Annotated in this window: 178 protein-coding genes and 3 tRNA genes; 109 read left to right on the top strand and 72 right to left on the bottom strand. The window is 60.3% G+C overall.

The features are described 5' to 3' along the window. Positions 1 to 664: IS1380 family transposase (locus tag EB809_RS04185; RefSeq protein ID WP_123633549.1), on the bottom strand; the 664-nt coding region annotated here is incomplete at its 3' end. Between the two features lie 156 nt (positions 665 to 820). Here EB809_RS04185 and EB809_RS04180 point away from each other — a divergent pair. Together EB809_RS04180 and EB809_RS04175 are read left to right on the top strand one after the other, a co-directional pair. Beyond that, on the top strand, positions 821 to 1,519 hold the full coding sequence (locus EB809_RS04180; protein WP_123633548.1) for an ankyrin repeat domain-containing protein: 699 nt from the start codon (positions 821 to 823) through the stop codon (positions 1,517 to 1,519). Between the two features lie 696 nt (positions 1,520 to 2,215). Continuing rightward, positions 2,216 to 2,716 carry a hypothetical protein gene (locus EB809_RS04175; RefSeq protein ID WP_123633547.1) on the top strand — a complete coding sequence of 167 codons (501 nt, stop codon included), beginning with the start codon at positions 2,216 to 2,218 and terminating at the stop codon, positions 2,714 to 2,716. 511 nt (positions 2,717 to 3,227) lie between these two features. Here EB809_RS04175 and EB809_RS04170 read toward each other — a convergent pair. Continuing rightward, positions 3,228 to 4,082 (bottom strand): aldo/keto reductase, encoded by an 855-nt coding sequence (locus EB809_RS04170; RefSeq protein ID WP_123633546.1) that lies wholly within the window; start codon positions 4,080 to 4,082, stop codon positions 3,228 to 3,230. 18 nt (positions 4,083 to 4,100) lie between these two features. Then, complete coding sequence (locus EB809_RS04165; protein ID WP_123633545.1) at positions 4,101 to 5,921, bottom strand: alpha-amylase; 1,821 nt, start codon at positions 5,919 to 5,921, stop codon at positions 4,101 to 4,103. 303 nt (positions 5,922 to 6,224) lie between these two features. Here EB809_RS04165 and malE point away from each other — a divergent pair, with 303 nt between their 5' ends. The 4 genes from malE to EB809_RS04145 all read left to right on the top strand — a co-directional run bounded on the left by malE (position 6,225) and on the right by EB809_RS04145 (position 11,354). Then, positions 6,225 to 7,424 (top strand): maltose/maltodextrin ABC transporter substrate-binding protein MalE, encoded by a 1,200-nt coding sequence (malE, locus tag EB809_RS04160; RefSeq protein ID WP_123633544.1) that lies wholly within the window; start codon positions 6,225 to 6,227, stop codon positions 7,422 to 7,424. Between the two features lie 135 nt (positions 7,425 to 7,559). Next, the gene (gene malF, locus EB809_RS04155; protein WP_123633543.1) at positions 7,560 to 9,056 is read left to right on the top strand and encodes a maltose ABC transporter permease MalF; all 1,497 of its coding nucleotides are present in this window, start codon (positions 7,560 to 7,562) and stop codon (positions 9,054 to 9,056) included. A gap of 9 nt (positions 9,057 to 9,065) precedes the next feature. Continuing rightward, positions 9,066 to 9,956 carry a maltose ABC transporter permease MalG gene (gene malG, locus EB809_RS04150; RefSeq protein ID WP_123633542.1) on the top strand — a complete coding sequence of 297 codons (891 nt, stop codon included), beginning with the start codon at positions 9,066 to 9,068 and terminating at the stop codon, positions 9,954 to 9,956. Positions 9,957 to 10,202: 246 nt separating this feature from the next. Beyond that, positions 10,203 to 11,354: an MFS transporter gene (locus EB809_RS04145; protein ID WP_123633541.1), complete on the top strand. Its 1,152-nt coding sequence runs from the start codon at positions 10,203 to 10,205 to the stop codon at positions 11,352 to 11,354. A 463-nt stretch (positions 11,355 to 11,817) separates the two neighbouring features. Here the strand turns inward: EB809_RS04145 and malK are convergent, their stop codons facing one another. From malK to malT, 3 genes are all read right to left on the bottom strand, one after another. Beyond that, the gene (gene malK / locus EB809_RS04140; protein ID WP_123633540.1) at positions 11,818 to 12,933 is read right to left on the bottom strand and encodes a maltose/maltodextrin ABC transporter ATP-binding protein MalK; all 1,116 of its coding nucleotides are present in this window, start codon (positions 12,931 to 12,933) and stop codon (positions 11,818 to 11,820) included. 56 nt (positions 12,934 to 12,989) lie between these two features. Further along, positions 12,990 to 14,606 (bottom strand): alpha-glucosidase family protein, encoded by a 1,617-nt coding sequence (locus tag EB809_RS04135; RefSeq protein WP_123633539.1) that lies wholly within the window; start codon positions 14,604 to 14,606, stop codon positions 12,990 to 12,992. Between the two features lie 216 nt (positions 14,607 to 14,822). Beyond that, positions 14,823 to 17,579, bottom strand: a complete 2,757-nt coding sequence (malT, locus tag EB809_RS04130; RefSeq protein WP_123633538.1) for an HTH-type transcriptional regulator MalT — start codon at positions 17,577 to 17,579, stop codon at positions 14,823 to 14,825. Between the two features lie 257 nt (positions 17,580 to 17,836). Between malT and aceE the strand changes: the two genes are divergently transcribed. From aceE to EB809_RS04100, 6 genes are all read left to right on the top strand, one after another. Continuing rightward, positions 17,837 to 20,500 carry a pyruvate dehydrogenase (acetyl-transferring), homodimeric type gene (aceE, locus tag EB809_RS04125; RefSeq protein ID WP_263316973.1) on the top strand — a complete coding sequence of 888 codons (2,664 nt, stop codon included), beginning with the start codon at positions 17,837 to 17,839 and terminating at the stop codon, positions 20,498 to 20,500. A gap of 23 nt (positions 20,501 to 20,523) precedes the next feature. Further along, complete coding sequence (aceF, locus tag EB809_RS04120; protein WP_123633536.1) at positions 20,524 to 22,452, top strand: dihydrolipoyllysine-residue acetyltransferase; 1,929 nt, start codon at positions 20,524 to 20,526, stop codon at positions 22,450 to 22,452. Positions 22,453 to 22,835: 383 nt separating this feature from the next. Continuing rightward, positions 22,836 to 23,636: a C39 family peptidase gene (locus tag EB809_RS04115; RefSeq protein ID WP_123633535.1), complete on the top strand. Its 801-nt coding sequence runs from the start codon at positions 22,836 to 22,838 to the stop codon at positions 23,634 to 23,636. 65 nt (positions 23,637 to 23,701) lie between these two features. Beyond that, entirely contained in the window at positions 23,702 to 24,709 is a 1,008-nt protein-coding gene (locus EB809_RS04110; protein ID WP_123633534.1) for a transporter, read from the top strand. A 42-nt stretch (positions 24,710 to 24,751) separates the two neighbouring features. Next, a complete protein-coding gene (locus tag EB809_RS04105; protein WP_123633533.1) occupies positions 24,752 to 26,377 on the top strand; it encodes an OmpP1/FadL family transporter in 1,626 nt (541 codons plus the stop codon). 37 nt (positions 26,378 to 26,414) lie between these two features. Further along, complete coding sequence (locus EB809_RS04100) at positions 26,415 to 27,683, top strand: MalM family protein (RefSeq protein WP_123633532.1); 1,269 nt, start codon at positions 26,415 to 26,417, stop codon at positions 27,681 to 27,683. Positions 27,684 to 27,709: 26 nt separating this feature from the next. Here EB809_RS04100 and EB809_RS04095 read toward each other — a convergent pair whose 3' ends face one another. From EB809_RS04095 to EB809_RS04085, 3 genes are all read right to left on the bottom strand, one after another. Further along, positions 27,710 to 28,759: a polysaccharide deacetylase family protein gene (locus EB809_RS04095; protein WP_223807804.1), complete on the bottom strand. Its 1,050-nt coding sequence runs from the start codon at positions 28,757 to 28,759 to the stop codon at positions 27,710 to 27,712. Between the two features lie 30 nt (positions 28,760 to 28,789). Further along, positions 28,790 to 29,467, bottom strand: a complete 678-nt coding sequence (locus tag EB809_RS04090; protein ID WP_123633531.1) for a DNA-J related domain-containing protein — start codon at positions 29,465 to 29,467, stop codon at positions 28,790 to 28,792. A gap of 97 nt (positions 29,468 to 29,564) precedes the next feature. Beyond that, complete coding sequence (locus EB809_RS04085; protein ID WP_123633530.1) at positions 29,565 to 30,209, bottom strand: TetR/AcrR family transcriptional regulator; 645 nt, start codon at positions 30,207 to 30,209, stop codon at positions 29,565 to 29,567. Positions 30,210 to 30,399: 190 nt separating this feature from the next. On the opposite strand from EB809_RS04085, the gene ttcA reads away from it, so the two are divergent. Continuing rightward, on the top strand, positions 30,400 to 31,272 hold the full coding sequence (ttcA, locus tag EB809_RS04080; protein ID WP_123633529.1) for a tRNA 2-thiocytidine(32) synthetase TtcA: 873 nt from the start codon (positions 30,400 to 30,402) through the stop codon (positions 31,270 to 31,272). 12 nt (positions 31,273 to 31,284) lie between these two features. Here ttcA and EB809_RS04075 read toward each other — a convergent pair whose 3' ends face one another. The 10 genes from EB809_RS04075 to ccoN all read right to left on the bottom strand — a co-directional run bounded on the left by EB809_RS04075 (position 31,285) and on the right by ccoN (position 40,598). Further along, positions 31,285 to 31,776 (bottom strand): hypothetical protein, encoded by a 492-nt coding sequence (locus tag EB809_RS04075; protein ID WP_123633528.1) that lies wholly within the window; start codon positions 31,774 to 31,776, stop codon positions 31,285 to 31,287. A gap of 177 nt (positions 31,777 to 31,953) precedes the next feature. Then, positions 31,954 to 32,652 carry a sulfite exporter TauE/SafE family protein gene (locus EB809_RS04070; protein WP_123633527.1) on the bottom strand — a complete coding sequence of 233 codons (699 nt, stop codon included), beginning with the start codon at positions 32,650 to 32,652 and terminating at the stop codon, positions 31,954 to 31,956. Further along, positions 32,642 to 32,878: a cbb3-type cytochrome oxidase assembly protein CcoS gene (gene ccoS, locus EB809_RS04065; protein WP_123633526.1), complete on the bottom strand. Its 237-nt coding sequence runs from the start codon at positions 32,876 to 32,878 to the stop codon at positions 32,642 to 32,644. The genes EB809_RS04070 and ccoS overlap by 11 nt, the downstream gene beginning before the upstream one ends. Before the next feature lie 34 nt (positions 32,879 to 32,912). Further along, positions 32,913 to 35,396, bottom strand: a complete 2,484-nt coding sequence (locus tag EB809_RS04060; RefSeq protein ID WP_123633525.1) for a heavy metal translocating P-type ATPase — start codon at positions 35,394 to 35,396, stop codon at positions 32,913 to 32,915. Positions 35,397 to 35,399: 3 nt separating this feature from the next. Next, the gene (locus tag EB809_RS04055; protein ID WP_123633524.1) at positions 35,400 to 35,915 is read right to left on the bottom strand and encodes a FixH family protein; all 516 of its coding nucleotides are present in this window, start codon (positions 35,913 to 35,915) and stop codon (positions 35,400 to 35,402) included. A 28-nt stretch (positions 35,916 to 35,943) separates the two neighbouring features. Then, on the bottom strand, positions 35,944 to 37,374 hold the full coding sequence (gene ccoG, locus EB809_RS04050) for a cytochrome c oxidase accessory protein CcoG (protein ID WP_123633523.1): 1,431 nt from the start codon (positions 37,372 to 37,374) through the stop codon (positions 35,944 to 35,946). A gap of 77 nt (positions 37,375 to 37,451) precedes the next feature. After that, entirely contained in the window at positions 37,452 to 38,351 is a 900-nt protein-coding gene (gene ccoP, locus EB809_RS04045; RefSeq protein ID WP_123633522.1) for a cytochrome-c oxidase, cbb3-type subunit III, read from the bottom strand. Further along, the gene (locus EB809_RS04040) at positions 38,348 to 38,536 is read right to left on the bottom strand and encodes a cbb3-type cytochrome oxidase subunit 3 (protein WP_123633521.1); all 189 of its coding nucleotides are present in this window, start codon (positions 38,534 to 38,536) and stop codon (positions 38,348 to 38,350) included. Before EB809_RS04040 ends, ccoP begins: the two co-directional genes overlap by 4 nt. A gap of 5 nt (positions 38,537 to 38,541) precedes the next feature. Continuing rightward, a complete protein-coding gene (gene ccoO, locus EB809_RS04035; RefSeq protein WP_123633520.1) occupies positions 38,542 to 39,150 on the bottom strand; it encodes a cytochrome-c oxidase, cbb3-type subunit II in 609 nt (202 codons plus the stop codon). 17 nt (positions 39,151 to 39,167) lie between these two features. Then, positions 39,168 to 40,598 carry a cytochrome-c oxidase, cbb3-type subunit I gene (gene ccoN, locus EB809_RS04030; protein WP_123633519.1) on the bottom strand — a complete coding sequence of 477 codons (1,431 nt, stop codon included), beginning with the start codon at positions 40,596 to 40,598 and terminating at the stop codon, positions 39,168 to 39,170. Positions 40,599 to 40,913: 315 nt separating this feature from the next. Between ccoN and EB809_RS04025 the strand changes: the two genes are divergently transcribed. Further along, complete coding sequence (locus tag EB809_RS04025; protein WP_123633518.1) at positions 40,914 to 41,555, top strand: alpha/beta family hydrolase; 642 nt, start codon at positions 40,914 to 40,916, stop codon at positions 41,553 to 41,555. Positions 41,556 to 41,560: 5 nt separating this feature from the next. Next, positions 41,561 to 42,625 (top strand): 23S rRNA (cytidine(2498)-2'-O)-methyltransferase RlmM, encoded by a 1,065-nt coding sequence (rlmM, locus tag EB809_RS04020; RefSeq protein WP_123633517.1) that lies wholly within the window; start codon positions 41,561 to 41,563, stop codon positions 42,623 to 42,625. A gap of 16 nt (positions 42,626 to 42,641) precedes the next feature. Here rlmM and EB809_RS04015 read toward each other — a convergent pair whose 3' ends face one another. Further along, positions 42,642 to 42,926, bottom strand: a complete 285-nt coding sequence (locus tag EB809_RS04015) for an antibiotic biosynthesis monooxygenase family protein (protein ID WP_123633564.1) — start codon at positions 42,924 to 42,926, stop codon at positions 42,642 to 42,644. A gap of 96 nt (positions 42,927 to 43,022) precedes the next feature. Here EB809_RS04015 and tusA point away from each other — a divergent pair, with 96 nt between their 5' ends. Continuing rightward, positions 43,023 to 43,253, top strand: coding sequence for a sulfurtransferase TusA (gene tusA, locus EB809_RS04010; RefSeq protein ID WP_190294817.1), 231 nt, complete (start codon positions 43,023 to 43,025; stop codon positions 43,251 to 43,253). Here tusA and EB809_RS04005 read toward each other — a convergent pair whose 3' ends face one another. Both EB809_RS04005 and dsbD read right to left on the bottom strand, forming a co-directional pair. After that, positions 43,254 to 44,114 (bottom strand): DMT family transporter, encoded by an 861-nt coding sequence (locus EB809_RS04005; RefSeq protein ID WP_123633515.1) that lies wholly within the window; start codon positions 44,112 to 44,114, stop codon positions 43,254 to 43,256. After that, positions 44,111 to 46,024, bottom strand: coding sequence for a protein-disulfide reductase DsbD (gene dsbD / locus EB809_RS04000; RefSeq protein ID WP_411711047.1), 1,914 nt, complete (start codon positions 46,022 to 46,024; stop codon positions 44,111 to 44,113). Before dsbD ends, EB809_RS04005 begins: the two co-directional genes overlap by 4 nt. A gap of 199 nt (positions 46,025 to 46,223) precedes the next feature. On the opposite strand from dsbD, the gene EB809_RS03995 reads away from it, so the two are divergent. From EB809_RS03995 to pdxB, 3 genes are read left to right on the top strand one after another with little or no spacing between them, the layout of a single operon-like run. After that, a complete protein-coding gene (locus EB809_RS03995; protein WP_317848696.1) occupies positions 46,224 to 46,751 on the top strand; it encodes an elongation factor P hydroxylase in 528 nt (175 codons plus the stop codon). A gap of 55 nt (positions 46,752 to 46,806) precedes the next feature. Continuing rightward, complete coding sequence (locus EB809_RS03990; RefSeq protein WP_123633513.1) at positions 46,807 to 48,084, top strand: DEAD/DEAH box helicase; 1,278 nt, start codon at positions 46,807 to 46,809, stop codon at positions 48,082 to 48,084. A gap of 14 nt (positions 48,085 to 48,098) precedes the next feature. Next, positions 48,099 to 49,247: a 4-phosphoerythronate dehydrogenase PdxB gene (gene pdxB, locus EB809_RS03985; RefSeq protein ID WP_123633512.1), complete on the top strand. Its 1,149-nt coding sequence runs from the start codon at positions 48,099 to 48,101 to the stop codon at positions 49,245 to 49,247. A 49-nt stretch (positions 49,248 to 49,296) separates the two neighbouring features. Here the strand turns inward: pdxB and EB809_RS20910 are convergent, their stop codons facing one another. From EB809_RS20910 to EB809_RS03970, 4 genes are all read right to left on the bottom strand, one after another. Continuing rightward, the gene (locus tag EB809_RS20910; protein WP_190294815.1) at positions 49,297 to 49,473 is read right to left on the bottom strand and encodes a PA1571 family protein; all 177 of its coding nucleotides are present in this window, start codon (positions 49,471 to 49,473) and stop codon (positions 49,297 to 49,299) included. Between the two features lie 294 nt (positions 49,474 to 49,767). Beyond that, positions 49,768 to 50,649 carry a protease HtpX gene (gene htpX, locus EB809_RS03980; protein ID WP_123633511.1) on the bottom strand — a complete coding sequence of 294 codons (882 nt, stop codon included), beginning with the start codon at positions 50,647 to 50,649 and terminating at the stop codon, positions 49,768 to 49,770. A gap of 273 nt (positions 50,650 to 50,922) precedes the next feature. Beyond that, complete coding sequence (locus EB809_RS03975; protein WP_123633510.1) at positions 50,923 to 51,387, bottom strand: hypothetical protein; 465 nt, start codon at positions 51,385 to 51,387, stop codon at positions 50,923 to 50,925. 25 nt (positions 51,388 to 51,412) lie between these two features. Next, positions 51,413 to 52,627 carry a pyridoxal phosphate-dependent aminotransferase gene (locus tag EB809_RS03970; RefSeq protein ID WP_123633509.1) on the bottom strand — a complete coding sequence of 405 codons (1,215 nt, stop codon included), beginning with the start codon at positions 52,625 to 52,627 and terminating at the stop codon, positions 51,413 to 51,415. 312 nt (positions 52,628 to 52,939) lie between these two features. Between EB809_RS03970 and EB809_RS03965 the strand changes: the two genes are divergently transcribed. The 3 genes from EB809_RS03965 (at position 52,940) to EB809_RS03955 (ending at position 54,676) form a co-directional block, all read left to right on the top strand. After that, on the top strand, positions 52,940 to 53,608 hold the full coding sequence (locus EB809_RS03965; protein ID WP_123633508.1) for a DNA-3-methyladenine glycosylase I: 669 nt from the start codon (positions 52,940 to 52,942) through the stop codon (positions 53,606 to 53,608). Positions 53,609 to 53,723: 115 nt separating this feature from the next. Beyond that, positions 53,724 to 54,209, top strand: a complete 486-nt coding sequence (locus tag EB809_RS03960; protein ID WP_123633507.1) for a glutathione peroxidase — start codon at positions 53,724 to 53,726, stop codon at positions 54,207 to 54,209. Then, complete coding sequence (locus EB809_RS03955) at positions 54,209 to 54,676, top strand: MarR family winged helix-turn-helix transcriptional regulator (RefSeq protein ID WP_123633506.1); 468 nt, start codon at positions 54,209 to 54,211, stop codon at positions 54,674 to 54,676. The genes EB809_RS03960 and EB809_RS03955 overlap by 1 nt, the downstream gene beginning before the upstream one ends. Here EB809_RS03955 and EB809_RS03950 read toward each other — a convergent pair. Next, on the bottom strand, positions 54,664 to 56,925 hold the full coding sequence (locus tag EB809_RS03950) for an ATP-binding protein (protein WP_123633562.1): 2,262 nt from the start codon (positions 56,923 to 56,925) through the stop codon (positions 54,664 to 54,666). The genes EB809_RS03955 and EB809_RS03950 overlap by 13 nt on opposite strands. A gap of 98 nt (positions 56,926 to 57,023) precedes the next feature. Beyond that, positions 57,024 to 57,803: a hypothetical protein gene (locus EB809_RS03945; RefSeq protein ID WP_123633505.1), complete on the bottom strand. Its 780-nt coding sequence runs from the start codon at positions 57,801 to 57,803 to the stop codon at positions 57,024 to 57,026. Positions 57,804 to 58,019: 216 nt separating this feature from the next. Between EB809_RS03945 and EB809_RS03940 the strand changes: the two genes are divergently transcribed. Next, positions 58,020 to 59,030: a LysR family transcriptional regulator gene (locus EB809_RS03940; protein ID WP_123633504.1), complete on the top strand. Its 1,011-nt coding sequence runs from the start codon at positions 58,020 to 58,022 to the stop codon at positions 59,028 to 59,030. Here the strand turns inward: EB809_RS03940 and EB809_RS03935 are convergent. The 8 genes from EB809_RS03935 to cspD all read right to left on the bottom strand — a co-directional run bounded on the left by EB809_RS03935 (position 59,019) and on the right by cspD (position 66,259). Next, positions 59,019 to 59,984, bottom strand: coding sequence for a GNAT family N-acetyltransferase (locus EB809_RS03935; RefSeq protein ID WP_123633503.1), 966 nt, complete (start codon positions 59,982 to 59,984; stop codon positions 59,019 to 59,021). The genes EB809_RS03940 and EB809_RS03935 overlap by 12 nt on opposite strands. Further along, complete coding sequence (locus EB809_RS03930) at positions 59,975 to 61,132, bottom strand: cupin domain-containing protein (RefSeq protein ID WP_123633502.1); 1,158 nt, start codon at positions 61,130 to 61,132, stop codon at positions 59,975 to 59,977. The genes EB809_RS03935 and EB809_RS03930 overlap by 10 nt, the downstream gene beginning before the upstream one ends. Beyond that, positions 61,132 to 62,499 carry an adenylosuccinate lyase gene (purB, locus tag EB809_RS03925; RefSeq protein ID WP_123633501.1) on the bottom strand — a complete coding sequence of 456 codons (1,368 nt, stop codon included), beginning with the start codon at positions 62,497 to 62,499 and terminating at the stop codon, positions 61,132 to 61,134. Before purB ends, EB809_RS03930 begins: the two co-directional genes overlap by 1 nt. Positions 62,500 to 62,604: 105 nt before the next feature. Then, positions 62,605 to 63,246 (bottom strand): high frequency lysogenization protein HflD, encoded by a 642-nt coding sequence (gene hflD, locus EB809_RS03920; RefSeq protein ID WP_123633500.1) that lies wholly within the window; start codon positions 63,244 to 63,246, stop codon positions 62,605 to 62,607. 75 nt (positions 63,247 to 63,321) lie between these two features. Beyond that, positions 63,322 to 64,467, bottom strand: coding sequence for a tRNA 2-thiouridine(34) synthase MnmA (gene mnmA / locus EB809_RS03915; RefSeq protein WP_123633561.1), 1,146 nt, complete (start codon positions 64,465 to 64,467; stop codon positions 63,322 to 63,324). Positions 64,468 to 64,587: 120 nt separating this feature from the next. Further along, positions 64,588 to 65,034 (bottom strand): NUDIX hydrolase, encoded by a 447-nt coding sequence (locus tag EB809_RS03910; RefSeq protein ID WP_123633499.1) that lies wholly within the window; start codon positions 65,032 to 65,034, stop codon positions 64,588 to 64,590. Continuing rightward, positions 65,035 to 65,643, bottom strand: coding sequence for a pseudouridine synthase (locus EB809_RS03905; RefSeq protein ID WP_123633498.1), 609 nt, complete (start codon positions 65,641 to 65,643; stop codon positions 65,035 to 65,037). A gap of 295 nt (positions 65,644 to 65,938) precedes the next feature. Then, a complete protein-coding gene (cspD, locus tag EB809_RS21230; RefSeq protein WP_123633497.1) occupies positions 65,939 to 66,259 on the bottom strand; it encodes a cold shock domain-containing protein CspD in 321 nt (106 codons plus the stop codon). Between the two features lie 556 nt (positions 66,260 to 66,815). On the opposite strand from cspD, the gene clpS reads away from it, so the two are divergent. The 3 genes from clpS to EB809_RS03885 all read left to right on the top strand — a co-directional run bounded on the left by clpS (position 66,816) and on the right by EB809_RS03885 (position 70,704). Further along, entirely contained in the window at positions 66,816 to 67,178 is a 363-nt protein-coding gene (clpS, locus tag EB809_RS03895; protein ID WP_123633496.1) for an ATP-dependent Clp protease adapter ClpS, read from the top strand. Between the two features lie 18 nt (positions 67,179 to 67,196). Further along, positions 67,197 to 69,464, top strand: a complete 2,268-nt coding sequence (clpA, locus tag EB809_RS03890) for an ATP-dependent Clp protease ATP-binding subunit ClpA (RefSeq protein WP_123633495.1) — start codon at positions 67,197 to 67,199, stop codon at positions 69,462 to 69,464. 205 nt (positions 69,465 to 69,669) lie between these two features. Further along, on the top strand, positions 69,670 to 70,704 hold the full coding sequence (locus EB809_RS03885; RefSeq protein WP_123633494.1) for a putative solute-binding protein: 1,035 nt from the start codon (positions 69,670 to 69,672) through the stop codon (positions 70,702 to 70,704). Positions 70,705 to 70,799: 95 nt separating this feature from the next. Here the strand turns inward: EB809_RS03885 and infA are convergent, their stop codons facing one another. The 9 genes from infA to EB809_RS03840 all read right to left on the bottom strand — a co-directional run bounded on the left by infA (position 70,800) and on the right by EB809_RS03840 (position 78,161). Then, complete coding sequence (infA, locus tag EB809_RS03880; RefSeq protein WP_123633493.1) at positions 70,800 to 71,018, bottom strand: translation initiation factor IF-1; 219 nt, start codon at positions 71,016 to 71,018, stop codon at positions 70,800 to 70,802. 210 nt (positions 71,019 to 71,228) lie between these two features. Next, positions 71,229 to 71,945, bottom strand: coding sequence for an arginyltransferase (locus tag EB809_RS03875; protein ID WP_123633492.1), 717 nt, complete (start codon positions 71,943 to 71,945; stop codon positions 71,229 to 71,231). 11 nt (positions 71,946 to 71,956) lie between these two features. Continuing rightward, positions 71,957 to 72,670, bottom strand: a complete 714-nt coding sequence (gene aat, locus EB809_RS03870; protein WP_123633491.1) for a leucyl/phenylalanyl-tRNA--protein transferase — start codon at positions 72,668 to 72,670, stop codon at positions 71,957 to 71,959. 140 nt (positions 72,671 to 72,810) lie between these two features. Next, a complete protein-coding gene (gene trxB / locus EB809_RS03865; protein WP_123633490.1) occupies positions 72,811 to 73,767 on the bottom strand; it encodes a thioredoxin-disulfide reductase in 957 nt (318 codons plus the stop codon). A gap of 214 nt (positions 73,768 to 73,981) precedes the next feature. After that, the gene (locus tag EB809_RS03860; protein ID WP_123633489.1) at positions 73,982 to 74,893 is read right to left on the bottom strand and encodes an AAA family ATPase; all 912 of its coding nucleotides are present in this window, start codon (positions 74,891 to 74,893) and stop codon (positions 73,982 to 73,984) included. Between the two features lie 8 nt (positions 74,894 to 74,901). Further along, a complete protein-coding gene (locus EB809_RS03855) occupies positions 74,902 to 75,816 on the bottom strand; it encodes a carbon-nitrogen hydrolase (RefSeq protein ID WP_123633488.1) in 915 nt (304 codons plus the stop codon). Then, complete coding sequence (locus tag EB809_RS03850; protein ID WP_263316972.1) at positions 75,813 to 76,811, bottom strand: agmatine deiminase family protein; 999 nt, start codon at positions 76,809 to 76,811, stop codon at positions 75,813 to 75,815. The genes EB809_RS03855 and EB809_RS03850 overlap by 4 nt, the downstream gene beginning before the upstream one ends. A 180-nt stretch (positions 76,812 to 76,991) precedes the next feature. Then, complete coding sequence (locus tag EB809_RS03845) at positions 76,992 to 77,327, bottom strand: hypothetical protein (RefSeq protein ID WP_223807802.1); 336 nt, start codon at positions 77,325 to 77,327, stop codon at positions 76,992 to 76,994. A gap of 261 nt (positions 77,328 to 77,588) precedes the next feature. Continuing rightward, complete coding sequence (locus tag EB809_RS03840; protein WP_123633487.1) at positions 77,589 to 78,161, bottom strand: PilZ domain-containing protein; 573 nt, start codon at positions 78,159 to 78,161, stop codon at positions 77,589 to 77,591. A 199-nt stretch (positions 78,162 to 78,360) separates the two neighbouring features. Here EB809_RS03840 and EB809_RS03835 point away from each other — a divergent pair, with 199 nt between their 5' ends. Together EB809_RS03835 and EB809_RS03830 are read left to right on the top strand one after the other, a co-directional pair. Then, positions 78,361 to 79,602: a lipoprotein-releasing ABC transporter permease subunit gene (locus EB809_RS03835; RefSeq protein ID WP_123633486.1), complete on the top strand. Its 1,242-nt coding sequence runs from the start codon at positions 78,361 to 78,363 to the stop codon at positions 79,600 to 79,602. After that, positions 79,595 to 80,314, top strand: a complete 720-nt coding sequence (locus EB809_RS03830; RefSeq protein ID WP_123633485.1) for an ABC transporter ATP-binding protein — start codon at positions 79,595 to 79,597, stop codon at positions 80,312 to 80,314. The genes EB809_RS03835 and EB809_RS03830 overlap by 8 nt, the downstream gene beginning before the upstream one ends. A 53-nt stretch (positions 80,315 to 80,367) precedes the next feature. Here the strand turns inward: EB809_RS03830 and EB809_RS03825 are convergent, their stop codons facing one another. Continuing rightward, positions 80,368 to 80,892, bottom strand: coding sequence for a DUF2062 domain-containing protein (locus EB809_RS03825; protein ID WP_123633484.1), 525 nt, complete (start codon positions 80,890 to 80,892; stop codon positions 80,368 to 80,370). A 102-nt stretch (positions 80,893 to 80,994) separates the two neighbouring features. Here EB809_RS03825 and EB809_RS03820 point away from each other — a divergent pair, with 102 nt between their 5' ends. From EB809_RS03820 to murB, 9 genes are all read left to right on the top strand, one after another. Next, a complete protein-coding gene (locus EB809_RS03820; RefSeq protein WP_123633483.1) occupies positions 80,995 to 83,391 on the top strand; it encodes a DNA internalization-related competence protein ComEC/Rec2 in 2,397 nt (798 codons plus the stop codon). Positions 83,392 to 83,423: 32 nt separating this feature from the next. Continuing rightward, the gene (locus EB809_RS03815) at positions 83,424 to 84,050 is read left to right on the top strand and encodes a MotA/TolQ/ExbB proton channel family protein (RefSeq protein WP_123633482.1); all 627 of its coding nucleotides are present in this window, start codon (positions 83,424 to 83,426) and stop codon (positions 84,048 to 84,050) included. A gap of 5 nt (positions 84,051 to 84,055) precedes the next feature. Next, positions 84,056 to 84,478 carry an ExbD/TolR family protein gene (locus EB809_RS03810; protein ID WP_123633481.1) on the top strand — a complete coding sequence of 141 codons (423 nt, stop codon included), beginning with the start codon at positions 84,056 to 84,058 and terminating at the stop codon, positions 84,476 to 84,478. Between the two features lie 66 nt (positions 84,479 to 84,544). Next, positions 84,545 to 86,293 carry a lipid A export permease/ATP-binding protein MsbA gene (gene msbA / locus EB809_RS03805; protein ID WP_123633480.1) on the top strand — a complete coding sequence of 583 codons (1,749 nt, stop codon included), beginning with the start codon at positions 84,545 to 84,547 and terminating at the stop codon, positions 86,291 to 86,293. 5 nt (positions 86,294 to 86,298) lie between these two features. After that, complete coding sequence (gene lpxK / locus EB809_RS03800; protein WP_123633479.1) at positions 86,299 to 87,294, top strand: tetraacyldisaccharide 4'-kinase; 996 nt, start codon at positions 86,299 to 86,301, stop codon at positions 87,292 to 87,294. Positions 87,295 to 87,313: 19 nt separating this feature from the next. Continuing rightward, complete coding sequence (locus EB809_RS03795; RefSeq protein ID WP_123633478.1) at positions 87,314 to 87,502, top strand: Trm112 family protein; 189 nt, start codon at positions 87,314 to 87,316, stop codon at positions 87,500 to 87,502. Positions 87,503 to 87,574: 72 nt separating this feature from the next. Further along, positions 87,575 to 88,372: a 3-deoxy-manno-octulosonate cytidylyltransferase gene (gene kdsB / locus EB809_RS03790; RefSeq protein WP_123633477.1), complete on the top strand. Its 798-nt coding sequence runs from the start codon at positions 87,575 to 87,577 to the stop codon at positions 88,370 to 88,372. Continuing rightward, positions 88,365 to 88,844 carry a low molecular weight protein-tyrosine-phosphatase gene (locus EB809_RS03785; protein WP_123633476.1) on the top strand — a complete coding sequence of 160 codons (480 nt, stop codon included), beginning with the start codon at positions 88,365 to 88,367 and terminating at the stop codon, positions 88,842 to 88,844. The genes kdsB and EB809_RS03785 overlap by 8 nt, the downstream gene beginning before the upstream one ends. Beyond that, a complete protein-coding gene (murB, locus tag EB809_RS03780; protein ID WP_123633475.1) occupies positions 88,841 to 89,899 on the top strand; it encodes a UDP-N-acetylmuramate dehydrogenase in 1,059 nt (352 codons plus the stop codon). Before EB809_RS03785 ends, murB begins: the two co-directional genes overlap by 4 nt. 92 nt (positions 89,900 to 89,991) lie before the next feature. Here the strand turns inward: murB and EB809_RS03775 are convergent, their stop codons facing one another. Both EB809_RS03775 and EB809_RS03770 read right to left on the bottom strand, forming a co-directional pair. Further along, positions 89,992 to 90,684: an NrdJb gene (locus tag EB809_RS03775; protein WP_123633474.1), complete on the bottom strand. Its 693-nt coding sequence runs from the start codon at positions 90,682 to 90,684 to the stop codon at positions 89,992 to 89,994. Between the two features lie 31 nt (positions 90,685 to 90,715). Continuing rightward, a complete protein-coding gene (locus tag EB809_RS03770; protein ID WP_123633473.1) occupies positions 90,716 to 92,857 on the bottom strand; it encodes an adenosylcobalamin-dependent ribonucleoside-diphosphate reductase in 2,142 nt (713 codons plus the stop codon). A 588-nt stretch (positions 92,858 to 93,445) separates the two neighbouring features. Here EB809_RS03770 and EB809_RS03765 point away from each other — a divergent pair. Then, complete coding sequence (locus EB809_RS03765) at positions 93,446 to 94,258, top strand: DUF6160 family protein (RefSeq protein ID WP_123633472.1); 813 nt, start codon at positions 93,446 to 93,448, stop codon at positions 94,256 to 94,258. A gap of 62 nt (positions 94,259 to 94,320) precedes the next feature. Here EB809_RS03765 and EB809_RS03760 read toward each other — a convergent pair whose 3' ends face one another. From EB809_RS03760 to EB809_RS03740, 5 genes are all read right to left on the bottom strand, one after another. Beyond that, positions 94,321 to 95,133, bottom strand: coding sequence for a transporter substrate-binding domain-containing protein (locus EB809_RS03760; RefSeq protein ID WP_123633471.1), 813 nt, complete (start codon positions 95,131 to 95,133; stop codon positions 94,321 to 94,323). A gap of 160 nt (positions 95,134 to 95,293) precedes the next feature. After that, the gene (locus EB809_RS03755; protein WP_123633470.1) at positions 95,294 to 96,088 is read right to left on the bottom strand and encodes an ABC transporter ATP-binding protein; all 795 of its coding nucleotides are present in this window, start codon (positions 96,086 to 96,088) and stop codon (positions 95,294 to 95,296) included. Between the two features lie 3 nt (positions 96,089 to 96,091). Further along, on the bottom strand, positions 96,092 to 96,988 hold the full coding sequence (locus EB809_RS03750; RefSeq protein ID WP_123633469.1) for an ABC transporter permease: 897 nt from the start codon (positions 96,986 to 96,988) through the stop codon (positions 96,092 to 96,094). A 22-nt stretch (positions 96,989 to 97,010) separates the two neighbouring features. Next, complete coding sequence (locus tag EB809_RS03745; protein ID WP_123633468.1) at positions 97,011 to 97,976, bottom strand: ABC transporter substrate-binding protein; 966 nt, start codon at positions 97,974 to 97,976, stop codon at positions 97,011 to 97,013. 207 nt (positions 97,977 to 98,183) lie between these two features. Next, positions 98,184 to 98,552 carry a hypothetical protein gene (locus tag EB809_RS03740; protein WP_123633467.1) on the bottom strand — a complete coding sequence of 123 codons (369 nt, stop codon included), beginning with the start codon at positions 98,550 to 98,552 and terminating at the stop codon, positions 98,184 to 98,186. A 325-nt stretch (positions 98,553 to 98,877) separates the two neighbouring features. Between EB809_RS03740 and EB809_RS03735 the strand changes: the two genes are divergently transcribed. Beyond that, a complete protein-coding gene (locus tag EB809_RS03735; protein ID WP_123633466.1) occupies positions 98,878 to 100,545 on the top strand; it encodes an AMP-binding protein in 1,668 nt (555 codons plus the stop codon). A gap of 143 nt (positions 100,546 to 100,688) precedes the next feature. Next, positions 100,689 to 101,147, top strand: a complete 459-nt coding sequence (locus tag EB809_RS03730; RefSeq protein ID WP_123633465.1) for a thioesterase domain-containing protein — start codon at positions 100,689 to 100,691, stop codon at positions 101,145 to 101,147. Positions 101,148 to 101,157: 10 nt separating this feature from the next. Here EB809_RS03730 and EB809_RS03725 read toward each other — a convergent pair whose 3' ends face one another. Beyond that, the gene (locus tag EB809_RS03725) at positions 101,158 to 102,846 is read right to left on the bottom strand and encodes an ABC transporter permease (protein ID WP_123633464.1); all 1,689 of its coding nucleotides are present in this window, start codon (positions 102,844 to 102,846) and stop codon (positions 101,158 to 101,160) included. Between the two features lie 71 nt (positions 102,847 to 102,917). After that, entirely contained in the window at positions 102,918 to 103,934 is a 1,017-nt protein-coding gene (locus EB809_RS03720; RefSeq protein WP_123633463.1) for a Fe(3+) ABC transporter substrate-binding protein, read from the bottom strand. A gap of 272 nt (positions 103,935 to 104,206) precedes the next feature. Between EB809_RS03720 and EB809_RS03715 the strand changes: the two genes are divergently transcribed. The 3 genes from EB809_RS03715 to EB809_RS03705 all read left to right on the top strand — a co-directional run bounded on the left by EB809_RS03715 (position 104,207) and on the right by EB809_RS03705 (position 106,624). After that, on the top strand, positions 104,207 to 104,473 hold the full coding sequence (locus EB809_RS03715; protein WP_123633462.1) for a PilZ domain-containing protein: 267 nt from the start codon (positions 104,207 to 104,209) through the stop codon (positions 104,471 to 104,473). An 84-nt stretch (positions 104,474 to 104,557) separates the two neighbouring features. Beyond that, positions 104,558 to 105,124: a hypothetical protein gene (locus tag EB809_RS03710; protein WP_123633461.1), complete on the top strand. Its 567-nt coding sequence runs from the start codon at positions 104,558 to 104,560 to the stop codon at positions 105,122 to 105,124. Between the two features lie 198 nt (positions 105,125 to 105,322). After that, a complete protein-coding gene (locus tag EB809_RS03705; RefSeq protein ID WP_123633460.1) occupies positions 105,323 to 106,624 on the top strand; it encodes an HD-GYP domain-containing protein in 1,302 nt (433 codons plus the stop codon). A 37-nt stretch (positions 106,625 to 106,661) separates the two neighbouring features. On the opposite strand, the gene EB809_RS03700 is transcribed toward EB809_RS03705, so the two are convergent. Next, entirely contained in the window at positions 106,662 to 107,789 is a 1,128-nt protein-coding gene (locus tag EB809_RS03700) for an organic solvent ABC transporter permease (RefSeq protein WP_223807801.1), read from the bottom strand. A 237-nt stretch (positions 107,790 to 108,026) separates the two neighbouring features. Between EB809_RS03700 and EB809_RS03695 the strand changes: the two genes are divergently transcribed. Genes EB809_RS03695 through queF form a run of 3 tightly spaced genes read left to right on the top strand, consistent with a single transcriptional unit; the run spans position 108,027 to position 110,563 of the window. After that, positions 108,027 to 108,962 (top strand): ABC transporter ATP-binding protein, encoded by a 936-nt coding sequence (locus tag EB809_RS03695; RefSeq protein ID WP_123633459.1) that lies wholly within the window; start codon positions 108,027 to 108,029, stop codon positions 108,960 to 108,962. Beyond that, positions 108,959 to 109,732 carry an ABC transporter permease gene (locus EB809_RS03690; RefSeq protein WP_123633458.1) on the top strand — a complete coding sequence of 258 codons (774 nt, stop codon included), beginning with the start codon at positions 108,959 to 108,961 and terminating at the stop codon, positions 109,730 to 109,732. Before EB809_RS03695 ends, EB809_RS03690 begins: the two co-directional genes overlap by 4 nt. Before the next feature lie 12 nt (positions 109,733 to 109,744). After that, positions 109,745 to 110,563: an NADPH-dependent 7-cyano-7-deazaguanine reductase QueF gene (gene queF, locus EB809_RS03685; RefSeq protein WP_123633457.1), complete on the top strand. Its 819-nt coding sequence runs from the start codon at positions 109,745 to 109,747 to the stop codon at positions 110,561 to 110,563. Positions 110,564 to 110,592: 29 nt separating this feature from the next. Here the strand turns inward: queF and EB809_RS03680 are convergent, their stop codons facing one another. Together EB809_RS03680 and EB809_RS03675 are read right to left on the bottom strand one after the other, a co-directional pair. Further along, on the bottom strand, positions 110,593 to 112,002 hold the full coding sequence (locus EB809_RS03680) for an adenylate/guanylate cyclase domain-containing protein (protein WP_123633557.1): 1,410 nt from the start codon (positions 112,000 to 112,002) through the stop codon (positions 110,593 to 110,595). Positions 112,003 to 112,005: 3 nt separating this feature from the next. Then, positions 112,006 to 112,317 carry an Mpo1-like protein gene (locus tag EB809_RS03675; RefSeq protein WP_123633456.1) on the bottom strand — a complete coding sequence of 104 codons (312 nt, stop codon included), beginning with the start codon at positions 112,315 to 112,317 and terminating at the stop codon, positions 112,006 to 112,008. Between the two features lie 279 nt (positions 112,318 to 112,596). On the opposite strand from EB809_RS03675, the gene EB809_RS03670 reads away from it, so the two are divergent. The 18 genes from EB809_RS03670 (at position 112,597) to secF (ending at position 130,986) form a co-directional block, all read left to right on the top strand. Continuing rightward, positions 112,597 to 113,154, top strand: coding sequence for a nitroreductase family protein (locus EB809_RS03670; protein ID WP_123633455.1), 558 nt, complete (start codon positions 112,597 to 112,599; stop codon positions 113,152 to 113,154). A gap of 166 nt (positions 113,155 to 113,320) precedes the next feature. Next, on the top strand, positions 113,321 to 113,740 hold the full coding sequence (gene flgB / locus EB809_RS03665) for a flagellar basal body rod protein FlgB (RefSeq protein ID WP_411711041.1): 420 nt from the start codon (positions 113,321 to 113,323) through the stop codon (positions 113,738 to 113,740). A 28-nt stretch (positions 113,741 to 113,768) separates the two neighbouring features. Next, positions 113,769 to 114,218 (top strand): flagellar basal body rod protein FlgC, encoded by a 450-nt coding sequence (gene flgC, locus EB809_RS03660; protein ID WP_123633453.1) that lies wholly within the window; start codon positions 113,769 to 113,771, stop codon positions 114,216 to 114,218. Between the two features lie 21 nt (positions 114,219 to 114,239). Then, positions 114,240 to 114,917, top strand: coding sequence for a flagellar hook assembly protein FlgD (locus EB809_RS03655; RefSeq protein WP_123633452.1), 678 nt, complete (start codon positions 114,240 to 114,242; stop codon positions 114,915 to 114,917). A gap of 21 nt (positions 114,918 to 114,938) precedes the next feature. Further along, positions 114,939 to 116,894, top strand: coding sequence for a flagellar hook protein FlgE (locus tag EB809_RS03650; protein ID WP_123633451.1), 1,956 nt, complete (start codon positions 114,939 to 114,941; stop codon positions 116,892 to 116,894). 119 nt (positions 116,895 to 117,013) lie between these two features. Continuing rightward, positions 117,014 to 117,769 carry a flagellar basal-body rod protein FlgF gene (gene flgF / locus EB809_RS03645; protein WP_123633450.1) on the top strand — a complete coding sequence of 252 codons (756 nt, stop codon included), beginning with the start codon at positions 117,014 to 117,016 and terminating at the stop codon, positions 117,767 to 117,769. 80 nt (positions 117,770 to 117,849) lie between these two features. Further along, positions 117,850 to 118,638, top strand: coding sequence for a flagellar basal-body rod protein FlgG (flgG, locus tag EB809_RS03640; protein ID WP_123633449.1), 789 nt, complete (start codon positions 117,850 to 117,852; stop codon positions 118,636 to 118,638). A 32-nt stretch (positions 118,639 to 118,670) separates the two neighbouring features. Then, on the top strand, positions 118,671 to 119,345 hold the full coding sequence (flgH, locus tag EB809_RS03635; RefSeq protein ID WP_123633448.1) for a flagellar basal body L-ring protein FlgH: 675 nt from the start codon (positions 118,671 to 118,673) through the stop codon (positions 119,343 to 119,345). Continuing rightward, complete coding sequence (locus EB809_RS03630) at positions 119,342 to 120,439, top strand: flagellar basal body P-ring protein FlgI (protein ID WP_123633447.1); 1,098 nt, start codon at positions 119,342 to 119,344, stop codon at positions 120,437 to 120,439. Before flgH ends, EB809_RS03630 begins: the two co-directional genes overlap by 4 nt. 8 nt (positions 120,440 to 120,447) lie before the next feature. After that, the gene (gene flgJ, locus EB809_RS03625; protein ID WP_123633446.1) at positions 120,448 to 121,461 is read left to right on the top strand and encodes a flagellar assembly peptidoglycan hydrolase FlgJ; all 1,014 of its coding nucleotides are present in this window, start codon (positions 120,448 to 120,450) and stop codon (positions 121,459 to 121,461) included. Positions 121,462 to 121,466: 5 nt separating this feature from the next. Next, complete coding sequence (gene flgK / locus EB809_RS03620) at positions 121,467 to 123,506, top strand: flagellar hook-associated protein FlgK (protein WP_123633445.1); 2,040 nt, start codon at positions 121,467 to 121,469, stop codon at positions 123,504 to 123,506. Between the two features lie 23 nt (positions 123,507 to 123,529). Continuing rightward, entirely contained in the window at positions 123,530 to 125,077 is a 1,548-nt protein-coding gene (gene flgL, locus EB809_RS03615; protein ID WP_123633444.1) for a flagellar hook-associated protein FlgL, read from the top strand. A gap of 95 nt (positions 125,078 to 125,172) precedes the next feature. Further along, a tRNA-Leu gene (locus EB809_RS03610) sits at positions 125,173 to 125,259 on the top strand. An 81-nt stretch (positions 125,260 to 125,340) separates the two neighbouring features. Next, positions 125,341 to 126,414, top strand: a complete 1,074-nt coding sequence (queA, locus tag EB809_RS03605) for a tRNA preQ1(34) S-adenosylmethionine ribosyltransferase-isomerase QueA (RefSeq protein ID WP_123633443.1) — start codon at positions 125,341 to 125,343, stop codon at positions 126,412 to 126,414. Between the two features lie 14 nt (positions 126,415 to 126,428). Then, positions 126,429 to 127,553, top strand: a complete 1,125-nt coding sequence (gene tgt, locus EB809_RS03600; protein WP_123633556.1) for a tRNA guanosine(34) transglycosylase Tgt — start codon at positions 126,429 to 126,431, stop codon at positions 127,551 to 127,553. A 78-nt stretch (positions 127,554 to 127,631) separates the two neighbouring features. Further along, positions 127,632 to 128,003 (top strand): preprotein translocase subunit YajC, encoded by a 372-nt coding sequence (gene yajC / locus EB809_RS03595; protein WP_123633442.1) that lies wholly within the window; start codon positions 127,632 to 127,634, stop codon positions 128,001 to 128,003. A 156-nt stretch (positions 128,004 to 128,159) separates the two neighbouring features. After that, positions 128,160 to 130,037, top strand: a complete 1,878-nt coding sequence (gene secD, locus EB809_RS03590; protein ID WP_123633441.1) for a protein translocase subunit SecD — start codon at positions 128,160 to 128,162, stop codon at positions 130,035 to 130,037. Then, the gene (secF, locus tag EB809_RS03585) at positions 130,030 to 130,986 is read left to right on the top strand and encodes a protein translocase subunit SecF (RefSeq protein ID WP_123633440.1); all 957 of its coding nucleotides are present in this window, start codon (positions 130,030 to 130,032) and stop codon (positions 130,984 to 130,986) included. The genes secD and secF overlap by 8 nt, the downstream gene beginning before the upstream one ends. Positions 130,987 to 131,074: 88 nt before the next feature. On the opposite strand, the gene EB809_RS03580 is transcribed toward secF, so the two are convergent. Next, a complete protein-coding gene (locus EB809_RS03580; protein WP_123633439.1) occupies positions 131,075 to 131,875 on the bottom strand; it encodes an inositol monophosphatase family protein in 801 nt (266 codons plus the stop codon). A gap of 187 nt (positions 131,876 to 132,062) precedes the next feature. Here EB809_RS03580 and trmJ point away from each other — a divergent pair, with 187 nt between their 5' ends. The 13 genes from trmJ to der all read left to right on the top strand — a co-directional run bounded on the left by trmJ (position 132,063) and on the right by der (position 144,990). Further along, a complete protein-coding gene (trmJ, locus tag EB809_RS03575; RefSeq protein ID WP_123633438.1) occupies positions 132,063 to 132,875 on the top strand; it encodes a tRNA (cytosine(32)/uridine(32)-2'-O)-methyltransferase TrmJ in 813 nt (270 codons plus the stop codon). Positions 132,876 to 132,878: 3 nt separating this feature from the next. Continuing rightward, positions 132,879 to 133,646, top strand: a complete 768-nt coding sequence (gene cysE, locus EB809_RS03570) for a serine O-acetyltransferase (protein ID WP_123633437.1) — start codon at positions 132,879 to 132,881, stop codon at positions 133,644 to 133,646. 132 nt (positions 133,647 to 133,778) lie between these two features. After that, positions 133,779 to 134,264, top strand: a complete 486-nt coding sequence (gene iscR / locus EB809_RS03565; protein WP_123633436.1) for a Fe-S cluster assembly transcriptional regulator IscR — start codon at positions 133,779 to 133,781, stop codon at positions 134,262 to 134,264. 71 nt (positions 134,265 to 134,335) lie between these two features. Continuing rightward, positions 134,336 to 135,505: an IscS subfamily cysteine desulfurase gene (locus EB809_RS03560; RefSeq protein ID WP_123633435.1), complete on the top strand. Its 1,170-nt coding sequence runs from the start codon at positions 134,336 to 134,338 to the stop codon at positions 135,503 to 135,505. Between the two features lie 128 nt (positions 135,506 to 135,633). Continuing rightward, positions 135,634 to 136,062 (top strand): nucleoside-diphosphate kinase, encoded by a 429-nt coding sequence (ndk, locus tag EB809_RS03555; RefSeq protein ID WP_123633434.1) that lies wholly within the window; start codon positions 135,634 to 135,636, stop codon positions 136,060 to 136,062. Positions 136,063 to 136,125: 63 nt separating this feature from the next. After that, positions 136,126 to 137,238, top strand: a complete 1,113-nt coding sequence (rlmN, locus tag EB809_RS03550; protein WP_123633433.1) for a 23S rRNA (adenine(2503)-C(2))-methyltransferase RlmN — start codon at positions 136,126 to 136,128, stop codon at positions 137,236 to 137,238. A 79-nt stretch (positions 137,239 to 137,317) separates the two neighbouring features. Further along, complete coding sequence (gene pilW, locus EB809_RS03545) at positions 137,318 to 138,079, top strand: type IV pilus biogenesis/stability protein PilW (RefSeq protein ID WP_223807800.1); 762 nt, start codon at positions 137,318 to 137,320, stop codon at positions 138,077 to 138,079. After that, positions 138,072 to 139,121: a RodZ domain-containing protein gene (locus EB809_RS03540; RefSeq protein ID WP_123633431.1), complete on the top strand. Its 1,050-nt coding sequence runs from the start codon at positions 138,072 to 138,074 to the stop codon at positions 139,119 to 139,121. Before pilW ends, EB809_RS03540 begins: the two co-directional genes overlap by 8 nt. A 24-nt stretch (positions 139,122 to 139,145) precedes the next feature. Next, the gene (ispG, locus tag EB809_RS03535) at positions 139,146 to 140,264 is read left to right on the top strand and encodes a flavodoxin-dependent (E)-4-hydroxy-3-methylbut-2-enyl-diphosphate synthase (RefSeq protein ID WP_123633430.1); all 1,119 of its coding nucleotides are present in this window, start codon (positions 139,146 to 139,148) and stop codon (positions 140,262 to 140,264) included. 135 nt (positions 140,265 to 140,399) lie between these two features. After that, positions 140,400 to 141,656 carry a histidine--tRNA ligase gene (gene hisS / locus EB809_RS03530; protein ID WP_407944042.1) on the top strand — a complete coding sequence of 419 codons (1,257 nt, stop codon included), beginning with the start codon at positions 140,400 to 140,402 and terminating at the stop codon, positions 141,654 to 141,656. A gap of 46 nt (positions 141,657 to 141,702) precedes the next feature. Further along, the gene (locus EB809_RS03525) at positions 141,703 to 142,353 is read left to right on the top strand and encodes a YfgM family protein (protein WP_123633428.1); all 651 of its coding nucleotides are present in this window, start codon (positions 141,703 to 141,705) and stop codon (positions 142,351 to 142,353) included. Continuing rightward, complete coding sequence (gene bamB / locus EB809_RS03520) at positions 142,353 to 143,516, top strand: outer membrane protein assembly factor BamB (protein WP_123633427.1); 1,164 nt, start codon at positions 142,353 to 142,355, stop codon at positions 143,514 to 143,516. The genes EB809_RS03525 and bamB overlap by 1 nt, the downstream gene beginning before the upstream one ends. 55 nt (positions 143,517 to 143,571) lie before the next feature. Further along, entirely contained in the window at positions 143,572 to 144,990 is a 1,419-nt protein-coding gene (gene der / locus EB809_RS03515) for a ribosome biogenesis GTPase Der (protein WP_123633426.1), read from the top strand. A 102-nt stretch (positions 144,991 to 145,092) separates the two neighbouring features. On the opposite strand, the gene EB809_RS03510 is transcribed toward der, so the two are convergent. After that, positions 145,093 to 147,513: an EAL domain-containing protein gene (locus EB809_RS03510; RefSeq protein WP_123633425.1), complete on the bottom strand. Its 2,421-nt coding sequence runs from the start codon at positions 147,511 to 147,513 to the stop codon at positions 145,093 to 145,095. Between the two features lie 395 nt (positions 147,514 to 147,908). On the opposite strand from EB809_RS03510, the gene ald reads away from it, so the two are divergent. Further along, on the top strand, positions 147,909 to 149,036 hold the full coding sequence (ald, locus tag EB809_RS03505) for an alanine dehydrogenase (protein WP_123633424.1): 1,128 nt from the start codon (positions 147,909 to 147,911) through the stop codon (positions 149,034 to 149,036). A gap of 34 nt (positions 149,037 to 149,070) precedes the next feature. Here the strand turns inward: ald and EB809_RS03500 are convergent. The 4 genes from EB809_RS03500 to EB809_RS03485 form a co-directional block, all read right to left on the bottom strand. Beyond that, positions 149,071 to 149,146: transfer RNA gene (locus EB809_RS03500), tRNA-Glu, on the bottom strand. Positions 149,147 to 149,241: 95 nt separating this feature from the next. Continuing rightward, complete coding sequence (locus EB809_RS03495; RefSeq protein ID WP_123633423.1) at positions 149,242 to 149,802, bottom strand: hypothetical protein; 561 nt, start codon at positions 149,800 to 149,802, stop codon at positions 149,242 to 149,244. A gap of 92 nt (positions 149,803 to 149,894) precedes the next feature. After that, positions 149,895 to 150,797 carry a TIGR01777 family oxidoreductase gene (locus tag EB809_RS03490; RefSeq protein WP_123633422.1) on the bottom strand — a complete coding sequence of 301 codons (903 nt, stop codon included), beginning with the start codon at positions 150,795 to 150,797 and terminating at the stop codon, positions 149,895 to 149,897. A 17-nt stretch (positions 150,798 to 150,814) separates the two neighbouring features. Continuing rightward, complete coding sequence (locus tag EB809_RS03485; RefSeq protein ID WP_123633421.1) at positions 150,815 to 151,192, bottom strand: sirohydrochlorin chelatase; 378 nt, start codon at positions 151,190 to 151,192, stop codon at positions 150,815 to 150,817. Between the two features lie 131 nt (positions 151,193 to 151,323). On the opposite strand from EB809_RS03485, the gene EB809_RS03480 reads away from it, so the two are divergent. The 6 genes from EB809_RS03480 (at position 151,324) to EB809_RS03455 (ending at position 157,081) form a co-directional block, all read left to right on the top strand. Continuing rightward, on the top strand, positions 151,324 to 151,929 hold the full coding sequence (locus EB809_RS03480; RefSeq protein ID WP_123633420.1) for a DUF924 family protein: 606 nt from the start codon (positions 151,324 to 151,326) through the stop codon (positions 151,927 to 151,929). A 208-nt stretch (positions 151,930 to 152,137) separates the two neighbouring features. Next, on the top strand, positions 152,138 to 152,908 hold the full coding sequence (locus tag EB809_RS03475; RefSeq protein WP_123633419.1) for a TetR/AcrR family transcriptional regulator: 771 nt from the start codon (positions 152,138 to 152,140) through the stop codon (positions 152,906 to 152,908). 422 nt (positions 152,909 to 153,330) lie between these two features. Next, positions 153,331 to 153,406: transfer RNA gene (locus EB809_RS03470), tRNA-Gly, on the top strand. Between the two features lie 102 nt (positions 153,407 to 153,508). After that, complete coding sequence (locus tag EB809_RS03465; RefSeq protein ID WP_223807799.1) at positions 153,509 to 154,321, top strand: MOSC domain-containing protein; 813 nt, start codon at positions 153,509 to 153,511, stop codon at positions 154,319 to 154,321. Between the two features lie 3 nt (positions 154,322 to 154,324). Beyond that, positions 154,325 to 156,235, top strand: a complete 1,911-nt coding sequence (gene abc-f / locus EB809_RS03460; protein ID WP_123633418.1) for a ribosomal protection-like ABC-F family protein — start codon at positions 154,325 to 154,327, stop codon at positions 156,233 to 156,235. A gap of 159 nt (positions 156,236 to 156,394) precedes the next feature. After that, a complete protein-coding gene (locus EB809_RS03455; RefSeq protein ID WP_123633417.1) occupies positions 156,395 to 157,081 on the top strand; it encodes a DUF6901 family protein in 687 nt (228 codons plus the stop codon). 27 nt (positions 157,082 to 157,108) lie between these two features. Here EB809_RS03455 and EB809_RS03450 read toward each other — a convergent pair whose 3' ends face one another. Next, positions 157,109 to 157,540 (bottom strand): universal stress protein, encoded by a 432-nt coding sequence (locus EB809_RS03450; protein ID WP_123633416.1) that lies wholly within the window; start codon positions 157,538 to 157,540, stop codon positions 157,109 to 157,111. A 109-nt stretch (positions 157,541 to 157,649) separates the two neighbouring features. On the opposite strand from EB809_RS03450, the gene EB809_RS03445 reads away from it, so the two are divergent. After that, positions 157,650 to 158,099, top strand: a complete 450-nt coding sequence (locus EB809_RS03445) for a hypothetical protein (RefSeq protein WP_123633415.1) — start codon at positions 157,650 to 157,652, stop codon at positions 158,097 to 158,099. 20 nt (positions 158,100 to 158,119) lie between these two features. Here the strand turns inward: EB809_RS03445 and EB809_RS03440 are convergent, their stop codons facing one another. After that, a complete protein-coding gene (locus tag EB809_RS03440; protein WP_123633414.1) occupies positions 158,120 to 158,974 on the bottom strand; it encodes a hypothetical protein in 855 nt (284 codons plus the stop codon). Positions 158,975 to 159,534: 560 nt separating this feature from the next. Between EB809_RS03440 and fadB the strand changes: the two genes are divergently transcribed. From fadB to topA, 3 genes are all read left to right on the top strand, one after another. Further along, on the top strand, positions 159,535 to 161,682 hold the full coding sequence (fadB, locus tag EB809_RS03435) for a fatty acid oxidation complex subunit alpha FadB (RefSeq protein WP_123633413.1): 2,148 nt from the start codon (positions 159,535 to 159,537) through the stop codon (positions 161,680 to 161,682). A gap of 33 nt (positions 161,683 to 161,715) precedes the next feature. Next, positions 161,716 to 162,891 carry an acetyl-CoA C-acyltransferase FadA gene (gene fadA / locus EB809_RS03430; RefSeq protein WP_123633412.1) on the top strand — a complete coding sequence of 392 codons (1,176 nt, stop codon included), beginning with the start codon at positions 161,716 to 161,718 and terminating at the stop codon, positions 162,889 to 162,891. 330 nt (positions 162,892 to 163,221) lie between these two features. Beyond that, positions 163,222 to 165,870: a type I DNA topoisomerase gene (gene topA, locus EB809_RS03425; protein WP_123633411.1), complete on the top strand. Its 2,649-nt coding sequence runs from the start codon at positions 163,222 to 163,224 to the stop codon at positions 165,868 to 165,870. A gap of 74 nt (positions 165,871 to 165,944) precedes the next feature. On the opposite strand, the gene EB809_RS03420 is transcribed toward topA, so the two are convergent. Both EB809_RS03420 and gltA read right to left on the bottom strand, forming a co-directional pair. Beyond that, on the bottom strand, positions 165,945 to 166,829 hold the full coding sequence (locus tag EB809_RS03420; protein ID WP_123633410.1) for an NAD(P)-dependent oxidoreductase: 885 nt from the start codon (positions 166,827 to 166,829) through the stop codon (positions 165,945 to 165,947). Between the two features lie 112 nt (positions 166,830 to 166,941). Then, positions 166,942 to 168,216: a citrate synthase gene (gene gltA, locus EB809_RS03415; RefSeq protein WP_123633409.1), complete on the bottom strand. Its 1,275-nt coding sequence runs from the start codon at positions 168,214 to 168,216 to the stop codon at positions 166,942 to 166,944. Between the two features lie 704 nt (positions 168,217 to 168,920). Here gltA and sdhC point away from each other — a divergent pair. The 13 genes from sdhC (at position 168,921) to rluB (ending at position 184,446) form a co-directional block, all read left to right on the top strand. Then, on the top strand, positions 168,921 to 169,295 hold the full coding sequence (sdhC, locus tag EB809_RS03410) for a succinate dehydrogenase, cytochrome b556 subunit (protein ID WP_123633554.1): 375 nt from the start codon (positions 168,921 to 168,923) through the stop codon (positions 169,293 to 169,295). After that, a complete protein-coding gene (gene sdhD / locus EB809_RS03405) occupies positions 169,289 to 169,633 on the top strand; it encodes a succinate dehydrogenase, hydrophobic membrane anchor protein (protein WP_123633408.1) in 345 nt (114 codons plus the stop codon). Before sdhC ends, sdhD begins: the two co-directional genes overlap by 7 nt. Positions 169,634 to 169,636: 3 nt before the next feature. Next, positions 169,637 to 171,409 (top strand): succinate dehydrogenase flavoprotein subunit, encoded by a 1,773-nt coding sequence (gene sdhA / locus EB809_RS03400; protein WP_123633407.1) that lies wholly within the window; start codon positions 169,637 to 169,639, stop codon positions 171,407 to 171,409. Between the two features lie 14 nt (positions 171,410 to 171,423). Continuing rightward, positions 171,424 to 172,128: a succinate dehydrogenase iron-sulfur subunit gene (locus EB809_RS03395; protein WP_123633406.1), complete on the top strand. Its 705-nt coding sequence runs from the start codon at positions 171,424 to 171,426 to the stop codon at positions 172,126 to 172,128. A gap of 316 nt (positions 172,129 to 172,444) precedes the next feature. Beyond that, positions 172,445 to 175,282, top strand: a complete 2,838-nt coding sequence (locus EB809_RS03390) for a 2-oxoglutarate dehydrogenase E1 component (protein WP_123633405.1) — start codon at positions 172,445 to 172,447, stop codon at positions 175,280 to 175,282. Between the two features lie 26 nt (positions 175,283 to 175,308). Next, entirely contained in the window at positions 175,309 to 176,541 is a 1,233-nt protein-coding gene (gene odhB, locus EB809_RS03385) for a 2-oxoglutarate dehydrogenase complex dihydrolipoyllysine-residue succinyltransferase (protein WP_123633404.1), read from the top strand. A 38-nt stretch (positions 176,542 to 176,579) separates the two neighbouring features. Then, entirely contained in the window at positions 176,580 to 178,022 is a 1,443-nt protein-coding gene (lpdA, locus tag EB809_RS03380; RefSeq protein WP_123633403.1) for a dihydrolipoyl dehydrogenase, read from the top strand. A 306-nt stretch (positions 178,023 to 178,328) separates the two neighbouring features. Then, complete coding sequence (sucC, locus tag EB809_RS03375; protein ID WP_123633402.1) at positions 178,329 to 179,495, top strand: ADP-forming succinate--CoA ligase subunit beta; 1,167 nt, start codon at positions 178,329 to 178,331, stop codon at positions 179,493 to 179,495. Then, positions 179,495 to 180,367 carry a succinate--CoA ligase subunit alpha gene (sucD, locus tag EB809_RS03370; RefSeq protein ID WP_123633401.1) on the top strand — a complete coding sequence of 291 codons (873 nt, stop codon included), beginning with the start codon at positions 179,495 to 179,497 and terminating at the stop codon, positions 180,365 to 180,367. Before sucC ends, sucD begins: the two co-directional genes overlap by 1 nt. A 229-nt stretch (positions 180,368 to 180,596) precedes the next feature. After that, positions 180,597 to 181,811: a tryptophan--tRNA ligase gene (locus tag EB809_RS03365; RefSeq protein ID WP_190294813.1), complete on the top strand. Its 1,215-nt coding sequence runs from the start codon at positions 180,597 to 180,599 to the stop codon at positions 181,809 to 181,811. A gap of 33 nt (positions 181,812 to 181,844) precedes the next feature. Next, complete coding sequence (locus EB809_RS03360) at positions 181,845 to 182,708, top strand: segregation and condensation protein A (protein WP_123633400.1); 864 nt, start codon at positions 181,845 to 181,847, stop codon at positions 182,706 to 182,708. Positions 182,709 to 182,725: 17 nt separating this feature from the next. Further along, complete coding sequence (gene scpB / locus EB809_RS03355) at positions 182,726 to 183,394, top strand: SMC-Scp complex subunit ScpB (RefSeq protein ID WP_123633399.1); 669 nt, start codon at positions 182,726 to 182,728, stop codon at positions 183,392 to 183,394. Positions 183,395 to 183,426: 32 nt separating this feature from the next. Then, a complete protein-coding gene (gene rluB, locus EB809_RS03350) occupies positions 183,427 to 184,446 on the top strand; it encodes a 23S rRNA pseudouridine(2605) synthase RluB (RefSeq protein WP_123633398.1) in 1,020 nt (339 codons plus the stop codon). 38 nt (positions 184,447 to 184,484) lie between these two features. On the opposite strand, the gene EB809_RS03345 is transcribed toward rluB, so the two are convergent. Further along, the gene (locus tag EB809_RS03345; RefSeq protein WP_123633397.1) at positions 184,485 to 185,465 is read right to left on the bottom strand and encodes a GGDEF domain-containing protein; all 981 of its coding nucleotides are present in this window, start codon (positions 185,463 to 185,465) and stop codon (positions 184,485 to 184,487) included. Between the two features lie 170 nt (positions 185,466 to 185,635). Between EB809_RS03345 and EB809_RS03340 the strand changes: the two genes are divergently transcribed. Then, the gene (locus EB809_RS03340; protein ID WP_223807798.1) at positions 185,636 to 185,986 is read left to right on the top strand and encodes a TfoX/Sxy family protein; all 351 of its coding nucleotides are present in this window, start codon (positions 185,636 to 185,638) and stop codon (positions 185,984 to 185,986) included. Positions 185,987 to 186,016: 30 nt separating this feature from the next. Here EB809_RS03340 and EB809_RS03335 read toward each other — a convergent pair whose 3' ends face one another. The 3 genes from EB809_RS03335 to EB809_RS03325 form a co-directional block, all read right to left on the bottom strand. Beyond that, positions 186,017 to 186,652 carry a hypothetical protein gene (locus EB809_RS03335; RefSeq protein ID WP_123633396.1) on the bottom strand — a complete coding sequence of 212 codons (636 nt, stop codon included), beginning with the start codon at positions 186,650 to 186,652 and terminating at the stop codon, positions 186,017 to 186,019. An 86-nt stretch (positions 186,653 to 186,738) separates the two neighbouring features. Beyond that, positions 186,739 to 187,653, bottom strand: a complete 915-nt coding sequence (locus EB809_RS03330; protein ID WP_123633395.1) for a DNA-binding response regulator — start codon at positions 187,651 to 187,653, stop codon at positions 186,739 to 186,741. Next, positions 187,637 to 191,020 carry an ATP-binding protein gene (locus EB809_RS03325; RefSeq protein WP_123633551.1) on the bottom strand — a complete coding sequence of 1,128 codons (3,384 nt, stop codon included), beginning with the start codon at positions 191,018 to 191,020 and terminating at the stop codon, positions 187,637 to 187,639. The genes EB809_RS03330 and EB809_RS03325 overlap by 17 nt, the downstream gene beginning before the upstream one ends. Before the next feature lie 501 nt (positions 191,021 to 191,521). On the opposite strand from EB809_RS03325, the gene urtA reads away from it, so the two are divergent. The 7 genes from urtA to EB809_RS03290 all read left to right on the top strand — a co-directional run bounded on the left by urtA (position 191,522) and on the right by EB809_RS03290 (position 198,608). Continuing rightward, positions 191,522 to 192,691 (top strand): urea ABC transporter substrate-binding protein, encoded by a 1,170-nt coding sequence (gene urtA / locus EB809_RS03320; RefSeq protein WP_411711055.1) that lies wholly within the window; start codon positions 191,522 to 191,524, stop codon positions 192,689 to 192,691. Between the two features lie 134 nt (positions 192,692 to 192,825). Further along, positions 192,826 to 193,749, top strand: a complete 924-nt coding sequence (gene urtB, locus EB809_RS03315; protein ID WP_123633393.1) for an urea ABC transporter permease subunit UrtB — start codon at positions 192,826 to 192,828, stop codon at positions 193,747 to 193,749. Positions 193,750 to 193,808: 59 nt separating this feature from the next. Next, positions 193,809 to 194,999, top strand: a complete 1,191-nt coding sequence (gene urtC / locus EB809_RS03310; RefSeq protein WP_123633550.1) for an urea ABC transporter permease subunit UrtC — start codon at positions 193,809 to 193,811, stop codon at positions 194,997 to 194,999. Beyond that, complete coding sequence (urtD, locus tag EB809_RS03305; RefSeq protein ID WP_123633392.1) at positions 194,999 to 195,739, top strand: urea ABC transporter ATP-binding protein UrtD; 741 nt, start codon at positions 194,999 to 195,001, stop codon at positions 195,737 to 195,739. Before urtC ends, urtD begins: the two co-directional genes overlap by 1 nt. 29 nt (positions 195,740 to 195,768) lie before the next feature. Continuing rightward, positions 195,769 to 196,455 carry an urea ABC transporter ATP-binding subunit UrtE gene (gene urtE / locus EB809_RS03300; RefSeq protein ID WP_123633391.1) on the top strand — a complete coding sequence of 229 codons (687 nt, stop codon included), beginning with the start codon at positions 195,769 to 195,771 and terminating at the stop codon, positions 196,453 to 196,455. A gap of 35 nt (positions 196,456 to 196,490) precedes the next feature. Next, positions 196,491 to 197,537 carry an aliphatic amidase gene (locus tag EB809_RS03295; protein WP_123633390.1) on the top strand — a complete coding sequence of 349 codons (1,047 nt, stop codon included), beginning with the start codon at positions 196,491 to 196,493 and terminating at the stop codon, positions 197,535 to 197,537. Between the two features lie 12 nt (positions 197,538 to 197,549). Continuing rightward, a complete protein-coding gene (locus tag EB809_RS03290) occupies positions 197,550 to 198,608 on the top strand; it encodes an AAA family ATPase (RefSeq protein ID WP_123633389.1) in 1,059 nt (352 codons plus the stop codon). Positions 198,609 to 198,912: the final 304 nt, after the last annotated feature.

The following is a 198,912-nucleotide window of genomic DNA, read 5'->3' as shown; positions in this document are numbered from 1 at the left end:
ATACGATGCGGGTCTCCGGCCAGTACTGGCGAATAAAGCGGACGAGCAAGGCCAGAATGGCCCAGCTGTGGCGGCTGTCACTGCGGTTGCTGGTGCGCAGGTAGCTGACCAGCAGATGGCGACCACAGAACACGTACAGCGGGAAGTAGCAGTGGTGATCGTAATAGCCGTTGAAGAACTTGCCGGGCTGCTCGCCATGGACCGGGATATCGGTGCCGTCAAAGTCCAGCACAATCTCCTTCGGCGGTTCGTCATGCTGCTCGATGAAGTGGTGCCAGAGCAGTTCATGGGCCTTCACCACCGCCTGCCGGTCGGCTCGCTGTTCCATCCGGCATAACGTGGATTTACCGGCCAGATCGTTGTCCTGACCAACCGCCGTCTGAAGTGCTTGATCAAAGCGCAGGGCTTCGTGATCGTTGAGATCTTCATAACCGGCAGCCACGCCAAACACACGCTGACGAACCATCGTGTCCAGCTTGTGCCGGACCCGCTCTGGCGTTCTCGGATCTTGTAGTGCCGCGGCCAAGCGATGAGTCAGTCCATGTTGCTGGTCGACTTCACGGAGCAGCAGTAATCCGGCATCGGAGGTGATGTGGCCACCGGAGAAATCAGCTTCAATCTGGCGGCGTGCGAGTGGCGTGAAGGTCAGTTTTTCGGGTACCATTTTGGAAGCGGCTGTTGGTGTTGGTTTCTTGGGTAAGGTCTTGAAACCTTAACACTTTCAGCCGCTTTCTTTTATGCCCTGTGAGAAATCCGGGCTAACCTGGCGGAGGGAGTATTCCTCCGCCAGGCATTTTTGTTTGGGGGAGAGGTAACGTTTATGCTCCTGGTTAAAATGTGGTACTCATTTTTAAAAAAGGCTTTCTTAATTTCGCTGTTATTGATGGCTTCCGTGGTTGTCGCATCAGAACAGCAGTCGGAAATGCAAAATGCTGCAATCGACGCCATTAGGCAAAATGATGTACAGGCTATTCGTTCATTGATTGGAGAAGGATTGGATCCCAACTACAAATTGGGCGAGCCTAGAAATTTAATGTTCCTCGCCGTTGGTTACGATAAGCCTGAAATTCTTGAGGAACTTTTACTTGCTGGTGGAAATGTTGATCATAAATTAAATGCCCGTATGTATTTATCCACATTCATCGCAAACAAGAACAATCTGGAATTATTGAAGCCAGTGCTGGCGCAGAAGCCTGACTTGAATAAGCTAATGTATGTTAATCAGTTTACGGCCTTCACGGGAATGTTGCGTTTTGTAAATGAGAAAACTCTACGATATGTCTTGGATAACTCTAATGCCGATATCAATTTCAGACCAACGAATGGGTTCTCACCACTATACCTAGCATATGAGCGGGGGAGCTGTGGCTCCAAATGCGTAAAAGTATTGCTCGAATATGGAGCAAATCCATGCCTTGCAATAGAGGAAAATGGGAAATCATTTTCGGACTACTTAAACGATAGAGAAGTAACTGATTTACTAAAACAAACTAATCTGTATGACTGTGGCGGTGCCTAAAAAAGCTTGATCGTTTTTGCTCAATAGTATTTTGCTCTCAGTAAGCTGTTTTAAAATAATAAACAGCGTAAAATCCGTAATGAGGTTGTTTTAACGGGTTTCCGGTTTCGACTAACTTTTCAGTCCCTTGGGCAGTCGGTGCCGCTATATTCGCTACCCACGGAACCGTTAACCGCTTGCGCTTCTTAATCCATGCGATCGCGATGTCGTCCATAATTTCAGCAGGGGTTTCCACAACCAAGCTATCGATGACACCGTCCCGCGTTGTCTCTTTCGTGACTGAAAGTTCTCTCGGTCGTAATAGCTCAAAGAAAATGTTCTCTGGCTCAGCATCCAGATACTCTTGGCAATAGAGGTGATGTCAGTTACCGCCTGTGATTGATGCTCTCGTACTCATATGGCAGAAATTAAAACCGGGCAGAGGCGATTAATCGAGTACTTTTTGTCGCCTTTGCTTCGTTACAAGCAGGAAAGTTTGGGGGAGAGGTAAAGGTTATGATTTTTGTTCAAGTATTGAGTTATTTTTTTAAAAAGGATTCTCGTGGTTGCGCTATTTTTGATCGCTTCTGTGGTTTCAGTTTCAGAGTGCCAATCTATAATTTAGAATGCTTGATTCTATGCAATAAGCAATAATTATATTAGAGTTGTATTGAAGGGTAAAGGCATATTAATAATGTTGATCAAATGAGGTTAAGTGTGACAAAAAGATCCGGCGCAATGGGCGAAACTCTAGCAAATACGGTTCTTCTTTCAAGCTTTATATCATTCTGGCTTTTTTATTTATCCGGATTAGGATTTAGTCCAAGTTTCGAAATGATAAATGTAACTGTGTTTTCGGAAGCCGCGTCCCATTTGGGTCGTGAAGCCGGGGCAGCCGCATTTTTCAGCTTTGCACTATCATTAGTAATGTCTGTTATTTTTGGTTTGGTGTATGATAAAGATGCTAGCCACTTTGAGAATCTTTCTATTGGTTTAGGGTTAACGATCGGCGTAGCAGGCATTTTTTTTGGGTATATATGTTTATTTTTCGCCGTTGGTCAAAAGGGGTCAGTTCTATTTGGTAGTCGCGATGAAGTTCTTATGTGGGAGTTGTTGCTAAAAAAACCAACTTATTTTAGCGTGACTATAAGTTTTTTCCTCACCGTAGGATCTTGGTCGTTATATGTATTATTGCGCATGCTAAGAAATAAAGCATAAAAAATATTTTTCAAGGAAGAATTACGATGAGTGGATCATGCACGTCAAATGACGATCAGAAGATGGATGCCTTTATGGCAGCGCTTGCAAAGGAATCCCTGCCAGAGCTTGCCTCCGATTATAACTCCTGAAAAATAAGTGCTATGTGTGGGCATTCAGTTGACGCTTCAGCTTCGGAGCAGGCGTTTAGCCTGCCGATAAATGGCTTGAGATGAAGGGAATCTACGACATTTAAAGGGCAGCTCTAAGCCTGCAGTTATAAGCCTCTCTCCCCTGGAGGGAGAGAGGTTTGGAGAGAGGGAGCGAGGCGAAAGCCTCGTCAGATGTTGGCATTGGCGTTCTTGGGCGCCTGTGGCGCCTCCCCCTCTCCCCAGCCCTCTCCCGCGAGGGGAGAGGGAGCAGGATTGTGTAAACCGGCAACATAGGTAACACCGCAAGCCGGGAACAGAGATCACATGTGATCATTGCACCTCAAGGCACCTCAAGGCACCTCAAGGCACCTCAAGGCACCTCAAGGCACCTCAACACCCCGAGCCGCCTCCAGCAACGCAAACCAGTCCGTCCTCGGCAATGTGGCCGCCAACCCGGCCCGCGCCTGATCGATCCGCTCCTGCCGCATGGAACCCAGGACCGGCGTCGGTTGGCCGGGAATCATCCGCAGCCAGGCAATCGCCAGCGCCGTGGCCGTCAGGCCGGTTTCCCGGGTCAGTCGCTCCAGCTCTTTCGCCAACGCCCCTTCTCCCAGCGCACCGCCACCCAGCGGCGACCAGGCCATCCAGTGCAGGTTGTCCCGCAGGTGCGCTTCCATCGTGCCGTCCGACAGGGCTTCGTTGGCTCGCAGGGACAGTTCGCTCTGGTTGCAGACCAGCGGGATATCCAGGTTGGCCTGCAACCAGCGCCACTGCTCTGGCAGGAAGTTGGAGACGCCAACGCGAGCGACTTTGCCGGCTTTCACCGCGTCTTCCAGAGCCCGGCCGACAGACGGCGCGTCCATCAGGGGATCGGGGCGGTGGATCAGGAAGGTGTCGATCTGTTCAACGTTGAGATTCACCAGGGCCTTGTCGATCGCGGCGCTGACATAGTCCGCCTCGGCCCGGTAGTGCTTCACGGTATCGCCGCTGGCGTGGACGATGTCGGTCTTGGTGATGACCCGCAGTCTGTTGCGCAGCGCCGGGTTGGTGCGCAACGCGTCACCGAAGGCTTTCTCACATTCGCCGTGGCCATAGATGTCGGCGTGGTCGAAGGTGTCGCAGCCCTGATCGATCTGCGTTTCGATCCAGCGGGCCAGATCCTCGGGTCTGGCCAGTTCAGGATAGTCCTGCAGGCGCATGAAGCCGAGGATCAGGTCGGGGTAAAGATCAGACATTGCGTTGGTTTTCCCGTCTTATTGGCGGACAAAGCTGATGACGACGCGGTCATCATCCGTCTGCCGGGAGAATGTGTAGGGCGAGGACGACAGACGCTCGTGCCGTCCGGCACCGATCGCCGGATGAGCCTCCCTGAACTGACCCAGTTTACGCCAATAGGCCAGGGTGCTGGCGGTTTTCGGATCATCCAGGGCATCCCAGTTCATGTCGGAGCGGGTGCCCTGCTGCGGATCCGAGCCGTTGGGGCCGTCGCGGCGACCGGACTCATCGCCATAGAATACCTGCACGGTGCCCGGTGTGAAGAGCAGGGCGGCGGCGACCCGTTTCTGCAATTCGGGATCGTTGTGGGCCTCGCTGCTGAACAGGCGCGTGTCGTGGGAGGATATGTAGCTCATCACATTGAACGGTTTGTCGCCGTGCATGGACTGGCTGTAGTCGGCGTAGACGCTGTCCATTTCCGGCAGGCACTCGGCGCCGGCCAGGGCGTTGTCCTGCAGGTCGAAGTTGATCACCGCGTCGAAGCCGTCGTCGTAGTAGTGATCGCGGGTGACGGAGTGCGGGAAGACTTCGCCCACCATCCAGAATTTCCGGGCAGGCAGGGCTTGGTCCGGATGGTTTGCCCGGTAGTCATCCAGCGCTTTCTGCGCCGCCACTTTCAGCTCGGCCCAGGCTTCCGGCTCGACGTGCTTGACGGTATCCGCGCGGAAGCCATCGATGCCGAAGCGGCGAATCCAGCTGGTATGCCATTGGATCAGGTAGTCGCGCACCGTCGCGTTGGGCAGGTTCCGGGCATGGGTGTCCGCCTTGTTGGCCAGGAAGTCGGGGAGATCCACAGCCTTGGTTGACTCGGTCTGGAAATCCGGCAGGTAGGCGAGCGACCCTTTGATGGGATCGATGCCGGCGCTGGGCGCGTTGGGATAATCGGCGATGCCGGCACGCACCCAGTCCTTGCCCCACCAATGGGACCAGCCGGGGCTGTCGTAGTCAATCAGCGCGTGATAGGCGTGGAAATTCTCCCAGGACTCCGGCTGCCAGTCGCCCCAGCGCTCCGGCAGGTATTTCTCGAAGCCGTCGAACAGGCCGCCGAAGTGGAAATCCTGCATATCCTGCAGTGAGCTGTAGCCCGGGTGGTTCATGACGATGTCCATGACGACGCGGATGCCCCGTTGGTGGGCCTGGTCCACAAGCGTCTGGAATTCTTCTTCCGTGCCGTAGGCGGCATCGGGTCGGGTGAAGTCGAGGGCGTAATAGCCATGATAGCCATAGTGACGGAAGTCGCCCTGGTCGCCGCCGCCGACCCAGCCGTGGATCTGTTCCACGGGCGGAGACACCCAGAGGGCGTTCACGCCGAGTTTTTCCAGGTAATCGAGACGCTCGGTCAGGCCGGCAAAGTCGCCGCCGTGGAAGGTGCCGATTTCCTGATCGCCATCGAATTTCCGACCATAGGCGTGGTCGTTATCCGTGCGTCCGTTGGCAAACCGGTCTGTAATGACAAAGTAGACGGTGGCTCCGGCCCATTGGAAACTGTGTTGCACCGGCTGGGCGGATTCCAGCATGACCAGTCCCTCGGCGTCTTTGGCCGGGGCCAGGGATACATGGCCGTCCTCAACCTGGGCTCGTTTGCCGGAGAAGGCATCCCGGACCCACTCGCCGTCCCTGAAGACGTCGCCGACCGGGATGCGGGTCTGTTCCGTCGATGTGGCGCACAGGTGGGTCTGGCCGGCCCGGTTGTCGGTGGGCTGTGCAGCGCTGTCGAGGGTGCTTTGGGTGCCGGGAGAGGCACAGCCGGCCAGCAGGGCGCAGGTGGCCACCAGCCGGGAGAGGGGGGTGAGGCGCATCGCAATTCTCCTGAAGCGTGTTATTGTCCGGCGCCCCGCAGCTTTGACGAAGGTTTCGAGGAGTGGAGGCGGCCGTTTATTGTGGGTTGATATAACCAGAGGGAGGTGCCCGTGGGTAGACGGAAATCGCCTACGCCCCCTACTCCCCCGCTCTACGCCTCGGGTATTAAAAACAGGGCTGATGCCAGCATTGCGGTTTTCACTGACGATGTTGATCATCGCGATAACGACAAAAGCGACCTTCCCCTTGGGTGACGCCCTCGGGACAAAAACAATAAGGCAGAGAACAGAGAGGTACTGACAATGAATCGCCGCAATTTCATCCGCAGCACGCTCGCCGTCTCCATCCTGGCAACCACCATGGGTGCCGTCGCACCGGCCCAGGCCGATATCGAGGAGGGCAAGCTGGTTGTCTGGATCAACGGTGACAAGGGCTACAACGGACTTCAGGAAGTCGGCGACTGGTTTACCAAGGAAACCGGTATTCCCGTGGAAGTGGCTCACCCTGACAGTGCAACCGACAAATTCCAGCAGGCTGCGGCGACCGGTAATGGTCCCGACGTCTTTATCTGGGCGCACGATCGCCTGGGCGAGTGGGCACAGAGTGGTCTGATCTCTGAAATCAACCCGTCCCAGTCCATTCGCGACGCCAACTACGACTTTACCTGGGATGCGGTTACCGTGGATGGCAAGGTCTACGGCTACCCAATGGCGGTGGAATCCGTCGGCCTGATCTACAACAAGGATCTGGTCCCCAATCCGCCCAAGTCCTTCGAGGAAATCCCGGCGCTGGACAAGAAGCTGGCAGAGCAGGGCAAGAAAGCCATCCTGTGGGACTACAACAACACTTACTTCACCTGGCCGCTGCTGGCCGCCGATGGCGGTTACATCTTCAAGAAGACCGATAGCGGCTACGACGTTTCCGATACCGGTGTTAACACCGACGGCGCCATCGCCGGCGGCAAGGTGCTCAAGTCCCTGATCGACGAGGGCGTCATGCCCCGCGGCGCGGATTACGGCGCCATGGACTCCCAGTTCAACAAGGGTGAGCTGGCGATGATGATCAACGGTCCCTGGGCCTGGGCGAACCTGAAGAAGAGTGGCATCAACTTCGGCGTCACCACGCTGCCGACCATCAACGGTCAGAAGCCCAAGCCGATGGTGGGCGTCATGGCGGCCACGCTGAACACCGCAAGCCCAAACAAGGACCTGGCCGTGGAATTCCTGGAAAACTACGCGCTGTCGGTCAAGGGCCTGAAAATGGTCAACGACGACGTGCCGCTGGGCGCCGTGGCCAACAAGGAGCTGATGGACGAGCTGTCGGCTGACAACCCGTACATCAAGGCCACGTTCAAGAACGCCGAACTGGGTGAACCGATGCCGAACGTGCCTGCAATGGGCGCCTTCTGGTCCTCCATGGCGCCGGCGCTGCAGAACATCACGGCCGGTCGCCAGTCCGTCAAGGAAGCACTGGATACGGCCGCGACCCGCATTACCCGATAAAGGCCTCGGGCCGGTGGTGGCAATGGCTACCACCGGCCGCCGGCGACCTGGCCGGTGTCCAGGCAACAACTGACGGGGCTGACTACAATGTTAACCGAGACGCTGTCCTATCCGCGTACAGCAAGCAGACCTTTCATGACCCGAGCTATCCTGAAGTGGGGCGTCCTGGCCGTGCTGGTCGGCATGGCGCTTTACCTGATCGTCGCGCTGTATGCCCAGCGTGAATTCGTATTCGCCATGCTGTTCCTGGTGCTGACAGCATCGGCAGTGGCCGTTTTCGTGAGCAAACGACTCTACGCGCATCGCTACATCTATCCGGCGGTGGCCGGGATGGGCCTGTTCGTGATCTTCCCTCTGATGTACACCGTGGGAATCGGCTTCACCAACTACAGCGCCAGCAACCTGTTGAGTTTCGAGCGGGTGCAGGACAACCTGCTCTCGCGCACCTATCAGTCGGAATCGGCCCGCTACAACTATGACCTGTACCAGACCGATGCCGGCTATGTGGTTTTCCTCAAGAGCGACGCGGGCGACCTGGTTTCAGCGCCTTTCGAACTGAAAGACGGCCAGGTGCCGCCTATTGAGGTCAGCCCGACGGCGACGGCCCCGGCCGGCGAGCCGTTGGCTTTCCGCGACATCATCAAGCAGCGCAACGCGCTGGGCGAACTGCGGCTGCAGACGCCGGATGGCCGCGAGCTGTCCATGGCCAGCCTGCGGGCGTTCGCCACCATCAAGCCGCTGTATGAAAAATCCGGCAACGACACCCTGACCAACACCCGCACCGGGGTGACCTATTTCCCCAATCAGGACACCGGTTTCTACGAGAGCGCCGACGGCGACAAGCTGGTGCCTGGCTGGACCGTCAATGCCGGGTTCGACAACTACAAGCGTGTGATCACGGACCCGAGCATCAGCGGGCCGTTCATGCAGATCTTCGTCTGGACGCTGCTGTTCTCCGTGGGCACGGTGGTGTTTACTCTCGTGCTTGGCCTGTTGCTGGCCAATCTGCTGCAGTGGGACCAGATTCGTGGCAAGGGCTTTTACCGCACGATGCTGATCCTGCCTTACGCGGTGCCGGCGTTCATTTCGATCCTGGTGTTCAAAGGGCTGTTCAACCAGAACTTTGGTGAAATCAACCTGGTACTGGAAAACCTGTTCGGCATCCGACCGGACTGGTTCAGCGACCCGACCATGGCACGGTCGATGATCTTGATCGTCAACACCTGGCTGGGCTACCCGTACATGATGTTGCTATGCATGGGGCTGTTGCAGTCCATTCCCCGCGATCTTTACGAAGCCTCCGCGATGGATGGGGCCGGGCCGATCAACAACCTGATGAACATCACGTTTCCGTTGATTCTCAAACCGCTGGCGCCTCTGCTCATCGCGAGCTTTGCGTTCAACTTCAACAACTTCGTGCTGATTGCGCTGTTGACCGGCGGTGCGCCGGACATCATCGGCGCCAGTACCCCGGCGGGCACCACGGATCTGCTGGTCAGTTACACCTACCGGATTGCCTTCCAGGATTCCGGCCAGAACTTTGGTCTGGCGGCGGCGATCGCTACGGTAATCTTCCTGGTGGTGGGTGCGCTGTCACTGATCAACCTCAAACTGTCCAAGATCAAGGTGTAGGAGGCGGCTATGGCAATGGTAGAACCGCGTTCAACGAAATACCGCGTGCTGGCCTCCCACCTGGGAATGCTGTGCTTCATCGCGCTGATCCTGTTCCCGCTGCTGATGGTGATTTCCATCTCCTTCCGCAGTGGTAATTTCGCCACCGGCAGCCTGCTGCCGGAGGTGCCCTCGCTGGAGCACTGGTCCCTGGCGCTCGGCATTCCCTACACGGACGATGCCGGCAATGTGGTCCAGCCGCCGTTCCCGGTGCTGCTGTGGCTGTGGAACTCCATCAAGATTGCGGTGATTTCCTCGCTGCTGATCCTGGCGCTGTCCACCACGGCGGCCTACGCCTTCGCGCGGATGCGCTTTGCCGGCAAGGGCTTTGTGCTGAAGTCCATGCTGATCTTCCAGATGTTTCCGCCGGTGCTGTCACTGGTGGCGCTTTACGCGCTGTTCAACGAGATCGGCAAGCACATCAGCTGGCTTGGCCTGAACACCCACGGTGCGGTGATTGTCGCCTCGCTGGGTGGGATGGCGCTGCACATCTGGACCATCAAGGGCTACTTCGATTCCATCGACCGGTCCCTGGAAGAAGCGGCGATTGTCGACGGCGCCACCACCTGGCAGGCATTCCGCTACATTCTGCTGCCGCTGTCGGTGCCGATCCTGATGGTGGTGTTCATCCTGGCGTTCATCATGACGATCATGGAGTACCCGATGGCGTCGATCCTGCTGGTGGATACGGACAAGCTGACCCTGGCCGTCGGCGCCCAGCAGTATCTCTATGAGCAGAATTATCTGTGGGGCGATTTTGCCGCCGCGGCCGTGCTGTCCGGACTGCCCATTACCGCTGTGTTCCTGTATTGCCAGCGGTGGATTGTTGGCGGGCTGACCGCCGGTGGTGTGAAGGGGTAAGTGATACGCCCGAATAAAAGTTTTGGGTAAGCTCGGCGGAGCCGGGCTCATCCGATTGCGCGAAAAAGGTTGCGTCTTCCTGACTGAGTGATTCCGCGACCCCGGACCCGCCTGAACCCGCTGGCTGCTCCGGGGCTTTTTTGTGGTGGGGCGCAGGTCCGCGTGTCGCCGGCAGCGGGACTGGGGGCGGTGGCTGACTCACGGTATGCTCGACGTATTGACTCATCGCTAACAGGGACGTTGTCCATGTCCTCACTCTCCGCAGAGATGGAACAGGCACCCGGTCGACCGCACCAGACGGCGACCCGCATTACCTTCCTGATTTCCGGCATTGCCCTGGCGGCCTGGGCGCCGTTGGTGCCTTACGCCAAGGCTCGCGTGGAAGTTGGCGACGGCGTTTTCGGGCTGCTCCTGCTGTGCCTCGGAGCCGGCTCGATCCTCTCCATGCCGTTGGCCGGGCCCATGGTGAGCCGCGCTGGCTATCGACGGGTGATCATTCCCGCCGCGTTGCTCGGGGTTGCCATGTTGCCGTTACTGGCGAGTGTGTCGAGCCTGTCTCTGTTGATTGTGGCCTTGTTCCTGTTCGGTGGCGGCATTGGCGCGCTGGATGTGGCGATGAACATGCAGGCGATCGTGGTGGAGCGGGCCAGCGGGCGGTCGTTGATGTCGGGCTTTCACGGACTGTTCAGTCTGGGCGCCATTATCGGGGCGGCCAGCATGGCTGGCTTGCTGGGGCTGGGGGCGACACCGTTGTTGGCGGCCAGCTGCGTGGTGGGCATTGTGCTGATCGGACTGTTCCTCGCGTCACCCGGCCTGCTTTCGGACACCGGTCAGCAGAGCGGTCCGGTGTTTGCGGTTCCCCGCGGTGTTGTGTTGGTCATCGGTCTGGTGTGCTTCGTGTCTTTTCTGAGTGAGGGCGCGATGCTGGACTGGACCGCCATCTTCTTTGTCGATCATCTGGATGTGGCGGTGTCCCGGGCCGGGCTCGGGTTTGCCGCTTTCTCGGTCACCATGACTCTGGGCCGGCTCACCGGCGATCGTTTTGTGGCCCGCTTTGGCGGCGGGCGCGTGGTGGCGGTAGGCGGCGTCGTAGCCGCCTGCGGCATCGTGTTGCTCACGTTCGCGCCGAACGGGCTGGTGGGTCTGTTGGGCTGTGCTCTGGTCGGGGTGGGTTGTTCCAATATCGTACCCGTCATGTTTACCCGGGCCGGTCAGCAGACGGCCATGCCCGAACACCTGGCCGTGCCGGCCGTGGCGACGCTGGGCTATATCGGCGTGCTGATGGGGCCGGCGACCATTGGGTTCCTGTCGGAGCTGATGGGGCTGGGGATGGCGTTCCTGGTGTTGGCGGGGCTGTTGTTGGCGGTTTCCGGGGCGTCGCGGTTTTTGCAGGGTTGATGGGTTACCTAAGTTGCCAGTTTGCACGGTTTCGTAGGTTGGGCTGACGCAGGAAGCCCAACAATCCCAGGCTCCTGCGCAGCTTTTCGCCAGGCCAATGTCGTTGCCCGTTGGATAACTCCGTGTTGGGCTTCCTGCGTCAGCCCAACCTACAGGCCATAGGCGTTGTGTATCGAGATTCTGTTCCCTGCGAGCGTCTTGCACGAGGCTCGCTCGAAACCAATGAAGGCCATCGCTGGAGCAGAGGACAGGATGTCCTCGTCGCATAAGCGGCCATGGACGGCCCTCTTAGGCGACGGAAGCGGTGGCGTTCATTGGTTTCAGGCTCCCAGGTCTGATCAAAACCTCTACTAACCAACATGATGATCCCGATCGTCCGTTCTCCAGACAAAAAAAGGCCCGCACGGGGCGGGCAATAACGTGACAAACGTTGATGAGAGTGTGATGAGATGGTTGTCGACTCTTAAAGGTCGACGCACGGCTCCTTGAAGAGCCGTGGACAAGCCGTGCCGTCCTGACGGAACAGGTGGCACATCTCCGGCTTGATGCCCAGTGCGACCGCATCGCCTTCCTGTACCGGGTTCGTGCCCTCGGTCCGCATGGTGATGATGCCGTCGATGCCTTCTATATCCAGGTGGACCAGCGTCTGGTAGCCCAGGCGCTCCACGACATTGACCGCGCCCTGGATCGCCACGGTGCCCTCGTCATGCGTCGAGAAATGCTCGGGTCGGATCCCCAGGGTGACCCGCTCGCCTTCAGACAGCGCACCGCCATTGATCGGCAGGGTCATCTGCATGGCGCCGGGCAGGTTGACCGTGACCTCCTGACTGCTGGCTGCCACCACGTCGCCGTCGATAAAGTTCATCTTCGGTGAGCCGATGAAGCCCGCCACGAAACGGGTCGCCGGGTAGTGATACAGCTCCAGCGGTTTGCCCACCTGGGCGATGGCGCCGTTGTCCAGGGCGACGATCTTGTCGGCCATGGTCATGGCTTCCACCTGGTCGTGGGTCACGTAAATCATGGTCGCGCCCAGGCGCTTGTGCAGGCCGGATATCTCGATCCGCATCTGGACTCGCAGGGACGCATCCAGATTCGAAAGCGGTTCGTCGAACAGGAACACCGCTGGCTCACGGACGATGGTCCGGCCGATCGCCACCCGTTGACGCTGCCCGCCGGACAGGTCCTTGGGCTTGCGTTGAAGCAGGTTGTCGAGCTGGAGGAGGCGTGCCGCGTCGTTTACCCGACGGTCGATCTCGCCTTTCTTGACGCTGGCCAGCTTCAGGCCGAAGGCCATATTCTCGGCCACGTCCATGTGCGGGTAGAGCGCATAGGACTGGAACACCATGCCCACTTCACGATCCTTGGGCGGCTTGTCGTTGACGCGTTCCTGGCCGATGTAGAGGTCGCCTTCGGAGATGTCCTCCAGTCCGGCGATCATCCGCAACAGGGTCGACTTGCCGCAGCCGGAGGGACCCACGAAGACCACAAATTCGCCGTCCTGGATGTCCAGATTCACGTTGCGTGTGACTTCGGCATCGCCGAAGCGCTTGTAGACGTTTCTGAGAGTGACGCTTGCCATAGTCTTCAGTCTTTGTTGTCAGTGTATGGCGGTCCGGCCTTGGGGCCGGAGCCTGTTTAACCCTTGGCGATGCCCGCGCTGTAGGGTGGCAGGGTGACGGCACTGCCGCGCCAGTCTGCCGTCAGCGAAGCCGGAGTGTCCGACAGGGCCGTGGCCGGTTGCGGCAACGACAGTGACACTTTCTGGTCGCTGAAGTTCAGGGCAACCAGCAGGCGCTGCCCGTCGGTCTCGCGACGGAACAGCAGGGTGTCTTCCGGGCTTTCCATAAACCGGATGCTGCCGGTAAGCAGCGCGGGTTGCTGGCGTCGCCAGCCCAGGAATTCCCGATAGGCCTGCAGGACCGAATGCCGCTCGTTCTCCTGTTCAGAGACCGCCGCGTTCAGGTGTTCTTCGTAAACCGGCAACCACGGCTTGGCCTCGCTGAAACCGGCGTTGTGGGCCATCGCATCCCAGACCATGGGCGTGCGGCAGCCGTCGCGGCCCTTGTATTCCGGCCAGAAGCTGATGCCGTAAGGATCCACAAGATCCTCAAAGGCCAGCTCGGCTTCGGTCATGCCCAGCTCTTCGCCCTGGTAGATGCAGGCGCTGCCGCGCAGGCTCAGCATCATGATCATGAACAGCTTGATCTGTTCCGGACCCTCGGCCTTCCAGCGGCTGGCGACCCGCGCCACATCATGGTTGCCGATCGCCCAGCAGGGCCAGCCGTCTTCCAGCTTGGATTCGATGCCTTCGACCGTATGCTTGATGAAGTCCGCGCCGCGTTGTTCGGTCAACAGGTCGAACGAGTAGGCCATGTGTAGCTTGTCGCCGTTGCTGGTGTAGTCCGCCATGGTCTGCAGGGAATTGTCGTCGCCGATTTCGCCGACGGTCGTGGTTCCCGGGTATTCATCCAGCAGGGCGCGCAGGCGCTTGAGGAACGCCAGGTTCTCCGGCTGGGTCTTGTCGTACTTGTGGTACTGGTAGGCGTAGGGATTTTCTTTACGCACACCGATCGACGCTTCCTGGACCGACTGGCTGGGCGGATTATTGCGCAGCTTCGGATCGTGGAAACAGAAATTGATGGCATCCAGACGGAATCCGTCGACGCCGCGGTCCAGCCAGAATCGGACCTCGTCGAGAATCTGATCCTGAAGTTCCGGGTTGTGGAAATTCAGGTCCGGCTGGCTGGTCAGGAAGTTGTGCAGGTAATACTGCCGGCGACGGCTGTCCCAAGCCCAGGCGGAACCGCCGAAAACGGACAGCCAGTTGTTGGGCGGGGTGCCATCGGCCTGGGCGTCGGCCCAGACGTACCAGTCCGCCCTGGGGTTGTCGCGGCTGACCCGGCTTTCCTTGAACCATTCGTGCTCTTCCGAGGTGTGGCTCAGCACCTGGTCGATCATGATCTTGAGGTCGCGCTTGTGCGCCTCGGCGATCAGCACGTCGAAATCCTCAAGGGTGCCGAAGATCGGGTCCACGCCCCGGTAGTCGGACACGTCGTAACCGAAATCCTTCATGGGTGAGGTAAAGAAGGGCGACAGCCAGATGGCATCGACGTTCAGGCTGGCAATGTAGTCCAGCTTGGCGGTCACGCCCGGCAGATCGCCGATGCCGTCACCGTTGGAGTCGAAGAAGCTGCGGGGATAAACCTGGTAGATGACAGCACCGCGCCACCAGTCGGGATTCTTTTGCATCATGCCTCACTCAGAACAAAGTCGGTTTTGGCGTCCGTGAACGTCGTGGTGGCGTGGATCACACAGCCGACCGGTCCCGCGGCGCCCTTGTTGTTGTGATGACACTATGGTGCTCGTGCGGGGCGTGGCGGGCATCCTCCTGACACGCTTTTTGCTGGCGTAGACGGGGGGAGGAGGGGGTGTAGGTCCGCTCATGCGGACCTCGTCCCCGGTGGTTTTCTACTCCCCCTGGATCTTGCTCAGCAGATCCCGGGCCAGCTCGATGGCCTCGGAACGATGCGCAATGTTCTGCTTCTGGTACAGGCTGCGGATGTGCGTCTTGACGGTCGTCGCCGCGACCTTCAGATGCTCGGCAATCTGGTCGTTGGACAGCCCCGCGTGGATGAGACTGAGGATCTGCCATTCGCGACGGGTCAGCGGCGAGGTGCGGATCAGCTCCGGCACGTCCGGTCGGTCGATGATGTCCTGGATGATCGCCTCATCCAGCGAGATCCGGATCGCGCGGCTGAAGTCCCGTTGCTGCTGGGAGAGCTGGATCAGACGCTCCGCCCGCTGCAGCTCCATGCCATCGATCAGTTGGTCGTTGATCAGGGCTTTCAGGATCACGATCAGCACCTTGCCCAGACGCAGGAAGCTACCGACCGCACCGGTCGTGCTGGCCAGTTGCAGCGCCTCGCGCATATGAAACAGGGCCTGCTCGCGATCCTCCAACTGCCAGTGCATGTGGGCCAGCGCAATATGGTTGCGGTTCAGGTCCATTTGCAGCCCGATGCGTTCGGCCACCGCCTGCAACCCTTCGAGGATGGGTCTGGCTTTTTCCGGCTGTTCGAGACTCAAATAGGCCCTGGCCCAGTTGCGGGAATTGCACTGCAGGAAGTGGTTGGTGGCGTCCTCGATGGCGTAGTCCGGCGCGGCCGTTAGCCAGCGCTGGATGGCTTCGCGATCACGGACCGCATCCCAGAACGACAGCATGGTGGCGTGGGAATTGGCCACCCAGTCGATGTGATACTCGCCCGAGGCCAGCATTTTCTGGATCTTCTGGATGTAGTCGGCGCAAAGCGTCTGGCGGCCGCGGGCCTGGGCTACCTTGGCCAGAGATGTGTAACTTTGCAGATACCAGCGCTCACCTTGGGCTTCGAGAATCTCGATGCCCTGCAGGGCACAGCGCTCGGCATTTTCCAGATGGTGCCATTCCCACATGACCTGGCTGCGGATGCGATACAGGAATTCCAGGATTGGCAGCTGGTCGAGGTGGTATTCGTCGGCGTACTGGAATGCGCGCTCCTGTACGTTGTAGGCCTTCTGCAACAGTCCCATGGCCACGTTGATTTCCGACTGCTGGCACAGGGCCCAAAGGACGTTCTGGTGGGCGCCGTGGGCCCGGGCCAGGGTTTCGGTGTCCTGCATGCGGGCGAGGGCTTCCTTGAGGTGACCTTCCACAAACAGGGCTTCGCCCATCACTGAGGCCGCGGCGACCTTGGACGTGGGCAGGAAGCGGGCTTCCTGTTCCATCGCGTCTGTGGCCTGACCCAGGGCGGTGTGGGAATCCCCGAAATTCATGGCCACCTGGGCGCGAACGGCGCTGAATTCGCAGCGCACGGAGCGCAAATCGTCGTCGCTGAGGTGTTCCTTGAGTTTCGCTTCGGCGGCTGCCAGCCACTGTTCCGCTTCGTCAAACTTGTACTGGCTCTGGGCCACCCAGGCGCGCAGCAGCGTCAGCAGCGGTTCGTCGGCGATGCTGGTCGGGTCCAGCGCATCCAGACACTGCTGTAGCAGGGCGAACTGGCCTTCGGTAAAGAAGGCGCGGCCATGGTCCAGCAGGATGCAGGTGATGCGCTGCTGGTCCTGCGCCTTGACCGCGTGGCGGGCCGCCTCTTCCGGGCGATCCAGTTCACGCCAGGCGTCGCTGGCCTGCTGGTGCAGGGAGGTCACATCCTCCTGGGCAGAACAGGCGAGGAGATGGCGCAGGTAGGCACTGAACAGAGGATGGTAGCGGAACCACAGGCCGCTGCTGTCCAGGGGCATGACGAAAAAGCCTTTGCTGATCAGCTGGTTGAGCAGGGCTTGTCCGTCCCGGTGGCCGGCCACGCGCATGGCGAGGAAAGCATTGAAGCGGTCCAGCAGCGAGGTTCGGAGCAGGAAGCCCAGTGCTTCATCATCCAGTTGGCGACCTAGCAATTCGTCGAAGTAGTCGAAAATATACTGGTTCCCGTCCTCGAATTGCTCCACCATTTCGTTGAACGCAACACTGGTTGCGGCGCTGGTAGCAACGAGTTGCAGGGCCGATACCCAGCCTTCAACACGCCGCACCGCCCGCTCAATGCTTTCCCGCGAGACTTCATAAGGGAGGCGCTGTTCGAAATAATGCTGTGCCTCGTCGGCATCGAAGCCGAGTTCCCGGGCACTGATCTCCAGCATATGACCCTGCATGCGCAACTGTGCGACGCCGATCGGCGGCACCGTGCGTGTCAGGATGATCATCGTCAGATAGGCCGGCTGGTGGCGCAGCAGGAAGCGCATGGCTTCGTGGATTTCGGCGTCGGTGATCAGGTGGTAGTCGTCCAGGACGACGTAGAGCGGTTCGGCCTCGACCGGCATTTCAGCCAGCAGATGGGTCAGAAATTCCTGCAGGTTATCAAAGCCGGATGTCGTTAACCGTCGTAACGTATCAGGGCAGGTGCCTGGCCGGTTGCTTTCCAGCGTGTGGGCCAGGTAAGCCGCGAATTGGCCGGGCTGATTGTCCGGGGCGTCCAGACGGTACCAGGCGACGTCCGCCTCCAGCGCCTTCAGGCGCTCGGCAGTTGTGGTGGTCTTGCCGTAGCCCGCCGGGGCCTGGACCAGCATGAGACCGACACTATTCGTTTCATGCAACGTGTCATTGAATTTTTCCCGGGCAATCAGTGCCGCGGGCGCCTGTGGTGGTAAGGTTTTCGCGCTGATAAAAGTGCGCTCACCTGGCACGATTGTTGTTGTCATTACCATCGCCGGTCATGTCCATTTGTTGTAAATAATAGCAAAAAAACTCTATTATAGAGCGCTATTAAGTTACCTTGATTTATTTATTACTACAAAAGTCGTATGACTTCACCGGGCTGCTTCTGGTAGCCGATCGCCTGGTCTCTCACCCTCGACCCGTCCCGGCCGCATGCCATTATGGACAGGTCTGTCCCGCAAGAGCCAGTGGCGATCCAGAACCGGTCGAGCCCAGCTTCCGCACGAGGAGATATTGAATGTTGCATGATGAAGATCCGACGGAAACCGGGGAGTGGATGGATGCCCTTGACTCCGTTCTGAGTGAGGAAGGGCTTGAACGGGCAGCATTTCTGCTCGAGCGGCTGGGCGAACGCGCCAGCAGGGACGGGGCTGCGTTGCCCTACAGCGTCAACACACCGTATCGGAACACCATTCCCGTCAGCCGGGAAGCGCGTATGCCGGGCGACCTGTTCATGGAGCGCCGCATTCGCTCGCTGATCCGCTGGAATGCGCTGGCGATGGTTATCCGGGCCAACAAGCGTCCGGGCGAGCTGGGTGGTCACATCCACTCGTTCTCATCCATCGCCACGCTGCTGGACGTTGGTTTTAATTACTTCTTCCACGCCGGAGATGAAAACCGCGAAGGCGACCTGATCTACTTCCAGGGCCACTCTTCACCGGGCCTCTACGCCCGTTCCTTCCTGGAAGGGCGCCTGACCGAAGATCACCTGGACAAGTTCCGTAACGAAGTGGACGGCGATGGCCTGTCGTCGTACCCGCACCCTTGGCTGATGCCGGACTACTGGCAGTTCCCGACCGTTTCCATGGGTCTGGGACCGATCCAGGCGATCTATCAGGCCCACGTGATGAAGTACCTGCACAACCGTGAACTGACCGAAGGGCCGGATCGCAAGGTCTGGTGTTTCATCGGTGACGGCGAGTGCGACGAGCCGGAGACCCTGGGGGCTATTGGCCTGGCCGGTCGCGAGAAGCTCGACAACCTGATTTTCGTGGTCAACTGCAACCTGCAGCGTCTGGATGGCCCCGTTCGTGGTAACAGCAAGATTATTCAGGAGCTGGAAGGCATCTTCCGCGGCGCCAACTGGAATGTGCTCAAAGTCGTATGGGGCCGCCTGTGGGATCCGCTGTTCGAGCAGGACGACGACGGCCGTATGCAGAAAGTCATGGACGAAGCCGTCGATGGCGAGATGCAGAACTTCAAGTCCAACGGCGGTGGCTACGTGCGCCAGAACTTCTTCGGGCGCGATCCGGAGCTGCTCAAGCGCGTCGAGCACATGTCTGACGAGGATATCTACGCCCTGAACCGTGGCGGCCATGACCCATACAAGGTCTATGCGGCCTATCACGAAGCGGTGAACCACAAAGGTGGCCCGACCGTCATCCTGGCCCACACCATTAAAGGTTATGGCTTTGGTGAGCAGGGGCAGGCGCAAAACACCGCGCACCAGCAGAAGAAGCTGAGCATGGAAACCATCAAGGCATTCCGTGACCGCTTCGGTGTGCCGATCTCCGACGACGACATCGAAAGCATGCCGTACTACAAGCCGGCGGACGATTCGCCGGAGATGAAGTACCTGCAGAAGATGCGCAGCAAGCTGGGCGGCTCCCTGCCGCGTCGCCGTCGCGACAGCCAGCCGCTGACCATCCCGCCGCTGGAAACCTTCAAGCAGCAGCTTGACGACAGCGGCGACCGGGAATTCTCCACCACCATGGCCTTCGTGCGCATGCTGGGCACGCTGATCAAGGACAAGCAGATCGGCTCCCGCGTCGTCCCGATCGTGCCGGACGAAGCCCGGACCTTCGGCATGGACGGCATGTTCCGCCAGATTGGGCTCTACACGGCCGAAGGGCAGAAGTACACGCCCAACGACCGCAACCAGATCATGTACTACCGTGAGGACCGCAAGGGCCAGATCCTGCAGGAAGGCATCAACGAAGCCGGCGCCATGTCCACCTGGATCGCCGCGGCGACGTCCTACAGCACCAACGACTACCCGCTGATTCCGTTCTACATCTTCTATTCGATGTTCGGTTTCCAGCGTGTGGGCGACCTGTGCTGGGCGGCCGGTGACATGCGGGCCCGTGGCTTCCTGCTGGGCGGTACCGCCGGTCGGACCACACTGAACGGCGAAGGTCTGCAACACCAGGATGGCCACAGCCACGTGCTGTCTGCAACGGTGCCCAACTGTGTGTCCTACGACCCGACCTTCTCCTATGAGGTGGCGGTGATTGTTCGCCACGGTCTGCAGCGCATGTACGGCGACAACGAAAGCGTCTACTTCTATCTGACGCTGATGAACGAAAACTACGCCCATCCGGCGATGCCGAAAGGCGTCGAGGACGGTATCGTCCGCGGTATCTACAAGCTGGAGTCCCACGGCGCGAAGAAGGGTGCCAAGAAGGCCAAACACAGCGTCCGTCTGCTGGGCAGCGGCGTGATCCTCAACGAGGTGCGTGAAGCGGCGAAGATCCTGGCCGAGAAGTACGAGGTCGGCTCCGATGTCTACAGCGTGACCAGCTTCACCGAACTGGCCCGTGACGGCCAGCACGTTGAGCGCTGGAACCGCCTGCACCCGGCATCGCGTCCGCGTACGGCTTACATCCAGGACGTTCTGGGTGATTCCGATACGCCGGTGATTGCGTCCACCGACTACATGCGCCTGTTCGCCGAGCAGGTCCGTGGCTGGGTCCCGGCAGACTACACCGTGCTGGGTACTGACGGCTTCGGTCGCAGTGACACCCGCGAGAAGTTGCGTCGTCACTTCGAAGTCGACCGGCAGCACGTGGTCGTAGCTGCGCTGGGCTCCCTGGCACGTCAGGGCAAGATCAAGCCTGAAGTGGTTGAAGAGGCCATCCGTGAGTTCGGCATCGATGCCGACAAACCGGCCCCGGCAACCCACTAAAACCGTTAAGGAGACACAGCATCATGGCAGAAGACATTCGTGTGCCTGACCTTGGCGGTTCGGATTCGGTTGAGGTCATCGAAATCAGTGTGAGCGTTGGCGACAGCGTGGCCGAAGAGGATCCGATCCTGGTCCTCGAATCCGACAAAGCCACTGTGGAACTGCCGGCGCCCAAGGCCGGCAAGATCACCGCGCTGAACGTCAGCGTGGGGGACAAGATCAGCGAAGGCGACGTAGTCGGTCAGCTGGAAGCGGGTGAGGGTGGCGAGACTGACGCCGCTTCCGAGCCCGAAGAAGCACCGGCAAAAGAGGAGCCAGCCAAGTCCGAACCGGCTCCTGAGCAGGCGGCATCCGGCGGTGTCCAGGACATCACGGTGCCCGATCTGGGCGGCGCGGATTCGGTCGAAGTGATCGAAATCAGCGTCTCCGAAGGCGATTCCGTGGAAGAGGAGGCCGCCATTCTGGTGGTGGAATCCGACAAAGCCACCGTCGAGCTGCCGGCGCCGGCCGCAGGTACGATTAAATCCATCTCGGTGAAGGTGGGTGACCGCATCAGCGAAGGCGATGTGGTTGGCCAGATGGAAGTGAGTGGTGGTGCGCCTGCGGAATCCGCACCGGCCGCTGAAGCCGAGAAACCGGCGCAACCGTCTCAATCGGCGTCGACGCCTGCCGCTTCTGGCGGTATCGAAGACATCAACGTGCCGGATCTGGGTGGTTCGGCATCGGTCGAGGTCATCGAGATCAGCGTGTCGGCCGGCGATCAGGTCGCTGAGGAAGACCCGATTCTGGTGGTGGAATCCGACAAGGCGACCGTTGAGTTGCCGTCGCCGTCCGCGGGCACCATCAAGTCGATTTCCGTGAAAGTGGGCGACAGCATCAGCGAAGGTGATGTGGTGGGTCAGATGGAAGTGTCCGGCGGGGCGCCTGCGTCTTCGGAGCCGGCACAGCAACCGTCGTCGCAGCCGAAGTCGCCCGAGCCTGCCAAACCGGCGGCCAGCGCGGCGCCGAAGTCCAGTGGCGAGCCGGCGGCCCAGCCGAGCAAGCGAGTGCACGCCGGCCCGGCCGTGCGTCGGCTGGCCCGCGAACTGGGCGCCGACCTGGGGCGTGTGCAGGGCAGCGGCCCCAAGAACCGGATCCTCAAGGAGGATGTGGAAGCCTACGTCAAGCGTGCCCTGAGCCAGGTTCAGGAAGGCGGCGCGCCGGCGGCTGGCGGGGCCGGTTTGCCGGCGGTGAAACTGCCGGACTTCAGTCAGTTTGGTGACGTCGAGCGGGTCGGCATGAGTCGCCTGATGAAGCTGACCGCCGACAGCATGCAGCGCAGCTGGCTCAACGTTCCGCACGTGACCCAGTTCGAGGAAGCCGACATCAGCGAGATGGAGGACTTCCGCAAGTCAATGAAGGCCGAAGGCGAGAAGCGCGGCGTGAAGCTGACGCCGATGGCCTTCCTGCTGAAGATCTGCGCCAAGGCGCTGGAGGCCCATCCGAACTTCAACGTGTCCCTGGACATCGAGAACAAGGAGATCATCCAGAAGCGCTACATCCACATCGGTATTGCCGTGGATACGCCGGATGGTCTGGTGGTGCCGGTGATCCGCAATGTGGACCAGAAAGGCCTCTGGGAGCTGGCGGAAGAGTGTCAGGTGCTGGCCCAGAAAGCCCGGGACAAGAAGCTGAGCCCGAAAGACATGCAGGGCGCCTGCTTCACCATTACCAGCCTCGGCGGTATTGGCGGCACTGCGTTCACGCCGATTGTGAACACGCCGGAAGTGGCCATCCTGGGCGTATCGCGCTCGAAGATGGCACCGGTCTGGGATGGCGCTGCCTTCCAGCCACGGCTGATGCTGCCGCTGTCGCTGTCGTACGATCACCGTGCGATCAACGGCGCCGATGCAGCCCGCTTCACCAACACCCTCCGTGCCGGACTGGAAGATCTGCGTCAGCTGCTTCTCTGATCCCGGCTTTCCGATGGCTCACCTCCTCGGGGTGGGCCATCGGTCTTCTCCTTTTTCTCTCCCTTCCGCTGTCTTTTTCCATTTTCACCTGTTCATTTCCTGCATGATTTGATGGTCCCGGCGCCTGCCGTAACGGATTCAATACGTCCATTTCCCCGATTGCCGATGACGTGAACTGGCTCGCAAAACCGCGTCAGATGGCCTCCCGTGGCCGGAGAGATTTGAGGCACAGTTATCTTTAAGGGTGATATCAATCCGGTATCTTAGCGTTACAGGATGTAACGGCAGGCATGCGCCAAAACAATGATAACGAAAGCCGCTCAGAGCCCTATTCAGCAAACCGGAACCGGATCCAATCCTCAGAACAGGAAGCGACATTAGCCATGATTCTCGTGCTGGCGGGGTCGATCATGACGTTTGCGATGATTGAAACGGCCACGGTTCTTGAGCCTTTCGACAAGGGCGAGATCGTGGTGGAGCAGCGGATGGACAAGAATCCGCAGGAGCTACGGAATCAGTACACCGTGGCCCCGCTCGTGGAGCAGCGTTATCGCAACATCGTGCGTCAGGCCTACGACTACAGCTGCGGTTCGGCGGCGCTGACCACCGTCCTTAAATATTACCTGGGGCGCAACCTGAACGAGCGTCAGGTGATGGAAGGGCTGCTGCACTATGGCGAAAGCGAGCGGATCGTTCAGCGCCGGGCGTTTTCCATGCTGGACATGAAGCGGCTGGTCACGGCGCTGGGATACCCGTCCGGTGGCTTCCGCGCCACCATCGCCGATCTCAAGGAGCTGGATCACCCGGCCATCGTGCCGATCCACCATGCCGGCTTCAAGCACTTCGTCGTCCTACGCGCTATTCGCGACGACCGCGTGTTCATCGCGGATCCGTCGGTCGGCAACATCTCCTTCACGCTCTCCAACTTCAAGGAAAAGTGGGACGGGAACGTCCTGTTTATCGTTTTCCCGGGCGGTGAAAAACCGCTGGATGCCCTGGAGCTCAAGGAAGAGGACATGCGGTTCGTGGACGATCAGACCATGACCCTGTTTGCGCTGGATACGATTCCGGAATTTCACGAGGCGACCAGTCGTCGCATCAACAACCTCTTGGAAAGACAAAAGAACAATCCTGACGGCACTGTTGAGAACACCCGTAAGCAGCTGTTCTATCGGCGTAACTGATTGCCCTTTGACCCGGGCGCCGGACGCACGTCAGGAAAACAAGACCGAATAATAAGGGAGCTGGGATGAATCGTTGGGTAGTGCGAGGTTTGATCATCTGTTCCATTGCCGGCCAGCCGGCCCTGGTATGGGCTCAGGACGAGAGCGTCGACAAGGCGCGTGAAGCCTTGTCCAAAAAAGAGGGGGATGAAGATTCCGCCAAGCAGTTGGAGGAAGTGTTCCAGTCCGCGGAGAAAAACTATTCGCTTCAGAAGGAGGGGACGCACTCGCTGACGTACTCCTTCGATTACTCCTACACCGGGGATCAGAGGCTGGATCTGGAGATCACCGATGGTTCGGTCCGTAATCTGGATATCGTCCCATCGGCGACTCACAGTTTCACCAACGCCTTTTCCTACGACTACGGCCTGCTCGACAACCTGACCATCGGTACGCGCATCCCGCTGGTGGTGAAGTACGACACCCAGGATGAGCTGAACGTCTACGACTTCGGCGACATTTCCTTCACCGCCCGCTGGCAGCCAGCGGCTTATGTGCCGGGCAAGATGTCGACCACGCTGTTTGCCTCGTTGACGTCCAAGACCGGCGTCAGCCCCTATGAAATCGACATCAATCGCCAGCTCTCCACCGGCAGCGGCTATTACACCGCATCGGGCGGGGCCAGTGTCTCCAAGGTGCTGGATCCGGTGGTGCTCTACGGCTCCGCCAGCGCCAGCTACAACATGCCGGAAGACGGTCTGGAGCAGGTGCGGGGTGCCCGGCTGCTGACCAAGGTGGAACCGGGATTCGGCCTGTCCGCGTCCATGGGCTTTGCCTACTCCCTGTCCTATGACATTTCCCTGAGTGTGTCGGGCCAGATCAGCTACAGCGATGAAACCCAGTTGACCTTCAGTGACGGGTCTGAAGCCGTGGCCCAGGACCAGATGACCGGTTTCCTGAGTTTCTCGCTGGGAACCCGGGTCAGCGATACCACGATTGTGAACACCAGCCTGGGCATTGGCCTGACCGAAGATGCTCCGGATTTCTCCATTGGTGTCTCCCTGCCAATCAACATCGCGGGCCTCCGGGAGTAACCGGGGCCTTGGGCGCGCATACGGCAAGGGATGATCAGTTTCATGCGACGTGAGAACAATACAAGGCGAATTCTTGGGGCGCTGCTGGCGGGGTCGCTGTCCTGCGGGGTCCAGGCCCAGCTGGCGCAGAACCTGACGATTTCCCCCAAGGCCCTGTCCCTGGGGAATGCGGTGACGGCGGATCCTCCCGGGATTATGGCGATTCACTACAACCCGGCGGGATTGACCAAGCTGGACGGTCGTCAGGTGGAAGGCACGCTGCTGGGTGTCTATCTGGATGTCGACGCCGACTTCAATGCGCCCGAAGGGTATGAAATTTTCGGCATTGACGGGCTGGCTACCGATCCGCTGACCGGGAAACAGAAAGACCCGGTGGCCAATTCCCACAGCCATACCAACACGGTGGCCCTGTACGTTCCCGGGTTCGGTATCCAGAAAATGCCACCCGGCCCTGCATTGGCACCGTCAGCGGGCTTCAGCTACAACGCGCCCGGTTCCAAGCTGACCTTCGGCAACGCCTTCTACCTGCCGATGGCGGCCGGCTTCTATCGCGACAATGACGACCCGGGTCGTTACCAGCCCAAGGCGACGGCCTTGCAGCGGACGACTTACCTCTCTCCGACAGTAGCCTACAAGGTCAACGACGAGTGGTCCGTCGGCGCCGGCATTCACCTTTCCCACATGGCGGTGGCGGCTGACCAGTACATGCGGGCGCCCAACATGCTGCTGGGGGTGGCCGAAGTCCTGCAGGATGCGTTCAACTGTGAATCCGGCGATGAGCCGCTGGCCCCCTGGCTCGCCTTGTGCGGCGGTAACGTCGGCCCCTGGGATGACATTGGTGCGCTGAGCGTGGATGTGCAGCAGAGCGTGTCGCCCACCTACAATCTGGGTGTGATGTGGGAGCCGACGGAGTGGTTCTCCTGGGGCGCCAGCTACAGCTCCGAAGCCGACATGAACATGCACGGCCAGTTCTCGATCGAGTACACCGACGACTGGTCCGGCTTCTGGCAGAGCGTCAACAGCTCCATTCTGGGGGCGGTCGGTTCGGCCATCCTGAGCCTGCCGTCCGGTGCGCCGCGCGAGTCCGGCAACGTCAGCCTCAACCTGACTTATCCGCAGCATTTCCAGACGGGGATCAGCATCAAGGTCCACCCCAAGCTGACCTTGAATGTCGACGTGGGCTGGACCGATTATTCCGAGTGGGACGCGCTCAAATTCAAGTTCGACCGTAACCTGGAATTCCTCAACGCCGCCCGGATCCTGTCCCCGGAGAACGCCACCCCAAACTCCCTGAGCCTGCCGCTGGGTTTCAAGGACCAGTGGAACTGGGGCTTTGGTGCGGAGTTCCACGCCTCGTCGCGGCTGGATCTGCGCGCCGGGGTGGAAATCCGGGATTCCGTTATCCCGGACGATCAACGCCAGGTCATGGCGCCGTTCGGCGGGGCCAACCTGTATAGTGTGGGCATGGGCTATCGCTGGGATCGGGATACCCAGATCGACATGAACCTGAGCTATCTCGAGTCCATCGAAAAGATCCCGGCGGACAGCAGCTGTAACCTCAACTGCACCGGCATCACCAACATCATCTACAACCCGTATGCCGGACTTGACGTCAAGACGCGGCTGCGGGTGGTGATGGCCGGCCTGACGTTCCGTACGAAGTTTTAGGGCTTGCCGCGTTCGGCAGACTCCGGGAGGGCATCTCATGGCAGGCATTCAACATCGGCTCGGCCTTTTCATCGGCATTGGCCTGAGTGCGGTGGCCTCTTTCAGTCACGGCGACGATCGGTATTTCACCTGGGTCGACGAACAGGGGCGGGTTCACTCCAGTCTCATCAAGGAAGAGGAAAACCCGGTCCAGAAGCGGATCAAGGCCGTAGAATCCGGGAAAAAGGCCGGGGCGACATCGTCTGAATCCGCGTCGATAAAGACAACCTCAGAACATCCGGCGGCCACCGTCAAAGATCCGGAGCCAGTAGCCCCGAAGACTGCACCGAAAGTGGAGATCGAGCGCAACGCCGACGTCTCCCTGCCGGCTCCAGAATCCGACGTACCTGCCGCAAACACGCCGCCGAAATCGCCGGCAGAGCAGAACAAGCCGGAGCGGGTTGCCAGGGAACCCAAACCGAATCCCGGCCCAGAGGACACGACAGAAGCCGCGGAAACCGCTGCAGAAGAGCCGTCAGCGCCGCCCAAGGCGGACTCCGAATACAATCTCGAAAATTATCCGGATGGCGACGAGCTGGCCAAGAAGGGGTTTGTCCGGGAGGGCGACCCGCTGCCGTATTACACCTGGCGCGATGCCAACGGACAGGTGCGGGTGGACTACTATCGCCCCGAGCCGGGATTTGAGAAGAAAAGCCAGGGTCGCGAAGCGCCCCGGTTATCGGAAGCGATGGTGATCGATGGCCGCAGTCCGGCGGCCTCGCAAAAGGCCAATCCGGAGACCCTGGCGGTGCTGGGCATCGATCAGACGGAAACGCTACTGCAGTCGTGGCAGGACCGCTGCTGTAACGATTTGCCGGTGAAGGACCTGGCGGAGTGGGATGACTCCCGCGAGTTCCAGGTGGATCTCGACGACATGGCCCCTGAATTCCGGTTTTCCACCGGCTCCAGCGTCTATCGACTGGTAAAGCTGCCTACCGCCTCGGAATCCGGCGCCTTCGTGATGCAGGTTCGTTCGTACGAAAACCACGGCGTGTTCGTACCAACCCTGGTCTTTCTGGATGAGGGGATGCAGGCCCGGCGAATGGTGACGGACCTGGTTTTTGATTACCGACCCGAGAACTGGCACCGCCAGGGCTACATTGAGGCCCGGGTGCCGGTGTTTCCCGACCACGGTGACCGCTGGCTGCTGATCATGAGTCGCGGGAGCGACCAGGCCGGCCAGACCGTCCTCGAAGCGGATGGCGCGCCGCAGGTTATCCACCATGCGGCCCAGGGCATGGTCAGCCTGGCGCAGCTGGGTGGGTAAGACCGCGGACGCTGTGCCGCCCGGCGTCAGTCTTCCGCTTGCGACAGATCCAGCCACTGCACGGATTGCCAGTAGAAGCGCCCGTTACCGGCGGGATAGGTGCAGTTGTAGCGGAATCGGCGACTGTTGAACGACCGGTCTGCGACCACTTCCACGGTCTGACCGTCGCCCGTTGGCGTCACGGACAGCTGGCCCACCTGCGACCCATAGCAGGTCAATGGGCCTGGCTTCATGCCGTCCGGCAGGGTCAGGTGCAGCACGGGCGGGTTCTGCTTCAGGGTACCGTCCGGCAGCGTGTTGGCATCCACCGGCAGCGTTTCACTCAGCAGCTTGTCCTTCAGGCCATCCGTGCCGCCGTAGGCGTTGGCCATGGGGAAGCGGGGCAGGCGGGTGTCGCCGGAAGACGGGCCAATCGGCCCGGAATGCTGGCCGTAGCCATACCAGCCTCGTTTCTTCACCAGGGTTTCGACTTCCGCATCAAACTCACCGTAGGGATAGGCAAACAGCGGCGCGTCCGTGCCGAGTTTGGCTTCGATCGTTTCCTGTGCATCGTCCAGGCTCGCAGTGACCCGTCTGTGCCAGGCGTCCTCGGTTTCATCGGGGCGGCGTACGAGATGGGCGTGATCGGCACTGTGATTACCGATGGTGACCTCCGGATGGCGGGCCAGGTCCTTGAGCTGATCCCAGGTCATATAGCCGTGTCGCTTTTCGGTGATGGCCTGTGAATTGACGAATACCGTAAAGGGGATGCCGGCTTCAAGGAGAATGGGGGCGGCGGTGTCGTAGACCGAGCTGTAGGCGTCATCGAAGGTCAGCGCGGCCACCGGTGTGCTGCCGGTTTTGCCGCTCAGCGCCTGCTCGGTGGCCGCTTGCAGGGGCTTTACCGGGATATCGAGCTTTTCCAGCATCGCCAGCTGGCTACGAAAAAGATCGGGCGTGGTGCTGGTGGACGCCGGAGTCTGGCTACTGATGTGGTGGTATTGCAGCACCACCAGGTCGGCGGAAGCTGGCAGGCTGGTGGCCGTCAACAGCGGCGCGGCGACGAAGGCCAGTGCATTCCTGAACGGTTTTTTCACGGGACATCCTTCTTTTACGGAGCGTTGATCTCAGCGACCGGCTCCTACAGCGGAAAGAAAATGGTGGCGCAGGGTGTGGAAGGCGGCGTTGAGTGTCTGGACCTCTTCCTTGCTGCCGCCACGGTCCGGGTGAGCCTTCATGGCCCGCCGCCGGTACGCCTGGCGAATGCATCCGAAATCGTCCGGCAGGGCTTCAAAGCCCAGCACCCGTGCCGCCTCGTCCAGCGCACTGGCGTCGGTGGACGGTGTGCGACCGGCCCAGAAATCATCCAGCATCCGCTGCACGGCGAACTCCGACAGGTCGTACTGGGACAGGTCCAGATAGAACAGGCGCAGTCGGTCTCCCTCTCCCGGCAGGGTTTCGTTCGAGGCGACGTGACCCGGCGACAACTGAATGTTCAGGGGCGATATATGCACCTTTTCCCCAGCCGGAGCGAGATCGTCCCGGAGACGGTAAAGGCAGTGAAAGACGAGGAAATGGGCAGGGTAGATGGCTGAGGGCTCGGAGAAATCGACGCGCTCGAGCAGTTGCCACGGCTCGCCTTGTAGCAGCCGAATCAGGGCCAGTTCGCTCAGGCCCTCACTTTCCTCGCGCAGGATCGCCTCAACCGCAACCATCAGGGCAGCAATTTTCTGATGCAGGGCAGCCTGACGCGCTGCGTTGTCGTGTTCTCGATCGGCCAGGAACCGGGACTGTCGCTTATTCATACTCCAGAAGCCTACTGGAGCCCGCCCGGAAGTCCAAGAGAACCGTTTAAAAAGTCCGGGCTCCTGGCATCAGGTGTCTTTCCGGGCGGGCCGCGCCTCAGGCGCGACGTCGCTGGCGTTCCGAGCCGCCGAACGGGTTGCCGTAAAGAAAACCCGTGACAAATTCGGTAGCGCGCCGGGCTTCTTCGTCCGCCATTTGCGGTCGCTGTCGGGCGCGCTCGGCCACCCTCAGGCTGACCTCGTAGGCCACTCCGCGGCAGGCGGCGGCGATGTAATCGGCATCCTGACCCGGCAGGCGGTCGTTGGTGGCCAGGCTGCGAATGTGCGTGTCCATCGACGCCATCGCCAGATCCAGGATATCGGAACCAAACAGTTCCCGAACCGCCTGGCTGTTGCGATGGGCCAGCTCATAGGTCACCGGATCCTTGGCCGCCGCCAGGAACAGGGAGGAGTACATGCGGTGAATCAGGTCGTGTTCGTCCGAGGCGGTATCGTGGGCGCTGCGGATGAGGGTGCGCAAGGCTTCGAGGAAATCCCGAAACAGGGCGATGAAAATATCGCGCTTGTCTGAGAAGTAGTTGTAGAAGGTGCCTGAGGCGAGCGGTGTGCGACGGATAATGTCGCGGATGGTGGTCTGTTCGTACCCGGTTTCCCGGAAACAGTCCCTTGCCGCGTCCAGAATGGCTTTCCGATTATTCAGGCGATTGCGTTCACGTTTGCCGAGCGAGGCCGTGTCCAGCATAGCAATTCCCCTTTCCTTGGGTGCATGGGTGTTCTGGTTTTTATGAACTGTTTGTCATCCTCTCCCATAGACTCGCCGAAGTCGCCACCGGGCCGGTATACGTGAAACCCGGAATAGGGCCATACCCACTGACGAAACGGCGGGTGATCCGGTATACTCGGCCCCCATTTTCCCAACGCCCGGCAAGGTTATGGCAGAGCAGCTCAAAGACGATCGCAAGACAACGCTGGAACTCAACAAACTGCAGAAGCGTCTGCGTCGTGATGTCGGCCAGGCGATCGCCGATTTCGGCATGATTGAGGCCGGCGACAAGGTGATGTGTTGTCTGAGTGGTGGCAAGGATTCCTACACCATGCTGGACATCCTGCTGAACCTGCAGCGCAGTGCGCCGGTGGATTTTCAGGTGATCGCCGTTAACCTGGACCAGAAACAGCCGGGCTTTCCGGAACACGTGTTGCCGAACTATCTCTCCGAGTTGGGTGTCGAGTACCACATCATCGAGAAAGACACCTACAGCATCGTCAAGGAGAAAGTGCCGGAAGGGAAAACCACCTGCGGTCTGTGCTCCCGTCTGCGCCGGGGCATTCTCTACAACTTTGCGGAAGAGCACGGGGTCACCAAGATCGCGCTGGGCCATCATCGTGATGACTTGCTGGAAACCCTGTTCCTCAACATGTTCTACGGTGGCCGCCTGAAGACCATGCCCCCCAAGCTGAAGAGCGACGACGGGCGCAACGTGGTCATCCGGCCACTGGTCTACGCCCGCGAGAAGGACATCGAGCGCTATTCGTCCCTGCGCCAGTTCCCCATCATTCCATGCAACCTGTGCGGTTCCCAGGAAAACCTGCAACGCCAGGTGGTGAAGGACATGCTGAAGAGCTGGGATCGGGAGCATCCGGGGCGGATCGAGTCCATGTTCCGGGCCATCTGCAACGTGTCGCCGTCGCATCTGGCGGATCCGTCCATTCACGATTTCAACAGTCTGGAAGTGGACTGGCGTGCGGACGACAGCGCCACGCCGGAAGCACCGGCCTACGAGCGGCTGGACGTCCTCAATCTCTGATCGGGCACCCCGTCAAAGGGCGTAATGCGGTTGGCCAGCACCCTGGCACAGTCGTTCCAGGGTGTGGTGAAGTCGTGTGAGGTAGTGCTCTTCGTCCACCCGGGTCAGTTCTGACCACAGGCGCGTCAGGCCATCTGCATCCTCCGGCATGGGCCAGGACGGCTTTACCCATTCCAGCGCGCTGATGCCGATCGCGGCCGCGTAGCGTGTGTTGGTGACCAGTTCGGCATCCGGATTGATCAGGAATTCGTGCTGGCTGGCAAAGCCCCGCACCTGGCTCGCCCGGTCCGGCTGGAACGCCAGGTATTCGTCCCACACTCGCCAGTGCAGGGCCGGGGAGATCCCGAAAACACCGAGTCCCGTGTCGCCGTCCTGTGAAAAGGGATCAAAGTCACGCAGGGTGGCTGCGCCGAGCAAAATTTCTTCGATAACGGGGTGGGCGTCGCCGAGTGCCCGGGAGACCGGACGGATGACGTGATCGAGAAGTGCAATCGCCTGTGACATGAGCAAAGCCCTCACGCTGCTTGCAAGCTACACAATGAGTTAGCAACTCATCTGTGAAAGTCACTTTAGCAATACTGCCTAACCTTCTGACGACAATAGTCCAGGGTCGGGTTGTGGTCAATAATTGAACATTAAAATGGTGTGAAATTTTCAGCCACAAAACGGACCCAATGTGGCTCAGCCGATTTGAGCCAGCAGTCGTGCGGTGACGGGGAGTGTCCAGACGCCGAAGATCATCAAGCAGGCGCCCATCAAACGCCGGAATCCGGGGTGCTGGCGCCAGTGCTGCAGACTTGTGGCGGCATAGCCGGTGGCCAGCATGGAGGGCAGGGTGCCCAGTCCGAAGCAGAACATGGTCAGCGCCGCGCTGGTGACGGTGGGCTGCAGCGCGGCCCAGCCCAGGGTGCTGTAGACCAGTCCACACGGCAGCCAGCCCCAGAGCAGACCCAGCGCCAGCGATTGGCTGGGGTAACGCACCGGCATCAAGCGGCGGGTCAGTGGCGACAGCCGGCGCCAGACAGGCGCCCCCACCCGTTCCACCGCCTGGATACCCTGCCACCACTGGCCCAGCGATAGTCCCATCAGAATCAACAGCAGGCCGGCGATTGTCCGGAATATCGGGGCCAGCGCCGTCCAGGCGCCCACGGCCTGCGTGCTCAGGACGCCCAGCAAGGCGCCGAGCAGGGTGTAGCTGGCGATCCGGCCGAGATTGAAGCCCATGATGAGGACGGACTGGCGCACGCGAAAACCGGCCCCGATCGGTACCGCCATGGACAGGGACGCGCTGATACCACCGCACATGCCCAGACAATGGACACCGCCAAGAAGGCCGATCATGAAGGCGCTGGAATAGCCCAGCAGGAGTTCACCGGTCATGCCGCTCCACAGGGTCCGCTTTACCGGCGCTCGATTCCGTTTTATCGGTCCGCTCGTCGACGCGGGCGTCTTCAGGAATCATGTCTTTGTCATCGTCGTACAGGATGCGATGGGCGGGGCCTTCCAGATCGTCATACTGACCGCTTTTCACCGCCCAGGCGAAAATGGCGACGCCGACGCCGACCAGCAGCAGTGTGACAGGCACGAGCAGATAGACGATTTCCACGACGAGATCCTTTTGCGTCATTCACAACGGTCGATCAATTCACCGTATCAGGCTGCACAGGATGGGCCAACGGCCTTTCGACCGGCGGTTCTGGGGCGACCGGTTTTGTCCGGCCCAGTCGGGTGGCGTTGATGACGACCACCAGTGAACTCAGGGACATGCCCAGAGCGGCCAGCCACGGCGGCACCAGCCCGGCTGCGGCGAGTGGCAGTGCGCAAAGATTATAGGTGACAGCCCAGGTCATGTTCTGGCGGATGATCCGCCGCAGGTGCCGGGCTGTTCTGAGGGCGTTCACCAGTCGACTCAGTTGGCTGTTGAGCAGTACCGCATCGGCTTTCAGCTGAGTCAGATCGGCGGCACTGCCCATGGCGACCGACACGTCGGCCCCAGCCATGACCGGCAGGTCATTGAGTCCGTCGCCCACCATCATGATGCGACGTCCCTGTGCCTCCAGTGTTTTCAGGAACGCCAGCTTGTCCTCCGGCGAAGCCTGACCCTTGCAGGCATCCAGCGGCAGCTGTCCGGCCACGCGCTGCACATGGGAAGACCGGTCACCACTGAGCAGGATCGTCTGAAGTCCCAGAGCCTGGAGTTGGCGCAGCGTATCGGCCGCCTCTTCGCGCAGTTGATCGTCCAGCGTGAAGCGGGCCAGCAGTTGATTGCCCAGCGCGAGGAAGAGACCCAGGCCTTCGTCCGGCTCCGGTAGATGCTCAATGCCGATCTGCGCCCTGACGAAAGCAGCGTGGCCGATCACCAATTCCTGCCCCTGGTACTGGCCAGTCAAACCACCGCCCAGGTGATTGGTGACGTCGGTTACCGCATATCGCCGGTCAACATTCCCCTGGAGCGCAGCCGCAATGGGATGCTCCGAGTAGCGTTCGAGTCCCGCGGCCAGAGCCAGGCATGCGGCAGTATCCAGATCGCCGAAAAGCCGGGTGCTGCGCAGCGTCAGCCGACCCTCGGTCAGCGTGCCGGTCTTGTCGAAGACCACGGTGTCGATCCGGTCGAGGGATTCCAGGGTGTGGCCCCGCGTCGGCAGGAAGCCGGCGCGTCGCAATGAGACGGTGGCCATGGTCAGTGCTGTCGGCGTCGCCAGTGACAAGGCGCAAGGGCAGGTCACCACCAGGACGGCCAGGGCGATATCAAAGGCACGCTCCGAGCCGGCCAGCCACCAGCCCAGCCCCACCAACGGGGCGATGATTAGGATGCGGCTGACGAAGCGCCCCGCCAGGCGATCGGCGAGCTGGCCCACCGGGGGTTTCTCCGACTGGACCCGGTCCAGGATGCGCAGGATGCTGGAAAGTCGCGTGTGCTGGCCGGTGCGTTCAACGCGCAGGGCAATCGGGTTTTCGCCGTTGATGGCGCCCGCATGGGCCGGACTGCCCGGTCCCCGTTCCTCGGGCAGGTACTCGCCGGTCAGGGCGGCTTCGTTCAGGGTGGAGTAGCCGGCGGTAATCACGCCGTCGGCCGGGATCACGTCGCCGGGTTTGATGTCCACCGTATCACCCGGCCGCAGGGCATGGACGGGCACGGTTTCCAGCGTGTCACCCCGGCGCCGGGTGGCAATGGCGGGCGTCAGGTTGTGGAGCGAACCGCCGCTGAGCCCGGCCCGATAGCGTGCCTGCATCTCGATAAAACGCCCCAGGGACAGGAAAAAGGTGAACATGCAGACCGACTCGAAATACACCTCCTCGCCGCCCATCACCGTGACCCAGGCGCTGGCCGAGTAGGCCAGTCCGATCGCCAAGGCGACCGGGACATCCATGGTCAGGTGGCGTGCGCTCAGGTCGCGACGCGCGTTGCGGAAGAACGGACGGGCGCTGTAGAACACGACCGGTGTGGCCACCAGCAGGCTCACCCAGCGGAAAAACGGCTGCATGTCATCGGAAACGCCGCTGATCAGCCCGAAGTAAAGCGGTACGGCCAACATCATGCTTTGCATGGTGCCGGCACCGGCCACGCACAGTCGGATCAGTGCGCTGCGCTTTTCCCGTTGCAGTTGGGCCTCGGCCTGGTCCGCCCGATAGGGGCGGGCGTCATAGCCCAGTTCGTGAATGGCCAGCAGCAGGGGGCTGAGTGCCGTCTCGGCCGGATTCCACACCAGTCGGGCCCGTTGGGTGCTGTAGTTGATTGAGAATTGGCGCACGCCGGGCTGCTGCGCGAGATGGTGCTCCAGAAGCCAGATGCAGGCGGCACAGGAGAGCCCTCCGATCAGCAGCTGGGCTTCGCGCAAAGGCGCCTGGTCGGTGCCGGCGGTATCGCTGACAAAATCCGCCTGGACGGCCGGGTGGTCAAAGACCGCGAGTCGTTCCCGGTCACGGTCCGTCAGCGTGCCCGGCGTTGCCGGTGTCGCCGTTCGATGGCGGTAGAAACCGGTCAGGCCCTCGTCCCGGATCAGTTGGAAGACGGCCCGGCAACCATGGCAACAGAAGGCTTTCGTTGTGCCGTCAGTGTCCAGCGTCAGTGGCGCCTGGCCGGTGATCGGTTCACCGCAGTGGTAGCAAGGATCCCCTGACACCGCTTACCCCTGGGGTGCCGGTTCGAGCGGCAGAGCGATATCACTGGGCAGAGCGGCTTCGCCTTTCAGGCGCCAGCTATTATCCGGGCCGCGCAGATCGAGGTACCAGCGGCCCTCGAGAGACTGCGGCAGGCGAACCTCGTAGTGGCCGTCTCCGGTGGGCTGGAACTGCAGGCGCCGATCCCGTTCGGCCAGGGTCGGATGGGACAGGTTGAGGATCAGGAAGTCGAAACCGGCGGGCTGGCCGTCCTGGGTCAGCGTTAGGCGTGCGCCCTTGTCGGTGAAGGTCACGTGTCCTTCCAGGCCCATATCGGCGGCCTTGTGGTCCTTGGCCAACGCCATATTGATGGCCAGTCCGTCCTTGTAATAGTCGTCGCTGACCATGGAACCCTGGGTTCGTACGGCAACGGTAATCATGAACAGGCAGAAGACGATGGTGAAGGCGGGAATCGCCAGCACGAACCACAGCCAGAATTGCTTGTACCAGGGGCCGGGTGTCTTGAGCGCATCGTCGGACATGGTGGCGGATCTCACTCTCGGTTGAAGGTCAGCGCCGGGCGCCCAGGAAGCGGCTTTCGGTGCGGGCGCCGAGCGTCGCGTCGCCTTCAGCACGAATGTTGAAGGTGATGTCGTTGTGGGTGTCCGTCAGCGCCTCCGGGCTGACTTCCACAACGGTGGGCAGTGACAGGTTCTCGCCGGCGGCTACCTGCAGCTGCGTGTCACCGATAATGTGCGCGGTATTCAGGCCGGATACCGACAGGATAAAGACCTGCGGTACTTCCGTCATGTTCTGGACCTTGACGGTGTAGGAATTCTCGATCATGCCCCGGTTGTTCATCTTGAACAGGGCGCCCCGGTCGCGGATCACTTCCAGCTGGACCGGCACCCGGGTCAACAGGGTGAAGATTAGCGCCCCAATCATCAGCAGTAACGCGGCACCATAGCCGAACGTGCGGGGACGAAGGAGTTTCGACGGCTTGCCTTCCAGCTCGTGTTCGGTGGTATAGCGAATCAGCCCGCGCGGGTAGTTCATCTTGTCCATGATCTCGTCGCAGGCGTCGATGCACAGGGCGCAGTTGATGCACTCGTACTGCAGCCCGTCCCGGATATCGATGCCGGTGGGGCAGACTTGCACGCACTGGCCGCAGTCAATGCAGTCGCCGAGACCGAGTTCCGTCTTGCTGGCGTCCTTGCGACGGCCGCCGCGCGGCTCGCCCCGGTTGTAGTCGTAGGAGACCACCCGGGTGTCTTCATCGAACATCACCGACTGGAAGCGGGCATAGGGGCACATGTAGAGACAGACCTGTTCCCGCAGCCAGCCGGCATTGGTGTAGGTGGCGACGGTAAAGAAAAACACCCAGAAATAGGCCCAGCCGTTGGCCTGCAGAGTGAACAGGTCAATGCTCAGCTCCCGCACCGGATAGAAGTAGCCGACGAACGTGAGGCCCGTGGCAAAGGCGATCAACAACCACAGGGCGTGTTTGACGACTTTCTTGACGGATTTCGACGTGCCGCCAGGGGCCTGGTCCAGCTTGATGCGCTTGTTGCGCGATCCCTCGACCTTCTCCTCCACCCACATGAAGATGAACGTCCACACGGTTTGCGGGCAGGTGTACCCGCACCAGACCCGACCGAACAGGGTCGTGATGAAAAACAGGCCGAAGGCGGCGATGATCAGCATGCCTGAGAGCATGATGAAGTCTTTGGGAAAGAACGTGGTGCCGAAGAGGTGGAATTCCCGGGCCGGCAGGTTGAAGTAAATCAGGGGTTCTCCGCCGATATGGACCCAGCAGAACAGGAAATACATGCCCATCAGCCCCCACAGGCTGAAAAAGCGAATACGCTGGTAGAGGCCTGTGACGGCTTTGACGTAAATCTTCTTGCGGCTGGCGTAGAGCTCGACGTTTTCCGGTTTTTTCTTGTTGGTGGAGGCGTCAGTCGCGGGGTCAACCTGTTTGACCGGTATTTGACTGCTCATCAAGTCCTCTCATGTGGTGCTCTCTTCACGCCTGGACCGGATTCCGGCCCAGGGTTCAGCAAATTGCCTGCGGGGCATCATTCGCCCCGGTGCGACAGGCCATAGACATAGGCCGCAAGAATGTGGATCTGGTCGTCGCTCAGCCGGCCTTCCTGAGGAGGCATCCGGTTCTGGCGACCGTAGGTGACGGTTTCCTTGATCCAGTCGTAAGTGCTGCCGTAGAGCCAGTCGTCGTCGGTCAGGTTGGGGGCGCCCACCATCGGATTCCCCTTGGCATCCTGGCCGTGGCACCCGGCGCAGGCCTGCGCGAAGACCTGCTTGCCTTCCTTGGCCAGGGCTGGGTCACGCTCGCGGCCGCTGAAGCTGAGCACATAGTTGACCACGGCTTCCACCTGATCGTTGCTCATGTTGGGCATCAGGCCCTTGGCCGGCATCTGGTTCACGCGGCCCTGGTGGATGGTTTCGACGATCCGGTCCGGATCGCCACCCCAGATCCAGGCGTCGTCCGTCAGGTTGGGGAAGCCCACGGCACCCCGCGCTGCCGAGCCGTGGCATACCGCGCAATTGTTGGAAAACAGGCGTTGCCCCATCTTGCGGGCATCGTCGTTCCTGGCCAGCTCGGGGATCGGGACGTCACCGTACCTGGCGTAGAGTTCGCCATAACGGGCCTCAGCCTGTTGCACCTCTTCCTGCCATTGCTTTTCCTGAGTCCAGCCCAGCAGACCTTCGAAATTGCCGAGGCCCGGGTACAACGCCAGGTAAATGAGAGAGAACACGCAGGTGGCGGTGAACAGGTGGAACCACCATTTCGGCAGCGGGTTGTCGTATTCCTCGATGCCGTCGAACGAATGCCCGGTGGTGCGGTCGGTCTCCTTGTCGGTTGGCTGACTCTTGCGGGTCGCCCACAACAGCCACCAGCAGCCGATAACCGTGGCGAGCACGATCACGCTGATCCATAGGCTCCAGAAGGTGCTCATTTTTTATTCTCCGTCCGCTTTTCCCTTTCCCGCGTGCGCTGGTCGATGTCGTCGTCCGCAAAGGGGAGATTGGCCGCTTCATCGTTGGATTTCCTGCGGTGTGCGCTGTAAGCCCACCAGACGATCCCGATAAAGGCGACCAGGACCAGCAGCGTGTGTATGCCGCGCAGATCGTTGATATCCATCGCCATCACCGTTTGGTTGAGATCACCGTGCCCAGCTGCTGGAGATAGGCCACCAGCGCCTCGATTTCATACTTGCCGCGAATCTGGTCCGGCGCTGCCGCAATGTCCTCGTCGCTGTAGGGAACACCGAACGTCTGGAACGCCTTGAGCTTGGCCGTGATGCCATCCGGATCCAGCTTGCGCTCAAACAGCCAGGGGAAGGCAGGCATATTGGATTCCGGCACCACATCCCGGGGGTTGTTCAGGTGGACCCGGTGCCAGGCGTCGGAATAGCGGCCGCCGACGCGTGCCAGATCCGGGCCGGTGCGTTTGGAGCCCCACAGGAACGGGTGCTCGTAGACAAACTCGCCAGCCACCGAGTAATGGCCGTAGCGCTCGGTTTCGGCCCGGAATGGGCGGATCATCTGGGTGTGGCAGACGTGGCAACCTTCGCGGATGTAGATGTCGCGGCCTTCCATTTCCAGCGGCGTTAGCGGCTCCAGTCCGGCCACCGGCTCGTTGACTTCCTTGAGGAAGAACAGCGGCACGATTTCCACCAGGAAGCCCCCACTGATCACCAGGACGATCAGCAGCCCCATCAGGCCGATGTTCTTCTCGACAACTTCGTGCTTCATCGTGATCCCTCTCTCCCTCAGGCGGCCTGGACGGCGCTGTTGTCGAGTGCGACGGCATCCTTCTGCCGGATCGTCATGCGCACGTTATAGGCCATGACCAGCATGCCGATCAGGAAGATGCCCCCTCCGATCAGGCGAATCAGGTAACCGGGTTTGGAGTTTTCAAGGCCTTCCACAAAACTGTAGGTGAGGGTGCCGTCGGCATTGACCGCGCGCCACATCAGACCCTGCATGATGCCGTTGACCCACATGGCCACGATGTAGAGCACCGTGCCGATGGTTGCCAGCCAGAAATGCAGGTTGATCAGGCCCACACTGTACATCTGAGTCATGCCCCACAGCCGCGGGATCAGGTGGTAGACCGCGCCGATGCTGATCATGGCCACCCAGCCCAGGGCGCCGGAATGCACGTGACCGATGGTCCAGTCGGTATCGTGGGACAGGGCGTTGACTGTCTTGATGGCCATCATCGGGCCTTCAAACGTGGACATGCCGTAGAACGACAGGGACACCACCAGGAACCGCAGGATCGGATCGGTGCGCAGTTTGTGCCAGGCACCCGACAGGGTCATCATCCCGTTGATCATGCCGCCCCAGCTCGGGGCCAGCAGGATCAGGGACATGATCATGCCCGCGGTCTGGGCCCAGTCCGGCAGGGCGCTGTAATGCAGGTGATGGCCGCCGGCCCAGACGTAGGTGGCGATCAGGGCCCAGAAGTGAACGATGGACAGGCGATAGGAATACACCGGCCGCTCCGCCTGCTTGGGCACGAAGTAGTACATCATCCCCAGGAAGCCGGCTGTCAGGAAAAAGCCCACCGCATTGTGGCCCCACCACCACTGCATCATGGCATCGGTGACGCCGCTGTAAATGGAATAGGATTTGAACGCACTGACCGGCAGCTCCAGGTTATTGCCGATATGCAGCACCGCGACCGTGATAATGAACGCACCATAGAACCAGTTGGCCACGTAGATGTGCTTGGTCTGGCGTTTGGTGATCGTGCCGAAAAACACCATCGCGTACGCCACCCAGACCACGGCAATCAGGATATCGATGGGCCACTCCAGTTCCGCGTATTCCTTGGTGGTGGTCAGGCCCATGGGCAGGGTAATGCAGGCGGCGACCAGGATGGCCTGCCAACCCCAGAACGTGAATGCAGCCAGACCGTCAGAGAACAGCCGGGCCTGGCAGGTCCGCTGGACCACATAGTAGGACGTCGCAAACAGCGCGCAGCCGCCGAAACCGAAAATCACCAGGTTGGTATGGAGCGGGCGCAATCTGCCGAAGTGGGTCCACGGCAGATCGAAGTTCATAAAGGGAAAGCGCAGCTGAGAGGCAATGAGCACGCCCATCCCCATGCCGATGATGCCCCAAACCACCGTCATGATGGCGAATTGGCGCACGACCTTATAGTTATACGTCAGGTTAGGCGTCGCTGTACTCATAGTGTCCCTACCAGAGGATGTCGAGTAATAAAATTAGGCGATGCAAGTATGGTCAATGGATGGTGGCTTTTCAATGACCTGGATCAAGCCAAAAGGCGGGCATGAGTGGGCATTTGGGAGGATGGGGTCGATCGTCGCAGGGTCATCCTTCCGTATTGCTTCTCGTAGCGCCCTGATTGTCAGTTGACCGCGGGCGACGGGCTGGTCATGGGGCGCGATGATTCAGCTGACTGGGGTTTGCTCACGGCGACTGCTACTATGCGCGCCAGCACTGGCCCGGTCGGGCCGCATCCCATTAACGGCAGGACATCGACAATGGCGGAAGTGATGATTGATGGCGAGGGTGCCCGAACCCTGCTGCTGGCCCATGGTGCCGGCGCCCCGATGGATTCGCCCTTTATGGATCAGCTGGCCATGGCGCTGGCGGAGCAGGGAATCCGGGTTGTCCGCTTTGAATTCGGTTACATGCAGAAGCGTCGGGAAGACGGCAAGAAACGTCCGCCGCCCAAAGCCGACAAGCTGGAAGGCGAATTCAGCGCCGTGATCGACCGCTATGCAAGCGAGTCCGGACCGCTCTACATCGGCGGCAAATCCATGGGCGGGCGGATTGCGAGTGTCCTGGCCAGCCGGGCAGACGACCGCATTGCCGGCTGCGCCTGCTTTGGCTATCCATTTCACCCGCCAGGCAAGCCCGATCGCTGGCGTACGGACCACTTCACTGACTTTACCGTACCGGTGCTGATCAACCAGGGTACCCGGGATCCTTTCGGCCGCCAGGACGAAGTTCAGGCGCATCTGGCGGGTGAAGTGCCGGTTACGCTGCACTGGCTGGACGACGGAGAACACGACTTCCGGCCGCGAAAGTCCACCGGAACCACGCAAGCTGAGCTGATTGAACAGGCCGCCCGGCAGACCGTCACGTGGATGGACGGCCCGGCGACGTCGAAGGAGATCTGAGTACGATGGCGCAAGTACTGCTGTTTTGCCGCCCCGGTTTTGAAACGGAAGCCGGCCGCGAACTGACCGACCTGGCGGCCGAACACGGGCGTTATGGCTATTTCCAGCCGGAAGCCAACGCCGGCCAGGTGTTGTTTGTGGTGGCGGATGGTGGTGACGCACGGTCGCTGATGCAGCAGGTGGGCATGGCCTCGCTGGTGTTTACCCGAGACTGGTTCGAGGTCATTGATGATCGGCCATTGCCGTCTTCGGATCGCGTGGGAGCGGTCCTCGAGGCGCTGCGTGAACAGCCGCACATGCCGCCGTCGGCCCGCGTGGAAATTCGCGTGCCGGAAGATGTCGAACGCGATCTCGGTGCTTTCAGCCGCAAGTGGGCTTCTCCGTTGTCTCGGGCACTGCGGGAGACGGGGTTCCTGGTGGAGGATGAGGCCAACCCCAGACGTCTGGAAATCTTCCTGCCATCGTTTGACCGGATGATTATTGGCGTCAGTCATGCCGATAATCGGGCGGTTTATCTCAGCGGCATCCCGCGGCTGCGGCTGCCGGCCTCGGCCCCGAGTCGTTCTGCGCTGAAGCTGGAGGAGGCCTGGAAAGTCTTCATTCCGCAGACGCAATGGCTGGATTATCTGGGTGGCGGCAAGAAAGCCGTGGATCTGGGCGCGGCGCCCGGAGGGTGGACCTGGCAACTGGTGCGCCAGGGTATGCTGGTGACTGCGGTGGACAACGGCCCGATGGACGACGCCTTGATGGCCAGCGGCCACGTCGAACACGTCCGCGCAGACGGCTATTTGTGGCGGCCGCAGCGAGCGGTGGACTGGATGGTGTGCGACATCGTCGACAAGCCGCGCCGGACTACGGAATTGGTGGTGGATTGGCTGGGGCACCGTCTGTGCAAGTACAGCGTCTTTAACCTGAAGTTGCCGATGAAGAAACGCTACGATGAATGGCTGGTGTGTCGCGAGCGGTTGCTGGAGAAGCTGGACGCGACGGGCGTAGACGTCCGGCTGAAGGCCCGGCATCTGTATCACGACCGGGAAGAAATCACCTGCTTTGTGGAGCGGTTCAGCTGAAGCGGCGTATGGGCGGTCAGCACTGCTGCAGAATGGTGACTTTCTCTTCCTGATCCATCATCAGGTTCAGCTCGTTCATCATTTCCTTGCGCTGGTCCGAGTGGTACCAGTTGTCCCAGTCGGTGATGGAGCGCCAGTTGCACAGCGTCATGCGGTGGTGGATGTCGTTGGCGTCCACCAGCGTCTCGCCGGAAATGAACCCCGGTACGCTCACGGCATGTTGCAACAGCAGCCGGGACTCCCTCTCATAGGCACTTTCCAGCGTGGTGGCGATATGCCGCTCGATCAGCACCCGGATCATCATAGCCTCCGCAACGCGTTGTTCTTATAATTCAATCTAGCACTGAACCGATAAGAGCGCCTCTGACCGGCGCTGGGAGAAGCTGTTGTGGTGGATATGGCCTATGACCTCGAACTCGATGCCACGGGGCTGATGTGCCCCGAGCCGGTGATGATGCTGCACAACCGGATGGCGGAAGTGCCCATCGACGGTATCCTGCGGGTGGTCGCGACGGATCCGTCAACCACCCGGGACGTGCCGCGTTTCTGTCAGTTCCTCAATCACACGCTGGTGAAGGAACATCACACCGAGACCGAATTCGTGTACTACATTCGACGCGGCGAATGATTAACCGATGGGCCGGCGTTGGCGCAGGTTGAACAGCCCTGCGCCGACAATCAGCACGCACCCCAAAAGCTGTGATTCAGTAACCGGCTCCAGAAAGAAAACCCACCCCAGTAGTGCCGCAAACAGGACCGACGAATAGGTGAACTGACCGATCTGGCCTGCGGGCGCGATGCGGTAGGCCGTGGTAATCAGCATCTGGGCGAGCGTGGCGCACAATGCCAGTGCCGCCATCCAGAGCCAGATGGCGGTGCTGGGCGGCTGCCAGACAGCCACGGCCGCCGGCGCCGTTACCAGCGACCCGAAAAAGGCAAAATAGAACACGATACGGCCGCTGGGTTCCGCCACGCCCATGCGCCGGATGGTGACTTTGGCCGTGGCGCCGAGCAGGGCGCCGGTCAGGCCCGCAGCGACAAAGAGGTAATCCTGCAGGCGAGCGGCGGCCGGATCGAGGATGACCAGCACGCCGGCAAAGCCGATGGCGATGGTCAGCCAGATCGTGCGCGAGGTGCTTTCCCGCAGCCAGAGCAGGGCAATGACCGGGATGAAAAACGGCGCCGTCAGTTTCAGCAGCACGGCTTCGGTCAGGGCCAGTTTCTGCAGGCTGAAGAAGTAGCAGTACATGGCGCTGACGCCAATCACCGCGCGCATGAAATGAAAGCGAAGGTGGCGCGTCCGTAACCCGCCGATTCCCTCCCGATAGAGCATGACCGGTGTAATCACCGCCAGACCCAGGACGTTACGCAGGAAAACCAGTTCCGCGTTGGGCAGTTCCGGTGCCAGGTGTTTGATGATGGCGCCCATGATGGCGAGCAGCATCTCGCCGGCCATGACGCAGGCTGCGCCCCGTTGCAGGGCGGTCACAGCTGGGCTCGACCCTTGCGGGTTTTCTCCAGGTGGGCCAGGAACTCGGTACGGTCCATCTCGCCCATGACGCGGGCGTCCGTCATTTCCTCACCGCTGGCGTCGAAAAACAGGATGGCCGGCGGGCCGAACAGGTTCAGTTCGTCGAGCAGGGCCTGCTGTTCCGGCGTATTGTCGGTGACGTCGATTTGCAGCAGGGTCATCGGCGCCATAGCGGCCTGGACCTGTGGGTCACTGAACACGTTACGCTCCATCACCTTGCAGCTGATGCACCAGTCGGCATAGAAATCGAGCATGACCGGCTTGCCCGCCTGCGCCGCAGAGGCCAGGGCAGCCTTGAGGTCCCGGGTGGAACGGGTGCGCTGGAAGGGCGATTCGGACGCGTCGGCATCGGATGAGTTGGCGACAGTAACCGGCTGGCTGGCGGTGAAGGGCGCAAGCGGGCGTAGTGGATCACTGGCGCCGGCCAGGCCGCCGCCAAGCAGGACAATCGCATAGGCGAACAGGACCAGCCCCAGTCCTTTCCAGGTGCGTTGCCAGCCCGCCTCGGCCCGCTCGAACGCGCCCAGTTGAACACCGGTCACGGCCGCCAGCAGGCCCCACAGGATCAATGTGATCCAGCCCGGTAAAAGACGCTCCATGAGCCAGATGGCCACCGCCAAAAGGAGTACGCCATAGAAGGCCTTTACCGTGTTCATCCAGGCGCCGGTGCTCGGTAGCAGCCTACGCCCGCCGACCGCCACGATGATCAGCGGAATGCCCATGCCCAGGCCCAGAGCCAGTAGCGCCAGACCGCCCAGGACGGCGTCCTGAGTGGTGCTGATATAGAGCAGGCTGCCCGCCAGCGGCGCTGAAACGCAGGGTGACACAATCAGTGCGGACAGGGCGCCAATACCGAACACCGAGATCAGGTGGCCGCCGCTGAGTCGGCTGGAGGTGGCCGTGAGCCGGTCGGTCAGCGCCTGCGGGAGGCGCAGCTCGAAGAGCCCGAACATGGACAGGGCGAACAGCGTGAACAGAGTGGCGAACGTGATCAGGACGACCGGCGATTGCAGCTGGGCCTGCAGGTTGAAACTGGCGCCGAGCAGCCCGGTCAGGACGCCGGCTGCGGCGTAGGTCAGCGCCATACCCAGGACATAGCTGATGGCGAGCGCCAGGGCCTGCGGTGTCCGGGTCTGACTGTTGGCGACCAGCGCCGAGATAATGGGGATCATGGGCAGTACACAGGGCGTGAACGTCAGCCCCAGTCCCAGCAACAGGAAAAGGCCGGTAATCGTCAGCAGGGATTGCTGTTGCAACAGCACGGCGATGCCGGCGGCGGTCTCGGTGTTTGCCGCGGGCGGTGCCGGGGGGCGGTCTGCCGTATTGACGGTTGCGGTGGCAGCGCCGCCGGCCGATGCCATGAACAGAACGTCGCGAGTCTGCGGTGGATAGCACAGGCCTGCATCGGCGCAGCCCTGATAGGTGACCTTGAGGGTGGTTTCGTCCAGGCTGTCGGGCAGCGTCACCGGTACGGTGGCATTCACCGGATCGGTAAAGACCGTTACCTTGCCGAAATAGGGATCGTCCTTGGTATGGCCGCCCTGGGAAAATTGCGGAGTGCCCACCTGAACGTCGGCATCGGTGGCAACGATCTTGATCCGGTCGCGATAGAGGTAATGTTCGGGGGCAATGTTCCAGGTCAGTTCGACGCCGTTGTCGGTCAGCCCCGAGCTGAACGGCAGCGCTTCGTCCACTGGCAGGAACTCGCCAAGGGCCTGGCCGCTTCCGCTCGCGGCCGATTCGATATTGAAGGCCAGCGCGTGGCCGGCATATCCCGCGAGCCCCAGGCAGAAGGTGAGCGTCAGCCCCAGGCGACGCAGGGCACCGGCGATGGGCGGGGATGAACGATGGCCGAATAGGTACGACAAAGAGGGATCCTTCGCAGTCGGAATGCCGCCGGGCAAGGCGGCTGATCGGGCTCTTACGGAACGCTTTCTTGGAGCGGGATGTTACCAGAAAGTTCGGCAGGCCGCGTCCATTAGGCCCGGAGCGTCCGGGATGCTGGTATTAAGTGGATGAAACACGCACAATAGCGCACGCATGAAACACCATCCAGATGACCTGATAATGCTGTTCAACGATCTCTTCCGGGAGCGATGGCGGACCATCCTCGTGCGTGGAGACGACGAACCGGAGTATATCCCGGCCAGTGATGAAGCAGGTTGCCACCGTGTCGTTTTTGCCCACGGCTATTTCGCCAGCGCCCTGCATGAGATCAGTCACTGGTGTATCGCCGGTGAGCGGCGCCGTCAGCTTTATGATTATGGCTACTGGTATTGTCCGGACGGCCGCACCGGGGAACAGCAAGCCGCATTCGAGTCGGTGGAGATCAAACCCCAGGCATTGGAATGGCTTTTTTCCGAAGCGACCGGCGCACCGTTCAACATCAGCGTCGACAACCTGTCCGGTGGTGGCGCCAGCGATGAGGCGGCGTTTCGCGACAACGTGGCCCGCCAGGCCCGTCGTTATCTGGAAGCGGACAGCCTGCCGCCCCGCGGCCGGCTGTTCCTGGATGCGCTGCTGACTTTCTATAACCGGCAAGCGGTTTTTGGAACGCACCTTTTTACGTCGGACCGGAAGCGGTCGGCGGTATAATGCATTTTCGGTCCGGCGTAAATCGTCTGGCCATCCGATAGTTCGGGAGGACCCGTTGAATACACCTGAAGTACCCGTCGATGAGCGAAGCACCCGCTTTACCGATTTCGAGCTGGACAAAACCCTGCAAAAGGCGATCGCCGGTATCGGTTTCGAATACTGTACGCCGATCCAGGCGGAAACCCTGCCGCTGACACTGGCCGGCCACGACCTGATTGGCCAGGCCCAGACCGGGACCGGTAAAACCGCCGCGTTCCTGATCACGGCCATCCAGCGGTTGTTGCAGTCGCCGATCCCGTTCGAGGAGCGTTACGCCTCCGAACCCCGGATCCTGGCGCTGGCGCCGACCCGGGAGCTGGCCCTGCAGATCGCCAAGGACGCCGAAGAGCTCTGCGCCCACACCGGCCACAATGTGGTAACGGTGCTGGGTGGCATGAACTACGACAAGCAGCGGGATCAGTTGCGTAACGACGTGGTCGATATCCTGGTGGCGACGCCCGGACGTCTGATCGATTTCCTGGGCTCCCAGGACGTGTTCCTCGATCAATTGGATATCCTGATCATCGACGAAGCCGACCGCATGCTGGACATGGGCTTCATCCCGGACGTGAAGCGGATCATCCGCAAATGCACGCCCAAGGAAGAGCGTCAGACGCTGCTGTTCAGTGCCACCTTCAACCAGGACGTCCTGAACCTCGCGTCCATGTGGACCCAGTCCGCCGAGTTCGTGGAAATCGAGCCGGAGCAGAAAACGGCCGAGCGGGTTGAGCAGACGGTTTACATGGTAGGGGAAGACGACAAGCTCAAGGTTCTGGCCAACTACCTCCAGCGACCGGAAGTCAGCAAGGCGATTATCTTTGCCAACCGCCGGGATCAGTGCCGCGATCTCGAATCCGATCTGCGACACCAGGGCATCAGCACGGCGCTGCTCTCCGGCGAGATTGCCCAGAACAAGCGCCTGCGGACCCTCGACAAGTTCAAGGAAGGCTCGATCAAGGCGCTGGTGGCCACGGATGTGGCTGGCCGGGGTATTCACGTCAGCGGCGTCACCCACGTGTTCAACTTCAACCTGCCGGAAAATGCGGAGGATTACGTCCACCGTATCGGCCGTACCGGGCGTGCCGGCGAACACGGCGTTTCGGTCAGCTTCGCCAGCGAGGACGACGCCTTCTCGCTGCCGGCCATAGAAAGCTATATTGGTCAAAAACTGGAATGCGTGATCCCGGAAGAGAGCCTGATGGCTGCGTTATCCCAACCGGTGCAGCCGCGCCGTCGTCGTAGCGGCGGTGGTGGTGGGCGGCGTCCCCAGGGACGCCGTCAGCGTCGGGCCTGAAGTAAGGAAAAGTCATGCTGATCGTCGCCGATGAGAACATCCCCCTTCTGGACCGGTTCTTCGAGGAGATCGGGTCCATTCGCCGGGTGTCCGGCCGGGACATGGGGCCGAAGGACGTCGCCGATGCCGACATCCTGCTGGTTCGCTCCGTCACCCGGGTGGATCGCAAGCTGCTGGAAGGCAGTCGGGTCAAGTTCATCGGTACGGCCACCATCGGCACCGATCACGTGGATGTCGACTGGCTGGCGGAGCAGGGCATCACCTTTGCCAGCGCCCCCGGCTGCAATGCGGCGAGCGTGGCTGAGTACGTGCTCAGTGTCCTGTCGGTGTATGCCGAGGAGATCGGGGAGGACGACTGGTCCAACCTGTCTGTGGGTCTGATTGGGGCTGGCAATGTTGGCCAGGCCCTGGCCCGCCGCCTGACCCGGCTGGGCTTCACGGTGAAAATCAGCGATCCGCCACGCCAGGCTGCCGAGGGCGATGAAGGCTTTAGCGATCTGGCTGAGGTGCTGGCCTGTGATGTCGTCACACTGCACACGCCGCTGACCCATGAAGGGGATCATCCGACGCACCATCTGCTGAATGCGGAACGACTGCGGGCACTGACCGGTCGGCAATTACTGATCAACACCAGCCGGGGCGGTGTTGTGGACGCCCAGGCGTTGTTGTCACGGCTTCAGGCCGAGGACGCGCCGCAGGTGGTGCTGGATGTCTGGGAAGGCGAGCCGGAGGTCAATCCGGATCTCGCCCGGGCGGTTTGGCTGATGACGCCCCACATTGCCGGATACAGCCTGGAAGGCAAGGTGGGGGGGACCGAGATGATCTATCGTTCCCTGTGCCATTTCCTGGGACTGCCGGCTCGCAAGCAGGCGGGGCAGTTCATGGCGGATCCGGCGCTGAGCAAGCTGTCGTTTACGTCGTCGGCCACGGCTCTGGAAGCGGCCTATCTGGCCGTTCGTGCATGCTATGACGTCCGTCGTGATGCGGCTCGCTATCGTCGGGTGCTGAGGCTGCCGGAAGCGGAGCGCGCTGCAGCGTTCGATGCCATGCGTCGGGATTATCCGGTACGACGGGAATTCTCGAGTACGAAGATACAGCTGAAGGGTGGCGCGAAAGAACTCCAGCAGGTGTTCAAAGCGCTGGAGTTCAAGCTCAAGATTTAATCTGTGCGTTCGTCGTCCCTGGTGTGGTCCAGGGAGCGACGGGGCCGCCTTAGCCGGCAGCCTTTTTCATTTTGCGGGCGTTCTGTTCCGCCGATTCATTGTCGTGAGCCAGTTTTTCCAGTGAATCCCGCACCATGGTGTCGGTGATGGGGATTTCCCGGCCATCGGAAAGAATGATGGCTGCGCCATTCATCCAGCTTTCTGCGGTCGGTTGCTGCTCTGTCACGATTCCGGCCTCTCTCTTTGGTTAGGCGATTATGGACGTCTGCTGTTTGCCGACGGGAGCCGCGCGTCAGTCCCGGGCGATTCCTTGCCCTCTGGCTAGCGTGTCGAATTCAGGCTACCGATCGATTATGTCGTGAAGATGACAGTCGATGCGTGATCCTGATCCCGATATGCCGTGCGCATTACCTGCACTCTTCACTCAGTGTGACAGCGATCCGGCCGGACGGCTATAGTACGAAGGTGGGGCATGGGGGCATCCGCAGATGCCCCGCATGTCTCGCTGGCTCCGTGACGATCAGGAGCCGAGCTTTTGCAGCGCCGCGATCCGTTCTTCCAGTGGGGGGTGGGTCATGAACAGGGCCGCCAGGCCACCCCGGGCGCCGCGATTGATGCCAAACGCCTGGAGGGAATCCGGCATTTGATCCGGCATCTCGCTTTCCCGGCGCAGATGGTTGAGGGCGCTGATCATGGCGCCGGTGCCGGCCAGTTGGGCGCCGGCAATATCCGCCCGGAATTCGCGGCGGCGGGAGAACCAGAACACGATGGTGCTCGCCAGGATACCGAGGATCACTTCGGCGATCATGCTGACCACAAAGAAGCCGATGCCGTGGCCGTTTTCATTGCGCAGAACCACCCGGTCAACGATGGACCCGATGACTCGCGCGGCAAAAATCACAAAGGTGTTCACCACGCCCTGGATCAGCGCCAGGGTCACCATATCGCCATTCGCAACGTGGCCGATTTCATGACCCAGCACTGCGCGAATCTGATCCTTGTCGAAGCGTTGCAGCAACCCCTGACTGACCGCGACCAGCGCGTCGTTCTTGTTCCAGCCCGTCGCGAAGGCGTTGGATTGCTGCGCCGGGAAAATCGCCACATCCGGCATCTTGATGCCGGCCTGTTGGGCCAGTTCGGCCACCATGTCCACCAGCCAGCGTTCCGCCGGGGTGCGGGGCTGCTCGATGATCTGGGCCCGGGTACTCCACAGCGCCATGCGCTTGGAGATCAGCAATGAAATGATGGAGCCGGCGAAGCCGAAGACCGCGGCAAAAATCAGCAGGTTGCCATAGGCGATGCCATTCTGCGCCAGGTACGAGTCCACGCCGAGCAGCTTCAGCGTAATGCTGGCAACAAAGATCACGGCCAGGTTGGTGGCCAGGAACAAGAGGATTCTCATCGTTCTCCATTCTCCAGTGTTGAGGAGCCCATCAGAGGCTCCTTACCCCCAATCAATAGCCCGGGCTGTCCCGGGTGTTGTGGGGCGAGGGATTCCGGAGAGCACCGCCGGTGCGGTTGTCTCCACAAGCCCCCGGTTTGGAGTATATCGGGTCAGGCTGACGGGCCTTCAATAGAATGACAGAGAATTAACCTCCATTCGGTCAGACCCAAATTTTCCCGTTTGACCGGCTGGCGCGTAAATAGTTTTCTCGAGGATGCGAAAAGCGAAGCATCAGCCTGCAGAAAACAACACCGTCTGGATGGTATCGGCAATCAGCGAAGAATTGCCGTTCTTGAGGGACACCCGGATCAGGTGGATGTTGGTCGCCAGGTCGGCCTGAACGGCAGGCGGCAGGCCGTCGGTATCTTCCGGGTAGGTGCCCGACAGGGAGTCGGGCAGGCGGTCGGTTCGGACTGCCGCGTTCAGTCGTGTGAAAGTGGGCTGGGTCAGCACGACCTGGTCGACGGCATCCTGGTGAATGGTGTCGTCATAGCGGATGTGGCCCTCGTCGGCCAGCCAGAGCATGGTGGAGAAGCAGGCGCGATGACGGCGACTGTGCAGGCCGAATTCATCGGGTGAATCCGGCCCGGCGATGTCTTCCACGTAAAGACTGACCTTACGCGGGAAGGCGTTATACAGCTGCACCAGGATGATGGCCGTGTCCCGATAGAACTCCTCGATGTGAATGTCTGCCATGACCGCCGTTCGCTTTGCCGGTGAATTACTGCTGATACGTTGCCAAGAAGTGTGCCAGACGTTTCATGGCGTCTTCCAGCGTATCCACTCGAGGCAGGAAAACGACCCGCAGGTGCTGTTTGTCGTCGATGTTGAACGCCGATCCCTGGACCAGCAGGATGCGTTCCTGCAGCAGCAGGTCGAGCACCAGTTTTTCGTCGTTATGGATCGGATAACGCTTGGGGTCCAGGCGCGGGAACATGTAGAGCGCCCCCTGGGGCTTCACACAGCTGACACCTGGGATGTCGTTCAGCAGGGACCAGGCGGTCTCGCGCTGCTCGTAGAGCCGGCCACCCGGAGCCACCAGGTCGTTGATGGACTGATACCCACCCAGTGCCGTCTGGATCGCCAGCTGCGCGGGCACGTTGGAACACAGGCGCATGGAGGCCAGCATCTCGATGCCCTCGATCAGGTCGATGGCCTTATGCTTGGCGCCGCTGATGATCATCCAGCCGGAACGGTAGCCGGCGGCACGGTAGTTCTTGGACAGGCCGTTGTAGGTGAAGAACAGCACGTCGTCGGCCAGGGAGGCGGTGGAAACATGAGTGGCGCCGTCGTAGAGGATCTTGTCGTAGATCTCGTCGGACAGCACGATCAGGTTGTGCTGGCGGGCCAGCTCCACAATCTGTTCCAGCAACTCCGGCGGATAGACGGCGCCGGTGGGGTTGTTCGGGTTGATCACCACAATCGCCCGGGTCCGGGACGTGATCTTGCTCTTGATGTCGTCGATATCCGGGAACCAGTCCTGGGCTTCATCACAGTGATAGTGCACCGGCTTACCGCTGGACAGGGTGACGGCCGCGGTCCACAGCGGGTAATCAGGGGCCGGGACGAGCACTTCATCGCCGGTGTTGAGCAGCGCCTGCATGGACATGACAATCAGCTCGCTGACACCGTTGCCCAGGTAGATGTCGTCGATGTCGACCTTGTCGATGCCACGTTGCTGGCAGTAGTGCATGACGGCCTTTCGGGCTGAGAAGAGACCTTTGGACTCCACATAGCCCTGGGCAGAATGCATGTTGTAGATGACGTCCTGCTGGATTTCTTCCGGTACGTCCAGCTCGAACGCCGCCGGGTTGCCGATATTCAGTTTGAGGACGCGGTGGCCTTCCTCTTCGAGGCGACGGGCTTCACGCAGAACCGGACCGCGGATTTCATAACACACGTTATCCAGCTTCGAGGACTTCTTGAGGTTCTGCATGTTGCTCGTTTCCTGATTATTCGTTGGCAAATGATGTTCCGGACCCTGACCGTCGCCGCAGTTGGGCCCTGCAAACCGCCTGGTAAGTACCGGTTCGCCAAGAACCTCGTGCTGACCGTCTGGAGAGGGTGCCAGAGAAGCGAGGGGACGTCGCCCGGAAGTTCCTTATTCTAGCCAAACCGCCGGGACGGTAGAAAGGCCGGAACACTCCTGAATTGTGATGAATAGTGGCACAATGGCCCGGATTTTGATCGACACAGTATCGCATTGTCAGTCCGGTACAGTTCGAAACCCCATCGAAAGGAGTTCTGCATGCTGTCATTCCAGGTGATAGAGGATCGGGCCGCTGCCCGGGCCGGCGGCCCTGAAGCCCTTGCCGGGCGTCTGCCGGCGGTGCGTTCGAGTGACGAGCTGGCGGCACTGCCGGATGCCTACTACCTGTCCACGATGACCCGTCGGATTTTTCAGGCCGGCATGAAGCACAGCGTCATCAACGATCGCTGGCCGGCGTTCGAGACCTGGTTCTGGGGCTTCGAGCCGGAAAAACTGATGCTGTTGTCCGAAGAGCAGCTGGAGGCGGCGATGCAGAACCCGGACCTGATCCGTCACTGGGGCAAGCTGCGTACGATTCCCTTCAATGCCGGTGAGATGCAGCGGGTTAGCCAGTTGGAAAGCGGTTTTGGCCGGTTCCTGGCGGACTGGCCCGACGAGGACCTGTTTGGCCTGTGGGCCTGGCTGGGCAAGCGCTTCCAGCGGATGGGCGGGCATTCCGGCGCGCGCTTCCTGCGCCTGGTCGGTCGCGATACCTTCCTGTTGACCGATGACGTGATTGCCGCGCTGCAGGCCTCCGATGTTATCGACAGCAAGCCCACCCGCAAGGCGGACAAGCAGGCCGTCAACGACGCGTTCGTCGCCTGGCGCGCGCAATCCGGACGGCCGTTCGCCCACATCAGCCGGATGCTCTCAATGACCGTGGATTGACCTCTTGGGACCAGACAGGACGATCGGTTTGCGGTATTCTTATTGTGCGCAATTTAATTGATGGCAATATAAATAACGACAAACCGGCTCAGCCGGCACCACAGGAGACGACGGAATGACAGCTGACAGTCTTTACGACATCGAAGTCCAGGACATCAAGGGCAACACCAAGTCCATGGCCGACTACCGCGGTCAGGTATTGCTGATCGTAAACACGGCGAGCAAGTGCGGCTTCACGCCACAGTTCGAAGGCTTGCAGACGCTGCACCAGGAACTGGGCGGCGAAGGCTTCGATGTGCTCGGTTTTCCCTGCAACCAGTTCATGAGCCAGGATCCGGGCGACAATAACGAGATCGAACAGTTCTGCAGCCTGAACTACGGGGTGGACTTCCCCATGTTCGCCAAGATCGAGGTCAACGGCGACAACACCCATCCGCTGTATCGCTTCCTCAAGCACCAGGCCAAGGGCCTGATGGGCTCGGAGAAGATCAAGTGGAACTTCACCAAGTTCCTGGTCAACCGGAACGGGGATGTGGTCAAGCGCTATCCGCCCACGGCCAAGCCGCAAGACATCCGCAAGGACATCGAAAAGCTGCTCTGATGACGGACCATCACGATCCCCTGGCGCTGGATAACCAGGTCTGCTTTGCGCTGTACGCCGCCAACCGCGCCGTCACCGGGCTCTATCGCCCGTTGTTGGAGGCATTGGGGCTGACCTACCCGCAGTACCTGGTGATGCTGGTCCTCTGGGAAGCGGACCCCGCTGGCGGCGGAAGGGGGGCGGACGGTGAGCCGGTCAGCGTGTCGTTCGTGGGCCGGCGTCTGAAGCTGGACTCCGGCACGTTGACGCCGCTGCTCAAGCGACTGGAAGCCCGCAATCTGGTGCTGCGCCGGCGCCATCCCGACGACGAGCGCGTGGTCACCCTGGCGTTGACGGAAGAAGGGCGGGCGCTGCGCAAGCAGGCTCTGGGGGTGCCGGGCGAACTACTCTGTCGCAGTGGCCTGGATCTGGAGCAGGCGCAGGATCTCCGTCGCAGTTTGCAATCGCTGCTGGATCAGCTGCCCTGATTGACGGACTGGCCGGCCCAGCGCTCGATCACCTGGCGCAGTTCGTCCTTGTTATAAGGCTTGGTGACGTAGTCGTTCATGCCGGCGGCGAGGCAGTCGTCCTTGTCGCCCTGCATCACATTGGCGGTGACGGCGATGACCGGCAGGTCACGCCACTCCGGATGTTTGCGGATGCGCTCGGTGGCCGCATAGCCGTCCATGACCGGCATCTGACAGTCCATCAGCACGATGTCGTAATGCTGGTTGCTCAGCGCCGTCAGGGCGCGCTCGCCGTTCTCCGCCAGATCCACGCGATAACCCAGTTTGCGCAGCATACTGCTGGCCACGATCTGGTTGACGCGATTGTCTTCCACCAGAAGTATGCTGAGATCCGGGCTGGGGCGGGATTCCGTCGCGACCTCGGCCTGAGGGCTGGTGGCGGTGTCGCCGATGGCCTCAAGCAGAGTCTGCTCCAACTGGTTCCGCCGAAGGGGCAGGGCGATGGCGCGCACTTTCTGGCCGGAGACCGTATGGATGGCCTGTTCCGGCTCGCCGATCAGCACCAGTGGGCAGTCCAGGGTGCGGTCGGCCAGCGAGCCGCGCGTCAGTGTCTTGCTGTCGCACAGGTAGGCCGCGGCCTGACCGTCTCCTTTTGCCCGGACAGGAATCTGCCAGGCCTGCAGTTGGCGTTCGAGGGGCAGGCGGTGCGGGTTGTCGTGGGGAATATCGAGAATGACGCCCTGCTCACGCAGGTGCGATCGGGTGAACGCGTCTTTACTGGCCGACGCCCGAACCGGCAGGGGCAGGATCACGGTGAAATGGGTGCCCTGGTTTTCACGGGATTCCACGGTAATGTGCCCGTGCATCCGTTCCACCAGCTGGCGGCAGAGCGTCAGGCCCAGGCCGGTGCCGCCATAACGGCGGGTCGTGTCGGCCTTGCCCTGTGAGAACGGCGAGAAAATCCGGCGCAGCGTTTCATCGTTCATGCCAATGCCGGTATCGATCACGTCAATGCGAGTCTCGCCATTACGCGTGACAGCACGGATGCGGACTTCGCCGGATTCCGTGAACTTGATGCCGTTGCCCAGCAGGTTATTGATGATCTGGCGAACCCGGGTGGGATCGCCCTGGAGCGTTTCGGGCAGGGTCGGGTCGATATCGATGACCATTTCCACATTCCGGCTGAGAGCCTGTTGGCTCAGTAGCGTGGCGCACTCCTCGATGACTTCCCGCAGGTTGAACTCGATGGCTTCGAGATTCAGTTTGCCCGCTTCCACTTTGGAAATATCAAGGATGTCGTTGAGCAGACCGAGCAGGCTCTGGCCGGCGTTATAGGCAATCTCCAGGCGATTGCGCTGGCTCGGCGACAGTTCGCTTTCCAGGGACAGGCTGAGCATGCCCAGCACCCCGTTGAGCGGGGTGCGGATCTCGTGACTCATGCTGGCCAGGAAGTTGGCCCGGCTGCGGGCCCGGTGCACGGCATCCTCCTTGGCCCGGATCAGGGCACGATTGCCCCGCTGCAGTGCTTCGTTCTTCTCCGAAATCTCCCGGGTGCGGTCCTCGACTTCCCGTTCCAGCTTGGAGGAATAGTGCTTCATCTTGCTTTCGGCCAGACGAACCTGGTCGAGGCTGCTGTCAATGGTGTCCAGATGCTGGTTAATGATGCCCACCATCTGGCCAATCTCATCGGACTCATGATTGCGGGGCACCGGCAGACGAATCTTTTCCGGTGCCCTGGGGTCCACTTCGTGCAGGGCCTGGATGACCCGCATCAGCGGTTTGGTCAGGATGAAGTAGAAGATGAACAGCAGGATAACGCTGAGAATCAGGCTCTTCAGGAACCCGCTTACCAGCGTGTAGGCTGCCCGGCTCAGGAACGCCGTGCCGTAATGGTAGGTGTCGATGCGCACTTCCAGTTGGCCCAGCGGGATTTCCTCCAGCTGGGGTACGCGCAGGTTCTCGCTGTATTCCCGATTGGGGCCGAACAGGAAGTCGCTCAGGAAGCGGTACGCGGAATCCGTCGAGGGCCGGGTCGACGCAGCCAGGATGCGACCATCGGGATCGACAATGCGGGCGTCCACGATGGCCGGATGGCGCAGCAGGCCGTCGAGCAGTTCCTTGGCCAGTCGGGTGTCGATGTTGTAGGCGATCTGTGAGGCGGGGCTGAAGCTGATGTCCATTAACGCCCGGATTTCCTCGTCCATGCTTTCGCGGGCGCTGAAATAATCCAGGGTCACCTGCACCATGTTGAGGAGAATGCCCAGCGCCATGGCCAGCAGCACCGTATTACGGGTCAGCCGGAAGGACAGGCGTTTGGTGAACGGCGTACTCACAGTCTAAACAATCCCTGTTTCACTGGAACCAGACGCTAATCGTCGTAGTCTGCCTTTTTCTTCCATTCTTCCTCTTCGTGCAGGAAAGAATCCCATTCCTTATCGAGCCGGTGCTTTTCCTGATGCCGGGTCTCGCCACCTTCTTCAGAATTGGCCATGGCTTCCAGTTCCTTGATGCGGGTGCGGAAGCTCTTGATGGCTTTGACGGCCATCGGGTTATCCTTGGCCTTGCCCAGTTCGGTGGAGGCCAGATGGTAGGCGTGAATCGCTTTACGGATCTGATTCTGCCGGATCATCTCACGGGCTTGTGAGACGTGGTAGTCAGCCTGGGTCTTGTGAATCAGGAAAAGCACCAGCTTCAGGTTTTTGCGGGCGATTTTCGAATCGATCCGATTCCGCTTCTGCATGCCTTCGACCAGTCTGAACAGGGACTGCAGCAGGTTCTTCACCTCGGCGGCGCGGGCGGGGGTGTCGATCCGTTGGGGCGATCGCTCGTCGGCGCCGTCTTCCATCTTTTGGCGGCGGGTTTTAACCTCGTCCGCCCACTGCTTCACCGGCAGGTCGGATTTCATGTCGGCCAGCGAACGACAGATTTCGTCAGCCCGCATCAACATGATCGATTTCAGATCCCGGGTCAGGTACTGCGGGGGCAAATCGTCCTGCAAACGTTGGGTCAGGCGAAAGGCGTCTTCCAGTGTCTTGGCGCGTCGTGCCCGCTCAATCCTGGCTTTTTCCCGGATCTGCACGAAGACAATAACGGCGATGGAAAGAAGAACGATAATCGCGAAGAAGATGACGATGGTGGTTGTATCCATGTTCAGACTGCCGTCTCTCTCATTGTTCTGGATGCGCTCCGGATAAGCCGTCTTGGAGTATAGCGCAATACGCACTTTCAATGGGTTAAGTTATGTGTGCGTAAACCTGATGGCTATTGGTCCATGCCATAAAATTTATTCGATAAATGGTTATCTTGTTTTGTATTTTTAGTATGAATGGTAGCCTTTGACCCACACTGACTGATGGATCATGGCATGGATATCTCACGCGTTGACCTCAACCTGCTGGTTTACCTGGACGTATTGCTGCGGGAAAAGAACGTCACCAAGGCCGCCAATCATCTCGGGATCACGCAACCGGCCATGAGTAACGGCCTTCGCCGTCTGCGGGACCTGTTTGGTGACCCGCTGCTGGTGCGGACCAGCGAGGGCATGACCGCGACCGAGCGGGCCCGCGAGCTCAAGCCGTTGGTGCGCAACGTGCTGGCAGACATCGAGCGGGCGGTCCAGGCCAAATCCGAATTCGATGCGGCCCAGAGTAACCGGGTTTTCCGGATCATGGCCAGTGATTACGCCGAATCCTGCCTGATTCCCCGGGTGCTGCGTCGTATCCGGCAGGAGGCGCCCAACGTGACCCTGGATGTGCTTACGCCCAGTGACGTCAGCTTCCCGGATGTGGAGCAGGGGCGGCTGGATATGGCCATCAACCGTTTCGACAAACTGCCCCAGTCGTTTCACCAGAAAACCCTATGGACCGAATACTTCGCCTGCCTGATGAGCGCGCAGAACCCGATCCTGCGCGAGCCGTTCACGCTGGATACCTATCTGGATGCCAGCCATATCTGGGTGAGCAAGACGGGGTTCGGTGTGGGCGTCGGGGTCAATCCGCAGGACGTGCAGCGCCTGGGCTGGGTCGACGAGGCGCTGTCCCTGATGGGGCGCAAGCGTCGTATCTCGGTGTTCACCCGGCACTACCAGGTGGCGATGTTGCTTGCCGAGCAGCATGACCTGATTGCCACGCTGCCCAGTCGGGCGGCCTGGCTTCAGCGGGAAAATGCCAATCTGGTGGTCAAGGTGCCGCCGTTCACCATTCCCCCGTTCGAGCTGAAAATGGCCTGGAGCCCGCTGCTCCAGCACAATCCGGATCACCAGTGGCTGCGCCGGCTGATTGCCGATGTGGCGGCCGAGGTGGATGTGGAGTTTGCCGACTTTGGCCGGTCATTCGAGGATCAGGTCGTCAAACCGAGCATGCAGTCAGAGCGGTAGCTCGCGCAGTTCCAGTGACGGGCGTGCCGTTTCCCACATGCGCTGGAAGGCCTCGGCCTGCAGCTTCACCCGGCCGGGATCGGCGAATCGGGCCCAGCCCTCGAGGCTGTCGAAGCGGTGCCGGTAGGCAATGCCTTCGCGGTCCGCGATCAGGAAGGCCTGCTCTTCGCCGGGGTAGTCCGTATTGACCAGCCGCAGCTCGATCTTGCTGGGCAGGCGTTTCATCAGCTGGATGAGCTGGTGTCGGCGCTGGACCAGGGGCTTGTCATCGTGGACCAGCAGGCGAATCTCGCAGATCCGGTGACGGCGGGCCATCTCCGAGAAGATGTCGCGCAGTCTTTCCCGGTCGTAGATCTCGTGATCCAGCAGTCGATCGTAGAGCCAGATGCGATGGCTGGCCTGGCCGGCAACCGTATCCATCAGGTTGAGGTGGTCCTGTTCGCTGTTGAAATGCCAGGTGGTGTCGTCCTTGCCGAGCAGGGTCGGGAAGACCGGTGCGCTGTCATCGGCCAGAATCTGCGGTGTGGCCAGGCAGCGCATGTCGAGGTGGGGGATACCGGCGTCGTCATAGGGCGTGGAGCAGACGTGAAACCCGAGCTTCTCATAGAAGGGGACGGCGTACTCCTGGGCGCTCAGGTGCAGCTGGTCGAACTGGCCCGACGCCTCCTGCATGACATGCCGCAGCATCTGCTCACCAAATCCCTGACCACGGTGCTCTTTGAGAATCGCCATGCGCCCGATTCGGCCCAGGTCCGTGACCGACGGCACCAGCCGCGCGACGGCGACCGGGGTGTTGTCCGGCAGCACGCCGATGTAATGGTCCGAAATCTCGTCCGTGTCGTCCCATTCCAGTTCTGCGGGTACGCCCTGTTCGTCAATGAAGACGGTCTGGCGAATCTCCCGAATCGCCGAGGGCGCCAGTTGCCAGCTGTATTTGCGGATCTTCAGTTCCATTCGAGATAAAGACTGCCCTGGTTGATCAGTGTGGTGAGCAGGCCGCCCAGTGCCTCATCCCGGGCCAGTTCCGCCATGCGCTCCGGATTGGGGTGATGGCCGGCGCAAAGCAGTGGCGCCATAATCCGGGCATCGCCGCTCAGCATATAGCGTTCGCCGTCGACGAAAAGGGCCGTCTGCTCGCCGAGTTCATGATAGGCAAAACGGGAGCCTTCGTTCCAGCGCAGCCATGCACCCTCGGCCAGGGCGCTGCGCAAGCTGTCGGCGTCCACCGGTTCTTCCGGCGGCACAACAATGTGCGTGTTCTTGGGGGCTGTGGTGTATTGGCCCAGCCAGAGCGCCAGGAGATCACGGCGCTCAAGCGCTGACGCAACGATGCGGCTGACGCCGTCCACAGCGGCCGGTGTGATTTCACCCGGATTGTCCTGGGGTTGCAGATCCGGATCACGCAGCAGTTGATCGGCACCGGGCTGGTTGCACAGGAAATCGCTGAAGCCGGTCAGGATGTCGTCGTAACTGGGGGCCCGGAACCCGATGGAGAGGGTGATGCAATCCCCCCGAGCGACACCGTGATGGCCTACGCCCGGTGGCAGGTAGAGCATGTCGCCGGGTTCCAGTACGACGGTCTCTTCACCGTTCCAGTCGCTCAGGATGCGCAGCGGCGTACCGTCGACCCGGGGGGAGGTTTCGTCACAGTGGCCGCCGAACTGCCACTCGCGGGCGCCTTCGGCCTGCAGCAGGAAGACGTCATATTGATCGTAATGGGGTCCCACGCTGCCGCCTTCCGGCGCGTAACTGGCCATGATGTCGTCCAGCCGCCAGTTGGGCACAAAGCGGAACCGGTCCAGCAGGGGCGCCAATTCCGGCACCCAGTGATCCAGCCCCTGGACCAGCAGGGTCCAGTGCGTAGCCGGCAGCGATTCGAAGCGCTCCGGCGCAAACGGGCCGTTTTCCAACTGCCAGGGCCGCCCGTTGTTGTTTTCGATCACGATGCGCGATTCAACGGCTTCTTCACAGGCCAGACCGGCCAGTTCATCCGCGGAAACGGGCGAGGCCAGGCCGGGAAAGGCCTGGCGAATCACCAGTGGCTTTTTTTGCCAGTAGTCGCGCAGGAAAACGTCGGCGTCGAGTCCACCGGGAATCTGCATCAGATGGCCTTGGCCTGGTCGGCTGCGTTGCCGATGTAGTTGGCCGGGGTCAGGGCCAGCAGTTCTTCCTTCGCCGCCTCAGGGATGTCGAGATTGCGCACGAACTCCTGGATCAGTTCCGGCGTCATTGCCTTGCCGCGGGTCAGCTCCTTGAGCTTTTCGTACGGCTTCTCGATGTTGTAGCGACGCATGACGGTCTGGATCGGTTCGGCCAGCACTTCCCAGGCGTTGTCGAGGTCAGTATCCAGGCGACCGGGATTCACTTCCAGCTTGCCCAGGCCTTTCAGTGTTGCTTCGTAGGCGATCAGGCTATGGGCGAAGCCGACGCCCAGGTTGCGCAGCACGGTGGAATCGGTCAGGTCCCGCTGCCAGCGGGAAATGGGCAGTTTGGCGGAAAGGTGGCCGAACAGCGCGTTGGCGATGCCCAGGTTGCCCTCGGAATTTTCGAAATCGATCGGGTTGACCTTGTGCGGCATGGTGGAGGAGCCCACTTCGCCGGCCACGGTCTTCTGCTTGAAATAGCCCAGGGAAATGTAACCCCAGATGTCCCGGTCGAGATCGATCAGGATGGTGTTGAAACGGGCAATCGCATCATACAGCTCGGCAATGTAGTCGTGGGGCTCGATCTGGGTGGTGTACGGATTCCAGTTGAGGCCCAGGGAAGTCACGAACGATTCGGCGTTGGCCGCCCAGTCGATACTCGGGTAGGCGGAGAGGTGCGCGTTGTAGTTGCCGACAGCACCGTTGATCTTGCCGAGGATTTCCACGGCCTGAACCTGTTTCAGCTGGCGACGCAGGCGGTAGACCACGTTCGCCAGTTCCTTGCCGACGGTGGACGGCGATGCGGTCTGACCGTGGGTGCGGGACAGCATCGGCTGGTCCGCGTGTTCACGGGACAACTCGGTCAGACGGTCGATCACTTTCTGCATGGCCGGAACCAGGCCCAGGTCCAGCCCTTCGCGCAGCATCAGACCGTGTGACAGGTTGTTGATGTCCTCGGAAGTGCAGGCAAAGTGCACGAATTCGGTAATGGCCTGGAGTTCCGGCGTGTCCGCGATCCTGTCCTTGATGAAGTACTCCACGGCTTTCACATCGTGGTTGGTGGTGCGCTCGATGGCCTTGATGCTCTCGGCATCGGCCAGACTGAACTCGCTCACCAACTTGTCCAGCACGGCGTTCGCGCTGTCGGACAGGGCCGGGACTTCGGTGATGTCCGGATGGGCTGCCAGTTGCTGCAGCCAGCGAATCTCCACGGTGACGCGGTTTCTGATCAGACCGTATTCGCTGAAAATCTCGCGAAAGACACGGACTTTTTCGCCATACCGGCCGTCAACCGGTGAAATAGCGGTCAGGGCAGTCAATTCCATCAGAAACCTCTCAACTCAATCAAATACGGTCTGCGGCTTGTGCCGGGCTGGTCAAATCGCCGCGTGGGAAAATGGCGCCTATGATACACCACCCGGCGCCGGGAATCAGTGGAAAACGGCCTGGTTGGCCTGCTCCGAAAGCCGTTGAGCCACTTCCACCACCCGTTTGCGAAACACCACCAGATGCCAGCGGCGCCCGCCCAGCTGGCGCCAGAGTACCGCAGAGCGGATGCCGGCCAGCAGCAGTGCGCGAACCCGTGCGGCATTCTCGGGAACCTGCAGCTGGTTGGGATCGCCGGTGACCTGGATGCGCAGGCGGAAGGTGCTGATGGTGTCGGTATAAATGGAGGCGAGGTTGTTGACCAGGTTGGCGTGGCTGTAGCCGAAATGGTCGGCGGTGTGGCGGGCCTGGTCGATGCGGCTGCCGATGATGTCCATCATCTCCGGACGTTTGCGCAGCCGGGCTTCCAGATGCAAGAGGTTGAGCGCGTAACGCAGGATTTCCACATCCTGCTGGCCGTCTTGCTTCTTCAGCAGGCCGCAAAGTACGGCCAGGCCTTCTCGCAAATCCCGCAATTCGCCGTAGACGCTCAACGTGTTCGGCGGGTTGGTGACAAACAGCGAGTGAATGCAGGTCTCAAAGGTGGACGGCGCGCACTGGCCGCGATGGGCAATCTGCTGCACCAGTTCGGCAGCCTGGAATACGCCTGCCAGGGCCAGTGTCTGTTCTTCCAGGGATCGGCTCAAGGTTACCTCACAGCGTTGTCTGATGGCCGTTATGACGTTGGAGCGTCATCAACTGGATGGGTTCGTCATGCTGGGTCAGGATGCCGTGCGGGTCAGGGCCGGGGCGTCGTCCCGCCAGGTGGTTTCGATCACGCCGCCACCCAGGCAGATGTCGCCGTCATAGAAAACCACGGACTGACCGGGGGTTACAGCACGCTGGGCGTCATCAAACACGACCCGGCAACCGTCGCCGGTCACGGTGACCGCGCAGGCCTGGTCGGGCTGGCGGTAGCGCGTCTTGGCATGGCAGCGGAATTCGTTGGCTGGCGGATGGCCCGCGACCCAATCGATGGGGCCGCTGGCCAACCCGCGGGAGAACAGCATGGGATGCTGTTTGCCCTGTACCGCAATCAGCACGTTACGGCTGAGGTCCTTTTCCGCCACATACCAGGGATCGTCGCTGTAGTGACTCAAGCCGCCGATACCCAGGCCCTGGCGTTGTCCGATGGTGTGATACATCAATCCCTGATGACGGCCAATGACATCGCCGTCCGGGGTTTCGATGTCGCCCGGTTGCGCTGGAATGTACTGCTTGAGGAAGTCGCGGAACTTGCGCTCGCCAATGAAGCAGATACCGGTGGAATCCTTCTTGTCGTGCGTCACCAGTCCGGCCTTCTCGGCGATCCGGCGGACCTCCGGCTTTTCGATCTCGCCGACCGGAAACAGGGTGCGCGCAATACGCTCACCCGACACGGCGTGGAGGAAGTAGCTCTGGTCCTTGTTGTCGTCCAGGCCCTTGATCAGTTGCGCAATGCCGTTGTCGTCGACTCGCCGCCGGGCATAGTGGCCGGTAGCAATGTAGTCGGCGCCCAGGGTGATGGCGTAGTCCAGAAAAGCGCGGAACTTCACTTCCTTGTTGCACAGGATATCCGGATTCGGGGTGCGGCCGGCTTTGTATTCCGACAGGAAGTGCTCGAACACGCGGTCCCAGTATTCGGCCGCAAAGCTGGCCGTGTGCAGCTTGATGCCGATCTTATCGGCCACCATCTGCGCATCCGCGAGATCGGTCATCGCGGTGCAGTATTCGGTGCCGTCGTCCTCATCCCAGTTTTTCATGAACAGGCCTTCGACCGCGTAGCCCTGTTCCTGAAGCAGGAGGGCGGCAACGGACGAATCGACACCGCCGGACATGCCGACGATCACGCGGGTGTTCTGGTTGTCTCTGGTCGTGGACTCGGTCATGGCGCTGACAAACCGTGTTTCGTTAAACATGAGTTGGACCCTGACGGCCCCTAATGTCGCGCATTCTAACAGGTTTGCCGCGCCAGCGTGATCCGTAGATCCCGGAAGGCAATGCCGGATTCAGGCCGCTGGATCGACGATCACCGACAACGGGAATCGACGGCCGGCCAGGTAGTCTTCGACGCAGCGGAGGACCAGTGGGCTGCGCAGGGATTCCTGGCGTTCGCGCAGTTCCTCGTAGGTGAGCCAGTGGGCCGCAATGATATCGTCGTCCAGTTGTTCGGTTTCATGCTGCAGCGCTTCGGCGACAAAGCACATGCGGTAGTAGGTGCGGCCGTTTGCCGGCGCGAGATAGGTGTATAGCCCCAGGAAATGCTGGGGCTCCACGGCCCAGCCGGTCTCTTCCAGCGCTTCCCGGCGAGCGGCGTCGAGGATGGTTTCATGTTCCTCGACATGGCCGGCAGGCTGGTTGAAGACGATGCGGCCGTTGCTGCGTTCTTCCACCATCAGGAAGCGGCCATCCTTTTCGGTGATGACGGCGACGGTTGCGTGCGGTTTCCAGGTCATTCATCGGTTCCTTTTCTTGGCTCTGGGCCTGCCCTGGCCGCGAGATGTTTTTGCTGCCGCGGCAGGCAAGTGAATGCTGAGTGAGCGACTTTCTCCGGGGGCCAGGTTGTCGATACTCCAGTCGCCGACAGCACGGCGGATCAGCCGCAAAGTCGGGAAGCCGACGGCGGCGGTCATCCGTCTGACCTGCCGGTTGCGGCCTTCGGTAATGGTCAGTTCGATCCAGCTTGTCGGCACGTTGGCCCGGTAGCGAACCGGGGGCTGGCGCTGCCAGATGTCTGGTTCGCCCAGGCGTCTGGCTTTCGCGGGGCGTGTGGGGCCGTCTTTGAGATGAACGCCCTGTTCCAGTTGCGCCAGGGCGGCATCGTCAATCTCACCATCGACCTGAACCCAATAGGTTTTAGGCATTTTCAGACGCGGCGAGGCGATCCGGTGTTGCAACTGACCGTCGTCAGTCAAAAGCACCAGACCCTCGGAGTCGTAATCCAGCCGTCCGGCTGGATACGCGCCGGTTTGGCCGACAAAATCCGCCAACGTCGACCGGCCTTCATTGTCGGTGAACTGGCAAAGCACATTAAAGGGCTTGTTGAGCAGGATCAGGTTGGCCATGTCAAACGGGTCCGGCGCGACGGCTTTCTGGGAGCGGAAATGGAAGCATGCTTCGAATGTTACAGCAGCCGTGCGGTCACCACTATGACCGAATCGTTAGCGAAGCCGGGAGCGGCGTTGGAAGGGGCGGGCGTAAAAAAGCCGAGGCCCCCAGACCTCGGCTTCCCTGGAATTATGAGCGTTGCATGGTCCCCGGTTTCGTCGGGCGTGGCACAAAGGGCCACCGTGATCTGTTTGTGACAGATCTCTAAAACCACCTCACATTCAGGGGTGAGTGTGGTTATGTGGCGCTCCGTCAGGCGTGGGCGGTTCGGAGCGGGTTGTCCTGAGCGGCTTCGGAAGAATCCGAGCCGGCCTCGTCGTGTTCGGCATTGGCCGCCGTTTTCGGTGGCGCATCCCGTTTTTCGAGGCGATCCAGAGGCACGATGTTTACGGCGTGCGTTCCCTTATCGCTTGGTTTCTTCTCGAAGCTGACGGTTTGGCCGGCCTTCAGTGTTTTGTAGCCATCCATCTGTACAGCTGAGAAGTGAGCGAACAGGTCTTCGCTGCCCCCGTCTTCTATAATAAAGCCGTAACCCTTGGCATTATTGAACCACTTCACTTTGCCTTGAGGCATGATTCACTCCCTTGTTTTCCTGCTCGTCTTATTATTGATATTCATTAACTTACAAAATCCGATCCAGAACAATACAGTCCTGGTAACGGCTCCAGACCAGGCGTCGATCCTGGCTTTACATAATTTTACAATGGCAATTCTACTGTTGACCAATATTCGCACAGAGTCAATAGGCAAAGTGCTGGTTGACCGGGCTGCCGAGGCGTTACTATGGATCGTCTGGTGAGCACCCGGGGCGTTTTTGCGTCATCGGAAGGGCGCAGCGGCGACGCGCAGTGCGCCGGTGGCCGAATGGAAAGAGGCGGCCGGGTTGAAATCATCACCCGAAGGCCCGCATATCCGTCAGTCACCGAATCCGGTACTGTATTTCCTGCGGCGGCGATACCGGGCGTATCGCTCCCCATTTCATGCGGGAAACTGCAAATTCCATGCGGGATACTCCAAAAGACCTGGCTGAATGGCCGGAGCATCTTGAAAACCCGCGGGTCGGCATCCACTTTGAGTGAAGGAGAGGAACTCGGCAAAGTCCCGAGTATCTAAAATCCGGTAAAGAACCATGCGGAACATCGAAAATTCTCTACTAATATTGAATCAGGGGGACAGTGATCAGGACCCGGATCATGATGACGGTCTGCTGGTTTCCCCTGAGAAGCCCGCCCTCAAACGCCCGGCGCGATATCGAGTGGTGCTTCTCAACGACGATTACACACCGATGGACTTTGTCGTTGATGTCCTGATGAAGTTCTTCGCCATGAACGAAGAAAAGGCGACGCAGGTGATGCTGCTCGTCCATACGCAGGGAAAAGCCGTATGTGGGGTATACACCCGTGACATCGCGGAAACCAAGGCAGCGCAGGTGAATCAGTATTCTTCGGAGTGCGAACACCCGCTGCTTTGCGAGATTGAACGTGCGGACTGATAGACCTTGGGGTGGCCCATGCTTAGTAAAGATCTCGAAATCACGCTGAATACTGCGTTCAAGAATGCCCGGGACAAGCGTCATGAGTTCATGACCGTAGAGCACCTGCTGTTGGCTCTGCTGGACAATGACTCGGCGGTGGGTGTCCTGAAGGCATGTGGCGCAGATCTTCAGCGGCTCCAGGAGGAGCTCCTGGAGTTCGTGGATTCAACCACGCCCCTGATTCCCCACAACGACAGTGAGCGCGAGACCCAGCCGACACTGGGCTTCCAGCGTGTGTTGCAGCGGGCCGTCTTCCATGTCCAGTCCTCCGGCAAGAAGGAAGTGACCGGAGCCAACGTCCTGGTCGCGATCTTCAGCGAGCAGGAGAGTCAGGCGGTGTATGTTCTGAAAAAACAGAACATTGCCCGTATTGATGTGGTCAACTACGTTTCTCACGGCATTTCCCGCGTGCAGGGCAGCGAAGATCAGGAAGGCAGCGATCACGCCCAAGAAGAAGTGGGCGAGGACGGCAGCTCTTCCAAACCGCTGGAAAGCTACGCCACGAACCTGAATGAGCAGGCCCGGATGGGCCGTATCGACCCGCTGATCGGCCGCGAGCACGAGGTCGAGCGTGTCGTGCAGATTCTTGTGCGTCGCCGCAAGAACAATCCGCTTCTGGTGGGCGAGGCCGGCGTCGGCAAGACCGCCATTGCGGAAGGTCTGGCCAAGCGCATCGTCGACGGGCAGGTGCCGGATGTCATTTCTGACGCGGTGGTCTATTCGCTCGATCTGGGCGCGCTGCTGGCCGGCACCAAGTACCGGGGCGACTTCGAGAAGCGCTTCAAGGGGCTGCTGGCGGAGCTCAAGAAAGAGGATCACGCGATCCTGTTTATTGATGAGATCCACACCATCATCGGTGCGGGTTCGGCCTCTGGTGGCGTAATGGATGCGTCCAACCTGCTCAAGCCACTGCTGAGCTCCGGCGAGATCCGCTGTATCGGTTCCACCACCTTCTCCGAGTTCCGCGGCATTTTCGAAAAGGACAGTGCACTGGCCCGTCGTTTCCAGAAAATCGACGTCAATGAGCCAAGTGTGGACGATACTTACCAGATCCTGCGCGGCCTGAAGACACACTTCGAGAAGCACCACGATCTCAAGTACACCGACAAGGCCCTGCGGGTTGCCGCAGAACTGGCGGACCGGTATATCACCGACCGGCACTTGCCGGACAAGGCGATCGATGTGATCGACGAAGCCGGTGCCCGCCAGCGCCTGCTGCCGGCCAACAAGCGCCGCAAGGTCATTGGCGTGTCCTCCATCGAGGATGTGGTGGCTACTATTGCGCGCATTCCGCCGAAGAACGTGTCCACCAGCGACAAGGACCTGCTGCGCAATCTGGAGCGGGACCTCAAGATGGTGGTGTTCGGTCAGGATCGTGCGATCGAGAGTCTGTCCACGGCGATCAAGCTGGCCCGTGCCGGCCTGAAGGCACCGGAGAAGCCCGAAGGGGCCTTCCTGTTTGCTGGTCCGACCGGTGTGGGCAAGACCGAGGTGACCCGGCAACTGGCCAAGATCCTGGGTATCGAGCTGGTGCGCTTCGACATGTCCGAGTACATGGAGCGTCATACGGTCTCCCGTCTGATCGGCGCGCCTCCGGGCTACGTCGGGTTTGATCAGGGCGGCCTGCTGACCGAAGCGGTCAACAAACAGCCGCACTGTGTGCTCCTGCTGGATGAGATCGAGAAGGCGCACCCGGAAGTATTCAACCTGCTGCTGCAGGTGATGGACCACGGCACGCTGACCGATAACAACGGCCGCAAGGCGGACTTCCGTCATGTCATCCTGGTGATGACCACCAACGCGGGCGCGGAAACCATGACCCGTCGGTCCATTGGCTTCAGCGAGCAGGATCACAGCACGGACGGTATGGAGGTGATTACCAAGACCTTCACACCGGAATTCCGCAACCGCCTGGACGGCATCATCCAGTTCGCCGACCTGCAGCGCGATACGATCACCCACGTGGTCGACAAGTTCCTCACGGAGCTGCAGGCCCAGCTGGACGAGAAGCGGGTTGTGCTGCATGTGGACGATGAAGCCAAACTCTGGCTCGCCGAGAAGGGCTACGATGTGACCATGGGCGCTCGCCCGATGTCACGCCTGATCCAGGACAAGATCAAGCGGCCGCTGGCCGAGCAGATCCTGTTCGGGGCTCTCGCCGAGAGTGGCGGTGAGGTACACGTTCACCTCAAGGACGACGAGCTGGTGTTCGAGTACGAGAACGAGCCGGCCGAAGCCGTCTAGGTCTCCCAGCCCTGAAAACCCGCTTCCCCGGAAGCGGGTTTTTTTATGCCTGCCTGCGGCTTCAATCGCGAATGATGAGGCGGCTTTTGATGCCAACCTGATCCTTTGTCCCCATCACACCCGAGAACGGCGCCATCGGACATGGCTCTCCAGTCAGGATTGTGGCGATATGGCTCCCGATAATAATGAGAAATGGGAGTCATCCATGAAACGGCTGTTTCTTATCCTGGCCGGCCTGGCGATAGCCGCCTCGCTGCCGACGACAGCGCAGGCCCGGGACAGCAAGCGATTCTGTGTCTTCGATGTGGCCGGTGCCAGTGGCTACGTCTACAACCTTCTCAAGAACTATCGCCGCAAGGCGCTGAAGTATGGGGAGGATCTGACCATGACGCCCTACACCGATGAGGATAGGGTCAGGGCGGATTTCGACGCCGGTCGTTGCGACCTGATTGCCGTTACGGACATGGGCGTCCGCCATTACAACCGCTTTACCGGCTCCATCAGTGCCATTGGCGCGGTGCCGCGCTATGAAGACCTGCAGGTGTTGCTGCACATTCTCTCCAGCCGGCGGGTGGCCGACAAAATGGAGCAGGGCGATCACACCGTGTTGGGCGTCGCGCCGATGGGCGCCGCCTACCTGTTCGTCAACGATCGGTCGATCGATACGGTGGAAGCTCTGCGGGGAAAACGGATCGCCGTGTTCGAGGGCCACTACGACGCCCGCCATATGGTGGAGTACGTCGGTGCGCAGCCGGTTCGTGCCAAAATCAGTAACTTCGCACGTCTGTTCAATCGCGGTGAGGTGGATATGGCTTATGCGCCGGCGGCGGCTTACGAGGTCCTGGAAATGTTTCGGGGAATGGGCGAGACCGGCGGCATCGTCCGCTTTCCGGTCGGCCAGGTGACCGTTCAGCTGGTGGCGAAAACGGGCACATTTGACGATGAGTTCATCGCCCATTCTCGCAAGGCGGTGTCCCGCTTATACAGTGAGGCGATGCGGATGATCCGGCAATACGAGGACACGGTCCCCCGGGAGCGCTGGGTGGAGATCCCCGCGGCGGCCAGGCAAGGCTACCAGGAGATGCTGCGCGAGGTCAGGATTGATCTGGATAATAACCAGAGCGAGCTGGGGCAGCTGGCGGCGCAGGTCTACGACGACGATATGATGACGATCCTGCGGAAGGTGCGCTGCTACACCAATCCCGGTGGACAGGAGTGCTCATCGCCGGACAGGGAGTGAGAGGAACCCTGGCCATCAGAAATAAAAAACCCCGTGCTTATACGGGGTTTTTTATTGGCGCACGAACGGCCTGTAGCGTTCGGCGTCGGAGCGTCTTAGCGGGCGCGGTAGACGATGCGGCCCTTGCTCAGGTCATAGGGAGTCAGCTCAACCTTGACCTTGTCACCGGTCAGGATGCGGATGTAGTTCTTCCGCATTTTGCCGGAAATGTGTGCGGTCACAACGTGGCCGTTGGTTAACTCGACACGGAACATGGTGTTGGGAAGGGTGTCAATGATGACGCCTTCCATTTCAATGACATCAGATTTTGCCATTCAGTAGAAACCTCACGATCATTAGCGTATTGGGTACGAGCCTGTAACGTCGGGTCGAGACGGAAAAAATCAAGGGTACACCGACGCCCCTCGCAATAAATGTGCGCAATTCTGCCTGAATTATGAACGTATGGCAAAGATCACGCGCCTGTTGCGGGAAGACCACGGGTCGACCCGTCTTTGATTGGCCGGAATGGCCCGGCGGCAGGATTATCCGGTGGCAATCAGTTCTTGCCAGTGGCCGCCAATCAGGGCTTCCAGCGGTTTGAATCGAGCCTTGTAATTCATCTTGCGGCACTCGCGAATCCAGTACCCCAGATACAGGAAAGGCAAGCGCCGGCGTTGGGCCTCCTCCACTTGCCAGAGAATGGCCAGGGTGCCGAGGCTGCGGTCCTCTTCCTGCGGCTCGAACAGGGTGTAGATGGCCGACAGTCCGTCGTCGAGCGCATCCACGACGGCCAGACCGATCAGGGCCTCACCGCGCCACATTTCCAGGAATTCGCTCTGGTTGGCCCCTTCAACGAGGAAGGAGGTGAACTGCTCCCGGGACGGCGGGTACATGTCGCCATCGTAGTGTCGTTGCTCTATGTAGCGTGCATAGAGCCGATAGTAGTTTTCCTGGAAGCGCGCCGGAGCCAGCCGGAACGTGATGTCCTCGTTGCGTTTCCACACCCGGCGCTGGGACCGGTTGGGCTCGAATGCCTTTGCATTGAGGCGCACCGGGATGCAGGCATTGCAGGTTTCGCAATGTGGCCGGTAATAGTGAGAGCCGCTACGCCGGAACCCGAGAGCTGTCAGCTGACTGTACAGGCGCTTGTCGACGCGCGCCCGGGGGTCGACGAACATGGTCGTCGCCTCTCGGTCAGCCAGGTAGCTGCAGTCATGGGGGGGCGTTGCAAAGAATACCAGTGTCTTGAGGCTGCTCATCACACCTCCTGCTACCGATCGCTGCGGGCCCAGTGCCATTCCAGATTCCACTGGCGATGGCCGGGCGGTTGATCGATGTTTTCCCCCAGTATAGATAAAAATCGGGAGCGCGGGATACACCGTGCCCCGAGGCTGATCAAGTGACTGTTTTCCACCTGGCAGTCCATCATGGCGTAGCCCCATTGCTCGAGTTGGCGGGCGACATGGACGAACACCACCTTCGACGCGTCGGTCTCGCGGGTGAACATGGATTCGCCGAAGAAGCAGCGTCCCATGGCCACGCCGTAGAGTCCGGCCACCAGTTCGCCATGATCGTTCCAGGCTTCGAATGAGTGTGCCAGGCCCCGGCGGAACAAGCGCTTGTAGGCCAGCTCCATCTCTTCGGTAATCCAGGTACCTTCATCCCTCACTTCGGCGCAGCTGCGTATGACCCCGGAAAAATTGCGGTCGATGGTGATCCGGTAGCGTTGCTGGTTCAGGGTTCGCCGCAATCGCCGGGCGATGTGCACTTCATCCGGAAACAGGACGCAGCGCGGGTTGGGAGACCACCAGAGGATGGGTTGCTCGTCGCTGAACCAGGGGAAAATACCGTTGCGATAGGCCAGCTCCAGCCGCTCCGGGGCGAGGTCGCCACCGATGGCAAGCAGGCCATCCGGTTCGTCCAACGCATCGTCCGGGGCGGGAAACCAGAGTTCGTCGGGATCAAGCCAGGGCAATGAAGTCATCGTGAGATCAGCTGCTCCAGAGGATGCCGGTGGCGCCTTGATTCAAGCGTAGCATGGCCTTGTTGCGGCGACACGGTAAAACGGCAGGCTCGGGAAAGGGCGGGGCACACCTCGTCGGTACGCCCCGTCACCCATCGGGATCAGTCGCCCAGTTGATCCAGGAAACGCTCGGCGTCGAGCGCTGCCATGCAGCCGAAGCCGGCGGAGGTGACCGCCTGGCGGTAGACGTGATCCGCCACATCACCTGCGGCAAACACGCCAGGCACGCTCGTCTGCGTGGCCATGCCTTCCAGGCCGGAGCGGATGCGCAGATAACCGTTTTCCATGTCCAGCTGGCCCTGGAACAGGTCGGTGTTGGGCTTGTGGCCGATGGCGATAAACACGCCTGCCAGTTCCATCTCCTGGGTGTCACCGGTCTTGGTGTTCCGGATCCGCATACCGGTCACGCCGGTGGCATCGCCCAAAACTTCATCAAGGGTGTGATCCCAGACAATGCGAACGTTGCCGTTCTTCTCTTTCTCGAACAGCTTGTCCTGCAGGATTTTCTCGGCGCGCAGCTTGTCGCGACGATGGACCAGGGTCACTTCGTCGGCAATGTTGGAGAGGTAAAGTGCTTCCTCGACCGCGGTGTTGCCACCGCCGATGACGGCCACTTTCTGCTTGCGATAGAAGAATCCGTCACAGGTGGCGCAGGCCGAGACGCCCTGTCCCTTGAACTTCTCTTCGGAGTCCAGGCCCAGGTACATGGCGGAGGCACCCGTCGCAATGATCAGGGCGTCGCAGGTGTATTCGCCACTGTCGCCCTTGAGACGGAAAGGGCGTTGGTTCAGGTCGGCTTCGTTGATGGTGTCGTACACCACGCTGGTTTCGAAGCGCTCAGCGTGTTTCAGCATCCGCTGCATCAGCTCCGGACCCTGGACCCCGTCGTTATCGCCCGGCCAGTTGTCCACGTCTGTGGTGGTGGTGAGCTGGCCACCCACTTCGATACCGGTGATCAAGGTCGGATTCAGGTTGGCGCGAGCGGCATAGACCGCGGCGGTGTAGCCTGCCGGGCCCGAGCCCAGGATGATCAGTCGGGAGTGCTTAACGTCGCTCATGATGCCTTCTCTCTTGAAACATGTCTCTCGGGGCCGGTTGAGAGGCGCTCTTGCCGCCACGTCCGCCGGGTCCCGTTCAGTAAATGGTGGCGAGAATAGCATGAAAGCCAGGCTCGCCAGAATTGATTACCCCAATCCGGATTATTGCACCGGGCTATGGTGCCGCCGTCACTGATTTGATTGATATGACGTCCTCGGTGGGGATTTCAAGCCGTCAAGCCAGAACCGGCACCTGCTCCAGCAGTTGCCGCACCCGCTGGCGGCTCTGCGCCGGGTCGCCCTGTTCCAGCCGGTGGCGAGCCACGGCGGGGAAGACGGCCTGGACGTCGTCCGGGAGGACGTGGTGACGTCCGTCCATTAATGCCCAGGCCCGGGACGCGCGAATCAGGCCCAGGCCAGCGCGTGGCGACAGGCCATAGAGTACGCCCGGCATCTGCCGGCTCTGTTGCAGGATGCGCTGGACATAATCCAGCAGCGGCCCGCTGGTTTTGACCCGATCCACCGCCTGTTGCAGCACCTGCAGGTCGTCGTGGCCAATTATGGGCTGAAGCTGCCCGGTCAGTTGCCGGCGATCCGACCCTTCCAGCAGCGCACGTTCGGCCCGGGGATCGGGATAGCCCAGCTCGATGCGCATCAGGAAACGGTCGAGCTGGGATTCCGGCAGCGGAAACGTGCCGCCCTGTTCCAGGGGGTTCTGGGTCGCGATGACGAAGAACGGTTCGGGCAGTGGCCGCGTCTCGCCCTCGATGGAGACCTGGCGTTCTTCCATGGCCTCCAGCAGGGCGCTCTGGGTGCGCGGTGATGCCCGGTTGATCTCATCGGCAAGAACCACCTGCGTAAAGATCGGCCCCGGATGGAAGACGAGGCTGCCGGCCTCTTTGTCGTACATGGAAAAGCCCAACACGTCTGCGGGCAGCAGATCGTTGGTGAACTGGATGCGGGTGTAGCTGAGGTCCATCGCCCGGGCCATCGCGTGGGACAGGGTTGTCTTGCCCATGCCGGGAATGTCCTCGATCAGCAGGTGCCCGCGGGCAAGCAGGCAGCACACCGACAGGCGGACCTGGTGATCCTTGCCCAGCAGGATGCCATTAAGCTGCTCAACCGCGGCGTCGATCAGTTTCTTCATGACCGGCCTCAGTCCCGCACGCGTTGCAGGATCTCGCCATAGGCATCGATGCGGCGATCGCGCAGGTAAGGCCAGATCCGGCGAATGGATTCGCTGCGGTCGCGGTCGATGGTGGCGTGCAGGATGCTTTCGTCGGTGTCGTTGGCCCGGGCGAGGAATTCACCCTGCGGCCCGCAAATAAAGCTGTTGCCCCAGAAGCGGATGCCATCGCCGACGCCTTCGGGGTGAGGCTCGGTTCCGACACGGTTGGGTGCGATCACCGGCAGGTTATTGGCGACAGCATGGCCGCGTTGCACGGTTACCCAGGCGTCCAGCTGTCGTTGTTGCTCGGCCGGTTCATCGGTCACATCCCAGCCGATGGCGGTGGGATAGATCAGGATTTCGGCGCCGGCCAGGGCCATCAGTCGCGCTGCCTCCGGGTACCACTGGTCCCAGCAGACGAGGACGCCCAGTTTGCCCACGGACGTCTGGATCGGGGTAAAGCCGCTCAGGCCGCTGTTGAACGTGGCATCGCCGGGCGTGAAGTAGAACTTCTCGTAAAACCCCGGGTCATCGGGTATGTGCATCTTACGGTAAAGGCCGGCCAGACTGCCGTCCGTGTCGAAGACCACAGCCGTGTTGTGGTAGACGCCATTCATGCGCCGTTCGAAAATCGAGCCCACCAGCACGATGCCCAGCTCTTTGGCCAACCCGGCCAGCCTCTCTGATGTGGGGCCCGGGATGGGTTCGGCCAGGTTGAAGGTATCCGTGTCCTCGTTCTGGCAGAAATAGAGCGTAGCGTGCAGTTCCTGCAGGACAATCAACCGAGCGCCATCGGCGGCGGCCTTGCGTATCTGCTTTTCCGAAGTGGCCAGGCTCACGTTTTTGTCCGGGCTGCAGGTCTGCTGGATGGCGGCGACCTTTAACGGGCGTTGTGCACTCATGGTCTGACAATTCCTTCGGGCAGTTGCATGGTGACGCAGTGCAGACTGCCATGCTGATGGATCAGGGGCTGGCAGTCGATGGCAATGACTTCCCGATCCGGAAACAGGCCCTGCATCACACGGATGGCCTCTTCGTCTTGCGGCACGCCATAGACCGGCAGCAGCACGGCGCCGTTGATAATCAGGAAGTTGGCGTAGGTGGCCGGCAACCGCTCGCCTTCAGCGCCATAACAGGCCTGCGGCCAGGGCAGGGCGGTCAGCGTGTAGGGGGTGCCATCCGCCGTGCGGAACTGCTTGAGTTCGTCTTCCATCGCGGTGAGTGCGGCGTGGTGTTCATCCTGCTTGTCGTCACAGCGCACGTAGGCGATGTGGTCGGCTGCCACGAAGCGGGCCAGCGTGTCGATATGGCTGTCGGTATCGTCGCCGGCGAGGTAGCCGTGATTAAGCCACAGAACCCGGTCGGCGCCGAGGGTGTCGCGCAACCGGCCCTCGATCTGGCTGCGGTCGTAGTCCGGGTTGCGGCTGGTCGACAGCAGGCATTCGCTGGTCGTGAGCAGGGTGCCCTCGCCGTCGGATTCAATCGAGCCGCCCTCCAGGACGAAGTCCACCGGTTCCAGCGGCGTGTGACCAAACAGGCCGGCTTCACACAGCGCACGGTTGAGCGCGTCGTCCTTGTCCCAGGCGAATTTGTCGCCCCAGGCGTTGAAGCGGAAGTCCAGCAGCTTGAGGTCGCCGTTGGTGACCGCAATCGGCCCGTGATCACGGGCCCAGGTGTCGTTGGCCGGTGCGGCGCTGCTGAGGACCCGGCCGGGCAGCGACTGTCCGCGAGCCCAGTCGTTCAGTGTCGCCGTGAGGCGATCGAGTGTCGGGCGGTCTTCGCAGCTCAGCACCAGGTGTTCGAAGCGCAGCACCGCTCTGGCGATGGCTTCGAAGACCGGCTCAACCACGTCCAGTCGATCCTGCCAGTCGGTACCGGCGTGAGGCCAGGTCAGCATGACAGCACTTTGGGGTGCCCATTCGGCGGGCATGCGGCGGGACATACTCAAGATTCAACTCACTCTGTCCGGTCGGGGCGAAGCCCGGCGTCGGGCCACCTGAAAAGTCGCTATTCTAACGGCTAAGAACCTTTACGCCAGCGCACCGTATCCGGATTCGGATACTACTGACAGACGGCTTCAGTTTGACTCCGGCTTTCTGACGGAATGGATGACGTGGTTGTATTCGAAATAGACGATGAAGTCGTCATAAATCCACTGTGTGATGGGTGGGTTACCCACTGGACCCTTGACGGACTGGGGCTGCCCATAGCGTTGGCGCACCTGATCCTGCAATTGGCCATGCTGGGGCATGCTGGCCGTGCCGCGATCGGAGCCCTGCTGCATGACGGGCGTCTTGAGTTGTTCGGCGCCGGCGGTCAGGGATGCGGTCATCAGCAGGCTGCCTGCCGCCAGGCTGAGCAGGGTCCGGCTCGCCAGCTTGTGCCATGGGGTGCGGGAAGTAACGGTGTTCATGGGTCGGGTTACCTTATGGTTACTGCATGAAAGGCCGTCCCTCATCACGCGCAGGACGCCCGGGAACTGATGGGTATCGGGTCTGTCTTGAGGGGCATTGTGATCACGGCGAAGGGGCGTGTCGTTCCTCATTGACAGTCCGGATATGGCCGGCAGTTCCCTGAATTACGTAAATTTATTATCAGTCCAACAGTACTACAGGTTATGGTCCAGAGAAACTTTTTGGTGGCCATTCGGAATGCGTGACGACCCGTGGTGGCGTTACGCCTGATCGCGCTGGCGCTGGCGGATCTGCCAGCGCATGACGTGGCGGGCTATCTGCTGGCGATCGGCGTCGTCCAGCGTGGTGAATTCGGCATGCACCCAGCGGTGCCCGTTGTCGTCTTCACTGAAGGAGACAATCGTTCCCTCGCCCCGGGGCATGAAGAGTTCCGGTGGCAGGGTGAGACGAATTGCAAGGCGGTCACCCACGGCAAAGTGAGGATCGTCACTGGGAAAGGCGACGCCCCCTTCGCTGAGGGTTACCTCGGACCAGCGCTCCGGTTGCAACGGATTTTGCTCAAAGGCCATAATGCGCGCCAATGTGTCGACCTTGGAATTAAACGATTTCATCAGGTTGGCCAACAGGCGGTCCTTTTCGGCCAGTCCGGCGAGCTGATTGCGGATATCCAGGTCGATACGGCGCAGCTCGTCGTGCAGGGGTTCAAGCACGTCGTCGCCGAAAGGATGGCCCGGGTCCCCGTCGGTCCCGGAATTCAGGCGCTTTATCTCGAGACCGACATGATCGTGGATCCTGAAATAGTCACGCCGGTCCTCATCAAGAGGTGGAACCATAGATAACCTCGCTGAGCGCCTCGTCCTGGTTGGTGTTGTTCTGGGTTTTCGCCGGTATCCGGCGTTCCGGACCACCGCCTGCGACACCATGAAAGGAAAAGGTGCGGGTGATTGCCCGGTACCATTCAAGTTTAACAGCTCGGCGGGCCTTGTGTGGTCGCCGGCGACACAGACTTCAGGGAAGCGGTAGGCCCTCTACATGTTCAAACCCTTATCTTTCTCGATTGGCATGCGGTACACCGCCGCCAAGCGACGCAACCACTTTATTTCGTTCATTTCGTTGATGTCGATGCTCGGCCTGATGCTGGGTGTGGCACTGCTCATTATTGTGCTGTCTGTCATGAACGGGTTCGACCGGGAGCTGCAGACGCGCATCCTGGGTATGGTGCCCCATGCCACCATTCAGGGACAGAGCACGATAGACGATTGGCAGCGCATCGATCGCCAGGCCACACGGGATCCGGACGTGATCGCTGCTGCGCCCTACATTCAGGGGCAGGGCATGATGACCGGTCGGGGTAACGTCCACGGTATCCTGCTCAATGGCATCCTGCCGGACCAGGAGCGGGACGTTTCGATTATCGACAAGCATATGGTTCAGGGCTCGCTGGACGATCTCAAGTCCGGCGAGTTCGGGATCATCATCGGGCGCCTGCTGGCGGCCAGTCTGCGGGTGCAGGTGGGCGACAAGGTCACGGTGGTGATGCCGGAGGCTTCGATAACGCCGGCCGGGGTATTGCCGCGGCTCAAGCGCTTTACCGTCAAGGGCATCTTCAAGGTGGGCGCCGAGCTGGACGCCAACTACACGCTGATCCATATGGACGATGCCGCCAAGCTGATGCGGACCAATGGCAAGGCGCAGGGGGTCCGGCTGCTGGTGAAGGATCTGTTCAAGGCGCCGAGCGTGGCGGAGCGGGTGGCCCGCGGGTTGGGCGGCCGCTACTACGTATCTGACTGGACCCGCACCCACGGCAATCTGTTCCAGGCCATCCGCATGGAAAAGACCATGATTGGCCTGCTGCTCATGTTCATTGTGGCGGTGGCGGCGTTCAACGTGGTGTCCACGCTGGTCATGGTGGTGACCGACAAGACGGCCGACATCGCCATCCTGCGCACCATGGGCGCAACCCCCGGGCGGATCATGCGGATCTTCATCGTTCAGGGCGCCATCATTGGGGTGATTGGTGTGCTGGTGGGGACGCTGCTGGGGATCCTCGGGGCAGAAAATGTCAGTGCCGTGATTTCCTGGCTGGAACATGTCACCGGACACCAGTTCCTCAGCCCGGACGTGTATTTCATCAGCTACCTGCCGTCGGAACTGCAGTGGGAAGACGTGTTTATCATCAGTGGTGCCGGCCTGGCCATGGCGCTGCTGGCAACAATTTATCCGGCATGGCGTGCGTCCCGTGTCGATCCGGCGGAGGCCTTGCGGTATGAGTGAAGCAGCTGAAAACATTCAACGTACGGAAGATCGTCCGCTGACCATCGATTGTCGCTCCCTGACTCGCACATACAAGCAGGGACCGACCGAACTGACGATTTTCTCCGATATCTCCCTGGCCGTTGGCGCCGGCGAAACCGTGGCCATCGTGGGCAGCAGTGGGGCCGGCAAGACGACGTTGCTTAATTTGCTCGGCGGCCTGGATAAGCCGTCCAGTGGTCACATCGAGATCTGTGGCGTGGACATTCACGGCCTGAACGAAAAGGGACGTGCCCGCTTCCGCAACCGGCAGCTGGGTTTCGTCTATCAGTTCCATCATCTCCTGCCGGAATTCACGGCACTGGAAAACGTGATGATGCCCGGCGCTCTGGGCGGCCTGTCGATGGCGGAGGCCAGGGAAAAGTCGCGCCTGATTCTGGACAAGGTACGCCTGGGCAAACGCCTGAATCACAAACCGGGCGAGCTGTCCGGTGGTGAGCGCCAGCGGGTGGCGATCGCCCGCGCCCTGGTGAACGAACCCGAGTGTGTGTTGATGGACGAGCCGACGGGCAACCTCGATGAGCACACCGGGCGCGAGGTGCAGGGACTGATCGAATCGTTGCGCGACGAGCTGGGTACCGCCTTTGTGGTGGTGACTCACGATATGGGTATGGCGCGCCGTCTGGGACGGGTGATGCACCTGGAGGAAGGTCAGCTCTTCGAGGATCGCTGATTGGCTTGAAGGAGAGAGGGCGGCGGATGTCGCCGCTCTGCCCATCGCATCAACTATGCAGAATGGTGGCGCAAGACCCGCCGCTTGCGCCAGTCACTGCGGACCTTGCGGCGCCAGAGAAACTGGATCACCAGGTAGCTGATGCAGGCGCCGATCACACCGACGACCACTGAGCCGAAGTAGAGTGGCACCCCAATATCGATCAGCTGTTCGCTGAGCCAATGCCAGGACAGGTGAAATTCGAAATCCAGCACTGGTCGGCCCAACAGCCAGGCGCCGACCTTGTAGTTGAAGTAGAAAATCGGCGGCATGGTCAGCGGATTGCTGATCCAGACCAGGGCGACGGAAACGGGCAGATTGGCATTGAACCAGATCGCAAAAAAGCCGGCGGCGACCATCTGGAACGGCATCGGTATAAAGCAGAAGAAAACGCCAATAAGGAACGCCCGACACACCGCATGACGGTTGATATGCCAGAGGTTGGGTTCATGCAGGACGTCGCCGAGGAAATGCAGGGCCTTCATTTCCCTGATTTTCTCTGGTGTCGGCATGTGACGCTTGATGAACCTTTTGGGCATAGCGTTCCGCTTGGTTGTCCGTCCTGTTCGGCGTCAAGGCGTTGAATGCCGACTGTGCCGTAATTATGGATAAAGGGGCAAGGATTGCCCGGGAGTTAGACTGTGCGAGCAGGGATCGCTGCGTTCGCGGGCGGCGTCATCTTACTGTATTGTGTCGGCGAAATACCACCGTGGCCCTTACCCGTAATTGCCCTGATCATGGGGTGCCTGCTCGCCCGATTTCGATCGATCGCCCTCCGGCCTGTGGCCTTTATGGTGATCGGGCTGTCTACAGGATTGATCTGGGCCGGCTGGATGTCCAGTGAACGTCTCGCCACCCGCTTGCCTCATGCCCTCGAATCGGGCACGCATCTTGTCGAAGGATACCGTTGTAGCCTGGTATCGCCTGGGGCCTACCACAGCCTTCGTTTTGAGTTCTGTGTTACCCACTGGCCGGAAGCAACGCCGGATCATCCCATTGCAGCCAAGCGTTTGCGTCTGGCCCTGTATGGCGCCGAGCCATCGCTTGTCTTGCCGCGCCAGCTTCAACTCAAAGTACGCCTCAAAGTGCCACACGGCTCAGTCAATCCGGCGGGGTTCCGCTATGAGACCTGGCTGTTCCGGCATGGTTTTGATGCAACAGGCAGCGTCCGGGAATGGTCAGAGCAGTCAGTGTCCTGTGGTATCCATTGTCACTATCATGCCTGGCGTGAGCGGGTGGCAGGCGGCCTGGTCGACGCCTACGGCGGGCTGGAAAGCTATCCGCTGATCGAAGCCCTGCTGCTGGGGGAGCGGCGTCTGCTGGATGCGGAGGACTGGTCGGTGTTCCGTAAAACCGGCACGTCCCACCTGATCGCCATTTCCGGCCTGCACATTGGTCTGGTGGGGTTGTTTGTCGGCAGTCTGGTTGCCGGTTTGCTGAAACGATGGCCCGGTGGCCCGGGCGCGCGCGGGCGGCGTCGCCTGGTATTCGGTGCCAGTCTCTGCGCCTGCGCGACGTACGCCTTGCTTGCCGGCTTTACCGTGCCCACGCAAAGGGCACTGGTGATGGTGGCGGTCACGGGACTGGTTTATCTGCGCGGCCGCCAGTCCGGCTATTGGACCGCGTGGCTGAGTGCGGTGGCCCTGGTTCTGGTGATGGATCCCTTTGCACCGCTGGATGGCGGGTTTTGGTTGTCATTCGGCGCAGTCGCCGGGCTGATTGTCATGTTTTCCTCGCGTATCAGACCGCCCGGGCGAATCGCCACCTTGTTGGTGGCCCAGTTGGCTGTCATGGCCGGGCTTCTGCCGATCCTGATGGTGCTGGGGTTGCCGTTTTCCGTCAGTGGCTGGCTGGTCAATCTGGTCGCGATTCCCTTGATGTCTTTCCTGTTGTTGCCAGGTCTGTTTTTGCTGGTGCCTCTGGGGCTGCTCGTACCGTTTTGCCAGCCTTTGATCGGCCGGGTGTTGGACATGGGGTTGGGCGGTTTCATGTCGGGTCTGAGCTATGTGGCGAATCAGTCTCCGGAGGGAGTGGTGTTGTCGGCCGCGACGGCTGGGCTGGTGGGCAGCCTGGTGCTGGCTATGCTGTTTCCGATGCGTTGGTGCACGCGCGGTTGGCTTCTGGTGGCCATGTCCGGATTGTTGTGCGGTCAGGTGCTGGCGCTCACCGGATCCGGCGTCGAGGCGAACCAATCCGTTGCGGTACCGGAACTCTGGGTCTGGGATGTCGGTCAGGGTTTGGCGGTGACGTACCGCGATGGCGATCAGGTTCTGCAATATGACACCGGGCCGGGGTCGCCGGCCGGCTATACCGCGGTTAAGGATGCACTGCTGCCCGGATTTCGACATACCGGAATCCGTGATTTGAATTGGCTGATGGTCAGTCACGGGGATGCTGATCACGCCAGCGGTCTGGATGACCTGTTCGATCACATCCGGGTGGATCGACGATCCAGCGGCGAGCCGGCCCGGGTGGAGGAGCGGGCGGGGTCGGATGCGGCTGGTACCTTTGAGGGCTGCCGGAAGGGCGGCCGGTTGGGGCGGTCTCGCATTGATGTCTGGCAGGATGGCGGTGAAGTGTCCGGCAATGCGGCATCCTGTGTAGTGCGGATTACGCGCGACGGCTATTCGATCATCCTTCCCGGAGACATCACCGCCGAGCAGGAACAGGACTGGCTGCAGAACCATCCGCCAAGGCCCGGGCAGCATCGAATCGTCGTGGCCCCGCACCACGGCAGCAAGACGTCGTCCAGCCCGGCGTGGGTTCGGCAATTGGCGCCGGAGCTGGTTGTGTTCTCGGCCGGCTATCGCCATCCCTACGGTCATCCGGCAGCGGAGATTCGGCAACGTTATCGGGCCGGCGGCGCCCGGACTGTCAATACGGCGACGTCTGGTGCGGTTCATATACGTCTGGAAAATGACGCTCCGAGCGTCCATGTCGAGCGGGCCGATGCGCCATTCTGGATCGAACCGCCGCCGGATCAATGTCCTGGGGCCGGTTGCAGGGTGTGGCGAGCAGGGCCGGCTGTGCTAAAGTAGCGCGCGGCTGTTCATTATCAGGGAGACAAAGCGTGTTAGAGCTTCTAAAGGCGGGTGGCATCATCATGGTGCCGATCATTGCGTGTTCGATCCTCGCCCTGGCTATCATTCTCGAACGTTTCTGGTCATTGCGCGTCTCGCGAGTGGCACCGGAAAGCACCATCAACGAGCTGTGGCGCTGGATCAAAAAGAAGGAACTGAATGCCCGCAAGATCAAGGCCCTGCAAACGTCCTCTCCGCTGGGGCGGGTGTTGGCCGGTGGTCTGATGAACGCCAAGCATGGCCGCGAAATCATGAAGGAAAGCATTGAGCAGGAGGCCAGTCAGGTCATCCATGAGCTCGAGCGTTTCCTGAATCCGCTGGGAACAGTGGCCACCATCACGCCGCTGCTGGGGTTGTTAGGTACCGTGATCGGCATGATCAAGGTCTTTGCCGAAATCCAGCTGGCCGGTGTCGGCGATGCCGGCAATCTGGCAGGCGGTATCTCCGAGGCTCTTATGACCACGGCTGCCGGCCTGAGCGTCGCGATTCCCGCGCTGATCTGTCACCGCTATTTCATCCGCCGTGTGGACGAGCTCGTCGTCAACATGGAACAGGAAGCCATCAAGCTCGTCGAAGTGGTTCACGGCGACCGTGAAATCGACGTAGAGGGAGCCTGAGCGCCGTGAAGTTCAAGCGCCAGAGAAGTCAGGAAGTCGGTGTCGATCTGACCCCACTGATCGATGTGGTTTTCCTGCTGTTGATTTTCTTCATGGTATCGACCACGTTCACCCGGGAAAGCCATCTGAAGGTGGATCTGCCGGAAGCCAACGGCGAAGTGTCCGAAGCCCAGGCAAAGCAGGTCGACGTGGTGATTACCGCTGAAGGTCAGTATGCGGTAAACGACCGGCCTTTGGTCAATAATCAGCGGAAGACGCTGCAGAAAGCCGTGCAGGATGTGTCCGGTGGTGACACCCAGTTGCCGTTCATCATTACCGCGGACGCCCAGACACCGCACGAATATGTGGTTCGGGCGATGGATGTTGCCGGGCGGCTGGGTTTCGTCAAGCTCAGCATCACCACCCAGAGCGAGTCTGAGGGTGACTGACCGCTGCGGCCCCGGCTGGTCCGGGGCCGACGCAGTAACCGACCGACTATCGACCGGAACGGAATTATGAGTGCGGAGTCCGCAACCAACTGGCAGACCTACAAGCGTCTGCTGTCCTACGTTAAACCCTTCTGGGCGGCGTTCCTGTTGGCCGTGCTGGGCAACGTCATCTATGCCGGTGCGTCCACGGGCATGGCGGCCGCGATGGAATACGTCATCAAGGCGATCGAAAACCCCACCGACGAGAACCGGTTGATGCTCACCGGCATGATTGTCGGCGTGTTTGCCCTGCGGGGGCTGGGTACGTTCCTCGGCCAGTATTTCATCAATTATGTCGGACGCCACGTGGTCAACGCCCTGCGTAACCAGGTGTTTGACCGGCTCTTGCGCCTGCCATCACGCTTCTACGACGATCACTCCAGCGGTCATCTGGTTTCCAAGCTGACCTTCAACGTGGAGCAGGTGGCCGATGCCACTACCAACGCAGTGACCATCACCCTGCGCGAGGGGCTCACGATCGTCGGTCTGATGGGCTTCATGCTCTACACCAACTGGAAGCTCACCCTGATTTTCGTGGCCCTCGGGCCGGTGATCGGTTTTGTGGTGAGCTATGCCAGCAAGCGTTTCCGCAAGCTCAGTCGCCGCATCCAGGGTTCCATGGGCGACATCACTCATGTCTCGTCGGAAACGATCAGTGGCTATCGGGTGGTTCGCATCTTCGGTGGCGAGGAATATGAGCGTGATCGTTTTCATTCGGTCAGCGGGCGCAACCTGAATCAGAGCCTGAAAATGGCGTCCACCCAGGCGATCAGCGTGCCGGTGATCCAGATTCTGGTGGCCTTTTCCATCGCGGCGCTGGTCTGGGTGATGCTGGCACCGGAGATCCGGGGTGGCATGACCACCGGACAGCTGGTGGCGTTTATCACTGCGGCGACCACCATGGCCAAGCCTATCCGCCAGGTGACGTCGGTCCATGCCAAGATCCAGAAAGGGGTTGCGGCGGCTCACGATGTCTTTGAAACCATCGACGAAACACCGGAAGAGGATTCGGGCACGTACGCTCCGGATCGGGTGAAGGGCGACATCAGCTTCAAGCAGGTGCGTTTCCATTACCGGGATCAACTGGACGATGTGCTCAAGGGCATCGATCTGGATATTCCACAGGGCCAGAGTATAGCGCTGGTGGGTCGCTCCGGCAGTGGTAAGTCGACACTGGTCAGTCTGCTGCCCCGTTTCTACGACTACACCGACGGCGAAGTGCAGATTGACGGCGTAGCCCTGCCGGAATACACCCTCGCAGCGCTGCGCCGGCAGATTGCGCTGGTGACCCAGAACGTGGTGCTCTTTAACGACACGATCGCCGCCAATATCGCTTACGGTGCGTTGCGTGACCATTCCCGCGAGGACATTCGCGACGCGGCCGCCAAGGCGCATGCTCTTGAGTTCATCGACCGCATGCCGGAAGGTATGGACACCCTGATCGGCGACAACGGGGTAATGCTCTCGGGTGGTCAGCGGCAGCGCCTGGCCATTGCCCGGGCGCTGCTCAAGGACGCTCCCATCCTGATCCTGGATGAGGCTACCTCGGCGCTGGATACCGAGTCCGAGCGGCACATCCAGGAAGCGTTGGATCTGGTCATGAAGGGCCGTACCACGCTGGTGATCGCCCACCGCCTGTCGACCATCGAGAAGGCTGATCGCATCCTCGTGATGGACGGCGGCCAGATTGTCGAAGCCGGTCGCCACGAGGAGTTGTTGGGGCAGGGCGGTATCTACGCCCAGTTGCACCAGACCAACTTCAGCGAAGCGGGTTAACCGGAGTGGTGGATCGCCTCTGGTACGGTTCCGGCCGGCCATTATGGCCATTGTGGCCGTTGGCGTGGTTGTTCCGGTGGATCACGCGCCGGCGTCGCGAAGCCTATCGGTGTGGCCGACGCACGGCCACGCGGCCGCCGGTGCCCGTCATCGTGGTGGGCAACATCACAGCCGGTGGCACCGGTAAGTCCCCATTAACCCTGGCCATCGTCGAGCACCTCAAGGCGAACGGCTGGCGCCCGGCCATCGTCAGTCGCGGCTACGGTGGGAAGGCGGATCGTCATCCCTTGCTGGTTCAATCCGATACCCCGGCCTCGGCCTGCGGCGATGAACCCCGCATGCTGGCCGATCAGGGGCAGGTGCCTGTGATTGTCGATCCGGTGCGTGCCAGGGGCGCCGTGTGGGCGTACGATGAGGGTCTGGCCGATGTGCTCGTGTGTGATGATGGCCTTCAGCACTACGCCCTGGGCCGGGATATCGAGCTTGCGGTCTTTGACGGCGAGCGCGGGCTGGGCAACGGCGCGCCGATTCCGGTGGGGCCACTGCGTGAAGAGGTGGCTCGAGTGAGCGATGTCGACGCCGTGATCTTCAACGGTCAGGGTGTCGCGAACATCGAGCATCCGCATTCAGCGGTCATGCAACTGGAGCCTGTCGGGTTGGTCAATGTCGCTTCCGGAGAGCGGCAGCCGGCGGCCTGGCTTTCCGGGCGCACTGTCACCGCCATCGCCGGCATCGGCAATCCCGAGCGGTTCTTCCGCGCGCTGCGGCGACTGGGTGCCGACGTGTCGGGTCGGGCCTTGCCTGATCATCACGAGATCCAGCAGGGGGATCTGGAACGCCCGGTCGGTTGCCCATTGATCATGACGGCCAAGGATGCGGTGAAATGCCGATCCCTGGTGGACGATAATTGCTGGGCATTGGAGATTCGTGCCAGTCTGCCAGAGACATTCTGGACTATGCTGGACAGGCGGCTGGCTGAACTCACCAGAACGCCAGTCTGAAACCTTGAGAGATAAAGCCATGGACAAGAAACTGATTGCCATGCTGGCCTGCCCCGTTTGCAAGGGTGAGCTGGCGCTCAACGAGGCACGGGACGAGTTGATCTGCCGTCCCGACGGTATGGCGTTTCCGGTGCGCGAAGGCATACCCGTTATGTTGGCCAGCGAGGCGCGCACGCTGACAACCGACGAGCGGCTGGACAAGCGCTGATCGTCGTCTGAATTCCGTCGGGCCGGGCGCCCGGCATGCCATTCCGGATACAGCGAAGAGTCAGGTACGACCATGTCATTCACCGTAGTGATTCCCGCACGCTATGCATCCACCCGTCTGCCGGGCAAGCCGCTCCTGGAGATCGGCGGGCAGACCATGATCGAACACGTCTATAACCGCGCCTGCGAAAGCGGGGCGGCTCGCGTCATCGTGGCGACGGACGACGAACGGATCGCCTCCGCTGCTGAAACGTTCGGCGCGGAGGTAGCGATGACCGCCGCCGATCACGCTTCCGGCACCGACCGCCTGGAAGAGGTGGCGCGTAAACTGGGTCTGGGACCCGAAGAGCGCGTGGTCAACGTCCAGGGCGACGAACCCCTGATCCCGCCGGCGTTGATCAATCAGGTGGCCGCCAACCTGGACAGCCATCCCGATGCCTCCATAGCCACCTTGTGCGAACCCATTGAGAGAACCGAGCAGGTACTGAACCCGAACGTGGTGAAGGTCGTCCGTGGGCATGACCGTTTTGCACTCTATTTCAGCCGGGCGCCCATTCCCTGGGCCCGTGAAGCCTGGCAACATCTGTCTTCAGTCGCGGGAGAGGGGGTGCCTGGGGGCATTCAATACCTGCGGCACATCGGCATCTATGGCTATCGGGTGAAGCTGCTGCACGATTTCGTCAGCTGGTCGGCCTCGCCGTTGGAGCAAGCGGAGTCCCTGGAGCAGTTGCGAGCCCTCGAAAACGGCGCACGCATCCACGTGGATATTGCCAGTGAGCGGCCGGCCGGCGGCGTCGACACGCCGGAAGATCTGGAGCGCATGCGCAAGGTGTTTGCTGACGGTCTGCTGGAGGTTGAGCAGGATGCCTGAGCCGGTTCGCGTGCTGTTTGTGTGCATGGGCAATATCTGTCGGTCTCCGACCGCCCATGCCATTTTCCTGAAGCGGATCGAGGAAGCGGGGCTGGACGATCGCATTGTCGTCGATTCCTGTGGTACCGGCGGCTGGCACATCGGCGATCCACCGGACCCCCGGGCCACCGAAGCGGGCGCCCGGCGGGGTTATGATCTGTCTCCGTTGCGGGCCCGGCTTATCCGGCCCGGCGATATGGATGCCTTCGATTACGTGCTGGTGATGGACCGGGACAACCTGGCGCGATCCACCGAGCTGAATCCGGATGGCCGGACACAGCCGGAGTTGTTCCTGACCTACGCGTCGGACAGTCCGGTGGACGAGGTGCCGGATCCCTATTATGGCGACGGTGATCGCTTCGAGCAGGTCCTGGACCTGATTGAATCGGCTTGCGACGGTCTGCTGGACCATATCCGGGAGCACCGGCTTTGAACGCCCGGGGGATCGAACCGACTGCCGATGTATCGCTGCAGGGGCTCAACACGCTGCGGCTCCCGGCTCGCGCGGCCTGGTTTGTCCGGATAACGGACGTCGACTCCCTGCGGGCGGCGCTGGACTGGGCGGATGAGCGAGGTTTGCCGGTGCTGGTTCTCGGCGGCGGTAGCAACGTCATCCTGGCCGGCGACTTCGATGGGCTGGTCATTCGTGTCGGTATCACCGGCCGTTGTTGGAGCGACGCCAACGGCGACACCGCAGAACTCGAGGTGGGCGCCGGCGAAAACTGGCACGAAACGGTGATGTATACCGTCAGGGCGGGTTATCGTGGACTGGAAAACCTGGCGCTGATCCCCGGCACCGTGGGAGCGGCGCCCATCCAGAACATTGGTGCCTATGGCGTAGAGCTGTCGGCAACGTTGCTCGACGTGGAAGTATGGGACCGCGATGCGGGCGAGGTGCGCCGTCTGTCGGCTGAGGCCTGTGAATTTGACTACCGGGACAGCGTCTTCAAGCGTCATCCTGAGCGCTACGTCATCCTGGGCATTCGCCTCCGGCTGTCCCGGACCGCGCCCCTCAACTTGGGCTATCGCGATCTCCAGGACTATTTTGCCGATGAGGACGTCGCCGAGCTGACCGCCGAGGATGTGGCGCGCGCCGTCATCAAGGTACGTTGCCGAAAGCTGCCGGACCCGGATTTCCTGCCCAATGTCGGCAGCTTCTTCAAAAACCCGGTGGTGCCGCTGAGCCAGTATGAATCACTGAAGGCGCAGTTCCCGGAACTGGTGGCTTATGTGGGCGCGGACAGCGCCAAGCTGGCGGCGGGCTGGCTGATCGACACCTGCGGCTGGAAGGGGTATCGGGAAGCCCACGTGGGCGTGCATAACCATCAGGCGCTCGTGCTGGTCCATCACGGTAACGGAAGGGGTGCCGAATTGCTGTCGCTCGCTGCCAGGATCCGCGACGATGTGATGAACCGTTTTGGCGTCGCCCTGGAAGTGGAGCCGCGTATCTTTCCGGTCGCCCTGCGTGAGGAGTTTCACTTCGGTTAGGGGCTCGATTGGCCGGACGGTTCAATCCGACACTCACGAAAAAGCCACCCGATCGGGTGGCTTTTTCGTTTCCTGAGCCTGATGCGGTCAGATCAGCCGCATTTGCTGTCGCCGCAGGACAGGCAGGTGGCGCAGCCATCCATCACGATCACGGCCTTGGTGTTGCACTTGCCGCACAGCGTGGCGTTGGCCGGGTAGTCGTTGCTGGCCTCGTCATTCGTGGACTCGGTCTGGCGAGACTCGAACTCGGCTCGCTTTTCGGCCAGGACGCGCTTGGCAACTTCGCCCATCTCTTCGTTTTCAATCAGGCCGATGGCCTTCATGTGACGCTCAATGACGGCACCGATCTCGGCGACCAGTGACGGCATGAACACGCCGCCTTTCTTGAAGTAGCCACCGTTCGGGTCATACACCGAACGCAGTTCTTCGACCAGGAACGTCACGTCGCCACCCTTGCGGAAGACCGCGGAGATAACGCGGGTGAGGGCGATGACCCACTGGAAGTGTTCCATCGACTTGGAGTTGATGAACACTTCATAGGGCTGACGGCTCTCATGATCCGTGCCTTCGTTGAGCAGGATGTCATTGATGGTGATGTACATCGCATGCTCGGCGATCGGCGGCTTGATCTTGTAGGTGGTTCCCAGCAGGAAATCCGGCCGCTCGATGTTTTCGTTCATCTTGATCGGTGCCGGTTCCTTGTTCTCCGGCACGTCGGTTTTGGGCGCGTCGTCAGCTTTGGTGACCCGGTAGCCAACGATTTTCTTGTCGATCTTGACGGTCATCTTTCTATGTCCTGTGTGCTGTGGTGACGGTTCAGTACTTGCCGTAGGTGCCTTCTTTCAGGGCGTCGAAGAGGTTCGCGGCGGTGTGGATCTCGCCGTCGTACTCAATCTCTTCATGGCCCTTGAGGCTCACCTTGGAACCGTCGTCCAGGGTAAATTCATACAGCGTATTCTCCAGGTCCTTCTGTTTGACCAGGACGCCCTGGAAGGCCTCCGGGTTGAAGCGGAACGTGGTGCAACCCTTGAGTCCCTTCTCGTAGGCGTACATGTAGATGTCCTTGAAGTCCGGATACGGGAAGTCGGTCGGAACGTTCGCCGTCTTGGAGATGGACGAGTCGACCCACTTCTGGGCGGCACCCTGGATATCCACGTGCTGCGTCGGTGTTACGTCGTCGGAGGTGGTGAAGTAGTCCGGCAGCTTCGCCTCGGCTTCGTCGGAGAAAGGCATGGCCTTCGCGTTGACCAGATGGCGATAGGCCAGCAATTCGTAAGAGAAGACGTCTACTTTCTCTTTGGTCTTGCGGCCTTCGCGGATCACGTTCCGCGCGTAATGATGCGAGAAGCTCGGCTCGATGCCGTTACTGGCGTTGTTGGCGAGCGACAGGCTGATGGTTCCTGTCGGCGCGATGGAGGTGTGATGCGTGAAGCGACCGCCTTTCTCGGCCAGCTTGGCAATCAGCTCCGGCTCGACCTCGCCAATACGCTGCATGTAGCGACTGTACTTGGCGTGCAGGATACGGCCAGGCACCTTGTCGCCTTCGTTGATGCCGTCTTCACGCAGCTGCGGGCACTTGGCCAGCATCTTGCCGGTGACTTCGAATTCGTCGTTCATGATCGGGGCCGGGCCCTTTTCCTCGGCCAGAGACAGGGACTGGCGCCAGCCTTCGACGGCCATCTCGCGCACGACGTTTTCGGTAAAGGCAACGGATTCCTCAGAACCATACGGCATGCGCAGCATCGCCAGTGTGGAACCCAGGCCCAGGATGCCCATGCCGTGACGGCGCTTGTAGCGGATCTCGTGGCGCTGCTCTTCCAGTGGCAGGCCGTTGATTTCCACCACGTTGTCCAGCATGCGGGTGAATACGCCCACAACCTGGCGGTACTTCTCGTAGTTGAAGCTTGCCTTCTCGGTGAACGGGTAGTCCACGAACTTGGTCAGGTTGACCGAGCCCAGCAGGCAGCTGCCATAAGGCGGCAGGGGTTGCTCGCCGCAGGGGTTGGTCGCGCGGATGTCCTCGCAGAACCAGTTGTTGTTCATCTGGTTGACCTTGTCGATCAGGATGAATCCCGGCTCGGCGTAGTCGTAGGTGGACGTCATGATGCTGTCCCAGATGAACTGGGCTTTCACGGTCTTGTAGATGCGGCAGGCGACCTTGCCTTCGTCGTTGCAGACGTAGCCTTCCTGGATCGGGAAGTCGCGGTAGACGAAGCTGGCCGCGTCGGTCAGGTCCAGTCCTTCGGATTCGGCTTCCTGTTCGGTGACCGGGAAAGACAGGTGCCAGTCCTCACCGTTCTTCACCGCTTCAATGAAATCCTCGGTGATCAGCAGCGACAGGTTGAACTGACGCAGACGACCGTCCTCACGCTTGGCCTGGATGAAATCGATCACGTCCGGATGATGCACGTCGAACGTGGCCATCTGGGCGCCGCGACGCCCACCGGCGGAGGACACGGTGAAGCACATGCGATCGAAGATATCCATAAAGGACAGCGGACCGGATGTGGTAGCGCCGGCGCCGGCGACGTAGGCACCTTTCGGGCGGAGCGTGGAGAATTCGTAGCCGATACCGCAACCGGCCTTGAGGGTCAGGCCGGCTTCGTGGTTCTTCTCCAGAATGTCGTTCATGGAGTCGTTGATGCTGCCGGAGACGGTGCAGTTGATGGTCGACGTCGCCGGTTTGTGTGCTTCAGCGCCGGCGTTGGACGTGATCCGGCCAGCCGGAATGGCGCCGTTCTGCAGGGCCCAGACGAATTCCTTGAAGTACTTCTCACGCTTCGCCTTGCTGGTTTCCACCTGGGCGAGGGCACGGGCAACGCGCGAGTAGGTGTCCTCGATGGTCTGGTCAACAGGCTCACCGCTCTTGGTTTTCAGCTGGTATTTGCTGTTCCAGATATCCAGCGAGGCATCCTGCATGGGAATGGTTGTCATGAGTTCCTGTACTTTCGCGTTCATTGCCGCCCTCAAAGCTCCGATGATTCCTAGATTCAGGCTCCTGCAAGCCCGACCCCAATGCCAGGCACCCTGTGGCCTGGCTCAATTAGAAACACTACATCTGGTGTTTAAGCGAGCGTTGCGCTGAAACACCGAAAACGGCCTGCTACCGCCTGTTGTCGCGGCTTACCGGCCGTGGATGGATACACTGCATCAACCGTCGTCGTTGGTTGGGCTGTATGAAATAAACCCAATATATCGGTCAATTTTCGAAAAGTATAACAGGATATTGTGGTCTGTGAAGGAAGCGGAAACTATCGATTGCTGAAGAATGGTCGGTAATTTTCAATCTTGGCGGTCTTGCAAAATCGCGATGAACGGGAATCCGGCGCGTCGGTGCGGTCAGAAGTCCTGCCACAACATGTAGTGTCTGTCGTGGGCGTTTTTTGATCACTTTTTGCGGTGGTCACGCCGGAATTGTGACGGCCTGCACGTCGAGTAAAAAGACGTGTCGCTAAAGTGGAATCATGGAGGGAATCTGTGAGTCGCCTGAGGGCCACAGGCTGTATCGCTTCATAACTCCAATAAAAGCAATAAGGGACTATAAAAATGCAAGGCCTGAAACTGAGTCCGTTAGCGCTGTGCCTGGCTTTTGCGCCAGTGACCAGCTTCGCGGAGATTCAAGCGCTCGACGAGAGTGAGATGGGCAATGTGACCGGCCAGTCCGGCGTGTCCATCGAGCTCGAAACCAAGGTCAATATCGACGAGTTCCGTTACACCGATGAGGGAACCCTGGCGATCAGCGATATTGAAATCGGCGGTACCAACCGCACCAATCTGTTCTCTGAAATCGGTTCTAACCTGACCAGTCAGCCGGCCAGCGATCTGCTGGATAACATCCGGATCAACATCGATGTTCTGGGCGACGGCGATGCGGTGGTCAACATCCTGCCGAATACGTTCGGCGCGGTGGACTTCCGTATGAGCACCGGTCAGTGGGAACTGCGTGGCGCCACCGACAGTACGACCATCCTGGACAACTTCCATATGGATGCGCTGATCGGCTCGGCCACCATTCGGGTGGATACGGCAACCGATATCCTGAATTTCAAGACAGACATTGCCATCGATGACATGGACTTCGATGCACCGTTCCTGGCGCTGGGGGTCAGGGACCTGCGTCTGACCGGCGACGAATACGACCCTGTTGCGCCGCAGCCGCTGGATCTGTTCGCCGACGTCGAGATGGATGTCTACCACGGTACCCGGGCCGATGGTCAAAGCGCACTGGCGATTGACCTCCAGGAATTCCGCTCCGATGTCTCCATCGGCGGGGTGCTGGTGGGCGGTACGTCGATTGGCTCGATTGCCCTGGATAATCTGTCCATCAACAACACGTCCCTGCGGGTCTACGGGCACTGAGGCGGTGCCGGAAAGATCGCGGCAGTCCGCCGCGATCTTTCTTCTTTCAGACGTGCTGAAAACTACTGATAATAACGCTGGATAATGTTTTCCATCTTTGTCCGGCCGTTTTTCTCCACCGTTTGCTTCAACGCGTCAATGCCCTCCTGAAACGCATTCACCACGCGATCCGGAACATCCGGACTGAAGGCGAAATAAGCCTGGGTTTTCAGGAGCTCCCTGACCATGCCGTAGTGGGCGGTATTCAAATCGTTCCGATTGATGTACCAGAGGGCCGCCGCCTCGTTGTAGGCCCAGAGGTCAATGCGGCCCGCTGCCAGCATCAGGGCCAGGCTGTTGCCGTTGCTTTGCCGATAAAGATGATCGCGGGAGAAGCCGGATTTCAGGGCGAGCTCCTCGCCAATGTCGTTGCGAATCACACCGACAATGGCGGAGGTAAGGTCGACCGGCGTCGCGTCGTCTCTGCGGGCAATCAATCCGATCTGGATGGGCATGACCGGACCCGCCCACTTGAACCGCTTTTCCCGGGATGGGACGCGCGCCGTCGCGAACAGCACCTGACGTGTGCCGTTCAGGGCGTCGGCATAGGCTCGGGCCCAGGGAAAGAAGCGGACATTGGCAGGATCGAAGTTCAGGCCCAGGGGTTTATCCAGCGCTTCGAGGACATCAATGAAGATGCCCCGGGCGATCTCGCGGCCGTCCGGGCTGGACGAGTCCCGGAAGTTGTAGGGTGGAAAATCCTCGCTGACATACTGGAGTTGGCTAATGACATCGTCTGCCCGGAGAGGCTGGATGAAAAATGAGGAAGCCAGTGCCAGGGCCGCGGTCGGAAACCGACCGAACCAGGACAGCATAACCGAGGTCATGCGAAGCACGATGCCATTCCTGCCTTTCACGTCGATGAGGAGATGCGATCTCGAGGCCGGTGCCCATAGCTTGCTATCGACACCGGTCCTTTCTGAAAACTAACCGCAAAGGAGAGGAAATGCCAGTTTTGGCGACATAAACCCGAAACAGGTTGCTGCTGAGGCCTGTTCAGCCAAGCAGCAGACTGTCATCACTGACTTCGATGCCACGCTGCTTCTCGAACAGTTTCAGCAGGTCGCTGACAGTCAGCCCTTCGCGTTCCTGGCCGGCAATATCGAAGACCACCTGGCCCTGGTGCAGCATCACGGTACGTTCGCCCACTTCCAGCGCCTGTTTCATGCTGTGGGTGACCATCAGGGCCGTCTTTTTCTGGTCGTGGATGATGCGCTTGGTGAGATCCAGCACGAACTCCGCCGTGCGGGGGTCCAGGGCCGCGGTGTGCTCATCCAGCAGCAGGATGCTGGACGGGTTGAGGCTGGCCATCAGCAAACTGACCGCCTGGCGCTGGCCGCCGGACAGCAGCCCCATCTTGTCCCCCAGGCGGTTCTCCAGCCCCAGGTTCAGCGTGGCCAGACCTTCCCGGAAGCGATCCCGGTAGCGGGTCTTGACGGCTGATCCGAGGCCCCGTCGCATGCCCCGTTTGATGGCCAGCGACATGTTTTCCTCGATGGTGAGGTTCTCGCAGGTTCCGGCCAGTGGATCCTGGAACACCCGGGAAACGCGACCGGCCCGTTTGTGGGTGGACAGGCGGGTGACGTCCACGCCATCCACTTCGATGCGGCCGCTGTCCACCAGCACCTCGCCGGACAGGGCGTTGAGGAGCGTGGATTTGCCGGCGCCGTTACTGCCGATCACCGTGACGAATTCGCCCTGATTCACGGTCAGGCTGAGGCCCCGCAGGGCCGGATTTTCCAAGGGCGTGCCCTTGCCGAAAGTGAGTCTGAGGTCTTTTACGGTAATCATGGCTCAGCTCCGGGAAAACAGGGCTTTCACCGAATGCCGTGCATTCGGCAGGACAATGGCGAGAGTGACCAGAACGGCGGTGATCAGGTTGAGGTCCTGTGTTTTCAGGCCGATGAAGTCTGCGTTCAGCGCCAGGGCGATCGCCAGACGATAGAGGATCGCGCCGATAATGCATGCGAGCAGGGCCCGAATCACGCTGCGCGGCGCCAGGACGGCTTCGCCGCCAATCAGGGAGGCCAGGCCGACGACGATCACGCCAACACCCATGGTCACGTCCGCCGCCCCCTGGCTCTGGGCAAACAGGGAGCCTGCCAGCGCCACCAGACCATTGGACAGCGCCACACCGAGAATGATCATCCAGCCGGTGGCAATGCCCTGGGCCCGCGCCATGCGGGGATTGGCGCCGGTGGCCCGCATCGCCAGACCGGTTTCCGATTCCATAAAACGCCACAGCAGGATCAGTACCACCACGGCGACAATAAAGAACAGCACGACCGGCACCTGATGGAAGGCCAGCCCCAGGTCGTACCAGGGGGTCAGCACGGTGTCTTCCGAAAGCAGGGCGATGTTGGGGCGCCCCATGATGCGCAGGTTGACGGAATAGAGCGCGATCATGGTCAGGATCGACGCCAGAAGATTGAGGATCTTCAGGCGCACGTTCAGCGTTGCCGTGACGGCGCCGGCCGCCATGCCGGCCAGAATCGCCGCGCCGGTCGCCAGCCAGGGATTCCAGCCGTTGATGATCATGACGGCTGAAACGGCAGCGCCCAATGGGAAACTGCCGTCGACTGTCAGGTCGGGAAAGTCGAGAACCCGGAATGACAGGTAAATCCCGAAGGCAACCAGGCCGTAGATCAGCCCGGTTTCAAAGGCCCCGTACAGGGCGATTTCGCTCAGCATGGTGGTCCTACTGCAATATGGATCAGTTTTCGATGACTTTTTCGGCGTCCTCGATGACGTCCGGTTTCAGCTCAATGCCCATGCGCTTGGCAGCGCCCGGGTTCACGTACAGGGAGAGTGTTTCCACCCCGCCAACCGGGATGTCGCCGGGGTTTTCACCCTTGAGCACGCGTCCCACGAGTTTGCCGGTCTGACGGCCAACGTCGTAGTAGTCGAAACCCAGGGCAGCGACGGCGCCGCGGGAGACGGTCGCGGTATCGGCGGCGAAGACGGGAATCTTGGCGCGTTCACCGACGGAGATGACGGCTTCGGCGGCAGAGATCACGGTGTTGTCGGTGGTCAGGTAGATGGCGTCGACCTTGCCGACCAGGGAACGGGCAGCGCCGAGCACTTCGGACGTCTTGGTGGCTGCTGCCTTGACCAGTTTCAGACCGCGGGCTTTCAGACGCTCATCCAGATCATTGACCAGGGCCACCGCATTGGCCTCGCCCGGGTTGTAGACGGTACCGATGGTCTTGGCGTCGGGCACCACGCGCTGGACCATGTCCAGGTGTTTGTCCAGCGGCAGCATATCGCTGACACCGGTGATGTTGCTGCCGGGGTGCTCCAGGCTTTTGACCAGTTTCGCGCCCACCGGATCGGTCACCGCCGAGAAGACGACGGGAATGTCGCGGGCCGCAGCAGCAACGGTCTGGGCGGACGGTGTGGCAATGGCGACGATCACGTCCGGCTGGTCTCCCACGAACTTGCGGGCGATCTGGGCGGCAACCGCGGTGTTTGCCTGGGCGCTCTCATGCTCGTAGGTGACATCGGTGCCCTCGGCATAGCCTTCAGCGGTCAGTTCATCCTTGACGCCCTGGTAGACGGCGTCGAGGGCCGGGTGTTCAACGATCTGCGTCACGGCGACGACACGTGGGTCGGCCTGGAGGACGCCAGCCACAAGCAGTGCGAGCGCTGCAAAGACAACTCTCAGGGTGGAACGATTCATGCGGTGATACTCCCGATCCTCTGGTGGTTGGTGAGCCGTCTGAGTGGGTGTTCCCACCCATGCCAGCCGACCGATCGAACGGCGTCTGCCGGTTCAGCGGCTCTTCATTATGTCATTGCCCGGGAAAAATGCTGGGCCGCGAAAAGTGGCGGATTCTACCATAGAACGTAAGGGATACTCTCTACGGGGTAGCCGCAGTGGCCGGTATCAGGCCGATGGGCGGACGTGTCGGTACAGGAACTGGATACGCAGGTTATGGCTGGCCCGCAGAATGGTATAGGTAAAGCCCGCGGCGAAGAGCAGGGCCAGGCCGGTCAGCAGGATGTCAGCGGTCATGTCGCCGTGCAGGCCCAACTGGAACGCCTTCAGCGCATTGCCGATATGCCGGAAAAGCAGATACAGCGTAAAGCCAAGCCCCAGCACGCAGGAGAGGATCTGCGTCAGGCTGATCATGAGTGGCGGAATGGTCGCCCGGTGACCGCAGTAGCTGCACTGGTAACGGTCGGCGGCATCCGGCTCGTCGATTCGCGAAACCGGATCCATCAACCCCTTTCGGCAGTCAATGCAGACGTACATGATGTCCTTCCTGTTTCTGGTCGTCATCGCATTATGAGCAAGTTGTCAGGGGGTTGCCGGGTCTGGGTCACGTTTTACGGCGCAGTGTCGTCGTTCGCCTCTTGAGCCCTGCGGTCAGTATGGCTATCGTCATTTAGTTGAATACCTGTCACATTCTGGCGAAAAGCGCTGTGCTGAAATAGCCTGTAACAGGATTCGGCCACCGAAGGCCAGCGGTGTGGGCGGGCACAACGCGGTGCTCCGCTAAACCGGTTTCAGCGCATCCTAGCCGTGTTGGCGGGGTTGCGCAAAGATCAATAACAACAGACAGCAGACAAGGACCTCCATGGACACCAAGAATAAACTTCCTCTTGATATGGTCTACCACTGGGAAACAGCGCGTGCCGGAGACGTGTACCTGTCCCAGCCGATGGGCGGTGGCACTGTCATCGACTTCACCTGGCGACGTGCGGTGGGTGAGGCGCGGAGGATGGCGTCGTATCTCAAGTCGCTCAACCTGCCCGAGAATAGCCGCATCGGTATCCTTTCCAAGAACTGCGCCCACTGGATTCTATCCGACTGGGCCATCTGGATGGCGGGCCATATTTCCGTCCCGCTGTATCCGACCCTGAACGCCGACACCGTTCACTACGTGTTGGAGCATAGCGGCTGTGAGGTGTTGTTTGTCGGTAAGCTGGACGACTGGGACAGTATGAAGGCCGGCGTGCCGGACAGTGTCCACTGCCTCTCTTATCCGCTGAGCCCGCCCAACGATTTCAAGACCTGGGACGATATTGTCGCGAAGTACCCGCCCATGAAGGAAAATGTCCAGCGCGATCCGCATGAGCTGGCGACCATCGTCTACACCTCCGGCAGCACCGGACGGCCCAAAGGGGTCATGCTGAGCTTTGAGAACCTGGGCTACGCCTCGGTTGGCGGAATGGAAGCGCTCGATGTGACCGCGAATGAGCGGATGTTGTCCTATTTACCGCTGTCGCACGTGTTCGAGCGTTTTGTCGTGGAGCTGGGGTCGATGTACCGCGGGTTCCATCTGTATTTCGCCGAGTCCCTGGATACTTTCGTCGAAGATCTCAAGCGGGCCCAGCCGACGCTCTTCCTGGCGGTGCCCCGGATCTGGACCAAATTCCAGCACGGCGTTTTCCAGAAGATGCCCCAGGAGAAACTGGCACGTCTGCTGCGGATTCCGCTGCTCAATCGCCTGATCAAGCGGAAGGTGCTTACCAACCTGGGGCTCCAGCACGTGAAGTTCGCCGGTAGCGGTTCAGCGCCCCTGTCCCACGATATTCTGGATTGGTACCGGGGGCTGGGCCTCGAGCTGCTGGAAGGCTACGGTATGTCCGAGAATTTTGCCTATTCTCACATGACCAAGCCGGGACGGGCGCGGACCGGTTACGTCGGTGAGCCGCTGCCGGGTGTCGACGTGCGGATCAGCGACGAGGGGGAGGTGCAGATCAAGAGCCCGGCCACCATGATGGGGTATTACCGGGACGAGGAGAAAACCCGGGAAACCTTCACCGAAGACGGCTACCTGCGCACCGGCGACAAGGGCGAGGTCGATGAGCTCGGACGTCTGCGCCTGACCGGCCGCATCAAGGAAATCTTCAAGACCAGCAAGGGCAAATACGTCGCCCCGGCGCCCATCGAGAACCGGCTCATGAGTCATCCCGACATCGAGATGGTCTGTGTGTCCGGGGCCAATCATCCGCAGCCGCACTGCCTGGTGATGCTGTCCGAGGACGCTCAGCGGAAGACGGCGGACGATGCTTTCCGCAAGGAACTGGAGCAGAGCTTCAAGACGCTGCTGACCGAGGTCAACGGCGCTGTCGATCCCCATGAGCAATTGAAATTCATGGCGGTGGTGCGGGACGAGTGGAGTATCGAGAACGACTTCCTGACCCCGACACTGAAGCTCAAGCGTAATGTGGTTGAGGACGCCTACAAGGACATGGCGGACACCTGGTACAACGAGAAGCAACCCATTATCTGGCAATAGGCGGCGTGGGCCCGCCCGGCGTGTCATCGCGCCGGAGCGGGCCCGGTATTGCATCCCTCCCTGAATCTCGTCCTGTGCATCCTTTAGTCGAATTGGGTCTTTGCGCTGGTCCGGCATAGACTGCCGGTATAAGGAGGCGCCTTATGACCCAGCTGGACCGGCTGCAGACCCGCATTAACGAACATATTCCCCTTACACGCGCGCTGGGCGTGACGGTGGCCGACTACACCGGCGATCAGATCACCGTGAAAGCGCCGCTGGCGCTCAATCACAATCACCAGGGCACGGGTTTTGGTGGCAGCGTCTATGCCGTGGCCGTCGTCGGGGCCTGGTCTTTGCTGGAGCTCTGGCTGGAAGACCGCCAGTTGAAAGGAAACGTGGTCATCCAGTCCGGCGCCATCGACTACGGCTTGCCCGTCAACAGCGACTTCTTCGCCCGCTGCAGGTTGCCCTCCGCTGAGGACATGGAGCGGTTTGAGCGTAGCATCGAGCGACGGGGAAAGGGGCGGGTGGTCCTTGAGGTGACGGTGTTCGTCGAGGAGGGCGGTACGGCTTTTCCGGCCGCGACGTTCAGCGGTCGCTTTGTGGTGACCCGGGCGTAAAGCACTTCGGTCAGTGGAATTCCCGGGATGCGGCTATCGAGCGGCTCATCAGCACGATCGGGATAATGCCCGCAGCCACAATAACCAGCGCCGGCAATCCGCTCTGGCGCAGCATTTCATCCGAGGCGTACTGATACACGTAGGTGGCCAGCGTCTCGAAATTGAACGGCCGCAGGATCAGCGTGGCCGGCAATTCCTTCATGCAATCCACGAACACGACGAGAGCGGCGGTCAGCAGCGTTCCCTTCAGCATCGGCAGGTGCACGCGAAGCAGCGTCTTGCCGGCTGGCACCCCCATGGATCGGGCGGCCATGTCCATACTGGGCGTGATTTTTTGTAGGGCGCTCTCCAGGCTGCCGGCCGACACCGCCAGAAAACGAACGGTGTAGGCAAAGATGATGGCGAACGCGGTGCCGCTTAATAGCAGGCCGGTATTCCAGCCCAGCCACTGCTCCATGCGCAGGTCGAGCCAGTTGTCGAACGCGGCCAGCGGTACAATCACGCCGACCGCCAGTACCGCTCCCGGCATCGCATATCCGAGACTGGAAAGCCGCATCAGCACGCGCATGCCCGGCGTGTCGTGCAGTCGGCGACTGTAAGCCAGTAAAAGGCCGATCAGCAGGGTCGTCAGGGCCGCCGCGGTGGACAGAAACAGGCTGTTCAGGGCGTTTTCCAGGAAATCGTCCGTCCAGCTCTCGGCAAAGTACTCCACCGCGTAGTAGCCCAGAACCGCTGCCGGCACCACAAACCCCAGCAACAACGGCAATCCGCAGGCCACCACGCAAGCTGCCTGGCGACTCCGGGACAGGGTGAAACGGTGCAGGGGATCGCGCATGTCCCGGGCAGCGTATTGTTGCTGGCGGCGACGAGAGTAGCGCTCCAGGGTCACCAGGATGAGAACGAAGGCGAGCATGATGCTTGCAATCTGGGCCGCGCCACCCAGGTTGCCCAGATTCATCCAGGTGTCGAACAGGCCGGCGGTCAGCGTGTTGACGGCAAAGAAGTCGACGGTGCCGAAATCGTTCAGGGTCTCCATCAGAACCAGTGACAGGCCCACCGCAATGGCGGGCCGGGCAATCGGCAGCACCACCCGAAAGAATGTGCCCAGGGCGGACTGGCCGAGGCTTCGGCTGACCGCAAACAGCGAAGGGGATTGTTCCAGGAAAGCGGCCCTGGCCAGCAGATAAACGTAGGGATACAGCACCAGTCCGATCATCAGGATGGCGCCGGGCAGGCTGCGGATGGCCGGGAACCAGTAGTCGCCGGCATCCTGCCAGTCGAACATCTCCCGCAGGGCCGCCTGAACCGGTCCGGCGTAGTCGAGCAGGTCGGTGTAGACGTAGGCGATGACATAAGCCGGCACCGCAAACGGCAGCAGCAGGGCCCACTCGAAAAAGCGCCGGCCGGGGAACTGGCACATGGTAACCAGCCAGGCGGTACCGACGCCGATGACCAGCGTCAGCACGGATACGCCGAGCATTAACTGGACAGTATTCGACAGGTAGATGGGAAGCGTTGTCTCCACCAGGTGAGGCCAGATGTTGTCGTCCGGAAACAGCGCCAGCACCAGCACGGCGCCGACAGGCAACGCCACCAACAGCGTGGTGACAGTCGCGGCAAGCAGCCAGCGCCGGGAGGTGCCGGACTTCAGGGGCTGTTGTTCAATCGGGGGCGATGGCGCGTCGACGGCCTGGCTCATGGGAGTCCTTGGGGCGGTAAGCGCTGCCCGGGAAAAATTCGGGCAGCCTGCCTGGAATGAATCGGCGCGACTCAGTTGTCGTAATTGACCCGGTCGACCATCTTCACGGCGGCTTCGCGATGGGCCGCGATCGTGTTCAGGGCGAGATCGTCCGGGTGCAGTGTGCCCCAGCTGGCCACCACGTCTGACGGTGGCACTGCCGGATTGGCGGGATATTCGTAGTTGACGGTGGCGTAGATCGTCTGGGCTTCCGCTGTTGTCAGGTACTCCATCAGTTTGATGGCGTTGTCCCGGTTGGGGGCGCTGTGGGTCAAGGCCATGCCACTGATGTTGATGTGGGTTCCGCGACCCTCGGCATTGGGGAACACCAGGTTCACGGATTGGGCCGCGTCACGCTGGTTTTCGTCTTCCAGCATCTTGCCGTAGTAATAGCTGTTGCCGAGAGCGACGTCGCAAACGCCTTCGGCAATCGCCATGATCTGGTCGCGATCGCCACCCTGGGGGCGGCGTGCCAGATTGTCCTTCAGGCCCTGCAACCATTGTTCGGCCTTGGCTTCGCCGTGGTGGGCAATCATCGAGGCAAACAGGGCCACGTTATAAGGGTGCTTGCCGCTGCGGGTACAGACTCGCCCCTGCCATTTGGGATCCGCCAGTTCCTCGTACGTGGTGATTTCGCCGGGTTCGACACGGTCCTTGGCGGTGAAGATCAGGCGAGCCCGGCTGGTAAGGCCATACCATTTGCCCTCCGGGTGACGCAGGTGGGCGGGGATATCCTGTTCCAGGGTCGCCGTGGTAACGGCTTCGGTGAGGTCGCGCTCAACCAGTTCATTGAGGCGGGCGATATCCACGGTCATGACCAGGTCAGCGGGGCTGTTGCGACCCTCGCGCTGCAGGCGCTCGGCAAGGCCATTGCGGGCGAAGACCACATTGGCTTCGATGCCTGTCTTGCGAGTGAACGCGTCTAGCAAGGGCTCAAGCAGATAGGGCTGGCGGTAGGAATAGATGTTGACTTCCCCGGCAGCGGTTGCGGCGAGTGGCGTCAGCATTAGGTTCGCCAGCAGGGCGATGGTGGAAAAACGATGGCGCATGGCGTTCTCTGTGTCCTGGTTCGTTCGCCGGAGGAAAATCCGGAGTATTCGGAATGATAATCGGTATTAAACCTGAATTTTAGAATGGTTGCGAAAAAGAATTATTTCGGGGAGGAGAAAAACGGAAAACTGTCGAACCTGCATTCACTTGCACCCCACATTTAGTGCTATGCTTCATCATCAGAAAGGGAAGTCTGGCGTTGGGGCCCCTGAATCGCTCCTCTGCTCAGGCCGGCAGTATCATGACAACAGAGCAGTAACCGAGCCCAGCGATGTCCAGTGATCGACGCGCCTATTTAAGAACCGCATTGAACGCCAAAGTCCGCGTGACCCATCCCACTCTCGGTGAGCGCGTCTACAATACTCGGGACATTTCTGACGGCGGTGTTTTTGTCGTGTCCGAGGAAGGGGAGCGCCCGAATATCGGGGATCGCGTCCAGGTCCAGGTCCAGGGCCTGCCGGTGCCCGCGCCGATTCTGGATATGGAAGTGGTGCGCATGACGGTTGATGGTTTCGGGCTCCAGTTTGTGAACGAGTAACTGTTCCCCCCTGCCGCGATGTGGGACATTGCCGCATCGACGCTATCGTTCGTCATACCACGTTATCCGTTAACCAGGTCCGACATGATTCGACTCCCCGTCTGCGCGCTATTGTTGTCGGCGTTGTCCGGCTGCGCCTCTTATCAAAGTCATTACGGTGTTTTCAGTGCGTCCAATGCCAGCGGCGATGAGCGCCAGTTCCGTGTGACCTGGGAGACGGTGGACTATCCCGGTTGGTGGTTCGCGAACGATCAGGCATCGCCCATCCGCCTGGAAACCCAGTGCAGCACTCGCACCTGGATCCTGAGAGACGCCGCCCAGACGGGTGGGGAGCAGGCGTGCGGTGCAGGTATCAAGGCTTGTGGCTCGCCGGAAGACGATGTCCTGGCGCGATCCGGGCAGCCGGCTGAGCCGGCCTCCACTTGCCTGGAAGTGCGCAATGCCCAACGCATTGTCGACCTGGATCGGCAACTGGAGTTGGTGGTGTCCTGTCGTCCACGTCGGACGACCGTTGAGGTGAACGGTGAAACGGAAAACCGGGATTACCTGCGGGCCTCGGTGGTTCCTTACAGCATTCGCGTCCGGGAGGCGCCGCGCGACAGCCTTTCAGCCCGGCCGCCGGAGCTGGATGACCATGTTTGCGACGATTGATGCGCCCCTGATTTTGTGACGCGCGTCTCGCTCTGACTGTTATTCACATCTCGTTGCTACCTTTTGTTGCCGGCTGATAACGAACAGTAACCTTGTGTCGGTGAAAGGTTACTGTTCGGTACACAAATGTTATTGTCGCTCGCCGCGATCCCGTCAGAATGGAATCATCGACGTCGTTTTCAGGAGTAGAGGTCTGCCGTGGGTGTCCGCCAGAAGAAAGTAGCGGTGCATGATTTGTCGTTGGGCGCGTTCGTGTCTGACCTCGATCGTCCGTGGCACGAAACGCCTTTCCCCATCCAGGGGTTCTATATTCGCCGCCAGGAAGATATCCAGACCCTCACGTCCTACTGCAAGTGGGTGATGATCGACGTGGCCGAAGCGCGTGACACGTCCGAGTATGAGGCGTCCAACGCCCCGATCTTCGCCCGCCGCAACGCCAAGCGTACGAACCAGGAAGTCATCCAGCTGCCGCCGATCCAGGTGCGCAACCCGCAAGACTATCCCGTGTCGTCAACCCTGAAGCGCGAAGTCCGCCAGGGCAATCGGCTGCTGGTGGATGTGGACAAGGCGCTGAGCGACATTGAACGCCGAATTCGCGACGGTGAGGAGCCGGATTTCAACAGTGTGTATCGCGTCGCACGTGGCATGGCCGGCAGCGTCGTCCGGCATCCGGACGCGATGCTCTGGGTTGCCCGCTTGCGCCAGCATGACAACATGACATACCGGCACGCCCTGAATACCGCCATCTGGGCGCTGGTCTGTGGTCGCCACATGGGGCTGGAGCCGGCCGCGCTGGAAAACCTGGCGATGGGCACACTCCTGTGTCACGTCGGTAAGCTGGAATTATCCCCGTCGCTGCTGCGTAACGAAAACCGGCTCGACGCCGGGGATTTCGCCCTGTTCCGGACCTATGTGGAAAAGGGCGTCAACCGATTGCAGGCGGCCGGCATGTCGCGGGCGGTCATCAGCATCGTCCAATATCACCGCGAGCGCCATAACGGCTCGGGGTTCCCGGCGCGCATCCGGGGTGATCGCATCCCGCTGTTGGCCAAGATCGCCGGTCTGGTGGATTATTACGAATCCCTCGTGGAAACCCGGGAAGACCAGACGCCGATGACGCCGGCGCAGGCAGTCGCCCACCTGTATGAAATGCGCAACATTGAGTTCCAGGAGGATCTGGTGGAACGTTTCATTCAGTCCATCGGCATCTATCCGACCGGCACGCTGGTGGAGCTGAGCTCCGGTGAGCGTGGCGCGGTGGTTTCGCATACGCCGGGGCGTCGTCTTTGGCCGCGGGTGATGGTGATGACGGATCCGGAGCGTCGGCCGTTGAAAGCCGCCAGGATCGTGAACCTGGCGGAGGTCAATGAAGGGCGTCAGCCGGACAAGGTGGTTTCGGTCAACGGATGCCTGCCATTCGGCGCAGAGGGGCTGGACCCGCGCCACTTCGAAGTCACCGGCGCCGCATCGCGCTGGAGCCTGAAGCATTTGTTGGGCTGAGCCCCCTGCCGGCCCGTTCGGATCGGCAGGCGATCCACTACTGGATGATCACCCGCAGGGGCTTGCGTAGCCAGCGGTAATCGTCATCCGGTTTGAAGTTAACGATCAGCTCCCCGTCGTCCCCCGTCTCGCCATCAATGAAATATTCCACCGAATGGGTCTGGGCGCTGTAGCTGTGTACCACCAGGGCGTTGTCGTTGGTGCTGATGGCTTCGATCTTCGCCAGTGATACCTTCTGGCCCACCCGGCGTACAACCACCTCATGGATGGCGGTGTCCGATGCGGGCAGTTCCTGGGTCACCTGGCTGAGATAGTATTCGTTGGCGATGTCGGTGGTGATACTGTCCAGCTCGCTGGTGAGGTACTCGTCGATGTCGTCGGAATCGATGTCTTCGACATTGCGGATCGCATTGAGGATCCGGTTGCGCTTGCTCTCCAGTTCGTCGCTGTAAACCACATCCGGATCCCGCGCCGTGCCGTTTTCGGGGGGTTCCGGAGCCGCGTCGATTTCCGCCTGGGTGGGTGGATCTTCGCAGAGTTCGTCGTCTTCCGGGTAGAAGCAGATGGCTTTCAGCAATCGGTTGGCCGGCGTCAGATCCGCATCGTCAGTGGTTTCACCATCTTCGGTCACTTCATTAATGAACTGGCTTTCCGGCACGGTGAAGTCGATGGGTTTGTCCAGCGTGGGCAGGGCAGCGTTCAGTTGGCTAATGACCCGGTCGGTGAACACCAGTCGGTTGCTGTCGGACGTGGAGCCATCTTCGTCCAGTGCCAGCAGGAAGCGCGTGAGGTTGCGCAGGGTGGTGTTCTCGATGGCCTGCTGTTCAGCCGGCCGATGGCTGAGCAGACCCAGTTCGTCGACAGTGGCATTATCCAGCAAGGCTCGGGTATCCGACAGGAACTCCAGCGGCGTCACCACGTTATCGGCGGGAACACCCGACACCAGTTGCAGGTCGCCGACACTCAGGGTCAGGGTTTCACCGGCGTAGTATTGGAAATGGCCTTGAGCGTCGGTCTTTCCCGTCTGGCTCTGGGTCTGGTAGGACAGACCCTGCATGCCGCTGAGGGTGAGCTGTCCGGTGGCCGTGTCGTCGCCGCCGTCGCCGCCGCCACAGCCCTGTAACAGGAGCAGCGGGGTGAGCAGCAGAAAGGGCTTGAGGTTCATAGGCTCGTCTATCTTTCCATGGAAGACCGGTTGATACCGGGTTTCGTTGTTATGGGCCTGATTATAGGAGCGAGGGCGACGGGCATGTTGGACACCTGTCGCAGTTTGCCAAAGTCATGAAGCGGCGGGCGCCAACTGGCCCGATGCAACCGAAGGGGTTGAATTTCCAGGCCCCGCCACAATTTACACACGATCTCAACGCGCAACCCCTCATCAGAACAGACAGGCTGGGCACCCATGACGGATGCACTGAAGATTGAAAATCTCCGCAAAACCTACGACTCGGGCTTCGAGGCACTGAAAGGGATCGATCTGACGGTCAGGGAAGGTGATTTCTTCGCGCTGCTCGGACCCAACGGCGCAGGCAAGTCTACGACGCTGGGCATTGTGTGTTCGCTGGTCAACAAGACCTCCGGCAAGGTATCCGTGTTCGGCCATGATATCGATCGGGACCTGTCGGGTGCGAAGATGAACCTGGGCGTGGTGCCCCAGGAGATGAACTTCAACCAGTTTGAAAAGGTGATCGATATCGTCGTCACCCAGGCCGGCTACTACGGCATTCCGGCCAAGCGGGCCCGGGTGTCGGCGGAGTATTACCTGAAGGAGCTGGGGCTCTGGGACAAACGCAACGAGCCGGCCCGGATGCTGTCCGGGGGCATGAAGCGGCGGCTGATGATCGCCCGGGCCCTGGTGCACGAACCCAAGCTGCTGATCCTGGATGAACCCACCGCCGGGGTCGATATCGAGCTGCGCCGCTCCATGTGGATCTTCCTGCAGGAAATGAATCGGCGGGGCACGACGATCATCCTGACCACCCATTACCTGGAAGAGGCGGAAGCGCTTTGCCGCAACATCGCCATCATCGACCACGGCAGCATTCTGCAGAACACCAGCACGCGGGACCTGCTCAAGCAGTTGAGTGTGGAGACCTTCCTGCTGGATCTTTCGGAGCCGGTCAGTGAGGCACCCGAGCTGCCCGATTTCGACACGCGCCTGGTCAACGAAGGGCAGTTGGAAATCGATGTGCGTCAGGGGCAGAACCTGAACGCCGCGTTCAGCCAACTGGACGCCAAGGGTCTGCGCGTGGTGAGCATGCGTACCAAGGCCAATCGACTGGAGGAGCTGTTCCTCCGCATGGTTCAGGAGAACAGCCGGAAAGGAGACAAGGCATGAGTCCGGACGCCAAACTGACCGCGCTTTCGACGATCGTCGTCCGGGAAGTGCGCCGATTCACCCGGATCTGGCCGCAGACGCTGCTGCCGCCGGCGGTCACCATGACACTCTATTTCGTGATCTTCGGCAACCTGATCGGCTCCCGCATCGGGCAGATGGACGGGCACGACTACATGGCCTTCATCGTGCCGGGGCTGATCATGATGTCCGTCATCACCAGCTCCTACGCCAACGTGGTGTCGTCGTTCTTCAGCATGAAGTTCCAGCGCAGCATCGAGGAGCTGCTGGTTTCGCCGGTGCCGAATTACATCATCCTGGCTGGCTACGTCGCCGGCGGTATGGCCCGTGGGTTGGGCGTGGGCCTGATTGTGACGGTGTTGTCTCTGGGCTTTACGAACCTCAGTCTGCATCATCCGGCGGCCACAGTGCTTACGGTTGCGCTGACGTCGATGCTGTTCTCGCTGGGGGGCTTCATCAACGCGATGCTGGCCACCAAATTTGATGATATTTCCATCGTGCCGACGTTTGTGCTCACGCCGCTGACGTATCTCGGCGGCGTGTTCTACTCCATCCAGCTGCTGCCGGATTTCTGGCGGGCCGTGTCGATGGCCAACCCGATTCTGTATATGGTCAACGCCTTCCGGTACGGCATCCTGGGGATTTCGGACGTCAACGTGGGCGTCTCCCTGTCGATGATCGTGTTGTTCATCGTCATACTGGTCGTACTTTGTTTGCGAATGCTTGCGCGTGGTCGCGGCATCCGCCACTGATGGAAACCGAATATGGCTCTGCAGAACGCACCGCTGGGCAAATCCAGCGAATACCCCCAGCACTATGCACCGGAACTGCTGTTCCCGGTGCCCCGGCTGGATAACCGTCAGCGTATCGGTCTGGAAGACGGGCGCTGGCCGTGGTTCGGCGGGGATGTCTGGCAGGCCTGGGAGCTGTCCTGGTTGCGTCCCAATGGCGTTCCGGCTGTGGCCTGGGGTATTTTCCGGATTCCCGCGGCCTCGCCGTTCCTCATTGAATCCAAGTCATTCAAGCTGTACCTGAACTCCCTGAACCAGGCCACCTTCTCCGATCCGTCGCAGGTGATCGAGCTTGTCGAGCGGGATCTGTCCAGCGCCTCGGGTGCCGCCGTGACCTGCGAGCTCTATTCCGTGGACGAGACGGCTCACATTGCGCCACGACCGTCCGGCTACGAGCTGATCGATGATGAGCCGATTGAGGTGGCGGGCTACGAGCCCTGTCCCGGGAAGCTCGTTGCGGAAGGGGAGACCGTGACTGAATCCCTGTGCTCGCACCTGCTCAAGAGCAATTGCCCGGTCACCGGGCAGCCGGACTGGGGGACGCTGCTGATTCACTACACCGGGCCGAAAATCGATCGGGCGTCCTTGCTGCACTATGTGGTGGGGTTCCGGCAGAAGCAGGACTTCCACGAACACTGCGTGGAAACGGTGTTTACGGACCTGATGGCCTATTGCAAGCCGGAGTCACTGACGGTCAGTGCCCATTACACACGGCGTGGTGGTCTGGACATCAACCCCTGGCGCAGCACCGAGGCGAGCGCTCCGGCGATGGTGCGTCTGATCCGTCAATAACCGACGCACGAAGCCCTTGCTGGCGGAGACTATTCGTCGCCCTGGCGCAGGCGTTCTGCGGCATCTTCCAGAGCCTGCAGGATCGCTTCGCGTTCATTGCCGCGGACTTTCTCCGAATCCAGGTACATGGCAAAGCCGGCTTTCTCATGCTCGAGGAAGCTGCGCTCGGTACCCAGGTCGCGACGGAAGTCGATGACTTCATAGATGGGCACCGGTCGACCGAAGCCTTTCACCGTAATTTCGCCCTTGTCCCGGCACATGATCTTGTCCTTGATCAGCGAGAATGTCTCGTAGGAGACCAGGATCTCGCCGGGATCGGCCAGTGATTCCAGACGGCTGGCCAGGTTCACTTCCTTGCCGATGATGGTGTAGTCCATCCGGTTCTCGGCGCCGAAATTGCCCACCGTGGCATAACCGGCGCTGATCCCCATGCGGATTTCCAGCGGTGTCTTGATGCCCTGGCTGCGCCATTTCTGGCGCATGATCTTCATGTGCTTGCGCATGTCGATGGCCATGGAAACGCAGGCCAGCGCGTCTTCCCGAGGGCCACGACTGGTGGGGTCACCGAAGAAAATCATGATCGAATCGCCCACAAACTTGTCGATGGTGCCGCCGTACTTGAGGGCCACCTGGGACATTTCATTGAAATAGTGGTTGAGCAGTTCGGTCAGGGCCTCCGGTTCCATCTCCTCGGACAGCTCGGTAAAGCCCTTGATGTCGGAAAAGAAGATGGACAGCTTCTTGCGCTGGGTTTCCAGTCGCACGTCCCGCTCGCCGGTAAAGATGGACTGCCAGACCTGCGGTGACAGGTACTTGGACAGCTTGTGGGAGAGAGCGATCGACTGCTCGCGCTGATACTGGATCTGGGTCTTGGCAGACATCAGTGCCCGTGCCTGCTGGTGTGCATAGAATGCAGTGATACAGATGAACGCCGCTGTTGCCAGAATAGCCACGATGCTGAGCGACAGGGGCGCCTGCAGGGAGACGGCCATGCCATTCAGGGCCAGTCCGGCGAGCGCCGTCAGGGCAAACCAGAAAATGCCGAACAACCACTGGCGTAGGCCGCCGAGCAGCATGCAGCTGAACATCAGCATCATCATGATCGACAGGGATGGCGTGGCCACCAGACCGATGGTGCCGGCGAAGGCTCCGCCGAGGGCGCAATCCACCAATAGCATCTTGTGGCGGACGCGGCTGTAACGTCTGAGCAGGGTCTGGCGCGTCAGGAAATGGACAATATGCGGCCAGAGCAGGGCGCCGGGCACCAGCCAGATGAGCCAGTCCGAAAAGGTGTGGCTGAGCAAGCCAGTAAAAATAACAACGGCGGCGCCGACGTAAGCCAGCACCCGCCCGTTATAATCCGGCATCGGGGGAATAACGACCGGTTTGCTTTGTGCTTCGAGCAGCAGTGATTTGCCGCTGGCCAGGGGAGCATTCATCATCTAGAACCGAATCCGACCCGTCAGCATGTCCTTGAGCATGACCCAATCGCCCATCAGACTGTACAACGGGTATTTGAACGTGGCCGGTCGGTTTTTCTCGAACAGGAAGTGGCCCAGCCAGGCGAAACCGTAGCCCACCAGTGGAAGCAGCAGCAGGTAGAGCCACTGCGACGTGGTGGCGGCATACAGCAGAATCGCAAGCACCAGGACACTACCCAGATAGTGCAGGCGACGGCATGTCACGTCGCTGTGTTCTTCCAGGTAATACGGGTAGAACTCCGCAAAACTGTTAAAACGACTGTGTTCTGTCATCGCTTTCCGCCGGCTGCTTGTTGTTATAGTGTTCGGAGCCAGATTGGCCCCCGGACCTGCACTTCGGTCCGTTGTGGTCAGGGTGTCGTCGTGGGTCGCTCACGGCGACCTCTGCTTTGTAAAGTGTAATGTAAAGATTAGCAGTATTGCTGAAGTGCCACAATTACTCGTGGAACGTCGCCGATTTGACGCCATGTGAAGCATAAAATGGCCCATAAAGGTAACGCTCTCTTAACAGGGGGCGACCCACGGCCTGTCTCAATGGAACCGGGAATTTGCATGAACAAAACCATCGATTCGATTCTTGGGCGCAGTTCCGAGCCACGCCTGACGACGCCCGCGCCGGGCCCGGACGTCCTTGAGGACGTTTTCGCCTGTGCAGCGCGAGCCCCCGATCACGCACTGCTGCGTCCGTGGCGCTATCTGGTGGTCGAAGGCGAGGGGATGACGGCGCTGGGCGAGGTATTTGCCCGTATTGCCGATCCGGACGACCCGCTGATGCCGAACGCTGATAAGTTGCGTCAAATGCCATTACGCGCGCCCATGGTCATCGTTGGTATTACCCGGCACCAGTCGCATCCCAAGGTGCCTGAGGTAGAGGAGTCCATCTCGACCGGTTGTGGTATGGCCTACATGCTGCTGGCGTTGCAGGCACGAGGCTTTGCCGGCATGTGGCGGACTGGTGCCGTGGCCTATCATCCGGCCGTCCGCGAAGGACTGGGGCTGGAGGTGAACGAAACCATCACCGGGTTCCTCTACGTCGGCACTCCTGCCGCCGAAAAACCGGCAATGGAACGTCCCGAGCCGGCCCGTTTCGTGTCCCGTTGGCCCGGCTGACAGGTCACGCGTCTCACCTGTCCGGGCCAGGGGGAAAGCTCTTGCCGCTTTCCTCCTGAATCGTCTCCTCCCGATCATCCTGCCTCGTTGCCAGCCCAGTAATGACGGGCTCTTCTCCAAATTGGCACTGCTGTTGCTTTGACTCTTCCAAAATCGTTTTGCGGCAATGCCTTGGAGAAGCTCAATGGCAATCAGTTTCGACAATGCGCTGGGGATTCACGAAAAGGCACTGAACATGCGTGTCCAGCGTGCAGAGATCCTGGCCAACAATCTGGCCAACGCCGATACCCCGGGTTTCAAGGCCCGGGACATCGACTTCAAGTCGGCTTTGGGAGAGGCGCAAGGCCAATCCGGCGAACTGGCCATGGCCCGTACCGAGCCCGGCCATATCGATCCGGATGCGGCCATGAGCGACCGCGCATTGCTGATGTATCGCAACCCCTACCAGCCTTCGCTGGATGGCAATACCGTCGATGCACAGCAGGAACAGGCCCGTTTCATGCGTAATGCCATGGACTACCAGGCCAGCTTCCAGTTTCTCAACAGCAAGTTCGCCGGCCTGACCAAGGCCATCAAGGGCGAATAACGGGACCGCAGGGTAGAGGAGAGAGGTCGTGTCACTAGGAAACATTTTTGATATCGCCGGCTCCGGTATGACAGCCCAGTCCCTGCGGCTGAATACCACGGCATCCAACCTGGCCAACGCCGAGACGGCCAGCTCCAGCACCGACAGCGCCTACCGGGCCCGCAAGCCTGTCTTTGCGGCGATCCAGCAGGATGCCATGAATGCTGCCGACCCGTTCGGTCGCAGCTGGGGCCCGGAAAGCGGAGCCTCCGCCGGCGTGCAGGTGCAGGGGATCGTCGAGAGCGACGAGGAACTGCAGATGCGTTACGAGCCGAACAACCCCCAGGCCAACGAAGACGGTTACGTGTTCTACCCGAACGTCAACGTGGTCGAGGAAATGGCGGATATGATGTCGTCGTCGCGCAGCTTCGAGATGAACGTCGACGTCATGAACACCGCAAAATCCATGATGCAGCGCATCCTGACCCTCGGTCAGTAATGACTCAGTAAGGAGCAGAGTATGAGTACGGTCAATGGTACCTCCGCAGCCGACGTACTGAGTCAATACCGGGCGCAGGACAGCAGCAGTACCAAATCCACGAGCGACATGGGCAAGAACGAGTTCATGGAACTCATGATCGCCCAGCTCAACAACCAGAATCCGCTCAAGCCCCAGGAAAACGGTGATTTCCTGGCGCAGCTGGCTCAGTTCAGCTCGCTCGAAGAGATGCAGGGGATTTCCGACAGCGTCCAGGACGTCACGGGGCAATTCCGCTCTACCCAGGCGCTGCAGGCTTCGGCCATGGTGGGCCGCAGTGTGATGGTGCCCTCCCAGACGGCTGTCCTGGGCGCTTCCGGTGACGTCAACGGAGCGGTTGAAGTGCCGGCGTCGACGTCCAGCCTGCGGGTGGATGTTCTCAACAGCTCCGGCGAGCTGGTGCGGCAACTGGATCTGGGACCGGCAACCGCCGGCCAGTCGTCCTTCAGTTGGGACGGCAAGGACGGAGACGGCAATGATCTGCCGGAAGGCACTTACCTGCTCAAGGCCAACGCGAGCTATACCTCCGGTACCGAGCAGCTCAGCACCATGATCGGCGCCAATGTGGACAGCGTGTCGCTGGGCACCAGTGGCGATATTACTCTGAACCTGGCGGGCATGGGCTCTGTAGGCCTGTCCGACGTGCGGCAGATTAACTAACAGTATTTCAAGGGGTGAAGTATGGCGTTCAACACCGGTCTTAGCGGTCTGAGAGCCGCGTCCGTGGATCTGGATGTCACCGGCAACAACATTGCCAATGCCAGCACGGTCGGGTTCAAGGGCAGTGAGGTCCAGTTCGGCGACCTCTATGCCAGCGGCTTCCTGTCTGGCGCGACCAATGCGATTGGCGACGGGGTGAAAGTCCAGTCCGTAAACCAGACGTTCGGGCAAGGCAACATCAGCTTTACCGACAACGGACTGGATATGGCGATTGACGGGGATGGCTTCTTCATCCTCAACAATGATGGCGAGGTGCGTTACAGCCGGGCCGGACAGTTCACGATCAATAAAGACGGGTTTGTCGTAAACAACCAGGGCATGCGCGTACAGGGTTTCCAGGCGGACGACGACGGCAACCTGTCCGGCGTGCGCGGTGATCTGATGATCGACAGCGACAATCTCGCCCCGCGCCGGACCACGAATGTGGCGTCGCAGCTCAACCTGGATTCCCGGGAGAGTGTGCTGGCGTCCAGCGGCACCCGCATCCAGACTCGCGATTTTGCGCCCAACGAGTCCACTGGCGAGCAGAATTTCACCATCACCTACGCCGACGGCAGTACCAGCACGGTCAATGTCCCCGCGGGCAGCTCCGCGCGTGAAATTGCCAATGCCCTGAGCCAGGAAGAGGGCGTCAGCGCTTCCGGTCGAACCGAGGTGTTGCTGGACGGCTCCGGCATCCAGGCCGACGATGTGCTGACCCTCGAGGGCGTCGATTTCACCATTGCCGACACCGATTCCAGCGGCAACACCCTGACCACGGCCGAGCGTGTGCAGAAGCTGGCGGATGACATCAATGGGTCGTCCCTGAGCAGCATTAACGCGACGGTCACCTCGACCGGCGAGCTGCGCCTGATTTCCAGCCGCGGCGATACCCTGCGCCTGGCCTATCAGGACACCAACAGCGACGGCGGCGCCATGGCGTTCGATGACGGCACGGCCTTGTCGAACGACAGCACCAACCCGTCCACCCAGGTGGGCGAAGTCAGCATCACGCTGGATGGCGATACCCAACTGGCGTCGGCCGCCGTAGCGCCTTCGACCACCACGATCCTGGACGGCGTCACCCCGACGGCGTTTACCAGCAACACCTTTGATCCAACGGATCAGGGCACCTACAACCACGCGACGTCGAGCACCATCTACGACAGTCTGGGCAATCCGCACGTGATGACCCAGTACTTCGTCAAGGAACCGACCACCTCCGCCAGCCAGGGCAACGCCTGGACCATGTACGTCCAGGTCGACGGCGAGAATGTGGGCGATCCGCCCAATTCGTCCGGCGAGCCCACCATGGCCCAGTACGACCTGGTGTTCGATGAAGAAGGTAATTTACAGAGCATTGACGGCGATCCCGACGGCGAAGTGCTGATTTCCAACTGGACGCCCGTGGATGGGAACGGTCAGCCCAACGGCGCGGACGGTCCGCGTCTGGTGAGCAGCGGTGGTACCACGCCGATCCCGGATCCCCCCGTGAGCTCCAACTTTGTGATCGATCTGGGTGATACGACGCAGTTCGGCAGCGAGTTCGCCGTCAACGACCAGAGCCAAAACGGCTACACCACAGGTCGGCTGTCGGGGCTCGATGTCTCGGATGCGGGGGTGATCTTTGCCCGCTACTCCAATGGCCAATCCCAGTCGCTGGGCCAGGTGTCGCTGGCGACCTTCAAGAATGCGGAAGGCCTGTCGCCGGTCGGAGACACCACCTGGGTGGAAACGTTCGAATCCGGGCAACCGATTATCGGATCGCCCGGTAGCGGCACGCTGGGGTCGATTGCCGCCAGTTCCGTCGAGGAGTCCAACGTGGACCTGTCGGAAGAATTGGTGAACCTGATCATTGCCCAGCGCAACTATCAGGCGAACGCCAAGACCATTGAAACCTCCGATGCGGTCACCCAGACCATCATCAACCTGCGTTAAACCTCCCTCTGACGTCAGCCCTGCGCCTTCCAGGCCAGGGCTGACGGGCTTTTAGCTCCTTCTGGCACGACTTCTGCAGTATCTATGGCAAGAGTCAAAAATCCGGCAGGAGTTTTCCCATGGATAAATCCATCTATATCGGCATGTCCGGCGCCAAGCAGTCGATGCTGGGCCAGCAGGCCCATGCCAACAACCTGGCGAACGTGAATACCACCGGTTTCAAGCGCGACTTCGCCCAGGCGCGGAGTATGCCGGTTTTCGGGGAAGCTTATCCGACGCGGGCCTATGCCATGACCGAAAGGCCGGGCACGGATCTGTCTGCCGGCGCCCTGATGGAAACCGGACGGGATCTTGACGTTGCCGTGAATGGCGACGGTTGGTTGGCGGTCCAGTCAGACAGCGGGGAAGAGGTGTATACCCGCTCCGGCAGCCTGAGCGTCGATGTCAACGGCCTGCTACGCACGGCTTCCGGGGAGCCGGTGTTGGGCAACGGTGGACCCGTGGCATTGCCGCCGTATGACAGCCTCACCATTGCCCAGGACGGCACCATTTCCATCGTGCCGGCTGGCGGACCACCCGATCAGTTGGTCCAGATTGACCGACTCAAGCTGGTCAATCCCGATCAGGCAAGCATGCACAAAGGCACCGATGGCTTTTTACGGGCCGGTCCCGAGGGGCAAGCCGGCACGGTCGCACCGGCTGATCCGAACGTGCGGATTGAGCCGGGCTTTCTTGAAGCCTCCAACGTCAATGCGGTGGAGGAAATGATCGACAACCTTCAGCTGGCACGCCAGTACGAGATGCAGGTGAAGGTGATGCGCACGGCGGAAAGTAATTCAGAAGCGACGGCACGGCTGTTGCAAAACCTTGGTTAACAGTCGGCTTGATCGCTGAAGCGGGGAAAAGCGGCAAATGTTCGCCGCCCGCTGACGGGTTTCTTGCAGGAGTATAGAGAATGCATCCAGCACTTTGGGTCAGTAAAACCGGTCTGAGCGCCCAGGACACCAACCTGGCGACCATCTCCAACAACCTGGCCAACGTCAATACGACCGGCTTCAAACGCGACCGGGCGGTCTTCCAGGATCTGCTGTATCAGGTTCATCGGCAGCCCGGCGGTATGTCGTCGGAGAACTCGCAGCTGCCGTCGGGCCTGCAGTTGGGTACGGGTGTTCGCGTTGTGGGCACAGCCAAACAGTTCACCCAGGGGAACCTGCAGGTGACGGAGCAGCCTCTGGACATGGCGATCGATGGGCGTGGTTTCTTCCAGGTGCTCAAGCCGGACGGCAACATTGCCTACACCCGGGACGGTCAGTTCCAGTTGAACTCCGACGGGGACATTGTCACCGCCAACGGTTATCCGATTGAGCCCAACATCAACGTGCCGGACAACACGACCCACATCACGGTCGGTACCGACGGTACGGTGACTGCCGTCGTAGATGACGCGGCCAATCCGGTGCAGTTGGGCCAGATCACCACGGTGGACTTCGTGAACCCGCAGGGCCTGCAGGCGATCGGGAACAACCTGTTTGTCGAGACCAATGCCAGCGGCGCCCCGCAGGAAGGCGATCCGGGCGTTGATGGCCTGGGCGCGGTTCAGCAGGGCATGACCGAATCCTCGAACGTTGAGGTGGTCGAAGAGCTGGTGAACATGATCACGACCCAGCGCGCCTATGAAATGAACTCCAAGGTGGTCTCGACCACCGACCAGATGCTCCAGTTCCTGACCCAGAACGTCGGCTGACGCTGACGAACGGGTAGAGGAGGTATAAGTCCATGCAATCCAGACTGACACCATTGCTGATCGTGATCCTGGCGGCCCTGCAGGGCTGTCAGGCCGTCAGCCGCCCGCGGGCAGTGCCCGACGATCCGGACTACGCGCCGGTCATGGCGCAATCCATGATGCAGCGTGATCCGTCGTCCGGCGCGATTTACCAGACGACGCGCAATTTCAATTTCTACGGCGACCGGGTGGCCCTGAACGTCGGTGATGTGCTGATGGTCAATCTGGAAGAGCAGACGCAGGCCTCGAAGAGTGCCGACAACGAGATCAAGAAGGAAAACCAGGTGGATTTCAACGACGGCGCGATCCTGGGCCTGGACAAGCTGAACCTGGCCACCAACCCCCAGTTTGATCGCGACTTCAAGGGGCAGGCGAGCGCGGACCAGAGCAACAGCCTGGCCGGCAGCATTACGGTCACCGTGACCGACGTCTACCCGAATGGTGTGTTGCGGATTCGCGGCGAGAAGTGGATCTCCCTGACCAACGGCGATGAATACATTCGCCTGACCGGCCTGGTCCGGCCGCAGGATATTTCAACGGATAACACCGTGTCGTCCAACCGGATCGCCGATGCGCGCATTGCCTACGGCGGTACCGGTGACTTCGACGACGCCACGCGCCAGGGCTGGCTGTCCCGCTTCTTCAACAGCGAGTGGTTCCCGCTATGAGTCTGAAACGAGCCTTCCTGACACTGCTGGCGATGGCGGTTCTGACGCAACCGGTTCTGGCCGACCGCCTCAAGGATCTGGCCCGGGTCGCGGGCGTGCGTTCCAACCAGCTCGTGGGCTATGGCCTGGTGGTCGGACTTGACGGTACCGGCGATTCCGCGCCGTTTACCGACCAGACCTTCCGTAACCTGATGAACCAGTTCGGCATTACCGTTCCTACCAATGTGAATCCCAAGCTGGACAATGTGGCTGCGGTCACTGTCCATGCCACGCTGCCGCCGTTTGCCAAGCGCGGTCAGGAAATCGATATCACGGTTTCGTCCATTGGCAATGCGGACAGCCTGCGCGGCGGCAGCCTGCTGATGACGCCGTTGAAAGGCGCTGACGGCCAGGTCTATGCCATGGCCCAGGGCAGTCTCGTGGTGGGCGGTTTCGGCGCCTCCGGTGCCGACGGCTCCAAGATCACCGTCAACCTGCCCAGTGTCGGTCGTATTCCCAACGGCGCCTCGGTGGAGCGTGAAGTGGCCTCACCGTTCGATCGGGGGGATACCATCACCTTCAATTTGATGCGTCCGGATTTCACCACCGCGCGGCGGGTGGTGGATGTGATCAACAACACCCTGGGGCCTGACATGGCCTACGCCCACGATGCGAGCTCCATCTCGGTCAAGGCGCCGCGGGATCCGTCCCAGCGGGTCAGTTTCCTGTCGGTGCTGGAGAACCTGGATGTGAACCCGGCGGAGGCGGCGGCCAAGGTCGTCATCAACAGCCGTACCGGGACGATCGTGGTGGGCCAGAACGTGCATGTCAGCCCGGCGGCCATTACCCACGGCAACCTGACGGTGACCATCGAGGAAAACCCGAACGTCAGCCAGCCGGGCCCGCTGTCCGGCGGCGACACCGTGGTGACCCAGGACACTACCATCACCACCACGCAGGAACCGGCGCGTATGTTCAAGTTCGGCCCGGCCGTCACCCTCAATGAGATCGTCGAGGCGGTGAACCAGGTGGGCGCCGCACCCAGTGACGTGATGGCTGTGCTGGAGGCACTCAAACAGGCTGGCGCCCTGCGCGCCGAGCTGATTGTGATCTAGGTGTAACGATGCAGGATTCCCGGCTCGACACGGCGCAGTACTACACCGACTTCAGTGGCCTGAATGCCCTGAAGACGGAAGCGCACAAGGACAAGAAAGCGGCGCTGGAGCAGGTGGCCAAGCAGTTCGAGAGCCTGTTCCTGGCGCAGATGCTGAAGTCCATGCGCAGGGTCAACGACGTCTATGCCGAGGGCAATTACCTGCACAGCAGCCAGTCGAAGTTCTACCAGCAGATGTTCGACAGCCAGCTGACACTGAGCATGAGCCAGAAAGGGGGCTTCGGCCTCTCGGAGACGCTGGTCCGGCAACTGTCGAAGCAGATTCCGGGGATGCAGTCCGAAGGCGACACGGCAGGCACTCACAAGGCGAGCATCACCGATTACCAGCGCAGCCTGCCGGCGCTGTCACCCCGGTTACCGGACGAGGTGGCGCAGGTCAAGGCCATCGCCGGTAGCGCTGGCACAGGGGGCTCCCAGGCGGCCGGCGATGCCGCTGACGGCACGCTGCCCGAGCGTTTCGAATCCCCTGAACAATTTGTGCAGACCCTGCTACCGCTGGCCCAGAAGGTGGCCGGCGATTCCGGGATCGACCCCAAGGTCATGGTCGCCCAGGCGGCACTGGAAACCGGCTGGGGTAAGCACATGATCCGCGGGCAGGGCGGTGAAACCAGTAACAACCTGTTTGGCATCAAGGCCGACGGTCGCTGGCAAGGGGATTCCGTGGACATTCTCACGACCGAGGTTCGCGATGGCATTCCGCTGAAGGAGCGGGCCGCGTTCCGGTCCTATCCGGATTACCAGTCGAGCTTCGAGGACTATGTGGGCTTCCTGCAGGACAACCCGCGTTATCGCGATGTGCTCTCGGTAGCGGATGATCCTGAAGCCTTTGCCGACGGTCTGCAGCAGGCCGGTTATGCCACGGATCCGGCTTATGGCGCGAAGATTCGCGGCATTCTTAACAGTGACTCGTTCGATACGATCACAGGGCAGTCCCTGTCCCTGAATCAGGGTACTGAGGAGTAATTGTCATGGCGGGCCTGATTAACATCGGTCTTTCCGGCATTCTGGGGCACCAGTCGGCCCTGAATACCACCGGTAACAACATCACCAATGCCAATACCGATGGCTACAGCCGGCAGCAGGTGACCCTGGAAGCCCAGAACGGCCAGCGTACTGGCGTTGGGTCGGTGGGTACCGGTGTCAATGTCAGTGATATCCGCCGTATCAGCGACCAGTTCGTGGTGAACCAGCTGCGCTCCGATACTTCGCTGTTCAACGAGCAGGATACGCTCAACACGGAGTTGACCAATCTGGACAACCTGCTGGGGGGCGACTCCACCGGTCTGAATACCGCACTCAACAATTTCTTCAACAGCATTCAGAGTGCCGCCGAGGATCCGGCAGCGCTGCCGCAGCGCCAGTCCGTTCTGAGTGAAGCCCAGGGGCTGGTCAATCGCTTCCAGTCACTGCACGAGCAGCTGATCCAGCAGCGGCAATCGGTCACCGGTCAGATGGATCAGTCCACCTCGGACGTGAATTCCCTGCTGTCCACAATCGCTGATTTGAACGAGCAGATCGCGGAAAGCCCAGGGATTGCACAGGGCAAAATGCCCAACGACCTGCTCGACAAGCGCGACGAAAAGCTGCGGCAGCTTTCCGAAATTATCCAGGTGAAGGTGTCGGAAACGGACGGCTATCAGGTCAACGTCTCGCTGACCAGCGGCCAGGCGCTGGTGGTGGGCGCCCAGGCGGCGAGTCTGTCGACGGAAACGTCCGATTCGGATCCGGCCAAGCTGAATTTCAAATTGACCAACGGCAATCGGGTGACGGATGTCACCGATCAGATAGTCGGTGGGTCGCTGGGTGGGCTGCGCACCTTCCAGAACAAGGTGCTGGAGCCGGCGTTTGACCAGCTCGGTCGCATCGCACTGGCCGTTTCCGACAAGGTAAACCAGCAGCACAGCATCGGTATGGACCTGGAAGGCGATCTGGGCGGGATGTTCTTCACCGACATCAACAGTCGTGCCGCTCAGTTGGACCGGGTCACGCCCAACGCCAACAACGGGGCTCCGCAGGACGGCGTCGTGTCGGTGGAAATCACCGATACCACCGATCTGGCGGCCAAGTCCTACACCTTGAAGTTCAACGGCACCAACGGCGAGAACTTTGAAGTGGTGGATGTGGAAACCGGTGAAACCGTCCGCCAGGGCCAGCTGCCCGACCCGCTGCCGGCCGAGATCGAGATGCCGGGCTTCAACATCCACATCGAATCCGGCAGTTTCCAGGATGGGGACAGCTACCTGGTCCGGCCGACCCGCAATGCGGCGGCCAACATCGAGTTGCAAATCGACCGGGAAGAAGATCTGGCGTTTGCCACGCCCGTGACCGCTGAAGCCGACGAGGGCAACACGGGCGATGCCAGCATTACGCAGGGGACCATGCTGAGCGTCAAAAACCCGCTCACCAATGTGCCGTTGGATCAGTTCAGTCAGCGCGGCGAACTCTCGCCGCCGCTGATGGTGCGTTTTAGCCCGACCTCGGACACCGATTACGAAATTCTGGACGCGTCGGACCCAACCAATCCGCAGGCACTGAGTCCTCCAGTGACGGGCACCTACCAGCCGGGTGTCTCCAACAAACTGTTTTCAGAGGATCCCTCTGATCCCAACTACCGCGGTTTTCAGTTCTCGATCAGCGGCAACCCGGAAGCCAACGACGTGTTCATGATCAACTACAACACGGACGGGGTCTCCGATAACCGGAATGCCCAGCTCCTGGGCGGACTGGGCACCGCCAATACCATGAACGGCGGTAGCCAGAGTTTCAGCGAGGCCTACGCGGGACTGGTTGAAACCGTGGGCACGACGACGCGTCAGAGCCAGATGGACCTGGAGGCCGGGCAGGCCCTGTTGGAGCAGTCTACCAATCAGCGTGAATCGGTTTCCGGTGTGAACCTCGATGAGGAAGCCGGGCGACTGATTCAGTATCAGGCAGGATACAACGCGTCGGCGCAGGTGATCAGCGTGGCGCAGGATCTATTCGATACCCTGTTAAGTACCTTTAGATAAGGCAGCCGCAGGAAGGAGTAAGCATGCGTATATCCTCACAGCAGATCTTTAATGGGGGCGTCAACCGGCTGCAGGACCTCAACACCCAGCTGCAGAAGACGCAGCAGCAGATTTCCACCGGTAAGCGGGTCATCAATCCGTCGGACGATCCGGTGGCTGCAGCCCGGTTGCTCAAGCTCGATCAGCAGAATGCCCAGATCGATCAGTATCAGCGCGGCATCGATCTGGCGGAAAACCGCTTGCAGCAGGAAGAGAGCGCCCTCTCGAACATCACGGACGTGATCCAGCGGGTGCGCGAGTTGACCGTCGAAGCCGGTAACGGCGCGCTTTCTCCGGAAGACCGCAAATCCGTGGCAGCCGAACTCAAGGAGCGGCTGTCCCAGTTGGCCGGGCTCGCCAACACCCGCGATGCCTCCGGCGAGTATATTTTCAGCGGTTTCAAGGGCAACACCCAGGCCTATCAGCAGAACGTGTCCGGCAGCTGGGTTTATCAGGGCGACGAAGGACAGCGTGAGCTGGAAATCGACGCCGGGGTCAGTGTGGCCATCAGCGATAACGGCAAGAAACTGTTTTCCGATGTCGCCAGCAATAACCCGACCTTTTTCACCGAGGCCAGCAGTGCCAATACCTCCAACCCGCCGGCGACCATCAGCTCAGGCATGATGCTCGACCAGGATGTCTTCAACAGCGTCTATCCGGACGATCTGATCGTGGAGGTGGATACCGCGGCGGGCACCTACACGGTCACCAACCGATCTACCGGGGCCGACCTGACGCCGGCGAACAACAGTTACACCAGCGGCGACAGTATCGAAGTGGCGGGTATCCAGTTCGAGATTACCGGTGCTGCTGATGGCGACAAATTCCTGGTGAAGACCGCGGACAGTCAGTCGATGTTCAGCACGATCGAGAAACTGATCTATGGCCTGGAATCTCAGCCCAAGAAACCGGCCGTGGCCACCGTTAACGATTTCTCCGCCCAGGCGGGCGGTGATTCGCTCAGCATTAACGGCGTGACTTTCAGCTTTGATAATACCGATGGGCTGGCGGACCTGGCGGATGCCATCAACAACAGTACAGACGAGGCGCTGAAGGGCGTCAGCGTCAACACGGATGACTTGCCGGGATCGATCCAGATTGAATCAACCGATGGTGACCTGGCGATTGACGCCGGTGGCTGGGGGGGCAACCTGGATGTCTCCGGTGCCAAATTCCAGAACATTGATATCAACGGCGGCGCGATCCAGGCCGACAGCACGGATTCGGCCAGTTTTGCCAGCGGTCAGCAGGCGTTTGACGATTTGATTGCTGACTCCCTCGTGAACCTGGACAACGCCCAGGAAAGCATTCTGGTGACCCAGACCGATATTGGCGGGCGCCTGAACGCGGTGGACTCCACCCGGGACTTCCTGTCGGATTCCTCCATTTACACGGACAAAATCACCTCACAACTGCGCGACGTGGATTACGCCGAGGCCGTCAGCACGCTCAGTTTCCAGAGTTTCGTGCTGCAGGCCGCGCAGCAGTCGTTCGCCCAGGTGTCGCAGCTCTCGTTGTTCGATCGAATCTAACGAAATGGCCCTGTTTCGGCGGGGCTTTCAACAAATCAGACGCTTGGCGGTTGACCCTGAGATTCGCCTCAGTATAATCGCGGCACTCTCCAATTGCCGGGGTGGTGAAACTGGTAGACACGCGAGATTCAAAATCTCGTGCAGGCAACTGCGTGTGGGTTCGAGTCCCACCCCCGGCACCATAATCCAAACGTGATACGCATCCTCCGGGACCTGAATGCCAGCCGTTGGTGAGTCCCCTTGCCAGATCAGGTTGAGCCGCCATGAAAGTCTCCGATTTCCATTACGACCTCCCGGACGAGCTGATTGCACGCTATCCCCTTGAGCAGCGCAGCGCGAGCCGTCTGTTGCACCTTGATGGCCCAACGGGCACGATCGATCACCGCCGGTTTCGCGACATTCTTGATCTTCTGGAGCCGGGCGATCTGCTGGTCTTCAATAACACCCGTGTGATTCCGGCCCGCCTGTTCGGTCAGAAAGAAACCGGCGGCAAGCTGGAAATCCTGGTGGAGCGGGTGCTCGATCAGCGGGAATTGCTGGCCCATATCCGGTCGTCCAAGTCGCCCAAGCCCGGTCAGCGCATTCTCGTAGAAGGCGAGGGCGCTTTCCGCGTGGTCGGTCGCCAGGACGCGCTTTTCCATCTTGCGCTGGACAGCGGTGCGGAATCGGTGCTCGAGCTGTTGGAGGCGGTCGGCCATATGCCGCTGCCGCCCTATGTCGATCGACCGGACGAAGGCTCCGACCGGGAGCGCTACCAGACCGTCTATGCCCGGGAAGCGGGCGCCGTAGCCGCGCCGACGGCCGGCCTGCATTTCGATGAAACCCTGATTGCCGAACTGGAAGAGCGGGGCATCGAACAGGCTTTTGTGACCTTGCACGTGGGGGCTGGCACGTTCCAACCGGTTCGCGTTGACCGTGTCGAAGAGCACCATATGCACAGTGAAGTGGTCGACGTGCCCGAAGAGACCGTCGCCGCCGTCGCTCGTGCTCGGGCTCGTGGCGGTCGGGTTGTCGCCGTCGGTACCACCTCTGTGCGCTCGCTGGAGTCCGCTTCCGTCGGTGGCGAACTGGTCGCTTTCCAGGGCGAAACGGACATTTTTATCTACCCCGGTTATCGCTTCCAGTGCGTGGATGTGTTGATTACCAATTTCCATCTGCCGGAATCCACCCTCATTATGCTGGTGAGCGCTTTTGCGGGTTATGACGGCGTTATGGCGGCCTATCGGGCGGCTGTGGCCGAGCGCTACCGGTTTTTCAGTTATGGCGATGCCATGTTTGTGACCGGCGAGAAGCCGTCGGCGCAGGCGGAGCGCGCCCAGCAGGAGTCAGAACGATGAGTGATCGTTGTTTCATGTCCTTCAAGACCTCCGCCACCGACGGCCGGGCACGGCGCGGCACACTGACTTTCCCGCGGGGTGAAGTGCAGACGCCGGCTTTCATGCCGGTTGGCACCTACGGCACCGTCAAGGGCATGCTGCCGCGCGACATTCAGGAGATCGGCGCCGAAATCATCCTGGGTAACACCTTTCATCTGATGTTGCGCCCGGGCACGAACGTCATCAGTGAGCACGGCGACCTGCACGACTTTACCCAGTGGCAGGGACCGATCCTGACCGACTCCGGCGGTTTCCAGGTGTTCAGCCTGGGGGAAATGCGCAAGATCACCGAGGCCGGCGTTAAATTCCGCTCGCCGGTGGATGGCTCGCCGGTGGAGCTCTCCCCGGAAATCTCGATGGAAGTCCAGCGCAAGCTGGGATCGGACATCGTCATGATCTTCGACGAGTGCACCCCGTATCCGGCCACCGAAAAGCAGGCGAAGGACTCCATGGAAATGTCCCTGCGTTGGGCCCAGCGCAGCCGGGATGCTCACGGTGATAGCCCTTCGGCACTGTTCGGTATCGTCCAGGGCGGCATGTACGAGCCGCTTCGGGAACGATCTCTGGAAGGGCTGGTCAATATCGGGTTTGACGGTTATGCAATCGGTGGTCTGTCCGTGGGCGAGCCCAAGGAAGACATGATCCGCATCCTGGATTTCCTGCCGCCGAAGATGCCGGCGGACAAGCCGCGCTACCTGATGGGCGTGGGTAAGCCGGAGGATATCGTCGAGGCCGTACGCCGCGGTGTGGATATGTTTGACTGCGTCATGCCGACACGCAATGCGCGTAATGGCCATCTGTTTACCAGCGAGGGCGTGATCAAGATCCGTAACGCGCGGCACCGTAACGACACCGGGCCCCTGGATTCAGACTGCGACTGCTACACCTGCCAGCACTTTTCGCGGGGCTACCTGCATCATCTTGACCGGTGCGGTGAAATGCTGGGATCACAACTCAATACGATCCATAACCTGCGGTATTATCAGAACCTGATGGCTGGATTGCGTGGGGCTATTGAAGCAGGTACATTGTCGGACTTTATCCACCAGTTCTACGCGCGTCGGGGGCAGTCCGTGCCGCCGCTGGCCGGCGAATCCTGAATGGGGTTTGCGGGGACCGGTCGCCGATGCGTTTCCCTTTATGAAAGGGCCGATTTCAATCAATAACGGAGTACACGAATGAAAGCTTTGCGTAATGCGCTGTCTGTCTGTCTGGCTGCCTCCCCCGCGGCGGCAATGGCCCAGCAAGCCGGCGGCGCCGGCCAGGGCGGCATGGGTGTGATCGGGCAGGTGATCTTTTTTGCCGGCTTCATCCTGATTTTCTACCTCCTGATCTGGCGTCCGCAGTCCAAGCGTGCCAAAGAGCACAAAAACCTGATGGCCGGCCTGAGCAAAGGCGATGAGGTGGTGACCTCCGGCGGCATGGCCGGCCGGATTACCAAGGTGACCGATGACTTCATTGTTATCGAAGTGGCTGACAACGTCGAAGTAAAAGTTCAGAAGGTGGCTGTTGCGACAGCGCTGCCGAAAGGCACCCTGAAAGACATCTGATCGGACTATCAAGGGGCACTCGGGTGCCCCTTCGTTTATCGGGTCGTCGCGGTCCGGCGTCGGCCTGAAACAGGCTAGCGGCGGAGCCCTTCGCCGCGTGTCACGGTTCAAGAATGATACAGGGCTGGTGCACACCAGCAGATAACAAGGCATTCCATGCTCAACAAATTCCCGCTCTGGAAAAACATTGTGATTCTGGTCGCTGTCGTGATCGGTTTCATATACGCGTTGCCCAACCTCTATCCGGATGACTACGCCATCCAGATCACCGGTGCGCGCAGCAGTACGCAGGTGGACCAGGCTACTCTGGACAAGGCCGTCGATGCGCTCAAGCAGGAGGGTATTGCGGTCAAGGAAGCGACTCTGAATCCGCCGAACGGCCTGATACGGGTCAACACGGCAGAGGCGCAGCTGAGCGCCCGGCCGGTCATCCAGGAAGCGCTGGGGCGCGAGTACCTGGCAGCGCTGAATATGGCACCGACCACGCCGGATTGGCTGCGCAGCATCGGCGCCGGTCCGATGAAGCTGGGCCTCGACCTGCGCGGTGGTGTCCACTTCCTGCTTGAAGTGGACATGGACAGTGCGCTGCAGAAGCGTCTCGAGGTGTATTCCAGCGAGATCAAGCGTCAGCTGCGGGAAGAGCATATCCGCTACCGCGGTGGCGATGTGGGTGACGGCAATACCATCCAGTTGGTGTTCCGTGACGATGCGTCCCAGGATCAGGCCTTCGAACTGATTCGTGACCAGTACAACGAATTCCTGCTCGACAAGACCACCGACGACAATGGCCAGCAGGTGCTGTCTCTGCAGCTCTCCGAGAAGAAGATCAAGGAGATTCAGGACTACGCCCTCAAGCAGAACCTGACCACCATTCGTAACCGGGTCAACGAGCTCGGTGTGGCCGAGCCGCTGGTGCAGCGCCAGGGCCGCGACCGCATCGTCGTGGAGTTGCCGGGTGTCCAGGATACGGCGCAGGCCAAACGGGTACTGGGTGCCACGGCCAACCTGGAATTCCGTCTGGAAGCCCGCCAGGACGCACCGTCCAGTTCCACCGAAGTCTATCCGTTCCGTGATGATCCGGAGCGCACGGCCCGCCTTGAGCGCGAAATCATCGTCACCGGTGAGAACGTGGCCAATGCGCAACAGGCCTTCGACCAGAACGGCCAGCCGCAGGTCAACATCACGCTCGACAGCACCGGCGGTGACCGCATGACCCGCGCCACCCGTGACGCCATCAAGCGCCGCATGGCGGTGTTGTTCATCCAGTACCGAACCGAGACCGTCAAGAAGCGTGTGGACGGTAAGGTTCAGGAAGTGGAGGAACGTAAGGTCAATCGCAGCATCATCAGCCTGGCAACGATCCAGTCCACGCTGGGCAGTTCGTTCCGGATTACCGGCCTGGATTCCACCGCCGAAGCCGGCGAGCTGGCCCTGTTGCTGCGCGCCGGCTCGCTGGCCGCGCCGATGTACTTTGTGCAGGAGCGGACCATCGGGCCAAGCCTGGGGCAGAAGAACATCGATTCCGGTGTCATGTCGGTGACCGTGGGCTTTGCCCTGGTGCTCCTGTACATGCTGCTGTACTACCGATTCTTTGGTCTGGTCGCCAACGTGGCGCTGGCAGTGAACCTGATGCTGCTGGTGGCGTGTATGTCGATCCTGTCAGCCACGCTGACGCTGCCGGGTATCGCCGGTATCGTTCTGACGGTGGGGATGGCGGTTGATGCCAACGTCTTGATATTTGAGCGAATAAAGGAAGAGCTCAGGCTCGGGGTTCCGCCTCAGAGTGCGATCAATGCCGGTTTCTCCCGGGCGTTTGTGTCGATCTTTGACGCCAACATCACGACGCTGCTGGTCGCAGTCATCCTGTTCGCCATGGGCTCCGGCCCGGTGAAAGGGTTCGCCGTGACCCTGTGTATCGGCATCCTGACGTCCATGTTCACCGGGCTGCTGGTCAGTCGCGCAATCATTAATCTGATTTACGGTGGTCGCAAGGTCGAGAAGCTTGCGATCGGGGGGAAGCTCGCCAATGGCTAAACTGACCGAGAACACCATTAATTTCATGAGGGGCCGGCGGCTGGCGTCCTTCGGGTCGCTGACGGCGGTTGTCCTGTCGATCATTGTCCTAGTCATTAATGGTCTTAATTGGGGGCTGGACTTTACCGGCGGCACATCCATCGAGTTCGCCTATGAAAAGGCGCCTTCCCTGGACGACGTGCGCCAGACGCTCGATGACGCGGGCTACAAGGAGTTTGTGGTTCAGAATTTCGGTGACGAAAAGTCCGTCCTGGTGCGCCTGCGCCAGGATTTCGACGACAAGCTCGCCGAGAACATGGCCGATGACCTGCGCGCGAATGGCGCCAAAGTCGACATGGTGCGGGCCGAGTTCGTCGGTTCGCAGGTGGGCGATGAGCTGAAAGAGAGCAGTGGCCTGGGCATGCTGCTGGCCTTGTTTGTGGTGCTGGTCTACGTCGGCATGCGCTTCCAGTTCAAGTTTGGCGTAGCGTCCGTATTGCCTCTGGCACACGACGTCATCGTTGTACTGGGCGTGTTCTCGCTGTTTCAGTGGACATTCGACCTCAGTGTGCTGGCGGCGTTGCTGGCGGTTATCGGCTACTCGCTGAACGATACGATCATCGTTGCGGACCGTATTCGCGAGAATTTCCGCAAGTTGCGTACCGGCAACAGCGAGGAGATCATCAACCACTCGATCACCGAAACCATGAGCCGGACCCTGAACACTTCGGGCACGACGCTCGTGGTGTTGTTGGCGCTGTTCCTGCTGGGCGGTGAGGCGATCCACAACTTCTCCATAGCCCTGCTGATCGGCATCCTGGTGGGTACCTATTCATCCATCTATGTGGCAGCGAACCTGCTGATCATGATGGGGGTCAGTCGCGAGGATCTGGTCGTGCCGGCGAAAGAAGGCGCGGCCGGCCAGCAGTCGGAGGAAGAGGAGCCGCCGGAGTGGCTGAACCGGATGTAAATGTGATGCTCTGAAAAACAAAAAAGGCCGCAATTGCGGCCTTTTTTATGCGTGCCTGTCAGGCACGGAAGCGATGCGGCTGCCGGGTTTACCTGGGCAGGCGGCCGCGGAACGGGTGCAGCGTCTTGAGCAGGTCCTTGAACAGCTTGGGGTTGGCAATGGCCAGCTGCCGGCTGCTTTCCTGGCTTGACGGGTTGCCCGAGAAGTCGCCGGAAAGGCCGCCTGATTCGTGAGTCAGCAACAGGCCGAGGGCTTGCTCTACAGCGGTTGGCCGGAAAACAACGATGCCATCCAGGTGACCGGCGCTGGCGCGGGCCATATCCAGCAGTGTACAGCCGCAAGTACGAACGCGGCCGGATTCGCGCGCCAGCGTGCTGATCAGTTCGCCCCACACCAGTGGGTCTTCGGTTTCACGGGTAAACTCGAGGACGTTGGTGGACAGGGTGGCTCGACCGATCTGCTGGGCGCCGTTCATGCGGATGCGGCGGCTGTTCAGGGCGGCGCCGTGACCGCGGCTGGCGGAATACTCTTCGCCGGTAATCGGGTTGACCACCAGCATGTGCTCGGCCCGGTTGCCTTTCTTCTGGACCAGAGCCAGTACGAACTCGGGAATGCCGCGCAGGAAGTTGTCACTGCCGATCAGCGGAAACACATGCCAGCTGAGATCATGGCCCGCGGCGTCGATGTCGCCGGCTGGTGCAATGTAGTGGTCCTTGTACGCCTTCTGCAGTTGCTCAGAAAAATTGGCGTAGATGGAGGCTTCCGCCCGGTCAAGTTGGGTGCGGGCAGCGTCGTCGACAGTGGCAGGATCCTGACGTTCAAAATGGGCATTGAGGTACTCGGAACCCTGGCGCGCAATGCGCAGGGCCATCTTAATCGCTGGTTGCATGGATCTCTCTGACACTTGACTGGTTAAAGGGCGCGTATGATAGCAAAACACGGGGCCTGCTTGTACGTTTTTTGGGAATACAGGGCATAGGGGATTACCCGGCTGGAGCTGTTGCAGCGCATCATCACGGTACGCTTTCTGGTATCATTGCCCGCCTCGTTGATATTGACTCGCCAGAGGCGCCTGAATGACCCAGTACGACCCACACGCCCACATCCGCATTGTCCTGGTGGAAACGTCCCATTCCGGAAACATCGGGGCCGCTGCCCGTGCCATGAAAAATATGGGGCTGTCCAATCTTTACCTGGTGAATCCGGCGTCGTTCCCGGACGAGGCGTCCTACGCCCGCTCGTCGGGCGCTTCGGAAATTCTGGATCGGGCAACGGTCGTCGATACGCTGGATGAGGCCATCGCCGACTGTGCACTGGTGATGGGAACCAGTGCGCGGGGGCGCAAAGTACCCTGGCCGGTCATTCCACCGACCGATTGCGCGGAGCGGGCCGCGGAGCAGGCGGGTAACGGCGAGGTGGCGCTTGTATTCGGTCGCGAAAACAGCGGCCTGAGCAATGAAGAATTGCAGCGATGCCATTACCATATTCATATACCGTCCAACCCGGACTACAGTTCGCTCAATCTGGCCATGGCGGTTCAGGTCATCTGCTACGAAGTGCGCATGCATCACTTGAAAAGGCTGGATGCGCAGGGCGAAGAAACGGCGTTGCGCCCGGTCTTGCAGCCCGGTGACGAGGGGTGGGATATCAAGGCGGCGTCGGTCAACGATGTGGAAGGCTTTTTCGGGCACCTTGAAGACGTGCTCGTGGATATTGATTTCCATCGCCGGGAAAACCCGCGGCAGTTGATGACACGGTTGCGTCGACTGTTTCAGCGGGCCCATCTGGATCAGATGGAAATCAACATTCTGCGCGGTATCCTGACGGCCGTGCAGAAAAGTGCGGGGGGCGCGGATCGTCGCCCCGAAGCGGAGCAGGAACAGGAATAAACTATGTTCGAGCGTTTGCGTGAAGATATCGGCAGCGTATTCCACCGCGACCCGGCGGCCCGGAATACCTTTGAGGTGCTCACCAATTACCCGGGGCTGCACGCGCTCCTGTTTTATCGTGTCGCGCACTCGCTCTGGTGTCGGGGATTCAAATGGCTGGCGCGGACCATTTCTACGCTTGCCCGTTGGTTGACCGGCATCGAAATTCACCCCGGTGCCGTCATTGGTCGACGCTTCTTTATCGACCATGGCATGGGGGTCGTCATTGGCGAAACCACTGTGATTGGCGATGACGTAACGCTCTATCAGGGCGTGACCCTGGGTGGGACCAGTTGGAATAAGGGCAAGCGCCATCCCACGCTGGGTAATGGTGTGGTCATCGGCGCCGGCGCCAAGATTCTCGGGCCGTTTGAGGTGGGGGATCGTGCGAAGGTCGGTTCCAATTCCGTGGTCACCAAGGCGGTACCCGCCGATGCCACTGTCGTCGGTATTCCGGGGCGCGTGATCGTCAAGCGGGACAGCGAAGCGGAGAAGGACAAGCGCTGGGAGATGGAGCAGCGTATGGGCTTCGATGCCTATGGCGTGACTGAGGAGATGCCGGATCCGGTCGCCCGTGCCGTTCGCAGTCTGCTTGACCACATGCATGTGGTGGATGATCGGATTGAAAGCATGTGCAAGGCGCTGCAGCGCGTTGACAAAGAGTATCGCAATGGGGCGTTGCCAGCGATCGACGAAGAGGATTTCGACTGCGTCAGAGATGACAAGGAATAGTTCGGGTGGGGCGGTAAGTCCGCGAACTTGCAGCGGTTTTGCCGTCCTGCTTAATACTTGACTGAAATAGTCGGTCAATTCATACTTTCAGGTCGGTAGAATCCATTTCCCGATCTTTCGAGGCCGTAATCCATGCGACTGACCACCAAGGGGCGCTACGCAGTCACTGCGATGCTGGACCTTGCGCTGCACGCCGAGGATGGCCCCGTTACGCTGGCGGATATTTCCCAGCGTCAGGATATTTCGCTGTCCTACCTCGAGCAACTGTTTGCCAAGCTTCGCCGCCACAAGCTGGTGGTCAGCGTCAGAGGCCCTGGCGGCGGCTATCAGTTGGGTCGACCGTACGACACCGTTTTTATCTCGGAAGTCGTTGATGCGGTCAACGAGTCCCTCGATACCACCCGTTGCCAGAACAAGGGCGATTGCCAGAACGGCGAAAAGTGTCTGACGCATCACCTGTGGTCGGACCTGAGTGACCAGATTCACGCGTTCCTGAGCGAAATCAGTCTGGCTGACCTGATGCGAAAACGCGAGATCCAGGTGGTCGCGGAGCGCCAGAACCAGCGGCAGGCGGAGACCATCAATACCCAACGCCTGAGGCAGGGCGATCCGGTCTGACCGTCCCCGTCCCGGCCCGTGGTCAGGGCCTGAACGAAACAACCCCGTGTCCCACTCAATCCCAGAGCGCTATGAAAAAACCAGTCTATCTTGATTATGCGGCGACCACGCCGGTAGACCCCCGGGTTGCCGAACGCATGGTGGAGCACCTGACACTTGACGGTGTGTTCGGCAATCCGGCTTCCCGGTCCCACGGCTATGGCTGGCAGGCGGAGGCCGCGGTTGAAGGGGCGCGGCGTCAGGTGGCGGACCTGCTGGGGTGCGACCCGCGCGAAATTGTCTGGACCTCGGGCGCGACAGAATCCGATAACCTCGCCATCAAGGGCGTCGCTGCCCGCTATCCGGGTGGCCACATCATCACTTCCGCCATCGAGCACAAGGCGGTCCTGGACACGTGCGCGTGGCTGGAGTCCCAGGGGATGCAGTTGACGTATCTGCAGCCCGACGCCCAGGGTCATGTGACGCTGGATCAGGTGAAAGAGGCGATGCGGCCAGAGACCTGTCTTGTCAGCCTGATGTGGGTGAACAACGAAATCGGCGTCATTACCGATGTCGGTGCGATCGGAGGCTGGCTGCGAGAGCTGGGCGTCCTGTTTCACGTGGATGCGGCCCAGGCCGCGGGTAAGCTGGCCATCGACTTGTCGACGACCGCGGTGGACTTGATGTCGCTGTCCGGGCACAAGGTCTACGGGCCCAAGGGCGTCGGTGCTCTCTACGTGCGCCGGGATCCCGCGGTCCGTATTGAAGCCCAGATCCATGGCGGTGGCCACGAGCGGGGCATGCGTTCAGGAACGCTGCCGACGCATCAGATCGTGGGTATGGGAGAGGCGTTCCGGATTGCCGGAGAGGAGCTGGGTGGTGAGCGCGAGCGCCTGACGGCGCTGAGAGGTCAGTTCCTTACCGGCGTGACCCGGCTGGCCGGCGTCAGTCTGAATGGCGATGCGGAACTCTCGGTGCCGGGTATTGTCAATCTGAGTTTTGAGGGTGTTGACGGCGAATCGCTGATGCTCGGTTTGCGGGAACTGGCTGTGTCATCCGGCTCAGCCTGCGCCTCGGCGTCGCTTGAGCCGTCTTATGTGCTGAGGGCGTTGGGTGTCAGTGATGAGCTGGCTCACAGCGCGCTGAGGTTTTCGTTCGGCCGTTTCACGACCGCAGAGGAAATCGACTTTGCCATTGGCGAAATTGGCACCGTTCTGGAGCGATTGCGGGAAAGGCAGCGCGCCCGTTCGGGGGTCCGGTAGGCAGTCGCCGGCTTCCCGCGTATAATCGCCGTTTAGTTTTTAGGGAGCCTCGGAGAATGTTTCGGCCATGATCGATGGTCGGGACGTTTTTCGAGGCTCCTTAACCTATAACCAACTGGAGATTTAGCATGTCTAACGAGCGCACGCTCTCTATCGTCAAGCCGGACGCCGTCGCCAAGAACGTCATCGGTGAGATCTACAGCCGCTTCGAAAAAGGCGGTCTGAGCATTGTCGCCGCCAAAATGATGCACCTGACCCAGGAGCAGGCTGAAGGCTTCTACGCCGAGCACAAAGAGCGTCCTTTCTTCCCGGATCTGGTTGCGTTCATGACCTCTGGCCCTGTTGTCGTTCAGGTTCTGGAAGGTGAAGGCGCGATCGCCAAGAACCGTGACCTGATGGGCGCGACCAACCCGAAAGAAGCCGATCCGGGCACCATCCGTGCCGATTTCGCGTCTTCCATCGACGCCAATGCGGTTCACGGCTCCGACTCTCCGGCGTCCGCCGAGCGTGAAATCGCTTATTTCTTCAACGACAATGAGATCTGCCCGCGCGGCTGATTCCATTGGAGGGCGGCGGCTTCGGCCTGCCGCCCGACGGGTTATTTGATCGAGGTTATGACCATGACATCGCCGGCCGAAAAAACCAACCTGCTCGGGTTGCCGAAGGCCAAACTGGAAGCCTTTTTTGAATCGCTGGGCGAGAAGAAATTCCGGGCGACCCAGATCCTGAAGTGGATGCACCAACACGGTGTGGATGACTTCGATCAAATGACTAACGTCAGCAAGGCGTTACGTGAAAAACTTAAGGAAGTTGCCGAGATTCGTGGGCCGGAAGTGGTCTACGACGAAACGTCGAAGGATGGCACCCGCAAGTGGGTCATGCGAATGGACAGCGGCAACAGCGTCGAAACCGTCCTGATCCCGGATGGCGAGCGCGGCACTCTCTGCGTCTCGTCACAGATCGGTTGCAGTCTGGACTGCACGTTCTGCTCTACCGGTAAGCGGGGGTTCAACCGGAATCTGTCTGCCGCCGAGATCATCGGTCAGGTCTGGGTGGCGCGTCGCTCGTTCATGCCGTTTGAATCCGCCGGGGATCGGCCGATCACCAACGTGGTGATGATGGGGATGGGCGAACCGCTGCTGAACTTCGACAACGTCGTCGATGCGATGAACCTGATGATGGAGGACCTCGCTTACGGTCTTTCCAAGCGCCGGGTGACGCTGAGTACATCCGGCGTGGTGCCGGCACTGGATCGCCTGGGTGAACTGACCGACGTGTCATTGGCGATCTCCCTGCACGCACCGAACGACGAGCTGCGAAACAAGCTGGTTCCGCTCAACAAGAAGTACCCGATTGCCGAGCTTCTCGCGGCGACGCGGCGCTATCTGGCTCGTTTGCCGGACAAGCGTAAGGTCACGATCGAGTACACGGTCATTGCCGGCGTTAACGATCACCTTGAGCATGCGCACGAGCTGACCCGGCTCCTGAAGGGACTGCCCTGCAAGATCAACCTGATTCCGTTCAACCCGTTCCCGGAAAGCGACTTCAAGCGTCCCAAGTCGATGGCGACACGGCGCTTCCAGGGCATCCTGAATGAGGCAGGTTATGTCACCACCGTGCGTACGACGCGCGGCGATGATATTGATGCGGCGTGTGGCCAGCTGGTTGGCCAGTTTGAGGATCGGACCCGTCGCAGCCAGCGTTATATTCCCGTTCACCATGTTGCTCCATGATGGTTCGCCCCTATAAAACGAGAAGGATCTGTTTAGCGTGAAAGTCCCTGGTCTGTCTGTCTGTGTTGTCAGAGTGCTTGTGGTACTGGGTTTTCTGGCGCTTTCCGGCTGTGTCACGACGACGGACAGCCCGTTTGCGAGGGAGGCGAATAAGCAGAAGGCGGAAGAGAACTACGTCAAGCTGGGGATGGCTTACATTGGGCAGGGTAACTACGACCGCGCCCGGGACCACCTGGAGCGGGCCCTTCAGATTAACCCCGACAGCCCGAGTGCCCTGGCTGGCATGGGGCTGATCTACCAGACCGAAGGCGAACCGGATCTGGCGGAAAAATCCTTCCTCAATGCCCTGGACAGTGATAGCAACTACACGCGCGGGCGTGTTTTCTACGGGGCTTTCCTCTATAACCAGGGGCGTTACAAGGACGCTGAAACGCAGTTCACCCGGGCGTCCGAGGATACCGAATACGACGATCGCGGCTCGGTTTTCTATAACCTGGGACGGACCCAGGACGAGCTGGGCGATATCGAGGATGCGACGGCGAGCTACAAGCGAGCCGTGGGCCTGAGCCGGGGAAACGCCAACTATTTGCTGGCATTGTCCACATCGCTGGTGAACGAGGGCGAATACGCATCCGCAGAGCACTACTACAATCAACTGGTTGGGATGATGCAACATAATCCCAACCTGAAGCACTCGCCGGAAAGCCTGCTGACGGGGCTTCGCCTGGCGCATCATTTTGGCGATAAGAACCGTGAGGCCAGCCTGGCTTTACTTCTGCGTAAGCAGTACCCAAAATCGGAACAACTCAAACAGTATAGAGCACTGATTTCGAATGATTAATGATGATACCCAGGAACAACCGGAGGCAGCGCCGCTGACCGGAGAGGTCGGGCATCAGCTGCGTCGGGCACGAGAAGCCAAGGGCATTACCGTGGCCGACGTCGCAGACAGTCAGCATCTTCGTCCATCAGTGATCCAGGCGATTGAAGAAGGCGAGTACGACAAGATCGGCAGCGAGCTTTTCCTGAAAGGCTATGTCCGTGCCTACGCCGAACAGGTCGGTTTGAACGCGACAAGCCTGTTGGAAACGCTGGACATGGAGCTGGAGCCGTTGCGCGAGGAAGCCGAACAGGCACGCCGGGAAGATCCGCTAGAATCGATCGAACGCAAAAAGCGGCAGAAGCGTCGTGTCGCTCGCTGGATTATCTGGATTCTGCTGATTGCCGCGGTGGCCGTGATCGGCACACGCGTCGTGGAAATGGAGTTGTATCCGAAGCTGGGAGGCGAGGGCGCCGCAGAGACCTCGCAGGCGTCCGATGACGGAGCCACCGACAACCCGGAAGCCACCTTCGGAACGACTGATGAGGCCGGGCAGGGCAGTGTCGACGAGCCGATAGCCGCTGTGGAAGAGTCTGCCGACAGCGCTGCCCCCACTCCTGCGGCTCCGAAGGCCGACGAACAGGCCCAGGAGCCAGAGATGGCATCGACCCCGGCCGATGAAACGATGTCGCCGGAACCTGTTGACCAGGGTTCCGTCGCAGCGCCGGCGGATAATACAATGACCAACGACACCGCGGAGCCGGACGTCAGTGAACCTGAGCCGGTGCCGCCGGTCGAAGATCAGCCGGTTGCGGCGGCCGGTGATGTGCTGAGTGCAACGTTCACCGGTGATTGCTGGGTATCCGTCAAGAATGCAGAGGGGACGACGGTTGTGGCGTCCCTCAAGCGCGCCGGTGAATCATTACGATACGAAGGTCAGGGCCCCTTTCAAGTGGTGCTGGGCGCGGTTGACGTCGTCAGCCTGAGTTTTAACGGTGACGCCGTTGACCTGTCGAGCTATCCAGCGCCCAATAACCGGGTCTCCCTGACGCTGGGAAACTGATCCAGACCACCGATTCAGGAAAGTATGAAGCACGAATCTCCCATTAAAAGACGTCAGTCCCGCCAGATCCACGTCGGCAACGTGCCGGTTGGTGGCGATGCGCCGATCGCTGTCCAGAGCATGACCAACACCGAGACCTGCGATGTCGACGCCACGGTGGCGCAGATCGAAGCGCTGCAGCAGGCCGGCGCGGATATTGTCCGTGTTTCCGTACCGACCATGGACGCCGCCGAAGCGTTCTCGAGGATTCGGTCACAGGTTTCGGTCCCGCTGGTGGCGGACATCCATTTTGACTACCGTATTGCCCTGAAAGTGGCCGAATACGGGGTCGACTGCCTGCGTATCAACCCGGGCAATATCGGTCGCGAAGACCGGGTTCGTGCCGTGATCGATGCGGCCAAGGATCGCAATATCCCGATCCGGATCGGCGTCAATGCCGGCTCCCTGGAAAAAGATCTCCAGAGAAAATACGGCGAACCCACGCCGGAAGCGCTGGTGGAATCCGCCATGCGTCACATCGATATCCTGGATCGTCACGATTTCCAGGACTTCAAGGTGAGCCTCAAGGCCTCCGAAGTCTTTATGACCGTGGCCGCCTACCGCCAGATTGCCTCACAGATCGAACAGCCGCTCCACCTGGGCATCACCGAAGCCGGCGGGTTCCGCTCCGGAACCGTCAAGTCTTCGATCGGCCTGGGCATGCTGTTGATGGACGGTATTGGCGATACCATTCGGGTCTCCCTGGCAGCAGACCCGGTGCAGGAAGTGAAGGTGGGGTACGACATCCTCAAGAGCCTGCGTTTGCGGGCCCGGGGTATTAATTTTGTCGCCTGCCCAAGTTGCTCGCGGCAGAATTTCGACGTTATCCAGACCATGAATGACCTGGAAGCCCGACTGGAGGACGTCAACACATCGCTGGACGTGGCCATTATCGGTTGCGTGGTCAACGGTCCCGGCGAAGCCAAAGAGGCGGATCTGGGCCTGACCGGTGGCAGCCCCCGTAACCTGCTTTACGTGGGTGGGAGCCCCAACCAGAAACTGGATAACGAAGATCTCGTCGATAATCTCGAGAGGCTCATCCGGGACGAGGTCGAACGCCGCAAAGAGCAGGACGACGCCATCATCGCCCGGGCCCATGACTGAAAAGTGGGTCCGGGTCTGATCCCGCTACGCCGGCCTGTCAGGTGACGGGCCCGGTCCGTTCCCCACTGTATTCGACGAGCCGACAGACGAATTAACTGGAAAAGCACCTTGGCCAAGATCAAAGCAATTCGAGGGATGAACGATATCCTGCCGGACCAGTCCCCGGTCTGGCAGTACCTGGAACAGACCGTGAGCCGCGTGCTGCGCAATTACGGGTATCATGAAATCCGCATGCCGATTGTTGAGCAGACCGATCTGTTCAAGCGTTCCATCGGCGAAGTGACCGATATTGTCGAAAAGGAAATGTACACCTTCGCGGATCGCAACGGCGACAGCCTGACATTGCGACCGGAAGGGACCGCCGGCTGCGTACGCGCCGCGGAAGAGCACGGCCTTCTGTTCAACCAGACCCGCAAGCTCTGGTACACCGGCCCGATGTTCCGGCATGAGCGTCCTCAGAAGGGGCGCTACCGGCAGTTTCACCAGATCGGGGTCGAGTGCTTCGGCATGACCGGACCCGATATCGATGCCGAATTGCTGATCCTGACGGCGCGTCTCTGGAAAGCATTGGGCCTGGCGCCCCATGTGCGGCTGGAGATCAACTCCATCGGCACCAGCGAGGCCCGCAAGACCTATCGCCAGGCGTTGGTGGACTATCTGTCGAATTACCGGGATCGGCTGGACGAAGACAGCCTGCGTCGCCTGGAAACCAACCCGCTGCGCATCCTGGATTCCAAGGCACCGGAGACCCAGGCCATCCTGCAGGACGCCCCGGATCTGGTGGATTACCTGGACGAGGCATCCATTGAGCACTTTGCCGGTCTGAAACAGCGCCTGGAGCTCGCCGGTATTGAGTACACGGTGAATTCCCGACTGGTTCGCGGCCTGGATTATTACGGCAAGACCGTCTTCGAATGGGTGACTGATAGTCTCGGAGCCCAGGGCACCGTGTGTGCCGGTGGCCGCTACGATGGGCTGGTGGAGCAACTGGGCGGCAAACCCACGCCGGCTGTCGGGTTTGCCATGGGCATCGAGCGCCTGGTGCTGATGCTGGAAACCCTCGAACGGGTCCCCGCCTCGGTCAGCGGCGATGCGGATGTATACGTCATGGGCATGGGTGAGGCCGGCGAAGCAGAGGCTCTAAAGGTCTCCGAAGCGCTGCGGGAATCGATGGCACAGCAGGTGGTTGTGCTGCATTGCGGCGGCGGCAGCTTCAAGAGCCAGATGAAGAAGGCCGATCGCAGCGGCGCGCGTTACGCGCTGATCATTGGCGACAACGAGGTCGAGAGCCGAACCGTCAGCCTCAAACCCCTGCGCAGTGAGGGCGAACAACAGGCGGTCAGCCAGTCCGAACTGGCAGACACACTGACAGCGCTGCTGGCGGCAGACTGATCCCACATACTGAATCAATCGTTTTCGTTTTTACGGAGTAACTGACGTGGAATTGCGTACCGAAGAAGAACAACTCGCGGCGATCAAGGACTGGTGGAAGAAGAACGGCAGTGCACTGCTGATTGGTATCGGCGCGGCCCTGGCCATCGTCTTCGGCTGGCAGGCCTGGCAGAACCATCAGGCGGCCGAGCGAAGCGCTGCGGGTTCCCAGTACCAGCAATTGCTGAGCGCGCTGAACCAGCAGGCCGGTGATGAGCGGGAAAAGACCATCGAGTTCGTGACCAAGGAACTCCAGGACGAATACAGTGATAGCGCCTACGCGGTCTATGGTTCGCTGATCCTGGCATCGCACCAGTTCAGCGAGAAAAACGATCCCAAGGCAGCGGCTGAATCGCTTGAATGGGCCCGCGAACATGCGGCGGAAGGCCCGCTCAAGATCATGATCGGTGAGCGTCTGGCCCAGGCCCAGTTCGCAGCGGACCAGGCGGACGACGCCCTGAAAACCTTGCGTTCCGTGAAGGATCCGGGTGCCTACAAAGCCCTTTATGCTGAACTTGAGGGCGACATCCTGCGCGCCCAGGGCGATCTGGACGGTGCCCGCAAGGCCTACACCGCAGCCAGCGAAGCTGCCGGCAGTGCGCCGAGCCCGCTGCTCAAGCTGAAGATGGCCGACATGGCCGTTGGGGAGGATGCTTGATGCGGCGCCTGCGCCTTGTTCGCCAGTGCCTGATCGGTGTCGGCCTGGCGGGGCTGCTGGCTGGATGCAGCTCCAACGACACGTTCGAGCAGCCCAAGCCCCTGCCTGAGATTGAAAGCAGCGTCTGGCTGGATGAAGTCTGGGATACCTCCGTCGGCGACGGTGATGACGAGCAGCTGCTGTTCCTTCAGCCGGTGCTTTCCTACGGTGAACTGTTCGCGGTCTCCAGTGATGGTGAGCTGGTCTCCCTGAACCCGCAGAATGGCGACTACAACTGGGAAACGGACCTGGAGCGTCCCATCCTGGCCGGGGTCGGTGCGGATGCCGATCATCTCTATGTGGGCTCACGCAAGGGTGAGTTGCTGGCACTGTCCCGGGAAAAGAAAGGCGAAGAGGTCTGGTCGGTCAAGCTGCCCAGCGAGATCCTGGCGCCGCCGCAGTCCAACGGCTCGGTGGTGGTCGTCCAGACCATCGACGGCAAGGCACTGGCCTACGATGCCGATACCGGGGAAAAGAAATGGCAGTACGATGGCGTTATCCCGGTTCTCAGTTTCCGGGGTACCGCGACCCCCTGGGTCGGCTCGGAAGTCACCCTGGTCGCCTTTTCAAGTGGCCAACTGTACGCCCTGCTGACCGATACCGGCCAGCCGATATGGCAGTATTCCGTCGGTGAACCCAGTGGCCGGACGGAGCTTGAACGTCTGGTTGACGTGGATGGTACACCGGTGGTGCGCGACGGCGTAGCCTATGTGACAGGTTACAAAGGTAACGTGGCCGCGGTGGATATGCGCACCGGCCAGGAAATCTGGAAACGGGCGGCCAGCAGCTTCCAGTCACCAACCCTGGACTATGGCAACCTGTACATTTCCGGATCGAACGGCGTGATCAGTGCGTATAGTCTGTTCAACCGTAAGGAAATCTGGTCGCAGGATAAACTGGAATGGCGGCAGACCACCGGTCTGGCCTCCCTGGATGGCTACCTGCTGACTGGCGACTTTGAAGGCTATGTGCATATCCTCTCGCAGTTGGACGGCTCTCTGCAGGGCCAGCTGCAAGTGGACGACGACGGATTGCGTGTGCCGATGATCGTTGACGGTGACCTGATCTATATTTACGGCAACAGTGGTGAACTGGCAGCCTTCAAGCTGCGCGAATCCGACTGAATCCGATCCCGGCTGTGCACGGCCGGGATTCCACTTTCTGACTGACGAACGCTCTATGACCCCTGTAATCGCCCTGGTTGGACGCCCCAACGTGGGCAAATCGACCCTGTTCAACCAGATGACCCGCACCCGGGATGCGTTGGTGGCCGACTTTGCCGGCCTGACCCGCGATCGCAAGTACGGCGAGGGCCAGTACGAAGGCCAGCGCTTTATCGTGATCGACACCGGTGGCCTGACCGGGGACGAAGAGGGCATTGATGCGGAAATGGCGCGCCAGTCCATGCTCGCCGTGGAAGAGGCGGACATCGTGCTGTTCCTGGTGGACGGCCGTGCCGGCCTGACGTCCGGCGACGAGTTGATTGCCAACCAGCTGCGGCGTTCCGGCAAGCCTGCCCACCTGGTGGTCAACAAGACCGACGGCCAGGATCCGGATGTGGCGGCCTCCGAGTTCTATCAGCTGGGGTTTGAGTCGGTCTATCTGATTGCGGCCTCCCACAACCGTGGCATTCGCTCCATGCTGGAGGATCTGTTGCCTTCAGCGGAAGAGGTCGAGGAAGACAGCGCCGAGCGCTATCCGGGGATTCGCATTGGTGTGGTCGGACGGCCCAACGTGGGTAAATCCACGCTGGTCAACCGGATGCTCGGCGAAGAGCGGGTGGTGGTCTACGACATGCCGGGCACGACCCGGGACAGCGTCTACATTCCCTATGAGCGCCAGGGTCAGGAGTACACGCTGATCGACACGGCCGGTGTGCGCCGGCGCAAGAGCGTCCGGGAGACGGTGGAAAAATTCTCCATCATCAAGACGCTGCAGGCGATCGAAGATTCCCATGTGGTGATTCTGGTGATCGATGCCCGGGAGGGGCTGGTTGACCAGGATCTGCATCTGATCGGATTTGTGCTGGAGGCCGGCCGCTCGCTGGTGATCGCCGTCAACAAGTGGGACGGGATGGACGGCGAGCAGCGCGGTCGCGTCAAGGAGCAGTTGGCCCGCCGCCTGGAGTTCCTGGACTACGCCGACAAGCACTACATTTCGGCCTTGCACGGCTCGGGTGTGGGCGTGATGTACGATTCCATCGGTGAGTGCTACGAGTCGGCCATGGCCAAGTGGCCGACCAATCGTCTGACGGCCATCCTGGAAGACGCGCTGACCCAGCACCAGCCGCCGCTGGTCAACGGACGTCGCATCAAATTGCGCTACGCTCACCAGGGCGGCTCCAACCCGCCGCTGGTGGTGGTGCACGGCAACCAGACCGATGCCTTGCCGAATGCTTACAAGCGTTATCTGGAGAATACCTTCCGCCGCGTCCTGGACGTGCGGGGGGCGCCGATCCGCTTTGAATTCCGTTCCAGTGAGAACCCGTTTGCCGGTCGGGTGAACCGTCTCACGCCACGCCAACAGGCGAAGAAAAAGCGCATGATGCAACACGTTCGCAAGACGAAGAAGAAGCAGAAGAGCAAGAAGTCGCGCTAGGCTGCGAGCCCGTCAGCAAGCGATTCCGAACGCGAAAAAAGGCGCCGTTTCGAGACTCTCTCGAATCCGGCGCCTTTTTTGTTTGCGTTGGCCTTGGGGGTTCTAAGTGCAGGATGCCCGGTGGTTGTTGCGGATCCATTCCACGAACGAGTCGGCGGAAGCCGGGCGGCTGTAGAAGTAGCCCTGTGCGTAGTCGCAGCCCTGCGCCTTGAGGAAGTGGGTCTGGGCCTCTTCTTCCACCCCTTCGGCAATCACCTGCAGTTCGAGGCTGTGGGCCATGTTGATAATCGCGCGGACCAGCGCGGCATCCCCCGGCTCGATCATGACGTCCCGAATAAACGACTTGTCGATCTTCAGCGTGTCGAAGGGGTAGGACTTCAGGTAGCTCAGGGCGGAGTAACCCGTGCCGAAGTCATCGACGGAGAGGCGCACCCCCATCTCGTCCAGGCGCCGCAGGATGTCGGCCGTTTCGATGGTGTTATCCAGGATCAGTCGTTCGGTGATCTCCAGCTCGAGGCAGGCCGGATCCAGTCGCTGTTCCGACACCGCACGGCTGACCGCGTCCACGAATGAAGGGTCGCGGAACTGTCGTGGTGACACGTTGACGGCGATGCTGAGTTTCAGCCCCGTGGTCTCGTGCCATTGTCGTGCAGCCGCACAGGCCTGCTGAATCACCCACTCGCCGATGGGGATAATCAGGCCGGTTTCTTCAGCCAGCGGAATGAACTTATCCGGCATCATGAGGCCCATGGTGGGGCTGTTCCAGCGGATCAGGGCTTCCGCGCCGATCAACTGGCCGGAGGCGGTTTCCACGATGGGCTGGAAGTAAAGTTCGAATTCATCCAGTTCCAGCGCCCGGCGCAGGCGGGATTCGATCTGCAGCCGCTCGTGGGAGACTTCCTTCATCTCCGGGGCAAACCGTTCATAGGCACTCTTGCCCTTGCTCTTGGCCTGGTACATAGCCGCGTCGGCGTGCTGCAGCAGGTTGCCACTGTTGTCGGAGTCGGTGGGGTAAATGGCGATGCCGATACTGGTGCTGACAAACACTTCCTGCCCATTCAGCTGGAAGGGTGGGGCGAAGGTCTGCAGGATGCGGTCACCCACCTGTTCGGTCGCGTCAGGCTCGTGAAGCCCCGGCAGGATGACCAGGAATTCGTCGCCACCCAGACGGGCCACGGTACTGGTGCCCCGCAGGCAGCTGGAGATACGGCGCGAGGCCTCGATCAGCAGGTTGTCCCCGGCTTCGTGACCCATGGTGTCGTTGATGTGCTTGAAGTTGTCCAGGTCGAGGAACATCACCCCGACGAGGGTTTCTTCACGGCGGGCCTGGGCCAGGGCCAGCTTGAGGCGATCCAGCGCCAGCATCCGGTTGGGCAGGCCGGTGAGAATGTCATAGTTGGCCTGGCGCAGCAGCTGCTGTTCATAGCGTTTGCGGATGCTGATGTCTTCGCCGAGGATCAGGTAGTGGGTCGGGTTGCCGTCCACGTCCTTGATCGGCGTAACGATCACCTGTTCCCAGAAGCGCTCGCCGCTGCGGCGGGCGCTGTTGATTTCCCCCTGCCAGACACCGACGCGTTGGACCTGCAGTCGAACGTTTTGCCAGAGCTGCTGGTTTTCCCTCTGGGAGAACGTATCGCTGGTCAGCATGCCCGGGTGCTTGCCGCGAATTTCCCCGAGCGTGAAACCGGTCAGCTGGGAGAATTTGTGGTTGGCAAATTCAATGTGCCAGTGCCGGTCACAGATGATGACCGAGGACGGGCTCTGCTCAATAGCCAGTGACAGCTTTCGGATCTCGGAGGCATCCTCTTCCTGACGTTGCATGTCTTCATTCAATCGCTCGCGCATTTGATTGAAGGCATCCACCACCTGGGACAGCTCGTCGCGACGGTTGACCTCCGTGTCCGGACGGTCCAGTGCCAGCGGTTGCTGCAGGTTCCGCAACGAGAAGCTGCGGGCATACTGGGCCATGGTGGTCAGGTGGCGCGTCACGAAGTACTGGAAGACCCAGATGATCAGCACCGAAATGAAGAAGGTCTTGAAGAATTGAGTGGTCAGGATAACCAGCACCTTTCGGCGCAGGTCCTGATAAATATCGGCCAGACTGGCGGTAATGGTCAGCTCACCCAGCTTGTACAGCTCATCCCCTTCATGAGTCAGCACGAACGTGCGGGTCATGGTGGAGGTTTCCCTGGGGACTTCTCCCATCACCACTTCGGAGTCAGGGTAGATTTTCAGGCGCAGGTGGACGATATCCGGAAGACTGAGGATGCCTTCCATCTGCACCTGCAGAAGCTTCTGGTCCAGGGCCCACAAACTGCGCGACAGGCTGCTGGCGTAACTGGTCTCGATGACGGACATACGTTCGTCGACGAGGGACACGTCCTTGCGGAAATCGGTGTACACCTGAATCGCCGAAGCAAACAGCGTGAACAGAGAGCTGAATAGCAGGATATACGCCAGCAACCGGAATGACAGCGGCGAACTGGTCTTGAATTGGCTTAGTCTCGTCGACAGGTTTGACATGTTGTCGAAGTCATCAAATACATAGTCTCGGTCCCGCCGGAAAAGCGTGCCGTTGGATAGGGGCGGTACAGCTTCTGCGCTCAGCCGATCAGGTTGAAACAGAGGCGCTTTCCATAAAGGACTATAGCAGTTGATTTTCTTGAATGCCCTTGGGCTTCATCAATTAACTGTGTGATTTTGCAAAAGTTGAGAGATGAACGGGTGTTCATTGTTCATATTCTGATCATTGTTACCCCTTGTCGATGGATTGGCCGCAATACGCTCTGTTTCATTGAGCGAAGCAGGATTCATTCTTTATTGACAGAGGGTTATGGCGTTCTGCGGAATTCCCTGTCTCTCCTATACTGAAGAAACCTTTTTCAGCGACCCATTCACGGTGCATTCGGGAGGGTGTGATGACAACGGTCGGCGTACTCAAGGAAATCAAGAACCACGAATACAGGGTCGGGCTCACGCCCGCCGGGGCTCGCGAGCTCGCTGAGCACGGTCACGATGTGCTGGTCCAGCAGGGGGCCGGCGACGGGTCCGGGTTTTCGGACGACCTGTACGAGCGGGCCGGAGCCCGTATCGTTCCCGACGCCGAAACGGTTTTCGAAGGGGCGTCATTGCTGATCAAGGTGAAGGAGCCCCAGGCCCAGGAGCGGGCGCTGCTGAAACCCCACCACGTTCTGTTCACTTTCCTGCACCTGGCGCCGGATCCGGATCAGACCCAGGATCTACTGGCCTCCGGTGCCACTTGCATCGCCTATGAAACCGTCACCGATCGCCACGGCAGCTTGCCGTTGTTGGCGCCCATGTCCGAAGTCGCCGGTCGGCTGGCCATCCAGGCGGGGGCGCAGGCACTGGAGAAAGTGCGTGGCGGGCGCGGTGTCCTGCTGTCCGGGGTCCCAGGCGTCCACCCCGGCAATGTGGTGGTGATCGGTGGCGGTGTGGTCGGGCGCAATGCAGCGCAGTTGGCCGTTGGGCTCGGCGCCCGGGTGACGGTGTTGGACCGGTCGGTCCCCGTGCTCCGTGAGCTGGATCAGCACTACCGGGGGCTGATCACCACCCTTTACTCGACACGGGACGCGATCGAAACGGTGCTTGCGGAAGCGGATCTGGTGGTTGGTGCTGTTCTTATCCCCGGCGCGTCGGCGCCACGGCTGATCACGCGGGATCTGCTGGGTGTCATGCCGGATGGCTCGGCGCTGGTGGATGTGGCGATTGACCAGGGCGGTTGTGCGGAAACGTCCCATCCGACGACCCATGATGATCCCACCTATGTGGTGGACGGCGTCGTGCATTACTGCGTTGCCAACATGCCCGGGGCTGTGGCGAGAACGTCGACGCTGGCGCTGACCAATGCCACGCTGCCTTATGTCGTGAAACTCGCGGATCAGGGAGTACGCCAGGCACTGCAGGGGGATGCGGGCTTTCTGCCTGGCCTGAATGTCGCGCAGGGGAAACTGACCTGTGAAGGCGTTGCGTTGGCTCAGGATCTGGAATTCATCGCCCCGGACAGGATGTTGTCAAAGTTGGGGTGATGTTGGCTTTCCCGGAAACGGGAGGGAGAGAAAATGGCGTCCCCTAGGGGGTTCGAACCCCTGTTGCCGCCGTGAAAGGGCGGAGTCCTAGGCCACTAGACGAAGGGGACGCATCTGCTTGAAAAGCTTGCCTCGTCGAGGTGGCGCGTATATTAAGTAAGGCCCCCGGCACTGTCAAACGTTTTTTGGAAAAAAGTTTGGGTCGTTAGCTGGTCCCATTCAGACAGTACTTGAGTTCGTCCCCGATGGCGTCGAAGGCGGCCAGTGGGCCCTGGTTGGCCTGCAGTTTGAAGATCGCCCGGGTGATCCGTTCACGACTGGCCGGAACCTGCCCGAGGACGGCATCGATATCCGCATCCAGGATCGCAGCCATCAGGATTTCGTAGCGTAACTTGTTCTCGCCGGCGCAGAAGTAGAAATGGCCTTCGCGGCTGTCTGGTTCCGGTTTTCCCCGGCGCTGGTAGACCCGTTTGCTGCAACGGGCGAACTCGGCATTGACCGCTGAAAAGGTCTCCTCCAGACCCTCGTCTTTCACGGCCTTTTCCAATAGACGGACGCGCTCAGCCCCCGGCTTGTCCAGCCCGGGTAAGTTATCGGTCAACTGCTGTCCAGTGAAGCCCTGGCGAATCAGCTGCAGAACGGTAATGTACTCGCTGGTGACCATGCTGCAGGTTTCAAAGCTTTGCGCTCCGCGAGGGCTCGCCAAAGCGGCCTCTGGCAGGAGCAGAATGGCGATGAGCGCCAACAGGGGAACGGTGCAACGCATGTAACAACCAGCTTTGATACGGATACGATGAGGCTACCAGAGCCCCTGCCATGCTGATGTGAGGTGTCGCCCAATCTCGCCGACAACCGCCATTAATCGATAATGCTGCTCAGGGCTTCCTCCAGATTGGGGTGAGTAAAGCCGAATCCTGCCTGCTGTAGCCTGGCGGGCATAACGCGCTGGCCTTCGAGAAGCATGGCGGACAACTCGCCCAATGCCGTACGCAAGACAAACGCCGGAATGGGGAAGGGGGTTGGACGATGTAGGACCTGGCCCAGCGTTCGGGTGAATGCCCGGTTGGTGACCGGGTGTGGGCTGACCACGTTGTAGGCGCCGCTGGCGTCCGGAGTTTGCAGCATCCAGATCAGGGCATTCACCACGTCGTCGCGGTGGACCCAGGACAGGTACTGCTGGCCATCGCCCAGGCGGCCGCCGAGACCCAGTCGGAAAGGCAACAACAGACGGTCCAGCATGCCACCATCCGGACCCAGAACGACGCCGGTTCGGGACAGGCAGACCCGGCTGCCCAGTTCTTCGGCCCGGCGGGCCTCCGCTTCCCAGTCGGCACAGAGTCGGTGGGCAAAGTCGTCGTTTACCGGCGCATCTTCGGTCACCGGTTCCCCGCCGTGGCTGCCGTAGTAACCGATGGCGGAGCCTGAAACAAAGACGCCGGGTTGTTGCTCGCGCTGAGTGAGGGCATCGACCAGCGACCGTGTCAGATCAATCCGGCTCTCCCGCAGGATGCGCTTGCGCTTGTCGGTCCAGCGGGCATTGGCAAGGCCTTCGCCGGCCAGATTGATGACGGCGTCGATGGCATCGAGGCGAGGGATGTCGGCCAGATCGTGGAGAGACTCGACCCGACCGCATAGGGCGCGGACGTCATCGTCGGATTTGCGGCTGTATACCGTAAGACGGTAACCCCGTTTCAGCAGTTCGGGACACAACCGCTGCCCGATAAAGCCGGTTCCGCCGGTGATCAGGATGTGCTGCGTCATCTTTGGTGACTCCAGCGTTAGTGGGACGATGTCTGTGTGAGGGTCTCTTCCACGATATGGCGAATGGCATCCCCCAGTAAAGGATGCTCGCCCACGGGGCTTGCCAGGCTGATTTCAACCCGGTGTTCGCTTGCCAGGCGGTCCAGCATGGCGGGCACGTCTTTGCGAAGGTGGCGGCCCGCAGCGAGGAACAACGGCAACACCGTCACCCGGGCCACACCGTCCTGCGCGGCCCGTGCGATTTCGTCATCCAGCGACGGCTCGCTCAGTTCCATATAGGCAATGGCTGAATCGGGCACGGACGCCAGACTCGGTGCGGCCAGTTTTTCAAAGGTTCGGCACCATTGGAGATCGCTGCTTCCATGGGCGAGCAATAGGACGCGGTGATCTGACATTCTGCGGGTCACTCCTTGGTAAAATGAGATGGATGGCCTTGAGGGCCTCGAACTGACGTTTACCCATGCTCTACGTATAGTATGCCGGATTGGAGCATGTGGGCAGGGTAAGCGTCGTAGGGAGGATGAAGATGCTATCAGCGCAGGAAGTCATTTATTTCTGGTTCGGTGAGCTCGATCGGGACGGTCTGCCCGATGCCCACCATCGTGAACGCTGGTTCAAGTCCAGTCGATCGTTCGATTGGGAAATCCGGCGCCGGTTCCTGTCCCTGGTGCTGGTGGCCTCCGAGGAGGGTCTGTCGGAGTGGCGCAGCGATGCGACGGGCGCATTGGCGGAAATCCTGTTGCTGGACCAGTTCTCACGCAACATCCATCGGGGCCGGGCCATGGCGTTCGACAATGACGCCCTTGCTCGTCGGTGCTGCCTGGAGGGGCTGGACAAGGGGGTGGATGTACAATTGCCTTTGATCCAGCGGGGTTTCTTCCTGATGCCGTTGCAGCATTCGGAGAGGCTGGCGGATCAGGAAAAAGGCGTGGCGCTGTACGAACAACTGATGGCAACGGCGGACGGGCGCCTGCGGGATGTTTTGTCTTCTTTCTATCAATCGGCCTGCCAGCACCGGGATCTCATCGCCAAATTTGGCCGTTTTCCCCATCGAAACGCGTTGTTGGGGCGCCATTCCACAGAGGCGGAGGCGGCTTACCTGGCCGACGGCGGGCAGCGATTCGGTCAATAATGATCCCGGTCACTATTTTCTGTCGATTTTTTCGTCAGAATAGGGTGGTAGGAACACGCATCCGCCGATGGGGTTGCCTTTAATAAATCGTTAACGGTCTCCAGTTCGTACAACACCGGCAGGACGCTACCCTATAATCCAATCAACAGGGCATGCACAAAAAAAGAAAAATGGCCCTGGAGTCAACAAGCAAGAACGGAACAGAGTGATGACGGACGACAAGCCGGGTGCTGAGTCTGTTGTCGGCGGGGCGTTGCAGGAATCCATTCACTACCACGGTCGGAAGGCCGCGCGTGCCAAAAGTGAAACCCGTCGGCGCAAGATTCTGGAGGCAGCGCTGGAAATAGCCGCCCACGAGGGCGTGAGGGGGATCAAGCACCGACCGGTTGCCAAACTGGCGGACGTGCCCCTGGCCTCGACAACGTATTATTTCAAGGACATCGAAGAACTCATCCAGGACGCCTTCATGCTGTTCGCAGAAAAGGCGAATCGCGAACTGGAGGCTTTCTACAGTGGGCTCAACGGCCTCATAGACCGCGCCCTTGTGCGGGGCAGTCTGCACAGCCTGCAGGGGCGGGAACGCCTGGCGGCTGAGCTGGCGACCTATATTGCCCGGTATTTCGTGCAGCAGATCCGGGACAACACGTCTTCGGTCCTGACGGAACAGGCGTTCCTGGCGGAAGCCATGCGGGAGCCGGGGCTGGAGCCGCTGGCCCAGGAATATCGCAAAGCCTGGCTGGACGGTGTCGAATCCATCATGAAACGCCTGGGAACGCATCACCCTCGCCGGGACGCCGCGCTCCTGATCAGTGTGGTGTCGGGGATGGGGTACGATGGCCTGCTGTTCCGTGAGCGGTTCAGCAGCAGTTTCGTGGAAGAAACGCTGCAACGGGTCATTGGGATGTTAATGGGCGTGGCGCCAACGGGCGGCGACGTCACAGCGCCAGAGACTGGCAACCTGAACGGCACGCTTTATTAGCGACGTTCAACCGTTCATTGACCGGGACCACCCAGATCGCATGGCGAATTGCCGTCTGGGAGTGGAAGCCGAACGGCATTGCGAATGCACATTCTCAATTTCAGGTTTCATCGGATCGGTGTCGACATCCGAGCCCGATTCCCTCTAGCCTTACCTGGAATCGCTGGGCGAGAAAAAAGATCAAAAAAGTGGTTGACGGAAACGGTCGATTCCGTAGAATACGCAGCCGTTGAGAGGGGTAGCCCTTTCAGACAAGCGTGAATAGCTCAGTTGGGTGAGCTGCTCCGCAGCGAACGCCCGAGCCAATCGCTGATATCACAGCGATTGAAAAAGCGAGGGCAGGGATGAGCACTATAAAAAGCGTGCTCGATCGGATGCCTTAAAAATCCGGTTCAGGGTCTGGTTGTCAGGTCCAATGAAAAGCGGGAATAGCTCAGTTGGTAGAGCACAACCTTGCCAAGGTTGGGGTCGCGAGTTCGAATCTCGTTTCCCGCTCCAAATTCCAGAAAAAGCCCGGCCTCGTGCCGGGCTTTTTCGTTTCTGCACTGACAGTTTGTTCACGCCGCTGGTATTCTTCGTCTTTTGCACGGAGGCCGAATCATGGCGCAGTTGACGGTTGAACAGCTTTTCTACTACCCGGTCAAATCCCTCCACGGCGTCGAGGTGGATGCCGTCACTCTGGATGATTTCGGGCCGGCCGGCGATCGCCGCTGGATGGTGGTGGATGAAGAGGGGCGTTTCATAACGCAGCGCGAGCAGCCGCAATTGGCCCTGGTTCACTCTGCACTCCAGGATGGCGTTCTGACGCTGTCGATTCCGGGGCAGGAAAGCCCGGTTCCGGTGTTCGACAGCGAGCGCGAGCGTCGAGTAATGGTCTGGCGGGATTGGGTCAAGGCGCAACTGGCCGAGCCGGGGCCTGCCGAGTTGCTGAGCGACTGGCTGGGCGTTCGGGTGGAGTTGGCGTATATGCCCGAATCCAGCGTTCGCCCGGTTGACCGGAACTACGTGCCGGAAGATCGGCGGGTCAGCTTCGCCGACGGGTTTCCCTTTCTGATCACCCATACGGCATCGCTGGCGGCTCTCTCGCAACGGATTGGCGAGTCCGTGGACATGCGTCGTTTTCGACCCAATATCGTGGTGTCCGGTGGCGACGCCTTTGACGAAGATCGGTGGGTCCGGTTGCACCGCGACGACTTTACGCTGGATCTGGTGAAACCTTGCTCACGCTGCCTGATGACGACCGTTCATCCAGACGAGGGCGTCCGCTCCGACAACCTGCAGCCGCTGCGGGAGCTGGGCCGTTTCCGGCGGACCCCGGACGGCGTCATGTTCGGTGTGAACGCCGTGCACTCCGGTCCGGCCACCATTCGTGTCGGCGATACATTTGACATAGCTTTTCGTGAGGATCATTGATTCATGCCATTGCTGAGCCTTGAGGGCGTTTCCCTGGCCTACGGCCTGCACCCATTGCTGGACGACGCGCGCCTGATGATCGAGCGCGGTGAGCGGGTTTCTCTGCTGGGCCGAAACGGGGAGGGCAAGTCGACGCTGCTGAAAGTGATTCTCGGCGAGGTCACCCCGGACGGCGGCACCGTCCGGCTTGAGGACGGTGCGGTCATGGCGGTCTTGCCGCAGATGCTGCCTTCGGACGACCAGCGTACGGCATACGAGGTGGTCGCCGATGCCTTTCCGGAAACCGGACAATTGCTGGCGGAGTTCCACACGCTGTCCCAGCAGGCGGACGACGCCAGCCTGAAGCGCTTGATGCAGGTCCAGGAAAAGCTGGAAGCGCTCGATGGCTGGCGCCTGGACCAGAAGGTGAGCGCCATCCTGGCGCAGTTTGGCGTGGACCCGGATCGGGTGCTGGCCACTTTGTCAGGCGGGTGGCAGCGCCGCGTGCTGCTGGCCAAGGCCCTGGTGGCCGAGCCCGACCTGTTGCTGCTGGACGAGCCGACCAACCATCTGGATGTGCCTGCTATAGCCTGGCTTGAAGACACCCTTCGGCAATACGCTGGCGCGCTGCTGTTTGTCAGTCACGACCGGGCCTTTATTCGCCGGCTGGCAACGCGGGTTGTAGAGCTGGACCGTGGTCAATTGGTCAGCTTCGCGGCCACTTATGATCGTTATCTGGATCTGAAAGAAAAGGCGCTGGAGGAAGAAGAGCGGCAGAACGCTGAATTCGACCGCAAGTTGCGCCAGGAAGAGGCCTGGATTCGTCAGGGTATCAAGGCGCGCCGAACCCGCAACATGGGACGCGTCAGAGCCCTGAAAGCGATGCGCGAGGAGCGGCGTCAACGCCGCGAGCGCGGTGGCAACGCCAGCTTTGCGATTGAGGACGCGGCCCGTTCCGGGAAGCTGGTTGTCGAGTCGAAGGACGCGGCGTTTGCCTATGGCGATCAGGATCCGATCATCCGGGATCTGAACCTGACCATCATGCGTGGAGACAAGCTGGGTTTGATTGGCGAAAACGGTACCGGCAAGACTACCCTGGTGCGCCTGCTGCTTGGCAATCTGGAGCCTGGGGAGGGCCAGGTAAGGCTCGGTACGAACCGTTCGGTGGCGTACTTCGACCAACTGCGCGGGGAGCTGGATCCGGATCAGAACGCTTTGGAGAACCTGGCCGAAGGCCGGGAATTTATTGATATCAACGGTCAGCAGAAACATGTTCTGGGTTATCTGCAGGACTTCCTGTTTTCACCGGAACGGGCGCGTTCACCCGTCCGGGTTTTCTCCGGTGGCGAACGGGCGCGGTTGATGCTGGCCAAACTGTTCAGTAAACCGGCCAACATCCTGGTGCTGGATGAGCCCACCAACGATCTGGACGTGGAAACCCTGGAGTTGCTGGAATCTCAATTGGTGGCGTTTAGCGGCACAGTCATCGTCATCAGTCACGATCGTGAATTCCTCGACAACGTGGTGACCGATACGCTGTTTCTCGATGGATCCGGTCGCGTGCGCTCCTACGTCGGGGGCTACGAGGATTGGCGCCGGCAGGGCGGGGTGTTCCCGTCGGAGCGACCGGCACGGCCGACGGAAAAGCCGAAGCCGGAAGGTGGCGGAAAAGCCGCATCGCCGAAGGCGAAGTCTGCGGGTGGCGGCAATCGCAAGCTGAGCTACAAGCTCAAGCTGGAGCTGGAAGGCTTGCCGGACCGCATTTCGGCGCTTGAAGGTGAGATTGAATCGCTGCAGGCCACCGTGTCAGACACGGCCTTCTATACCCGCCCCCATGACGAAGTCTCCGAGACGTTGGAGGCCCTGGCAGCCAAGGAGCAGGAGCTGGAGCAGACGATGGAACGCTGGATGGAGCTGGAGGAAATGGCAGGCTGAGCCACCCAACGAATGTCGCATGATGACCGGGTTCAATTTTGGGGATAATTCCAGACCTGCCATTGTAAAATCAAACCAAATATCACGTTGTCGGCCGTCGTAATCCAGTACACTCAGCGAGGGTATTCCCGATGGTCAGAAGTTGATAAAGGGTCCTGAATGAGCGTTACCTATTCCTTTGCCCTGAGCGAAGGCGACACCCGGGATTTCCAGGTGGACATGGATGCGAAGCCGGCGTCGGATACCGCCGGTTTGCCAGAATGGACACGTCTTGGGCACTGTCAGTGCAGTAATTGCCCCCTCAAGAAAACGGACGTCAGTCACTGCCCGGCAGCCGTGGATATGTTGCCGGTTGTGGATGCGTTTCGAGATGAAAACGCCTACCAGAAAGTGACGGTGCGCGTGGACGACGGACGCCGGCGTTACGAGAAGGAAACGACGCTGGAGGAAGCGTTGCGTTCGCTGCTTGGATTGATCATGGCGACCAGCCAGTGCCCGATCCTGGGTGAACTGCGTGCCATGGCGGTTCATCACATGCCGTTCGCCAGCACCGACGAATTCATCATGCGCAGCGTGTCGCTGTATTTATTGCAGCAGTATTTCGGAAAGCGCCATCACAAGACGCCGGATTGGGAGTTGCAGGGATTGGTGGAGCGCAACCATCGACTGCAACTGGTCAACCAGGCGCTCTGGCAACGGATTCACACGTTCTGTCAGGGCGACAGCAACCTGAAGGCGTTGTTGAATTTCTTTTCCATGGCCTCAAGCGTTTCCTATTCACTGGAGACGCAGCTGCGCAAACTCGAAGCAAAGCTGGATGAGCATGATATCGGTGTGGCGCCGTAAGTTGGCGCCACATCGGAATTTCAGCACCTAGTTGATGCGGACCGCAAGCACATCGCACTTGGCGCCGTGGAGCACGCCATTGGCGGTGGAGCCCAGTAGCAGCTGTATGCCGTGACGGCCGTGGCTGCCCACGACGGCCAGATCCACGCCACGTTCCTCGCAGACCCGGTGGATTTCGGCTTCCGGCCGGCCCACCGTCACCAGCAGGTTCCTGTCTTCAATGCCGTGTTTGTGACCGAGGTCGGTCAGCTGATCCCGGGCGGACTTGTCCAGCTGCTCCTGCAGCTCGGTGAGATCCATAGGAATATCTCCGCCATAGGCGTATCCAACGGGCTCGACGACATGCAGAAGAACCAGTTCGGCCTGGTGGATGCCGGCCAGTTCACTGGCGCGGGTAATCACCTGATCGGCTTCTTCCGTCAGATCGATCGCAGCAAGAATGGTCTTGTACATCGTCATTTCCTCTCGCTTCAGCGGGTTGCCGTATTATCATCAATCTAGATGACGGGTGACGTGATATCACTGATATGCGTCAAATTTTTTCTGTTGTTTGTAAAAGGATAGTGCATTGACCAAGTGGCTTATAATTATCCTGATCCTCGCATTCCTGATTGGTTCCTGGTCCTGGGTCAAGCCCACCGCGGATGAGCGGCGCCGGGTTCGCCTGCGGAATCACGCCATGAGTAAAGGTCTGAAGGTGGAATCCGTCAAAGGCCAGGTGCGTGATCGCTTTGCCGAGCCGGGGCAGGGTGGACTGCTGATGCTCTACTGGGCACCCTGGTCTGCCGAGGTCGCCGTTGATCGCCGGGCGCTACTGATTCCTCGTCGGATTGAGCCGGGCGAAGACCATCGTGCTATTCCGGGAGCTGAAGAGCTTCCCGAACTGTCCGGCGCCTTCAAGGGGTGGCTGGCCGATCAGCGGGGGATTGGGTTTGTCTGGGATGAGTCGGCAACGATTGACGACCTGGAAAAGCCCATTTCCTGGATCCGGAAACTGTCGCAAGGTGCCGGGCACTGAGGTGTGCCCGGCCAGAGGTGTTAGCTGTTGGGCGCCTGGGCCGTGGCCTGTTCCGGCACCGGGGTGCCCGTCATCATGGCAATGGCCTCAGCCAGCTGCCTGAGAATTTCCTTGGAGTAGCGATCAATCACGAACGACACGTTGTTGTCGTTGTAGTTGATGTAGGAGCCGCGGATAAAGGCCCATTTTGAGGCCACGCTGCTCAGCGCTGCGCGCAGTTCTCCGCTGGGGTGTCCCTCGGTCACTTTCGACATCTGCTCGTCGAATTGGTGGGCCTGCTCATCCAGCGGCTGCTCGGTGTCGGCCCCCTGGAATGTCTGGGAGACGGACGACGTGGAGCGGGCTGAGTATTTGCTCATCATCTGAGCCATCAAAACAGCGGCTGCCCGGGCTGCTTCCACACGCTCGTCAGCCTTCACGTTATTGTTCGTCCGGACGATGTCGTAGAGTTCGGCGGATTTGCTGCTCAGTGCCTGGGCCTGGTTGGCCATGTCAGAGACCAGTCGCAGGTCCGGGTAACCATTCTTGCGCACGTCATTGATGTTCTGGCGCATCAGGTGCTTGTACTTGTCGAACTCCGTGTTGAGGCTTTCGATCTGGTCGTCTTTCAGGATGTCGCCGGCTGACGCATCGACCTGTTTGATCTGGCTGTTGGACTCATTAATGGCGGCCACAATTTCATTGAGGGTGTCGGTATCGCCATTCACACTGAAGCGATAGTAGGCGTTCAGTGCGGCAAAGTTGCTGATGCGGAATTGGTGAAAGGCGGCCAGCAGCGGGTTTTCGGCGGCTGAAGCTGCGATGGAAAAGAAGGGAATGACGCACGCGAACAGCGCCATCACTGACGCCCTGAACCACTTACCGGGATAGACCATCGGCTGGATCTCCGTTCTTATTGTCTTGTCTGTAAAGTCATTTGTTGTTGTACTGCGTCCATGGCGCCTGGCAGGGATTCTTGCATTTCGAGGCGTTAAATCCGTTGTCTGGATGCGCCGTTGTGCTTGTTTGAGGCTGCCGTTGGCTGTTGGACGCTTGTTTGAATTTGAGGCTAAAGTAACTCCGCGTGCCAATCAAGCGCTTTTGACAGGCTTTTACAGCCTGGCACATCCCGTAAATCGCCCGTTTTCAGGAACGTGTGATTCCTCCTTGGCAGTTCGCTTGAGGCCCGTGGTCTAAGCCGCTGTAATCGCAATTTGTCTGGTCGTTTCTGCCGCTGTTTCGGTGATCCACAGGTTGACTCTGTGGGACGCCGGGCAAGAAACAAATTGACAAACGAACGGTTTTTTTTCATCGTGTGCGCACTCGATTCAAACGACTGTATGAATTTTGGATCGAATGATCGGGCAGTGACCGAAATCTCTCTGCATGAATCGCCCCGCCGGTTTTCCGGAGCGGGGCATTGGTGCAGTTCCAAACACAGACTGGAGATCAGTTGATGATTTACGAAGGTAAAGCCATCACGGTTAAAGAGATCGAAGGCGGGATCGCTCAGCTGAACTTCGACTTGCAAGGCGAGTCGGTAAACAAGTTCAATCGCCTCACCATCGAAGAGCTGGGCGCTGCAGCTGACAAGCTGAAGGCTTCGAAGGACATCAAAGGGCTGGTAGTCACCAGTGCCAAGGACAGCTTCATCGTCGGTGCTGATATCACCGAATTTACCGAGCTTTTCGCCGGTTCCGAAGAAGACCTGGTGGCGAACAACCTCAAGGCCAACCAGGTGTTCAACACCATTGAAGACCTGCCGTTCCCGACCGTGACCGCGATCAACGGCATGGCGCTGGGCGGTGGCTTTGAAATGTGCCTGTCCACCGACTACCGGGTCATGGACAAGAAGGCGAAAGTCGGACTGCCGGAAGTGAAGCTGGGTATCTTCCCGGGCTTCGGCGGCACCGTGCGCCTGTCCCGCCTGATCGGTGTGGATTACGCCATCGAGTGGATTTCCGGTGGCACTGAGAACCGTGCGGACAAAGCGCTCAAAGAAGGCGCCGTCGATGCGGTTCTGGAAGGCGACAAACTGGTCGACGCTGCGATCGACCTGATCAACCAGTGCAACGAAGGCAAGCTGGATTACAAAGCCCGCCGTGAAGAGAAGCAGGGCAAGATCAAGCTGAACGCCATGGAAAGCATGATGGCTTTCGAGATCTCCAAGGCGTTCGTTGCCGGCAAGGCGGGCAAGAACTACCCGGCGCCGGTTGAAGCGATCAAGGTCATGCAGAAGCACGCCAGCCTGACCCGCGACAAGGCGATCGAAGTCGAAGCCAAGGGCTTTGCCAAGATGGCCAAGACCAACGTGGCAGCCTGCCTGGTTGGCCTGTTCCTGAACGACCAGGAGCTCAAGAAGAAGGCCAAGCTGTGGGAAAAAGAAGCCAATGACGTGAACCTGGCCGCTGTACTGGGCGCCGGTATCATGGGTGGCGGTGTGGCGTACCAGTCTGCGCTGAAAGGCACGCCGATCCTCATGAAAGACATCAACCAGGACGGCATTACCTTGGGGCTGAAAGAAGCCAAGAAGCTTCTGACCAAGCGTGTCGACAAGGGCAAGATGAAGCCGGACCAGATGGCCGATGTCCTGAACAGCATCACGCCGACCCTGAACTACGGCGATTTCAAGAACGTCGATCTGGTCGTTGAAGCCGTCGTTGAGAACCCGAAGGTGAAAGATGCAGTACTGCGCGAAACCGAAGAAATGGTTCGCGAGGACGCCATCCTGACCTCGAATACATCGACCATCTCTATCAACCTGCTCGCCAAGAACCTGAAGCGTCCGGAAAATTTCTGCGGCATGCACTTCTTCAACCCGGTGCACATGATGCCGCTGGTTGAGGTTATCCGTGGCGAGAAGACCAGCGACAAAGCGGTTGCAACCACCGTGGCCTACGCCAAGGCCATGGGCAAGACGCCGATCGTCGTCAACGACTGCCCGGGCTTCCTGGTGAACCGCGTTCTGTTCCCGTACTTCGGCGGTTTTGCCGGCCTGGTGCGTGACGGCGCCGACTTCCAGAAAGTCGACAAGGTCATGGAAAAGTTTGGCTGGCCGATGGGCCCGGCGTACCTGCTGGACGTTGTGGGCATGGACACTGCCAAGCACGCCAACGAAGTGATGGCTGAAGGCTTCCCGGACCGGATGAAGGACGAGAACAAGTCCGCCATCGACGTGATGTTCGAGAACGACCGTTACGGCCAGAAGAACGACAAAGGCTTCTACAAGTACGAGACCGACAAGAAGGGCAAGCCAAAGAAGGTCGTCGACGAAGAAACCTACAAGCTGATCGAGCCGGTCGTTCAGGGCAAGAAAGACTTCGAGGAAGACGAGATCATCGCCCGCATGATGATTCCGCTGTGCCTGGAGACCGTCCGCTGCCTCGAAGACAACATCGTCGAAGCCCCGGCTGATGCCGATATGGGTCTGATCTACGGCATCGGTTTCCCGCCGTTCCGTGGTGGCGCGCTGCGCTACATCGACGACATGGGTGTCGACAAGTTCGTCGAACTGGCAGACAAGTATGTAGATCTGGGTCCGCTGTATCACCCGACCGAGAAGCTGCGTGAAATGGCCAAGAATGGCGAAACGTTCTTTGGCTAACCCTGAACGAGATTTCCGAACGGAGAAAGATCTATGAGCCTTAATCCGAGAGACGTTGTCGTCGTCGATTGCGTGCGGACTCCGATGGGTCGTGCCAAGAACGGATGCTTCCGCAACGTACGTGCGGAAAACCTGTCGGCTGCGCTGATCGACGCGATTTTCGATCGCAACCCGGACCTGAACCCGAAAGAAGTTGAAGACGTGATCTGGGGCTGTGTCAACCAGACCCAGGAGCAGGGCTTCAACGTGGCGCGTCAGATTTCCCTGATGACCCGCATTCCGCACGAGTCTGCGGCCCAGACGGTCAACCGTCTGTGCGGTTCAGCGATGACGGCGATTCACACGGCCGCCCAGGCGATCCAGACCAACAACGGTGACATGTTCATGGTTGGCGGTGTGGAGCACATGGGCCACGTGCCGATGACGTCCGGTTTCGACCATAACCCGGCCTCGTCCAAGTATTCCGCCAAGGCGTCCAACATGATGGGCCTGACCGCGGAAATGCTGGCCAAGATGCACGGCATCACCCGCGAGCAGCAGGATGAGTTCGGCGCCCGTTCACACCGTCTGGCCCACGAAGCCACGGTGGAAGGTCGCTTCAAGAACGAAATCGTGCCGATCCAGGGCCACGATGAGAACGGGTTCGTGAAGCTGATCGAGGAAGACGAAACCATTCGTCCGGAAACCACGGCTGAGTCTCTGGCCCAGCTGCGTCCGGCCTTCGATCCGAAGAACGGTACGGTGACGGCGGGTACGTCGTCCCAGCTGACCGACGGTGCCTCGGCAATGCTGCTGATGTCCGCGGAGCGTGCAGAAGCCTTGGGTCTGAAGCCGATCGCACGGGTACGTAGCATGGCGGTTGCCGGCTGTGATCCCGCGATCATGGGCTATGGTCCGGTTCCGGCCACCAAGAAGGCGCTCAAGCGCGCTGGCCTGAAAGTCGAAGACATCGACTTCTGGGAGCTGAACGAAGCGTTCGCTGGCCAGTCGCTGCCGGTCCTGAAGGATCTCAAACTGCTGAACGTGATGGACGAGAAGGTGAACCTGAACGGCGGCGCGATCGCTCTGGGTCACCCGCTGGGCTGCTCCGGCGCCCGGATCTCCACCACGCTGCTGAACGTGATGCAGGCCAAAGGCGGTACACTGGGGGTATCCACCATGTGTATCGGTCTGGGTCAGGGTATCGCGACCGTTTGGGAGCGAGTCTGATCGCCTCGGCGTGACTGACAAAGCCCGGCCTCGTGCCGGGCTTTTTTATAGTGGCGGGCAGGGCGATTGCCTGTTCGGTTGGGTTGTAATCCTGTAACGCGGCCCAATCATGGGTTGTGCTGTTCACCTTGACCCTGTAAAACAGAGCACCTATAAAACCTGCGAATGCCTGAAGGCGCTAGCAGCCTGATTTATAGCCAGTATTGAGATGCACTGAAGAGCTGTTCTGCCGGCAGTGTTGTGCTGACACCTGTTCAGTGTTTCTCAAATCCAGATTGTGAGGCGGCCGTTTCCGGTATCCGGCTGCCATTCGAGGAAACTGATTCCGATATGGGCAAAAGTCTCGTCATTGTCGAGTCACCGGCAAAAGCGAAAACCATCAACAAGTACCTGGGCTCCGATTATGTGGTGAAGTCCAGCGTGGGTCATATTCGCGATCTTCCGGTCAGTGGAAGTGGTAGCCAGACGGACCCGAAAGAGCGTGCGCGCCAGGCCGCGCAGACGCGAAAGATGAACCCCGAGGAAAAGGCGGAGTACAAGAAGCGTAAATCGCGCGAACAGCTTGTCAACCGCATGGGCGTTGATCCGGACAAGGACTGGGAAGCCAATTACCAGGTTCTGCCGGGAAAAGAGAAGGTCGTCAGCGAACTGAAACGCCTGGCCAAATCCGCCGATCGCGTCTATCTCGCAACGGATTTGGACCGCGAGGGGGAGGCGATTGCCTGGCACCTGCAGGAAACCATTGGCGGCGAGCCTGACAAATACCGGCGCGTGGTGTTCAACGAGATCACCAAACGCGCCATCCAGGAGGCGTTCAAGGAGCCGGGGCAACTCGATCGCGATCGCGTCAATGCCCAGCAGGCGCGCCGGTTCCTGGATCGCGTCGTGGGTTACATGGTTTCGCCGCTGCTGTGGAGCAAGCTGGCCCGCGGACTGTCGGCCGGCCGGGTACAGTCCGTTGCCGTACGCCTGATCGTCGAGCGCGAGCGCGAGATTCGCACCTTCGTGCCGGAAGAGTACTGGCAGGTGCATGCGGATCTGAAGGCTCAAGGCGAACAAAAGCCGGTCCGGTTCGAAGTGACCCGGGACGATAGCAACAAAGCCTTCCGCCCGACCAGCGAAAAAGAAACCCAGGCGCACGTCGACAAGCTGAAGGCCTCGGACTTCCGGGTGGCCAAGCGGGAAGACAAGCCGACCCGCTCGCGGCCCAGCGCGCCGTTTATCACGTCCACGCTGCAGCAGGCGGCCAGTAACCGCATGGGTTTCAGCGTCAAGAAGACCATGATGTTGGCCCAGCGCCTGTACGAAGCGGGTTTCATTACCTACATGCGTACCGACTCCACCAACCTGAGTCAGGACGCCATCGCCAGCGTGCGGGACTACATCGGCGACCAGTTCGGCGAGAAATACCTGCCGGAGAAGCCGCGGGTCTACGGCAGCAAGGAAGGCGCCCAGGAAGCGCACGAGGCGATTCGCCCCACGGATGTGAAGCGGCGCCCGACCGACATCAAGGGGCTTGAGAAGGACGCTGAACGGCTCTACGACCTGATCTGGCGACAGTTTATCGCCTGTCAGATGGCCGATGCCGAGTTTACCAGCACCTCCATCAGCATCGACGCCGGCGGCTACGAGCTGCGCACCCGCGGTCGCATCATTCGCTTCGACGGTTTCCTCAAGGCCGCACCCCAGTCCTCCAAGAAGGACGAAGACGTGGCCTTGCCGGACATCAAGGTGGATGACGTGCTGGACCTGGCCAAGCTGGATCCGACCCAGCACTTTACCAAGCCATCGCCCCGTTACACGGAAGCGAGTCTGGTGAAAGAGCTGGAGAAGCGCGGTATCGGGCGCCCGTCGACGTACGCCTCGATTATTTCGACGATCCAGGACCGGGGCTATGTCTGCCTGCAGAATCGCCGGTTCTACTCGGAGAAGATGGGCGACATCGTCACGGACCGTCTGTCGGAGTCGTTCGAGAACCTGATGGACTACGATTTCACCGCCCGGCTGGAAGAAGAGCTGGATGAGATCGCCTCCGGCGAGATCGACTGGAAGAAGGTGCTGAACGGCTTCTATGGTCGCTTCCGGCAGCAGTTGGAAGAGGCCGGCGGCGATGCCGAGCAGGGCGGAATGCGCGGCAATACGCCGACGGAAACCGACATTCCGTGCCCCAGTTGCTCACGTCCGATGCAGATCCGGGTGGCCAGTACCGGCGTTTTCCTGGGCTGCTCAGGATACAGCCTGCCGCCGAAGGAGCGGTGCAAGACGACGATCAACCTGGTGTCCGGTGACGAGGTGGTCAGTGCCGACGACGATGTGGAAGGCGAGGGTGAGAGCCTCCTGCTGCGCAAGAAACGTCGTTGTCCGAAGTGCGGCACCGCCATGGACAGCTACCTGATCGACGAAAAGCGTAAGCTGCACGTCTGCGGTAATAATCCGGATTGTTCCGGATATGAGGTGGAAGAAGGCACGTTCCGCATCAAGGGGTACGACGGTCCGACGCTGGAATGCGACAAGTGCGGCTCCGAGATGCAGCTCAAGACCGGCCGTTTCGGCAAGTATTTCGGCTGCACCAACAGCGAGTGCAAGAACACGCGGAAGTTGTTGCGCAATGGCGAGCCGGCGCCTCCCAAAATGGATCCGGTCCCGATGCCGGAGCTCAAGTGCGAAAAGGTGGACGATACCTACGTACTGCGAGACGGCGCATCCGGGCTGTTCCTGGCGGCAAGCAAATTCCCCAAAAACCGGGAAACCCGCGCGCCACTGGTCCAGGAAATCAAGCCACACCGGGATGAAATCGATCCGAAATACGGCTTCCTGATGGACGCGCCGGAAAAGGATCCGGAAGGCAATCCGACGGTGATTCGCTACAGCCGCAAGACCAAGGAGCAGTACGTGATGAGCGAAAAGGACGGCAAGGCGACCGGTTGGAGTGCCTTTTACTCCAACGGCAAGTGGCAGCCAAAGGACAAAAAATCCTGATTGAGCGCAACGCAGAGCTGAAAAAGGGCCCCTTGGGGCCCTTTTTTGTTGCTCTGGATCAAGTCGGTCGCCGCTTATTGCAGGCCGCCCAGCTTGCGAAGGCGGGCCAACAGGCTGGATGTATCCCAGCGCTCGCCGCCCATGCTCTGTACATCGGCATAGAACTGATCCACAAGGGCGGTGACAGGCAGTGTGACGCCTCGTTCACGGGCTTCGGTCAGGCAGATATTGAGGTCTTTGCGCATCCAGTTAACGGCGAAACCGTGATCGTATTCGCCGGCAATCATCGTGTCGGCCCGGTTTTCCATCTGCCAGGACTGCGCGGCCCCCTGCGAGATGACGTCGATCACCTGGCGCTGGTCCAGGCCGGATTTTTCCGCAAAATACAGGCATTCCGACAGCCCCTGAACCAGACCGGCAATGGCAATCTGGTTGACCATCTTGGTGAGCTGGCCTTTGCCGGGCTCACCCATCCGGGTGACGGCCTTGCCATAAACGTCCATCAGGGGCTTGGCGCGGTCGAAGGCCGTCTGTTCTGCGCCGCACATGACCGTCAGCTTGCCGTTTTCAGCGCCTTGCTGGCCACCGGACACCGGGGCATCAATAAACGACTGGCCACGCTCTGAGGCGGCCTGGGCGATTTCAGTGGTCACGCCGGCCGATACCGTGGTGTGATCGATCAGGATGGCTTGGGTGGGCGCGTTGGCGATGATGCCGTCGACACCCAGGTACACGTCGCGAAGGTCCGGATCGGCGCCGACGCAGGTCATCACGAAATTCGCTTCGGACACCGCCTCGGCAATCCGTTCACAGGCCTTGCCGGTGTATTCCCGGGTCCATTCGTCTGCTTTGGCGGGCGTACGATTGAATACGGTCACGTCGTATCCGGCCTTGGCCAGGTGCCCGGCCATCGGGTAGCCCATGACACCCAGTCCGATAAAAGTCACCTTGCTGGACATAATTCTGCCTCCTGATATCCAGAGTTGCGCGCCGGGAAGCGGCGATTGAGTCGGTATCAACGAAAAAGGGCCGCACACTGTGCAGCCCTTTTCGTCAGATCGTGCAAAGCGATTACTTTGCAGGATAGTCGCGCTTGCTGGCGCCGGTGTAAAGCTGGCGCGGGCGACCGATGCGGTAGTTGCCGCTGACCATCTCGTTCCAGTGAGAGAACCAGCCGATGGTGCGCGACATGGCGAAGATCACGGTAAACATAGAGGTCGGGATGCCGATCGCCTTCAGGATAATGCCGGAATAGAAGTCGACGTTCGGATAGAGCTTGCGCTCGACGAAGTACTCGTCTTCCAGGGCGATCTGCTCCAGGCGTTGGGCGATACGCAGCAGCGGATCGTTTTCCAGGCCCAGCTCGGCCAGGACCTCGTGACAGGTTTCACGCATGACCTTGGCGCGCGGGTCGAAATTCTTGTAGACCCGGTGACCGAAGCCCATCAGGCGGAAGGGGTCGTCCTTGTCCTTGGCTTTGGCCACGAACTGCTCGATGTTGGCTTCGTCGCCGATCTCGGCCAGCATGTCCAGCACCGCCTCGTTGGCACCGCCGTGCGCCGGTCCCCACAGCGCAGCAATGCCGGACGCAATACAGGCATACGGGTTGGCACCGGTCGAGCCGGCCAGACGCACGGTAGACGTGGACGCATTCTGCTCGTGGTCCGCGTGCAGGATGAAGATCTTGTCCATGGCTTTGGCCAGGACCGGGTTGACCTTGTACTCCTCGCAGGGATTGCCAAACATCATCTGCAGGAAGTTTTCAGAATAGTTCAGGTCGTTGCGCGGGTAGATAAACGGCTGGCCGTTGGCGTACTTGTAGCACCACGCCGCAATGGTCGGCATCTTGGCCACCAGGCGGTGTGCCGTGATTTCGCGCTGCTCCTGGTTGGTGACGTCCATCTGGTCGTGATAGAAGGCGGACAGGGCACCAACGACGCCACACATGATGGCCATCGGATGCGCGTCACGGCGGAAACCGCTGAAGAAATGGCGCATCTGGTCGTGAATCATGGTGTGGTGCTTGACGGTATCGCGGAAGCGGGCGTCTTCTTCAGCACTCGGCAGTTCGCCGTTGAGCAGCAGGTAGCAGACTTCCAGGTAATCGGACTTTTCCGCCAGTTGCTCAATGGGATAGCCGCGGTGCAACAGAACACCATTGGCACCGTCAATGTAGGTGATCTTGGACTCGCAGGCCGCAGTGGACACAAAACCTGGGTCGTAGGTAAAGACGCCTTCCTGGACGAGACCTCGGACGTCAATGACATCTGGACCTTCCGTGCCGGCATATACGGGCAGCTCGATTGACTTATCACCCACCGAAAGCTGTGCTTTCCTGTCGGTCATGGTGCTCTCCTATATCAGCATTTCCAGCGTTAGAAAGGTTTCCGGAGACGCCGCAGGCGGTGCTGCAGGACAGGCTGGAGGCCATTCTGCCCGCCGCCGGTTGCTCTCTTGAAAACGCATATTATTGCAACATCACTCCGCGAGGTCACGGCCGGAAAGCCTTCGGGTGCGGCATTCCGGGCTGCACCGGGGTGCAGGGGATGAGTTGCTTGGTTATTCCGCAAAAACCGTCAGATTGGTGTTTCACGCCCCACGTCGGGCACACACACAGTTTTGAAGCGTGGCGGCAAAATATAGGGAGTTGGCTTTTATTGTCAATGGATGAAGCAGGAATTCACGATGATGTATAGTGGCGAAATGGGTAGTTTGTGAGATCAGGAATAGGGAATTCCCGAGATTAGACCTTGGTCTGAAAGGATTTTGTAGGTTCCTAAATATTAATGCAAACTATGAGGGCGATTGACGCCTAACTGCCCGCTCACTGAGGGGTTTCAGTCGATTGCCGGTTTGTAATTCAGGGGGGCACTCCTTATAATCCGTAGCCCGGAATCGGGGACATGCCAGTCTGGAACGCCAATGACGACGTTTCGTCAGTGCCTTGTTCTCCCTCCATTGTTCTGATCCAAAGAAGAACACCCAACTACACCAACCATCCGTCCGGCGAGCAGTCTGTGAACCGGACAAAAAGAGAGTGTGAGAGAGCTGTGAATAGCAAACGACCAGTAAATCTCGATCTCAGCAAGTTCCATTTCCCATTGCCAGCGATCACGTCGATCCTGCACCGTATCAGCGGAATCATTATCTTCATCGGTATTGCATTCATGCTTTACGGCCTGCAGCTTTCCCTGTCGGGAGAGGAAGGCTTCAATGCGGTTGGTAACCTGCTGGACAGCTTCCTGGCGAAGCTGATCATCTGGGGCATCCTGTCTGCTCTGCTGTACCACCTTGTTGCCGGTATCAAACACCTGATCATGGACATGGGCTACTGTGAGGAATTGCAGTCTGGCCGTCTGGCCGCCAAGGCCACCGTGGTTATTTCCGTTATCCTGATCATTCTCGCGGGGGTTTGGGTATGGTAAGCAGCGTAACGAATCTGGGTCGCAGTGGTGTCTACGACTGGATGATCCAGCGTGTGACCGCCTACGTATTGGCGCTGTACACGCTCTTCATGCTGGGCTTTGTGCTGTTCACCGATGTGGATTACGCCAGTTGGGCGGGTCTGTTCGATCAAACCTGGTTCAAGATTTTCAGCCTGATGGCGCTGCTGTCGATTGGCGGTCACGCCTGGGTTGGTCTTTGGACTGTGACAACCGACTACATCAAGGCCACAGCCCCGCGCTTTCTGGTGCAGGCATTTTGTGGTGCGGTGATGTTTGTCTATGTCGTTTGGGGCGTACAGATTCTCTGGGGGCTTTGATCCATGTCTAATATGAAGACCATTTCCTACGACGCCATCGTCATCGGCGGTGGTGGCTCCGGCATGCGGGCGGCGCTTCAGCTGACCGAGTCCGGCGTCAACACGGCGTGTCTCACCAAAGTATTTCCGACCCGTTCTCACACGGTCTCCGCCCAGGGTGGCATTACCTGTGCGATTGCCAGTGCCGATCCCAACGACGACTGGCGTTGGCATATGTACGACACCGTCAAGGGGTCTGACTACATTGGCGACCAGGATGCGATCGAGTATATGTGCTCGGTGGGTCCGCAGGCCGTTTTCGAGCTGGAGCACATGGGGCTCCCGTTCTCCCGGACTGAAAACGGCCGTATCTATCAGCGTCCGTTCGGTGGCCAGTCCAAGGATTACGGTAAGGGCGGTCAGGCCGCTCGTACCTGTGCGGCGGCTGACCGTACCGGGCATGCGCTGCTGCATACCCTTTACCAGGCCAACCTGAAAGGTGGCACCACCTTCCTGAATGAGTGGTATGCCGTTGACCTGGTCAAGAACAGCAAGAACCAGGTGGTGGGTGTCATCGCCATCGAAATCGAGACGGGCGAAGTGGCGTTTATCAAGTCGAAAGCCACCGTCCTGGCGACGGGTGGTGCCGGTCGTATCTACGCCTCAACGACCAACGCCCTGATCAACACCGGTGACGGCATCGGCATGGCGCTGCGTGCCGGCTTCCCGGTTCAGGACATGGAGATGTGGCAGTTCCATCCGACCGGTATCCACGGTGCCGGCACGCTGGTGACTGAAGGCTGTCGGGGTGAGGGGGGTTACCTGATCAACTCCGAGGGCGAGCGCTTCATGGAGCGTTACGCGCCAAACGCCAAAGACCTGGCGGGCCGTGACGTTGTTGCCCGGTCCATGGTCATCGAAATCCTGGAAGGCCGTGGTTGCGGTCCGGACAAGGATCACGTCCTGCTGAAGCTGGATCACCTCGGTGAAGAGACGCTGAATCTGCGTCTGCCGGGTATCTGTGAGCTGTCGCGCACCTTTGCGCACGTGGACCCGGTGAAAGAGCCGATCCCGGTTGTGCCGACCTGTCACTACATGATGGGTGGTATCCCGACCAACGTCGGTGGTCAGGCGATTACCCAGGATGAAAATGGCAACGACACCTTCATCGAGGGTCTGTTTGCCTGTGGTGAGGCGGCTTGTGTGTCTGTTCACGGCGCCAACCGTCTGGGCGGCAACTCGCTGCTGGACCTGGTTGTCTTCGGTCGTGCGGCGGGTCTGCACATCGAGAAGCAGTTGCGTGAAGGCTCCGAGGTCATGGAGCCGACTGAAGAAGACATCAAGCGCGCCATGGCTCGTCTTGACCGTCTGAACAGCGCTTCTGAAGGCGAGAGTGTCGCCGAGGTCCGCAAGGATCTGCAAAACACCATGCAGCTTTATTTCGGCGTGTTCCGGGATGGCGAGAGCATGGAGAAAGGGCTCAAGAAGCTGGATGAACTGGGTGAGCGGGTTCGCAAGACCAAGCTGACCGATCGCAGTAATGCCTTCAACACCGACCGTGTTGAGGCGCTTGAGCTGGATAACCTGTATGAAGTCGCCTATGCCACTGCGGTTTCAGCCATCGAGCGCAAGGAAAGTCGCGGTGCCCATGCACGCAACGACTTCACCGAGCGTGATGATGAAAACTGGCTGAAGCACTCGCTGTACTTCCCGCTCGAGAAGCGTGTAGGTAAGCGTGATGTCAACTTCGCGCCGAAGACGGTGGATACCTTCCAGCCGAAGATTCGGACCTACTAAGGAGTGACGCAGAAATGTTAGTAAGCGTATATCGGTACAATCCCGAAACTGACAACGCGCCTTACATGCAGGATATTGAACTGGAAATTCCTAAAGGTAAGGATCTGATGGTGCTGGACGTCCTGAACCTCCTGAAGGAGAAGGATCCGTCTCTGGCCTATCGTCGCTCCTGCCGCGAAGGGGTTTGTGGTTCCGACGGTCTCAACATGAACGGCAAGAACGGCCTGGGCTGTATCACGCCGCTTTCTGAGGTCGTCAAGAAGGGCAAGCTCGTGATCCGGCCACTGCCGGGGCTGCCGGTCATTCGTGACCTGGTTGTCGATATGAGCCTGTTCTACCAACAGTATGAAAAAGTGCAGCCGTACCTGATCAACAACGATCCGGCTCCGGCAATCGAACGTCTGCAATCCCCGGAAGAGCGGGAGAAGCTGGATGGCCTCTACGAGTGTATTCTCTGTGCGTGCTGTTCCACTTCCTGTCCGTCCTTCTGGTGGAATCCGGACAAGTTCGTGGGTCCGGCCGGCCTGCTGCAGGCATACCGCTTCCTGGCTGACAGCCGGGACCAGGCGCAGGATGAGCGTCTGGCCAATCTTGATGATCCGTTCAGCGTGTTCCGCTGCCGGGGCATCATGAACTGCGTCAGTGTCTGTCCGAAGGGGTTGAATCCGACCAAGGCCATCGGCCACATCCGGAATCTCCTGCTTCAGCGGGCGACGTGATCAGCAAAGGCTGACACAGGCGCTATACTGTTCTGATGTATTCAGCCTTCCTAGCGCCAAGGTGAAGTCAAAATAAGGACTTACACCATTGGCTAATACCCAAAGGCGGGTAGGGGAAGGCACACTACGGAAGCCGTGGCGTGGACTTAAAAGGTTCTCGGCACGGCTTTGCTGAGTTTTAACCACCGGGGAACGGAAAACATCCGCGCCAGTTCAGTGGTGGCAACAGTCGTCGAAATCCCCTCAGGACGATTGTCGTTAACCCCTTGCCATCAGTGGATTGCTCCCCGCTCCAGTCCGAGGTGAGCTATTCAAAATGCATGAAAGCATCATGGAGCAGTTATGGCAGACATCCCACCTACAGGGCGGGAATCTGACCTATGTTGAAGAGCTTTTCGAAACCTATCTGACCGATCCCAACGCGATTCCCGAGGAATGGCGCAACTATTTCGACAAACTGCCCCGTGTTGATGGCTCTTCGGGCAGGGATGTCTCCCTTTCCGCGATCCGCGAACAGTTTGAACACATTTCCCGCAACCAGCGTCGACTGGCCGCCAGTGGCGTTCCGGCTTCCGCAACGTCCGATGCCGATCGCAAGCAGATTCGTGTTCTGCAGCTGATTAATGCGTATCGCTTCCGGGGGCACCAGCATGCCAACCTGGATCCGCTGGGGGTCTGGGAACGTGAAACCGTCGAAGATCTGAACATCGGTTTTCATGATCTCAGTGACGCCGACATGGATCTGGAATTCCAGACCGGGTCCCTGAATTTCGGCACCGAGACCATGAAGCTGCGCGATATTGTAGAGGGTCTCAAGCAGACCTACTGCAGCAGCATCGGCGCAGAGTACATGCACGTGGTGGACACGCGCATCAAGCGCTGGTTCCAGCAGCGCATGGAACCGGTTCGGTCCCATCCCGAGTATGAAACCAAAACCCGTCGTCACATCCTTGAGCGTCTGACCGCTGCGGAAGGCCTGGAGAAATACCTCGGCTCCCGCTATCCCGGCGTCAAGCGCTTTGGCCTGGAAGGTGGCGAAAGCCTGATTCCCTGCGTCGACGAATTGATCCAGCGTGCCGGCAGCTACGGTGCCAAGGAAATCGTCATCGGCATGGCCCACCGTGGTCGTCTGAACGTCCTGGTCAATACGCTGGGCAAGAACCCGCGCGAGTTGTTCGACGAATTCGAAGGCAAGAAGCTGGCGGATGCCGGTTCGGGTGACGTCAAATACCACCAGGGCTTCTCGTCCAACGTGATGACGGAAGGCGGTGAGGTTCACCTCGCGCTGGCCTTCAACCCGTCGCATCTGGAAATCGTATCGCCGGTGGTCGAGGGTTCAGTGCGCGCTCGCCAAACGCGCCGCGAAGACCCGGACGGTACTCAGGTGCTGCCGATTATCATGCACGGTGATGCGGCGTTTGCGGGTCAGGGTGTGGTGATGGAAACCTTCCAGATGTCCCAGACCCGGGGCTATGGTGTGGGTGGCACAATCCACATTGTGATCAACAACCAGGTGGGTTTCACCACCAGTAAACAGGAAGACGCCCGCTCCACGGAATACTGCACCGACGTCGCCAAGATGGTTCAGGCGCCGATCCTACACGTGAACGGTGATGATCCTGAAGCGGTCATGTTTGCCACCCAGATGGCGATGGACTATCGCAACGAGTTCAAGCGCGATGTGGTGATCGATCTGGTGTGCTACCGCCGCCGGGGCCACAACGAGGCGGACGAGCCGTCGGCCACGCAGCCGGTGATGTACGAGAAGATTCGCAAGCGCAAGACCACGCGAGAGCTTTACGCCAAGCAGCTTGTCGATGCCGGTGTGATCGGCGAAGACGAAGCCAAGTCGATGGAGCTCGAATACCGTGATGCGCTGGACAAGGGCGATCACGTGGTCAAGTCGCTGGTCAAAGAGCCGAACAAGGCGCTTTACGTGGACTGGCAACCCTACCTGGGGCACGAATGGACAGCCAAGTGCAAGACCAGCGTCGCTCTGAAAACCTTGCAGCGTATCGGCAAGAAGATGGGACAGTTGCCCGAAGGCTTCGCGGTCCAGCGCCAAGTGTCCAAGATCGTCGACGATCGCAATAAAATGACCCAGGGCGCACTGCCGATCAATTGGGGTTATGGCGAAGTCATGGCGTATGCGACGCTGTTGAATGAAGGCCATCCGATCCGCATCACCGGCCAGGATGTTGGTCGAGGCACTTTCTCGCACCGTCATGCCGTGCTGCATAACCAGAAGGGCGGCGATACCTACATCCCGCTGGAAAACGTGTCGGACAAGCAGCCTCTGTTCGAGATCTATGATTCGCTCCTTTCCGAGGAAGCGGTCATGGCGTTCGAATACGGTTACTCGACCACCACGCCGGACGCCCTGATCGTCTGGGAAGCCCAATTTGGTGACTTCGCCAACGGTGCCCAGGTGGTGATCGACCAGTTCCTCACCAGCGGTGAGCACAAGTGGGGCCGCCTCTGTGGCCTGACCCTGCTGCTGCCACACGGCTATGAGGGGCAGGGGCCGGAGCACAGTTCTGCGCGTCTGGAGCGCTTCCTGCAGATGTGTGCCGAGCACAACATCCAGGTGTGCGTGCCCACCACCCCAGCGCAGGTGTTCCACATGCTGCGTCGCCAGGTGAAGCGTCCGCTGCGTAAGCCGCTGGTTGCCATCACACCGAAGAGTCTGCTGCGTCACAAGGAAGCCACTTCGGGCCTGGACGACCTGACCGAAGGCACCTTCCAGACCGTGCTGCCGGAGAAGGAACCGACGGATCCGAAGAAAGCCCGTCGGCTGATTCTCTGTAGCGGCAAGGTCTATTTCGACCTGCTGGAGAAGAAGAAGGCCGACGAGCGGGATGATGTTGCCATTGTGCGTCTGGAGCAGCTTTACCCGTTCCCGGCGGACGACCTGGACGAGGTTCTCAAGCCGTACTCCAAGCTGACCCACGCAGTCTGGTGTCAGGAAGAACCCATGAACCAGGGCGCCTGGTACTCCAGCCAGCACCACATGCGCCAGGCACTGCACCGCCATAATCCGAAACTGTATCTTCAGTATGCAGGTCGGGACGCGTCCGCCGCACCGGCATGCGGACACCTCTCGGTCCACATTGAAGAGCAGAAAAAACTGGTTAACGACGCGTTCGAAGTTTGACGAGTTACCGAATTTAAGGATCCGAGATGTCAACTGAAATCAAAGCCCCTGTTTTTCCAGAATCTGTTGCCGAGGGCACAGTCGCGACCTGGCACAAGAAGCCGGGTGAAGCCTGTGAACGCGATGAACTGATCGTCGATATCGAAACCGACAAGGTTGTCCTTGAAGTGGTCGCGCCGGCTGACGGCGTGATCGAGGAAATCGTCAAGGATGAAGGCGATACCGTGGAAAGCGGCGAGGTCGTCGGTAAATTCAAGGAAGGCGCTGCAGGTTCCGCGCCGGCCAAAAAAGACGATGACAAAGGTTCTTCTGACGAAGCGGAAGCGCCGAAAGCCGAGCAAGGCAGCGCATCGTCCGGCGGCGAAGCCATCCTGAGTCCGGCGGCCCGCAAGCTGGCCGAAGAAAATAACGTCGATCCCAACGCCATCAAGGGTACCGGCAAAGATGGCCGCGTCACCAAGGAAGACGTGCAGAAGCACGTGTCTTCCGGCGGTCAGGCTGCTCCGGCACCGAGTGCGCCCGCCGCAGCGGCGCCGGCGGCCGACGTTGCGACCGGCGAGCGTGCCGAGAAGCGGGTACCGATGACCCGTCTGCGTGCCAGCATCGCCAAGCGTCTGGTCAATGCCCAGCAAAGTGCCGCCATGCTGACCACGTTCAACGAGGTCAACATGAAGCCGGTCATGGAGCTGCGCAAGCAGTACAAGGAAACGTTCGAGAAGCGTCACGGCGTCAAACTGGGCTTCATGTCCTTCTTCGCCAAGGCGGCTACCGAAGCCCTCAAGCGCTTCCCGGCGGTCAACGCGTCCATCGACGGTAACGACATGGTTTACCACGGTTACCAGGACATCGGCGTGGCCGTGTCCACCGACCGCGGTCTGGTTGTGCCGGTTGTGCGCGACGTCGACGGTCTGGGGCTGGCCGATATCGAGAAGACGATCATCGAGTACGGCACCAAGGCGCGTGACGGCAAACTGGGCATCGAGGAGATGACCGGCGGCACCTTCACCATCACCAACGGTGGTATCTTCGGTTCCCTGATCTCCACACCGATCCTGAATCCGCCGCAGACCGCCATCCTCGGTATGCACAAGATCCAGGAACGCCCGATGGCGGTGAACGGTCAGGTTGAAATCCTGCCGATGATGTACCTGGCACTGTCATACGATCACCGCATGATCGACGGCAAGGAAGCGGTTCAGTTCCTGGTGGCCATCAAGGAAATGCTCGAAGATCCGGCGCGTATTCTGCTGGACGTCTGAACCGGTTCATCAACACATTTAGAGAAACAGGATAGAACATGTCTGATAAGTTCGATGTCATCGTCATCGGTGCTGGGCCTGGCGGCTACGTAGCTGCCATCAAGGGCGCCCAGCTGGGATTGAAAGTCGCGTGTGTTGAAAACTGGACTTCCAAAGACGGCAAGCAACAGGTGCTGGGTGGTACCTGTCTGAACGTGGGTTGTATCCCGTCCAAGGCGCTGCTGGAAATCTCCCACAAGTTTGAGGAAACCAGCCACAGCTTTGCCGACCAGGGGATCGAAGTTAAGGATCCGACCATCAACGTCGCCAAGATGATGGAGCGCAAGGACGGTATCGTGAAGCAGCTGACCGGCGGTATCGCGCAGCTGTTCAAGGCCAACGGCGTTACGCCGATTCACGGCCGCGGTCGCGTACTGGCGAACCGTCAGGTGGAAGTGACCGACAACGACGGCAAGACCACGACCTACGAAGCGGACAACGTGGTGATTGCCACCGGTTCCAACCCGATCGAAATTCCGCCGGCGCCGATGACCGAAGGGTTCATCGTGGATTCCGAAGGTGCTCTGGAATTCGACAAGGTGCCCAAGCGTCTGGGCGTGATCGGTGCCGGTGTCATCGGTCTGGAGCTGGGCAGCGTCTGGGCCCGTCTGGGTTCCGAAGTGACCGTTCTGGAAGCGCTGGATACGTTCCTGCCGGCCGTTGACCAGCAGGTCGCCAAGGACGCGCTGAAGCAGTTCAAGAAACAGGGCCTGGACATTAAGCTGAAGGCTCGTGTCACCGGTTCCAGTGTCAAGCGTAATCTGGTCAACGTGACCTATGAAGACGCCAAAGGCGAGCAGGAACAGAAGTTCGACAAACTGATCGTTGCGGTGGGCCGTCGTCCGAACACCGACAACCTGCTGGCTGCAGACAGCGGTGTGAACCTGGACGAACGCGGTTTCATCTTCGTTGACGATTACTGCCAGACTGACGCACCGGGCGTCTGGGCGATCGGCGACGTGGTTCGCGGCCCGATGCTCGCGCACAAAGCCTCTGAAGAAGGCATCATGGTGGTTGAGCGCATCGCCGGCCACAAGCCGCAGGTCAACTACGACTGCATTCCGAACGTCATCTACACCTTCCCGGAAGTCGCCTGGGTGGGTAAGACCGAAGAGCAGCTCAAGGCCGAAGGCGAAGCCTATAAGGTTGGCACCTTCCCGTTTGCGGCCAACGGTCGTGCCATGGCGGCCAACTCGGCCACCGGTATGGTCAAGATCATTGCCGACGAGAAGACCGATCGCATTCTCGGTTTCCATGTCACCGGTCCCCAGGCGTCTGAAATCGTCGCCCAGGGCGTGATTGCCATGGAATTCGGTTCCAGCGCCGAAGATCTGGCGCTGACCTGTTTCGCGCACCCGACCCTGTCGGAGTCCGTGCACGAGGCAGCCCTTGCAGTGGGCGACGGCGCAATCCACGTCGCCAACAAGCGCAAGAAAAAATAAGAAGTCAGTGGGCCGGTAAATCCGGCCCAACTTGTACAGACGGAGAGGGGCGCAACGAGGCGCTCAGTGTCTGAAGACCTCTCCCGATCTGGCCTTTGAACGTCAGCCTGTGCTGACGTTCAGGCGTTGGAAAGTCCAGCCCGGCCGGATCAGGGTGTGTCTCAACGAGAACTGACGCGCCCGAACAGAATTCGCACCACGCGGGTTCGTATCCCAGAGTGAAGCCAATGGCGGGTGGGGCGGTACAGCCCTGTCGGCCAGTGTCTTCTGAAATGGTTATCCTCCATATAAGAGTGGGACAACGCTATGAATTTGCACGAATATCAGGGCAAGCAGCTGTTCGCTGAATACGGCCTGCCGGTTTCCAAAGGCATCGCCTGCGAGACTCCGCAGGACGCCGTCGCTGCAGCTGCTGAGATTGGCGGTGAGCGCTGGGTTGTGAAGGCCCAGGTTCACGCAGGCGGCCGGGGCAAGGCCGGGGGCGTCAAGCTGGTCAGCAGCAAGGACGAGATCCGCGAGTTTGCCGAGTACTGGCTGGGCCGCAACCTGGTCACTTATCAGACGGATGAAAAGGGTCAGCCGGTCAGCAAGATCCTGGTTGAAGATCTGACCGACATCGACCAGGAACTGTACCTGGGTGCGGTTGTTGATCGTGGCTCACGTCGTATCGTTTTCATGGCCTCTACCGAAGGTGGTGTCGAGATCGAGACGGTGGCCGAGGAAACCCCTGAGAAGATCCTGAAAGCGGAAGTCGATCCGCTGGTCGGCGCACAGCCGTACCAGGGCCGTGAGCTGGCTTTCAAACTGGGCCTGAAGGGCGACCAGATCAAGCAGTTCGTCAAGATTTTCCTGGGTCTGGCCAAGCTGTTCGAAGACAAGGACCTGGCCCTGTTGGAAATCAACCCGCTGGTCATCACCCCGGCAGGCAACCTGCACTGCCTGGACGCGAAGATCGGCGTTGACGGCAACGCCCTGTACCGTCAGCCGCAGATTCGCGAGATGCACGATCCTTCCCAAGAAGATCAGCGCGAAGCCGATGCCGCGAAGTGGGAGCTGAACTACGTCGCTCTGGAAGGCAACATCGGTTGCATGGTTAACGGCGCTGGCCTGGCCATGGGCACCATGGACATCGTGAAACTGAACGGCGGTCAGCCGGCCAACTTCCTTGACGTGGGGGGTGGCGCGACCAAAGAGCGTGTGACCGAAGCGTTCAAGATCATCCTGTCCGATGACGCCGTCAAGGCCGTTCTGGTTAACATCTTCGGCGGTATTGTCCGTTGCGACATGATCGCGGAAGGCATCATCGGCGCCGTGAAAGAAGTCGGCGTGAAAGTACCTGTCGTGGTTCGCCTGGAAGGCAACAATGCCGAACTGGGTTCCAAAGTACTGGCAGACAGTGGCCTGAACATCATCGCGGCTACCAGTCTGACGGATGCTGCACAGCAAGTCGTTAAAGCCGCGGGAGGTAAGTAATGAGCGTCCTGATTAACAAAGACACCAAAGTGATCTGCCAGGGTTTTACCGGTGCACAAGGCACCTTCCACTCTGAGCAGGCGATTGAGTACGGCACCAAAATGGTTGGTGGTGTCTCTCCCGGGAAAGGCGGTACCGAGCACCTGGGTCTGCCGGTCTTCAACACCGTTCGCGAAGCGGTTGAAGCCACAGGCGCACAGGCAACCGTCATCTACGTGCCGGCGCCTTTCTGTAAGGATGCCATCATCGAAGCGGCGGACGCTGGCCTTGAGCTGATTGTCTGCATCACCGAAGGCATCCCGACCATCGACATGCTCTACGCGAAAGAGTACGTCGATCGCAAAGGCGTTCGCATGATCGGCCCGAACTGCCCGGGCGTGATCACTCCGGACGAGTGCAAGATCGGCATCATGCCGGGCCACATCCATAAGAAGGGCAAGGTCGGTATCGTTTCCCGTTCCGGTACCCTGACTTATGAAGCGGTCAAGCAGACCACCGACTTCGGCTACGGCCAGTCCACCTGTATCGGTATTGGTGGTGACCCGATTCCGGGCTCCAACTTCATCGACATGCTGAAGCTGCTGCAGGACGACCCGGAAACTCAGGCGATCGTCATGATCGGTGAGATCGGCGGTACGGCCGAAGAAGAAGCCGCGGCCTTCATCAAGGACAACGTGACCAAGCCGGTCGTGTCCTACATCGCCGGTGTGACGGCGCCTCCGGGCAAGCGCATGGGCCACGCCGGTGCGATCATTGCCGGTGGCAAGGGCACGGCAGACGACAAGTTTGCGGCCCTGGAAGATGCGGGCGTCAAGACCGTTCGCAGTCTGGCCGAAATCGGCCAGGCGCTGAAAGAGGTCACTGGCTGGTAAGAGCCAACGCCTGAAAAAGAGCCCCTGTTTTCTCCCGTCGGGGAGAGAGCGGGGGCTTTTTCGTTTAAACTGGGCTGACTTTGCGGCGAGAGGGTCTGTGATGGGCGCGGGTTTATCGTTAACCTGACCGCCACATCCGTTATAATCCCGGCGAAGACAATACGGTAGATCGGACCGCCGTCAGGCGAAAACCGAGCGTTCCAGTATCATCCATTAAGGAGTTCATGCTTTGAGTTCTGTAGATCCCCAGCAGCGCGTGCTGTCTGGTATGCGTCCCACCGGAAAACTGCATCTTGGTCATTACCACGGTGTGCTGAAAAACTGGGTCAAACTCCAGCATGAATTCGAGTGCTTTTTCTTTGTTGCCGACTGGCACGCGCTGACCACGCAATACGACGATACCCGTGGTATCGAGTCCAGCGTCTGGGAGATGGTGATCGACTGGCTGGCCGCGGGTGTCAATCCGGGGTCTGCGACCATCTTTATCCAGTCCAAGGTGCCGGAGCACGCGGAGCTACACCTGCTGCTGTCAATGATTACGCCACTGGGCTGGCTCGAGCGGATTCCGACTTATAAGGACCAGCAGGAAAAGCTGCGCGAGAAAGACCTCGCCACCTACGGCTTCCTCGGCTATCCGCTGCTGCAGAGTGCCGACATCCTGATGTACCGGGCCGGCCGGGTGCCCGTGGGTGCCGATCAGGTGTCGCACGTGGAGATCACCCGCGAGATCGCGCGCCGTTTCAATCACATCTACGGTCGTGAGCCGGGCTTCGAAGAGCAGGCGGAGGCCGCCATCACCAAGATGGGCAAGAAGAACGCCAAGCTCTATCGCGAGCTGAAGCGCAAGTACCAGGAAGAGGGCGATGTGGAAGCCCTGGACCGGGCTCGGGCCTTGCTCAAGGAGCAGCAGAACATTTCCATGGGCGACAGTGAGCGCCTCTACGGCTACATCGAGGGTGGCGGTAAGGTCATTCTGCCGGAGCCGCAACCACTGCTGACGCCGGATTCCAAAATGCCGGGCCTGGACGGTCAGAAAATGTCCAAGTCCTACCAGAACACCATTGGCCTGCGCGAAGAGCCGGACGCCGTCGCACAGAAGATCCGCGTCATGCAGACCGATCCGCAGCGGGTTCGTCGGACCGATCCGGGCGAGCCGGAGAAGTGCCCGGTCTGGGGGCTGCACAAGGTCTATTCCGACAGCGACACCCAGGAATGGGTTCAGACCGGCTGCCGGAGCGCCGGTATTGGCTGCCTGGACTGCAAGAAGCCGCTGATCGACGCCATCGTTGAAGAACAGCGTCCGCTGCATGAGCGGGCCAGGGAATACGAAAGCAATCCGGAGCTGATTCGCTCGATTATCGAGGAAGGCTGCGAGCATGCGCGCGATGCGGCGCGGGAAACTCTGGACGAAGTGCGTCATGCCATGGGGCTGTCCTACCGCTGATCGCGGTGGACAACCACTGGCCCGGGAGCGGCAATGACTGACGATCAGCAGGTCCAGGAGAACTCGGAGTCCCAGACGCCTGAGGCGACTCAGGTGGCGTCGGACACCGATACCCCGGATGTCGCTTCTGTGGCCCGGGTGGCGGGCCAGCCCGTCAAGGACCTACCGCAGGATCTCTACATCCCGCCGGACGCGCTGGCCGTTTTTCTGGAGGCCTTTGAGGGGCCTCTCGATCTGCTGCTTTACCTGATTCGCCGTCAGAACATGGATATCCTCGATATCGATGTCAGCGAGATCACCCGTCAGTACATGGATTACATCAACGCCATCGAGGCCATGCGCTTCGAGCTGGCCGCGGAATATCTGGTGATGGCGGCCACCCTGGCGGAAATCAAGTCGCGCATGCTGCTGCCGCGCCAGGAGAGTGAGGACGAGGAAGACCTGGATCCCCGCGCCGAACTCATCCGCCGACTCCAGCAATACGAGCGCTTCAAGAAAGCGGCTGAGGATCTGGATGAGCTGCCGCGTATGGAGCGGGATACCTACGCCACGTCAGCCTCACTGCCTCGCCTGCCGCAGAGCCAGGTGCATCCGGACGTGGAACTGAAAGACATGCTGCTGGCGTTGCGCGACGTCATTCGCCGGGCGGACCTGTTCACCAGCCACCACGTTGAGCGGGAAAAGCTGTCCACCCGGGAGCGCATGTCCCACATTCTCTCCAGCTTGTCCGGCGACCGCTTTGTGCGCTTCGAGAGTTTGTTCACGATCGAAGAGGGGCGGCTGGGTGTCGTGGTGACGTTCCTGGCGACGCTGGAGCTGGTCAAGGAGCAGCTGATCGAGGTGGTTCAGGGCGAAGTGCTCGGGTCGATTCACGTGCGGGCCCGGGCGGCAAACTGAGACACAGGGCAACAGGAATGAGCGAAGAACAGATTCGACGTATACAGCTGATTATCGAAGCCGCGCTGCTCGCCGCCGGCAAGCCCCTGAACCTGGATCAATTGCGTGAGCTGTTCAGTGAAGAGGAACGCCCGGCCCGCCAGGTCATGGAGCATGCTCTCAGCCAACTGGAGCAGGCCTGCGAGGGGCGTAGCTACGCCTTGTGCAAGGTGTCCAGCGGTTACCGCTTCCAGATTCGTGAAGACTATGCCCGCTGGGTCGGTCGGCTGTTCGAGGAAAAGCCGCAGCGTTATTCCCGGGCGCTGCTGGAAACCCTGGCTCTGATTGCCTATCGCCAGCCCATCACCCGGGGTGAAATCGAAGACATTCGCGGGGTTACGGTTAGCAGCAATATCATCCGGACGCTCATGGAGCGAGAATGGGTGCGTATCGTCGGCCACAAAGACGTTCCGGGCCGACCGGCCATGTACGCCACGACCCGTCAGTTTCTTGACTACTTCAACATGACGTCGCTGGAGCAGCTGCCGCCCCTGTCGGAAATTCGTGATCTCGAGGAGATCGGGCGAGAGGTCGAGCAGAAGATCCAGGCCGAAATCCAGTTTGACGATCCGAAGTCGGTCCCGGAAGACGGAGACGACGATACCGGCGACGACCACAATGAATCCATTTCCGGGACCGTCCACTGAGGTCGGTCCGGGCACTTTGAAGGAAAAGTACCATGTCGCAGAAGCGCGACGCACAGTCGGGCCGCGGCCAGCGGCCGTCCGCGGATAAGCAGAAGCCCACACGTCAGGTGTTGCCGCCCGAGCGTCTGCAGAAGGTTCTCTCGCGGGCCGGCGTCGGTTCGCGTCGGGAAGTTGAAGCGTGGATCGAAGCCGGGCGGATTACCGTGAATAAGGCGATCGCCGTTCCGGGCCAGAAGGTCACGGTGGACGACCACATTTTCATCGACGGCAAACCCGTCAGCATCGAAGCGGCCCAGGCACCGGTTCGTCGGGTTTTGATGTACAACAAGCCCGAAGGCGAAGTGACCACCCGTAACGACCCGGAGGGGCGTCCGACGGTTTTTGATCGCCTGCCGCGTCTCAAGGATCAGCGCTGGATCGCGATTGGCCGGCTCGATATCAATACCACCGGCCTGATGCTATTCACCACCGACGGTGAGCTGGCGAACCGCCTGATGCATCCGTCCTATCAGGTGGATCGGGAGTATGCAGTGCGCATCTTCGGGGAAGTGGACGAGGCGATGACGGATCGGTTGCTGGAAGGTGTCCTGCTGGATGACGGCATGGCGAGCTTTTCGGATATTTCCAGCGCCGGTGGCTCAGGGATCAACCATTGGTTCCACGTCACCCTGTTCGAGGGGCGTAACCGGGAAGTCCGGCGGCTGTGGGAGTCCCAGGGCGTCAAGGTCAGTCGCCTGAAGCGGGTCCGTTTCGGGCCAGCCATGTTGCCCAGTCGTCTCAGCATGGGGCGCTGGGAGGAAATGGATCAGCGCAGTGTCGATGCCCTGAGCCGGGCGGTTGGCCTGGATCCACTGGCGCTACCGGCGAAGACGCCGGGGGAAGCCCGTACCCAGCGTCGGCAACAACGCAAGAAGCCGTCCCGGGGATCCGGCAGCTATCGTAAGGGGGGCGTGTTTACCCGAGCGGAGCACAAGGCGGAAGAGCGTCAGGAAAAGAAAGGAGATGCCCGTCGCAAGTCCCCGACGGGACGTCGCAAGGCGCCGGGAAAGTAACTTGAAGTTTCGCCCGTTCCGTGGGCGTTGTTGTCGGTCTAGTCGCCGCGGTTGCGGCGGTTGCTGTCGATGAAGGCGATATCGGTGTTCTGGGCGGGCCGCGCCTGACGGGTGCAGTCGCGGCCATCGGATTTGGCCTGGTACAGCGCTTCGTCCGTACGCTTGAACCATCCATCGGCGGACTCACCACGGGACTGGATACCGAAGCCCGCACTGGCCGTCACGCGGACCGGTTCCCCTTCGCTGTCCAGGGTGATGCGGGTGATGGCCTCGCGGATACGGTCAGCCACCAGCGCACATTCCTTGTCGCCGATATGCGGCAATATGATTCCGAATTCCTCACCACCAATCCGATATACCGTATCCGTGCAGCGGGTGGCGTCTTCGATCGCCAGCGCTGTCGCCCGCAGAATCTGATCGCCGGCCAGGTGGCCATAGCGGTCGTTAACCGATTTGAAATGATCCAGATCACACAGAATTAACGCACAGCGCTCGCCGTGACGATTGCCAAGTGAGGCTTCGCGGCCCAGCGCATCTTCAAACGCCCGCTTGTTGGGGATGCCGGTGACGACATCGGTGAGGGAAGCTCGGCGTACCGCATCGTAGCGACAGGCATTCCGGATCGAGTGAATTGCCGTCCCCAGCATCTGCTCAATGACCGTCTGTTCCTGTTCGGCAAAGCGCATCCGGCGAAAAATGCGCAGCATGCCGAAGTGCTCGCCGGCCAGATTCAGGCCATACTCACACCGATGATTACCACCCTGGCCAATCTTGATCTCGACAGGCTGGCCGTCGATGGTGTTCTGGTAGGTCAGGCGGTCGAACGGCACCACGGAGGCCAGCTCTTCGGCGAAAATGGCCATGAGTTCCTGGAGGTCCGGTGTGGTCGTCATCCGACGGCACAGGCGCATGAAAACGTCATCATCACGCTGCCACTGAAGACTCAGACGCTCCAGGTCGGCCAGGGCCTGAGCACGCTCAGGTCCGGCGTTTGTCAGGGATGTGGGATTAGAGGGCATAACGGTACTCTCGCTCGCATTGCGGTCGTTCAAGCATGTATCGTGCCCGTCCTGTAAAGGTCATTATAAACAGCGTGTTAAAAGGGAAGAGTGTGCTTTAAAGTTCAACGGAATGCGGTTTAGACAAATTATTGACGGATTAAATCCGACACGGGCGGAAGGAGATTGCCGTGGTCAAGGACGCAAAGATCGAGTTTGCAACGTTTGTGGTCGATCAGCTTCAGGGGGTTGGGCCGGTTCAGGCCAAGAGGATGTTCGGGGGTTATGGCCTTTTTCTGGGGGACATCATGTTTGCGCTGATTTCCGGGCAGACGCTGTATTTGAAGTTCGACGCCCAGAGTGAGCCGGCGTTTGTTGCCCGGGGCCTGGAGCCCTTCACGATCCCGCGTCAGGGGAAGCGCATTGCGATGTCCTACCGCCAGGCACCCGAGGAGGTCTTTGAGGATCCGGAGCAGATGATGGCCTGGGGGAACGAAGCCTATGCCGCCGCGTTACGCGCCAGTCAATCTGGAAAACGGTAAAGTCATGGGTGGTCATGGCGCGAATATGGACTAGAGCACGCGCTTCCTGATGGCCGTCACCAACTGGTTCATTAGCTCGACCGCTTCCTGCTCATGATGTTCCTGCCATTGCCAGCGGCTGCTGTTTTCGCTGCCTTCCCGCGCCCGGGCATCCCGGTTGTCGAGGAACTGACAGGCGGCTAGATGCGCCTTGACCTCGGCATCAAGCAGCTGGTGCAGCAGGTGATCGATGTCGGCATCGATAAACGGGCGCAGGCGGTTGGTTTCCCGGCGCAGGTCCAGGGCCGCATGACGGGCTGCGAGACGGGTATCGCTGATCGGCTCGTGATGATCGATGGCGCGGAGGAAGGTGCCGATCCGGTCGTGCAGCTCCCACGCGAGGGGCCACAAGGTATCGTAGGCCGCTCTTTCCGTCGCGGAAACGCCCGCCCGTGGCCTGACATCGACCGATGGGGCATCCGGTTTATCGCCTTCGCCGCCGACCTGGGCATCGGCTTCCTGCCAGAGTGTATTGATGCGCCGCTCAAGATAATCGACTTCTTCCTGCTGTCGACGCACCTGTCGGAATAGAACAACGAACGCAGCCAGCGCAATAAGGCAAGCCAGACCGCCCGCGACCACAAGGACCGGCGCTCTGGAAATAAAGGCTAGGGCGTCTGGATTCATGAAGCGCTCTCCTGTCACCTCAGTCGCCGTCACAGTCTCTCACATTCTCAGGATGCCTCACCAGTCTCGCTTCGCCCGGGCGCCCGTCACAGGCGGCCAAGACACTTGATGGCGGCCGCGGCGGCGGACGTGCGGTTCTCGACGGCCTGCTTGCGGAAGATCTGTTCCAGGTGTTTGTTGACGGTGCGCGGGCTCATTTCCAGAATCTGGCCGATTTCCCGGTTGGTCTTGCCGTTGGCGATCCAGAGCAGGACGTCTGCTTCCCGGGCAGTCAGGCCGAAACGTTGGCGCAAGGTCTCGGTCGCATGCTTGTCATTTTTTCGGGGGCTGAGGCGAAGCAGGTAGTTGACGTTGTCGATCCGGGCCAGAAATTCGGCCGTCAGTGGTTCGGGCAGGAAATCCAGGGCCAGGTTATGGCCACTTTCCGGGTCGTGGTCCAGCCAGGTGCTGAGCGTTTCAACGACGCGCTCGCTGGTTTCGGTATCGAGGGCACCGGACTGCTTGAGCAGTTGCTGTACCTGCGGCGTCGCCCACACCTGCTGCCCGTGACCATCGACCGCCATCAGGTTCTGGCCGGCATGATCCAGTGCCGAGCGTGCACTGCGGGCCATGCGGGCATTGGCCAGATGCACGGACATCCGGGCGACCAACTCATTGGCATTGATGGGTTTGGTGACGTAGTCCACGCCGCCGGATTTGAGCCCCATCACCACGTGCTCGGTGTCCGACAGACCCGTCATGAAGATGATGGGCACGTCCATCAGCTCGCTGCGCTCACGCAGGCGCCGGCAGGTTTCGAAGCCGTCCATGTTGGGCATGATCGCATCGAGCAGAATGATGTCCGGGGCGATGTTCTGGGTGATGGTCAGGGCCTGGGCGCCTTCGAGCGCCACCAGCACGGTCATGCCGGCTTCTTCCAGCACGTCGTTGATCATGCGGATGCTGTCCACCGCATCGTCGACAACCAACACAACGGTACGTTGTTCACTCGCAGCATTCATCACGGGTTACCTGTAGCAGGGAGATGATCTCGTCAAACCGGAAGTTCTCGGTCAGCTCGGTCAGTTGATCGAGCAACGGGGTTTCGGCGTCTCCATGCACGCGCATGCTGTGCAGCGCTTCGAGCAGTCCTTTGCGATGGCCGATTGAAGCCAGCTCCACCAGACGCTGCTGGTGGGCCGGTTCGGGGAGGCGATTGACGGGTGACGGATAGAACGCGGTATCGCTCTTCTCACTGGGCGTCCTTTCGTAGCGCCAGCTCAGTTTGAGCAGTTCGCCGATACGATCCAGCAAGAGGTTCAGTCGCACCGGTTTGACGACGTATCCGTCATACAACGGTGGGCTTTGCAGCTGGTGCCGGCCCTCGCTGGCATCGGCGGAGACCATGACCACCGGCAGCTCCAGGCGAGCGCCACGGATCTGGTCGAGGATCTCCCAGCCGGTAAAGCCCGGCATGGAGATGTCCAGTAACACCAGGTCCGGCTTTTCCCGCTCCACGGTCTGCAAGGCGGAGAGGGAGTTGTCGATCTCCAGGATCTCGAAGCCCAGCGGCGAGAGCATCGCGCGGATAAGCTGGCGATGTGACGACTCGTCGTCGATGACCGCAATCCGGCGAACCGGGCCGTCGTAGCCGAAGATGGTTCGTGTGGGCTCAGTGATGGATTCCGGGTGAGGGCGGTCGACGCTGGAGAGCATGAGGCTGACCCGGAAGACGCTGCCGTGGCCGGGCGAGCTGGTCACGGCGATATCGCCCCCCATGATTTCGGTCAGCAGGCGCGTAATAGTCAGGCCCAGGCCCGTGCCCGAGCGGCTCAGTCCGGCCGTCCGAACGCGCTCGAAGGGACGGAAGATGCGCTCGATGTCCGATTCGGCGATGCCTTCGCCGGTGTCCCGCACCTCGAATTCCGCCACCTGGCTGCGGTAGCGCAGTGTGAAATTCACCTCCCCGTGATCCGTGTACTTGATGGCGTTGGAGAGCAGATTGATCAGGATCTGCCGCAGACGCTTTTCATCGGTACTGACAAACTCCGGCAGGTGTTTCGGGCCTTGGTACGTGAAGCGCAGGCCCTTGTCCTGAGCCTGGAGCCGGAACATGTGTACCAGCTGATCCATCAGCATCGCAATACGCACCTGGTCCCGGTGCAGGTCGAGCCGGCCGGCTTCGATCTTGGAAATGTCCAGCAACCCCTCGATCAGGTCGGCCAGGTATTCGCCCGAGCGGCGGATCACATCCAGGGCGCCTTTGCGATTGGCCGGGATGGTCTCATCGTTTTCCAGCAACTGGGCGTAGCCGAGGATGGCGTTCAGCGGGGAGCGCAGTTCATGGCTGATGCCGGTCAGGTAGCGGCTCTTGGCATCGTTGGCGGCTTCGGCGTGTTCCTTGGCTTCCTGAAGGGCTTTGTCCGTGCGTTCGTGGGCAACGATCTCCTCCATCAGCAGCCGCGTCTGGCGCTGGGATTCCTCTTCCGCAACCACACGGCTTTCATGGGCCAGCACGAACAGCCAGCAGACGACGCCGGTCACGATAATCAGGATGAAGAAGACCTTCCACAGCGTGGCGGAAAGCAGCAGGGCGGCTGCGGCACTGTCCACCGGCGTCTTGAAATAGATCAGCGACAGCAGAAGGCCGGACACGCCGTTGATGGCAAACAGCAGGATCAGGAAGTGGCCGACCCGGCTGGTCAGCCGGGGCATCAGGGCCGAGGGCAGGTACCGCCCGAAGAAGCTCTGGAACTGTTCCCGGTACCCGGCGCCAGGCTTGCAGAAATCGGCACAGCGGGCGTCGAGTGAGCAGCACAGGGAGCAGATATGGCCGTCGTAAGCCGGGCAATGGGTCACGTCCTCGGGCTCGAAGCGGTGCTCGCAAATGCAGCAATTGACCAGGCCCTCGGTGGTCTCCATATGCACCGGTGGCCGGGCCAGGTAATAGCGGCCCTTGGTCTGCCAGGCGATCAGGGGCGCGGTCACCAGCGCGGTGGCCAGTGTGATGAAGTGTGACAGGGCCTGGGCCACATCGCCCAGGGCACCGCTGTGGCAGACCAGTCCGGCGGTCGAGGCCAGCAGCATGGCCCCCACGCCCACCGGGTTGATGTCATAGAGGTGCGCCCGTTTGAACTCGATGTGTTGCGGGCTGAACCCCAGCGGCTTGTTGATGACCAGGTCCGCCACCAGCGTGCCCAACCAGGCGATGGCAATGACGCCGTAGAACCCGAGCGTGTCCTCCAGCGCGCGATAGACGCCAAGTTCCATGACCAGCAAGGCAATAGCCACATTGAACATCAGCCAGACGACCCGGCCCGGGTGGCTGTGGGTCAGCCGGGAAAAGAAATTCGACCAGGCAATGGAGCCGGCGTAGGCGTTGGTGACGTTGATCTTGATCTGGCACAGGATCACGAAGACCCCGGCCATGGCCAGGGCCACTTGCGGCGTCTGGGTCATGTAGTTGAAGGCCACCACATACATCTGCGTGGGGTCAGACGCGTCGCTGGCCGGAATGCCCTGATGCAGGGCGAGCACGGCCAGGAACGAGCCGGCCAGGATCTTGAGGCTGCCGATCACGATCCAGCCGGGCCCGCCGCTCAGGACTGCCATCCACCATTTGGCTTTCTCGCCTTCCTTGGGTTCGGGGATAAAGCGCAGAAAGTCCACCTGCTCACCGATCTGGGCAATCAGGGAAAAGACCACCGCTGCTGCGGCGCCGAACATCAGCAGGTTGAAACCGCTACCGGTCTCTGGATGAATGCCCTCGAACTGCGTCCAGTCCGTCACGGCAGTGGCGTCGGAATAGATGATGAATACGAAGGGGAGCAGTTGCAGCACAATCCAGGCCGGCTGGGTCCAGAGCTGGAAACGACTGATGGTGGTAATGCCGTGCGTGACCAGCGGAATGATCACCAGCGCGCAGATCAGGTAGGCAAACACCAGGGGAATGCCGAACAGCAACTCCAGCGCCATGGCCATGATGGCCGCCTCCAGCGCAAAGAAGATAAACGTGAACGAGGCGTAAATCAGCGAAGTAATCGTTGAGCCGATATAGCCAAAGCCCGCTCCACGGGTGAGCAGATCAATGTCGACGCCGTAGCGGGCGGCGTAGTAGCTGATGGGAATGGCGGTCAGGAAGATGATCAGACTCACCACGCAGATGGCCACCACAGCATTGTCGAAGCCGTAGTGCAGGGTGATGGCACCGCCGATCGCCTCCATCGCCAGGAAGGAAATCGCCCCCAGCGCGGTATTGCTGACCCGGGCGGCCGACCAGCGTCGGGCCGTCTTGGCGGTAAAGCGCAGGGCGTAGTCTTCCAGGGTCTGGTTGGCGACCCACTGATTGTAGCTCCGGCGTACGCGGAAAATATGCTGTCTGGCCGTCATGGGCTGGCCTGGTTGCTGTTGTTCGGAGGCTTCGCCGTGGCGAAGCGAGAGCCCGTCCTGTCCGTCGTAAATCCACTTCCCCATGTATCCGGTGCCTGTTTCGATTTTTGTGCGCCAAAAAGGGGCGCAGGATTCGCGGTTAAGGCGCCTGCAGCCCGATTGGCGGTACCGGATACCGGACAACAATTATCGTGCCATCGGCCTCGTCGTCGGCAGGCGAATGTGCACGCGGGAAAAGGAGTACTGCGTTTTTATCGCGTTGGGCACCGGCCGCCCATGCGTCAAATGACGTAGGTCGGTGGGGTATTTGTCGAATGGGCGCTCATGGCGGTGCTGGACAGAATGATCCTCGTAGGTGCTGTGCGACCCGGTGGGCGCCAGGCCGAACATTAAACAATGCGAGGAAAGACCATGGGTACGACAGATAAGACAGGAAATCAGCGCGCGCTGTCGGGGGGCACCGGTTGGCGCCGGAGTCTGATGACATTGGCCGCCTCGGTGATGCTGGCTTCGGGTGCCAACGCGGCACCGGCCACGTCCGAGGTGAACACCACCGGTTTGGCGGTCACCGATGACACGGTCACCGTCGGTATTCTTCACTCACTGACCGGCACCATGGCGATCAGTGAGACCGGTTCGGTCCAGGCCGAGAAGCTCGCCATCGAGCAGATCAACGCCCAGGGCGGGGTGCTGGGACGTCAGATCAAGGTCATCCAGGAAGACGGCGCTTCCGACTGGCCGACTTTCGCCGAGAAGTCCCACAAGCTGCTGGAGCGGGACAAGGTCGCCACCGTCTTCGGTTGCTGGACCTCCGCGTCCCGTAAAGCCGTCCTGCCGGTGTTCGAGAAGGACAACGGCCTGCTGTACTACCCGACTTTCTATGAAGGGCTGGAAGAGTCCCACAACGTGTTTTACACCGGCCAGGAGGCCACCCAGCAGATCCTCGCGGGTCTGAACTGGGCCCACGACAAGCTCGGTGCGAAGACGTTCTATCTGGTGGGTTCCGACTACATCTGGCCCCGGACGTCCATGAAAATTGCCCGCAAGCACATCGAGAATGTGCTGCACGGCAAGGTCGTGGGTGAAGAGTACTACCCCCTGGGCAGCACCCAGTTCGGCTCGCTGATCAACAAGATCAAGCTGAAGAAGCCGGACCTGGTCTTCGGTGCGGTCGTGGGTGGTTCCAACGTGGCCTGGTTCAAGCAGCTCAACGCCGCCGGCCTGACCTTCAAGAAACAGCCCATGCTGACCATCTCCGTGACCGAGGATGAAGTCCTGGGTATCGGCGGTGAGAACGTCGAAGGGCTGTACTCCTCCATGAAGTACTTCCAGAGCCTGGACCTGCCGGGCAACAAGGAATTCGTCGCCGCCTTCAAGAAGAAGTATGGCGAGGACGCCGTGATCGGTGACGTGACCGAATCCGCCTACCTCGGCCCGTGGCTGTGGAAGCGTGCGGTGGAATCCGCCGGCAGCTTCGACGTGGACAAGGTGGTCGCCGCCTCCCCGGGTATGGAGTGGGACAACTCCCCGCACGGCTACCTGAAAGTCGACAAGAACCACCACCTGTGGATGCGCACCCGCATTGGCCAGTGGAAAGCCGATGGCCAGGCCGACGTGGTGTGGGAATCCGACGTGATCAAGCCGAACCCCTTCCCGGAAGGCTACCAGTAAGCGCCATGGACGCCCGGGAGCTATCCCGGGCGTCGCCGATCCTGGCGCTGTCCTGACTGAAAAGAAACGTTTGAAGCAACACAACAAGCGGGTGCAGAAACGGGTCTGCACCCCGGTCCGAGGGAGGACTGATCATGGGTGGTTATACCGGAGAGGAACTGACCGCAATCTTTCTGATGCAGGGGTTCAGTGGCCTCAGTCTGTTTTGCGTGTTCCTGCTGATGGCCCTGGGGCTGGCGATTATTTTTGGACAGATGGGCGTGATCAACATGGCCCATGGCGAATTCCTGACACTGGGGGCTTACATCACCTACCTGGTGTCCTACGTGGCCTCGGATGTGTGGCCCTTCCTGCTGGATTACTACTTCCCCGTGGCGATCATCCTCGCCTTCGTGGGGACCTTCATACTGGGCTACCTGGTGGAGCGTTTCCTCATACGGTTCCTCTACAACCGGCCGCTCGACACGCTGCTCGCGACCTGGGGGCTGGGTCTGATCATGCAGCAGATCTTCCGCTCCACCTTCGGTCCGCGCGAGAAGAGCGTGGTCATGCCGGACTGGCTGATGGGCTCCTACCAGGCCACTGACATGGTGGATATTCCATTGAACGGTCTGCTGGTGGTGGGCATCACCATCGTCCTGACTATTGCCGTTTTCTTCCTGCTGTACCGCTCACGCTGGGGCATCAAGGTCCGTGCGACCACCCAGAACCGAATGATGGCCAACGCCGCGGGCATCAATACCGAACGCGTGGACCGCCTGACGTTTGCCCTCGGCTGCGGAATCGCCGGCGTAGCGGGTGCCGCCTTTACCACGATCGCCTCTACGGGCCCCACCACCGGGTCGCTCTACATCGTGGACACCTTCCTGGTGGTTGTGTTTGGGGGCGCTGCCAGCCTGCTGGGTACCGTGGCCTCCGCCTTCGGCATTGCCCAGGCCCAATCCATCCTGTCCTTCTTCCTGTCCGGTTCGATGGCGAAAGTCATCACGCTGATGACCGTGGTGGGGATTCTCATGTTCCGGCCCCAGGGGCTGTTTGCCAGCAAGGTCCGGCGCTGATTGCGGCCTGATACGAGGAGACGACAATGAGTACGCAACCTGTAGCGAAGGCCAGCTGGATGGACAAGTTCGGCGGCCGCGGAAAACTGATCCAGATCCTGATCATTGCGGTCCTGATCCTGGGTGTCCTGCCACTGTTCAGCGATATCTTCCGGCTGAATCTTTATGGCAAGTACCTGACCTACGCGTTCGTCGCCGCGGGTCTGGTGCTGTGCTGGGGTTACGGCGGCATTCTCAGCCTGGGGCAGGGGATCTTCTTCGGCCTGGGCGGCTACTGCATGGCCATGTTCCTGAAGCTGGAAGCCTCGTCGCCGGAAAACACGGCGATCCAGAGTACGCCGGGGATTCCGGACTTCATGGACTGGAACCAGCTCACCGAGCTGCCCTGGTTCTGGCAGCCGTTCCACAGCTTCACGGCCACGCTGATCCTGATTGTGGCGGTGCCGGCGCTGTTTGCCTTCCTGATCGGTGTGGCCATGTTCAAGCGCCGGGTCGGTGGCGTCTACTTCGCCATCATCACCCAGGCCATCGCCTCCATCATGACCATCCTGATCATCGGCCAGCAGGGCTACACCGGGGGCATCAATGGCATCACCGACCTGCGCACCCTGATGGGCTGGGATATCCAGACGGACTTTGCCAAGTACGTGCTGTACTTCGCCTGCTGCGCGGCCCTGATTCTCTGCCTGCTGGCGGGCCAGTTCATCCTCAACAGCCGTTACGGCCAGTTGCTGATCGCCATGCGCGACCAGGAAGACCGGGTGCGTTTCTCCGGCTACGACGTGGCGAACATCAAGATCTTCGTGTTCGTGGCCGCGTCGGTCATCTCGGCCATCGGTGGCGCGTTCTTCACGCTGCAGGTGGGCTTCATGTCGCCGTCCTTTGTGGGCACCGTGGCCTCGATTGAGATGGTGATTTTCTGTGCGGTCGGCGGGCGACTGTCCCTGATCGGCGCCGCCTACGGGGCGTTCCTGGTCAACCTGGCGAAAAGCTCCCTCTCGGAAAGCTTCCCGCAGCTGTGGGTCGTTGCGATGGGGGCGTTGTTTATCGCGGTGGTCATGCTGTTCCCGCGGGGCCTGGCCGGCCTGGTGTCGGATTACGCTGCGCCCGTGCGCAACTGGTTCGCCAGCGCCTTCAAGCGCGAAACCGTTGCGGCTTCCGGGCCGGAAACCAAACCCAGTGCGCCGAAGTCGGCTGAATCCAAAGCCCGTGACGACGTGTCCATGGCCTCAGCACAGGAGTCCCACTGATGAGCTCACCCATTCTGCTGGCGGTTGAAGACCTGACCGTTTCCTTCGACGGCTTCAAGGCGGTCGATGGTCTCTCACTCTACCTGGAACGCAACGAAGTGCGGGTCGTCATCGGTCCCAATGGCGCGGGCAAGACCACGCTGCTGGACCTGATCTGCGGCAAGACCCGGGCGACGGACGGCTCCATCAAGTTCAAGGATCTGGAGCTCACCAAGATGGCCGAGCACCAGATCGTCCACAAGGGGGTGGGGCGCAAGTTCCAGACCCCGTCCATCTACGAAAACCTGACGGTCGCCCAGAACCTGGAGTTGTCCTATCCCTCCGGTCGCACGGTGTTCGGGAGTCTGTTCTTCCGGCGCACCCCCAGGATCAATAAACGGGTCCGGGAGATCGCCGAACAGATTTACCTGGCGGACGACCTGGACAAGAGCGCCGGCCTGCTCAGCCACGGCCAGAAGCAGTGGCTGGAGATCGGCATGCTGCTGATCCAGGACCCGGAACTGCTGATGCTGGATGAACCGGTCGCGGGCATGAGTGTGGTCGAGCGGGAACGCACCGCCGGACTGCTCAAGGAAATCAGCCAGAACCGGTCGGTGCTGGTCATCGAGCACGACATGGACTTCGTCAAGGATATCGCCCACAAGGTGACCGTGTTGCACCAGGGCAAGTTGCTGGCGGAGGGCAAAATGGACGACATCCAGAAGAACGAACGGGTGATTGAGGTTTACCTGGGGCACTAACGGCGCGGCTAAGCGCAGGAGATCGAAACATGCTCAGTACCAACGATTTACGTGTCAGCTACGGCATGAGTGAGGTGATCCACGGGGTGTCCCTGAACGTGGGCGAAAACGAAACCCTCACCATCATGGGCCGCAACGGGATGGGCAAGACCACGCTGTTCAAATCGCTGATCGGGGTGTTGCCCGCGAAAGGGCAGATCACCCTTGGCGGTGAGGACCTGACCAGCACCAAGCCCTATCAGCGGGTGCAGCGGGGCATTGCCTATGTGCCCCAGGGACGGCTGGTGTTCCCGACGCTGACCGTGGAAGAAAACATCGCCACCGGTCTCGAAGCGACCGGAGCGAAGAAAATCCCGGCCGACATCTACGACCTGTTCCCGGTGCTTCATGACATGCGCCATCGCAAGGCGGGCAACCTGTCCGGTGGGCAACAGCAGCAGCTGGCCATCGGTCGTGCCCTGGCGGCGGATCCCAAGGTCCTGTTGTTGGATGAGCCCACCGAAGGCATCCAGCCGTCGATCATCAAGCAACTGGCCAAGACCCTCAACGAGATCAAGGAAATCCGCAAGCTCAGCATCGTGGTGTCCGAGCAGGTGTTGAGCTTTGCCATGGCCGTTGCGGATCGCGTGATGGTGATCGAGAAGGGCGCCATCGTCCACGAGGTGGACGGCAAGACCGCAGATCAGCAGCAGATCGCCCAGTACCTGGCGGTCTGAATCCCGGTTAAACGAAAGATCAGTAGGAGAACATCATGCGACACGGTGATATTTCCAGCAGTAACGACACGGTCGGCGTGGCGGTCGTCAATTACAAGATGCCGCGCCTGCACACCCGCGACGAGGTCCTCGACAACGCCCGCAAGATTGCGGACATGATCAAGGGTATGAAGGTGGGCCTGCCTGGCATGGACCTGGTGGTGTTCCCGGAATACAGCACCATGGGCATCATGTACGACAACGATGAGATGATGGAAACGGCAGCCACGGTGCCGGGCGACGAGACGGCCATCTTCGCCGCGGCCTGTCGGGAAGCCAACACCTGGGGTGTTTTCTCACTGACCGGTGAACGCCACGAGGAGCATCCGAAAAAGGCGCCGTACAACACGCTGGTGTTGATCAACAACGAAGGCGAGATTGTCCAGAAGTACCGCAAGTGCATTCCCTGGTGCCCGATCGAAGGTTGGTATCCCGGCGACACCACCTACGTCACCGAGGGCCCGAAGGGCATGAAGATCAGCCTGATCATCTGCGACGACGGCAACTACCCGGAAATCTGGCGCGATTGCGCCATGAAAGGCGCCGAGCTGATTGTCCGGTGCCAGGGCTACATGTACCCGGCCAAGGAACAGCAGGTCATGATGGCGAAGAGCATGGCCTGGGCCAACAACTGCTACGTGGCGGTGGCCAACGCCTCCGGTTTCGACGGCGTCTATTCCTACTTCGGCCATTCGGCGATCATCGGCTTTGACGGCCGCACCCTCGGCGAATGCGGCGAGGAGGACATGGGCGTGCAGTATGCCCAGCTCTCCGTCAGCCAGATCCGCGATGCCCGGGCCAACGACCAGTCCCAGAATCACCTGTTCAAGCTACTGCACCGGGGCTATTCCGGTGTTCACGCCTCCGGTGACGGCGACAAGGGCTTGGCCGATTGCCCGTTCGAGTTCTACCGCACCTGGGTGATGGACGCGCAGAAGGCGCAGGAAAATGTCGAGGCAATGACCCGCAAGACAATCGGTGTGGCGGAGTGCCCGGTGGGCGAGTTGCCCTACGATGGCCAGGAGAAGGCCGCAGGCGCGTAAGGAGGGACCGGCGTGTCGTTCATCAACGAAAAGATTGAAGCCAATCGCGAACAGACGGCACGCCGGGATTATGCCGGCCGCGTCCAGCGGATGTCCCGGTTCGTGTTCGACCCGGAAGCGGTCAGCGACCGTTTGCAGGAGCGCATCGTCGGGCAGGCCGAAACCCTCCAGGCCTTGACGGCGATGCTGGTGCGAGTGAAGGCGGACATCGGGCCAGAAGACCGGCCGCTGGCGGTCCACATGCTGATGGGCCCCACCGGCGTCGGCAAGACCGAAACCGTGCGCCTGCTGGCCGAGGCCATTCACGGCAAGCGCGATGCCCTGTGCCGGGTCGACATGAACACACTGGCCCAGGAGCATTACGTGGCCGCGTTGACGGGCGCGCCGCCCGGCTATGTCGGCAGCAAGGAAGGCCACACGCTGTTCGATACGGAAGCCATTCAGGGCAGCTTCAGCAAACCCGGCATCGTGCTGTTCGACGAGGTGGAAAAGGCGAGTCCGGAAGTGGTCCGCACGCTCCTGAACATCCTGGACAGCGGCCGGCTGGTCTTCCCGTCGGGCCAGCAGGAGATCGACTTTCGCAACAGCCTGATCTTCATGACCTCCAACGTTGGCGCCTTGGAGGCCGCCCGCTACCGCGATACGTTCCGGCGTGGCTGGCGCCGTTGGCTGGGCCTGATCCCCCGACGCGAGGCTGAGGTGCTGGAAGCGGCCCTGCTGAACACCTTTGATCCCGAGTTCATCAACCGGATCGACGGCATCCACACCTACAACCGGTTGGGCATCGACCGGCTCGACGACCTGCTCAGCATTCAACTGGCCCGTCTCAATCAGCGGCTGTCCCGCCGGGGTGCGTCTGTCGAACTCACGGAGGCGTTGCGCGAATACCTGTGCGGACGCTACGACAACCGCTTCGGCGCCCGGGATATCCTGCGGCGCCTCCGTTCGACATTGGAGCCCCCGCTGGCGGAAGCCCTGCTGGCGCATCCCGATGTCGGGGCGTTTCGAGGTTATCTGCGGGGCGGCGCCGTCTGCGTCGAGCCCGTTACGGTTCCGGGAGAGCCGGCCTGATTCCCGTTTAGTCAGACCGGCCGCGTTTCCCGCAAGCCGCCCTCCTGGTTGGGCGGCTTTTTTGTGCGCCCGGCACGGGCGCACTCCTGGAGGTGCAAGTCCTCCCGTGAGCTGGCCACAGCGAGCGAAGTGAAGCGCAACTGCGGAAGGGCGACTGACCGTGGGGAGGAAGCGTGGAGCGTAAACCGTGAGCCGATGAACAAGAATCGGATACGAGGCGCTGCCGAGCAGGGCGAGCGGGCAAGAAGCCGCGAAGCTCTTGTGGCCAAGGCGAGGTGGCGTATATCCGGCGGTTGTGCGGTGA

Origin of the sequence: Marinobacter sp. R17, assembly GCF_003789045.1 — a bacterium.
In the GTDB taxonomy this organism is placed as follows: domain Bacteria; phylum Pseudomonadota; class Gammaproteobacteria; order Pseudomonadales; family Oleiphilaceae; genus Marinobacter_A; species Marinobacter_A mangrovi.
This window is presented reverse-complemented; position numbering and strand designations above follow the sequence as displayed.

Coding starts and splice junctions, on each gene's coding strand:
- EB809_RS03750 (WP_123633469.1), bottom strand. CDS start 96,988: ATGCTGAGCGAAATCGCCCTGTACGGGGCCTTTGAAACCGGGCTGATC.
- EB809_RS03795 (WP_123633478.1), top strand. CDS start 87,314: ATGGACAAGAAACTGATTGCCATGCTGGCCTGCCCCGTTTGCAAGGGT.
- EB809_RS03630 (WP_123633447.1), top strand. CDS start 119,342: ATGAGTCTGAAACGAGCCTTCCTGACACTGCTGGCGATGGCGGTTCTG.
- clpA (WP_123633495.1), top strand. CDS start 67,197: ATGCTTAGTAAAGATCTCGAAATCACGCTGAATACTGCGTTCAAGAAT.
- EB809_RS03955 (WP_123633506.1), top strand. CDS start 54,209: ATGACGGACCATCACGATCCCCTGGCGCTGGATAACCAGGTCTGCTTT.
- EB809_RS03755 (WP_123633470.1), bottom strand. CDS start 96,088: ATGATTACCGTAAAAGACCTCAGACTCACTTTCGGCAAGGGCACGCCC.
- EB809_RS03335 (WP_123633396.1), bottom strand. CDS start 186,652: ATGAATCCAGACGCCCTAGCCTTTATTTCCAGAGCGCCGGTCCTTGTG.
- urtA (WP_411711055.1), top strand. CDS start 191,522: ATGCTGGCTTCGGGTGCCAACGCGGCACCGGCCACGTCCGAGGTGAAC.
- sucC (WP_123633402.1), top strand. CDS start 178,329: ATGAATTTGCACGAATATCAGGGCAAGCAGCTGTTCGCTGAATACGGC.
- EB809_RS03475 (WP_123633419.1), top strand. CDS start 152,138: ATGACGGACGACAAGCCGGGTGCTGAGTCTGTTGTCGGCGGGGCGTTG.
- ispG (WP_123633430.1), top strand. CDS start 139,146: ATGAAGCACGAATCTCCCATTAAAAGACGTCAGTCCCGCCAGATCCAC.
- EB809_RS03975 (WP_123633510.1), bottom strand. CDS start 51,387: ATGGCAGACATTCACATCGAGGAGTTCTATCGGGACACGGCCATCATC.
- EB809_RS04100 (WP_123633532.1), top strand. CDS start 26,415: ATGGCAGGCATTCAACATCGGCTCGGCCTTTTCATCGGCATTGGCCTG.
- EB809_RS03960 (WP_123633507.1), top strand. CDS start 53,724: ATGACAGCTGACAGTCTTTACGACATCGAAGTCCAGGACATCAAGGGC.
- EB809_RS04170 (WP_123633546.1), bottom strand. CDS start 4,082: ATGTCTGATCTTTACCCCGACCTGATCCTCGGCTTCATGCGCCTGCAG.
- EB809_RS03970 (WP_123633509.1), bottom strand. CDS start 52,627: ATGCAGAACCTCAAGAAGTCCTCGAAGCTGGATAACGTGTGTTATGAA.
- EB809_RS03650 (WP_123633451.1), top strand. CDS start 114,939: ATGGCGTTCAACACCGGTCTTAGCGGTCTGAGAGCCGCGTCCGTGGAT.
- lpdA (WP_123633403.1), top strand. CDS start 176,580: ATGTCTGATAAGTTCGATGTCATCGTCATCGGTGCTGGGCCTGGCGGC.
- cysE (WP_123633437.1), top strand. CDS start 132,879: ATGTTCGAGCGTTTGCGTGAAGATATCGGCAGCGTATTCCACCGCGAC.
- EB809_RS03740 (WP_123633467.1), bottom strand. CDS start 98,552: ATGTACGTCTGCATTGACTGCCGAAAGGGGTTGATGGATCCGGTTTCG.
- urtD (WP_123633392.1), top strand. CDS start 194,999: ATGAGCTCACCCATTCTGCTGGCGGTTGAAGACCTGACCGTTTCCTTC.
- EB809_RS03850 (WP_263316972.1), bottom strand. CDS start 76,811: ATGCTGACCTGGCCTCACGCCGGTACCGACTGGCAGGATCGACTGGAC.
- EB809_RS04085 (WP_123633530.1), bottom strand. CDS start 30,209: ATGCTGGACACGGCCTCGCTCGGCAAACGTGAACGCAATCGCCTGAAT.
- mnmA (WP_123633561.1), bottom strand. CDS start 64,467: ATGACCGAGTCCACGACCAGAGACAACCAGAACACCCGCGTGATCGTC.
- queA (WP_123633443.1), top strand. CDS start 125,341: ATGAAAGTCTCCGATTTCCATTACGACCTCCCGGACGAGCTGATTGCA.
- msbA (WP_123633480.1), top strand. CDS start 84,545: ATGAGTGCGGAGTCCGCAACCAACTGGCAGACCTACAAGCGTCTGCTG.
- flgJ (WP_123633446.1), top strand. CDS start 120,448: ATGCAGGATTCCCGGCTCGACACGGCGCAGTACTACACCGACTTCAGT.
- EB809_RS03330 (WP_123633395.1), bottom strand. CDS start 187,653: ATGAATGCTGCGAGTGAACAACGTACCGTTGTGTTGGTTGTCGACGAT.
- EB809_RS03715 (WP_123633462.1), top strand. CDS start 104,207: ATGTCCAGTGATCGACGCGCCTATTTAAGAACCGCATTGAACGCCAAA.
- EB809_RS03950 (WP_123633562.1), bottom strand. CDS start 56,925: ATGGCGCTGGGCATTCTCCTCAACATGGTGCAGGTGACCCTGGATTAT.
- EB809_RS03345 (WP_123633397.1), bottom strand. CDS start 185,465: ATGCCCTCTAATCCCACATCCCTGACAAACGCCGGACCTGAGCGTGCT.
- flgB (WP_411711041.1), top strand. CDS start 113,321: ATGCCTTGGAGAAGCTCAATGGCAATCAGTTTCGACAATGCGCTGGGG.
- EB809_RS03560 (WP_123633435.1), top strand. CDS start 134,336: ATGAAAAAACCAGTCTATCTTGATTATGCGGCGACCACGCCGGTAGAC.
- EB809_RS03465 (WP_223807799.1), top strand. CDS start 153,509: ATGGCGCAGTTGACGGTTGAACAGCTTTTCTACTACCCGGTCAAATCC.
- EB809_RS03770 (WP_123633473.1), bottom strand. CDS start 92,857: ATGAACGCGAAAGTACAGGAACTCATGACAACCATTCCCATGCAGGAT.
- gltA (WP_123633409.1), bottom strand. CDS start 168,216: ATGACCGACAGGAAAGCACAGCTTTCGGTGGGTGATAAGTCAATCGAG.
- ald (WP_123633424.1), top strand. CDS start 147,909: ATGACAACGGTCGGCGTACTCAAGGAAATCAAGAACCACGAATACAGG.
- EB809_RS04165 (WP_123633545.1), bottom strand. CDS start 5,921: ATGCGCCTCACCCCCCTCTCCCGGCTGGTGGCCACCTGCGCCCTGCTG.
- EB809_RS03745 (WP_123633468.1), bottom strand. CDS start 97,976: ATGAATCGTTCCACCCTGAGAGTTGTCTTTGCAGCGCTCGCACTGCTT.
- EB809_RS03885 (WP_123633494.1), top strand. CDS start 69,670: ATGAAACGGCTGTTTCTTATCCTGGCCGGCCTGGCGATAGCCGCCTCG.
- EB809_RS03455 (WP_123633417.1), top strand. CDS start 156,395: ATGAGCGTTACCTATTCCTTTGCCCTGAGCGAAGGCGACACCCGGGAT.
- EB809_RS03690 (WP_123633458.1), top strand. CDS start 108,959: ATGAGTCCGGACGCCAAACTGACCGCGCTTTCGACGATCGTCGTCCGG.
- EB809_RS04135 (WP_123633539.1), bottom strand. CDS start 14,606: ATGATGCAAAAGAATCCCGACTGGTGGCGCGGTGCTGTCATCTACCAG.
- queF (WP_123633457.1), top strand. CDS start 109,745: ATGGCTCTGCAGAACGCACCGCTGGGCAAATCCAGCGAATACCCCCAG.
- EB809_RS03450 (WP_123633416.1), bottom strand. CDS start 157,540: ATGACGATGTACAAGACCATTCTTGCTGCGATCGATCTGACGGAAGAA.
- urtC (WP_123633550.1), top strand. CDS start 193,809: ATGGACAAGTTCGGCGGCCGCGGAAAACTGATCCAGATCCTGATCATT.
- scpB (WP_123633399.1), top strand. CDS start 182,726: ATGAGCGAAGAACAGATTCGACGTATACAGCTGATTATCGAAGCCGCG.
- EB809_RS03855 (WP_123633488.1), bottom strand. CDS start 75,816: ATGAGTGCACAACGCCCGTTAAAGGTCGCCGCCATCCAGCAGACCTGC.
- EB809_RS03935 (WP_123633503.1), bottom strand. CDS start 59,984: ATGGAACTGAAGATCCGCAAATACAGCTGGCAACTGGCGCCCTCGGCG.
- EB809_RS03540 (WP_123633431.1), top strand. CDS start 138,072: ATGATTAATGATGATACCCAGGAACAACCGGAGGCAGCGCCGCTGACC.
- odhB (WP_123633404.1), top strand. CDS start 175,309: ATGTCAACTGAAATCAAAGCCCCTGTTTTTCCAGAATCTGTTGCCGAG.
- htpX (WP_123633511.1), bottom strand. CDS start 50,649: ATGAGAATCCTCTTGTTCCTGGCCACCAACCTGGCCGTGATCTTTGTT.
- EB809_RS04180 (WP_123633548.1), top strand. CDS start 821: ATGCTCCTGGTTAAAATGTGGTACTCATTTTTAAAAAAGGCTTTCTTA.
- EB809_RS04115 (WP_123633535.1), top strand. CDS start 22,836: ATGATTCTCGTGCTGGCGGGGTCGATCATGACGTTTGCGATGATTGAA.
- aceF (WP_123633536.1), top strand. CDS start 20,524: ATGGCAGAAGACATTCGTGTGCCTGACCTTGGCGGTTCGGATTCGGTT.
- tusA (WP_190294817.1), top strand. CDS start 43,023: ATGGCCTATGACCTCGAACTCGATGCCACGGGGCTGATGTGCCCCGAG.
- abc-f (WP_123633418.1), top strand. CDS start 154,325: ATGCCATTGCTGAGCCTTGAGGGCGTTTCCCTGGCCTACGGCCTGCAC.
- EB809_RS04040 (WP_123633521.1), bottom strand. CDS start 38,536: ATGGATATCAACGATCTGCGCGGCATACACACGCTGCTGGTCCTGGTC.
- EB809_RS04075 (WP_123633528.1), bottom strand. CDS start 31,776: ATGTCACAGGCGATTGCACTTCTCGATCACGTCATCCGTCCGGTCTCC.
- malK (WP_123633540.1), bottom strand. CDS start 12,933: ATGGCAAGCGTCACTCTCAGAAACGTCTACAAGCGCTTCGGCGATGCC.
- rlmN (WP_123633433.1), top strand. CDS start 136,126: ATGACATCGCCGGCCGAAAAAACCAACCTGCTCGGGTTGCCGAAGGCC.
- der (WP_123633426.1), top strand. CDS start 143,572: ATGACCCCTGTAATCGCCCTGGTTGGACGCCCCAACGTGGGCAAATCG.
- EB809_RS03295 (WP_123633390.1), top strand. CDS start 196,491: ATGCGACACGGTGATATTTCCAGCAGTAACGACACGGTCGGCGTGGCG.
- EB809_RS03765 (WP_123633472.1), top strand. CDS start 93,446: ATGCAAGGCCTGAAACTGAGTCCGTTAGCGCTGTGCCTGGCTTTTGCG.
- rlmM (WP_123633517.1), top strand. CDS start 41,561: ATGGCGCAAGTACTGCTGTTTTGCCGCCCCGGTTTTGAAACGGAAGCC.
- kdsB (WP_123633477.1), top strand. CDS start 87,575: ATGTCATTCACCGTAGTGATTCCCGCACGCTATGCATCCACCCGTCTG.
- EB809_RS04090 (WP_123633531.1), bottom strand. CDS start 29,467: ATGAATAAGCGACAGTCCCGGTTCCTGGCCGATCGAGAACACGACAAC.
- bamB (WP_123633427.1), top strand. CDS start 142,353: ATGCGGCGCCTGCGCCTTGTTCGCCAGTGCCTGATCGGTGTCGGCCTG.
- EB809_RS03835 (WP_123633486.1), top strand. CDS start 78,361: ATGTTCAAACCCTTATCTTTCTCGATTGGCATGCGGTACACCGCCGCC.
- EB809_RS03840 (WP_123633487.1), bottom strand. CDS start 78,161: ATGGTTCCACCTCTTGATGAGGACCGGCGTGACTATTTCAGGATCCAC.
- EB809_RS03930 (WP_123633502.1), bottom strand. CDS start 61,132: ATGCAGATTCCCGGTGGACTCGACGCCGACGTTTTCCTGCGCGACTAC.
- cspD (WP_123633497.1), bottom strand. CDS start 66,259: ATGCCTCAAGGCAAAGTGAAGTGGTTCAATAATGCCAAGGGTTACGGC.
- EB809_RS03775 (WP_123633474.1), bottom strand. CDS start 90,684: ATGACCGTCAAGATCGACAAGAAAATCGTTGGCTACCGGGTCACCAAA.
- topA (WP_123633411.1), top strand. CDS start 163,222: ATGGGCAAAAGTCTCGTCATTGTCGAGTCACCGGCAAAAGCGAAAACC.
- yajC (WP_123633442.1), top strand. CDS start 127,632: ATGAAAGCTTTGCGTAATGCGCTGTCTGTCTGTCTGGCTGCCTCCCCC.
- flgL (WP_123633444.1), top strand. CDS start 123,530: ATGCGTATATCCTCACAGCAGATCTTTAATGGGGGCGTCAACCGGCTG.
- EB809_RS03395 (WP_123633406.1), top strand. CDS start 171,424: ATGTTAGTAAGCGTATATCGGTACAATCCCGAAACTGACAACGCGCCT.
- EB809_RS03785 (WP_123633476.1), top strand. CDS start 88,365: ATGCCTGAGCCGGTTCGCGTGCTGTTTGTGTGCATGGGCAATATCTGT.
- EB809_RS03485 (WP_123633421.1), bottom strand. CDS start 151,192: ATGTCAGATCACCGCGTCCTATTGCTCGCCCATGGAAGCAGCGATCTC.
- EB809_RS03845 (WP_223807802.1), bottom strand. CDS start 77,327: ATGAACACCGTTACTTCCCGCACCCCATGGCACAAGCTGGCGAGCCGG.
- EB809_RS03995 (WP_317848696.1), top strand. CDS start 46,224: ATGCTGTTCAACGATCTCTTCCGGGAGCGATGGCGGACCATCCTCGTG.
- malG (WP_123633542.1), top strand. CDS start 9,066: ATGGCAATGGTAGAACCGCGTTCAACGAAATACCGCGTGCTGGCCTCC.
- EB809_RS03390 (WP_123633405.1), top strand. CDS start 172,445: ATGCATGAAAGCATCATGGAGCAGTTATGGCAGACATCCCACCTACAG.
- EB809_RS03905 (WP_123633498.1), bottom strand. CDS start 65,643: ATGGCCAACCTGATCCTGCTCAACAAGCCCTTTAATGTGCTTTGCCAG.
- EB809_RS03360 (WP_123633400.1), top strand. CDS start 181,845: ATGACTGACGATCAGCAGGTCCAGGAGAACTCGGAGTCCCAGACGCCT.
- EB809_RS03830 (WP_123633485.1), top strand. CDS start 79,595: ATGAGTGAAGCAGCTGAAAACATTCAACGTACGGAAGATCGTCCGCTG.
- EB809_RS03910 (WP_123633499.1), bottom strand. CDS start 65,034: ATGACCTGGAAACCGCACGCAACCGTCGCCGTCATCACCGAAAAGGAT.
- EB809_RS03940 (WP_123633504.1), top strand. CDS start 58,020: ATGGATATCTCACGCGTTGACCTCAACCTGCTGGTTTACCTGGACGTA.
- EB809_RS03490 (WP_123633422.1), bottom strand. CDS start 150,797: ATGACGCAGCACATCCTGATCACCGGCGGAACCGGCTTTATCGGGCAG.
- EB809_RS04055 (WP_123633524.1), bottom strand. CDS start 35,915: ATGTCCGACGATGCGCTCAAGACACCCGGCCCCTGGTACAAGCAATTC.
- EB809_RS03325 (WP_123633551.1), bottom strand. CDS start 191,020: ATGACGGCCAGACAGCATATTTTCCGCGTACGCCGGAGCTACAATCAG.
- EB809_RS03580 (WP_123633439.1), bottom strand. CDS start 131,875: ATGCAACCAGCGATTAAGATGGCCCTGCGCATTGCGCGCCAGGGTTCC.
- EB809_RS04105 (WP_123633533.1), top strand. CDS start 24,752: ATGCGACGTGAGAACAATACAAGGCGAATTCTTGGGGCGCTGCTGGCG.
- EB809_RS03440 (WP_123633414.1), bottom strand. CDS start 158,974: ATGGTCTATCCCGGTAAGTGGTTCAGGGCGTCAGTGATGGCGCTGTTC.
- EB809_RS03725 (WP_123633464.1), bottom strand. CDS start 102,846: ATGAGCCAGGCCGTCGACGCGCCATCGCCCCCGATTGAACAACAGCCC.
- malT (WP_123633538.1), bottom strand. CDS start 17,579: ATGACAACAACAATCGTGCCAGGTGAGCGCACTTTTATCAGCGCGAAA.
- malE (WP_123633544.1), top strand. CDS start 6,225: ATGAATCGCCGCAATTTCATCCGCAGCACGCTCGCCGTCTCCATCCTG.
- iscR (WP_123633436.1), top strand. CDS start 133,779: ATGCGACTGACCACCAAGGGGCGCTACGCAGTCACTGCGATGCTGGAC.
- pdxB (WP_123633512.1), top strand. CDS start 48,099: ATGCTGATCGTCGCCGATGAGAACATCCCCCTTCTGGACCGGTTCTTC.
- EB809_RS03680 (WP_123633557.1), bottom strand. CDS start 112,002: ATGAATGCTCCCCTGGCCAGCGGCAAATCACTGCTGCTCGAAGCACAA.
- EB809_RS03945 (WP_123633505.1), bottom strand. CDS start 57,803: ATGGATACAACCACCATCGTCATCTTCTTCGCGATTATCGTTCTTCTT.
- EB809_RS03710 (WP_123633461.1), top strand. CDS start 104,558: ATGATTCGACTCCCCGTCTGCGCGCTATTGTTGTCGGCGTTGTCCGGC.
- EB809_RS03965 (WP_123633508.1), top strand. CDS start 52,940: ATGCTGTCATTCCAGGTGATAGAGGATCGGGCCGCTGCCCGGGCCGGC.
- EB809_RS03695 (WP_123633459.1), top strand. CDS start 108,027: ATGACGGATGCACTGAAGATTGAAAATCTCCGCAAAACCTACGACTCG.
- sucD (WP_123633401.1), top strand. CDS start 179,495: ATGAGCGTCCTGATTAACAAAGACACCAAAGTGATCTGCCAGGGTTTT.
- flgH (WP_123633448.1), top strand. CDS start 118,671: ATGCAATCCAGACTGACACCATTGCTGATCGTGATCCTGGCGGCCCTG.
- urtB (WP_123633393.1), top strand. CDS start 192,826: ATGGGTGGTTATACCGGAGAGGAACTGACCGCAATCTTTCTGATGCAG.
- ndk (WP_123633434.1), top strand. CDS start 135,634: ATGTCTAACGAGCGCACGCTCTCTATCGTCAAGCCGGACGCCGTCGCC.
- EB809_RS03495 (WP_123633423.1), bottom strand. CDS start 149,802: ATGCGTTGCACCGTTCCCCTGTTGGCGCTCATCGCCATTCTGCTCCTG.
- fadA (WP_123633412.1), top strand. CDS start 161,716: ATGAGCCTTAATCCGAGAGACGTTGTCGTCGTCGATTGCGTGCGGACT.
- hisS (WP_407944042.1), top strand. CDS start 140,400: ATGAACGATATCCTGCCGGACCAGTCCCCGGTCTGGCAGTACCTGGAA.
- EB809_RS03875 (WP_123633492.1), bottom strand. CDS start 71,945: ATGAGCAGCCTCAAGACACTGGTATTCTTTGCAACGCCCCCCCATGAC.
- EB809_RS03655 (WP_123633452.1), top strand. CDS start 114,240: ATGAGTACGGTCAATGGTACCTCCGCAGCCGACGTACTGAGTCAATAC.
- EB809_RS04110 (WP_123633534.1), top strand. CDS start 23,702: ATGAATCGTTGGGTAGTGCGAGGTTTGATCATCTGTTCCATTGCCGGC.
- infA (WP_123633493.1), bottom strand. CDS start 71,018: ATGGCAAAATCTGATGTCATTGAAATGGAAGGCGTCATCATTGACACC.
- clpS (WP_123633496.1), top strand. CDS start 66,816: ATGCGGAACATCGAAAATTCTCTACTAATATTGAATCAGGGGGACAGT.
- sdhA (WP_123633407.1), top strand. CDS start 169,637: ATGTCTAATATGAAGACCATTTCCTACGACGCCATCGTCATCGGCGGT.
- EB809_RS04015 (WP_123633564.1), bottom strand. CDS start 42,926: ATGATCCGGGTGCTGATCGAGCGGCATATCGCCACCACGCTGGAAAGT.
- flgK (WP_123633445.1), top strand. CDS start 121,467: ATGGCGGGCCTGATTAACATCGGTCTTTCCGGCATTCTGGGGCACCAG.
- EB809_RS04145 (WP_123633541.1), top strand. CDS start 10,203: ATGTCCTCACTCTCCGCAGAGATGGAACAGGCACCCGGTCGACCGCAC.
- aat (WP_123633491.1), bottom strand. CDS start 72,670: ATGACTTCATTGCCCTGGCTTGATCCCGACGAACTCTGGTTTCCCGCC.
- ccoO (WP_123633520.1), bottom strand. CDS start 39,150: ATGAAGCACGAAGTTGTCGAGAAGAACATCGGCCTGATGGGGCTGCTG.
- trmJ (WP_123633438.1), top strand. CDS start 132,063: ATGACCCAGTACGACCCACACGCCCACATCCGCATTGTCCTGGTGGAA.
- secF (WP_123633440.1), top strand. CDS start 130,030: ATGGCTAAACTGACCGAGAACACCATTAATTTCATGAGGGGCCGGCGG.
- ccoN (WP_123633519.1), bottom strand. CDS start 40,598: ATGAGTACAGCGACGCCTAACCTGACGTATAACTATAAGGTCGTGCGC.
- rluB (WP_123633398.1), top strand. CDS start 183,427: ATGTCGCAGAAGCGCGACGCACAGTCGGGCCGCGGCCAGCGGCCGTCC.
- EB809_RS03860 (WP_123633489.1), bottom strand. CDS start 74,893: ATGAAGAAACTGATCGACGCCGCGGTTGAGCAGCTTAATGGCATCCTG.
- ttcA (WP_123633529.1), top strand. CDS start 30,400: ATGGCAGAGCAGCTCAAAGACGATCGCAAGACAACGCTGGAACTCAAC.
- trxB (WP_123633490.1), bottom strand. CDS start 73,767: ATGAGCGACGTTAAGCACTCCCGACTGATCATCCTGGGCTCGGGCCCG.
- EB809_RS03670 (WP_123633455.1), top strand. CDS start 112,597: ATGAACAAAACCATCGATTCGATTCTTGGGCGCAGTTCCGAGCCACGC.
- EB809_RS04025 (WP_123633518.1), top strand. CDS start 40,914: ATGGCGGAAGTGATGATTGATGGCGAGGGTGCCCGAACCCTGCTGCTG.
- malF (WP_123633543.1), top strand. CDS start 7,560: ATGACCCGAGCTATCCTGAAGTGGGGCGTCCTGGCCGTGCTGGTCGGC.
- fadB (WP_123633413.1), top strand. CDS start 159,535: ATGATTTACGAAGGTAAAGCCATCACGGTTAAAGAGATCGAAGGCGGG.
- EB809_RS04070 (WP_123633527.1), bottom strand. CDS start 32,652: ATGACCGGTGAACTCCTGCTGGGCTATTCCAGCGCCTTCATGATCGGC.
- flgF (WP_123633450.1), top strand. CDS start 117,014: ATGGATAAATCCATCTATATCGGCATGTCCGGCGCCAAGCAGTCGATG.
- EB809_RS03735 (WP_123633466.1), top strand. CDS start 98,878: ATGGACACCAAGAATAAACTTCCTCTTGATATGGTCTACCACTGGGAA.
- EB809_RS03720 (WP_123633463.1), bottom strand. CDS start 103,934: ATGCGCCATCGTTTTTCCACCATCGCCCTGCTGGCGAACCTAATGCTG.
- tgt (WP_123633556.1), top strand. CDS start 126,429: ATGTCCTTCAAGACCTCCGCCACCGACGGCCGGGCACGGCGCGGCACA.
- urtE (WP_123633391.1), top strand. CDS start 195,769: ATGCTCAGTACCAACGATTTACGTGTCAGCTACGGCATGAGTGAGGTG.
- purB (WP_123633501.1), bottom strand. CDS start 62,499: ATGGAATTGACTGCCCTGACCGCTATTTCACCGGTTGACGGCCGGTAT.
- EB809_RS03730 (WP_123633465.1), top strand. CDS start 100,689: ATGACCCAGCTGGACCGGCTGCAGACCCGCATTAACGAACATATTCCC.
- EB809_RS03675 (WP_123633456.1), bottom strand. CDS start 112,317: ATGACAGAACACAGTCGTTTTAACAGTTTTGCGGAGTTCTACCCGTAT.
- EB809_RS03480 (WP_123633420.1), top strand. CDS start 151,324: ATGCTATCAGCGCAGGAAGTCATTTATTTCTGGTTCGGTGAGCTCGAT.
- EB809_RS03510 (WP_123633425.1), bottom strand. CDS start 147,513: ATGTCAAACCTGTCGACGAGACTAAGCCAATTCAAGACCAGTTCGCCG.
- EB809_RS03700 (WP_223807801.1), bottom strand. CDS start 107,789: ATGAACCTCAAGCCCTTTCTGCTGCTCACCCCGCTGCTCCTGTTACAG.
- EB809_RS03825 (WP_123633484.1), bottom strand. CDS start 80,892: ATGCCCAAAAGGTTCATCAAGCGTCACATGCCGACACCAGAGAAAATC.
- flgG (WP_123633449.1), top strand. CDS start 117,850: ATGCATCCAGCACTTTGGGTCAGTAAAACCGGTCTGAGCGCCCAGGAC.
- secD (WP_123633441.1), top strand. CDS start 128,160: ATGCTCAACAAATTCCCGCTCTGGAAAAACATTGTGATTCTGGTCGCT.
- sdhD (WP_123633408.1), top strand. CDS start 169,289: ATGGTAAGCAGCGTAACGAATCTGGGTCGCAGTGGTGTCTACGACTGG.
- EB809_RS03420 (WP_123633410.1), bottom strand. CDS start 166,829: ATGTCCAGCAAGGTGACTTTTATCGGACTGGGTGTCATGGGCTACCCG.
- ccoG (WP_123633523.1), bottom strand. CDS start 37,374: ATGAGCAGTCAAATACCGGTCAAACAGGTTGACCCCGCGACTGACGCC.
- ccoP (WP_123633522.1), bottom strand. CDS start 38,351: ATGAGCACCTTCTGGAGCCTATGGATCAGCGTGATCGTGCTCGCCACG.